At 57.7% G+C, this 229776-nt stretch carries 219 protein-coding genes, 5 tRNA genes and 1 other RNA gene (2 of these 225 only partly in view); 107 read left to right on the top strand and 118 right to left on the bottom strand.

From position 1 onward, the window contains the following. The 5 genes in view from ACR0L9_RS04075 to selD are tightly spaced (at most 7 nt apart) and all read left to right on the top strand, a layout consistent with a single transcriptional unit that may run on beyond the window. Positions 1-452: the end of a monovalent cation/H+ antiporter subunit D gene (locus ACR0L9_RS04075; protein WP_480894879.1), read on the top strand. It extends 1087 nt beyond the left edge of the window; 452 of the gene's 1539 nt are visible here — the last part of the coding sequence; its start codon lies off the left edge, out of view; the stop codon is at positions 450-452. After that, on the top strand, positions 452-949 hold the full coding sequence (locus ACR0L9_RS04070; RefSeq protein WP_170392908.1) for a Na+/H+ antiporter subunit E: 498 nt from the start codon (positions 452-454) through the stop codon (positions 947-949). Before ACR0L9_RS04075 ends, ACR0L9_RS04070 begins: the two co-directional genes overlap by 1 nt. Then, positions 946-1215 carry a K+/H+ antiporter subunit F gene (locus tag ACR0L9_RS04065; RefSeq protein ID WP_170563653.1) on the top strand — a complete coding sequence of 90 codons (270 nt, stop codon included), beginning with the start codon at positions 946-948 and terminating at the stop codon, positions 1213-1215. The genes ACR0L9_RS04070 and ACR0L9_RS04065 overlap by 4 nt, the downstream gene beginning before the upstream one ends. A 7-nt stretch (positions 1216-1222) precedes the next feature. Beyond that, the gene (locus ACR0L9_RS04060) at positions 1223-1609 is read left to right on the top strand and encodes a Na+/H+ antiporter subunit G (protein WP_170401276.1); all 387 of its coding nucleotides are present in this window, start codon (positions 1223-1225) and stop codon (positions 1607-1609) included. Positions 1610-1614: 5 nt separating this feature from the next. Next, positions 1615-3774, top strand: coding sequence for a selenide, water dikinase SelD (selD, locus tag ACR0L9_RS04055; RefSeq protein ID WP_480894876.1), 2160 nt, complete (start codon positions 1615-1617; stop codon positions 3772-3774). Here the strand turns inward: selD and mnmH are convergent. Continuing rightward, a complete protein-coding gene (mnmH, locus tag ACR0L9_RS04050; protein ID WP_480894874.1) occupies positions 3765-4817 on the bottom strand; it encodes a tRNA 2-selenouridine(34) synthase MnmH in 1053 nt (350 codons plus the stop codon). The genes selD and mnmH overlap by 10 nt on opposite strands. 151 nt (positions 4818-4968) lie before the next feature. Here mnmH and ACR0L9_RS04045 point away from each other — a divergent pair, with 151 nt between their 5' ends. Further along, positions 4969-6621, top strand: coding sequence for a tetratricopeptide repeat-containing sulfotransferase family protein (locus tag ACR0L9_RS04045; protein ID WP_170818723.1), 1653 nt, complete (start codon positions 4969-4971; stop codon positions 6619-6621). A 53-nt stretch (positions 6622-6674) separates the two neighbouring features. Here the strand turns inward: ACR0L9_RS04045 and ACR0L9_RS04040 are convergent, their stop codons facing one another. Further along, positions 6675-8252 carry a bifunctional metallophosphatase/5'-nucleotidase gene (locus tag ACR0L9_RS04040; protein ID WP_170625323.1) on the bottom strand — a complete coding sequence of 526 codons (1578 nt, stop codon included), beginning with the start codon at positions 8250-8252 and terminating at the stop codon, positions 6675-6677. Positions 8253-8360: 108 nt separating this feature from the next. On the opposite strand from ACR0L9_RS04040, the gene ACR0L9_RS04035 reads away from it, so the two are divergent. The 4 genes from ACR0L9_RS04035 to arsC are packed head-to-tail and all read left to right on the top strand — an operon-like array spanning position 8361 to position 10520. Continuing rightward, the gene (locus ACR0L9_RS04035; protein ID WP_480586557.1) at positions 8361-8699 is read left to right on the top strand and encodes a DUF952 domain-containing protein; all 339 of its coding nucleotides are present in this window, start codon (positions 8361-8363) and stop codon (positions 8697-8699) included. Then, positions 8696-9127: a DUF1330 domain-containing protein gene (locus ACR0L9_RS04030; RefSeq protein ID WP_480894872.1), complete on the top strand. Its 432-nt coding sequence runs from the start codon at positions 8696-8698 to the stop codon at positions 9125-9127. The genes ACR0L9_RS04035 and ACR0L9_RS04030 overlap by 4 nt, the downstream gene beginning before the upstream one ends. Continuing rightward, complete coding sequence (locus ACR0L9_RS04025; protein WP_480894870.1) at positions 9124-10182, top strand: quinone-dependent dihydroorotate dehydrogenase; 1059 nt, start codon at positions 9124-9126, stop codon at positions 10180-10182. Before ACR0L9_RS04030 ends, ACR0L9_RS04025 begins: the two co-directional genes overlap by 4 nt. Then, positions 10179-10520: an arsenate reductase (glutaredoxin) gene (gene arsC / locus ACR0L9_RS04020; RefSeq protein WP_480894868.1), complete on the top strand. Its 342-nt coding sequence runs from the start codon at positions 10179-10181 to the stop codon at positions 10518-10520. Before ACR0L9_RS04025 ends, arsC begins: the two co-directional genes overlap by 4 nt. Here arsC and ACR0L9_RS04015 read toward each other — a convergent pair. The 3 genes from ACR0L9_RS04015 to ACR0L9_RS04005 are packed head-to-tail and all read right to left on the bottom strand — an operon-like array spanning position 10517 to position 12775. After that, entirely contained in the window at positions 10517-11833 is a 1317-nt protein-coding gene (locus ACR0L9_RS04015; RefSeq protein WP_480752474.1) for an MATE family efflux transporter, read from the bottom strand. The two genes, arsC and ACR0L9_RS04015, sit on opposite strands and share 4 nt — an antisense overlap. A gap of 2 nt (positions 11834-11835) precedes the next feature. Next, entirely contained in the window at positions 11836-12354 is a 519-nt protein-coding gene (locus tag ACR0L9_RS04010) for a PaaI family thioesterase (protein WP_170391910.1), read from the bottom strand. A 1-nt stretch (position 12355) separates the two neighbouring features. Next, positions 12356-12775: a PaaI family thioesterase gene (locus ACR0L9_RS04005; RefSeq protein ID WP_170609364.1), complete on the bottom strand. Its 420-nt coding sequence runs from the start codon at positions 12773-12775 to the stop codon at positions 12356-12358. Positions 12776-12892: 117 nt separating this feature from the next. On the opposite strand from ACR0L9_RS04005, the gene ACR0L9_RS04000 reads away from it, so the two are divergent. The 8 genes from ACR0L9_RS04000 (at position 12893) to ACR0L9_RS03965 (ending at position 20497) form a co-directional block, all read left to right on the top strand. Beyond that, complete coding sequence (locus ACR0L9_RS04000; RefSeq protein WP_170391912.1) at positions 12893-13261, top strand: MerR family transcriptional regulator; 369 nt, start codon at positions 12893-12895, stop codon at positions 13259-13261. A gap of 172 nt (positions 13262-13433) precedes the next feature. Next, positions 13434-13835, top strand: coding sequence for a MerR family transcriptional regulator (locus ACR0L9_RS03995; RefSeq protein ID WP_039536426.1), 402 nt, complete (start codon positions 13434-13436; stop codon positions 13833-13835). Between the two features lie 38 nt (positions 13836-13873). Further along, complete coding sequence (locus tag ACR0L9_RS03990; protein WP_480894865.1) at positions 13874-15655, top strand: acyl-CoA dehydrogenase C-terminal domain-containing protein; 1782 nt, start codon at positions 13874-13876, stop codon at positions 15653-15655. Positions 15656-15708: 53 nt separating this feature from the next. Further along, on the top strand, positions 15709-15921 hold the full coding sequence (locus tag ACR0L9_RS03985; protein ID WP_170391916.1) for a hypothetical protein: 213 nt from the start codon (positions 15709-15711) through the stop codon (positions 15919-15921). A gap of 31 nt (positions 15922-15952) precedes the next feature. Beyond that, positions 15953-16591: a glutathione S-transferase gene (locus ACR0L9_RS03980; RefSeq protein WP_170420898.1), complete on the top strand. Its 639-nt coding sequence runs from the start codon at positions 15953-15955 to the stop codon at positions 16589-16591. Positions 16592-16603: 12 nt separating this feature from the next. Beyond that, complete coding sequence (locus ACR0L9_RS03975) at positions 16604-17815, top strand: acetyl-CoA C-acetyltransferase (protein ID WP_170420896.1); 1212 nt, start codon at positions 16604-16606, stop codon at positions 17813-17815. Further along, complete coding sequence (locus tag ACR0L9_RS03970) at positions 17815-18303, top strand: cupin domain-containing protein (RefSeq protein WP_170420894.1); 489 nt, start codon at positions 17815-17817, stop codon at positions 18301-18303. Before ACR0L9_RS03975 ends, ACR0L9_RS03970 begins: the two co-directional genes overlap by 1 nt. Beyond that, positions 18296-20497: a 3-hydroxyacyl-CoA dehydrogenase NAD-binding domain-containing protein gene (locus tag ACR0L9_RS03965; protein ID WP_480894864.1), complete on the top strand. Its 2202-nt coding sequence runs from the start codon at positions 18296-18298 to the stop codon at positions 20495-20497. The genes ACR0L9_RS03970 and ACR0L9_RS03965 overlap by 8 nt, the downstream gene beginning before the upstream one ends. A gap of 53 nt (positions 20498-20550) precedes the next feature. Here the strand turns inward: ACR0L9_RS03965 and ACR0L9_RS03960 are convergent, their stop codons facing one another. Both ACR0L9_RS03960 and ACR0L9_RS03955 read right to left on the bottom strand, forming a co-directional pair. Beyond that, complete coding sequence (locus tag ACR0L9_RS03960) at positions 20551-21327, bottom strand: Hint domain-containing protein (RefSeq protein ID WP_480894862.1); 777 nt, start codon at positions 21325-21327, stop codon at positions 20551-20553. Positions 21328-21536: 209 nt separating this feature from the next. Then, positions 21537-22475: a DMT family transporter gene (locus ACR0L9_RS03955; protein WP_480562360.1), complete on the bottom strand. Its 939-nt coding sequence runs from the start codon at positions 22473-22475 to the stop codon at positions 21537-21539. A gap of 147 nt (positions 22476-22622) precedes the next feature. Between ACR0L9_RS03955 and ACR0L9_RS03950 the strand changes: the two genes are divergently transcribed. After that, positions 22623-23636: a hypothetical protein gene (locus tag ACR0L9_RS03950; RefSeq protein WP_170692747.1), complete on the top strand. Its 1014-nt coding sequence runs from the start codon at positions 22623-22625 to the stop codon at positions 23634-23636. Between the two features lie 3 nt (positions 23637-23639). On the opposite strand, the gene upp is transcribed toward ACR0L9_RS03950, so the two are convergent. From upp to ACR0L9_RS03915, 7 genes are all read right to left on the bottom strand, one after another. After that, on the bottom strand, positions 23640-24272 hold the full coding sequence (upp, locus tag ACR0L9_RS03945) for a uracil phosphoribosyltransferase (RefSeq protein ID WP_170391930.1): 633 nt from the start codon (positions 24270-24272) through the stop codon (positions 23640-23642). Then, the gene (locus tag ACR0L9_RS03940) at positions 24269-25255 is read right to left on the bottom strand and encodes an adenosine deaminase (protein ID WP_170732891.1); all 987 of its coding nucleotides are present in this window, start codon (positions 25253-25255) and stop codon (positions 24269-24271) included. The genes upp and ACR0L9_RS03940 overlap by 4 nt, the downstream gene beginning before the upstream one ends. After that, complete coding sequence (locus ACR0L9_RS03935) at positions 25252-26463, bottom strand: phosphopentomutase (protein WP_480894860.1); 1212 nt, start codon at positions 26461-26463, stop codon at positions 25252-25254. Before ACR0L9_RS03935 ends, ACR0L9_RS03940 begins: the two co-directional genes overlap by 4 nt. Beyond that, a complete protein-coding gene (locus ACR0L9_RS03930) occupies positions 26460-27767 on the bottom strand; it encodes a thymidine phosphorylase (RefSeq protein ID WP_480894929.1) in 1308 nt (435 codons plus the stop codon). Before ACR0L9_RS03930 ends, ACR0L9_RS03935 begins: the two co-directional genes overlap by 4 nt. A gap of 4 nt (positions 27768-27771) precedes the next feature. Then, on the bottom strand, positions 27772-28164 hold the full coding sequence (locus ACR0L9_RS03925) for a cytidine deaminase (protein ID WP_170391936.1): 393 nt from the start codon (positions 28162-28164) through the stop codon (positions 27772-27774). Positions 28165-28268: 104 nt separating this feature from the next. Then, positions 28269-29372 (bottom strand): cupin domain-containing protein, encoded by a 1104-nt coding sequence (locus ACR0L9_RS03920; protein WP_480894858.1) that lies wholly within the window; start codon positions 29370-29372, stop codon positions 28269-28271. Further along, on the bottom strand, positions 29335-30039 hold the full coding sequence (locus ACR0L9_RS03915; protein ID WP_480894856.1) for a hypothetical protein: 705 nt from the start codon (positions 30037-30039) through the stop codon (positions 29335-29337). The genes ACR0L9_RS03920 and ACR0L9_RS03915 overlap by 38 nt, the downstream gene beginning before the upstream one ends. Positions 30040-30235: 196 nt before the next feature. Here ACR0L9_RS03915 and ACR0L9_RS03910 point away from each other — a divergent pair, with 196 nt between their 5' ends. From ACR0L9_RS03910 to ACR0L9_RS03900, 3 genes are all read left to right on the top strand, one after another. Further along, positions 30236-32509, top strand: coding sequence for an NADP-dependent malic enzyme (locus tag ACR0L9_RS03910; RefSeq protein ID WP_170401318.1), 2274 nt, complete (start codon positions 30236-30238; stop codon positions 32507-32509). Positions 32510-32796: 287 nt separating this feature from the next. Beyond that, positions 32797-34686 carry a propionate-CoA ligase PrpE gene (prpE, locus tag ACR0L9_RS03905; RefSeq protein ID WP_170594802.1) on the top strand — a complete coding sequence of 630 codons (1890 nt, stop codon included), beginning with the start codon at positions 32797-32799 and terminating at the stop codon, positions 34684-34686. Positions 34687-34866: 180 nt separating this feature from the next. Then, positions 34867-36306 (top strand): amidase family protein, encoded by a 1440-nt coding sequence (locus ACR0L9_RS03900; RefSeq protein WP_480894854.1) that lies wholly within the window; start codon positions 34867-34869, stop codon positions 36304-36306. 271 nt (positions 36307-36577) lie between these two features. Here the strand turns inward: ACR0L9_RS03900 and ACR0L9_RS03895 are convergent, their stop codons facing one another. Then, positions 36578-37339: an NAD kinase gene (locus tag ACR0L9_RS03895; RefSeq protein ID WP_170391948.1), complete on the bottom strand. Its 762-nt coding sequence runs from the start codon at positions 37337-37339 to the stop codon at positions 36578-36580. A gap of 168 nt (positions 37340-37507) precedes the next feature. Here ACR0L9_RS03895 and glyA point away from each other — a divergent pair, with 168 nt between their 5' ends. Continuing rightward, complete coding sequence (glyA, locus tag ACR0L9_RS03890; protein ID WP_170391950.1) at positions 37508-38803, top strand: serine hydroxymethyltransferase; 1296 nt, start codon at positions 37508-37510, stop codon at positions 38801-38803. A gap of 68 nt (positions 38804-38871) precedes the next feature. Here glyA and ACR0L9_RS03885 read toward each other — a convergent pair whose 3' ends face one another. After that, a complete protein-coding gene (locus tag ACR0L9_RS03885) occupies positions 38872-39246 on the bottom strand; it encodes a hypothetical protein (RefSeq protein WP_480894852.1) in 375 nt (124 codons plus the stop codon). Positions 39247-39335: 89 nt separating this feature from the next. On the opposite strand from ACR0L9_RS03885, the gene ACR0L9_RS03880 reads away from it, so the two are divergent. Beyond that, the gene (locus ACR0L9_RS03880) at positions 39336-40094 is read left to right on the top strand and encodes an alpha/beta fold hydrolase (protein WP_170732899.1); all 759 of its coding nucleotides are present in this window, start codon (positions 39336-39338) and stop codon (positions 40092-40094) included. On the opposite strand, the gene ACR0L9_RS03875 is transcribed toward ACR0L9_RS03880, so the two are convergent. From ACR0L9_RS03875 to ACR0L9_RS03850, 6 genes are all read right to left on the bottom strand, one after another. Then, positions 40095-40280, bottom strand: a complete 186-nt coding sequence (locus ACR0L9_RS03875) for a hypothetical protein (RefSeq protein WP_170391965.1) — start codon at positions 40278-40280, stop codon at positions 40095-40097. A gap of 83 nt (positions 40281-40363) precedes the next feature. Then, positions 40364-40756: a rhodanese-like domain-containing protein gene (locus ACR0L9_RS03870; RefSeq protein ID WP_170391967.1), complete on the bottom strand. Its 393-nt coding sequence runs from the start codon at positions 40754-40756 to the stop codon at positions 40364-40366. A gap of 72 nt (positions 40757-40828) precedes the next feature. Next, complete coding sequence (locus tag ACR0L9_RS03865) at positions 40829-42169, bottom strand: HlyD family type I secretion periplasmic adaptor subunit (protein WP_170391969.1); 1341 nt, start codon at positions 42167-42169, stop codon at positions 40829-40831. Between the two features lie 3 nt (positions 42170-42172). Next, positions 42173-44479, bottom strand: coding sequence for a type I secretion system permease/ATPase (locus ACR0L9_RS03860; RefSeq protein ID WP_480894850.1), 2307 nt, complete (start codon positions 44477-44479; stop codon positions 42173-42175). A gap of 36 nt (positions 44480-44515) precedes the next feature. Further along, positions 44516-46462 carry a type I secretion protein gene (locus tag ACR0L9_RS03855; RefSeq protein WP_480894848.1) on the bottom strand — a complete coding sequence of 649 codons (1947 nt, stop codon included), beginning with the start codon at positions 46460-46462 and terminating at the stop codon, positions 44516-44518. A gap of 128 nt (positions 46463-46590) precedes the next feature. Further along, a complete protein-coding gene (locus tag ACR0L9_RS03850; protein ID WP_480894846.1) occupies positions 46591-49029 on the bottom strand; it encodes a hypothetical protein in 2439 nt (812 codons plus the stop codon). 613 nt (positions 49030-49642) lie between these two features. Between ACR0L9_RS03850 and ACR0L9_RS03845 the strand changes: the two genes are divergently transcribed. Together ACR0L9_RS03845 and ACR0L9_RS03840 are read left to right on the top strand one after the other, a co-directional pair. Continuing rightward, a complete protein-coding gene (locus tag ACR0L9_RS03845; RefSeq protein ID WP_480567185.1) occupies positions 49643-50404 on the top strand; it encodes a helix-turn-helix transcriptional regulator in 762 nt (253 codons plus the stop codon). Next, entirely contained in the window at positions 50397-50894 is a 498-nt protein-coding gene (locus ACR0L9_RS03840) for a hypothetical protein (protein ID WP_170391988.1), read from the top strand. The genes ACR0L9_RS03845 and ACR0L9_RS03840 overlap by 8 nt, the downstream gene beginning before the upstream one ends. A gap of 8 nt (positions 50895-50902) precedes the next feature. Here the strand turns inward: ACR0L9_RS03840 and ACR0L9_RS03835 are convergent. Beyond that, a tRNA-Leu gene (locus tag ACR0L9_RS03835) sits at positions 50903-50988 on the bottom strand. Between the two features lie 203 nt (positions 50989-51191). On the opposite strand from ACR0L9_RS03835, the gene ACR0L9_RS03830 reads away from it, so the two are divergent. From ACR0L9_RS03830 to ACR0L9_RS03795, 8 genes are all read left to right on the top strand, one after another. Next, a complete protein-coding gene (locus tag ACR0L9_RS03830; protein WP_480894844.1) occupies positions 51192-52235 on the top strand; it encodes a pyridoxal-phosphate dependent enzyme in 1044 nt (347 codons plus the stop codon). Beyond that, on the top strand, positions 52232-53377 hold the full coding sequence (locus ACR0L9_RS03825) for a M24 family metallopeptidase (RefSeq protein ID WP_480894842.1): 1146 nt from the start codon (positions 52232-52234) through the stop codon (positions 53375-53377). The genes ACR0L9_RS03830 and ACR0L9_RS03825 overlap by 4 nt, the downstream gene beginning before the upstream one ends. Next, entirely contained in the window at positions 53374-54087 is a 714-nt protein-coding gene (locus tag ACR0L9_RS03820; protein WP_170401345.1) for an aspartate racemase/maleate isomerase family protein, read from the top strand. Before ACR0L9_RS03825 ends, ACR0L9_RS03820 begins: the two co-directional genes overlap by 4 nt. Positions 54088-54219: 132 nt before the next feature. Then, positions 54220-55320, top strand: coding sequence for an ABC transporter ATP-binding protein (locus ACR0L9_RS03815; protein WP_480894840.1), 1101 nt, complete (start codon positions 54220-54222; stop codon positions 55318-55320). Positions 55321-55421: 101 nt separating this feature from the next. After that, a complete protein-coding gene (locus ACR0L9_RS03810) occupies positions 55422-56513 on the top strand; it encodes an extracellular solute-binding protein (protein ID WP_170391999.1) in 1092 nt (363 codons plus the stop codon). Between the two features lie 69 nt (positions 56514-56582). Beyond that, on the top strand, positions 56583-57857 hold the full coding sequence (locus ACR0L9_RS03805; protein ID WP_170392001.1) for an ABC transporter permease: 1275 nt from the start codon (positions 56583-56585) through the stop codon (positions 57855-57857). 5 nt (positions 57858-57862) lie between these two features. Then, entirely contained in the window at positions 57863-59074 is a 1212-nt protein-coding gene (locus ACR0L9_RS03800; protein WP_480894838.1) for an ABC transporter permease, read from the top strand. Between the two features lie 160 nt (positions 59075-59234). Beyond that, complete coding sequence (locus ACR0L9_RS03795) at positions 59235-60455, top strand: aminopeptidase P family protein (RefSeq protein WP_480894837.1); 1221 nt, start codon at positions 59235-59237, stop codon at positions 60453-60455. Between the two features lie 30 nt (positions 60456-60485). Here the strand turns inward: ACR0L9_RS03795 and speB are convergent, their stop codons facing one another. Continuing rightward, complete coding sequence (gene speB, locus ACR0L9_RS03790; RefSeq protein WP_480894835.1) at positions 60486-61457, bottom strand: agmatinase; 972 nt, start codon at positions 61455-61457, stop codon at positions 60486-60488. A gap of 190 nt (positions 61458-61647) precedes the next feature. On the opposite strand from speB, the gene ACR0L9_RS03785 reads away from it, so the two are divergent. After that, the gene (locus ACR0L9_RS03785) at positions 61648-63018 is read left to right on the top strand and encodes a DUF3179 domain-containing protein (RefSeq protein WP_480586617.1); all 1371 of its coding nucleotides are present in this window, start codon (positions 61648-61650) and stop codon (positions 63016-63018) included. On the opposite strand, the gene ACR0L9_RS03780 is transcribed toward ACR0L9_RS03785, so the two are convergent. From ACR0L9_RS03780 to ACR0L9_RS03700, 17 genes are all read right to left on the bottom strand, one after another. Next, positions 63019-64704, bottom strand: a complete 1686-nt coding sequence (locus tag ACR0L9_RS03780; RefSeq protein ID WP_170420848.1) for a chloride channel protein — start codon at positions 64702-64704, stop codon at positions 63019-63021. It lies immediately after the preceding gene. A 92-nt stretch (positions 64705-64796) separates the two neighbouring features. Then, positions 64797-66446 (bottom strand): DNA repair protein RecN, encoded by a 1650-nt coding sequence (gene recN, locus ACR0L9_RS03775; protein WP_480894833.1) that lies wholly within the window; start codon positions 66444-66446, stop codon positions 64797-64799. A 36-nt stretch (positions 66447-66482) separates the two neighbouring features. After that, positions 66483-67346, bottom strand: coding sequence for an outer membrane protein assembly factor BamD (locus tag ACR0L9_RS03770; protein WP_170392015.1), 864 nt, complete (start codon positions 67344-67346; stop codon positions 66483-66485). Positions 67347-67472: 126 nt separating this feature from the next. Beyond that, on the bottom strand, positions 67473-68393 hold the full coding sequence (gene lpxC, locus ACR0L9_RS03765) for a UDP-3-O-acyl-N-acetylglucosamine deacetylase (RefSeq protein WP_170420844.1): 921 nt from the start codon (positions 68391-68393) through the stop codon (positions 67473-67475). A gap of 214 nt (positions 68394-68607) precedes the next feature. Beyond that, complete coding sequence (gene ftsZ / locus ACR0L9_RS03760) at positions 68608-70209, bottom strand: cell division protein FtsZ (protein ID WP_480894831.1); 1602 nt, start codon at positions 70207-70209, stop codon at positions 68608-68610. Positions 70210-70558: 349 nt separating this feature from the next. Continuing rightward, positions 70559-70978 (bottom strand): hypothetical protein, encoded by a 420-nt coding sequence (locus ACR0L9_RS03755; protein ID WP_170392021.1) that lies wholly within the window; start codon positions 70976-70978, stop codon positions 70559-70561. Continuing rightward, the gene (ftsA, locus tag ACR0L9_RS03750; protein WP_170392023.1) at positions 70965-72299 is read right to left on the bottom strand and encodes a cell division protein FtsA; all 1335 of its coding nucleotides are present in this window, start codon (positions 72297-72299) and stop codon (positions 70965-70967) included. Before ftsA ends, ACR0L9_RS03755 begins: the two co-directional genes overlap by 14 nt. 8 nt (positions 72300-72307) lie before the next feature. Beyond that, positions 72308-73312, bottom strand: a complete 1005-nt coding sequence (locus ACR0L9_RS03745; protein ID WP_480894829.1) for a cell division protein FtsQ/DivIB — start codon at positions 73310-73312, stop codon at positions 72308-72310. Continuing rightward, positions 73300-74217 (bottom strand): D-alanine--D-alanine ligase, encoded by a 918-nt coding sequence (locus ACR0L9_RS03740; protein WP_480894827.1) that lies wholly within the window; start codon positions 74215-74217, stop codon positions 73300-73302. The genes ACR0L9_RS03745 and ACR0L9_RS03740 overlap by 13 nt, the downstream gene beginning before the upstream one ends. A 108-nt stretch (positions 74218-74325) precedes the next feature. Next, on the bottom strand, positions 74326-75252 hold the full coding sequence (murB, locus tag ACR0L9_RS03735) for a UDP-N-acetylmuramate dehydrogenase (protein WP_170801885.1): 927 nt from the start codon (positions 75250-75252) through the stop codon (positions 74326-74328). Further along, positions 75249-75542, bottom strand: a complete 294-nt coding sequence (locus tag ACR0L9_RS03730; protein WP_170392030.1) for a hypothetical protein — start codon at positions 75540-75542, stop codon at positions 75249-75251. The genes murB and ACR0L9_RS03730 overlap by 4 nt, the downstream gene beginning before the upstream one ends. A 23-nt stretch (positions 75543-75565) precedes the next feature. Further along, positions 75566-75832, bottom strand: coding sequence for a DUF2484 family protein (locus tag ACR0L9_RS03725; RefSeq protein ID WP_170392032.1), 267 nt, complete (start codon positions 75830-75832; stop codon positions 75566-75568). Then, on the bottom strand, positions 75829-76077 hold the full coding sequence (locus ACR0L9_RS03720) for a DUF2484 family protein (RefSeq protein ID WP_170609391.1): 249 nt from the start codon (positions 76075-76077) through the stop codon (positions 75829-75831). Before ACR0L9_RS03720 ends, ACR0L9_RS03725 begins: the two co-directional genes overlap by 4 nt. 4 nt (positions 76078-76081) lie before the next feature. Further along, the gene (murC, locus tag ACR0L9_RS03715; protein ID WP_480894825.1) at positions 76082-77488 is read right to left on the bottom strand and encodes a UDP-N-acetylmuramate--L-alanine ligase; all 1407 of its coding nucleotides are present in this window, start codon (positions 77486-77488) and stop codon (positions 76082-76084) included. Beyond that, entirely contained in the window at positions 77485-78582 is a 1098-nt protein-coding gene (locus ACR0L9_RS03710) for a UDP-N-acetylglucosamine--N-acetylmuramyl-(pentapeptide) pyrophosphoryl-undecaprenol N-acetylglucosamine transferase (protein WP_170392038.1), read from the bottom strand. The genes murC and ACR0L9_RS03710 overlap by 4 nt, the downstream gene beginning before the upstream one ends. Continuing rightward, positions 78582-79745 carry a putative lipid II flippase FtsW gene (gene ftsW / locus ACR0L9_RS03705; protein WP_170392040.1) on the bottom strand — a complete coding sequence of 388 codons (1164 nt, stop codon included), beginning with the start codon at positions 79743-79745 and terminating at the stop codon, positions 78582-78584. The genes ACR0L9_RS03710 and ftsW overlap by 1 nt, the downstream gene beginning before the upstream one ends. 252 nt (positions 79746-79997) lie before the next feature. Then, a complete protein-coding gene (locus tag ACR0L9_RS03700) occupies positions 79998-80291 on the bottom strand; it encodes a cupin domain-containing protein (RefSeq protein WP_480894823.1) in 294 nt (97 codons plus the stop codon). Positions 80292-80527: 236 nt separating this feature from the next. Between ACR0L9_RS03700 and ACR0L9_RS03695 the strand changes: the two genes are divergently transcribed. Continuing rightward, complete coding sequence (locus ACR0L9_RS03695; protein WP_170801888.1) at positions 80528-81706, top strand: BaiN/RdsA family NAD(P)/FAD-dependent oxidoreductase; 1179 nt, start codon at positions 80528-80530, stop codon at positions 81704-81706. Here ACR0L9_RS03695 and ACR0L9_RS03690 read toward each other — a convergent pair. From ACR0L9_RS03690 to mraZ, 10 genes are all read right to left on the bottom strand, one after another. Further along, positions 81703-82077 (bottom strand): glycine zipper family protein, encoded by a 375-nt coding sequence (locus ACR0L9_RS03690; RefSeq protein WP_255611713.1) that lies wholly within the window; start codon positions 82075-82077, stop codon positions 81703-81705. The genes ACR0L9_RS03695 and ACR0L9_RS03690 overlap by 4 nt on opposite strands. Before the next feature lie 112 nt (positions 82078-82189). Next, positions 82190-83584 carry a UDP-N-acetylmuramoyl-L-alanine--D-glutamate ligase gene (murD, locus tag ACR0L9_RS03685; protein WP_480894927.1) on the bottom strand — a complete coding sequence of 465 codons (1395 nt, stop codon included), beginning with the start codon at positions 83582-83584 and terminating at the stop codon, positions 82190-82192. A gap of 13 nt (positions 83585-83597) precedes the next feature. Further along, the gene (locus tag ACR0L9_RS03680; protein WP_170420824.1) at positions 83598-84128 is read right to left on the bottom strand and encodes an AAA family ATPase; all 531 of its coding nucleotides are present in this window, start codon (positions 84126-84128) and stop codon (positions 83598-83600) included. After that, complete coding sequence (gene mraY / locus ACR0L9_RS03675) at positions 84125-85207, bottom strand: phospho-N-acetylmuramoyl-pentapeptide-transferase (RefSeq protein WP_170392049.1); 1083 nt, start codon at positions 85205-85207, stop codon at positions 84125-84127. The genes ACR0L9_RS03680 and mraY overlap by 4 nt, the downstream gene beginning before the upstream one ends. Continuing rightward, entirely contained in the window at positions 85207-86625 is a 1419-nt protein-coding gene (locus ACR0L9_RS03670) for a UDP-N-acetylmuramoyl-tripeptide--D-alanyl-D-alanine ligase (RefSeq protein ID WP_480894820.1), read from the bottom strand. The genes mraY and ACR0L9_RS03670 overlap by 1 nt, the downstream gene beginning before the upstream one ends. Next, the gene (locus ACR0L9_RS03665; RefSeq protein WP_480894818.1) at positions 86622-88103 is read right to left on the bottom strand and encodes a UDP-N-acetylmuramoyl-L-alanyl-D-glutamate--2,6-diaminopimelate ligase; all 1482 of its coding nucleotides are present in this window, start codon (positions 88101-88103) and stop codon (positions 86622-86624) included. The genes ACR0L9_RS03670 and ACR0L9_RS03665 overlap by 4 nt, the downstream gene beginning before the upstream one ends. A 22-nt stretch (positions 88104-88125) precedes the next feature. Further along, a complete protein-coding gene (locus ACR0L9_RS03660) occupies positions 88126-89913 on the bottom strand; it encodes a peptidoglycan D,D-transpeptidase FtsI family protein (protein WP_170392055.1) in 1788 nt (595 codons plus the stop codon). Beyond that, positions 89910-90278, bottom strand: coding sequence for a cell division protein FtsL (gene ftsL / locus ACR0L9_RS03655; RefSeq protein ID WP_170392057.1), 369 nt, complete (start codon positions 90276-90278; stop codon positions 89910-89912). Before ftsL ends, ACR0L9_RS03660 begins: the two co-directional genes overlap by 4 nt. Next, on the bottom strand, positions 90275-91267 hold the full coding sequence (gene rsmH, locus ACR0L9_RS03650) for a 16S rRNA (cytosine(1402)-N(4))-methyltransferase RsmH (RefSeq protein WP_480894925.1): 993 nt from the start codon (positions 91265-91267) through the stop codon (positions 90275-90277). The genes ftsL and rsmH overlap by 4 nt, the downstream gene beginning before the upstream one ends. A 4-nt stretch (positions 91268-91271) precedes the next feature. Next, complete coding sequence (mraZ, locus tag ACR0L9_RS03645) at positions 91272-91739, bottom strand: division/cell wall cluster transcriptional repressor MraZ (protein ID WP_480894816.1); 468 nt, start codon at positions 91737-91739, stop codon at positions 91272-91274. 936 nt (positions 91740-92675) lie between these two features. On the opposite strand from mraZ, the gene ACR0L9_RS03640 reads away from it, so the two are divergent. Together ACR0L9_RS03640 and ACR0L9_RS03635 are read left to right on the top strand one after the other, a co-directional pair. Beyond that, positions 92676-92900: a DUF1127 domain-containing protein gene (locus tag ACR0L9_RS03640; RefSeq protein WP_170392061.1), complete on the top strand. Its 225-nt coding sequence runs from the start codon at positions 92676-92678 to the stop codon at positions 92898-92900. 374 nt (positions 92901-93274) lie between these two features. Further along, complete coding sequence (locus ACR0L9_RS03635; RefSeq protein ID WP_170512277.1) at positions 93275-93565, top strand: DUF1330 domain-containing protein; 291 nt, start codon at positions 93275-93277, stop codon at positions 93563-93565. A 3-nt stretch (positions 93566-93568) separates the two neighbouring features. Here the strand turns inward: ACR0L9_RS03635 and ACR0L9_RS03630 are convergent, their stop codons facing one another. After that, positions 93569-96067 (bottom strand): ATP-dependent helicase, encoded by a 2499-nt coding sequence (locus ACR0L9_RS03630; RefSeq protein WP_480894814.1) that lies wholly within the window; start codon positions 96065-96067, stop codon positions 93569-93571. A 293-nt stretch (positions 96068-96360) separates the two neighbouring features. Here ACR0L9_RS03630 and ACR0L9_RS03625 point away from each other — a divergent pair, with 293 nt between their 5' ends. Both ACR0L9_RS03625 and ACR0L9_RS03620 read left to right on the top strand, forming a co-directional pair. Then, on the top strand, positions 96361-99798 hold the full coding sequence (locus ACR0L9_RS03625) for a pyruvate carboxylase (RefSeq protein ID WP_480894812.1): 3438 nt from the start codon (positions 96361-96363) through the stop codon (positions 99796-99798). 71 nt (positions 99799-99869) lie between these two features. Continuing rightward, positions 99870-100253 carry an MAPEG family protein gene (locus tag ACR0L9_RS03620; protein ID WP_480894810.1) on the top strand — a complete coding sequence of 128 codons (384 nt, stop codon included), beginning with the start codon at positions 99870-99872 and terminating at the stop codon, positions 100251-100253. Between the two features lie 9 nt (positions 100254-100262). On the opposite strand, the gene ACR0L9_RS03615 is transcribed toward ACR0L9_RS03620, so the two are convergent. Beyond that, a complete protein-coding gene (locus tag ACR0L9_RS03615; protein ID WP_170609401.1) occupies positions 100263-100415 on the bottom strand; it encodes a hypothetical protein in 153 nt (50 codons plus the stop codon). A gap of 148 nt (positions 100416-100563) precedes the next feature. Between ACR0L9_RS03615 and ACR0L9_RS03610 the strand changes: the two genes are divergently transcribed. From ACR0L9_RS03610 to ACR0L9_RS03600, 3 genes are all read left to right on the top strand, one after another. Continuing rightward, a tRNA-Gly gene (locus ACR0L9_RS03610) sits at positions 100564-100638 on the top strand. A 33-nt stretch (positions 100639-100671) separates the two neighbouring features. Continuing rightward, positions 100672-100746, top strand: a tRNA-Gly gene (locus tag ACR0L9_RS03605). Positions 100747-100831: 85 nt separating this feature from the next. Continuing rightward, the gene (locus ACR0L9_RS03600) at positions 100832-101698 is read left to right on the top strand and encodes a GNAT family N-acetyltransferase (RefSeq protein WP_170512318.1); all 867 of its coding nucleotides are present in this window, start codon (positions 100832-100834) and stop codon (positions 101696-101698) included. On the opposite strand, the gene ACR0L9_RS03595 is transcribed toward ACR0L9_RS03600, so the two are convergent. Further along, positions 101695-101934, bottom strand: a complete 240-nt coding sequence (locus ACR0L9_RS03595; RefSeq protein WP_170325761.1) for an Lrp/AsnC family transcriptional regulator — start codon at positions 101932-101934, stop codon at positions 101695-101697. The genes ACR0L9_RS03600 and ACR0L9_RS03595 overlap by 4 nt on opposite strands. Before the next feature lie 153 nt (positions 101935-102087). Between ACR0L9_RS03595 and hisB the strand changes: the two genes are divergently transcribed. After that, positions 102088-102675, top strand: coding sequence for an imidazoleglycerol-phosphate dehydratase HisB (hisB, locus tag ACR0L9_RS03590; protein WP_480894808.1), 588 nt, complete (start codon positions 102088-102090; stop codon positions 102673-102675). Continuing rightward, positions 102676-103314 carry an imidazole glycerol phosphate synthase subunit HisH gene (hisH, locus tag ACR0L9_RS03585; protein WP_480894806.1) on the top strand — a complete coding sequence of 213 codons (639 nt, stop codon included), beginning with the start codon at positions 102676-102678 and terminating at the stop codon, positions 103312-103314. It begins immediately after the preceding gene. A 3-nt stretch (positions 103315-103317) separates the two neighbouring features. Here the strand turns inward: hisH and ACR0L9_RS03580 are convergent, their stop codons facing one another. Then, positions 103318-103719, bottom strand: coding sequence for a DUF2147 domain-containing protein (locus ACR0L9_RS03580; protein ID WP_170392077.1), 402 nt, complete (start codon positions 103717-103719; stop codon positions 103318-103320). A 134-nt stretch (positions 103720-103853) separates the two neighbouring features. On the opposite strand from ACR0L9_RS03580, the gene hisA reads away from it, so the two are divergent. Then, positions 103854-104573, top strand: a complete 720-nt coding sequence (gene hisA / locus ACR0L9_RS03575; protein WP_170420802.1) for a 1-(5-phosphoribosyl)-5-[(5-phosphoribosylamino)methylideneamino]imidazole-4-carboxamide isomerase — start codon at positions 103854-103856, stop codon at positions 104571-104573. 1 nt (position 104574) lies between these two features. Here hisA and ACR0L9_RS03570 read toward each other — a convergent pair whose 3' ends face one another. Then, the gene (locus ACR0L9_RS03570; RefSeq protein ID WP_480439179.1) at positions 104575-105021 is read right to left on the bottom strand and encodes a DUF302 domain-containing protein; all 447 of its coding nucleotides are present in this window, start codon (positions 105019-105021) and stop codon (positions 104575-104577) included. A 120-nt stretch (positions 105022-105141) separates the two neighbouring features. Here ACR0L9_RS03570 and hisF point away from each other — a divergent pair, with 120 nt between their 5' ends. The 3 genes from hisF (at position 105142) to ACR0L9_RS03555 (ending at position 106835) form a co-directional block, all read left to right on the top strand. Next, positions 105142-105903: an imidazole glycerol phosphate synthase subunit HisF gene (hisF, locus tag ACR0L9_RS03565; RefSeq protein WP_170818761.1), complete on the top strand. Its 762-nt coding sequence runs from the start codon at positions 105142-105144 to the stop codon at positions 105901-105903. After that, complete coding sequence (locus ACR0L9_RS03560) at positions 105900-106217, top strand: phosphoribosyl-ATP diphosphatase (RefSeq protein WP_170392083.1); 318 nt, start codon at positions 105900-105902, stop codon at positions 106215-106217. The genes hisF and ACR0L9_RS03560 overlap by 4 nt, the downstream gene beginning before the upstream one ends. A 69-nt stretch (positions 106218-106286) precedes the next feature. Continuing rightward, positions 106287-106835 (top strand): hypothetical protein, encoded by a 549-nt coding sequence (locus ACR0L9_RS03555; RefSeq protein ID WP_170401442.1) that lies wholly within the window; start codon positions 106287-106289, stop codon positions 106833-106835. A 53-nt stretch (positions 106836-106888) separates the two neighbouring features. On the opposite strand, the gene ACR0L9_RS03550 is transcribed toward ACR0L9_RS03555, so the two are convergent. The 5 genes from ACR0L9_RS03550 to rlmB form a co-directional block, all read right to left on the bottom strand. Then, a complete protein-coding gene (locus tag ACR0L9_RS03550; protein ID WP_480894803.1) occupies positions 106889-107305 on the bottom strand; it encodes a VOC family protein in 417 nt (138 codons plus the stop codon). A 120-nt stretch (positions 107306-107425) separates the two neighbouring features. Beyond that, positions 107426-107896: a CoA-binding protein gene (locus ACR0L9_RS03545; protein ID WP_170563822.1), complete on the bottom strand. Its 471-nt coding sequence runs from the start codon at positions 107894-107896 to the stop codon at positions 107426-107428. Positions 107897-108187: 291 nt separating this feature from the next. After that, entirely contained in the window at positions 108188-108559 is a 372-nt protein-coding gene (locus ACR0L9_RS03540) for a YHS domain-containing (seleno)protein (RefSeq protein WP_170735482.1), read from the bottom strand. 175 nt (positions 108560-108734) lie between these two features. Further along, positions 108735-109010 (bottom strand): hypothetical protein, encoded by a 276-nt coding sequence (locus ACR0L9_RS03535; RefSeq protein WP_255612144.1) that lies wholly within the window; start codon positions 109008-109010, stop codon positions 108735-108737. A gap of 12 nt (positions 109011-109022) precedes the next feature. Beyond that, complete coding sequence (gene rlmB, locus ACR0L9_RS03530) at positions 109023-109796, bottom strand: 23S rRNA (guanosine(2251)-2'-O)-methyltransferase RlmB (RefSeq protein WP_170392093.1); 774 nt, start codon at positions 109794-109796, stop codon at positions 109023-109025. A 116-nt stretch (positions 109797-109912) separates the two neighbouring features. Between rlmB and ACR0L9_RS03525 the strand changes: the two genes are divergently transcribed. After that, positions 109913-109996: transfer RNA gene (locus tag ACR0L9_RS03525), tRNA-Tyr, on the top strand. An 86-nt stretch (positions 109997-110082) separates the two neighbouring features. Here the strand turns inward: ACR0L9_RS03525 and ACR0L9_RS03520 are convergent. The 6 genes from ACR0L9_RS03520 to ACR0L9_RS03495 form a co-directional block, all read right to left on the bottom strand. Further along, entirely contained in the window at positions 110083-111555 is a 1473-nt protein-coding gene (locus ACR0L9_RS03520) for an ArnT family glycosyltransferase (protein WP_480894800.1), read from the bottom strand. Positions 111556-111713: 158 nt separating this feature from the next. Continuing rightward, positions 111714-112250 (bottom strand): DUF2478 domain-containing protein, encoded by a 537-nt coding sequence (locus ACR0L9_RS03515; protein WP_170625269.1) that lies wholly within the window; start codon positions 112248-112250, stop codon positions 111714-111716. A gap of 72 nt (positions 112251-112322) precedes the next feature. Further along, a complete protein-coding gene (locus ACR0L9_RS03510; RefSeq protein ID WP_480894797.1) occupies positions 112323-112988 on the bottom strand; it encodes an NnrU family protein in 666 nt (221 codons plus the stop codon). Between the two features lie 105 nt (positions 112989-113093). Further along, the gene (locus ACR0L9_RS03505) at positions 113094-115157 is read right to left on the bottom strand and encodes an ABC transporter permease (protein ID WP_480894795.1); all 2064 of its coding nucleotides are present in this window, start codon (positions 115155-115157) and stop codon (positions 113094-113096) included. After that, entirely contained in the window at positions 115154-116203 is a 1050-nt protein-coding gene (locus ACR0L9_RS03500; protein ID WP_170392104.1) for a betaine/proline/choline family ABC transporter ATP-binding protein, read from the bottom strand. The genes ACR0L9_RS03505 and ACR0L9_RS03500 overlap by 4 nt, the downstream gene beginning before the upstream one ends. A 10-nt stretch (positions 116204-116213) precedes the next feature. Continuing rightward, positions 116214-117164: an ABC transporter substrate-binding protein gene (locus tag ACR0L9_RS03495; RefSeq protein ID WP_170392106.1), complete on the bottom strand. Its 951-nt coding sequence runs from the start codon at positions 117162-117164 to the stop codon at positions 116214-116216. 334 nt (positions 117165-117498) lie between these two features. On the opposite strand from ACR0L9_RS03495, the gene ACR0L9_RS03490 reads away from it, so the two are divergent. Both ACR0L9_RS03490 and ACR0L9_RS03485 read left to right on the top strand, forming a co-directional pair. Beyond that, positions 117499-118161, top strand: a complete 663-nt coding sequence (locus ACR0L9_RS03490) for a DNA-3-methyladenine glycosylase I (protein ID WP_170635993.1) — start codon at positions 117499-117501, stop codon at positions 118159-118161. A 42-nt stretch (positions 118162-118203) separates the two neighbouring features. Further along, the gene (locus tag ACR0L9_RS03485; RefSeq protein ID WP_170635994.1) at positions 118204-118890 is read left to right on the top strand and encodes a hypothetical protein; all 687 of its coding nucleotides are present in this window, start codon (positions 118204-118206) and stop codon (positions 118888-118890) included. A 5-nt stretch (positions 118891-118895) separates the two neighbouring features. Here ACR0L9_RS03485 and ACR0L9_RS03480 read toward each other — a convergent pair whose 3' ends face one another. After that, positions 118896-119303 (bottom strand): c-type cytochrome, encoded by a 408-nt coding sequence (locus ACR0L9_RS03480; RefSeq protein WP_480894792.1) that lies wholly within the window; start codon positions 119301-119303, stop codon positions 118896-118898. A 97-nt stretch (positions 119304-119400) separates the two neighbouring features. Here ACR0L9_RS03480 and ACR0L9_RS03475 point away from each other — a divergent pair, with 97 nt between their 5' ends. Continuing rightward, positions 119401-119838 (top strand): DMT family transporter, encoded by a 438-nt coding sequence (locus ACR0L9_RS03475; protein ID WP_170661955.1) that lies wholly within the window; start codon positions 119401-119403, stop codon positions 119836-119838. Here ACR0L9_RS03475 and ACR0L9_RS03470 read toward each other — a convergent pair. Together ACR0L9_RS03470 and ACR0L9_RS03465 are read right to left on the bottom strand one after the other, a co-directional pair. After that, positions 119822-120508 (bottom strand): ABC transporter ATP-binding protein, encoded by a 687-nt coding sequence (locus tag ACR0L9_RS03470; protein WP_480586696.1) that lies wholly within the window; start codon positions 120506-120508, stop codon positions 119822-119824. The genes ACR0L9_RS03475 and ACR0L9_RS03470 overlap by 17 nt on opposite strands. Next, positions 120501-121787, bottom strand: coding sequence for a lipoprotein-releasing ABC transporter permease subunit (locus tag ACR0L9_RS03465; RefSeq protein WP_170512314.1), 1287 nt, complete (start codon positions 121785-121787; stop codon positions 120501-120503). Before ACR0L9_RS03465 ends, ACR0L9_RS03470 begins: the two co-directional genes overlap by 8 nt. A 392-nt stretch (positions 121788-122179) precedes the next feature. On the opposite strand from ACR0L9_RS03465, the gene ACR0L9_RS03460 reads away from it, so the two are divergent. Continuing rightward, the gene (locus ACR0L9_RS03460; protein ID WP_170401488.1) at positions 122180-122536 is read left to right on the top strand and encodes a hypothetical protein; all 357 of its coding nucleotides are present in this window, start codon (positions 122180-122182) and stop codon (positions 122534-122536) included. 30 nt (positions 122537-122566) lie between these two features. Here ACR0L9_RS03460 and proS read toward each other — a convergent pair whose 3' ends face one another. Next, a complete protein-coding gene (gene proS, locus ACR0L9_RS03455) occupies positions 122567-123907 on the bottom strand; it encodes a proline--tRNA ligase (protein ID WP_170818770.1) in 1341 nt (446 codons plus the stop codon). Between the two features lie 132 nt (positions 123908-124039). Between proS and ACR0L9_RS03450 the strand changes: the two genes are divergently transcribed. The 5 genes from ACR0L9_RS03450 (at position 124040) to ACR0L9_RS03430 (ending at position 129860) form a co-directional block, all read left to right on the top strand. Then, positions 124040-125437, top strand: a complete 1398-nt coding sequence (locus tag ACR0L9_RS03450; RefSeq protein WP_480894788.1) for an FAD-dependent oxidoreductase — start codon at positions 124040-124042, stop codon at positions 125435-125437. Then, positions 125437-126411: an isopenicillin N synthase family dioxygenase gene (locus ACR0L9_RS03445; RefSeq protein ID WP_480894787.1), complete on the top strand. Its 975-nt coding sequence runs from the start codon at positions 125437-125439 to the stop codon at positions 126409-126411. The genes ACR0L9_RS03450 and ACR0L9_RS03445 overlap by 1 nt, the downstream gene beginning before the upstream one ends. 90 nt (positions 126412-126501) lie before the next feature. Then, a complete protein-coding gene (locus ACR0L9_RS03440; RefSeq protein WP_170392915.1) occupies positions 126502-127575 on the top strand; it encodes an AI-2E family transporter in 1074 nt (357 codons plus the stop codon). Next, positions 127576-128265: an HdaA/DnaA family protein gene (locus ACR0L9_RS03435; RefSeq protein ID WP_170392125.1), complete on the top strand. Its 690-nt coding sequence runs from the start codon at positions 127576-127578 to the stop codon at positions 128263-128265. Positions 128266-128315: 50 nt separating this feature from the next. After that, positions 128316-129860 carry a Ppx/GppA family phosphatase gene (locus tag ACR0L9_RS03430; RefSeq protein ID WP_170732939.1) on the top strand — a complete coding sequence of 515 codons (1545 nt, stop codon included), beginning with the start codon at positions 128316-128318 and terminating at the stop codon, positions 129858-129860. Here the strand turns inward: ACR0L9_RS03430 and ACR0L9_RS03425 are convergent, their stop codons facing one another. From ACR0L9_RS03425 to ACR0L9_RS03395, 7 genes are all read right to left on the bottom strand, one after another. After that, entirely contained in the window at positions 129861-130232 is a 372-nt protein-coding gene (locus tag ACR0L9_RS03425) for a hypothetical protein (protein ID WP_480894785.1), read from the bottom strand. A gap of 37 nt (positions 130233-130269) precedes the next feature. Then, positions 130270-131262 carry an endonuclease/exonuclease/phosphatase family protein gene (locus tag ACR0L9_RS03420; protein ID WP_480894782.1) on the bottom strand — a complete coding sequence of 331 codons (993 nt, stop codon included), beginning with the start codon at positions 131260-131262 and terminating at the stop codon, positions 130270-130272. Positions 131263-131265: 3 nt separating this feature from the next. Then, a complete protein-coding gene (locus ACR0L9_RS03415) occupies positions 131266-131946 on the bottom strand; it encodes a molecular chaperone DjiA (protein WP_170392133.1) in 681 nt (226 codons plus the stop codon). A 9-nt stretch (positions 131947-131955) separates the two neighbouring features. Beyond that, the gene (locus tag ACR0L9_RS03410) at positions 131956-132480 is read right to left on the bottom strand and encodes an N-acetyltransferase family protein (protein ID WP_480894780.1); all 525 of its coding nucleotides are present in this window, start codon (positions 132478-132480) and stop codon (positions 131956-131958) included. Further along, positions 132477-133079, bottom strand: a complete 603-nt coding sequence (locus ACR0L9_RS03405) for a VOC family protein (RefSeq protein ID WP_170401518.1) — start codon at positions 133077-133079, stop codon at positions 132477-132479. The genes ACR0L9_RS03410 and ACR0L9_RS03405 overlap by 4 nt, the downstream gene beginning before the upstream one ends. Before the next feature lie 109 nt (positions 133080-133188). Next, positions 133189-135315 carry a methylmalonyl-CoA mutase gene (gene scpA / locus ACR0L9_RS03400; protein ID WP_480894778.1) on the bottom strand — a complete coding sequence of 709 codons (2127 nt, stop codon included), beginning with the start codon at positions 135313-135315 and terminating at the stop codon, positions 133189-133191. Next, positions 135312-136127 carry a hypothetical protein gene (locus ACR0L9_RS03395; RefSeq protein ID WP_170818773.1) on the bottom strand — a complete coding sequence of 272 codons (816 nt, stop codon included), beginning with the start codon at positions 136125-136127 and terminating at the stop codon, positions 135312-135314. The genes scpA and ACR0L9_RS03395 overlap by 4 nt, the downstream gene beginning before the upstream one ends. A 170-nt stretch (positions 136128-136297) precedes the next feature. Between ACR0L9_RS03395 and ACR0L9_RS03390 the strand changes: the two genes are divergently transcribed. Continuing rightward, positions 136298-136744: a DUF4174 domain-containing protein gene (locus ACR0L9_RS03390; protein WP_480894776.1), complete on the top strand. Its 447-nt coding sequence runs from the start codon at positions 136298-136300 to the stop codon at positions 136742-136744. A gap of 76 nt (positions 136745-136820) precedes the next feature. Here ACR0L9_RS03390 and ACR0L9_RS03385 read toward each other — a convergent pair whose 3' ends face one another. Continuing rightward, entirely contained in the window at positions 136821-138866 is a 2046-nt protein-coding gene (locus tag ACR0L9_RS03385) for an acetyl-CoA carboxylase biotin carboxylase subunit (RefSeq protein WP_170661937.1), read from the bottom strand. 117 nt (positions 138867-138983) lie between these two features. Next, positions 138984-139187: a hypothetical protein gene (locus tag ACR0L9_RS03380; protein WP_170392147.1), complete on the bottom strand. Its 204-nt coding sequence runs from the start codon at positions 139185-139187 to the stop codon at positions 138984-138986. A 650-nt stretch (positions 139188-139837) separates the two neighbouring features. On the opposite strand from ACR0L9_RS03380, the gene ACR0L9_RS03375 reads away from it, so the two are divergent. Beyond that, positions 139838-140989, top strand: a complete 1152-nt coding sequence (locus ACR0L9_RS03375) for a DcaP family trimeric outer membrane transporter (RefSeq protein WP_170563885.1) — start codon at positions 139838-139840, stop codon at positions 140987-140989. Between the two features lie 86 nt (positions 140990-141075). On the opposite strand, the gene ACR0L9_RS03370 is transcribed toward ACR0L9_RS03375, so the two are convergent. The 3 genes from ACR0L9_RS03370 to ACR0L9_RS03360 all read right to left on the bottom strand — a co-directional run bounded on the left by ACR0L9_RS03370 (position 141076) and on the right by ACR0L9_RS03360 (position 143606). Next, a complete protein-coding gene (locus ACR0L9_RS03370) occupies positions 141076-141429 on the bottom strand; it encodes a hypothetical protein (RefSeq protein WP_170392151.1) in 354 nt (117 codons plus the stop codon). A 136-nt stretch (positions 141430-141565) separates the two neighbouring features. Continuing rightward, on the bottom strand, positions 141566-142045 hold the full coding sequence (locus tag ACR0L9_RS03365; RefSeq protein ID WP_480454171.1) for a DUF6497 family protein: 480 nt from the start codon (positions 142043-142045) through the stop codon (positions 141566-141568). A gap of 28 nt (positions 142046-142073) precedes the next feature. Then, a complete protein-coding gene (locus tag ACR0L9_RS03360) occupies positions 142074-143606 on the bottom strand; it encodes an acyl-CoA carboxylase subunit beta (protein WP_480894773.1) in 1533 nt (510 codons plus the stop codon). A gap of 181 nt (positions 143607-143787) precedes the next feature. On the opposite strand from ACR0L9_RS03360, the gene ACR0L9_RS03355 reads away from it, so the two are divergent. Together ACR0L9_RS03355 and ACR0L9_RS03350 are read left to right on the top strand one after the other, a co-directional pair. Next, positions 143788-144993, top strand: a complete 1206-nt coding sequence (locus ACR0L9_RS03355) for a multidrug effflux MFS transporter (protein WP_480894771.1) — start codon at positions 143788-143790, stop codon at positions 144991-144993. Positions 144994-145057: 64 nt separating this feature from the next. Continuing rightward, positions 145058-146458 (top strand): helix-turn-helix transcriptional regulator, encoded by a 1401-nt coding sequence (locus tag ACR0L9_RS03350; RefSeq protein WP_170563893.1) that lies wholly within the window; start codon positions 145058-145060, stop codon positions 146456-146458. Between the two features lie 56 nt (positions 146459-146514). On the opposite strand, the gene ACR0L9_RS03345 is transcribed toward ACR0L9_RS03350, so the two are convergent. From ACR0L9_RS03345 to ACR0L9_RS03320, 6 genes are all read right to left on the bottom strand, one after another. After that, a complete protein-coding gene (locus ACR0L9_RS03345) occupies positions 146515-146754 on the bottom strand; it encodes an HP1242/YdcH family protein (protein WP_170392158.1) in 240 nt (79 codons plus the stop codon). Positions 146755-146887: 133 nt separating this feature from the next. Next, positions 146888-148546: a choline dehydrogenase gene (gene betA / locus ACR0L9_RS03340; RefSeq protein ID WP_480894769.1), complete on the bottom strand. Its 1659-nt coding sequence runs from the start codon at positions 148544-148546 to the stop codon at positions 146888-146890. 88 nt (positions 148547-148634) lie between these two features. Then, a complete protein-coding gene (gene betC, locus ACR0L9_RS03335; protein ID WP_480894767.1) occupies positions 148635-150143 on the bottom strand; it encodes a choline-sulfatase in 1509 nt (502 codons plus the stop codon). Next, on the bottom strand, positions 150140-150712 hold the full coding sequence (gene betI, locus ACR0L9_RS03330; protein WP_170392164.1) for a choline-binding transcriptional repressor BetI: 573 nt from the start codon (positions 150710-150712) through the stop codon (positions 150140-150142). The genes betC and betI overlap by 4 nt, the downstream gene beginning before the upstream one ends. Positions 150713-150769: 57 nt before the next feature. Then, on the bottom strand, positions 150770-151702 hold the full coding sequence (locus ACR0L9_RS03325; RefSeq protein WP_170392166.1) for a DMT family transporter: 933 nt from the start codon (positions 151700-151702) through the stop codon (positions 150770-150772). 40 nt (positions 151703-151742) lie between these two features. Beyond that, complete coding sequence (locus tag ACR0L9_RS03320) at positions 151743-152342, bottom strand: LysE/ArgO family amino acid transporter (RefSeq protein ID WP_170512381.1); 600 nt, start codon at positions 152340-152342, stop codon at positions 151743-151745. An 84-nt stretch (positions 152343-152426) separates the two neighbouring features. On the opposite strand from ACR0L9_RS03320, the gene ACR0L9_RS03315 reads away from it, so the two are divergent. Then, the gene (locus tag ACR0L9_RS03315; protein WP_170392170.1) at positions 152427-153320 is read left to right on the top strand and encodes a LysR family transcriptional regulator ArgP; all 894 of its coding nucleotides are present in this window, start codon (positions 152427-152429) and stop codon (positions 153318-153320) included. Here the strand turns inward: ACR0L9_RS03315 and ACR0L9_RS03310 are convergent. Both ACR0L9_RS03310 and ACR0L9_RS03305 read right to left on the bottom strand, forming a co-directional pair. Then, entirely contained in the window at positions 153317-154591 is a 1275-nt protein-coding gene (locus ACR0L9_RS03310) for an MFS transporter (protein WP_170392172.1), read from the bottom strand. The genes ACR0L9_RS03315 and ACR0L9_RS03310 overlap by 4 nt on opposite strands. Before the next feature lie 172 nt (positions 154592-154763). Beyond that, on the bottom strand, positions 154764-155504 hold the full coding sequence (locus tag ACR0L9_RS03305; RefSeq protein ID WP_170392173.1) for a YebC/PmpR family DNA-binding transcriptional regulator: 741 nt from the start codon (positions 155502-155504) through the stop codon (positions 154764-154766). Between the two features lie 110 nt (positions 155505-155614). Here ACR0L9_RS03305 and ACR0L9_RS03300 point away from each other — a divergent pair, with 110 nt between their 5' ends. The 4 genes from ACR0L9_RS03300 (at position 155615) to ACR0L9_RS03285 (ending at position 160741) form a co-directional block, all read left to right on the top strand. After that, positions 155615-157387, top strand: coding sequence for an SLC13 family permease (locus ACR0L9_RS03300; protein WP_170401548.1), 1773 nt, complete (start codon positions 155615-155617; stop codon positions 157385-157387). A gap of 16 nt (positions 157388-157403) precedes the next feature. Beyond that, entirely contained in the window at positions 157404-158138 is a 735-nt protein-coding gene (locus ACR0L9_RS03295) for a glutamine amidotransferase (protein ID WP_480894764.1), read from the top strand. Between the two features lie 72 nt (positions 158139-158210). Then, positions 158211-159068, top strand: coding sequence for a bile acid:sodium symporter family protein (locus ACR0L9_RS03290; protein WP_480894762.1), 858 nt, complete (start codon positions 158211-158213; stop codon positions 159066-159068). Between the two features lie 11 nt (positions 159069-159079). Then, positions 159080-160741: an FAD-binding dehydrogenase gene (locus ACR0L9_RS03285; protein ID WP_480894760.1), complete on the top strand. Its 1662-nt coding sequence runs from the start codon at positions 159080-159082 to the stop codon at positions 160739-160741. On the opposite strand, the gene ACR0L9_RS03280 is transcribed toward ACR0L9_RS03285, so the two are convergent. The 5 genes from ACR0L9_RS03280 to mgtE form a co-directional block, all read right to left on the bottom strand. After that, a complete protein-coding gene (locus tag ACR0L9_RS03280; protein ID WP_480894758.1) occupies positions 160742-161488 on the bottom strand; it encodes a YbaY family lipoprotein in 747 nt (248 codons plus the stop codon). A gap of 96 nt (positions 161489-161584) precedes the next feature. Next, complete coding sequence (locus tag ACR0L9_RS03275) at positions 161585-163363, bottom strand: SLC13 family permease (protein ID WP_170392185.1); 1779 nt, start codon at positions 163361-163363, stop codon at positions 161585-161587. A 91-nt stretch (positions 163364-163454) separates the two neighbouring features. Continuing rightward, entirely contained in the window at positions 163455-164267 is an 813-nt protein-coding gene (locus ACR0L9_RS03270) for a TIGR00282 family metallophosphoesterase (RefSeq protein ID WP_170594671.1), read from the bottom strand. A 112-nt stretch (positions 164268-164379) separates the two neighbouring features. Further along, positions 164380-164946: a 5-formyltetrahydrofolate cyclo-ligase gene (locus ACR0L9_RS03265; RefSeq protein ID WP_480562395.1), complete on the bottom strand. Its 567-nt coding sequence runs from the start codon at positions 164944-164946 to the stop codon at positions 164380-164382. Further along, positions 164943-166337 carry a magnesium transporter gene (gene mgtE, locus ACR0L9_RS03260; protein ID WP_480894755.1) on the bottom strand — a complete coding sequence of 465 codons (1395 nt, stop codon included), beginning with the start codon at positions 166335-166337 and terminating at the stop codon, positions 164943-164945. The genes ACR0L9_RS03265 and mgtE overlap by 4 nt, the downstream gene beginning before the upstream one ends. Before the next feature lie 138 nt (positions 166338-166475). Between mgtE and guaD the strand changes: the two genes are divergently transcribed. Then, entirely contained in the window at positions 166476-167768 is a 1293-nt protein-coding gene (guaD, locus tag ACR0L9_RS03255; protein ID WP_480894753.1) for a guanine deaminase, read from the top strand. A 62-nt stretch (positions 167769-167830) separates the two neighbouring features. On the opposite strand, the gene ACR0L9_RS03250 is transcribed toward guaD, so the two are convergent. The 3 genes from ACR0L9_RS03250 to ACR0L9_RS03240 form a co-directional block, all read right to left on the bottom strand. Continuing rightward, positions 167831-169165 carry an 8-oxoguanine deaminase gene (locus tag ACR0L9_RS03250; RefSeq protein ID WP_480894751.1) on the bottom strand — a complete coding sequence of 445 codons (1335 nt, stop codon included), beginning with the start codon at positions 169163-169165 and terminating at the stop codon, positions 167831-167833. Positions 169166-169279: 114 nt separating this feature from the next. After that, positions 169280-170071 carry a histidinol-phosphatase gene (gene hisN, locus ACR0L9_RS03245; RefSeq protein WP_480894749.1) on the bottom strand — a complete coding sequence of 264 codons (792 nt, stop codon included), beginning with the start codon at positions 170069-170071 and terminating at the stop codon, positions 169280-169282. Positions 170072-170115: 44 nt separating this feature from the next. Then, positions 170116-170487: a helix-turn-helix domain-containing protein gene (locus ACR0L9_RS03240; RefSeq protein WP_170343628.1), complete on the bottom strand. Its 372-nt coding sequence runs from the start codon at positions 170485-170487 to the stop codon at positions 170116-170118. A gap of 337 nt (positions 170488-170824) precedes the next feature. Between ACR0L9_RS03240 and ACR0L9_RS03235 the strand changes: the two genes are divergently transcribed. Beyond that, a complete protein-coding gene (locus tag ACR0L9_RS03235) occupies positions 170825-171793 on the top strand; it encodes an NADPH:quinone oxidoreductase family protein (protein WP_480586734.1) in 969 nt (322 codons plus the stop codon). Here the strand turns inward: ACR0L9_RS03235 and ACR0L9_RS03230 are convergent. Continuing rightward, the gene (locus ACR0L9_RS03230) at positions 171777-172655 is read right to left on the bottom strand and encodes a LysR family transcriptional regulator (RefSeq protein ID WP_170392200.1); all 879 of its coding nucleotides are present in this window, start codon (positions 172653-172655) and stop codon (positions 171777-171779) included. The two genes, ACR0L9_RS03235 and ACR0L9_RS03230, sit on opposite strands and share 17 nt — an antisense overlap. 127 nt (positions 172656-172782) lie before the next feature. On the opposite strand from ACR0L9_RS03230, the gene ACR0L9_RS03225 reads away from it, so the two are divergent. The 8 genes from ACR0L9_RS03225 to ACR0L9_RS03190 all read left to right on the top strand — a co-directional run bounded on the left by ACR0L9_RS03225 (position 172783) and on the right by ACR0L9_RS03190 (position 181692). Then, complete coding sequence (locus tag ACR0L9_RS03225; RefSeq protein WP_480894746.1) at positions 172783-173001, top strand: DUF1127 domain-containing protein; 219 nt, start codon at positions 172783-172785, stop codon at positions 172999-173001. Positions 173002-173196: 195 nt separating this feature from the next. After that, the gene (locus tag ACR0L9_RS03220; protein WP_010441904.1) at positions 173197-173934 is read left to right on the top strand and encodes a Bax inhibitor-1/YccA family protein; all 738 of its coding nucleotides are present in this window, start codon (positions 173197-173199) and stop codon (positions 173932-173934) included. A 439-nt stretch (positions 173935-174373) separates the two neighbouring features. Then, positions 174374-175534 (top strand): LacI family DNA-binding transcriptional regulator, encoded by a 1161-nt coding sequence (locus ACR0L9_RS03215; protein WP_480544541.1) that lies wholly within the window; start codon positions 174374-174376, stop codon positions 175532-175534. Then, positions 175531-176886 (top strand): ABC transporter substrate-binding protein, encoded by a 1356-nt coding sequence (locus ACR0L9_RS03210; RefSeq protein WP_480894744.1) that lies wholly within the window; start codon positions 175531-175533, stop codon positions 176884-176886. Before ACR0L9_RS03215 ends, ACR0L9_RS03210 begins: the two co-directional genes overlap by 4 nt. A 57-nt stretch (positions 176887-176943) precedes the next feature. Further along, a complete protein-coding gene (locus ACR0L9_RS03205) occupies positions 176944-178176 on the top strand; it encodes a carbohydrate ABC transporter permease (protein WP_480894742.1) in 1233 nt (410 codons plus the stop codon). After that, positions 178176-179384, top strand: coding sequence for a carbohydrate ABC transporter permease (locus ACR0L9_RS03200; RefSeq protein ID WP_170732961.1), 1209 nt, complete (start codon positions 178176-178178; stop codon positions 179382-179384). The genes ACR0L9_RS03205 and ACR0L9_RS03200 overlap by 1 nt, the downstream gene beginning before the upstream one ends. Before the next feature lie 5 nt (positions 179385-179389). Then, positions 179390-180637, top strand: coding sequence for an MGH1-like glycoside hydrolase domain-containing protein (locus ACR0L9_RS03195; RefSeq protein ID WP_480454165.1), 1248 nt, complete (start codon positions 179390-179392; stop codon positions 180635-180637). Beyond that, positions 180637-181692, top strand: coding sequence for a sn-glycerol-3-phosphate ABC transporter ATP-binding protein UgpC (locus ACR0L9_RS03190; protein WP_170401600.1), 1056 nt, complete (start codon positions 180637-180639; stop codon positions 181690-181692). The genes ACR0L9_RS03195 and ACR0L9_RS03190 overlap by 1 nt, the downstream gene beginning before the upstream one ends. A gap of 294 nt (positions 181693-181986) precedes the next feature. On the opposite strand, the gene ACR0L9_RS03185 is transcribed toward ACR0L9_RS03190, so the two are convergent. Further along, entirely contained in the window at positions 181987-182493 is a 507-nt protein-coding gene (locus tag ACR0L9_RS03185; RefSeq protein ID WP_170392214.1) for a membrane lipoprotein lipid attachment site-containing protein, read from the bottom strand. A 207-nt stretch (positions 182494-182700) separates the two neighbouring features. Next, positions 182701-182868 carry a 50S ribosomal protein L33 gene (gene rpmG, locus ACR0L9_RS03180; protein ID WP_010441901.1) on the bottom strand — a complete coding sequence of 56 codons (168 nt, stop codon included), beginning with the start codon at positions 182866-182868 and terminating at the stop codon, positions 182701-182703. A 380-nt stretch (positions 182869-183248) separates the two neighbouring features. Here rpmG and ACR0L9_RS03175 point away from each other — a divergent pair, with 380 nt between their 5' ends. Then, a complete protein-coding gene (locus ACR0L9_RS03175) occupies positions 183249-183581 on the top strand; it encodes a GYD domain-containing protein (RefSeq protein ID WP_170392216.1) in 333 nt (110 codons plus the stop codon). Positions 183582-183587: 6 nt separating this feature from the next. Here ACR0L9_RS03175 and rnpB read toward each other — a convergent pair. The 5 genes from rnpB to gatC form a co-directional block, all read right to left on the bottom strand. Beyond that, an RNA gene (gene rnpB / locus ACR0L9_RS03170) (RNase P RNA component class A) lies at positions 183588-183981 on the bottom strand. A 124-nt stretch (positions 183982-184105) separates the two neighbouring features. Then, a complete protein-coding gene (locus tag ACR0L9_RS03165; protein WP_255611736.1) occupies positions 184106-184777 on the bottom strand; it encodes an N-acetylmuramoyl-L-alanine amidase in 672 nt (223 codons plus the stop codon). Further along, on the bottom strand, positions 184761-185465 hold the full coding sequence (locus ACR0L9_RS03160; RefSeq protein ID WP_170512388.1) for an excalibur calcium-binding domain-containing protein: 705 nt from the start codon (positions 185463-185465) through the stop codon (positions 184761-184763). Before ACR0L9_RS03160 ends, ACR0L9_RS03165 begins: the two co-directional genes overlap by 17 nt. 41 nt (positions 185466-185506) lie before the next feature. Continuing rightward, positions 185507-186994 (bottom strand): Asp-tRNA(Asn)/Glu-tRNA(Gln) amidotransferase subunit GatA, encoded by a 1488-nt coding sequence (gene gatA, locus ACR0L9_RS03155; protein ID WP_170609441.1) that lies wholly within the window; start codon positions 186992-186994, stop codon positions 185507-185509. A 3-nt stretch (positions 186995-186997) separates the two neighbouring features. Continuing rightward, positions 186998-187285, bottom strand: a complete 288-nt coding sequence (gene gatC / locus ACR0L9_RS03150) for an Asp-tRNA(Asn)/Glu-tRNA(Gln) amidotransferase subunit GatC (protein WP_170392224.1) — start codon at positions 187283-187285, stop codon at positions 186998-187000. A 224-nt stretch (positions 187286-187509) separates the two neighbouring features. Between gatC and ACR0L9_RS03145 the strand changes: the two genes are divergently transcribed. After that, complete coding sequence (locus ACR0L9_RS03145) at positions 187510-187668, top strand: hypothetical protein (RefSeq protein WP_170401611.1); 159 nt, start codon at positions 187510-187512, stop codon at positions 187666-187668. Between the two features lie 154 nt (positions 187669-187822). Next, a complete protein-coding gene (locus ACR0L9_RS03140) occupies positions 187823-188386 on the top strand; it encodes a DUF4202 domain-containing protein (protein WP_170392228.1) in 564 nt (187 codons plus the stop codon). A gap of 30 nt (positions 188387-188416) precedes the next feature. Here the strand turns inward: ACR0L9_RS03140 and ACR0L9_RS03135 are convergent, their stop codons facing one another. Beyond that, a complete protein-coding gene (locus ACR0L9_RS03135; RefSeq protein WP_170609443.1) occupies positions 188417-189100 on the bottom strand; it encodes a ceramidase domain-containing protein in 684 nt (227 codons plus the stop codon). 57 nt (positions 189101-189157) lie between these two features. Here ACR0L9_RS03135 and ACR0L9_RS03130 point away from each other — a divergent pair, with 57 nt between their 5' ends. Together ACR0L9_RS03130 and ACR0L9_RS03125 are read left to right on the top strand one after the other, a co-directional pair. After that, entirely contained in the window at positions 189158-189850 is a 693-nt protein-coding gene (locus ACR0L9_RS03130) for a metal-dependent hydrolase (RefSeq protein WP_170392232.1), read from the top strand. Further along, positions 189850-191016, top strand: a complete 1167-nt coding sequence (locus ACR0L9_RS03125; RefSeq protein ID WP_170420698.1) for a M24 family metallopeptidase — start codon at positions 189850-189852, stop codon at positions 191014-191016. The genes ACR0L9_RS03130 and ACR0L9_RS03125 overlap by 1 nt, the downstream gene beginning before the upstream one ends. On the opposite strand, the gene ACR0L9_RS03120 is transcribed toward ACR0L9_RS03125, so the two are convergent. Then, the gene (locus ACR0L9_RS03120) at positions 191013-191465 is read right to left on the bottom strand and encodes a nucleoside deaminase (protein WP_170392237.1); all 453 of its coding nucleotides are present in this window, start codon (positions 191463-191465) and stop codon (positions 191013-191015) included. The two genes, ACR0L9_RS03125 and ACR0L9_RS03120, sit on opposite strands and share 4 nt — an antisense overlap. Positions 191466-191526: 61 nt before the next feature. On the opposite strand from ACR0L9_RS03120, the gene ACR0L9_RS03115 reads away from it, so the two are divergent. From ACR0L9_RS03115 to ACR0L9_RS03050, 14 genes are all read left to right on the top strand, one after another. Next, positions 191527-192342, top strand: a complete 816-nt coding sequence (locus tag ACR0L9_RS03115; protein ID WP_480444218.1) for a pseudouridine synthase — start codon at positions 191527-191529, stop codon at positions 192340-192342. A gap of 175 nt (positions 192343-192517) precedes the next feature. Beyond that, complete coding sequence (locus ACR0L9_RS03110) at positions 192518-193432, top strand: 5-bromo-4-chloroindolyl phosphate hydrolysis family protein (protein WP_480894737.1); 915 nt, start codon at positions 192518-192520, stop codon at positions 193430-193432. A 29-nt stretch (positions 193433-193461) separates the two neighbouring features. After that, positions 193462-194652: a toxic anion resistance protein gene (locus ACR0L9_RS03105; protein ID WP_170392243.1), complete on the top strand. Its 1191-nt coding sequence runs from the start codon at positions 193462-193464 to the stop codon at positions 194650-194652. Next, complete coding sequence (locus tag ACR0L9_RS03100; RefSeq protein ID WP_170512426.1) at positions 194652-195623, top strand: DUF2927 domain-containing protein; 972 nt, start codon at positions 194652-194654, stop codon at positions 195621-195623. Before ACR0L9_RS03105 ends, ACR0L9_RS03100 begins: the two co-directional genes overlap by 1 nt. A 22-nt stretch (positions 195624-195645) precedes the next feature. Continuing rightward, positions 195646-196794, top strand: a complete 1149-nt coding sequence (locus ACR0L9_RS03095; protein ID WP_480894735.1) for an SPFH domain-containing protein — start codon at positions 195646-195648, stop codon at positions 196792-196794. A gap of 35 nt (positions 196795-196829) precedes the next feature. Beyond that, a complete protein-coding gene (locus tag ACR0L9_RS03090; RefSeq protein ID WP_480894733.1) occupies positions 196830-197921 on the top strand; it encodes a TFIIB-type zinc finger domain-containing protein in 1092 nt (363 codons plus the stop codon). Between the two features lie 63 nt (positions 197922-197984). Beyond that, positions 197985-198653, top strand: a complete 669-nt coding sequence (locus tag ACR0L9_RS03085; RefSeq protein ID WP_480894731.1) for a nitroreductase — start codon at positions 197985-197987, stop codon at positions 198651-198653. Between the two features lie 22 nt (positions 198654-198675). Next, entirely contained in the window at positions 198676-199113 is a 438-nt protein-coding gene (gene dtd, locus ACR0L9_RS03080; RefSeq protein ID WP_480894729.1) for a D-aminoacyl-tRNA deacylase, read from the top strand. Then, the gene (locus ACR0L9_RS03075) at positions 199113-200216 is read left to right on the top strand and encodes a glycerate kinase type-2 family protein (RefSeq protein WP_480894728.1); all 1104 of its coding nucleotides are present in this window, start codon (positions 199113-199115) and stop codon (positions 200214-200216) included. Before dtd ends, ACR0L9_RS03075 begins: the two co-directional genes overlap by 1 nt. Before the next feature lie 334 nt (positions 200217-200550). Then, positions 200551-202137: an ABC transporter substrate-binding protein gene (locus tag ACR0L9_RS03070; RefSeq protein WP_170392257.1), complete on the top strand. Its 1587-nt coding sequence runs from the start codon at positions 200551-200553 to the stop codon at positions 202135-202137. 15 nt (positions 202138-202152) lie between these two features. Further along, the gene (locus ACR0L9_RS03065; RefSeq protein WP_170392259.1) at positions 202153-203109 is read left to right on the top strand and encodes an ABC transporter permease; all 957 of its coding nucleotides are present in this window, start codon (positions 202153-202155) and stop codon (positions 203107-203109) included. Beyond that, positions 203109-203924, top strand: a complete 816-nt coding sequence (locus ACR0L9_RS03060) for an ABC transporter permease (RefSeq protein WP_170402849.1) — start codon at positions 203109-203111, stop codon at positions 203922-203924. The genes ACR0L9_RS03065 and ACR0L9_RS03060 overlap by 1 nt, the downstream gene beginning before the upstream one ends. Continuing rightward, the gene (locus ACR0L9_RS03055) at positions 203921-205558 is read left to right on the top strand and encodes an ABC transporter ATP-binding protein (RefSeq protein ID WP_170801947.1); all 1638 of its coding nucleotides are present in this window, start codon (positions 203921-203923) and stop codon (positions 205556-205558) included. Before ACR0L9_RS03060 ends, ACR0L9_RS03055 begins: the two co-directional genes overlap by 4 nt. A gap of 162 nt (positions 205559-205720) precedes the next feature. Beyond that, positions 205721-206557 carry an alkaline phosphatase family protein gene (locus tag ACR0L9_RS03050; RefSeq protein WP_170401655.1) on the top strand — a complete coding sequence of 279 codons (837 nt, stop codon included), beginning with the start codon at positions 205721-205723 and terminating at the stop codon, positions 206555-206557. Between the two features lie 6 nt (positions 206558-206563). Here the strand turns inward: ACR0L9_RS03050 and ACR0L9_RS03045 are convergent, their stop codons facing one another. The 4 genes from ACR0L9_RS03045 to ACR0L9_RS03030 form a co-directional block, all read right to left on the bottom strand. Next, complete coding sequence (locus tag ACR0L9_RS03045; protein ID WP_480894725.1) at positions 206564-207487, bottom strand: alpha/beta hydrolase; 924 nt, start codon at positions 207485-207487, stop codon at positions 206564-206566. A gap of 12 nt (positions 207488-207499) precedes the next feature. Beyond that, complete coding sequence (locus ACR0L9_RS03040; RefSeq protein ID WP_480894723.1) at positions 207500-209389, bottom strand: acyl-CoA synthetase; 1890 nt, start codon at positions 209387-209389, stop codon at positions 207500-207502. A gap of 160 nt (positions 209390-209549) precedes the next feature. Continuing rightward, positions 209550-211370 (bottom strand): ABC transporter transmembrane domain-containing protein, encoded by a 1821-nt coding sequence (locus tag ACR0L9_RS03035; RefSeq protein WP_480894721.1) that lies wholly within the window; start codon positions 211368-211370, stop codon positions 209550-209552. Between the two features lie 143 nt (positions 211371-211513). Next, positions 211514-211587: transfer RNA gene (locus ACR0L9_RS03030), tRNA-Gly, on the bottom strand. Positions 211588-211881: 294 nt separating this feature from the next. Between ACR0L9_RS03030 and ACR0L9_RS03025 the strand changes: the two genes are divergently transcribed. After that, positions 211882-213525, top strand: a complete 1644-nt coding sequence (locus tag ACR0L9_RS03025) for a hypothetical protein (protein WP_480894719.1) — start codon at positions 211882-211884, stop codon at positions 213523-213525. A gap of 177 nt (positions 213526-213702) precedes the next feature. Beyond that, a complete protein-coding gene (locus tag ACR0L9_RS03020) occupies positions 213703-215592 on the top strand; it encodes a PhoX family protein (RefSeq protein WP_480894717.1) in 1890 nt (629 codons plus the stop codon). 61 nt (positions 215593-215653) lie between these two features. Here the strand turns inward: ACR0L9_RS03020 and ACR0L9_RS03015 are convergent, their stop codons facing one another. Then, on the bottom strand, positions 215654-216214 hold the full coding sequence (locus tag ACR0L9_RS03015; RefSeq protein WP_170609458.1) for a tetratricopeptide repeat protein: 561 nt from the start codon (positions 216212-216214) through the stop codon (positions 215654-215656). 40 nt (positions 216215-216254) lie between these two features. Next, positions 216255-216731, bottom strand: a complete 477-nt coding sequence (locus ACR0L9_RS03010; RefSeq protein ID WP_170401672.1) for a winged helix-turn-helix transcriptional regulator — start codon at positions 216729-216731, stop codon at positions 216255-216257. Between the two features lie 103 nt (positions 216732-216834). Here ACR0L9_RS03010 and putA point away from each other — a divergent pair, with 103 nt between their 5' ends. After that, entirely contained in the window at positions 216835-220233 is a 3399-nt protein-coding gene (gene putA / locus ACR0L9_RS03005; RefSeq protein WP_480894715.1) for a bifunctional proline dehydrogenase/L-glutamate gamma-semialdehyde dehydrogenase PutA, read from the top strand. A gap of 42 nt (positions 220234-220275) precedes the next feature. Continuing rightward, complete coding sequence (locus ACR0L9_RS03000; protein WP_480567292.1) at positions 220276-221019, top strand: rhomboid family intramembrane serine protease; 744 nt, start codon at positions 220276-220278, stop codon at positions 221017-221019. Positions 221020-221026: 7 nt separating this feature from the next. Here the strand turns inward: ACR0L9_RS03000 and ACR0L9_RS02995 are convergent, their stop codons facing one another. Next, entirely contained in the window at positions 221027-221848 is an 822-nt protein-coding gene (locus ACR0L9_RS02995) for an IclR family transcriptional regulator (RefSeq protein ID WP_480894713.1), read from the bottom strand. A gap of 202 nt (positions 221849-222050) precedes the next feature. Here ACR0L9_RS02995 and bhcA point away from each other — a divergent pair, with 202 nt between their 5' ends. The 4 genes from bhcA (at position 222051) to bhcD (ending at position 226437) form a co-directional block, all read left to right on the top strand. Continuing rightward, on the top strand, positions 222051-223241 hold the full coding sequence (gene bhcA, locus ACR0L9_RS02990) for an L-aspartate--glyoxylate aminotransferase BhcA (RefSeq protein WP_170625222.1): 1191 nt from the start codon (positions 222051-222053) through the stop codon (positions 223239-223241). A gap of 11 nt (positions 223242-223252) precedes the next feature. Further along, a complete protein-coding gene (gene bhcB / locus ACR0L9_RS02985) occupies positions 223253-224224 on the top strand; it encodes a beta-hydroxyaspartate dehydratase BhcB (RefSeq protein ID WP_480894710.1) in 972 nt (323 codons plus the stop codon). An 11-nt stretch (positions 224225-224235) separates the two neighbouring features. Then, entirely contained in the window at positions 224236-225399 is a 1164-nt protein-coding gene (gene bhcC / locus ACR0L9_RS02980) for a 3-hydroxy-D-aspartate aldolase BhcC (RefSeq protein ID WP_480894708.1), read from the top strand. Positions 225400-225471: 72 nt separating this feature from the next. Beyond that, entirely contained in the window at positions 225472-226437 is a 966-nt protein-coding gene (bhcD, locus tag ACR0L9_RS02975; RefSeq protein ID WP_480894706.1) for an iminosuccinate reductase BhcD, read from the top strand. Between the two features lie 59 nt (positions 226438-226496). Here the strand turns inward: bhcD and ACR0L9_RS02970 are convergent, their stop codons facing one another. After that, positions 226497-227282: an inositol monophosphatase family protein gene (locus tag ACR0L9_RS02970; protein WP_170392295.1), complete on the bottom strand. Its 786-nt coding sequence runs from the start codon at positions 227280-227282 to the stop codon at positions 226497-226499. A 95-nt stretch (positions 227283-227377) separates the two neighbouring features. Next, positions 227378-228283, bottom strand: a complete 906-nt coding sequence (locus ACR0L9_RS02965; protein WP_170564044.1) for a LysR family transcriptional regulator — start codon at positions 228281-228283, stop codon at positions 227378-227380. A 94-nt stretch (positions 228284-228377) separates the two neighbouring features. Here ACR0L9_RS02965 and metF point away from each other — a divergent pair, with 94 nt between their 5' ends. Further along, entirely contained in the window at positions 228378-229244 is an 867-nt protein-coding gene (metF, locus tag ACR0L9_RS02960) for a methylenetetrahydrofolate reductase [NAD(P)H] (protein ID WP_480894704.1), read from the top strand. A gap of 203 nt (positions 229245-229447) precedes the next feature. After that, positions 229448-229776 carry the start of a J domain-containing protein gene (locus ACR0L9_RS02955; protein WP_480894702.1) on the top strand. The gene runs 334 nt beyond the window's last position, so only the first 329 of its 663 coding nucleotides appear in the window; the start codon lies at positions 229448-229450; its stop codon lies off the right edge, out of view.

The raw sequence follows: 229776 nt of genomic DNA, 5'->3' as shown, positions 1-229776 counted from the left end.
CGACGCCGATGCCGCAATCCGGTCTGATCTCAGCCCTGTTCTTTGTCGGCGCCATCGCGATGGCTGGCATGCCGCCACTATCGGGCTTTGTGGGCAAGCTGCTGGTACTGGACGCCTCACGTGGCGCGCCCGATGCAAATGCGGTCTGGGCCGTGATCTTGATCGGGTCGTTCGTCACAATCGTGGGTCTGGCCCGCGCGGGAACGCTGATCTTCTGGAAAAGTCACGACGCCCAACATAATGTGACGCCTGAGCCAACCGAAGAAGCCGGCCTACCAACCGCGCCCGAGCCCTATCCGGGCCTCGCCTTTACTTCGGTGTTCGGGGCGGTTCTGGGACTTGTGCTGCTGACGCTATTTGCAGGTCCGGCGCTGCAATATGCCAGCAACACGGCCGTGCAACTGTTCGCGCCGGATGACTACATTTCGGCTGTGCTGGGAGGGGAAGAATGATGAAGCTTCTGCACCGTATATTTCCGCATCCCCATCTGACCGCGCTACTTACACTGGTGTGGGTGTTTCTGGCAAACACCGGGTCTTTGAACTCGGTGGTCTTTGGCCTGCTATTGGGAATCATCATTCCGTTTATCACTCAGCCCTATTGGCCGGATCGCCCGAAACTGCGCAATTGGCCGATGGTGGCGGAATACATGTTGGTAGTCTTATGGGATATCGTGATGGCCAATATCGCGGTGGCCCGGATCATCCTGTTCAAGCGCGATGCAGACCGCCAGCCAAGCTTTGTCAGCGTCCCGCTGGAACTGCGCACGCCCGAGGCCATCACAGTTCTGGCCGGAACCATCACCATGACCCCTGGCACCGTCAGTTGCGATTTGTCCGCACAAGGGCACTACCTGCTGGTTCATTGTCTGGATGCACCGAACCCCGAAGAGGTGCGCGACCAGATCAAACAACGCTATGAGCGCCGCCTGAAGGAGATTTTCGAATGATCACCTATGCGATCTACTTTGCTTTTGCCTGCTTCGGCGCTGCGATCATGATGTGCTTGTGGCGTATCATTACAGCCGACGGTGTCAGTACCCGTGTTCTGGCCCTAGATACAATGGTGATCAACACCATCGCTCTGCTTATCCTTTACGGCTTGAGTATCGAGACCGAAATCTTCTTTGAATCCGCCATGATCATCGCCATGCTCGGCTTTGTCTCAACCGTGGCTTATGCGCGCTTTATGCTGCGTGGCAATATCATCGAATGAGCGTGGCATGACCTTTATCTTCGAACTGCTCATCGCATTCTTCCTGATCGTATCGGGCATTTTCGGCTTTGTCGGATCATTCGGCATGATCAAGCTGAAAGACCCCATGTCCCGCCTGCACGCACCCACCAAGGCAACTACGCTGGGCGTGGGCGGCGTCCTGCTGGCCTCGATCGCGCATTCGGTTTTGCTTGAGGGCAAACTGTCGATGCACGAGTTGTTGATCACGCTCTTTCTGTTCCTGACGGCCCCGATCACGGCCCTTTTCATTGCCAAATGGCACATTCATCGCCATGAAAAGCCCAGCGATCTGCCAGACGCAGGCGAGGATGAGCTTTGGGCCACCCACGCGGTCGAACAGGTCGAGGACGTCCCGGACCACAGTACGAACTGAGACCCATGCACACACCTCTGCTGCCCCTAACCCGCGATCTGGTTCTGATAGGCGGAGGACACACGCACGCGCTGCTGCTGCGCAAATGGGGCATGAAACCGCTGTCCGGCGCGCGGGTTACGTTGATAAACCCCGGTCCCACCGCACCCTATTCGGGCATGTTGCCAGGATTTGTCGCTGGTCACTATCAGCGGTGGGAGCTTGATATTGATTTGGTGCGTCTGGCCCGCTTTGCGGGTGCGCGGGTGATACTGGGCGCAGTTGAAGGTATTGACCCGGACACACGCCAAATCCATGTGCCCGGACGCCCGCCGGTGGCGTTTGACGTGGCCTCGGTCAATGTCGGGATCACCTCGGATATGCCAGCATTGCCGGGATTCGCCGAGCATGCCGTTCCGGCCAAGCCGCTCGGCCTCTTCGCCGCGCAATGGCAAAGCTATCTTTCAGGGACGGGCCGCGCCTCGGTCGCGGTGATCGGTGGTGGCGTTGCGGGAGTAGAGCTAGTCATGGCGATGGCCCATGCACTGCGTTCCAAAGGACGTGAAGCGCAGGTTACGTTGATCGACAGTGCAACAGCCCTTACAGCGACTGTCCCGAAGGCATCCGCCACCATCCGGCAGGCGATGGCGCACCTGGGGATCGAAGTTCTGGAAAACACATCAATCCAGAAGATTTCTGCGGGCGAAATCGAGCTAACGGACGGTCGCCAGATACCAGCCGATTTCATCACCGGTGCTGCAGGCGCGCGGCCCTATGAGTGGATATCCAATACCGGCCTCGCGCTGCATGACGGTTTCATCAAAGTGAACGCGTCCCTGCAATCCAGCGATCCGGCGATTTTCGCCGCGGGAGATTGCGCCCATCTGTCCGAGAACCCGCGCCCCAAGGCAGGGGTCTACGCAGTGCGCGAGGCACCAATATTGTATGACAATTTGCGCGCCGCGCTAGGGTCTGGGAAAATGCGGCGCTATATGCCGCAGAAGGATTACCTGAAACTCATCTCTCTGGGTGGAAAATCCGCACTGGCCGAGCGATTGGGGACATCATTCAGCGGGCCGCTCATGTGGCAATGGAAAAACCATATCGATCAGAAGTTCATGAACCGGTTCCGTGAACTTCACCAAATGCCCACCACCGCATTGCCCCGTCATCACGCAGCAGGGCTGCAAGAGGCGTTGGGAGAAAAACCAATGTGCGGCGGGTGTGGTGCAAAGGTGGGTCGAGGCGCTTTGCGGGCCGCATTGCAGGAGTTGCCGCAGCTCGACAGGCCCGACATTACACCCCTGCCCGGTGAGGATGCGGCGGTGCTGCTAACCGGTGGCACGCGACAGGTTATGACATCGGATCACTTACGCAGCTTCACCAACGATCCCGCCTTGATGACGCGTATCGCCGCTGTCCACGCGCTTGGTGATATCTGGGCAATGGGCGCTCGTCCGCAGGCTGCCACAGCAACGATCATCCTGCCGCGCATGTCAGCTGAGTTGCCGCAGCGCACAATGGCTGAGATCATGCATATTGCCAGCGACGTCATGCACCAAGCCGGGGCTGAGATCGTCGGCGGCCATAGCTCAATGGGTGACGAAATGACCATCGGGTTCACTCTGACCGGGCTCTGTGATGCTGAACCGATCACGCTGGGTGGCGCAAAACCTAATGACGCTTTGATCCTGACAAAGCCGTTGGGCAGCGGTGTTTTGATGGCGGCCGAAATGGCGGGCAAGGCGGAAGGCGCCTGGGTCGCGGCAGCTTTCGCGCAAATGATACAGCCGCAGGGTGAGGCGTCCCGCATCCTGAAAAATGCCCATGCGATGACGGATGTCACCGGTTTTGGTCTGGCGGGTCACCTGCAAGGGGTATGCGAAGCATCTGGCTGCGGGGCAACCCTGTCTTTGGACGCGATTCCAGCTCTGGAAGGTGCGGCAGAGCTCAGTGATCAGGGCATTCGATCTACAATCTACACCGACAACCGTGCCATCGCCCTAGGCCTTCCGACCGGCGGCAAGGCGGATTTATTATTCGATCCTCAGACTGCGGGAGGTCTCTTGGCGGCCGTCGATGCCAACGAAGCCGAGCAAGTATGCTCGGAACTACGTGCCGCCGGTTACCCTGCCGCCCTGATTGGTCACATCGACGCGACAACGGGCCTGCGTGTTCACAGCTGATCCAGAACATTCTTGATCCGAGCCGCCGTGGCCGACAGCCCGGCATCATCAAGTGACGGTGCCTCAATCTGCGCGATCACTTCGGCACGCTGCGCCTTACGCGATTTGGCATAGGCCGGGTCGTAATGCTGTTCCATCAATGCCTGTGTCAGTCCACGCTTGTCGCCGGCATTGATCAATTCCAGCCAACCATCCACAACCTCATGACCGCGATGAATGCGCAGTGGAGACAATCGATCACGTAGCCGTTCGCTATCCGATAGGATGTCATCGTAGGCAGACACCAGATACGCGGTGCGCGCAGCAATCGGTGCTGTGATCTGGATGCGAGGTGCAGAACACAAGGCCGACCACAGGCTGGGCGGGAGGATCAGGTTTCCGATCTTGGATGATTCTGCTTCAACAACCACCGGACGCGCTGCATCCAGCTCGCCCAAGGAAGCGGCGAGCGCGGATTCGAAGGCTTTCTGACTGGGTTGCCCGCCCGGCATTTCGCCCAGCAATGAACCTCGGTGATTGGCCAGCCCTTCAAGGTCCAGGACTTGCGCGCCTTGCGCCTTTAGATGACCCAATAAGTCCGTCTTAGCCGTCCCGGTATAGCCATCCAGCGCGACCAATCGATATGACAACACTTCATCATAGAGGAACTGCTTTACCAGTCGGCGATAGCTGCGATAGCCGCCTTCAACCACCTCGGCGCGCCAGCCGATTTGTTGCAACATCCAGGTAAATGATCCTGATCGCTGCCCGCCACGCCAGCAATAGACCAGCGGTTTCCAGTCGCCCTCATGATGGCTCAGGTGATCCTCGATATGGCCTGCCGCGTTGCGAAACACCAGCGCAGCACCCAGCTTGCGGGCCAGAAACGGGCTTTGCTGGACGTAGATAGTACCGACCCGTGCCCGTTCTTCATTGTTCAGAACCGGCAGATTGATAGCGCCCGGCATATGGTCTTCGGCGAACTCAGCCGGGCTACGCACGTCGATAATCGTATCAAACGTGTGGTTGTAGAATTGCTGCAGGCTGGAGACTTTCAAAACCATATCAACGGTCTATCCCGCATGGTGCCGGAAGAAAACCCAAGCCGCCGTTGAAGGTACCAGACCATAATACTGAACAGCCATTGCAAACCATCTTCGCTTGGGTAATGAACTATCGATACTGGTTTCTTTATGGCATGGGACGTGCGCACAAATGGCACAGCAGACCGCAAATTCCCTCAAGAGCAAAGCATTGGCCGATCTGGAGACCGGGAAGTTGCCGCAGGCCTTGAAAAAAGCGCAGCTTGGCATCAAGAAACACCCCAAGGATGCCGATTACCAAGCAATCGCAGGCTTTGTCCTGACCGAGATGAAGCGGTACAAGCAATCCATTCCACACTTTGCTGAAGCATCGCGAATGAAACCGGACGATGCTCAATTTGTCGAAAACCTCGCCAACGCGTTGATGCAGACAGGTCAAATTCCGCGTGCGCTGTCTTATGCCGAGCAGAAGCTTGAACGCTTCCCGAATAACAAAGAACTGGTCCGCGTCATTGATGAAATTCAACTCAAGGGACAGAATTGGCGCCTGATCATCGACCATACGACGAACAAACTGGAAAAAGACCCTGACAATGCAGATTTGCTTTGGTTGCGGGCCCGCGCCTACGGAGAGGTCGGGTTCTCCGATCACAGCTCTCAGGACATTGCCCGCGCTTATGGGATCGCACCTGAAAATGAAAAAATCGCATTGTCGAAAGCCGTAGACTTGTATCAAACGGGCGACAAAGAGGGCTCAAAAACCATTTTGCGCGCTGTACTTGAGAGAAACAAGTTTTGCGCGGCGGCACTCTACCAAATGTCTCTAATGGTGGACAATGACCATGCCGAGAGCCTTGCGCGTGCTGTCGACACCGCAATTTCAGAAAGTGATCACGCCAACTCGGTGCTTGAATTCGCAAAGGCGCACTTGATCTCCAAACGTGATGGGCTGTTTTCGGCGCTCCCCCACTTTGCGCGGGCCAATGCCATTCAACACAACGTGAATCCCTATGACAGTACGCAAGAAGAGAAACGGTTCAAAGAAATCAGCGCGTTTTTTCCCCTGAATGTACCCCCTGCGACTGCAGGCGTAAGCGATGGGCCCAAGCCGATATTCGTGGTCGGACAGCCACGATCAGGCACAACACTGATGGAAATGATGCTTAGTTCGGCACCGGATATCGCCGGCTGTGGAGAGCTGACGATTGCAGGTGAATTATCCCAGAAGGTCAGAGAGAGCGGCAAACCATTTGACGCAGACGCAGCTGCTGAATGTGCAGCAGAGTTTCGCAGGCTGATGCCACCCTTACCCGAAAGCTCGACCGCATTCGTTGACAAGATGCCACACAACTATCAAAGGCTCGGCTTCATAATGTCAGCGTTCCCGAATGCCCGCGTGATCAACATGTTGCGCGATCCAAGGGATGTGGGGCTATCAAAATGGATCAGGCGTTTTCACTCACCGGGTATGCGCTATGCATCCAATCTTGAATCGATTGCCCACTCAGCCAACCTGTACCGGTGCTATCTTTCTCATTGGGAAAAGCTGTTCGGTGATCGTATTCTGACGGTTCGATATGAGGACCTGGTAGTCGACCCCAAAACCTGTATCCAGCAAGTCGCCGCCTTCTGCGGTATCGACTGGGATGAGCGGATGATGACCCCTGAGAAAAATACCATGAAAGTCCGCACCGCCAGCACCGATCAGGTGCGCAAGAAAATCTCAACCGGGTCAATTGGTGGCTGGCAAGAGGTTGCGGATCAAATTCAGCCGATGTTGGATGGGCTGGATCAGGCGTTGTGGCCCGAATACAGGTTCGATTGACCAAAAAAAAGGCCGCCCCGAGAGACGGCCTTTTTTTTGCTTCTCCGGTCACATCACTTCTGTTTGATGCGCCCGTCCAGATAAGGCTGATACGGGGCGTTCTCGGCTAGATACTCCGCCGTAACATCCGCCAGATCAGGCCCGAAATCATAGGCGTTCTTGTCATCACCCGAGAACACAGAATAACCATCGCCGCCATTGCGGACATAGTTGTTTGTCACCACCAGATATGTCGCTGCGGGATCAATAGCTTCGAAACCGCCATCCTTGGCGACCATGACCTCAACAATCCGGCCCTCATTCGGGGCAACCGATGGATCCCAGGTAAATGTCATTCCTGCCACCTGAGGGAAGCGGCCTTTGACCTCTTCAACTTGGCTCACCCCGTTTTCAAGAGCATCAATCACGCCCTGACCGCTGATCTCGAAGGTCGAGAGCGTGTTCTGGAACGGCAGAACTGTCAGCACCTCACCCATGGTCACCTCACCCGGATCGATCGAGGCGCGCAGCCCACCCGAGTTCGCAATCGCAATCTGGGCACCCTGATCGGCAACCCGCGCCAGCATGGCATCCGCAACAAGATTGCCCATCTCACACTCCTGCACGCGACAAACGGACCGGTCGCCTTCAATCGAAGCTGACGCTTCCGCGACAACCTTGTTGCGAATTTCATCCAGCGGAACGGCCAGCTCGGCGATGCGGTCTAGCGCGGCCTGATCCTCTGTCACCGCATTGTCCATGATCAGCGGCTCACCCTCTGCGGATACAACATTTCCGTCATCATCGAATGTCACATTCAATTCACCCAGAAACTTGCCATAGGCATAGGCCTGAACGATCTGCACCCCGTTTACGACGGTAGGGTACGGTCCGGCTGCCTTGTCGGATGTGTTCGAAAGATATGTGTTCGAATGCCCACCCACGATCACGTCAACGCCCGTGGTCTCCTGCGCCACGCGCTGATCGACGCCATAGCCTGAGTGGCTGAGAACGATGATCTTGTTCACACCTTCGCCGGTCAGCTTGTCGACCTCAGCCTGAACGGCAGGAACTGGATCAGAGAAGGTGATGTTTGGACCGGGTGACGCGATATCGTGCGTGTCTTCCGGCGTCAGTCCGATCAGACCGATCTTTTCGCCACCCACTTCGATCACAGCCGATTTCTTGATCTTGTCGGTCAGCAGTTCCTCATCCGCATAATCGGCGTTGGACATCAGCACCGGGAAATCGACCGAGTCGATGAAGCCGCGCAGCACCTCAGGGCCATCGTCGAATTCATGGTTGCCCACAGTCATGGCGTCATAGCCCAGCTTGTTCATGAACTCAGCCGCAACCTTACCCTTGTAGTAGGTATAGAACAGCGAGCCCTGGAACTGGTCGCCCCCATCAACGAGGATCGAGTTATCGGCCCGTCCGCGGGCCTCTTCGACTGCCGTCACAAGGCGCGCCGATCCACCAAAGCACTTGCCTTCGGCATTGTCTTCGTCGCCACAGGCGCTGTCGTACTTGTTGATCGGTTCAAAGCGCGAGTGGAAATCGTTTGTATGCAGAATCGTAAGCTTGTATTCGGCAGCCGCCATACCGGCGCTGAGTGCCAATACCGCAGCCGAAGCCAGAAAACGGGTGAACATCGTGAAACTCCCTATGATTGTTTTGCGCGATGGTGCGCGTTGCGTGGCGAAGAGTCAAAGGGGGAAATCCGGCTTGATTCTACCCGTCGTGCGGGGCATCAGGACTTCATGCTGATTTACAAGATCTTCCGCGCCGATGAATGGGCAAACCTGCAAGCACAAGGGGCTTCGGATGGTGCACCGATTGATGTTTCGGATGGATATGTTCATTTCTCAACCGCAGAACAGGCCGCTGAAACCGCTGCCAAGCATTTTGCCGGGGTCGAGGGCCTAACCCTCTTGGCCTGTGATAGCCAAGCAATGGGCGATGATCTGAAATGGGAGGTTTCCCGTGGTGGCGCATTGTTCCCCCATCTCTACCGCCAGATTAAAATGTCGGATGTGGTCTGGTCACGCGATCTGCCCTTTGACGGTCGGGCGCACCAGTTCCCGCAGGAGATGGAATGACACGCTTCATCGATCCCGAACGCGAACAGTTCGAGGCGTTTAAGGCCCTCGATCGAGACCATCCTATCGAGATGCTCAATCTGGTGAAGTTTCGCGAAACAGCTCAGTATCCGTCCGATCACACACTGGCCGGCGCACATCTGACCGGCGCACAGGCCTATGGCAAATACGGGTCTGAAACCGCGCCTATCGTCGCCCGCATAGGAGCGTCGATCCTTTGGCGCGGCGCATTTCAGACTATGCTGATCGGCCCACAAAATGAGGCTTGGGATGCTGTGTTCATCGCCCGCTACCCCACCGCCCACGCATTTCTTGAGATGGTGACCGACCCTGCCTATCGCGCCGCGGTGATACACCGGCAGGCCGCCGTTGAAACCTCGCGCCTGATACGTTGCGCACCGACAGAGGGTGGAGATTCCTTCGGATGAAACTGACCGAAAAACTTGGGCTCGCTGCGCTGCACCGTCTTGACCCGGAAACCGCGCATGGGCTTTCGATCAAGGCCCTGACCTCGGGGCTTGCACCGACGCCTGGGCCGGTCACATCGGACCGGCTGAAGACCCGATTCGCGGGTCTGGATTTGCCCAACCCCGTCGGACTGGCCGCAGGGTTTGACAAAAATGGTGAAGCACTGTTGCCGCTTTCGCGTGCCGGGTTCGGGTTTATCGAAGTCGGGGCGGTGACACCCCGTCCGCAGCCCGGCAATCCTAAACCGCGCTTGTTCCGCCTGACCGAAGATCGCGCCGCCATCAACCGCTTTGGCTTCAACAACGAGGGAATGGAGGTCATGGCCGCGCGTCTGGCGCAGCGTCCAAAGGACGCGGTGATCGGTTTGAACCTTGGTGCCAACAAAGACAGTGATGATCGGCCCGGAGACTTCGCAAAAGTGCTTGCCCATTGCGCTGCGCATTTGGACTTTGCCACCGTCAACGTGTCCTCGCCCAATACCGAAAAGCTGCGAGATTTGCAGGGCAAAGCGGCGCTAACTGCGTTGCTGAGCGGTGTGATCGAAACCCGAAACGCCCTGCCCCGCCCGATCCCGATCTTCCTGAAGATCGCCCCGGATCTAACTGAGCACGAATTGCAGGATATCGCCGCTGTCGCCCGTGAAACCGGCGTGGACGCGGTGATCGCCACCAACACCACACTGTCGCGCGATGGCCTGCGCAGTGCGCACAAGGATCAGGCCGGAGGCCTGTCCGGCGCGCCGTTATTCGAGAAATCGACGCGGGTGCTGGCGCAGCTCAGCCAGTTGACGGGCGCAGATATCCCGTTGATCGGAGTCGGCGGCATCAGCACGGCAGAACAGGCCTATGCCAAGATCTGCGCCGGAGCGTCCGCAGTGCAGTTCTACACGGCGATGGTCTATGGCGGGATTTCCCTGGCCGCTGACATCACACAGGGGTTGGACACGCTGCTGGAGCGCGACGGCTTCGATTCGGTCGCGCAAGCGGTGGGCAGTAGACGAGAGGACTGGCTATGATCGAATATTGGCACAATCCGCGCTGTTCCAAATCCCGCGCGGGGTTGGCGTTGCTGCAGGAAAACGGCGCAGATCCTGAGGTGCGCAAATACCTCGAAGACGCGCCCTCGGCCGATGAAATCCGGACGGTTCTGGCCAAGCTGAATATCCCGGCGATCAGCATGATGCGCACCGGAGAGAAAACATTCAAAGAGCTTGGTCTGGCCAAGACCTCGCCCGATGAGGAGCTTGTTCTGGCCATGGCCGACCACCCGATCCTGATCGAGCGTCCGCTGGCCATCGCGGGCGACAAAGCCGCTATCGGACGCCCGCCCGAGAACCTGCTGGACTTGCTTTAGGCGATCTGTGCCTCAAGTCGCGGATAGCGCCAACCAAGCGTAAGACCACGCGCGATGTTCAAGACCATCAGCGCGGCCCAGAGACCATGATTACCCATCGTCGGCACCAGCACGAACAACGCCACCACATACAACGCGACCGACTGGATCATCGCGTTGCGCATATCGCGGGTCCAGGTGGCGCCGATATAGATACCGTCGAACATCCAGCTTGCCACTCCGATGATCGGTGCCAGAGCGGCCCAGATCAGATATTCGCGTGCCGTCGCCCGAACCTCGGGCGATGTTGACATCAGATCGATCAGCGCGGGCCCTGCCAGATAAAACACCAGCCCAAGCCCGATGGCCCCGCCAACGCCCCACTGCGAAGCCATGACCGACGCGCGCCGGACCTTGCGGCGGTCGCGAGCACCGACGGCTCCTCCGACAAGAGCTTCAGCCGAGAAAGCAAATCCGTCCAAAGCGAACGCGGTGATTTCGAGAAACTGCAATAACACCTGATTGGCCGCCAAATTCACGTCGCCCAGATCGGAACCGACAAACAAAAACGTGGTGAATGCTCCGGTCAACAGAACCGAGCGCACCATGATATCGCCATTCACCTGCATCATCCGGCGCAGCCGTGCGGCATCAAAAATACGCGGCCAATCCCGCCATTGCTTGCCGCCAAACGCATCACCACAAAGCCACAAACCCAGGGCAAGACCCGTCCACTCGGCAATCAGTGTCGCGATGGCAACGCCCTCGACACCCCAGCCCAGGCCAAGCACAAACCATAGATCCAGCGCTATATTCAGCCCATTCATCCATATCTGCAGGATGAATACACCTCGCGTGCGTTCGACTGCGATCAGCCAGCCAGTCACCGCATAAAGGGCAATCGTGGCCGGAGCGCCCCAGATGCGAATCTCCAGATAGGCGCGCGTCAGAGACTCGACTTCGGCGCTGGCGGGCGACAGTGCAAAAGCTCCAAGGAATACCCAAACCTGCGCGGCAATGAAAACCAATCCTGCTGTTCCGCCCAGCAGCAAGCCTCGCATGAGCAACGCTCCGGTTTCTGCAGTGTCACCTGCACCGCGCGCCTGTGCCGCCAGCCCGGTAGTGCCCATCCGCAGAAAGCCGAATATCCAGTAGATCGCAGACAGAATGACCGCACCCATACCCACAGCCCCGATAGGGGCGGCCTGCCCCATCTGACCGACAACGCCGGTATCCACTGCCCCGAGGATCGGTACGGTCGCGTTCGACAGCACGATCGGCAACGCGATTTTCAAAACGCGCCGATGGGTAATGGGCGCTGAGGCGTCCTCCATCCTTAGTCTTTCGATGTCGGAGATTGCGGCATCAGGAAGTGCCCCGTACCTTGCGCAAAGAGTTTGGCGTGATTGTCTTGCCAGGCTTCGACCCGGACAGAGGCATAACGTCGACCCGAGCGATTGATGAAAGCGCGCGCATAGGCGTCTCGCGGCAGGCCAGACCGCAGGTAGTCGACCGTGAAGTCGATGGTTTTGGGAAAGCGGATATTCACGTCAGTCAGGATGTCCTCCGCACCGATCTCACCGCTTTCAATCCTGGGAAACATATGTTCCCAACTCAGCGTGATTACGGCAGTGACTTCCAGAAACGCTGCTGTCACCCCACCGTGGATGGCGGGTAGAAAAGGATTACCGATCAACTTCTCATCGAAATTCAGAACGCCTGTCAGTTCGTCCCCCCGCCGGTCGAATGTTATATTAAGGAACCGAATATACGGCACACCTTCGACCAGCGCGGTCAATGCGGCATCACGGCGTTGCTTGACCACCTGCATGGGTTCGGGGCGAGGTCTTGCCATCTCAGCGACCCTCCACGGTGAAGGCACCTGATGCGGTGGCAACGGGACGTTCGCTGTCATCATCCGTCGCGGTTGCCCTGACAAACGCCACGTTGCGCGTGATGTGATAGCAGGTCGCGCGGGTTCGTATGCTCTGCCCCGGTGTTGCGGCCCGCATGTAGTCAATACGAAGATCGATAGTGGCGGTTCCTCCGGGGGCCGATGGGTGGCTCATCACCGCAGCACCACAGCAAGTATCAAGCATGGCAGAAACCGCGCCACCATGGATCACGCCAGTTCTGGGGTCGCCGATTAGTTGCTCATTGTAGGGCATCAAGATTTCAGCCTCGCCCTCTCCGATATAGGTCAGATCAAGCCCCAGAGCCTTGGCGTGTGGAATCGCCTCGATGAATTGACGCGCTAAAACTGTCTTATCGACCATAGGGTTGGGTCCTGTCCTTGTACCTGCCCCTTTATGGGCCTGCGTTTACACCAAGGGCAAGCCCACCTGTTGCGCTTGCCGCAACGACGCCCTAGGTTGCTGCCAAGGAGACCCGGAATGTCCGACACCCGTTTGTCATTCAAAGAAATGTGCGCCGAGTTCGACGTGACCCCACGCACCCTGCGCTACTATGAGTACATCGAATTGCTGCAGCCTGACCGTGAAGGCAGGTCGCGATTTTATGGGCCTCGTGAATGCGCCCGGATGAAACTGATCATGCGTGGTCGAAAGTTCGGATTTCCTTTGGAAGAGATTCGCCAGTGGCTGCTGATCTACGAAGATCAGGGCAATCAGGCGCAGATGGCGACCTTTATCGAGATGGCCGATCGTCAAATGGAAGAGCTGCGCCAGCAGCGCGCGCAGTTGGATGAAGCAATGGATGCGCTTCAGCAATTGCGCGATCAGACCGTCGGCCTGCTGAAATAGCTCCTTCCCCTACGGCAAGAAAATTGCCGAAACCCCTGCTTACGCGACTGGATGTTACGTCAACTATTTTGTGACGCAGCGTCCGCATTACGTAAACGTCACTTGTGTGTTGTAAAACGCTCATCGACTGCGCAACTCAGATTGCATGACGCCAGTGATGAGAGTTTGAACCATGACCGAAGATCTGCTGACCATCCGTGAAATGTGCGAGACATATGATGTCACGCCCCGCACATTGCGGTTCTACGAGGCCAAAGAGCTTTTGTTTCCGATCCGCGAGGGCCAAAAGCGATTGTTCACCAAACGGGATCGTGCACGCCTGAAACTGATCCTGCGCGGCAAGCGCTTTGGCTTCAGCCTCGAAGAGATCCGCCAGCTTCTGGACCTGTACCACGTGGGTGACCAGCAGCTGACCCAGATGTCCCGCACTTATGAAATCGCGTGCGAGCGCCTTGCTGACATGGAATCGCGCCGCGAAGAGCTGACGCAGGCCATTGACGAACTGAAAGAGCAGTTGCGCTGGGGCGAAAAGGTTATCGCCTCGATGAAACAGGAAAAGAAGGCCGCCGAATAAGCCCGGCCTTTCGGACATATGAATTAAGGGAGCTTCACATGCCCGTCTATAACGCGCCAACCAAAGATACGCAGTTCATCCTGCACGATGTTCTGAAAGTCTCGCAGTCGGATATCCCCGGCTATGATGAACTGGAGGCCGAGTTTACCGGCGCGGTTCTGGAAGAAGCGGGCAAAGTTGCCACCAATGTGTTGCACCCGCTGAACGTGGTTGGGGACATCGAAGGGTGCCGGTTGGAAAACGGGATTGTGTACACCCCAACAGGTTTCAAAGATGCCTTCGAGCAGATGAAAGAAGGCGGCTGGACTGGCCTCGACATGCCGGAAGAGTATGGCGGCCAGAACATGCCTTATGTGATGGGTACTGCGGTAGGCGAAATGTTCTCGGGCGCGAACCAGGCGTTTGTGATGTATCAGGGCCTGACCCACGGCGCAGCCTCGGCAATCCTCGCGCATGGTTCGGATGAGCAAAAGAACACGTACCTGCCCAACATGGTCAGCTGCGAATGGACCGGCACCATGAACCTGACCGAACCGCATTGCGGTACCGATCTGGGCCTGATGCGCACCAAGGCGGAACCTCAGGGCGACGGTAGCTACAAGATTTCCGGTCAGAAAATCTTTATCTCGGCGGGCGATCACGACATGGCCGACAACATCATTCACCTGGTGCTGGCCAAAATTCCAGGCGGACCCGAGGGCATCAAAGGTGTGTCGCTGTTTATTGTCCCGAAGTTTATCGTGAACGAAGACGGTATTCCTGGCGAGCGTAATGGTGTTTCGGTCGGCAAGATCGAGGAAAAGATGGGCATCCACGGCAATTCGACCTGCGTCATGAACTATGACGAGGCCACCGGCTGGCTGCTGGGCGACGAACACAAAGGCATGCGCGCCATGTTCACGATGATGAACGAAGCGCGTCTGGGTGTGGGCATGCAAGGCCTGTCCCAGGCCGAGGCAGCGTATCAAAACGCCGTCGAATACGCCAAAGACCGCCTGCAGGGCCGCGACGTAACAGGTGTGAAGAACCCGGATGGCCCGGCCGATCCGCTGATCGTGCACCCTGACATCCGTCGCAACCTGATGGATCAGAAAAGCTTCACCGAGGGCGCACGTGCGTTCATCCTGTGGGGCGCAACCATGATCGACAAGGCGCACCGCTCGGGTGACAAGGATGCGGACGGGCTGATCTCGCTGCTGACACCAGTTATCAAGGGCTTCCTGACGGATGAAGGCTACGACATGACCGTTCAGGCGCAGCAGGTCTATGGCGGCCATGGCTACATCGAAGAATGGGGCATGTCGCAATACACCCGCGACGCCCGCATCGCGATGATCTACGAAGGCGCAAACGGCGTTCAGGCGTTGGATCTTGTTGGCCGGAAGCTGGCGCAGGATGGCGGCAAGCATGTCATGGCGTTCTTTGAGATGGTTAAAACCTTCTGCAAGGAAAATGCCGGCAAGGATGAAGCTTATGACAAAGCGTTCATCGAACCGCTGAAGGCCGCGTCCAAGGACCTGCAGGCCGCTGGCATGTATTTCATGCAGGAAGGCATGAAGAACCCTAACAACGCGCTGTCCGGTTCGTATGACTTCATGCACATGTTTGGTCATGTTTGCCTGGGCCTGATGTGGGCTCAGATGGCGAAAGCCGCTCGCGAAGCGCTGGATGGTGGCGCCTCGGACAAAGAGTTCTACGAGACCAAGATCAATACCGGTCGCTTCTACATGGCCCGTCGCCTGCCCGCGACAGCCATGCATTTGGCGCGCATCCAAACCGGAGCGGACACGGTAATGGCGCTGGACGCAGCGAACTTCTGATCTCAGTGTGGGCTCGGGCGTCGTAGCCCGAACCCACCCTTGGAGGAGACAAGATGCCAAAACGCTTTCGCCTGACCCGCCGCTTTCCCGTCGCCATGACCGAGGATGGCTATCGCAAACTCCGCGGATTCGCGCGAGAGGCGGGATTGGATGAAGGTGAGGCTTTGTCGTTCCTGTTCGAGAATTTCAATAGCGTGATTGATCACGAGAACCTGACGCACAGATTGCGCATCTTCAACTCCGAGCTGGACGCAAGAAAGCGCTGAACGCGCAATACGCCTTGGGAGGGGCGCCCAAATGACCATCAAACTGCATTGCTTCGGTGAAAGCGGAAACAGCTACAAAGCCGCTCTGGCGCTTGAGATGTCGGGTCTGGAGTGGGAGGCGGTCTTTGTCGACTTTTTCAACGGCGCAACGCGCACCCCTGAATTCCGGGCCGAAGTGAACGAAATGGGCGAAGCACCCGTACTGGTCGATGGCGATTTTCGAACCAGTCAGTCTGGCGCAATTCAGGCCTATGTCACCGAGAAGTCCGGCAAATTCGGCGGCAAGGATCGGGATGAGAACTATGAGATTTTCAGATGGGTTCTGTGGGACAATCACAAGCTTAGCTCAATGGCTGGGCTGACCCGTTTCCTGATTAACTTCCTGCCCGAAAAGCACCGCAACCCGGATGTGATCGCGTTCAATCAGGGTCGCCTCAAGGCTGCTTATCAGACACTGAACGCCCATCTTGAAGGCCGCGACTGGATCGTTGGTGACGGCGTGACCAATGCTGATATCAGCTGCTGCGGCTACCTCTATTATCCCGAACCATTTGGCTTTGATCGCGCCGACTGGCCCAACATCGATGCCTGGCTGACGCGCCTTAGCGAACAGCCCGGTTGGAAACACCCCTACGACCTGATGCCCGGCAACCCGTCGGATCGAGCTTAAGGAGAAGACCCCATGACCGAAGCCTATATCTATGACGCCCTGCGCACTCCGCGCGGCAAGGGCCGCAAGGATGGCAGCCTGCACGAGGTAACCTCGGTGCGCCTGTCCGCCCTGACCCTGAACGCAATGAAAGAGCGCAATAATCTGGAAGGCCACGCCGTTGAGGACGTGATCTGGGGCAACGTCACGCAGGTGATGGAGCAAGGTGGCTGTCTGGCGCGCTCGGCAGTTCTGGCTTCGGATCTAGATGAATCGATCCCCGGTCTGGCGATCAACCGTTTCTGCGCCTCGGGCATGGAAGCTGTGAACTTGGCGGCAAACCAGGTCAAAGGTGGCGCGGGTGAAGCCTATATCGCAGGTGGTGTCGAGATGATGGGCCGGGTGGCCATGGGCAGCGACGGTGCGGCGATTGCCGTTGACCCGTCTTTGGCGATGGAAACCTATTTTGTGCCGCAGGGTATCTCGGCAGATATTATCGCGACCGAATATGGTTTCAGCCGCGATGACGCGGATGCGCTGGCCGTTGAATCTCAGAAACGCGCTGCAGCGGCGTGGGAGGACAACCGGTTCGAGAAATCGGTCATCACAATCAAAGATCAAAACGGCCTGACCATTCTGGACCGCGACGAATATATGCGCCCCGGAACAGATATGCAGAGCCTCGGCGCGCTGAACCCGTCCTTTGCCATGATGGGTGAACAAATGCCGGGCTTCGACAAGGTTGCGATGATCAAATACCCGCATCTTGAGCGGATCAACCACATCCACCACGCGGGCAACAGCTCGGGCATCGTCGACGGTGCGGCCGCTGTGCTGATCGGTAATAAGGAGTTCGGCGAGAAATACGGCCTGAAGCCGCGCGCGCGCATCAAGGCAACTGCCAAGATCGGCACTGATCCGACCATAATGCTGACCGGTCCGGTTCCGGTGACTGAGAAAATTCTGGCCGACAACGGAATGAAAATCGGTGATCTGGACCTTTTCGAAGTGAACGAAGCCTTCGCCTCGGTCGTGCTGCGCTTCCAGCAGGCGTTCGACGTCGATCCGGCGCTGGTTAACGTCAACGGCGGCTCGATCGCGATGGGTCACCCGCTGGGTGCAACCGGCGCGATGATTATCGGTACGCTGCTGGACGAGCTGGAGCGTCAGGACAAGGAAACCGGTCTGGCCACACTCTGCATCGCATCCGGTATGGGCGCGGCAACAATTATCGAGCGCGTCTGATGCCCAAACTGGATCTTTCTCAGATACCGTTCAAAGGCGGTTCATCTTATCCCGGCAAGTTAGCCGAGGCCACCGCGGGTCGTTTTGTCCAGCGCGTCGGAGATGCAGGCGGGCTGACCCAATACGGGGTCAACATCGTACGTTTGGAGCCCTCGGGGCTATCCTCGCTGCGCCATTACCACATGGAGCAGGACGAGTTTGCCATCATGCTCAGCGGCAAATGCATGCTGATCGATGATGATGGCGAGCATGAGATGCTGCCCGGTGACTGCGCCGCTTGGCCTGCAGGTGAGGCCAATGGCCATCACCTTGTGAACAAAACCGACACGCCCGCAACCTTTCTGGTGGTGGGCACCCGGACCCCGACCGAGACCGGCTATTACAGCGATATAGACATGATGGTGAAAGATGATGAGAACGGATTCTCTTTCACTCGCAAGGATGGCAGCCCGCTGACGGCTGACCAGATTGGAGATGACAATGACTGATTTCACCCTCAGCAAAGACGCCGATGGCGTCGCCTTCATCACCTGGGACGTTCCCGGCAAATCCATGAACGTCCTGTCGCGCGAGGCCTTCACTCTGGTCGGTGATCTGATCGATCAGGCGCTGGCGGATGATGAGATCAAGGGCATCGTTATCACCAGTGGCAAAGAAGGGTCGTTTGCAGGCGGCATGGACTTGAGCACGCTCGCCACGATCCGACAGGAGGCCGGCGACGAACCCGCGCAGGCACTGTTCGATTTCGTCATGAGTGGCCACAACATCCTGCGTCGGCTGGAACTGGCAGGCATGGACCCCAAGTCCAAAAAAGGCGGCAAGCCGGTCGCCTGTGCCATCAACGGTACCTGTGCCGGGATTGGTACCGAGATCGCACTGGCCTGTCATCACCGCGTGATGACCTCGAACGCCAAGGCCAAGATCGGCCTGCCCGAGATTCTTCTGGGGATCTTCCCCGGCGGCGGCGGCACCATGCGTTACAGCCGTATGGTCGGCGCGATGGCTGCAGCTCCGGTGCTGCTTGAAGGCAAGATGATGGACCCGAAGAAGGCCAAAGGCGCGCAATTGATCGACGCGGTGGCGGATGATCCGGTTGCGGCAGCCAAGGAATGGGTACTGAACGCCAAGGAAGCCGATCTGGTAAAGCCGTGGGATGCCAAGGGCTACAAGATGCCCGGCGGCGCTCCCTACCACCCCGCCGGTTTCATGACCTTCGTGGGCGCAAGCGCCATGGTGAACGGCAAGACCCAAGGTGCCTTCCCGGCGGCCAAGGCTCTGCTGAGTTCGATCTATGAAGGCGCATTGGTTGACTTTGACACCGCCTTGAAGATTGAGGCGCGCTGGTTCACCAACGTGCTCATGAACCCGTCTTCGTCAGCGATGATCCGGTCGCTGTTTCTGAACAAGGAGGCGCTGGAGAAAGGCGCAGTGCGACCCAAGGATGTACCCGATCAGCGGGTCAAGAAGATCGGCGTTCTGGGTGCCGGCATGATGGGGGCTGGTATCGCGCTAGTCTCGGCACAGGCCGGGATGGAGGTCGTTCTGATCGACCGCGATCAGGCGGCTGCCGACAAGGGCAAAGCCTATAGCGAAAGCTACATGGATAAAGGGATCAAGCGCGGCAAAGCGACGGCTGAGAAGAAAGAAGCCCTGTTGGCCCGTATCACCGCCACGCCCGATCTGGAGCACCTGAAAGGCTGCGACCTGATCATCGAAGCCGTGTTCGAAGACCCCGGCGTCAAGGCTGAAATGACCAAGAAAGTCGAGGCGATCATCCCCGAGGATTGCATCTTTGCGTCGAACACCTCGACCCTACCGATCACAGATCTGGCCAGGGCCAGCATACGGCCCGAGCAATTCATTGGCATCCACTTCTTCTCACCGGTCGAGAAGATGTTCCTGGTCGAAATCATCAAAGGCAAGGAAACCGGTGATCGTGCTGTCGCCAAGGCGCTGGACTATGTGCGCCAAATCCGCAAGACACCGATCGTGGTCAATGACGCGCGCTTCTTCTACGCCAACCGCTGCATTATTCCGTACATCAACGAAGGTCTGCGGATGATCACCGAAGGCGTCAGCCCTGTTCTGATCGACAATGCGGCGCGTCAGTTGGGCTTCCCCGTAGGACCCATTCAGCTGAACGACGAAACCTCGATTGACCTGGGGGCCAAGATCGCCCGCGCTACTAAGGCAGCTATGGGCAACGCTTACCCGGAAAATCCGGGCGATGATCTGATCTTTTGGATGGAAGAACAAGGTCGTCTGGGTCGCAAGGCCAATGCAGGATTCTTCGACTATGACGACAAGGGCAAACGCGTCGAGTATTGGAAGGGCCTGCAGGACAAATACCCACATGCCGCAAACCAGCCCGACCTGATCGAAGTGCAGGAACGTCTGATGTTCGCGCAGGTTCTGGAAGCCGTCCGTGCGCTGGAAGAAGGTGTTCTGGAAGATATCCGCGAGGGCGACGTGGGTGCGATACTTGGCTGGGGCTTTGCGCCGTGGTCCGGTGGCCCGCTCAGCTGGTTGGACATCATTGGTACGCCCTACGCCGCCGAACGCTGCGATCAACTTACCGAAGCCTATGGTGAGCGCTTTACCTGCCCGCCGCTGCTGCGCGAGATGGCGGAAAAAGGTCAGAGCTTCTATGGCCGCTTCAACCCCGAAGCACAGGCCGCCTGAACAAAGACAGCAGGCGCATGAGCCCATGCGCCTGCTTCATACTCAAACACCTACTATTGCAGCTGCCATTCAGGCCGCAGGAACAGCGCAGGCATATTGGGCCGCCCCGGTCGCCCGGGTCGACGTACGCCCAATGCCGGTCGGATCGGGAAAATTGGCTCTTGCGGAATGGGTGCAGGTAACGCAGCCAACGGGTTGGTTAAAGCCGAAAGGTTCCCTTTGCCGGTCACGGCCTCGATCAGAAGATCGGCGTGTTCAGCATCCGCGACTTCATAGGCCTCAGGGTTTCGACTTGACCCGGTATTCATGCGACCGGACGGGCAATAAGCCTGAAATCCGCCCTCGATAAAAACCAGCTCATCCTCGTCAAAGAATAATGACGTGACATCGAATGACTGCGCAGGCGTGCTGGACTCAATACGCCCCACCCCGCTGAGCGTTCGAGCTGGAATGATCGAAATCCCCTCGATTCCAACGCCAAGCTTGCCTTGATCCAATGCCATACCCTGTTCCGGCATCAGCCAGACTGGGCGCCCATTATAAGCTGCTCGGGATGGCACAAGGATCGGCAGATGCTCGGGCCGACGCTCGTCTCCAGCCACAACAATGCGGTCGACGCAAACGCGCCTCAGTTCTTTGAACCCATGGTCCCGTGTCCGCACCAGATCGCCTGCAACCAGTCTTTCAACCCGTTTCCAGCCCCCTGTTGTGGACACTTTGGTTCCGTGCAGCAATCCCCCACGACGCGCTGATGCGGCCTGTCCCACAAAGGCCTGTCGGCCTTTCACTTCACGTTTCGAATACCCCGAAACACTCACTAACTCTAACACGTGCCGTCCCCCTGTTGGCACCTTCACACAACTCAGAAGGTCTTAGAGTTGTGCCTCAATTGGACTTAGTTTTGCCACATTTGAGGCCAAATTAGGTCAGTTTCGCCGCAATTTACTGGTTTTGAATAAACAAATCAGTATTCCGAGCGAGCTTTGATATGCATTTCGAAACGATGCTAAGAGGGATACAAGCCGATTCTATTCCGTTCTTACTGCGCCGCATGCTGTAGCGAGGATAACCGCCGCTCCCGCCACCCAAGCAGCACTCCGGCAGAGGCGATCATGCCAATGCCGATGATTTGCATCTGCCCGACGGACTGCCCAAACGCCACCCAGGCAAAGAGCGGGCCAAATATCATGACCGAGTATTCAAAGACTGCGACATATGATGGCTCACCCAGTTGATAGGCTTTGATCAGCATAAAAACGGCAATTGTTGAGCCCACGGCCTGAACCACAACCCAAGGCAACGCGTCTTGCATCGGCCAAACCCAACCGCGCATCGCGAAGCCATCCGGCCCGACTGGCACGTCAACCGGAAACAGGGCAAGCCAGATCAGTCCGATCGCCCCCGCAAGCCCCAGTGTGACAACCATCGCCGCCAGCAGCGCAACAGTGCTTTCATCGGAACAGTGGGTGCGCGTTACAACAGCGCTGAGTGCGTAAAAGAAGCCACCAGCGACTGGCAGCAGCGTCTTTACATCAAACGATGTCGGGTCCGGTTGCAATACGCACAGAATTCCCGAAAACCCCAATAAAACAGCCACGATCCGCCAGGGACCTATGCGCTGTTTCAACAAAAGGGCCGAAATCAACAGCACGAATATCGGCGATGTGAATAACCCGGCAAGCGCCTGAGCGATGGGCATCAATGCCAGCGCGCTGAAATAGAAGAGCATCGCCAGCGTGATCAACACGCTGCGCACCGCGACGACACCAATCCGCCGGGGCCTCAAGGTGCCCAAACCCAATATCGACAACACCGCGATCAGCGGCAGCATCAGTAAGGCGCGACTTAGGTGAAACTGCCAAAGCCCCACGCTCTCGGCCACGCGGATCACGAAATTGTCGATCACGCCGATAATGGACATGGCCGCAACCATCAGCAACGACGCCATGATTGAATGGGTTTGTTGTTGTGACTGCATCCGCGCCTCTGCCCTTAATCAGCCCGTTCTGGCCGAAACTTACCCGGCACACTCAGCACATTTCACAAACACTGCGCAACAGGTTTGCGCCGCTGGTTTTCGCCATGCTAAGCTTGGCGCAAAATAATATTCGAGCAGCATTACCCGATGACCGCACTCAAACAGTACCAGCGGATCGAAGCCACCGGTCTGTGGCGTCCCTCGCCCGATGAGCAACGGCGCGAAGTAGTCGTATCGATTGGTGAAGCCACTCTGACGATTTCTGACTTCAATGACAGCGCGCTGACCCATTGGTCGCTGGCGGCGCTAGAGCGACAAAACCCCGGAACCTATCCCGCGATATTCAATCCCGACGGCGATCCCGGCGAAACACTGGAGCTTGCAGAATCTGAAACCACAATGATCGAAGCAATTGACCGGCTGCAGCGCGCCATCGACCGTGCCAGACCACATCCCGGACGGCTGCGTTGGCTCAGCGTTGCAGGGGTTGTGCTGGCGGTTTTGGCGGTGCTTTTGTTCTGGCTACCCAGTGCATTGCAGCGCCATGTTGTTTCGGTAGTGCCAGAGGTCAAGCAACAAGAAATCGGCGATGCAATCCTGCAGCGGATCGAAAGGGTATCAGGCAAGGCTTGCTCTTCGCCTGATGCGCAAGCGTCGCTGGATCAGCTGGCGCGCCGCACCGGTGTCCGCCAAGTCGTGATCCTACCAGCAGGTCTGCCTGACAGCCTGAGCCTGCCGGGTGGAACCGTACTGCTAAACCGGGCACTGGTCGAAGATCACGAAGACCCAGCCGTTGCCGCCGGATACATCATAGCCGCGCGCGCGCGGGCAACTCAGCAGGAACCGCTGGACGATCTGTTGGACCGTACCGGCCCGAGTGCCGCATTTCGGTTGCTGACTACCGGCGAATTGACGCCCGAGATCGTGGACACCTACACCGAGCAGGTTCTATCCGGTCCACAGCCGCAGCTAAGCGATGACGTGCTGCTCGCGGTTTTTGCACAGACCGCCCTGCCCTCGACCCCATACGCTTATGCGCTTGATATCACAGGCGAGTCCGTTCTTGGATTGATAGAAGCCGATCCGATGGCGGGTCGTACTTTGGAACAGGTACTGCCCGACCGCGATTGGGTCCGGCTACAGAATATCTGCGGGCAATAGCACCTATTTGGTCCCGAACATCCGATCCCCGGCGTCACCTAGTCCAGGCATAATGTAACCCTTTGAGTTCAGCTCACGATCCAGCGCGGCCGTGACGATTTTGACATCTGGGTGCGCCTCTTTCATGCGCGCGACGCCCTCGGGGGCAGCCAGCAGGCATAGAAAGCGGATATCTTTCGCCCCCTGCTCTTTCAGCAAATCAATGGCCGCAGCCGAGCTGTTGCCGGTTGCCAGCATCGGATCAACAGCAATGACCAAACGGTCCGTTAAACCCTCGGGAGCTTTGAAATAGTATTGGACCGGCTTCAGCGTCTCTTCATCCCGATAAAGCCCCACGAACCCCACTCGGGCAGAGGGGATCAGCTCCAGCACGCCGTCCAACATCCCGTTTCCAGCCCGCAGGATCGATACCAGCGCCAATTTTTTGCCCGCCAGAATGGGTGCGTCCATTTCTTCCATCGGGGTTTCGATATGGCGGGTGGTCAGCGGCATCTCGCGGGTGACCTCATAAGCCAGCAAAAGCGTGATCTCGCGCAGCAACTGCCGGAACACAGCGGTTGAGGTGCCTTTGTCCCGCATGAGCGTCAATTTGTGCTGCACCAATGGGTGGTCGACGACGGTCAGGTGATCGCTCATGATGTCTCCAGTCTTTTCTTGACCCGCGCGCGCGTCTCTTCATCGCAAAAGGCCGCGTTCAGGGCTGTTTCATTCAGGGCAGCAAAATCTTCGGCTTGCCAGCCGAACGCTGCATTCAGCATCTCATATTCGCGCCGCATCGTGGTATGAAAAAACGGCGGATCGTCAGTGGATACCGTGACGTTGACGCCTGCATCACGCAATTTCGCGATGGGATGGGCGGCAAAATCAGGAAACAGTCCCAGGACCACGTTTGAACCAGGGCAGACCTCAAGCGTAGTGCCCCGATCAACTAACTCGTACACAAGATCCGGGTCTTCGATGGCGCGGACGCCATGGCCTACGCGCTCGACCCCCAGATCACGGACGGCATCCCGAACACTCTCTGGACCGCCAAATTCACCGGCATGGGTCGTCAATCGCAACCCAGCCTCGCGCGCGCAGTCAAAGGCCCATTTGAAATCGCCCTGCGTTCCGACGGATTCGTTGCCGCCCATTCCAAATCCGGTAATCCAGTCACCTGCGGTTTCAGCCGCACAATGAGCGCTGGCCTTGGCTTGCTCGGGTCCAAAATGGCGCACGCAAGTGATGACACCACGCAGGGTGATCCCGAATTTGCGCTCGGCCTCGTCTGCGGCGTCCTGAATCGCAGTCAGGTAATCCTTCCATGCATGCAAATCGCCACCGCCGCAGAAATCCGGGCTAAGGAATGTTTCGGAATACACCACACCATTCGCGGCGCTCTCTTCCAGAATGGCCAGCGTCAGGCGGCGGAAATCTTCGGGCGTTTTCAGCACCTCGCACGCAGCCTCATAAACGCTAAGGAAATGGGCAAAGTCGCGGAAATCATAAGAGCCGTCGGGTTTGAATATCCCGCTCAGGTCCACTCGTTTCTCATGGGCCAGTTGGCGTATGAAGCTAGGCGGAGCGGCGCCTTCATGGTGCAAATGTAATTCGATCTTAGGCAGGTCAGCGACTGTCATATAAAAGTCCTTCCCGGCCCTTGCACCGGTATGTTCAGGTGGTGCGCGATACTGGCGGCGATATCGGCAAAGTTCACGGGACCGATCTCGCCCATGCCCTGCCCTGCGATCAGCACGGGCACTTGTTCACGGGTGTGGTCAGTGCCGCTCCAACTGGGGTCGTTGCCGTGGTCTGCGGTCAATAGCATCAGATCACCGGGGCGCAGTTTTTGTAGGATCGCGCCAATTTCACGATCGAACCATTCCAGCGCACGGGCATAGCCGCTGATATCGCGCCGATGGCCATACAGACTGTCGAACTCGACAAAGTTTGCAAATGTCAGACTGCCCTCTTCCGCCTCATCAACGAGGTCCGAAAGGTGGTGCATCAACTCTGCGTCCGAACCCTTTCGCAGCGTGTCGATCCCCTGCATTGAAAATATATCGCCAATCTTGCCCACCGCATGCACACGGCGACCGGCATCCTGTGCCCAATTCGTAAGAACGGGTTCAGGTGGAACGATGGCAAAATCCTTGCGGTTGGTTGTACGGGTGAACCCCTTTTCGGGCGTTCCGACAAACGGCCGGGCGATAACGCGGCCCACTTTCATCTCGTGCAATCGCGGCGCAAGGGTGCGGCACATATCCAGCAGGCGGTCGAGCCCAAAGCTGTCTTCATGGGCGGCAATCTGGAATACGCTATCGGCAGACGTGTAGCAGATCGGCCAGCCGGTACGTATATGCTCGGCCCCCAGTTCTGAGATGATCGTCGTCCCCGAAGCATGGCAGTCGCCTAATATTCCGTCGGTCCCCGCTGCCTCGGCGGCAGCCTTGCTTAGCGTTTCGGGAAACGCTGGCTGACGATCCGGGAAATAACGCCAGTCCCATGGCACAGGTAAACCCGCCAGTTCCCAATGCCCTGAGGGCGTATCCTTTCCCGGAGAATATTCACGTGCGCAACCCCACAAGCCCGTCGGCGCGGCCTCAAGGCCCGGCGTCGGTGCGCCCGAGGCCAGACGGGTCGCCGCCCCAAGCCCCATGGCATCCAGGTTGGGCAGTAGCAACGGTCCTCTCCGCCCTTCTTCCGCACGCCCCTCGGCACAAGCTTGTGCTATGTGGGCCAATGTATTCGCGCCTGTATCGGGTTTGGTGCCGTTGTAAAACTGATCGGCATCCGGCGCGCCGCCGATACCCACCGAGTCCATCACCACAAGGAAAGCGCGGCTCATGCGCAGATCCTTTCATGGATTTGCGGCGGTTGCGCGACCAGTTCGTCACTCAGCGAAATAGCATCCAGTACCACCGCCGCAGCCCTTTGCGCCGCATCTTCCCGCCCCGCATGAACAACCGCCAACGGAGCGCCTTTGGTCACCTTATCTCCGACCCTCAGAATGCCCGACAAGCCAACCGCCGGATCAATCTCATCGCTCTCGATCTGGCGCCCACCGCCTAGGGCCACGACTGCGAGGCCCAGCGCCTCGCCATCAATAGACGAGACAAATCCGCCATGCGGAGCATGAACTTCCCGGATCACATTGGCCTCCGGCAAAAACCGATCCCATGTGTCAACGAAATGCACCGGTCCACCCACGGCAGCCATCATGCGTCCGAACCGTTCGGCTGCACGACCATCGCGGATCACTTGGGCTATACTGGCGTTTCCTTCCTCTGCCGTAGCGCACATACCGGCATCCGCCATGAGAACGCCCCCCAACTCGGCCGAGATTTCCGCCAAAGGCGATCCCTGCCCGCTGGTTAGCGCCTTCATCACCTCAGCCACCTCCAGCGCGTTGCCCAGCGCGGACGCAAGGGGCTGACTCATGTCGGTGATCACGGCGGAAGTCCGGCAACCAGCGGCATTAGCCGTTTCGGTCAAGGCCTGTGCCAAATTGCGTGCCTCATCCAGCGTCTTCATGAACGCGCCGCTGCCCACCTTAACGTCCAGAACCAACGCATCCGGGCTAGCCGCCAGCTTCTTGGACAGGATTGATGCCGTAATCAGGTCAAGGCTCTCCACCGTCGCCGTCACATCGCGCACCGCATACAGCCGCTTGTCCGCAGGGGCGATCTGGCCCGTTGCCCCCACGATGGCTGCCCCGGTGTCTTTCAGCACTTGCGTCAGTCGCGCCTGCCCGATCTGAGTGGTCACTCCCGGTATGGCCTCGAGCTTGTCCAGAGTGCCCCCGGTATGGCCCAGACCACGCCCCGAGATCATCGGCACATACGCCCCGCATTCCGCCAAAGCCGGGGCAAGCAGCAGGCTGACGCAATCGCCGACCCCACCGGTCGAATGCTTATCGACCACCGGCCCGTCCAAATCCCACGTCAGCACCTCGCCGCTGTCGCGCATGGCAACAGTCAGATCAGCCCGCCCATTGGCCCCCAGACCGCCCATACAGACAGCCATCGCAAACGCCCCGGCCTGCGCGTCACTGACGCCACCATCGGCCAGGCCTTGCGCGAACCACATTAGTTCGTCACGAGTTGGCACCTCCTGACGGCGAAGTTTGGCGATGATCGAGCGCGCATCCATGAAGTCAGACATCCTCCATATGCGACGCGTCGAACGCACCGGGCAATAGATCGGCAATCGTGGTTTTGGTTTCCAGACCATCAACCGTCGCCATCGTAACGACCACATCCCCGTTTCCGAATTCGGCCAGTTTCTGACGGCATCCACCACATGGGGGCACCGGCTGCGGGCTGCTGGCGACCACGTAGACCTCGGTCAGTTCTTTTTCACCAGCGGCGACCATTGCCGCGATTGCCCCGGCCTCGGCGCACGTACCTTCGGGGTAAGCAATATTTTCGACATTGCAGCCAAAATAGATCACACCTGAACTGGACCGGATCGCCGCCCCGACCTTGAAATTCGAATAAGGCGCGTGGGCATTTTCCCGAACGGCCAAAGCTGCATCTTTCAAAGACATGGCGAATCCCAATTTTTGATCATCTGGTCAGAATATCATACCCTACTGGAAAGCGACGTGGGAATTGAAGCCCCCTTGACGCCATTATCCACTTCTTCTTGGCCCTAACCCAACGTCGTGTTGAAGGTCCCCGGCAAAGTCACCTCAAGCAGTTCCACATCCTGCGAGGGGTCTGACAGCCGTGTTCGCATTCCCGGCGGGATGACGAAGGCATCGCCTTGTTCCAACCGATAGGGCTCGCGCCCTTCACCCTCAAGAGTCACCTCGCCGGTCATCACGAAGGTAAAGTGTATGTCGGTGTCGTGGCTGGCCCATTGAGGGTTACCCTCGCCCCGGCGCACGACCTGAACGCCCGCCACGCCTTTGGTATTCTCGGCAATCGTCGTGTCACGGCAGATGTAACCGGGCAAGCGGAATGGCACCCAGTCGGCATCATTGGCTTGATTGTAAACGAACCGCTGCCCATCCCATTCCCGATCCGGACGGAAATGCGGGGTGGGCAGTTCCATCTCATGATCAATCTCCGTGACATGCTCGGCTGGGACACCAATCTCGATCACCTGAACGTTGTCTGACGCTTCCAGCACGCGGTGGCGGATTTCAGGCGGCTGAATAAAGCAATCGCCTGCCGTCAGGCGCATCTTGTCGCCCTGATCTTCGTAGACCACATCGACCCAGCCGTGGATGCAGAAGATCAGCTGAAATCCGACTTTGTGGAAATGCACCATATCGGGCACAGGACCACCATCTGGGATACGTATATGGCTGGCGATAATCGATCCGCCAAGCCGGTCCGGCACGAGATCGCGATAATGCATCCCTGCCCGTCCAATGATCCACGGCGCCTGATCCTTGAGCCTACGGACTACAAAAGAGTGGACCGTATCCGGCATGACCAGCGGCGGGTTCAACTCGTCAATCTCAATCCGGGTGCCGTTTGGGGCTACAAGACTTCGTTGACCTTCTGCAAAACCATCTGGATCGGATGTCAGAATGCGCAACGTTCCCGCCGCTTCAGCTGCATCTTTCTCGATCCGCAAGCGCAGACCGTGACCAGAGAACACGGCAACCCGAGGGTCATCTGCCGGATAGATCATATCCATCCGCATCCCCAGTACCTTGGTATAAAACGGGATATCGTTGCGCAGTTCCTGCGTCGGCAGTCGGATTTCAGCGCGCGTGAGGGATTCGCCGGTATTGCTGGTCATTCTGTTTCTCTTCGGATTTTGGTTTTGGCCATCCGATCAGAACAGCAGCCAAAATGCCAATCGAAAAGTACATCTCCAGCGTTTCTTCCATCACGAACAAACGTGTAACCATCGCAACCGAAAGGTATTCGTCGAACAATCCGCTGATTTCCTCAAGAAGCTGAGCCAGCACCGCAACACTTCCGGCCAGGAAAAAAATCATCAGAAAAGGCGCGCGGATTTTAAGTGCCTTAATTCCGTTCGGTATCCCATGCCAGAGCAAACCACCAATGACGATCGCAGCCAAAACGATCCTTACTGCAGTCACATCAAGCAATAAATCAACCCAGTTTAGCACCACGAAAGGCGCGCTGCCTTCTGTGTACGCCTCCGGCTCCAATTCGCGCTCGGCCAACAGCAGGCAGACCACCGCGATGTAAAGCCGCGAGACGCCTCGGAAGCGTACCAACGCGACCAAACCGGCAGCCAGTAACGCAGAGGCCGATATCGTCTCAATCAACCCGCCTTCTTGGATGAAGGTTGCTGCCGGTTGGTGCCAAATCACAACTACGCAAAGAAATGAAACCGCCGAAACAAGCACAACAAAGAAGACATTCCGATTGGCACCAATCCTGATTGAAGGGTTGGCAAATTGCGCACTAGCACAAGCTTTGTCTTCATGACGCATGATAAGTTCCGCCGCTTCTGGTGTCCGTCGGGTTCCCCGGAATTGGCTGTACATAAAAACGATGCAGCAACTCTCAACCAACGTTTCGTTAACGTATCCGTGAGGCCGGTCTTTGACTGCGGTCCGAGGCGACATAGCCAAGCGCTGAGAAATAGTTTAACCATCAAACGAATATTGGAACGGAGTTGTATTACCGATGTCTGACACACCGAACCTGAGACAGGCCGCGCTTGACTATCATGCGCATCCAAAGCCCGGAAAGCTTGAGATCAAGGCAACCAAACCAATGGCAAATGGTCGGGACCTTGCGCGGGCATATTCGCCAGGCGTCGCCGAAGCCAGTCTTGAGATAAAGGACAACGCCGCCAACGCTGAGAAATACACGGCCCGCGGCAATCTTGTTGCAGTTGTGTCAAACGGCACCGCAGTTCTGGGCCTTGGGAATATAGGCGCATTGGCCTCGAAACCGGTGATGGAAGGCAAGGCCGTCCTGTTCAAAAAGTTCGCAGGCATCGATTGCTTTGATATCGAGGTGGATCAGCCTGACCCAGAAAAGCTGGCAGATATCGTCTGTGCTCTGGAGCCCACATTTGGCGCGATCAACCTTGAAGATATCAAGGCACCGGATTGTTTTATTGTCGAAAAACTGTGCCGGGAACGGATGAACATCCCGGTGTTTCATGACGATCAGCACGGCACGGCAATCGTTGTTGGTGCCGCAGCGAAGAACGCCCTGTATGTGGCAGGAAAGAGCTTCGAGGATATCAAAGTAGTTTCGACCGGCGGCGGTGCTGCCGGGATCGCCTGCCTCAGCATGTTGGTGAAGCTCGGCGTCAAACGCGAGAATATCTGGCTGTGCGACATTCACGGGTTGGTCTATGAAGGTCGCGCCGAGGATATGAACCCGCACAAGGATCAGTTCGCGCAGAAAACCGATCTGCGCACTCTGGATGATGTGATCGGAGGTGCCGATCTGTTTCTGGGGCTGAGCGGACCAAATGTGCTCAAGCCTGAGATGGTCGAGAAGATGGCCAAGACCCCGATCATCTTTGCGCTGGCCAACCCAACTCCGGAAATCCTGCCACAGGCGGCGCGCGAAGTTGCCCCTGACGCGATCATTGCGACCGGTCGCAGCGACTTTCCGAACCAAGTGAACAACGTGTTGTGCTTCCCGTTTATCTTCCGAGGTGCCCTGGATGTGGGCGCGACTGAAATCAACGACGAGATGCAGATCGCCTGCGTCGACGGCATCGCCGACATGGCGCGCGCGACAACCAGCGCCGAAGCCGCGGCGGCCTATAAGGGTGAGCAGCTGACTTTTGGTCCAGATTACCTGATCCCAAAACCCTTTGACCCGCGCCTAGTGGGGGTCGTTTCGTCATCGGTTGCACAGGCTGCTATGAAGAGCGGGGTCGCAAAACGACCCATTGATGACCTCGAAGCCTATAAAGAACGCCTGAACCAGACCGTGTTCAAATCTGCACTGTTGATGCGGCCAGTGTTCGAAGCCGCTGCCGTCGCATCGCGTAGAATTGTCTTCGCAGAAGGCGAAGACGAACGTGTTTTAAGGGCTGCGCAAGCGATATTGGAAGAAACCACAGAAACCCCGATCCTGATCGGGCGACCGGACGTGATCAGCGCACGGTGCGAGAGGCTGGGCCTGACAGTACGACCGGGGCAGGATTTTCAAATCGTGAACCCTCAGGACGATCCCCGTTACTACGATTATTGGAATTCGTACCATCAAATAATGCAGCGTCGGGGGGTCACTCCGGATCTGGCCAAAGCCATCATGCGGACCAACAATACCGCCATTGCAGCAATCATGGTGCATCGCGGTGAGGCGGACAGCATGATCTGTGGCACTTTTGGTGAGTATCGCTGGCATCTTAACTATGTCGAACAGGTTCTGGATGATGGCGATTTGCGCCCGCATGGCGCGCTTTCGCTGATGATCCTGGAAGATGGCCCTCTGTTCATTGCAGACACGCATGTAAGACAATTGCCGACACCAGAAGAACTTGCCGAATCCACCATTGGAGCTGCTCGTCACGTGCGGCGGTTCGGGTTGGAACCCAAGATCGCATTTTGTTCGCAATCGCAATTCGGCAATCAGGCCGAGGGATCAGGCAAGCGGCTGCGGGCTGCGCTTGAGATTCTCGATTCCGAGCCACGCGACTTCAGCTATGAAGGCGAGATGAACCTTGATCTGGCTTTGGATCCTGAATTGCGTGCACGTATCTTCCCGAACTCGCGTTTGGAAGGCTCTGCAAATGTCCTGATCTTCGCCCATGCGGATGCGGCAAGCGGTGTGCGCAATATCCTTAAGATGAAAGCGGACGGGCTTGAGGTAGGTCCAATCCTCATGGGAATGGGAAACAAGGCGCATATCGTAACGCCCTCGATTACGGCCAGGGGACTGCTGAACATGGCGGCCATCGCAGGTACGCCAGTCGCGCACTACGGATAAGCCCAGCGCCTATATCATTACGTATACATGACCGGGCACCAGATTAGGTGCCCGGTTTGATTCTGTTAGCGCTAGAACATTTGCAGCAATAAATTTGCAGATTTGCAAATCTTTGCGTGTGACACTCAGAAATCTGCTCAGATCAGAGGATTTGCAAAAATTTGCAAGCCAAACTGCAAGTTTCTGCAAAGATTTTGCGATAAACTGACGCGCCGTTATGCGCATCGCTTGCTCGAAACACCCACGATGCCTAACACATAGCTCAAGGAATTTGGGAGGAGGCCATCATGGCATATCAGGACGTCTACGAGAGCTGGAAGAACGACCCCGAAGCATTCTGGATGGATGCAGCCAAGGGGATCGATTGGGTTCAAGCGCCCAGCAAAGCTCTGTTTGACGACAATGCGCCTCTTTACGAATGGTTCAGCGATGCCAAGGTAAATACCTGCTGGAACGCCGTTGATCGCCACGTGGAAAATGGTCGTGGTGAGCAAACCGCGATCATCTATGACAGCCCCATTACTCATACCAAACGCGAAATCTCATACGTCGAGTTACGCAATCGGGTTGCTAATCTGGCTGGCGCGCTCCGTGCAAAAGGTATTGAGAAAGGTGACCGCGTCATCATCTACATGCCTATGATCCCCGAAGCGCTGGAGGCAATGCTGGCTTGCGCCCGGCTAGGAGCAGTGCATTCAGTGGTATTCGGCGGCTTTGCCAGCAACGAACTGGCCGTACGTATCGACGATGCGAAACCCAAGGCGATCATCGCCGCCTCGTGCGGGATGGAGCCGGGACGCGTTGTGCACTACAAACCTCTGCTGGATGGCGCGATCGATCTGGCCACCCACAAACCCGAGTTTTGCGTAATATTCCAGCGCGAGCAGGAAGTCGCACAACTAATCGAGGGGCGCGACGTCAACTGGCACGGTTTCCAATACGGTACGGAGCCCGCAGAATGTGTACCAGTCAGCGGCAATGATCCAGCCTATATCCTCTATACATCCGGCACCACTGGTGCGCCCAAAGGCGTCGTGCGCCCGACTGCCGGCCATCTGGTCGCGCTGAACTGGACGATGAAAAACATCTACAATGTCGATCCGGGAGATGTGTTCTGGGCGGCTTCGGATGTCGGCTGGGTCGTTGGCCATTCCTATATCTGTTATGCCCCGCTGATCCACGGCAACACGACGATTGTTTTTGAGGGCAAGCCCGTCGGAACACCTGACGCCGGAACTTTCTGGCGCGTGATATCCGAACACAAGGTCAAAAGCTTCTTCACCGCCCCAACCGCCATTCGTGCCGTAAAACGCGAAGACCCAAGCGCAGAATTGATGGCGAATTACGATCTATCCTGCCTTAAGGCTCTGTATCTTGCAGGAGAGAGGGCTGATCCAGATACGATCATCTGGGCGCAGGATGCGCTGAAAGTTCCGGTCATCGATCATTGGTGGCAAACCGAAACTGGCTGGACCATCGCTGGCAACCCGCTCGGAATCGAAGAGCTTCCGGTCAAGCTGGGATCACCTGCCAAGCCTATGCCGGGCTATGACGTTCAGATTCTGGACGAGGGCGGCCATCCTATGAAACCGGGCGAGTTGGGCGCGATCGCAGTCAAGCTCCCGCTTCCGCCAGGCACATTGCCAAACCTGTGGAATGCCGAGGCGCGCTTCAGAAAATCCTACCTTGAGCATTTTCCCGGCTACTACGAAACCGGTGATGCGGGCATGATCGACGAAGATGGGTATCTCTATATCATGGCCCGTACCGATGACGTGATAAACGTCGCCGGGCACCGACTTTCGACGGGAGGGATGGAAGAGGTGTTGGCCGCTCACCCCGATGTGGCAGAATGCGCTGTGATTGGGGTATCTGATCAACTGAAAGGCCAGATGCCTGTCGGTTTCCTGTGTCTGAATGCCGGTTCCGATCGGAATCACGCGGAGGTGGTAACCGATGTGGTCCAGATGGTTCGTGACAAAATCGGCCCAGTCGCTGCGTTCAAGAAAGCAGTGGTGGTGGATCGTCTGCCCAAGACACGCTCGGGCAAGATCCTGCGTGGTACGATGGTGTCGATCGCGGATGGCAAGGCGTATAAAATGCCTGCCACAATCGATGACCCAGCAATTCTGGACGAGATCACGGTGGCCCTGCAAACTATCGGCTACGCGCAGTAATTTCACGGTACGATCAAGCGGAGCGCCTTACGGCGCAATCGATTTGCGCTGTCGCGCGTGCGCGAGGCTCTGCCTCGCGCTCCGAGATATTTTTGGCCAGATGAAGGTTGGATCCGTTTTGCGATTGCGGGGCTTGTCATTGGGTCCTCCTCACCTCAGTTTGAGGTGAGGAGGACGAGCATGACACAGGGCGATATCTGGCGTTTTGATGCAACAGAATTGGCTGCGCTGACCCAATCTGGCGAGTTGAGCGCAGAAGAGGTGATCAGTGATGCATTGGAGCGGATGTATCAGGTAAATCCCTCGCTGAATGCTGTCGTGGACGATCTGGGCACAGAAGCGTTAGAGCGTGCATCTGCGCTTGATCAGGCGCGCCGCAATGGTGCCTCGGTTGGGCCGCTGCACGGGGTCCCCGTGACCATAAAAGTGAATGTCGACCAGAAGAACCATGCCACTACAAATGGTGTGGTTGCCTTGAAGGATGTCATTGCCCCTGATGACGCCCCGGTGGTTTCAAACTTGCACAATGCGGGGGCCATTGTCATCGGGCGGACCAACACGCCCGAATTCTCGTTCCGCGCTGACACGGATAATCCACTTCATGGGCGCACGCACAATCCTTGGGGCCGCCATATCTCGCCCGGTGGGTCGTCCGGGGGCGCGGGGGCTGCGGTCATGGCGGGCATCGGTGCCCTGGCTCATGGCAACGATATCGGAGGCAGTCTGCGCTTTCCGGCAGCGGCTAATGGCGCAGTTACGGTGAAACCGGGGCTGGGCCGCGTACCCGCCTGGAACCCCAGCCAGAAGGCAGAACGTGGGATGCTGGCACAATCGATGTCGGTACAGGGCTTGATCACAAGAAGCGCAAAGGACTTGCACCTTTCGATGCCCACCCTGATCGCCCCGGACGCCCGCGACCCCTTCCATGTGCCAATGCCTTGGCGCGGCGCGGGGCCGGACGTCCCAATCAAAGTTGCGTTCACCAAAAATACGTTCGAATACGCTTTGCACCCCGAAGTGGACAAAGCGCTAAGTACCGCTCGGGAGGCGCTGGTAGATGCCGGATATATAGTTGAAGACATTGATCCGCCGGATGTGTTCGTATGCGGGCGCATCGGCTATCGCGCGCTGATGGGTGAAGTGCTGACGTTGATGAAAAACGATATCGAGGCAGCCGGGTCTCAAACCATCCGTGATATTTTCGAGGTTTATTTTCAGGAGTTTCCTCCGATCGTAGGCGACGAACTGATTCAGGCGTTGGCACAACGCAGCCATTATGCGCGCCAATGGTCGCTATTCATGCAGAAATATCCTTTGGTCCTGTCTCCATTCCTGCCGCAGCCGTTCTTTAAACCTGATCGCGATACCGAAGGTGCGGAAGGCGTTCATGAGGTGTTAGGATGCGCGGTCTATTCTTATGCGATGAATTTCCTCGGGCTGCCCGCCGCCAGCGTTCCCGCACGCTTGGCCGAATTGCCGAATGGGCCGCAACCGATCAATGTTCAGATTGCTGCTCGACGCTGGCGTGAGGACATGGCGGTGGATGCAGCGGTCGCGATCGAAGCGCGTGTGGGGCAGATGGCTCCGATTCTGTGGGATCGAATGAGCGCGCAAACCTGAGACATCGTCACTCAGGCCTCACAAATGAAATAGACCCCGGGATTTTGTCCCGGGGTCCGCATACTAAAATATGCCCGGATTAAGATGACGAGCGTAGCACCACCCACCCTCGCCAGCGCGAAAACTGCGCAACCATTCGAAAACACCTTTAGATGGCCACTCACTTCCACCTCGGCGTGTTCTCCGGGCAACTTGAAGTTAACAAACCCTTATCGCGTTGCATGTGAACTGGTTCACACAAGCGGTGGAAAAATGATCAACACGCTGAGATTTAAGTAAATTGTTCGGAGATCAATCGTTCTTCCAGGCCGTGGCCAGGGTCAAATAGAATACGATGCTGGATCGCAATCTCAGACCTGATCTCGACCCAATCGATATCCGGAAACGATATGGAATCGGCCGCAACGATAACCGGGCGTTTGTCAGCCTCGATCACATCGAATCTGACTTTCGCAACTTTCGGCAGCAAGGCGCCACGCCACCGCCGGGGGCGAAACGCGGCGATTGGCGTCAATGCCAGAACGTCCGCGCCAATGGGTACAATGGGTCCGTGAGCGGAATAGTTATATGCGGTTGAACCCGCCGGCGTGGCAAGCAATGCACCATCACACACGAGTTCGGCCATACGTACCCGCCCATCCACGCTGATCCGCAGCCGCGCTGCCTGCGGCCCCGCGCGAAGCAGCGAAATCTCGTTGATTGCAAGTGCTTGGTGCTTTTGGCCCGCCTGGTCCATTGCAGTCATCGCCAGTGGATTGATGACTTCTTCCTCTGCCTCTGCTAGCCGGGCCATCAGATCAACTTCGGCATATTCGTTCATCAGAAACCCGATGGTACCGCGATTCATTCCGTAAACCGGCTTGTCCAAGTGCTGGACGCCCTGCAACGTCTGAAGCATGAAGCCATCACCACCCAGCGCCACCACAACATCTGCGTCTCTCGGCGCTGCATTTCCGTAGCGCGCGACAAGCGCATCCCGGGCGGTCTGCGCAACCTTGGCATCGCTGGCCAGAAAGGCGATTCTCTTTGTCATGTTTTATAGTTTCCAGTGCTGCACATTTGGTTCCGAAACAAACATACCTTTCCGCAATAGGCCAGAGTTGACGCCATAGAGGGCCATTTCGTCGCTTTACAACCTTTCTGACACACGTCGTTTCCGATAGGAAATCCGCCAGATACACCCCAGCCATGCGGAGCGCACATGAACGCCAATCTTCGTGACAACGGATTTTTCACCCAGTCCCTCGCGGATCGTGACCCCGAGCTGTTCGGCTCGATCACATCTGAATTGGGCCGCCAGCGCGACGAGATCGAACTGATCGCCTCGGAGAACATCGTCTCTGCCGCCGTGATGGAGGCGCAGGGCTCGGTCATGACCAACAAATATGCCGAAGGTTATCCGGGCCGCCGGTACTATGGCGGTTGTCAGTTCGTCGACATTGCCGAGAACCTGGCTATCGACCGTGCCAAGCAGTTGTTTGGGTGTGAGTTTGCCAACGTCCAACCGAATTCGGGATCGCAGGCGAACCAAGGTGTATTTCAGGCGCTGATCAAGCCCGGTGACACCATTCTGGGAATGTCGCTGGATGCAGGTGGTCACCTGACCCATGGTGCGGCACCGAACCAGTCAGGCAAGTGGTTCAACGCGGTACATTATGGCGTGCGCAAGCAGGACAACCTGATCGACTATGATCAGATCGAAGCGCTGGCAAAGGAACATAACCCCAAGCTGATCATCGCCGGAGGCTCGGCCATCCCGCGCGTCATCGATTTTGCCCGCATGCGTGAAATCGCCGATATGGTCGGCGCCTATCTGCATGTGGATATGGCCCATATCGCCGGTCTGGTTGCCGCAGGCGCGCACCCTTCGCCCTTCCCGCATGCGCATGTGGCCACCACCACCACGCATAAAACCCTGCGCGGCCCGCGCGGCGGCATGATCCTGACCAATGATGAAGCGATTGCCAAAAAGGTAAACTCGGCCATCTTCCCGGGCATTCAGGGTGGCCCGCTGATGCATGTGATTGCTGGCAAGGCCGTTGCCTTTGGCGAGGCACTGCGTCCTGAGTTCAAGGACTATATCAAGCAGGTCGTTGTGAATGCGCAGGCCCTTTCAGATCAGCTGATCAAGGGTGGCCTGGACACGGTGACCCACGGCACCGATACCCATGTGGTTCTTGTCGACCTGCGCCCCAAAGGCGTTAAAGGCAACGCAACCGAGAAAGCTTTGGGGCGGGCACATATCACCTGCAACAAGAACGGTGTGCCGTTCGACCCCGAAAAGCCGACGATCACCAGCGGTATCCGTCTGGGCTCGCCCGCCGGAACCACCCGCGGTTTTGGTGAGGCCGAGTTCCGCCAGATCGCAGACTGGATCATCGAAGTGGTCGACGGTCTGGCCGCAAATGGCGAAGACGGAAACGGTGCGGTCGAAGCCAAAGTCAAAGCCGAAGTCGCCGAACTTTGCGCGCGCTACCCGCTTTATCCGAATCTCTAATCCGATACGGACTTAAAACAGAAAACGGCGCCCTGATCGGCGCCGTTTTTCTTTGAGGCCAGCAGCGTTCAGATATACCCGCGCCATCGTAGTACGAATACAGCCAACGCCGCCAACACGATCAGGCCCAACGCAAGCGAGCCAAGAAAGCTCAGGAACCATCCCCAACGTCGATCTGCCAGATTGATCGCGTTCAGGTGGCCTTGCACCTCGTCCGACGCTTTTTCGAGCCGGGGCATATCCAAAACCATCCGCAGTTTGGGATGCTCGGCCATCTGCTCGGCCTCTGCCAGAACCAAGGCCTGTTTATAGACCTTGCGCGGCAAACGCCGCTTCGCGCGACGGGCCGAGGCAATCAGGGTCTTGTCTTTCACGCCAAGCTTTTTACGCAGCAACCGAATGGTCTCTGCGATCCGGGTCTGGATATCGATTTCCTGCGTCATTGGCGCCTCCTGACGGGACAATGTAGCCGCGCGTCACACCGGCGACAATGGGGCTGGTTGTTCCGCGCGGTGACGCGTATCACAGAAGCATGCTGAATACGATCATCCATGGCGACCCGACCGATCATCCGCCCCTGCTGATAGCGCATGGCCTCTATGGTTCGGCGCGCAACTGGGGAGTCATTGCGCGGCGACTGTCGGACGAAAGACAGGTGATTGCCGTCGATATGCGCAATCACGCCTACAGCTTTTGGGATGCTCAGCATGGCTACCCAGATTTGGCGCATGATCTGGCAAAGGTCATCGACAGCGTTGGCGGCATCGCCGATATCGTCGGGCATTCCATGGGTGGAAAAGCTTCGATGGTGCTGGCGCTGGAATATGGCGATCTGGTGCGCAAGCTGGTCGTCGCAGACATCGCACCAGTGGCATACAGCCACAGCCAGATTCAATTCATCGAGGCAATGCGGGCGGTCGATATGTCCCGCGTTCAGCGTCGTTCAGATGCCGAAGCACAGCTGGCCGATCTGGGCGTCGAAAAGGCGCTGCAGAGCTTTTTTACGCAGTCTTTGGATGTTGAGGGGGGCCGCTGGCGGCTGAACCTGGATGTACTGGCCAGCGAAATGCCAAAGATCATGGGCTTCCCCGAGATTTCGACCCATTGGGACGGCCCTGCTCTGTTCCTGTCCGGCGCAGCATCAGATTATGTGCTGCCCGAACACCGAGAGCAGATTCGCACCCTGTTTCCTGCAGCTCGCTTCGCCAAAATTCCCGGTGCGGGGCACTGGCTGCACGCCGAGAAACCCCGCGAATTCGAAGCTGCAGTCAGGACCTTCTTGAACGCTTAATCAAGCGCCTTGATACAGGCGTTTTGCCACCAGCCACGACACCGGCGCGGCAACAACCGCCCCTGCTGCTGCGGCGGAAACGATGGCCATCCAGGTCACCATTCCAACCGCTAGGACCGCAATCACGGCAGAACCCGCGATGGCTGTGGCGATCAAAGAATAAAGCGTGGCTGCTAGGCGTATCATGGCCAGTATCCTGTGTTTAAGCTTCTGGCCTTTACATTACAGCAACGGAATATGTGTGACTTTGATTTGGGTCAGATATGTAGCTACATCCCGCGATCCATGGGCCCGGTCGCCTCACCACCGCCATTCACCCAATCCGCAAAGCCACCCAGATTGTAGACGTGTAAATATCCCATTTCCTTAAGCAGTTTTCCAGCCAGCGCTGCCCTTCCGCCAGACGCACAATGCAGGATGATCACCCGATCCCTGCGCAGTTCTGCATCATGGGAAGGCAACTCGGGGTCGGCCCGAAACTCCAGCATACCGCGCGGGATATGATGCGCACCGACCGCGCGCCCTGTCCTTTCCAGTTCAGGCGCATCGCGAATATCCAATAACAAGGCACCCTGCCCGATCAGTTCTTTGGCCCGGCTGGCGTCGATACGCTCAACCACCGCGTTTGCAGCTTGCATCATGTCTTTGACCGTCAATGGCATTTGCGCCCCTCCAGGAAATGAATCCGTGAAAGGCTAACATGCAGAAAATTGAAGGTGTAGACATTCAGACCCTTAATGTTCGCGGAAAGCACGCGACATACTGTCAACCACCGGCTTGGCGATATAGGCCGCAAAGGTGCGTTCCTCGGTCTGGATCATGATCTCGGCGGGCATTCCGGGTGTCGGCACGAAGCCCCGCACGCGCCCCATCTCTTCCGTGGTCAGAGAAATGCGCGCCAGATAGACCTCTTGCGGCATACCGGCAGAATCCTCGACAAGCGAGTCAGCCGAGACGTAATAGACCTCGCCCTCAAGCACTGGGGTTGTCCGTTGATTGAGCGCGACTAGGCGCACCGTCGCGATCTGCCCGGTGACCACGCTGTCGATCTCGGTACGCGGGATCTGCGCCTCGATGATTAGCGGTGCATCGGCGGGCAGAATCTCAGCAATCTGTTCGCCAGTTTCGATCACCCCGCCCGGCGTGTGGTGATGAAGTCGCACCACTGTGCCGGTCACCGGGGCACGCACAACCGCACGGGCCAGAACGCTACGGGCCTGGCGGGCTTTTTCACGCACACTTTCAAGGTCGGCTTCAATCACGCCCAACTCGTCCAGCGCGGCCTCACGGTAGGCTGAGCGGGTGCGCAGAATCTGCTCTTCATACTTCAGCAGCATCTGGTTTACCTCGGCCGTTTCAGCGCGCAGACGCGCCAGTTGACCTTCGGCTTCGGCCTGCACCCGGCGGATCGTATTCAGATCACCTTTGCGCACTAATCCTTTTTCAAACAACGAATATTTGGTCTCGTATTCTTCCTCGAGAATCTCTGATCGCCTTTCCATGCTGACCAATTGTGCTTCAAATCCTGACGCACGAATTTTCAACGCCTCCATGTTGCGCTGCAGCAAAGCAATATCGTTCAGCAGTGTCTTGCGCGATACATCAAAGCTGAGTTTCTGATTGTCGAGGATCGTCATGACCTCGACGTCGTCCGATGCTTCGATCAATCCGGGCGAAAACACGAGGGTTTCCTGTTCGCTATGCTCAGCCAGCAACCGTTCGGTCATGGCCTGAAGGCGAAGTTTGCGAATGAACAATTCGCGTTCACTCGCCTCGGCCGAGGTCTGATCCAAAGTCATCATGATCTGTCCGGCTTGAACAGATTCACCTTCCGAGACCAGAATGTTCTCGATGATACCGCCTTCCAAATGCTGCACGATCTTGTTGCGGCCGGTCGCGACAAAGCTGCCTTGCGCGATGACTGCAGCGGCCAGAGGTGCACGGAAGGACCAGACGCCAAAGCCGCCAAAACAGACAATAAGCATGATAAAGCCAATCACGATGAATTTGGTGATCGAGCGCGGAACTTCAGAGTACCAAAGACCGCCTTCATCGGTGCGTGCCACGTCGTTCATCGCTTAATCCCCCTTGCCCTGTATTTCGGGCGGTTGCTGGCGCGGCCCGTTGAGCTGTTCCAGCACCTGTTCGCGCTGCCCGAACAGCGCCACGCGCCCATCGGTCAGCAGCATGATCTTGTCGACAACATTCAACAGAGTCGGCTTTTGCGTAATCACTACAACGGTGATCTTGCTTTCCTTTGCTTGCTGAATTGCGCGCGCAAGCGCCTTGTCACCTGCCACGTCGAGGTTCGAATTCGGCTCATCCAGAACAACCAAACGCGGGTTGCCGAAGAAGGCACGCGCCAAAGCAATACGCTGCTTCTGGCCACCTGAGAGAGGTGAGCCGTCGGCGGCCACAACAGTCTCATACCCCTGCGGCAGCGTTGCGATCATGTTGTGCACGTCGGCCAAAACGGCAGCATCGTGGATCTGCTCATCCGTGGCATCGGCACGCATCCGGCCAATATTGTCTTTGATGCTGCCGGGGAATAGCTGTACGTCTTGCGGCAGATAGCCAATATTTTCGCCAAACTGGCGGGGATCCCAGTTGCGGATATCCATCAGGTCCAGCCGCACACTGCCCGAGGTCGGCAGGATCGAACCCACCAGCGTTTTACCAAGTGTCGTTTTGCCTGCGCCTGAATTCCCGATGATCGCCAGAGTTTCACCTGGGTTCAGCGCAAAGGTAATCCCGTTCAGAACCACCCGCTTGGTGCCGCCTGGGACATATAGCAGGCGTTCGACATCCAACCGCCCCTCAGGCCGTGGTAGGCGCAGTTTTTCATATTGCAGGGCCGAGTTCGACAGCAGAGCCTTGATCCGCCCAAAAGCGCCGCGCGTAAGCAGGAAGGTATTCCAACCCTCGATTGATCCTTCGATCGGCGCGAAAGCCCGCCCCGCGATGATCGAGGCGGCGATGACCATACCGCCTGTAATTTCGCCCTGCAGCGCAAGAAATGCGCCCCAGCCCAGAATGCCGATCTGCGTCAAAAGACGGACGGCACGTGAAATGGCCGCGAAGATCACGTTACGATCCTGCGCCTTGACCTGCCATGTCAGCGATTGTGCGGTGTCACGCCCCCAGATGCGCACTGCCTCGGGGATCATCGCTAAAGCGTTGATGATCTGACTGTTGCGCGACATTGAATCCAGATGCTGGTTCGCCAGGGATTGCGCCTGGTTGGCCTTTGCAAAGGGCTTGGCGGTCATTTTCTGGTTGATCAGCGCGATGATCATCAGAATCACGGCCGTCGTCACCACAATCATCCCAAGTTGCGGATGCACCAGAAAGATCATCAGGATGAACAGCGGTGCAAATGGTACATCCAGAAATGAGATCAGAGTGCCCGAGACCAGAAAGCCCCGCACCTGTTGCAGATCCCCAAGTGTCTGATATTCGCGTCCGTTGCCGTGCAGCGAGGCATGGGCCGCAGCGCTAAGAACCGGGGCCCCAAGACGGGCGGCGACCTCGACCGCTGTACGCATCAGCATGAACCGACGAACGGCATCAAATGCGGCTTGAAAAATGACTGCTCCGGCAACGATTGCCGTCAGCATGATCAACGTATCCAGCGAGCGACTAGTCAGAACCCGGTCACTGATCTGAAACAGGTAGATCGGGATCGCTAGGATCAGGACGTTGGTCGCACAGGTCAGTACCAGCACGAAAGCCAGATTGCGCCAAATCGCGCGCAGTGAGGTACGCAGCGTCTTCTGGAAATCTTCAGGCGGCGTGCGTTTGTGGAATGTTTGGGGTGGCCCCTTGCCATCGCCACCACCCGTCCCCGGGCGCAGCAAGGGTTGGTTGGCCTTGGCCTCGATCGTGGTGCCCATGCGGTCTTTACCATCCGACGGCGCAGAGGGGGTCATGCGTGCAGTCGATTGGTCGGCGGTTTCACAATCGGGGGCTTCGGTATCGGCCACCCCAGTGTCGCCACCCGCAGGATCCTTATCTTGCGCGGGCCGCGACGACGCGCGCCGAAGGGGAGAACCAGCGCGCGGTTGTGATGTTTGATCCAACTGCTCTGCCTGGGTCTGCCCCGGATCATCCGGTTGTGTCGTCGCCTGAGGCGCTTCTAATTGCCGCGATCGTTTCGCGGGCCCGGCAACCGGGGTGTCACTTGCTTCCGGGGTCTCTGGTTTGCTTTCGGGTTCCGCCAGTTGCATATCACTTGTCAAACGCAGGCGGGACGCTGTTTTTGCAAGTTTACTTTCATTTGGTTTTGCTACCCGATTTCGGGGTTCCAGGGTCAATGGGCCTCCGCCTCCGTGCCGGTCCAATGGACTTGCAAAACGGGTGCGGCGCGACGAAAAAACGATCGACATAAACTAACCTTCCGGTCACTCGTAAATCAGGAAATATTAGGCCAGCATGGTCTGCAGGCCATCGGAGGAATTCGCCATTTCGCTTGGCGTGAGATCGTTACCGTTAGGCCCAATGCCATTGTCGTGACCTGGCATACCCGCCTCTTCCATGATGGCGGCGATTGCCTCGTTGGTCATCTCGGCGATGTCCTCATTCGTGGGCATGTCAAGCAGGCTTGCCTGATGCAGTAGCAGGTCAGAAAATGCCCCATCCTGAGCCATAACGACCGAATCCACGCCGGCCTTGGTTACATTGGCGGCGTTCAGCATCGCATTGCTGCCTGCCAGAACCTCGGTCTCGTCCGCGTGGGGACCATTCAGATATACGTCATCCTGATCGGCAAGCATCGTCGATTGCTCGGCCACGTTGACCTGAACCAGCGATCCATCGATCTTGAGGACCCGCATCTGCTCCATGCCAGCAAACATCGGATCGTTCATTAGCGCCTCTTCCAGCGCTGCCATGTCGTCCTCGCCCATGGTCATGGCGTCGGCCATGGAGTCGTGCATCGCCTGATACGTATCTTCGCCTTCTTTCTTGAGAGAAACCTCGTTCATAACCAGGTTCTCGTCCGATCCATCGATGGGCCCGGGCAATCCGCCCATCACCACATCGTCATCCAATAATACGTGCGTCTGGACAAACGCATCGACCGATATCATGTCGCCTTCGATCATGATCAGGTCATAATAACTGCCAAGTTGAAGAATATTGGTGACATCAATCAACTCGTTGTCACCCAACGCATACAGCGTGGTCGTCGCGCTAATCTCGGCATCAATATGATCGATATCCGTTGCGTCGATGTCCTGCTTGACAAAATTTGCAACGATCAGGTCGGTCGTAATCCAATCAACATGCACAAATGCCGGGGCATCGTCTTCACTTGAGCCTTTCTTAAGCCAAGGGGCTGAGTTGCCTTCGACCTCGATCGTCGACGAGTGCACCACATTGGTGCCCGAGCCGCCATTCGTGCCCTTGTCTGTGTCAGATACAACGGCGACCTGGCTCACCATGGCCAGTTCGATTGCTTTTCCACCGACCGCAATATAAGGCGCATCGACCCAGGCCACAGTTGCGTTCACCTCGTTGATCGCAAGGTTGCCGCCTGCGATCACCGTGTGACCTTCGGCAAATTCGTCTTCCTCGTCCTGAGCCCATTCGGCGGGCATCATATCGGGCGTTTCGTCTTCTTCTTCCTCGTCCAGTCTATGATGCGCAGGCAGAAGATCTTCCCATTCCGGGGCTTCGTCCACATACTCACCATTGACGATCACGCCCATCGCGTCTTCGCCGTGGAACTGATAAACAACCGCGCCTTCAACTTCGACATTGATCGGGGCCAACATCGCTTCGGCCAAAGACTCAACGTATTCAACCGACAAGTAGTCCGAGATCGAGAACGAGGGCACGGCAAACGCGTGCATCGATGCTGCTACCTGCGCAGCCGCCTCGGCCAACGCGATCAGCTGATCGACATCGCGGAAATCTCCCTCGCCGACAACGTCATTGTCGCGCAGGAAAATCGTCTGGAACGTGTAGGTCACAGCAGACCCGATAAGCTCTGTCACAATCTCCAGCTGCTGCTCGATCACAAACGTTGCACCTAGGCCGGTTGTCGCTTCGGGTAACGGCGGACCGTCTGAGAGTGGTGGTTCAAGTACAACGACCGTTTCAAATTCAGGGCCGTCGGTTGGGGGTGGAAGTTCAGGAGTGGCGGGGGGGGTGTCAAACCGATAGGAAAGCGGACCATATTTGCCTGGGTCCAATTCAAGATCTGCCTTGATCCGGATCTTTGCGGGTTCTTCCAGTTCGTCAAGTTCCGCCTTGCGCCGCATGGCGGTGAACTCTTCGTACTGATCCCTCAACCGGGCTTTTTCAATCGTAAGATCAAAAGATCCAATAAAGTGTGCAATCTTTTCGGTAACACTATCGAATGACATTTCGATGATCCCTTACCCCCTTGCCGACTAAAATTTCCGGTTCGGGATTTGCTGGGCCGAGGCCACATTACGCGGCCCCGGCGATTTCATTGAACGGGGGCCGATAATGCGGCCCCCGCGAATTGGTCTTAGACCTCGGTGTCGTCGCTCGAATAAGTCGAGGTCATCGAACCGCCAACCATGGTCGTATCGACCGAGTTACCAAGCACGTTGGCACCCTGTACGATCGATTGGTTGAACGCGTTCGTATCGACGACTGCTGCTGCGGATGCATAAGACTCGCCGTTGACGATACCATCGCCACCATTATCCGAACCCCAGGTACCGCCATTACCGCCAGCACCACCGGCACCCGAATATGCACCGGATGCTTCACCACCGGTGTTCATTGCACCTGTGGTTGCACCACCAGTAGACGAGCCCATGACGTCGCCGCTGGTACCGCCAGTCGATGCCGCTGCACCACCGGCACCGCCGTCACCTGACATCGCAGTACCTGTTGCATCACCTGAAGCCATCGAGTCCGCATCATTATCGGACGAAGCATCTCCACCGTATCCGGCAATCGCTTCGGCAAGGCTTTCGGCATAACCATCGTTGGCTGAATCGGCCCATGCTTCAGAGTCACCGCCGTTTCCGGCTTCGTTGGTTGCGTCAGCTGAACCAGCACCGCTTCCGGCCGAGCTTGCCTCGGGGTTGGCCGTACCGCCAGCGCCACCAGTACCTTCAGCCGATGCCATTCCATCGCCGCTGGCGTCTGCTGATCCATTACTTGTGTTGGTACCACCATTACCACCAGAACCGTCAACGTCTTGATCATTGTCGGCAGAGCCATCGATATCACCAGGTGACTGCGTGATTACAGGGCCGGCAGCATCTTGGTCACCAACACCTTGCGCATCGGCATCCGTGTCAACGTAGCCGCCGCCTGCACCACCGGTTCCTGTACCGCCAGCACCCGGTCCGCCAGTACCTGTGCCACCAGTACCAGTACCTCCAGTACCCGTACCACCAGTACCTGTACCGCCAGTACCCGTACCGCCGGTACCTGCACCACCAGTACCACCGTCTCCGCCGGTACCGTTCGAGTTACCAGCTGCTGCAGCTTCTTCGTCTCCGTCAGGATCTTCCTCTTCCACAAGGAGTACCGGGAATGGGAAGGCTTCTTCTACCGAGCCGGAATCTCCGCCGGTGCCGTCGCCACCGTTGGCATTGCCACCGGAGCCTTCGCCACCAGTGCCTTCACCGCCTGAGCCTTCACCGCCTGAGCCTTCGCCCCCGGAGCCTTCGCCACCGGAGCCTTCGCCGCCGGAGCCTTCGCCGCCGGAACCGCTACCGCCATCGGCATCATTCCAGCCCATCGCGCCAGCGCCAGCCAGACCCAAACCAATATTGCCTCCAGAGGAAGACTCGTTGGCTTCGTTGGTTCCGTCGCTAGAGTTGTCTGCCGAACCATCGTTATCGGCATCACCAGCGCCACCATCGGCACCGTCGTTGGAAGCATCGGTGCCTGCCAGACCAAGGCCAGCAGCTAATGCCCCAGATGTATTGTCACCACCGTCTGCATCGCCATCGGCGTTCGCTCCGGACAAACCAAGACCAAGACCAAGGCCAATCGATCCGGCATTACCACCGTTACCACCAGTTGAGTCACTATCGGAACTCGCTTCACCGTGGTTGTCGGCATTAGACTCGCTGTCTGCTGCGCCGCCTTCGCCGCCGGTGCTGTCACCGTCTGCGCTGGCACTCGAATGACCAAGACCCAGGCTGGCGTTATAGGCATCGCCCGAGGATGCGCCATTTCCACCTGTCGCAGCGCTATCAGCATTTCCTGAATGACCACCAAAGGCCAGCGAATGGCTGCCGTTGGTGTCGCCATAGGCTTCACCACCATAGCTCATGCCGCCATCGCCAGAGGAGCCACCGTCGTTGTTTACGTCGATACCGTCTTCGGCATAGGCTTCACCGCCGTTGGCGTCGCCATTTTGCTGGAAGTCACCATAGTTTCCGACTTCAGCATTCGAAAGGGTGTCATTGTCCTCCAGGCTTGCAAACTGCTGGTTGATTGATGAGAAGTCGTTTCCGGGCCCATCCAGCGCGATATCGATATTTACGTCATCGCCGGGGTCGTAATTTACATCATCGCCAGCGGTAATAATGTCACCGACATCACCATCAATGTCCCGAACATCCACATCAACCTTGTCATCATCGCGCGGGATCCACTCACCACCACCGAAGTCGATATTTACTTCGTTGTGGTTCGAGTTGTCGTTGTCGTTGTTGTCTTCGCCGCCATTGGTGTTTTGCTGTTGTTGATTTTGGTTCTGGTTCTGATCCTGGTCATTGTCGTTGCGTGAACGCTGAGACTGATCTTGGTCCTGTGAATCTGAATTGTTCGCAGAATTTTCGACATCTTGCTCTTGCTGCTGTTGCTGAGCGTTGATGTCCGCTTCGATATACGCTTCGTCTACTGCGATATCGGTATCAAAATCAGCGTCCAGATTGTCGATTTGAACTTCGTCTACTGTCGTCACTGTGGTCGTCTGATTAGGTTGACGTCTCATAATAAATTCCACTTTTACTGAAGCACCGGACCGCCATTCATCTACAAAGCGGTAACAGGCGCAGTTGAAACAGATTTCGCGCACAGGGTGTCAAACTGGACACTCGCGCGGCAGTGAAGGTCTTCTGTTTGGTTTGCCCCCCTTTCTCGGCTAAGCCGATTCCGTGACCACGGGGATTTCGCTGAAATACGCGGACCGCAGGCACGTCAGGTTCAAGTTCACTTCACAAATTGAAGCTTGAGCATGGTCGCAGCGATAGCAGGGTGTGCATAGCTGGTCGAAAGCATTGGTTTCCGTAACAAACTGTTTCCGATGTATTTTTTTAGAAATCTGACCTAATTCACGCCAAAAATTGCATGGAAACAATCATGCACAAACAAATAGGATTATTAACGCTTTTATTTCATCAAGTTACGCTAAAAGCAGATGTGCAAAACCTGATCAAAGGTTCTAGTACGCGGTATTGCAGAACCCGCCTTTGGTTGCTGAAACACGTACTTTCAGCTATGATAAGGTACTATTTGAGTTCAAAGTTTATGTTTCGCGCCACCCAGTTCTGTGCCCGATTTAAAGTTTCAGAGGGCGGCGTTTGTATTAGTGGGGGGGAAGATCAATGAATATTTCATTGCAAGAAGACGCCCGTGATCAGATTGAATATCCCGAAGAGCTGTCGATCATTTTTATCGGCAAGGAATTGTTCTACTCGAACCAAACCCTGAGAAGTGTTCAAAGCGAATTCGGCGTTCGTGCGTCAAGATATGAAAGCCTTGACGACCTGCTCTCCGAGAGTGGGAACCCTATTCCCTCCGAGCGCATCATTGTCGTGGATCAGATGATGCTCGAAGATCTGTTGGCGCGGCCCGCTGATTACTCCCGGCTCGCCGAGACAGGATGTCTGGCCTTCGCCTATCGCAAGAAAAGTCCGGCCCGGGTTCTGTTCGAACGCTGGGATCGTACCCGTTTCGGCAGTGTCGGGTATTTGCCAATGAACGTGGCGCCGGATGTTTGGCGCGCAATACTGCGCCTTCTGATGCACGAAGAGCTGCACCTGCCCTGCTTTCTGGCCGACAGCATGACCGCAACACAAAGTGCGCCAGGCACACCTATCGAAAAACAGCCTGCAACCAGAACCCGGTCGCCTGACAAACTGTTGCGATACTCAAAGCTGACGCGCCGCGAAAAGCAAGTCCTGAGGCTGGTATCGCAAGGCAAGAGCAACAAGACCATTGCGTCGAATCTGGGCATCACCGAACACACCGTCAAACTGCATATGCACAATGTCTCGGGCAAGATCGATGTGAGCAACCGGACTGAAGCTGCGCATTTCTACTTTGAGGTCGCGCCAAACGAAGCGCGCAACGCGCCCGTTGGATGAGGCATTCGAAACCCGGTTCGACCGGCTCATTCTGTTGGTGGGTCGGCTCAACTATATGTGGACGAACACGGAAAGCCTGCTGATCCACCTGATCGCAGGTCTGACCGGGGCCAATAAAGATGTTGCGGTCATCATATTCCTGACGCTTAACACCACACGTGCCCGTATCGATCTGGTCGAACGTCTCGCCAAGATGGAGGGTCGCCCCCCTGAAATCCGCGATCCGATTCTCGAACACACCCAGCGGTTGTCGCGCCTGTCCTCTATTCGAAACAAGTACAATCACTGCATCTATTCTTTCGATCAGGAAAGCGGAAATCCAAAGACCATCCTGATGCGCATTGCTGATCGCAAGACCGACATCAAACTTGGTCGTGAAGACACAGTTGACGACAAAGCAATGAAAGAAATCGAGGATGTTGTCACTCAGCTCTCGAATGCCAACAGGGATATCTGGAAATTGATCACCCAGCTGGGTTTCCCTGTCTGAGATGGTACTGGTGCGGGCGGTGGGACTCGAACCCACACGGCACTAAGGCCTTCGGATTTTAAGTCCGATATGTCTACCATTCCATCACGCCCGCACATCATCGTCGAAGTTTTGTCTCGCCGCGCCGATGTCGTGTGCAGACACTTACAACCAACCAAAACGATTGAAAAGATACTCATTCATCAGAACCAGGGATGCATGCAGAACACGAACACAATCCTGCTGAATCAAGGCCAAGCTTGACAGCCTTCGGCCAATTCGTTCACGTCGGCGCAACACAAGATCAGGGAGCGAGCGATGAAACTAGTCAGTAACCCGTTTCGAGGTGGTTCTAAGCTTTCGGATCAGGCCCCTTATCCCTCCGTAGAGACAGATGGGTTGGGCCGGCATCGATTCTTCTGCCCTGACTTTGTCGAAACGCCCCTTGTGAATGCATCGGCGCTGGCACCCGTCGCGAATCTCTGGGTTAAAGATGAGCGAAGCCGTATGGGCCTGGGATCGTTCAAAGCGCTGGGTGCGGCTTATGTGATCGCCTGCGAAGCGAATGACATCTCGGTCACGCCAGATGGTAACACGCTCAAAGGGCGCACCTATGTTACAGCAAGCGCGGGCAATCACGGGATGAGCATGGCCGCGGGCGCGCGCACTTTCGGAGCTGATGCGGTTGTCTACATCGCAGAAACAGTTCCAGAAAGCTTTGCAGATCGCCTGCGCGCTCAAAACGCACAAGTGGTCCGGGCGGGTGCGGATTACGCCGCCAGCATGGAAGCAGCCAGTCAGGCGGCGCAGGACAATGGCTGGACTTTGCTCTCGGACAGTTCCTGGGAGGGGTATACTGAACTACCGTACTTGCTGATGGAAGGGTATCTGCAAATGGCGGTCGAAGCCGCCGAGCAATGTACTGAGGCACCAACGCACGTTCTTCTGCAAGCCGGTGTTGGCGGCATGGCCGGAGCCGTCGCTGCCTATGCGCGGGTCGTTTGGGGAGATGCTCCGCAGATCATCGTTATCGAGCCAACCTCTGCCCCGGCGCTGCAGGCCAGTATCGAAGCGGGGCATTGTGTGTTTGCTGACGGGCCCGACAGCATCATGGGGCGACTGGATTGCAAAGAGCCCTCGCTGATCGCCTTGAACGGCTTGGCCCGAGATGCCGATCTGTTTGTGACAATCGAGGATGACACTGTCGAAGCACAGCTTCCGGCTATGGCGAAGGCCGGGTTGGAAACCAGCGCTTCGGGCGGTGCTGGCATTGCGGCCGTTCTGAACGACGCGATCCGTAGTGAACTGGGTATTGGACCGAATTCCAAAGTGCTCTGCATCTTGAGCGAGCAACCTGCATGAGAGGTTTCGCACCAGAGGAATTCGCGACCCGCGTTGCGCGCGCCCAGCATCGGATGCAAGAAACCGGTCTATCGGCCCTGTTGCTTACGACTGAGCCCCAGCTTCGCTATTTCACAGGTTATCTGACCCGTTTCTGGGAAAGCCCAACGCGGCCTTGGTTTCTGATCGTTCCGATTTCTGGCAAGCCGGTTGCAGTAATCCCATCCATCGGTGCTGCATTGATGGCGCAGACATGGATCGACGACATTCGAACCTGGAGTGCACCCGACCTTGAAGATGATGGGGTATCCCTGCTGGCCGATACACTGAGAGAGTTGACGCCTGAAAACGCCTCAATCGGCTGCCCCGACGGGCATGAGACCCATGTAAGGATGCCACTGGCCGATCTAAGGCATCTCGAATCCGCAATTGGAGCGCGCCAAATTACGGGTGACCATGGCATCCTACGGGCGCTGCGCATGGTGAAATCTGACGCCGAGATCGCAAAGATTCGAACTGCCTGTCAGATTGGTTCCCACGCCTTTGCACGAGTGCCCGAGATTGCCTCAGCAGGGACACCGTTGGATCAGATATTTCGAAACTTTCAGAGACTCTGCCTTGAAGAAGGTGCAGACTGGGTGCCCTATCTGGCCGGAGGGGCCGAGCAAGGCGGGTACTCGGATGTAATCTCACCCGCGACACAGACCCCGCTTCGCATAGGCGATGTGCTGATGCTCGACACCGGCCTCGTTCACGATGGCTATTTTTGCGACTATGATCGCAATTGGTCCGTCGGCCCAGCGACCAAGGCGGTACGCGATGCACATGCCAGATTGGTCGAGGCTTCGAATGCAGCGTTTGACCAAGCCCGTCCCGGCGTGATGGCTTCTCAGCTTTTTCATACGATGAACACCATACTTACCGATGGCAGCGCGGGAACCGATGCAGGGCGTCTGGGCCACGGGTTAGGAATGTCGTTGACCGAATGGCCTTCGCTTATTCCGGATGATCATACTGAACTGCAACCAGGAATGGTTTTGACGCTTGAACCGGGTATTGCGGTCGATGGCAAAATTCTCGTGCACGAAGAAAACATCCTGATAACCGAAGGCGCGCCCGAATTCCTCAGCCCCCGGATAGGACCGGAGATTGCCGAGATATGAGCACGTTGCCGTACACACTGGATCCTGACGATCCCTCGGCCGTACCAATGGGGCTGATCGTTTTACAGACTGACGAGACAATCGAACCTGAGTTTCGTAGCCTTTTTATCGATGACAAAAGCCCTCTTTATGTCAGCCGCATTCCCAGCGGGGCCGAGGTTAACACCGACACGCTGGCGCAGATGGAGACCGACTTGCCTGCAGCGGCTGATTTGCTGCCAAAGGCGCGGCCCTATCGAGTTGTTGGCTATGGATGTACGTCAGCCAGTTCGGTTATCGGCTCGGATCGGGTTGAGCAGATGGTCATGCAGACCTGTAATACATCGACCGTCACCAACCCGTTGCGGGCAGCCTCTGCCTGCGCGAGACATTTGGGCGTCTCAAAATTTGCACTGCTGTCGCCCTACATTGAAGAAGTAAACACTCCGTTGCGACGCGCGTTTGCAGAACAAGGCATCTCGATGGATGTGTTTGGCACTTTCGGCGAATCCGAAGAAGCCAAAGTTGTGCGGATCTCAACCGATTCCGTGGTCGATGCCGCCGTGCGGCTGGGAAGAGATTCAACAGTCGACGCCGTGTTCTTAAGTTGTACGAACCTTCGGACACTGACGGCTATCCCGAGGATCGAAGCGCAGATCGGCAAGCCTGTCCTGTCAAGCAACCAGAGTTTGGCCTGGCATATGAAACAACTGAACGTGTCGCAAAATTAGGCAAATGCGGCGTTTACGCGACTCCAATTGCTTTACGGGCTTGCGACCATTTGTTAGCCTCGTCATCAATGCACGAGAAGATCAATGAGGCCCGGACCAACCGGGTAATCATTTGACGCAACAGGGGGTCTTGTGACCGACACAAATAGCGACGCCGCGTTTGTTGAATTTCAACGCGTTCAAAAGTCTTATGATGGCGAGAACCTCGTCGTCAAAGATCTCAACCTGGCAATGCCAAAGGGCGAATTCCTGACCATGCTCGGGCCGTCCGGATCAGGTAAGACAACCTGCCTGATGATGCTTGCCGGATTCGAAACCGCCACACATGGCGAGATTCTTCTGGATGGAAAACCCATCAACAATATCCCTCCGCACAAACGTGGCATCGGGATGGTGTTCCAGAATTATGCTCTGTTCCCGCATATGACTGTGGCCGAGAATCTTTCATTCCCGCTGGAAGTCCGCAAGCTGGGCAAGTCCGAGCGCGAGGAGAAAGTCAGACGCGCGTTGGACATGGTGCAGATGGGTGCCTTCGGCAATCGTCGCCCCGCGCAGTTGTCGGGTGGTCAGCAGCAACGGATCGCACTGGCACGTGCGCTGGTTTTCGAGCCCGAACTGGTGTTGATGGACGAACCGCTGGGTGCGTTGGACAAACAACTACGCGAGCATATGCAGTTCGAAATCACCCGTCTGGCGCATGAACTGGGCATTACCACCGTCTACGTGACCCACGACCAGACCGAGGCATTGACCATGTCCGACCGTGTTGCGGTGTTTGACGATGGCCGCATTCAGCAATTGGCCCCGCCGGATCAACTTTATGAAGAGCCCGAAAACAGCTTCGTCGCGCAATTTATCGGTGAAAACAATACGCTAGAAGGCGTTGTTAAATCGATAGACGGTGACACTTGCCTTGTACAGCTGGATGACGGTTCGGAAATTGATGCAGTTCCGATCAACGTGCACAATCCGGGTGAGCGCACCAAGGTCTCGATCCGGCCCGAGCGTGTGGAATTCAACAAGGACCGTCTGCATGCCGATGCGCATACGCTGAAAGCCACGGTCAAGGAATTCATCTATATGGGCGACGTGTTCCGCTTCCGCATGTCGGTGGCGGGCAATGACGAATTCATTGTCAAAACACGGAATGCCCCCGACGCCATTCGCCTGCAACCGGGGCAAGAAATCGAAATCGGATGGTTGGCACAGGATTGTCGTGCGCTCGACGCATAGACCAAGCCGCGCGATACAAACGTGGTTTACCGAGGGACCAGCTGGCGAAAACCCGTGCGTCAGCTGACCAAACAACAAACGGGAAGTACTGGGAGTAACACATGAAAACTACCAAAACACTGCTGACAGCAGCTGCTATTGCGACAGCGGCTGGCGGCGTTTCCGCCGAAGAGATGACCATCGTCTCGTGGGGCGGCGCCTATTCCAAATCACAGCTCAAGGCTTATCACGAGCCCTATTCGGAGAAGACCGGCGTCACCATCCTGAACGATGACAGCTCGAACGAGGCCGTCGCCAAACTCCGCGCGATGAACGAAGCGGGCAACATCACATGGGACGTGGTTGATGTGGTTGCGGCGGACGCGATCCGCCTCTGCGACGAAGGTCTGGCACTTGAGATCGATTTCGACACTCAACTGGCCCCTGCCCCCGATGGCACGCCTGCCTCCGAAGATTTCGGTGACCTTCTGGTCAGCGACTGCTTTATCCCGCAGATCGTCTATTCAACCACTTTCGGTTATCGCACAGATCTGGTCGGTGATACTCCGCCAACCGACATCTGCGCAGTATTCGATCTTGAAGCCTATCCCGGCAAGCGCTCGCTGGAAAAGCGCCCGATCAACAACATGGAATGGGCGTTGCTGTGTGACGGCGTTGCAAAAGACGACGTCTACGACGTTCTGGCCACTGCTGAAGGTCAGGACCAGGCCTTGGCCAAATTGGACACTATCAAGGACAGTGTCGTCTGGTGGTCTGCCGGTGCCGACACGCCACAATTGCTGGCTGATGGTGAAGTTGTCATGGGTTCGACCTATAACGGTCGCCTGTTCAGCGTGATCGAAGAACAAAAGCAGCCGGTAGCGATGCTGTGGGATGCTCAGGTATTCGATCTTGATGGCTGGATCATTCCGGCTGGCCTGAGCGAAGAGCGTCAACAGCGCGCGCTGGACTACATCATGTTCGCAACTGACACGCAGCGTCTGGCAGATCAGGCCAAGTACATCTCGTACGGCCCGGCTCGTGCCTCCTCTGCACCGCTGGTGGGTCAGCACGCCGATCTGGGCATCGACATGGCACCACACATGCCGACCGATCCGGAAAACGCCAAGAACACGTTCCTGTACAACTACGAGTTCTGGGCGGATTACCGTGACGATATCGACGCCAAATTCCAGGCTTGGCTGGCGCAATAAGCGTTTGATTTCCTGAGATTGTCGGGGGCGGCTATCGCCCCCGACCCCAAAAATACCCAAGGGGTACCGATGACTGACGCCACCCAAAATACTGGTCCCATGCTGGCCGCGGACGGCACGCCACTCAAGCAATCGCTGGCCCGGTCTCTGCGACGGCAAAAGCTGCGGGCCCTGATGCTGGTCGCCCCACTGCTGCTGTTCGTTATGTTCTCGTTCATCGTGCCTATTGCGGCGATGCTGTTCCGATCCGTGGAAAACAGCATCGTACAAGAGACACTGCCCCTGACGGTCGAAGCATTGCAAAGCTGGGATGAAACCAGCGGCGAGTTGCCCGACGAGGCCGTTTATGACGCCTTTGTCCGCGATATGGTCGTGGCCGTCGATAACAAGACACACACCCGGCTGGGTTCGCGTCTGAACTACGAAGAGACAGGTATGTCTTCGATGTTCCGCCGCTCGGGTCGGAAAATGGGTAAGCTGGACCCCGAAACCGATGGGCCGTTCAAAGACCAGGTCATCGAGATTCACGACGGCTGGGGTGAACCGCAGACATGGGCGGTTATCAAGACGCATTCGCCCGCTGTCACCAATGGCTATTTCCTGAACGCTGTGGACATGCGCCGCACGCCCGAGGGCGCGCAGGCGCAGCCCGAGGACAAGCAGATCCTGATCAAGCTGTTCGGGCGCACTTTGTTCATGTCGCTGGTGATCACCGCGTCCTGTATCCTGCTGGCCTATCCGGTCAGTTATTTGCTGGCGACGCTTCCGATGCGGGTGTCGAACCTGCTGATGATCCTCGTGTTGTTGCCCTTTTGGACGTCATTGTTGGTGCGAACCTCGGCGTGGAAGGTGATGTTGCAGCAACAGGGCGTGATCAATGAAACGTTGGTCTGGCTGGGACTGGTGGCCGACGACGCCAGGCTGGTGATCATCAATAACCAGATCGGCACGATCATAGCTATGACGCATATCCTGCTGCCGTTCATGATCCTGCCCATGTATTCGGTGATGCAAACCATACCGCCCTCGTACACCCGCGCCGCAAAATCCATGGGCGCGACCAACTGGACGACATTCTGGCGCATCTACTTCCCGCAATCCATTCCTGGCATTGGCGCGGGCTCAATCCTCGTGTTCATTCTGGCGATCGGCTACTACATCACGCCTGAAATCGTTGGCGGCACCAAAGGTGTCTTTATTTCGAACCGGATTGCCTATCACATCTCGTCCTCACTGAACTGGGGGCTGGCCGCGGCATTGGGAACGATCCTTCTGGGCGTCGTACTGCTGCTCTACTGGTGCTACGACAAGATTGTCGGCATTGATAACGTGAAGCTGGGATAATCGACATGGCCGCACTTACTCCGATATCCCGCAAACCTTTGTCCATGGTTTTGCCAAGCGTTGCGCTGGCAGGCGCCTTCGCCGGTATCTTTGTCGGCGCGGGCAATGGCTCGGTCTTCCTCGGCATCATTGGCGGGGCAGCCTTGATCGCCGCTGTGGCCTGGGTCTACATCACGGTACTCAAGAACGAAAAGCTGGCACGATGGATCAATATCCTTGGCTTTGGCATCGTCGGTTTTCTGTTCTCTGGCCCAATGGGCGGCGTTCTGGGCCTGTTGGGTGGATGGTTCTTCGTCTGGTTTATCTTTTGGCTGTACGAAGGTCGATATCGCCAAAAACTGTTGCCCTATCTGACCGCGAAGCAAGTGTTCTATCACTACTTGTTCCGGGTGATCTGCGGCGCGATCTTCGTGTTCCTGATCACCCCGATCCTCGTGGTTTTGCCGCTCTCGTTCAACGCGCAGGACTTTTTTACCTTCACGCCTGAAATGCTGCGTCTGGACCCGGAAGGGTACTCGCTAAAGCACTACCGCGATTTCTTCACCAACAATGAATGGCAGCGCAGCTTCAAGAACTCGCTCATCATTGCGCCGATTGCGACGATCATCTCGGTCTCGCTGGGCACGCTGGCGGCCATTGGCCTCAGCCAGAGCCACGTTCCAGGCCGCCGCGCCATCATGGGCATCCTAATCTCGCCAATGATCGTGCCGCTGATCATTTCAGCCACAGGCATGTTCTTCTTCTACAGCGATATCGGCCGCTTCATGGAGGGAACACTGGGCATGAACAAGAACTTTGTGGGCTATGTGAAAGTGATCCTCGCTCACGCCGTTCTGGGTATTCCATTCGTCATCATCACCGTGACCGCAACGCTAGTGGGCTTTGACCGCTCGCTGACGCGGGCGGCTGCGAATATGGGCGCGGGTCCGGTGCGGACATTCTTCAAGATCCAGATGCCCTTGATCCTGCCGGGTGTGATCTCAGGCGGCTTGTTTGCCTTCATCACCTCGTTCGACGAGGTTGTCGTGGTGCTGTTTGTCGGATCGGCTAGCCAAAAAACGCTGCCATGGCAGATGTTCACCGGCCTGCGCGAACAGATCAGCCCGACCATTCTGGCGGTGGCCACGATCCTCGTGGTGATCTCGATTGCGCTGCTGACCACGGTCGAGCTGCTGCGCCGCCGGTCCGAGCGCCTGCGAGGCCTTTCCCCCGCTTGACGCAGGCCTAGGTCTGATCTAACGATTCACCTGTTCATCCCAGCCGCGATGGCGTCGCGGACGCACTGGGATGATCGGCTCTCGGACCCCGAGACCGCCTGTCCTGAACGCCGGGACAAGTGGCCGGGTTTGCCGCCCGGCAATGATGAGAGACCAAGTCATGACAGACACAACAAAACGCCCCGAATTCTTCACCTGCCACAATGGCGACAAGGCGCCCCTGCCGTTCAGCAAGGGCGAATACGACCGCCGCCTTGGCGCCCTGCGCGCAATCATGGCCAAGCATGACATCCCCGCCGTCCTGCTGACCTCGATGCAGAACATCGCCTATTATTCCGGCTTTCTGTACTGCTCTTTCGGCCGCCCCTACGGCTGCGTGGTAACACAGGACGCTTGCACCACTGTCTCGGCAAACATCGACGCGGGCCAACCGTGGCGGCGCTCGGTTGAAGACAACGTCATCTACACCGACTGGAAGCGCGACAATTACTGGCGCGCAGTGGCCAGCCTGATCGGCGGGGCCAAACGGATCGGGGTCGAAGGCGACCACATGACATTGGCGGCGCGCAACACGGCGCTGGACATGCTGGGCGGACCGGAACTGATCAATATCGCACCTGACACGATGTTTGCCCGCATGGTGAAATCCGCAGAAGAGATCGAGCTGATCAAAGGCGGCGCGCGCACCGCTGACGTGGGTGGGGCCGCCATTCACGCAGCTATCCGTGAAGGCGCCACCGAGATCGAGATCGCCATGGCTGGACGCGACGCGATGGAAGAGGAAATCGCCCGCGCCTACCCGGATGCCGAATACCGCGACACATGGGTCTGGTTCCAGTCGGCGCTTAACACCGACGGCGCACATAACCCGGTGACTAAACGCGCGCTGCAAAAGGGCGATATCCTGTCGCTGAACACCTTCCCGATGATCTCGGGCTATTACACCGCGCTGGAACGCACCCTGTTCCTGGGCGAGCCCGACGCAGACAGCCTGCGCCTGTGGAAGGCCAACGTTGCCGCGCATGAGCTGGGCCTGAGCCTGATCAAACCCGGCGCGACCTGTTCGGGCATCACGGCTGAGATCAACCGCTTCTTCGCGGATGAGGGCCTGCTGCAATACCGTTCGTTCGGGTATGGCCATTCCTTTGGTATCCTCAGCCACTATTACGGGCGCGAGGCGGGTCTGGAGCTGCGCGAAGATATCGACACGGTGCTGGAACCCGGCATGGTCGTCTCGATCGAGCCGATGCTGTGGATTCCCGAAGGCCAACCCGGCGCGGGCGGCTATCGTGAACACGACATCCTTGTGGTTGGCGAAGACGGGGCCGAGAACATCACCGGCTTCCCCTATGGTCCCGGCCACAACATCATCGATGCATGAAAAAACGGGTGGGGCGACAAGCCCCACTTTCTACCGCTGGGCGCGTTCGTGAAAGATGAAGCCCAGAAAGTTCAGCAACAGCTGCGCCGCCAGAATTTGGGTACTTTCCGTCGGGTCGTAAGCAGGCGCGACTTCGACCAGATCGATGCCCACAACATCCCCGCGTTTGGCCAGACCCTGTAGAATTTCCAGTACATCGTAGTAGAGAAACCCGCCATGGCTGGGCGTACCTGTGCCCGCGGCGATTGAAGGGCAAAAAGCGTCGATATCTATCGTTACGTAATACCGTGCCCCCTGCGGGATACGCGCCAGCACTGCCTCGGCCCCCAGTTTGCGCACCTGCCTCACAGACAGGATGTCCGACCCGCGCGCACGGGCGTCGTCATAGCCTTCCTTCGCGGTGGATGAGACATTGCGGATGCCCAGCTGCGTCATGCCCGAGACATAGTCTTTCTCAATCGCCCGCCGCATCGGGTTGCCATGTCCGGCGGTCACTCCGTGGCGTTCATCGACAAAATCTAGATGTGCGTCGATCTGCACCACATGGATCGGGCCGTTCTGCGCGCAATCCTCGGCAAAGGCGTTGATGCAGGGGATGTTGATCGAATGATCGCCCCCGATGGTCACCGGCAGCGCGCCTGATTTCAGGATCTTGCCCACGCCCAGTTCGATATTCGCATGGCTTTCCTCGGTTTTGGTATGGATAATATCCGCATCCCCCAGATCAACGATCCGCACCGAGCCATCCAGATAGGTCACATCATCTTCGTGATCATAAGCCCCGGCGTGGCCGAAACTGAACAGGGTCGAGGCTTCGCGCACGGCCCGAGGTCCAAACCGCGCCCCCGGTCGCCATTGGGTCCCGAAATCGAAGGGCGCGCCGAGAACGGCGATATCCGCCTCTATCTCATCCCAATTCTCAACATATGGAGATTTGGCGAAGGTTGAGATGCCGACAAAAGGCAGGTTTAGTCGCCCCGCCTTATAACCATGGTCTTGCATGGGTATTTCCTCTTTCATTGCCACTGTCACGTTCGATGACATCAATCGCAGCAGCATCTTGTGCTCAGGATGGACCAATGTCGAGATGCCCGGCGTGCAGCTTCAGAATTTCGAGCCACTCACGCGAGTGTTGCGTGTATGTGATCTGCTTTGCAGGCAAGATCGAATATGAACCCGATCGGAGGATGCCATGTCGATTCCACGTCGCAGCTTTGTCGGCCTGTTGGGGGCAAGCGCTGTAGCACCTCGCGCTCTTTGGGCGCAGGATGACCCTGTTTACGATGCCGTACGTTCAACTTTGTATGGTAGTCGGACCGATTTCGAAGCCGGGATGGCGTTCCTGACCGAGCGCAGCAACCCGGACGTTGTGCCCGCGCTTTTGACGGCGATGCGCTATGGCAGACGGCGAGAGCGAGACATTGCCAAAGTCATGGAAGCGTTGAGTGGCGCGCGCCACGGCACGGACTGGTTCGAATGGATGCTATGGCAAGAACGGAACGCTCAGATTGTACCTCATCCATCTTTGATACCGTTCAAACGCGAAGTTCTTTTGGGCATCGATCAGAACTTCGATGTGTTCCTGAAACCCGAATATTTGCAACGCGACAACATGAAGATTCGGCTGGAAGAGATCAGTTGGGGTGGTGTGCTCAAGGACGGTATCCCTTCGCTGGACAATCCCAAGCTGATCCCTGCGGCGCGGGCGGACTACATGAAAGACGACGATTTGGTCTTTGGCGTCTCGATCAACGGCGATGTACGCGCTTATCCGCTGCGCATCATGGGCTGGCACGAGATGTTCAACGAGGTGATCGGAGGCGTTCCGGTAGCACTGGCCTATTGTACGCTGTGCGGATCGGGGATTTTGTTTGAAACGCAGGTCGAGGGGCGGCGGAAGCCGTTTGTATTTGGCTCGTCCGGGTTCCTGTATCGGTCGAACAAATTGATGTTCGACCGTGAGACGCATTCGTTATGGAACCAGTACACAGGTAAGCCCGTGGTCGGACCGCTGGTCAACAGTGGGATCGAGCTGAAGCAGCGTCCTGTGGTGATCACCCGCTGGGACAGCTGGAAGGCGTCGCATCCGGATACGCAGGTGCTGTCGCTCAGCACCGGTCATCGGCGCAACTATGGCTCGGGCGTTGTGTATCGCGATTACTTTGCCTCACCCGATCTGATGTTCCCGGCCTTGGTCGATCAAAGTCGGCATCGCCAGAAGGACTACGTGTTCGCCGTGCGCCAGTTCGGCGCGGCGCGGGCGTGGCCGTTGGACGCGTTCAAGGGCAAGCCGGTGATCAACGATGCGATTGGCGGGCGGGCACTGATGCTGATGGGCGACCCGGACAAGCGCAGCGTGCGCGCCTACGAGCGTGGATCGCGCCAGTTCCGCGCGACCACCGATGGCGGGCTGCTGGACGAAACGGGCAACAAGTGGCGCGTCACCGAAGAGGCACTGATTGGCCCGGATGGCGCAGAGTTGCCGCGCGTCGCGGGACATATCTCGTATTGGTTTGCCTGGGACAATTATCTGGGCGACGCAGCCAGCGTTTACGGACGCTGATCAAGAATGTTCCTCGGCCGCTGTGGCGGCCAGCGCGCGGTTGTAAGCTTTCAGCGCGTCGATGTGATAGAGCGCGCCAACGGGGTTTTCGCAGCCGTCCTTGTCGATGATCACCACCGGGATGCAAGGGATGTCATCGCGGTCGAAATATGGCATCGCGGCCTCAAGCGTGGCGCTGGCCTTGACGCATAGGCCTTGTTCGATCAATGCCTGCGCGTCTTCCTTGGAGATCGAACGCGCGTCCCCCAGCGGGCGCATCACCGCGCCTGCGCGCAGCATTGCCAGCAAGTAGGCCTGCGGCCCGGCGGCAAGGTGCACATTGCGTCGTTCCAGCTGGGTCAGGAAGAAGGACCGGTCCACAAGGCGCGAGGCCAGCGCAGTGGACATCGAGACCGAAACCATCACGGCGAGGCCGATCTGCCAGTCTCCGGTCAATTCAAACACGATGAGCGTGGTCGAGATCGGCGCGCCCAGCACCGCCGCCGCCACCGCGCCCATCCCGGCAAAGGCATAGAGCGTATGGGTGCCTGACACATCTGGCAGCAATCCGGTGGCGATCAGGCCGAAGGCCAACCCGGTCAGCGCTCCGATCATCAATGAAGGGGAAAACACACCACCACCCATGCGACCGCCCATGGTAATCGCCACTGCGACGGTCTTGATGACCGCGAACAGGATCGCGGTCGTCAGCACGAGGTCCCCGGTCAAGGCACGGATCGTGGTTTCGTATCCCACGCCGATGATGTGCGGAAACCAGACCGCCAACAGGCCGAGCATCGCGCCCGAAACACCGGGGCGCAGCCAGCGCGGCAGAGACAAGCGGTTTTGGATATGCGTGCCGATATCCTCGGCGAAGAAGATCGATCGCATCAGCAGTAGCGAAACCAGCCCGCAAATCAGGCCTAGGATCAGAAAGGCGGGCAGCTCGACATAGAATTGCAACGACCCGGGCGTTTCCAGCGTGAATTCGGTCACGTCACCATAAGCCAGCCGGTTGATCACGGTCCCCGCGACCGAGGCGATGACAATGGGCGCAAAGGCATGAACGGCGAAGTGGCGCAACACAACCTCAAGCGCAAACAAGGCCCCGGCGATAGGGGCGTTGAAACTGGCCGAAACAGCAGCGGCCACAGCACAACCCAATAGGTCGCGCCCGGTGATGCCGTCGGCGTGGATACGGTCGCTGACCCAAGTCGAGATGACCCCGGCCATATGCACAACAGGTCCTTCCCGCCCCGTGGATCCGCCTGAGCTGAGCGTGATCAGCGAAGCGAAAAAAGATGCGATACCAGCCTTCTTTTCGACCCGTCCATCGGTGATGGCCGCACCCTCGATCACATCAGCTACCGAACGCACACGGCCATCATCGGTGTACCTGTTCAGGATGATCCCGACGACCAACCCGCCGACCACAGGTGTAAGGAAAATCCAGAGCCAATGCAGCTTCTCAGCATGGCTGTGCAGGAACAGGATATCTTCGGTGTTGTAGAGATAAGCCTGCAACGACGAGATCGCCATCCGGAATCCCAGCGCCATGAAGCCTGCAGCGATCCCGATGACCAGAGCAATAAACCAGAACTGAATCTGGCTGGGGCCACGATGAAGCATTACCCGCCATGCATCCCGCAGCGCCGAGAGGGCTTGATTGAGCTGATTGCGCAGCACGGTGCGGGTCGATTGGGTCATTGGCCCTCGTTGGGGTGGTCGCCTGACCCTTAGTAAGCCACGCGCGCGCCTTAGAAAAGTCGGTTCACGACAAGATGCTCACAGAATGCGCGTCATGCATCCAACAGGGCACGGGCAGCGGCACGTGCCTCATCCGTAATGGTGTCGCCTGCGACCATCCGGGCGATTTCGTCGACGCGGTCGGGGTCGGCCAGCGGGATCACGGTGGACAGGGTCTGATCGCCGGTGACCTGTTTCTGCACCCGCCAGTGATGCGCCGCCCGTGCGGCCACTTGCGGCGAGTGGGTGACGACCAGCACCTGCCCGCCCTGCGCGAGTGCGGCCAGACGGCGGCCCACCGCGTCCGCCGTGGCACCGCCGACACCGCGGTCGATCTCGTCAAAGATCATCGTGCGGGCACTGTCTTCGCCCGTTAGGCAGACCTTAAGCGCCAGCAGAAAGCGGCTGAGTTCGCCGCCCGAGGCGATTTTGTTGAGCGGCCCTGACGGCGCCCCCGGGTTGGTGGCGACGGTGAAGGCCACCGCGTCGATGCCTTCGGGGCCTGCGTCGGTCGCGGTGATCTCGGTCCGGAACACAGCGCGTTCCATTTTCAGGGGCGCGAGTTCAGCCATTACTGCGGTGTCCAACGCACTGGCGGCCTTACGGCGCGTTTCGCCAAGCGCGGTGGCCGCGTTGTCATACGCAGCCTGTGCCGCGTCCACAGCAGCGCGTTTGTTGCTGAGGTCGGCGTCACCCGCATCCAGCCGGTTCAGGCGGTCGCGCAAGGTATCGGCGAAGGTGCCCAGATCATCGGGGGCCACATTGTGTTTCCGTGCCAGCGCGCGAATGGCAAAGAGGCGTTCCTCGGCCTGTTCCAGTTCCGCTGGGTTAAAATCGAGCGCTTGCAGACAGGCGTTGACCCCATCCTGCGCCTCGCCCAGTTCGATCAGGGCGCGACCCAGCGCTGCAATGGGGCCTTCCAACTGGCCACCCGCATTGTCCGACACGCCTTCCAGCCAGCGCACGGCATCGGCCATCGCGCCCTCGGCCCCGTCGCCGTCCAGCAAGGCAAAGGCACGGGCCACGTCATCGCGAATCCGCTCGGCCCCTTGCATCATGCGGCGGCGGGCGTCGAGATCTGCATCCTCGCCCGGCTGCGGGTCAAGCTGATCCAACTCGGCAACGGAATGACGCAGGAACTCTTCTTCGGCACGCATAGCCTCCAGCGCTGCCTCAGTCTGCGCCAGAGCTTTGCCGGCGATGGACATCTGGCCCCATGCGGCACGCACGGCGGCCAACTGATCCCCTGCCCCGGCATAGGCATCCAGCATTGCGCGATGCCCGCGTGGGTTCAGCAGGCCTCGGTCATCATGTTGGCCGTGCAGTTCGATCAGAGTATCCGACAGCGCCCGTAACACTTCGCCCGAACAACGGCGGTCATTGACCCATGCAGTCTTACGTCCCTCGGCCGTGTTGACGCGGCGCAGGATCAGCTCCTCGCCACCGGGCAGACCCGCCTCGGCCAGAACCGAATGGGCAGGGTGATCGTCAGGCAGTTCAAACTCGGCCACAACTTCGCCCTGTGCGGCCCCCTGACGAACCAGCTCGGCGCGCCCGCGCCAGCCCAGTACAAAGCCCAGCGAATCCAGCAAGATCGACTTGCCCGCGCCGGTTTCACCGGTCAAAGCATTCAAGCCCGGCTGAAACGTCAGCTCCAGCCGGTCGATGATCAGCATGTCGCGGATATCAAGGGCGCGCAGCATCGGGTCTTTAGCGTCCCAAGCCTTTAGCCATGGCCGTTACAACCACTCACCCTTGACGGTCTGGCGATAGATCGTGCTGAGCCAATTGTTACCTCGGCTCTTTAGATCGAGACCACGCGACGTCAGCAACGTGTACCCCGCGTCGTACCATTCCGAGGACTGATAGTTGTAACCCAGAATCGCACCCGCGGTCTGCGCCTCGTCCACCAGTCCCAGCGCCAGATACGCCTCGATCAGGCGATAGAGCGCCTCGGCGGTATGAGATGTGGTCTGAAAATCTTCGACCACCACGCGGAATCGGTTGATCGCCGCAGTGAAGTGATCCTGACGCAGATAATAGCGCCCGATCTCCATCTCTTTGCCAGCCAGGTGGTCAAAGGCAAGGTCGAATTTCAGTACGGCAGATGTGGCATACTCACTGTCTGGGTAGACTTCGATCACCGTGCGCAGCGCCTGCAGTGCCTGAAAGGTCAGCCCCTGATCACGACCCACTTCGTCGATCTGATCATAGTAGCTGAGCGCCAGAAGATACTGGGCATAGGCGGCGTCTTCGTCAGTGGGATAGAAATCGATATATCGCTGCGCGGCGGCGCGGCTTTCTTCATAGTTCTGGTCCGAATGGAATGAGAACGCCTGCATGATCAGCGCACGTTTCGCCCAATCGGAATAAGGATAAAGCCGCTCTACTTCAGAGAAATACCAAGCCGCGTCGTCCGAGCGATTCTGCGACAGCTCGTATTCACCGCGGGTGTAAATCTGTTCAGGTGTGAAACCTTCGAGGTTTTGGCTGCGGTCCGCCCCACGGTTACCAAACAGACCTCCGGCATTGCCACATGCCGTCAAAGTTGCTGCCAGAAGAAGCGCACCTGCGATTCTGACTGCCGCTTTGCTGCCAACCATTCCGCCCATCCTTGTCGTCTACTTAGCGGGAATTACCCCTGATCGGGCCTCGGTCTAGCACATAAAATTCCAGTGCAAAACGCCTTATCCACCCTCATGGCGCAAATGTCGTCAGAGTTGATCAGATCACGCAACCTGCGGGATTTCGCTTCGCACAAGGCCCTGGCCGGGCAGACGCGCGGCTTGTTCAGGGGTACAAAGGATCGGACGCACAGCGCCCGGTGTTTCGAACAGTTTGCGCAGCAATGTGTTGGTCATCGAATGCCCCGACTTCTCGCCGACAAAGCGCCCCAGAATCGGACCGCCTGCCAGATAGAGATCACCCAGAGCGTCCAGCATTTTGTGGCGCACCGCTTCATCCGTGTGACGGAAGCCACCCGGGGTCAGGACTTCGTCGCCCTGTACGACTACGGCATTGTCCAACGTGCCGCCCAAAGCCAATCCGTTTTCACGCATCGCTTCAACATCTGTGCGGCGGCAAAACGTGCGACTGTCGCAGAGTTCACGCGCAAACGAACCATTGCGCATGTCCAAAACTTTTGTCTGGCTTCCAATGGCGTCATCTTCGAAATCAATGTGGAACTCGATCTCCAGACCTTCCGCAGGCGCGATAGATGCCTTTGCGCCCTCGCGTTCAACAGAGACGGGTTTAAGCACCTCATAAGCCAATACCGGACTAGCCTGACGACGAACGCCTTTGGCCATGATGCCCCGAACAAAGGCCACGGACGAACCATCCATGATCGGGACTTCGGGACCGTCGATTTCAATCAGCGCATTATGGACACCACATCCGGCAAGTGCCGCCATGATGTGTTCCACAGTCGATACCGACACATTCGCATCGTTAACCAATCGTGTGCAAAGAGGCGTCCGCTCAACAACGTCATAGATAGCGGGGATCAACGCATTGCCCAGCTCGATATCAGTCCGTTTGAACCAGATTCCATGACCTGCCGCTGCAGGCTTCAGAACCATCGTCGCAGGCTTGCCGCTATGCAGCCCAGTGCCCACAAACGTGACTGAAGATTTGAGCGTATGTTGCAATGTGAGCCTCGGTGAGTTGTGTCCAGCCTATCAGGGGCTGTGTTGCACCCTCAACTAAGGAAGGGGGCATTAAGGCTCAACTCACCTTTTGCAACCGAATGAAACATGAATGTGACACATCGGCAAATCCCTGCTTACACCAGCTCAACACCTTGTGTTTCCACAAAAAAGGGCCGCGCGACGGCGGCCCTTCGAGATGATTTTGTTACCGCGATCAGTTGGCCTGACGCCGTAGGAAGGCGGGAATTTCGATGCGCTCCTGATCAGGATCGGCTTCATCCTGAACAGGTGCCGTTGCGTCAACCGACCGCATCGCAGGCTGTTGGCGTACCGGTTGAGCGGGCGTATCGGCCGCATGGCCGGTCATCCGGTCAATCAATCGGTTGAAGCCAAAACGCGGGCGATCCTCGGTCGCTTGCTGCGGCTGAGGGGCCGGTTCGCGAGGTGCCTCAGGCGTCGGACGCAGCCGGTTCGAAGGTACTTTCTGAACTGCGGCCTGCAACCGCTGCATCGCTTCCGGAGACGGTGTGCCGGGGGTCTGGGCACGCGGTGCGTCGTAGGTGTCGACTGTCTCTTTGACTTCGGGTTGCGGTTCGAACTGCGCCACCTGAGGCTGATAGGCGGGCGGAGGCAGCCCGTCATCGTCCTGCTCGGCAGCGGGTTGTTCGTCTTGCCAGCCTTCATTGAACTCGACATCTTCGATGGACTCGAAGAGCGTGGGCGCAATGTTGTCCTCAGCCGGGGCCTCATCTGCAGCGATTTGTTCAGGCGTGGAGTCTTCTGCCGAAACCGTGCGTGTCAGCGGAGCCGACATCGAACGGCGGGCGACCGGTACATCTTCGCTTTTCTCGCTGGCATCGATACCGGTGGCAACGACTGAAACGCGCATTCCGCCTTCCATCTCGGTGTCGAGGGTCGAACCGACAATGATATTGGCCTCCGGGTCCACTTCCTCGCGGATGCGGTTGGCGGCCTCGTCCAGTTCGAACAGGGTCAGGTCGTGCGCACCGGTGATGTTGATTAGCACACCCTTGGCACCCTTGAGGCTGATTTCGTCCAACAGCGGGTTGGCAATGGCCTTCTCGGCTGCCTGAATGGCGCGATCTTCACCGGTCGCTTCGCCTGTGCCCATCATCGCCTTGCCCATCTCGTCCATCACGGCACGAACGTCGGCGAAGTCGAGGTTGATCAGACCCGGACGCACCATCAGGTCGGTTACGCCTTTGACACCCTGATACAGGACATCGTCGGCCATCGAGAACGCCTCGGTAAACGTGGTCTTTTCGTTGGCCAGACGGAACAGGTTCTGGTTCGGAATGATGATCAGCGTGTCAACGACTTTCTGCAGCGCATCAACGCCGTCTTCGGCCTGACGCATACGCTTGGCGCCTTCGAACTGGAAGGGTTTGGTGACAACGCCAACGGTCAGGACACCCAGCTCCCGCGCTGCCTGCGCGATGATCGGCGCCGCGCCGGTGCCTGTGCCGCCACCCATGCCGGCGGTAATAAAGCACATATGTGCGCCCGCTAGGTGATCGACGATCTGTTCGATGCTTTCTTCAGCTGCTGCAGCACCCACGGTTGGACGCGCACCTGCACCTAACCCTTCGGTGACTTTGACGCCCAGCTGCACCCGCGCCGACGAACGGCTTTGCTGCAGCGCCTGTGCGTCTGTGTTGGCGACGACAAATTCTACGCCGTCCAACTGTTTTTCAATCATGTTGTCGACAGCATTGCCCCCAGCGCCGCCAACGCCAAATACGGTAATCCGAGGCTTGAGTTCGTCGTGCCCGGGCATCGAAAGATTTAATGTCATGCTCTGTCCGCCTGTTTTTTATGTTGCCGCAAAATGCGGTTTTTCTGACCTATCCACAGTCGATTTTACTGTGTCATTTCGGAAACGTCACCAGAAAAATCGCACGAATCCACAAAATATGGAGGAAATAAGGCAGCAAACAGCGGCATTTCGCTGTTACCGCGACATGTTGCGGCGAAAGACTCATGCGCTACTACACACGGAAAGACCCCGCCCACCTTGAGGGGGGGTGTAAAACTTTTAGTCACTCGTTTGGTCGCGGAAAACTGCTCAATGTCCTGCCGCTGGGCCTCTGCCGGGCCTTGAGCCTTATTTTGCGGCAATTTGGCAGTTGCCGCAACTGATTTCTTTAGCCTACCGGGGCACTTGGGCAATTCAGGCCATCTTCAGAGATGCTACGGACCTCTTGCATTTCGCTGCCGACGAAGCGCGCCAGCCGCACCATCAACCGGTCATTGTACAGGTAGGGCCACCAGCAGACTGGCAGGCCATCGGGCGCATCATCGTACAGAAAACAGATCTGGCCATTTGGCGTGGTGATCTGGCCATAGACACAGCCCCGCCCCTCCATCCGCCAGACCGAGAGAGTCGGGCTGAGAAATTCCTCAGTTCCGACCAACATACCGCTTCGGATTTCATGGAAGGTGATCGTTTTGCCAACGACGGCGCTCAGAAACGCCTCTGGCGTAATCAGGGTTTGAGCCGGGGCCGCAGCGGGTCCAAGGGCCGCGCCAACGGCTGCACCACGCAGGGCATTACCAATTGTCACGGAACCAGCGCACGGCGCGCTTGAACGGGCGCGCGGCATAGGTGTCGACCGGGATCTCAAAATCCCACCATTCGTCCTGAGGATGCGCCGCAAACAGGCTAAGCCCCACTGCCGAAGAAAAACCGGGCCCGGTCGCGGATTGCGGCAGGCCATGAACACGCAGCGGGCGGCCCAAACGAACACGCTGACCCAGAATCCGGCTGGCAAGCCCGTCTAGCCCCATGATCTGGCTGCCACCACCAGTCAGAACGATCTGCTGGCTTGGCAGGTGGTCGAAACCGGCAGCGTCCAGACGAGTACGCACCTCTTCGAGAATCTCCTCGACGCGGGGGCGCATGATGCCGATCAACTCGGCACGGCTGACGGTACGGCGGTCATGCTCCCAATCGCCAGTATCGCCACCGATGTCGATCAGGTCGCGATCATCGGCTCCGGTCGCGTGAACGCCACCGTTAAAGGTCTTGATCCGTTCGGCCACCGCTGCGGGCACGCCGAGGCCCATCGAAATGTCGCTGGTCACGTGATCCCCGCCCATGCGCACGCAATCGGCATAGATCATGTGTTTCTTCATGAAGATCGAGATGCTGGTGGTGCCGCCGCCCAAATCGATACAGGCCGCGCCCAACTCCTGTTCGTCCTCGACCAATGCGGAAATGCCCGAGACATAGGCTGAGTTCGCAATCCCTGCCAGCTCCAGATCGCAGCGCTTGATGCAGCGGACGATGTTCTGGATCGCCACCGCATCGACGGTTAGCATGTGCATATCCACTGCAAGGCTCTGCCCCAACTGTCCACGCGGATCGATTAGTCCCGAGCGGTTGTCGAGCGCGAAATTCACCGGTTGCGCATGCAGTACCTCGCGCCCTTCGCCGTAATCGGGCACGTCGCAGGCGTTCAGGACACGACCGACCTCGGCTTCGGTAACCAATTGGCCTTCCAGATCAACCTGCGCATCCAGCCCGTAGGAACGCGGGTTCGCCCCTGAGAAGGATGCAATCACGTGATCGACGCGGATATCGGCCATCTTCTGCGCCGCCTGCAGCGCGGTGCGGATGGCGCGCTCGGTCTCCTGCATCGCTGTGACTTCGCCGAACTGCACCCCGCGCGAGCGGGTAGTCGCAGCGCCGATGACGCGGAACCCGGTCTGACCGGCCATGGAGCCGATCGAGTTATCCTCGGACAACCGCCCCGTCCCGTCGAAGCGCAATACAAGGCAAGCGATTTTGGAGCTGCCGACATCCAGGATAGCAACTACACCGCGTTGCATTGCCTGCCGGCGCATCTGCCGCATAGCCCTTTGGGACTGATAAAGATCGGTCATCATGGTCGTTACTGCCCGCTACTCACATCTACTTTTGTGTTCCACCAGTCTTCGCTGGCCGTTTTGTTCATTCGGATGGTCGGTCGCTGCCCCAGTCGCATGTCGACCACGGCCACGTCACGTTCTAGAAGGTCCTGCACCTCGTTCACCGCCAACACGCGTTCCAGCGCGCGCGCCGGACGTTCGGTCGGCAACATGATGCGCTGGTTGCGATCCAGCACCAGATCCCAGCGCCGTTCGCCAACGCGCACCAAACCGCGCACGCGTTCGCCCAAGCTGCGGGCTGTGGTCAGGATTTGCAGCGCCTCGGGGACATGTTTGTTCGCGCCCTTCCCTGCGATCAGTGGCAGGGCTGCGTGATCGGCGCGTGCTGAAACACGGTCAACATGGGCTCCGGTTTCATCCAATAGCTCGATCCCGTCTCGGGTGCGCCAGACGATGACCGGCTGGCGTTCGACCACATCAACCTGAAGAATCCCGCCAGGGCGAATGCGTACGGTTGCCGATTTCACCGGGTCAAGCCCGGTGATGGTGTCGCGGATCAACTCCACATCCAGATCCCACGAGCTGAGCGGGAAATCGAGCGGCACGATCTCGCGGATATCCTCAGACAGTGCGGTTCCTGCCCCGTCGATGGCCATCAAGTTGACCATGAATTCGGGGCGCTCCTGGATCGAGGTCTTGATGTCGGCGATATAGGTGCTGACCGCCTCACGACGTTCTTCGGCGGCAAAGAAGCCACCCACCAAACCAACGACGGTCAGAACCGGCAGGCCAATTTTTAGCCCGCGCCGGATGCCGGGGGTGAGCATCCAGCGCTGAAAGCGGTAGCTGAGGCGCGAGGGCGCGGGGTCCGCGTTGCGCGCGCGGCCAAAAAGACGCGCCCCACGCAGAAACAGCTTGGGTTCGGTTTTTGGCTCGGGCCTTGGCGCGGCGGTGAAATCGGCATCCGGCCCCGCCAGCGGTTTGGTCCGGTGGATCACCGGCGCGCGGGTGGCGGTCAGCGGTCGCATGAGGCGTCCTCCACCATCCAGGCGCAGAGCTGGCCGAAACTGATGCCAAGGTGTTCAGCCTGTTCGGGCACCAGAGAGGTCGGCGTCATGCCGGGCTGGGTGTTGGTTTCCAGCAGGAACAGCCCGTCGGCGCCCTTGCTGTCATCCCAGCGGTAATCGGTGCGGGACACGCCGCGACACCCCAGCGCGTTATGCGCCTTAACCGCGTAATCCATGCAGCGGTCAAAGATATCCTGCGGGATCTCGGCGGGCAGCACATGCCACGAGCCGCCGGGCTTGTACTTGGCATCATAATCGTACCAACCGCCATCGGTCATGATCTCGGTCACCGTCAGGGCGCGATCGCCCATCACGGTCACGGTCAGTTCACGGCCCGCGACGTATTTCTCGACCATCACCTGATCAGGCATCGCCTCGTCCAGTTGCGGCGGGCCGTTGGCATTTTCATGCACGATATAGATGCCGACGCTGGAACCTTCGTTGTTGGGCTTGGCCACATAGGGCGGCTCCATCACATGGACCTCGACCACCTCGACCTTGGGAACGATCAGGCTGGGTACGATAGGTAATCCTTCGGCGGCGTAGACCTCTTTGCTGCGCTGTTTGTCCATCGCAAGGGCCGAAGCCAGCACGCCGGAATGCGTGTAAGGAATGCGCATCCATTCCAGTAGCCCCTGCACACAGCCATCCTCGCCCCAGCGTCCATGCAGGGCGTTGAACACCACATCGGGCTTGATATCGGTAAGGCGAGCAGCAAGGTCCGGACCTGCGTCCAGTTCGACCACTTCAAAGCCTTCACCCACAAGAGCGGCTGCGCATTCGCGCCCAGAGCTGAGAGACACCTCGCGTTCCGCCGAGGGGCCACCCATCAATACCGCCACTTTGAGGTTTGTCCTGCTCGACATACCCAATGTGCGCCTCAATGTCCCCGGACCTTATGTGGTGGTCCGTACTGCGTTTATGCCTTTGATCCGTCGTCCTAATTTGCCTGTTATGGTCTGACGGTCGGGGCTTTATTCTTCCAGCGGATCACCGACCCGCATGATTTCCCACTCTAGCGTGATGCCGCTTGTTTCGTAAACCTTTTTTCGCACCTCTTCGCCCAGACCTTCGAGGTCTGCGGCGGTGGCGTCGCCTGTATTGATCATGAAATTCGAGTGTTTGGGACTCATCTGCGCGCCACCTTTTGTGGCCCCGCGCATACCCGCGTCATCGATCACTTTCCACGCCTTGAGGTCATGCACATCGTCCGCGCGCCCAGTCGACGAGAACCCGGCTGGATTACGGAAGGTCGACCCGGCGCTGCGGTCCTTGGTGGGTTGAGTTTCGTCGCGCTTTTTTAGCTGCGCCTCCATGCGAGCGTGCAGCTCAGCTGGATCGCCCGAGGGGCCTTGAAACGTCGCCGAGATCAGCACCGCGCCTTCGGGCAGGTCGGACTGGCGATAGCGGAAGCTGAGGTCTTGCGGGGTCAGGTCCACGATCTCTCCGGCGCGGGTGACGACGGTAGCCTTTTGCAGCACATCCGCCGTATAGCTGCCGTAACAGCCCGCGTTCATGCGCACGGCCCCGCCGATCGAGCCTGGTATCGTGCGCAGGAAAGTCAGGTCCACACCTCCATCCGCTGCTTTACGCGCCACATGCGCATCCAGCGCGGCGGCACCCGCGCTGACGGTATTGCCCTCGACCGAGATGCCATTGAACCCGCGCCCCAATCGGATCACCACCGCCCGCAGACCACCATCACGGACGATCAGATTGGATCCGACACCCATAGGAAAGATGGGAACATCCGTAGGCAGATCACGCAGAAACGACTGAAGGTCTTGGGTATCGGCGGGTTGAAACAGATAATCCGCAGGTCCGCCGACGCGCAGCCAGGTGAGTTCGGAAAGAGAACGCGCAGCGGACAAGCGGCCACGGACGTCGGGCAGTTCGCTCATGCGCCTTCACGCGATGCAAGGCTGCGCCCGCCTACACCACCCATGATCACCGCAAACAGGAAGGGCAGGACCGCACCGGTCAGCCAGACGAAGGGGCCGAACGCCTGTTCCTCTTCCCCGGTGCCGACACTGGCCAGCATTATGATCAGTACCAGACCAAGGGCCGAGGTCAGCCCGATCAGCCACAGCAGTGCCTTGAGGCCGATCCAGCGCGCGGCGACAAAACCCGCAAGCGTCCCGAGGATCAGGGTAATCAGCGGCAAATAGGCGAAAGTGGCGATGTCGACCATGGGGGCCTCCTGAAAATGGCCAGTTACTTGTTCGCCGCCTTCATGCCCTGCATTTTCGCCTTTGTCCAACGGGTGAGGTAAATCACCGGCCAACGCAGAACTGACATACCTGCAGCCAGAACCAGCAGCCCGATCCATGGACCATTTTCATAGGTGACATAGCCTAGGATAGGGACGCCAACGGCGATCAGAAAATAGGCGCGCCGCCAATGGTTGTCCTTGCTGGGCAACATCGCCAACACGTTGGCGACAACACCCCACAGACCGGCAAGCGCAATCGACCAGTTCATTCCGACACCTCTTTACCCGTCCACTTGCGCCAGTAGTAGCGGATCGGGTTGCGGTACATCGAAACAAAACCGCCAGCAGCCAGGATTCCGACGAACCAGCCATAGTCTAAACTCAGCCACAGAATCAGAGCAGGCGCGCCGGCAAACAGTACAACACCCGGTGGGAATTGCAGGTGCATCGGCAGCATCGCCACAATGGTGGAAGCGAAGACCCAGACGCAGGCGAGTATGAGCGATAGCGCCACGAGGTTAGCTCGCTTTGGCGATTAACCGGTCAGGCAAACCGTTGGCCCAGGTACTGATCGTACCTGCGCCGAGGCAGACAACCATATCGCCCGGGCGGGCCTGTTCACGGACAAGGCGGGCCAGGTCTTCTTCGTTCAAGATCGCGCGCGCGTGGCGGTGGCCGTGGCGGATCAGGCCCTGCACAAGATCGTCACGGCTGGCACCTTCGATCGGATCTTCGCCTGCGGCAAAGACCTCGGCAATAGCGACCACGTCGGCGTCGTTGAAGCAGGTGCAGAAATCGTCAAACAGGTCGGACAGGCGGGAGTACCGGTGCGGCTGGTGGACTGCGATGACGCGGCCCTCGGTGGCCTGACGCGCGGCCTTGAGGACGGCCGCGATCTCAACCGGATGATGGCCGTAATCATCGATGATAGTGACGCCATCGATTTCTCCAACCTTGGTGAAACGGCGGTTGACGCCGCCGAAATTGGCCAGCGCATCGCGGATCTCGGACTTTTTCATGCCCAAATGACGGGCCACGGCCACGGCAGACAACGCGTTCGAGACGTTGTGATCGCCGGGCATTGGAAGGGTGCAACCTTCGATCACCTTGTCTTCATGGCGTAGGTGGATGTCGAAATGGGCGACGCCACCCTTATAGGTCAGGTTTTCGGCCCGCACATCGGCCTGTGCGTTGAAACCATAGGTGCGCACGCGGCGGTCGGAGATGCGGCCAACAAGCGCCTGCACCTCGGCATGATCTGTGCAGCAGACGGCCAAGCCATAAAACGGCAGGTTCGAGACGAACTCGTAAAACCCGTCGCGCAGTTGGTCGAAATCGCCCCAGTGCTCCATATGCTCGGGGTCGATATTGGTGACGATGGCGATGGTTGCAGGCAGGCGATTGAATGAGCCGTCGCTCTCATCCGCTTCAACCACCATCCATTCGCCCTGCCCCATGCGGGCGTTGCTGCCATAGGCGTGGATGATGCCGCCATTGATGACAGTGGGGTCGAAATCGCCCGCGACCATTAGTTCCGCCATCATAGTGGTTGTTGTGGTCTTACCGTGAGTTCCGGCGATGGCAATGTTCGAGCGCAGGCGCATGAGTTCCGCCAGCATGTCGGCGCGACGGACGACGGGCAGGCCCTGCGCGCGTGCCTCGTCCAGTTCCGGGTTCCCCGGTTTGATCGCAGTTGAGACCACGACCACGGCGGCGTTCTGCAAGTTCTCGGAACGCTGGCCTTCGAAAATCTCAGCACCCAGCCCAGCCAGCCGGTCAGTAATCTTCGAGGTTTTCAGGTCCGAACCTTGTACACGGTAGCCAAGATTCAAAAGCACCTCTGCGATACCCGACATCCCGATCCCACCGATGCCCACGAAGTGGATCGGTCCAACGTCCTGCGGCAGTTTGGTTGCTGGATTCATGAGGTCTCCTTCTGCGCCAGTTGCTCGACAAGGGCGACCAGACGCTCGGTGGCGTCCGGTGCCCCGACCGATAGCGCGGCATGGGCCATTTGCTGTGCGGCTTCGGGGTTGGTGAGAACCGTGGTCATTTGCTGTGTCAGCGCGGGAACGTCAAGGGCGTTTTCGGGGATCATGATCGCACCGCCTGCCTGAACCAATCCACGCGCATTGGCTGTTTGATGATCTCCGGCAGCCGTGGCAAGCGGGATCAAAATCGACGGGCGGCCAATCACGGAAATGTCGGCGATACTGGAGGCACCTGACCGGCTGACAACCAGCTGCGCGTCGGACATACGGCGAGGTACGTCGTCAAAGAAAGGCTGTACATCGGCGCGTATGCCGTGATCGGCGTAAAAGGCCTTGACCCGTTCACCATCCTCATCGCGGGCCTGATGCGAGACGCGGATATACCCGCGCAGATATTCAGGCAGCGCAGCGATGGCCCCCGGCACCACGTCACTGAGGATACGTGCGCCCTGTGAGCCGCCCATCACCAGGACGGACATCGGGTACTCCCCAGGCGGGATATAGGGGGCAGCAGCGCGTTCAAGAACGGAGGCGCGAACCGGGTTACCAGTGTGTATGCCCTTGGACCCTTCAGGCAGATCGGTGGGCCAGACACCACAGGCCACTTGAGCCACACGGGTGGCAAACAGTTGGTTTACCCGGCCCAGAACGCCATTTTGTTCATGGATCATACGCGGCAGCTTCAGCAGGATGGCCGCGCCCAGCGCCGGTATCGACGGATAGCCGCCAAAGCCCACCACCACATCCGGCTTGTCACGCATCATCTGCGCAGCCATGCCAGTGACTCCAGCAGCAATCTTGGGTCCAACCAACATCTTGGCCGCTAATCCGCCTCGGGCGAAGGTGGCCGAGGATGCCTCGACAATCTCGACGTCTGCGGGGAACGCGCCGGTATAGCGCGCTCCGCGCGGGTCGGTGGACAGGCGCACACGCCAGCCTTTCTGTAGCATCGCCTCGGCCAACGCCTGCGCGGGGAACATGTGGCCCCCGGTGCCACCTGCTGCGATTAGTAGATAAGGTTTGCCCATCAGCCTCGTCCGCGCAGAATGTCGCCCAGCTCGCCCTGCGGGCGGGTTCGGGTGAAGGCCAGCAACATGCCAACCGCGATGCCACCTGCAATCAGGGACGATCCGCCATAACTGACAAACGGCAGCGTCATGCCCTTGGCGGGCAGAAGACGCACGGCGACGCCCATGTTGATCATAGCCTGCACGCCAAACATGCAGGCCAGACCAGTGCCAGCCAGACGGATGAACATGTCGCGTTCGCGCATCAACCGCAGCAGCGAGCGCACAACGATCAGGGAATAGAGCGCGATGATAATCAGCACGAGGATCAACCCGTATTCCTCAGCCGCGACCGCGATGATGAAATCCGTATGCGCATCAGGCAGAGACCACTTGACCTGCCCCTCACCCACGCCGACGCCAAACAGACCGCCTTCGCGGATGGCATTGGTGGCATACCCAAGCTGGGTGGTGGGATCGAGTTCCTGATTAAGAAAACCATCGATACGACGGGCAAAGTGCTCGGAATTGGAATAGGCGAACATTCCGCCCAGAACCACGGCTCCGGCCATTCCGACCAGCAATAGCATCGGGGCTCCGGCGACAAAATACATCACACCCCAACCAAAAAGGATCAGGCAGGCCTGCCCGAAATCGGGCTGCATCACCAGCATTGCCACGATGGACATACACAGTGCAAAGGACCACAACCGCCCCGGCGGGCCGTTGATTTCCTGTGATGCGGCCAGCAGCCATGCGGCCACCACGACAAAACCGGGCTTGAGGAACTCGGATGGCTGCAACGAGGCAAAACCCAGCGAATACCAGCGCACCGCGCCTTTGCCAAAGTCTGTACCGAAGACCGGCAAGAAGGCCAGCGCCACGAACGAGGCCAGAAAGCCCAGAATCGCCAGCCGCCGCACCAGTGTCGGCGACATCATTGAGGTCAGCAGCATCGCGACCAGCGCCAGCCCGCCAAAGATCGCCTGACGTTCTACATAGTGGAAAGGATCGAACCCGTTACGCCCCGCCAGTGGCGGCGACGAGGCCAGCCCAAGCAAAAGCCCGATGACAAACAGGATCAGAACGCAGGACATCGTCCAGCGATCAATCGTTCGCCACCACTTCGGAAGAATCGGTTCTCCGCGCTGGTCCTGGACCGCGCCATACACCATCTCAGTCATGAGATACCGCCACTATCTGCCTCGTTAACGTCCCGTTTTCGGGATCTGGTTGAGAGTCTACAGGGATTTTTACATTTGGGCTAGCAGAATGACAGGCAGAACTGGAATTCCGGAACGATGAGCCGCCGTTGACAAACGCGCATGCATTCAAGCAGCGCATGCTGCCTGTTCTGATCGACGGCCCGTTGAGGCTCGGTTTGAGTTTATCCAAATATCAACCGCGCCCAACGTCATTGTTCAAAAAGTAAATCGTCAGTCTTTGATGGGGTATCTGTCAGGCTCTTCAAACACATCGATCACTCGGGAACCCGCCTTGATGCGCCCGCCATGCTCCACTCCGGCTGGGATAGAATAGCTGTCGCCGGGCAGATAAACTTTCGTCTCTCCGCCAATGGTGAGTTCAATTTCTCCTTCCACCACCGTACCCCATTGGGCACCATGTGAATGTAGTGGGAGTTCCATTTCTTTAAGAAAAGTAAAAAAGGCGACCAAACCAGCATCAGATCGAATGACTGCCGTCTGCACGACGTCTTCGGGAAATGGCACGTCTAGTCTTGGAAAGTCTGTAATGAAGTTTGGAAAGCGCATATTTTTATCCCTTCAAATGGATCTAACCGGCAAGCATTAGCACAGAGCCTAGCATGTCAGAATGCACTACGAGTAAAAATCCACATACCATATGGCACAAACCCATGTGCTGCTGAGAAATTCCGTGGGCCAAACCCACACCGTTTTTGGTCTGCGCTCTTGCCATCGCTCACAATCCACGCCATGCGCAGCATATGGATTTCGAGACGATCATCCTCGGTGCTGGCGCGGCCGGCATGATGTGCGCAGCCCATTGCGGTGGCCAGGCGCTGGTGATCGACCATGCAAAAGCTCCCGGAGAAAAGATCCGCATCTCGGGTGGTGGACGATGCAATTTCACCAATATGTATGCGGGACCGGGCAATTTCCTGTCTCAGAATCCGCATTTCAGCAAATCAGCGCTGGCGCGATATACACAGTGGGACTTCATCGAGCTGGTCGATCGCCATGGCATTGCATGGCATGAAAAAACGCTTGGGCAATTGTTCTGCGACGGGTCTTCGAAACAGATCGTCCAGATGCTGCTGAATGAAATGGTCAAGGCCGAGGCCGAGCTCTGGGTGCAGACGTCGCTGCGCAACTTGCGCAAAACCGAAAGCGGTTTCGCTTTGGATGTCGAACGCGATGGCAAGCACATCCCTCTGACCTGTCGCAATCTGGTTCTGGCCACGGGTGGCAAATCGATCCCCAAAATGGGCGCAACGGGGTTGGCCTATGACATCGCGCAGCAATTCGGGCTGCAGATAACCGAGACACGGGCGGCGCTGGTGCCGTTCACCTTCTCGGACGGTCGGTTCAAGGATCTGTCCGGCGTCTCCCTGCCCGCTCGACTATCAAACGAGCGCAGCAGTTTCGACGAGGCTTTGTTGTTCACCCATCGCGGGTTGAGCGGTCCTTCGGTACTGCAATTGTCTTCGTACTGGCGCGAGGGTGAGGCAATATGGGTCAACCTGATCCCCGATTTGCCTTTATACGATCTGCTTCGCGATCAGCGGCAGGCTGTTGGGCGCAAGGCGCTGACCACCGAATTGGCACGCCACCTGCCCACGCGTCTGGTGGAATACCTCGCACACCATATCCCGATGAAGGGCAATCTTGCGGATCAGTCCGACACGGCGCTGTCGGAACTGATCGCCGCATTGTCCAACTGGCGGCTTACGCCGTCGGGCACCGAGGGCTATCGCACCGCCGAGGTCACTCTGGGCGGAATCGACACTGACGGGCTGTCGTCCAAAACCATGGAGGCCAGGGATGTCCCCGGCCTCTATGTCATTGGTGAAGCGGTGGATGTCACCGGCTGGCTTGGCGGTTACAACTTCCAATGGGCGTGGTCCTCGGGCCACGCCGCCGGAAGTGCCATCGCAAGCCGTTAGCCTACGACGTTGTAACCCCGTCCGCGCATACAGTTGCGCACGATGACTTCCTTGTTCTGGTTCTTGTTGATCACGTCAGCGCCTGCACCAACCAACGCACCGGCAACGGCGGCGCGACCCAGGTTGTCGCTGCTGTCCTGAACGATGCCGGTGACGGCTGCAGCACCTGCAGCGCCGATTGCGGCATTACCTGCGGTCGATCCGTCAACGCTGGCCTGCGAGGCTGCAAGTTGCTGGCACTGATACAGGTCCGAGTTGTAGTTAGGGCCTACCGGGCCATCGATCACGGGCTGATAGTTGGCCCCGGTATTGGTGCAAGCCGCAGCAGCCAGCAGCGCTGGTACGACCAGAAGAAGTTTACGGTTTGGCATATTCATGACCTCGTGTTGAATTTCCTGAAGGCAAAAACCAATGCAGGCAGTGCGTCAAGCAGATAGGCCCACAGCTTCGCCGAACCGGCGATCTATTGCAAACGCATTGCTTTCAGAGGTGTTTTTTAACCTGAACCACGAAGTCATCGCCACGTTGCTCGAAGTTGTCATACTGGTCGAAACTGGCCGCAGCAGGTGCCAATAGAACGGTTTCACCGGGCTGCGCATCGGCCATGGCCTGCATAACCGCCGCTTCCATAGTGGTGCAGACTTGCGCATCGGCCTGCAACTGCATTGCAAAGCTCGCCGCCTCACGCCCGATGACGTAGGCCTTGATTACGTGGTCCCCTGCCCCGTTCAGCGCCTCAAGCCCGCCTTCTTTCTCAAGCCCGCCACAGATCCAACGTATCTTCTTGAACGCGCTCAAGGCTTTGAGGGCGCTATCTACGTTGGTGGCTTTCGAGTCATTCACATAGGTCACACCGTCCGCCTCGGCGATGATCTGACTGCGGTGCGGCAGACCCGGGAAGCTGTGCAGCGCGTCTTCGATCACGCGCGGAGCAAGGCCCAGCGATCGGCAGGCGGCATAGGCGGCGCAGGCGTTCTGGTGATTATGCGCACCGGGCAGGCCCTTGATCTCACGCAGGTCGATCGATCCGGCCTGTCGGCCCTTGCGGTATTCCGACAGGAAACCCTTGCGGGCAAAGACCTGCCAACCCGACCCGGTCAGCTTGCGCGCCACCGAGACGCGGATCACCCGGTCATCCGACGGCCCCTCGGCCAGTTGCCCGGCCAGAAACGCGCCCTCGGCTTCATCGATGCCGATCACGGCGCGATCCGGGCCGCCTTCGGCGAACAGGCGACGCTTGGCGGCAAAGTAACCACCCATTCCACCATGTCGATCCAAGTGATCAGGTGAAAGATTGGTGAAAACCGCCACATCCGGCGTCAGTGCGCGGGCCAGTTCGGTCTGGTAGCTCGATAGCTCCAGTACCACGACCGATCCATCGCTACCTGGGTCGATGTCCAGCACGCCGCGCCCAATGTTGCCCGCCAGTTGCGAGTCGCGCCCGGACTCGGTCAGGATATGGTGGATCAACGCAGCGGTGGTTGATTTGCCATTCGATCCCGTCACCGCGATGACGCGCGGTGGGATGTCGTAGTTGTTCCATTCAGGGCCTGCGAAAGAGCGAAAGAACAGACCTATATCATTGTCGACCGGAACTCCGGCTTCCAACGCAGCGGCCACAACCGGGTTCGGCGCGGGGTAGAGATGAGGGATGCCGGGCGAGACAATTAGTGCGGCAATATCGTCAAACGCCGCGTGGCGGCGCAGATCGACACACGAGAATCCCTCGACCTCTGCCGCTTCACGCGCGGCGGGGTTGTCATCCCAGCAGATCGGCTCAGCCCTGCCAGCGCGCAGCGCTCGTGCGGTGGTCAGACCCGACCGACCTAGCCCCAGAACCGCTACTTTCTGCCCTGAAAACCCTTTGACCGGGATCATTGCCATACACCTTCTATCCGAGCCGCTCTTCCAGCCAGTCCGCCCGCCAAGAGACCGGCCCTTTTGGAACGTTTTCTATTACGAACCCATAGTCTGGTAACCGGTCGCACAAAGCATCGTATTCCGCAATAGCTGCGGCCAAGTTGTGCCGCCGGTCATCATCCTGTTCGAATATCTCAGGCCAAGGAGGAAAGAGAAACACGCATGGGTCGTAGCCCAAGTGTAGTATCTGTTCACGCACTTTGGTCTCCAACGGTGTACCGGTTCGATCAAACCAAATCAGCGCGTCCAATGCCGAACGATCAAATAGCACAAGATCATCTTTGGCATTGCTGAAGTCAGATATCGCAAGTTCAATGATCCTGCGGCAGAATACCTCGGAGTTGACCCAAGGCAGAGCGCGACCACCACCTTGTCTTTCCTCGGCAATGACACGACGACCCGGCTCGGAAACTGTTGAATATCCGCGTCGGGCCATCTCCTCCAGCAGTGTTGATTTGCCACCACCGGAGCATCCAGAAAGCACGATGCAACGCGGGCTCATCTGACTTTCAGCGTCGCCAGCCCGATCATCGCTAAGATCAGTGAAATGATCCAGAACCGGATCACGATGGTGGGTTCAGCCCAACCCTTTTTCTCATAATGGTGATGGATCGGCGCCATCAGGAACACGCGCTTTCCGGTCCGTTTGAAATATAGAACCTGGATGATCACACTTAAAGCTTCAACCACGAACAGCCCGCCCACGACTGCCAATACCAACTCGTGTTTGGTAGCCACGGCAATCGCGCCCAGCGCACCACCCAGAGCCAGTGATCCGGTATCACCCATGAAAACCGCCGCCGGAGGGGCGTTGTACCACAAGAATCCCAGCCCCGCACCGAACAGCGCTGAAGTGAAGATGAAGATTTCACCGGTGCCAGGCACATAGTGAACATCAAGATACTCGGTGAAGTCGACCCGCCCAACCGCATAGGCAATCACACCAAGGGTCGAGGCCGCGATCATCGCGGGCATGATCGCCAGCCCGTCCAGACCATCTGTCAGGTTCACCGCGTTGGCCGCACCCACAATGACGATCACCGCAAAGGGGATATAGAAAAGGCCAAGATTGATCAGCGTATCCTTGAACACCGGCAGAGCCAGTTGGTTTTGCAAATCGCTGGGATGGTGCAGCGTCGCCCAGAGTGACGCCAGCACGGCGATGATGATCCCCAGCGCCAACCGCATTTTACCGGAAACGCCCTTTGTGTTCTGCTTTGAGACCTTGGCATAATCGTCCGCAAAGCCGATGGCCGCATAGGCCAGCGTCACGAACAGTACCATCCAGACATATGGATTGTCCCAGCGCGCCCAGATCAGGGTCGAGGTGACCAGCGCACCCACGATCAGCAGCCCGCCCATGGTAGGGGTTCCAGCCTTGGACAGATGCGCCTCGGGGCCGTCATCGCGGATCGGTTGACCTTTGCCTTGCCGTTTGCGCAATACGTTGATCAAGGGTTTTCCGAACAAAAACCCAAAGATCAGCGCAGTCAGAAAGGCGCCCCCTGCCCGGAAGGTGATATAGCGGAAGAGGTTCCAGAAATCCCCTCCGTCCGACAGGGCGGTTAACCAATAGAGCATTACAAAACCTTTCTCACAATACGGCGGCTCTCTGGCGCGCTGCCATGCCCCATTTGCCGCAGACCGTCAACGATCTGCGCCAGAGCCATGCTGAGGGAGCCCTTGGCCATCACTACATCGCCGCTACGGATCAATTCCGGCAGATGGGCGGCCATCTCATCGCTGGTTTCCGTCCACAACCCGCGCTTGCCCTCGGGCAGAGCCTGATGCAGCGCTTGCATCAACGGGCCGATGCAATGAACCTGATCGACATGCGCCATCGCAGGCACCTCGGCCATGGCGGCGTGCATCGCCTGCTCTTGCGCACCAAGCTCTTTCATGTCGCCCAGAAACGCGATCTTGCGTTTGCCCGCCGACGCAGACAGCACGTCGAGAGCGGCCTCCATCGAGGTTGGATTGGCGTTGTAGCTGTCATCGAGCAGTTCAATCTGCCCGCCATCTGGCAGCGCGATCACCTCGCGCACACCGCGCCCTTTGACCGGAGACCAGCCGCGCAGACCGGCAATCGCCTGATCCAGATCGACCCCCAGCGCGACACAGGCCGCCAGAGCGCCCAGCGCATTCATAGCAAAGTGAGTTCCCGCGGATTGGACATCGAATGTGATGTCTGCGCCGCCGACAATACCGTGTCCCCGCACCGAGTCAGGGCCTTGGAGCACGTTGGTCAGGGCATAGTCCCGCGCCTTGTGGCCAAATTCGACGATCCTTGCACCATGCGCAGCGGCGCAGTCGCGCAAGATGCCCGCGTGTTCGATATCGGCGTTGACGATAGCGGTGCCGCCCTCGGCCAGCCCGTCGAAGATCGCAGCCTTTTCAAAAGCAATACCCGCAACCGAGTCGAAGGCTTCGAGGTGGACGGCGGCTACTGTGGTCACCAGCCCCACATGCGGTTGCGCCTGACGCGCCAGCGGAGCGATTTCGCCCGGATGATTCATGCCGATCTCGATCACCGCGAACTCGGTGTCGCGCGGCATTCGCGCCAGCGTCAAAGGCACGCCCCAATGGTTATTGTAGCTGGCGACGCTGGCATGAGTTTTGCCTTGCGTCTCCAGAATGCTGGCCAGCATTTCCTTGGTCGAGGTTTTACCCACGCTGCCAGTCACCCCCACCACGCGCGCACCTGTCCGGGCGCGAGCCGCCTGCCCCAACGCCTCTAGACCCGTCTGCACATCGTCGACGATCAACAGCGGTGCATCTTCGGGCACGCCTTCGGGAATATGCGACACAAGCGCTGCGCCTGCGCCTTTTACAAGCGCTTGGGCGACGAAATCATGGCCGTCGCGGGCAGCCTTCAACGCAACGAACAGGTCACCCGGCTGCAGGGTGCGCGTGTCGATGGAGACGCCGTTCACCTGCCAATCGGTGGTGGCGCGCCCGTTGGTGGCCTCTGCGGCCTCGGCTGCGGTCCAGAGCGTCATGCGACCCTCCCGTCCAGCGCGGCAACGCTGATACTGGCCTGTTCCACATCGTCAAAGGGCAGGACCTGATCTCCGACGATCTGGCCGGTTTCGTGTCCCTTGCCCGCAATCAGCAGAGCGTCGCCCGGTTGCAGCGCGTCGATGCCGCGCAGGATGGCCTCGGCCCGGTCGCCGACTTCCGTGGCTTCGGGTGCGCCCAACATGACAGCACCGCGGATGGTGGCCGGGTCTTCGCTGCGTGGGTTGTCATCGGTAACAAAGACCAGATCGGCGTTTTCAGCAGCGGCCCGCCCCATCAATGGGCGTTTAGTGGCGTCTCGGTCACCGCCTGCACCAACAATGGCGATCAGACGTCCCATGACATGCGGGCGCATCGCCTTCAGTGCAGTGGCCACGGCATCCGGCGTATGCGCGTAATCGACAAACACCGCCGCGCCGTTGTCGCGGGTGGCAGCCAGCTGCATCCGTCCGCGCACGGTGATCAGGTGCGGCAAGGTTTCGAACACGCGGTCGGGGTCCTCGCCCGCCGCGATGACCAATCCGCAAGCCAGCAAAACGTTCTCGGCCTGAAAGCCGCCGATCAGATTCAGGCGGGTTTGATAGGCCTTGCCTTTCCATGAAAAGCGCAAATCCTGCCCGGTCGCGTCAAAGCGTTGATTCAGAAGACAAAGATCAGAACCCTCAGGGCCTACGGTGATGATATTCTGGCCGCGTGCCTCGGCGATCTTGCGCATCTCGGCACCCTTGGGATCACCAAGGTTGACCACAGCGACCCCGTCTTCGGGCAGCACACGATCAAACAGACCCGCCTTGGCTGCGAAATAAGCCTCGAACGTGTCGTGATAGTCCAGATGATCCTGCGTGAAATTCGAGAACCCGGCAGCGGTCAGATGCACCCCGTCCAAGCGACGCTGTTCAAGCCCGTGCGAGGAGGCCTCCATCGCCGCATGGGTCACGCCATTTTCGGCAGCTTCGGCGAGACAGCGGTGCAGAGTGACCGGCTCGGGTGTTGTATGGGCCAGCGGCGCAGTCCATGCGCCCTCGACCCCGGTGGTGCCCAGGTTGACGGCGGCAAGTCCAAGCTCGGTCCAGATCTGGCGGACGAAACTGGCGACCGAGGTTTTTCCATTGGTGCCGGTGACCGCCACGATAGTCTGCGGTTGCGCGCCAAACCAAAGGGCGGCGGCCCCTGCCAGTGCCTGACGGGGGTCTTCCGTGACGATCAGCGCAGCATCGGATGCGGCCAGTTCGTCGGTGGCGATCTCGGCCCCTTTCGCGTCCGTCAGGATCGCGGCGGCCCCCATGCGCAAGGCGTATTGGATGAACTCACCGCCATGGACGCGGGTGCCGGGAAGAGCTGCGAACAGGAAGCCGTCTTTGACCTCGCGGCTGTCGACAGCCAGACCGGTGATTTCGGGATTGGCCCCTCCCCGTGCGGTCAGGGCCAGTTCGCTGAGTTTCTTTGACCGATTGCCCATGACCCACCTTTCGCTGGACAGCCTAATTTGAGGTCAGCGTTATAGCAGCGCGCGCCTCAGGCTCAAGCCGGGGTCTGAGACCCAATAGCGGCGCCACCCGTCCAATCAGTTCGGCAGCAACGGGAACGGCAGTCCAACCCGCCGTGCGGCGCTTTTCGCCATAGGCTACGATGGACGGTTCATCCAGCGTGACGATTAGCACATATTTCGGATCATAAGCCGGGAAGATGGTGGCGAAGGTGGCAATCACCTTGTCCTCATAGTACCCGCCACGCGGCTTGGGTTTATCGGCAGTACCGGTTTTTCCCGCCACGTCGTACCCTTTGACATCACCAAAGCTGGCGGTGCCATCCGTGACCACTTTGCGTAGCATATTTTGCGCCTGCTTGGCGGTGTTTTCGGACATCACGCGAGGGCCGTATTGCGGGCCATTGCGGCGCAGGATCGTGGGGCTGACATAGTACCCGCCATTGGCAATCGCTGCGTAACCAGCGGCCAGATGCATGGGGCTGGTCGAAAGGCCGTGGCCATAAGAAATCGTCACGGTGCTCAACTCGCCCCATTTCTTGGGCTTGAGCGGTTGCCCGCCCTTGGCCTCGACAATCTCGAATGGGGTTGGGTCGAACATGCCTAGCGCGTTCAGAAAATCCTGTTGCCGGTCGGCCCCGATTTGCAAGGCCAGCCGCCCGGTGCCTCGGTTCGAGCTGTACTTGATTACATCCGAGACACTGATCTCACCATAATTCTTGCCGTTAAACTCGCCGATCGGGAAGCGCCCGATTTTCATTGGGCCGGAAGTGTCAATGATGGTGTTGGAGTTCACCAGACCTAGCTGCACCGCCTGCGCGGCGGTGAAGATTTTGAACACCGAACCCAGCTCATAGACACCCTGTACGTAGCGATTGAACAGCGGGCTGTCCGAGGGATCGAAGCCTGAGGTCGGCGGGCGAGGACGGTCATTGGGGTCAAAAGACGGCAACGACGCGGCCGAGACGACCTCGCCCGTATGGGCGTTCATCAGAACCGCAGAGGCTCCTTTGGCGTTCATGATCTTCATGCCGCCATAAAGCACTTGTTCTACCGCCGCTTGAACGGTCAGATCCAGCGACAGTTGCAGCGGCTTGTTGCCGTTGGCCGGGTCGCGCAGATAGCCGTCGAACTGTTTTTCGACGCCAGCTACGCCGATCACCTCAGCTGCGCTGACACCTTCGCGGCCAAAGCCCGAGCCGCCCAGAATATGCGCCGCGAGTCTGCCATTGGGATATAGCCGCATTTCGCGCGGGCCGAACAGGATGCCGGGATCTCCGATGTCATGCACCGCCTGCTTCTGCTCGGGCGAGATGCGCTTCTTGATCCACAGGAATTTTCGCTTACCGGTGAAGTCTTTGACCAAACGCTCTTTTTCCAGATCAGGGAAAATAGCGACCAGTTGCTCGGCTGCGGCGATCGGGTCAATCATCAACGGAGGCTGCGCATAGACAGAATAGGTGTCCAGATTGGTCGCCAGAATACGGCCTTCGCGATCCACGATATTGGCGCGTTGCATGGCGATGGAGGCCCCCGGCGCACTTGCCAATGGTTCTTGCGCCTCGGATGTCGCCAGAACGCCCATACGAAAGCCTACGACCGAAAAGGCGCAAAAGAAGAAAAGACCCAACACCAACAGGCGGCCCTCGGCGCGCGCGCGGGCGCGGTCTTTCATGTCTTCGTGGCGTTTGCGGATGTTCTCTCTCTCAATCGCCTTGGGGTTTTCACCCTTTGCACGGGCGTCGAGGATACGGGCCAGAGGGCGAAGTGGTGTACGGGTCATGGAACCTGCACCTCGATCAGTGCCTGAATGTCAGTGACGTCCTGTATTTCAAGCGGGTCGACGATGGGCAGATCCGGGTCCTCGCCATAGGAAATCTGATCGGCGCGACCAAACTGCTCAGCCCGCAGAGGCAGCAAGCTGAGACGTTCGAAATTCAAGTCCGCCAGCTCACGCAAACGATCAGGCCGGTTTAGATAGGCCCATTCGGCATTCAGCACGGCGAGTCGCGCCTGCGCCATACCGATCTGGCCTTGCAGCGACTGCGTTTCCTTCAGCACCTGCTGCGTGCGGTAGTTCTCTTGATAAGCCCAAAGCGCCAACCCGAACACGGACAGTGCAGTCAACACATACAGAATACTCTTCATCTTGCCCTTCCCCCCAATTGCGGCATGCCGATGGCCCGGGCCTCAATTTTCCCTGCCGGGGCATCCGTTCTTATCGCGACACGCAATTTTGCAGAGCGTGCACGTGGGTTTTCTTCAAGTTCCTGCTCATCCGGCCCAACGGCCTTGCGGGTCTTGAGTGTGAATTGCGGCTTCTCCTGCTCCATCTCAGGCGCATAACGGTTGGCGCGTCCGGTTTTGCCCGCGCGCGATTGGAAGAACCGCTTCACCATCCGGTCCTCTATGGAATGGAAAGTCACAACGGCCAGTTGACCGCCCGGCTTCAATGCGCGCTCGGCGGCCATAAGCCCCTGAAACAGTTCTTCGTATTCTGCGTTCACCGCGATCCGTAGCCCCTGAAAACTGCGCGTCGCCGGGTGCGATTGGCCCGGTTTGGGGCGCGGCAGGCAGGATTCGATAATCTCGACCAGCCGCAGAGTTGCTGTGATCGGTTCTTCGGCCCGCGCCTTGACGATGGCCTTTGCTATTCGACGACTGGCGCGTTCCTCACCGAAATGGAACAGGATGTCGGCCAATTGCGTCTCGGTTGCCGTATTCACCAGATCAGCTGCGCTTTCACCGTCCTGGCTCATCCGCATGTCCAACGGACCGTCTTTCATGAAGGAAAAACCGCGTTCAGCCTGATCCAACTGCATGGATGAGACACCAAGATCCAGCACCACGCCGTCCAGATCCTGCGCATATTCATCCATGCGAGAGAACACGCCCTGCTGCATCACCAACCGATCACCGTATTCCCCAGCCCAGTTAGCGGCCATTTCAAATGCCAGTGGGTCGCGATCGACGCCAATGACTTTCTCGGCCCCGGCCTCCAGCAACGCACGAGTATAGCCGCCTGCGCCGAATGTGCCGTCCAGCCAGGCACCGGATACCGGCGCCACGGCGGCCAACAACGGGCGCAGAAGAACGGGGATATGAGGTTTGTCCGATGAGGTCTGAGCGCCGGCCATGCCGTCACCCATCCCCGATGCCATCGAGATACTGCATCGGATCGAAATCATCCGGCAGATCGTCAAGCCATTCCTCGGTCGTGGCCAGTTCTTCGGCCTCGTATGTCTCGGGCTTCCAGATCTGGAAGGTATCACCGGCAGCGATAAAGAACGCCTCGTTTTCAAGGTCGATCTTGCTGCGCAGCTTTGCGGGCAGCACCAAACGACCCGTTTCGTCCACATTGGTCGGGAAGGACTGACCATGGAACATCCGCTGTAGCATCCGACGCTGCATCGAGCCACGTGGCAGCGCATCGATCTTGGCATCCACCTCGTCGATCGCTTCCATGGTGTAACATTCAAGGTATTTGCGGCGGTGGTCGCCATAGACAATCACGAGTTCAGGATTGTCACCGGGTTGCCAGCTGGGGTCCGAGGCCTCAAGCACACGACGAAACGAGGCCGGGATCGAGACCCTGCCCTTCGTATCCACCTTATGCTGGCTTTCGCCTCTAAACCTGCGCGCCAAGACGACTGTCCCTTTCGCTTGCGCCCCACCTCAAAATTCACGTTCCCCCCGGAAGTAAAACGGCGGGTTGATCTGCTGCCACTGATCAACCCGCCGCATTGACCCGCTTTGCGGGATGTCCAGCTGCGCGCGCCACCTGGGGGGATGTCTGCTCGCCCGCGCGCCGGATCTGTTAAGTGATGAAAGCGAGATGCCTGTATGAAACCTGTTTTTGTATTTTTGGTTCGGGGTCGTTTGGTGCCCCTCAACTGTCCTCGCCCTCATCGGGTACACAAGGGATGCCATGGGAATTCATGGAAATCAATAGGAAATTTACATATGGAGGCCTGATGCAGGCTTCAGATCAAGACTAATACAATCGAAACTTGGATCAGATATGCCACAAATTGTGCCCACGATGCTCAATAACACTAAATATGCAAGAATTGACGCCTAAATTATTCCTCCCATGAATTCCCAATAACTTTCAGAATTATGGATTATTTGGCGCAGACACTCATGAATGACAGCCGAAGAGGACGAATCGCGGTCCCTTTACAGGGCCTTTCCCATAGTCGCCCCATGCTTTCCCATAGCACCATCACCCCAGGCGCCGGACCTGCGGTGAGAAGATTTGCCCCTCTTGAGTTGACACAACATGCCCAAACAAACGCCAATTCCGCTCAATAGATGAGCGGTCACCATCACAGGGTCTGGACACACGAAACGTCAACCACACGCGAAAACCAGTATTTTAAAGGCAATTATTGGGGCGTACCGGATTATCCTGCCAATCCATGCATTTGCTGCATAGCAGCATTGACGACGCGAACTATTGTGCAATCGCAGCATTTGCCTATCTTCAGTCTCAAGCAAACGCCGGACGATGCCGGCAACAGTAAGAATGAACGGATCATGAAGATGGCAGTCGCAAGCACACAAACAGCTCTGAAAGGCACACCGGCAAATGGAATCTCAACGCTGGTTGAGACCGTGAAAACCCGGGTTGCTCGTTATCGCCTGTACCGTCAGACAGTCAACGAATTGTCGGGACTGTCAGATCGGGAATTGGCTGATCTGGGCTTGCACCGCTCGATGATCCGCCGGCTGGCCCAACAGGCCACCGAAGAGCAGATCGCGCGGTAAGCGCAACAAGAACACCGAGTTCAGGTCCGTCCTCCTCCCTTTCGGACCTGTATTTCAGCGGCAGCGTCTCTCCTCCTCCCTGACGTTGCCGCACCTAATACCGGCCCTGACCGCCGGAACCTGATACATCGGGGCTCTCCTCCTCCCTGCCTCGATGTTGAAAGCGCGCGGCGACGTCTTCCTCCTCCCTGACGTCGCCGCGTCTTCCTCATACCGGGATCAAACCCGGGTTCGGATACATCGGGGCTTCCTCCTCCCTGCCCTGATGTAGAAAAGAACGGCGGTTCCCCTCCTCCTCCCTGGGGACCGCCGTTTTTCGTTTTTTGCGCACAAGATGTAGGCTGGGGTCGTGAACGCTTTGTCAGGAGTCTCCCATGGCCGCTTATTTCATCGCCCAGATTTCCATTCATGACCCGGTTGGGTACCAGAAATACCTCGAAGGATTCATGCCGATCTTTGACCGACATGGCGGAAGGCTTCTGACCGTATCCTCAAAACCTGTTGAAGTGATCGAAGGCAGTTGGGAAGAAGATGGGATCGTCCTGATGGAGTTTCCGGATATGGCTGCCGCAAACGCGTGGAAGGACGATCCGGACTATGTCGAATTGGCCAAGATCAGGCAAAAAACGGCGACGGCGAATCTTGTGCTGGTCGAAGGGTTGTAAGCTTCAGAACGGCACGTCATCCTTGTTGGTCAGAAAGCGCGAGACCACTTTCTTCACCCCTGCCTTGTCGAAATCGACCTCGACTTTATCACCTTCGATGCCGATCACTGCGCCATAGCCGAATTTCTGGTGAAACACACGCTCGCCCAGCGTAAAGCTGGCCACGGCGGTCGCATCAATCACAGTATTCCGGCTTTCTTTTGGCTGTGACATGCCATATTGCCCCTGCCGCGCCTGCATCCGCTTCCAGCCCGGAGAGTTATAGACATTCGCCTCGGCTGCGCGGGTTTCGATCCCGGCTGCCTGCTGACCACCCCCATAGAGCCCCGGAGGTGTCAGCACTTCCACATGATCTTCGGGCAACTCATCAATGAACCGGGACGGCATCGAATTCTGCCATTGTCCGAACACCCGTCGGTTGGCTGCAAAGGAAATCGTACAGACTTCTTCTGCACGGGTAATACCGACATAGGCCAGCCTTCGTTCTTCTTCGAGGCCTTTGAGACCGGATTCGTCCATCGAACGCTGAGAGGGGAACAATCCATCCTCCCACCCCGGAAGGAAAACCGCGGGAAACTCCAGCCCCTTGGCCGCGTGCAGCGTCATGATCGAGACTTTGGCCCCGTCGCTGTCCTGCTCGTTATCCATCACCAGACTGACATGCTCCAGAAACCCTTGCAGGTTTTCGAAATTGTCCAGCTGATTGACCAGTTCTTTTAGGTTTTCCAGCCGCCCCGGCGCCTCGGGCGTCTTTTCGTTCTGCCAATGCGCGGTATAGCCGGATTCGTCCAAGACGATCTGCGCCAGCTCGATATGCGAATGCTCGGGCGCGCCGTATCGGATCGGTGAAACACCGTCATCAATCACCGTATCATCGTCCACCTCGATCCGAGGCCCGCGCGTCATTGCATTCCACCGCGCCAACCCGTCGATCAGTTCGCGCAGCGCCTTGCCACCCTTGCCCTTGATCAGGCCGTTATCGACCGCAATCCGCGCGCCTTCGACCAGAGACACTCCGTTCTCGCGCGCCACCACCTGAATCGTCTGCTGCGCCTTGTCGCCGAGGCCGCGTTTGGGTGTGTTCACGATCCGCTCGAAGGCCAGATCATCCTCGGGGCTGACCACCAGCCGGAAATAGGCCATGGCATCACGGATCTCCATCCGCTCGTAGAATCGCGGCCCTCCGATCACTTTGTAGGGCAGACCAATGGTCAAAAACCGATCCTCAAACGCCCGCATCTGGTGCGAAGCGCGTACGAGGATCGCGATCTCATCAAGGTTCATCGGCCGCACACCGCGCGTGCCACCTTGCATCGCGTCGATCTCTTCCCCGATCCAACGCGCTTCTTCCTCGCCATCCCAATGGCCGATCAGACGGACCTTTTCACCCTCTTCGCGGTCGGTCCAAAGTTCTTTGCCCAAGCGGCTTTCATTGCCACGAATGACGTTGGACGCAGCGGCCAGAATATGCGGGGTCGAGCGGTAGTTCTGTTCCAGCCGGACCACGAAGGCGCCAGGGAAGTCCTTTTCGAACCGCAGAATGTTGCCCACCTCGGCCCCGCGCCAGCCATAGATCGACTGATCGTCATCGCCGACGCAACAGATGTTCTTGTGGCCCCCTGCAAGCAGACGAAGCCAGAGATATTGGGCGACGTTGGTATCCTGATACTCGTCCACAAGGATGTAACGGAACCAACGCTGGTATTGCTCCAGCACGTCCGGGTGGGTTTGGAAAATCGTGACCATGTGCAGCAACAGGTCGCCGAAATCCACCGCATTCAGCTCGCGTAGGCGAGTCTGGTATCTGTGGTAGAGCTCTGAGCCGGAAATGACATGGCGAGCTATCGCTCCACTTTCAGGATTTCGATGCTTGAACTCGTATGTCTTATCCGCTGATGCTACCTGCTCCTCGGTAAACAAGCGTTCGCACCATAGTTCAACGTCCGCAGATGCTGGAACCTTGTCTGGAGTCCATGCTTGGTTTTTCCAACCGTCCACGACCCCAGCAAACCATCGCGGCGGATGACGTTTCTCATCAACACTAGCCAACTCCATAGCCTGTTTCAGCAGGCGTTTCTGATCATCGGTATCCAGAATGGTGAAGTTAGACTTCAACCCCACCAGTTCCGCATGGCGCCGCAGCAGCTTGGCACTGATTGAGTGAAAGGTTCCCATCCACTTTACCGGATCTTTCAATAGATAGGGATCATCACGCAATCGATCCTGCATCTCGCGAGCCGCCTTGTTGGTGAAAGTAACTGCAAGAATTTGATCAGCACTGGCTTTTCGCTTCGCCACAAGATGAGTCAAGCGCGACATCAGCGCTCTAGTTTTACCGGTTCCGGCACCAGCCAGCATCAGCACTGGTCCGTCCAATTGCTCTACCGCCTCTAGTTGGCTAGGGTTGAGAACCTTCAAGTAGTCCCCAAACGACGGCATAGCCATAGCCCGCGCCGACAGCGATGCGCCTTCGAAGGCGTCCATTTCGTCAAAACTGCTCATGCCGGTAAACTACGCCGGATGGGCGCGGAGGGAAAGGGTTTGTTCACGGCTTGTTCGCTCAAATCAAATAGAATCATCCCTCCAAAGGGCGCAGCGAGGATATTCGGAGAAACGGGCATTATTTGCTCTTTCCCACGGGGGATTGATGCCGCAATGCAGCATGTGCAATAAGTTTGCGCAAAAGGGCGGCGTTTGCGAGCGCTAACATGCCGGTTCTACCCAGAACTACATATGTACGTGGCCGTATTGTCCGCCTATGCACAAGGCCACAGCCATTAAGACCGGGACCTGAAATGACAGACTTCAAGAAAATCCTGATTGCCAATCGCGGCGAGATTGCCATCCGTGTGATGCGGGCAGCCAACGAGATGGGCAAGCGCACCGTCGCGGTCTTCGCCGAGGAGGACAAGTTGGGCCTGCACCGGTTCAAGGCGGATGAGGCCTATCGCATTGGCGCAGATCTGGGACCGGTTGCGGCGTATCTGTCGATTGACGAGATCATCCGGGTGGCCAAAGAAAGCGGCGCAGATGCGATCCACCCTGGTTACGGTTTGCTGTCCGAAAACCCGGATTTCGTGGATGCCTGCGTTCAAAACGGCATCACCTTCATCGGCCCCAAGGCCGAGACCATGCGCGCGCTTGGCGACAAGGCTAGCGCCCGGAAAGTGGCGATTGCCGCCGACGTTCCGGTTATCCCGGCGACCGAGGTGTTGGGCGACGACATGGCAGCCATCAAGGCCGAGGCAGCCGAGATCGGCTATCCGCTGATGCTGAAAGCGTCTTGGGGCGGTGGCGGACGCGGGATGCGCCCGATCCTGTCCGAGGATGAGCTGGAAGAGAAAGTGCTGGAAGGCCGCCGCGAAGCCGAGGCCGCCTTTGGCAACGGTGAGGGCTATCTGGAAAAGATGATCACCCGTGCCCGCCATGTTGAGGTACAGATTCTCGGCGATAAGCACGGTGAGATCTACCACCTCTATGAGCGCGATTGTTCGGTCCAGCGCCGCAACCAGAAGGTCGTGGAACGCGCGCCTGCCCCGTACCTGACCGAAGAACAGCGCGCCGAAATCTGCGAGCTGGGCCGCCGTATCTGCGCCCATGTGAACTATGAATGCGCGGGCACCGTCGAGTTCCTGATGGATATGAACACCGGCAAGTTCTACTTCATCGAAGTGAACCCGCGCGTGCAGGTGGAACACACTGTCACCGAGGAAGTCACCGGCATCGACATCGTGCAGGCTCAGATCCTGATCGCCGAGGGCAAGACCCTGACCGAGGCCACCGGCAAGGCCACGCAGTCCGACATTCGCCTGAACGGCCACGCGCTGCAGACCCGCGTGACCACCGAGGACCCACTAAACAACTTCATCCCCGACTATGGCCGCATCACCGCCTATCGCTCGGCCACCGGCATGGGCATCCGTCTGGATGGCGGCACCGCTTATGCAGGCGGTGTGATCACGCGGTATTACGATTCGCTGCTGACCAAGGTGACCGCTTGGGCCCCAACGCCAGAAAAGGCGATTGCGCGGATGGACCGTGCGCTGCGGGAATTCCGTGTGCGCGGTGTTTCCACCAACATCGCATTTGTCGAAAACCTGCTAAAGCACCCGACTTTCCTGTCGAATGAATACACCACCAAGTTCATCGATGAGACACCGGACCTGTTCCAGTTCAAGAAGCGCCGCGACCGGGGCACCAAGGTTCTGAACTATATCGCCGACATCACTGTGAACGGGCATCCCGAAACCAAGGACCGCCCGATGCCGCGCCCCGACCTGAAAGAGGCCAGGCCCCCCGCGCCCAAGGCCGAACCGCAGATGGGCACCCGCAACCTGCTGGAGCAAAAAGGCCCGCAGGCGGTTGCTGACTGGATGAAGGCGCAGCGTCAACTGCTGATCACCGACACCACCATGCGCGACGGGCACCAGTCGCTGCTGGCAACCCGGATGCGCTCGATCGATATGATCAAAGTAGCACCCAGCTATGCTGCGAACTTGCCGCAGCTATTCAGCGTCGAATGCTGGGGCGGTGCAACCTTCGATGTCGCCTATCGCTTCCTGCAGGAATGCCCTTGGCAGCGCCTGCGTGATCTGCGTGAGGCGATGCCGAACCTGATGACCCAGATGCTGCTGCGCGGGGCGAACGGGGTTGGCTATACCAACTATCCCGATAACGTGGTGCAGGAGTTTGTGCGTCAGGCGGCCAAGGGTGTCGACGTGTTCCGAGTGTTCGATTCGCTGAACTGGGTCGAGAACATGCGCGTCGCCATGGATGCGGTGATCGAGAACAACAAGATCTGTGAAGGCACCGTTTGCTATACCGGCGATATTCTGGACCCGGACCGCGCTAAGTATGACCTCAAATACTATGTCGGCATGGCCAAGGAACTGCGTGACGCGGGCGCACATGTGCTGGGCCTGAAGGATATGGCGGGGCTTCTGAAACCGGCCTCCGCCAAGATCCTGATCCGGGCGCTGAAGGAAGAGGTCGGGCTGCCGATCCATTTCCACACGCACGACACCGCAGGCATCGCCAGTGCTACCATTCTGGCCGCCTCCGAGGCCGGTGTGGACGCGGTGGATTGCGCGATGGACAGTTTCAGCGGCAACACCTCTCAGGCAACGCTCGGCACCGTGGTCGAGGCGTTGCGCCATACCGAGCGAGACACCGGGCTGGACATCAAGGCCATCCGTGAGATCAGCGACTATTTCGAGGCGGTGCGTGGCCAATACGCGGCCTTCGAGTCCAGCCTGCAGGCACCGGCCTCCGAGGTATATCTGCACGAAATGCCTGGTGGTCAGTTTACCAACCTCAAGGCACAGGCGCGTTCGCTTGGACTGGAAGAGCGCTGGCACGAGGTTGCTCAGATGTATGCGGACGTGAACCAGATGTTCGGCGATATCGTCAAGGTGACGCCGTCGTCCAAGGTGGTCGGTGACATGGCACTGATGATGGTCAGCCAGAACATGACCCGTGCGCAGGTCGAAGACCCTAACACTGATGTCGCCTTCCCCGACTCGGTGGTGGACATGATGCGCGGCAATCTGGGTCAGCCTCCGGGCGGGTTCCCCGATACAATCATCCAGAAGGTCCTGAAGGACGAGGCCCCCAACACCGAACGCCCCGGCAAGCATGTCGAAGCGGTCGATCTCGAGGCCACCCGCGCCGATTTGTCCAAACAGCTTGAGGGCAAAGAGATCGATGACGAGGACCTGAACGGATATCTGATGTATCCCAAGGTGTTCCTCGACTATATGGGCCGTCACCGCACCTATGGCCCGGTCCGTACCCTCCCCACGCGCACCTTCTTTTACGGCATGGAGCCGGGCGAGGAGATCACCGCCGAGATCGACCCAGGCAAGACGCTGGAGATTCGCTGTCAGGCCATCGGCGAGACGGACGAGAATGGCGAGGTTCGCGTGTTCTTCGAACTCAACGGTCAGCCCCGCGTGATCCGCGTGCCGAACCGTTTGGTGAAAGCATCAACCGCTCGGCGGCCAAAGGCCGAAGTTGGTAACCCCAACCATATCGGCGCGCCAATGCCGGGTGTCGTTGCAACTGTTGCCGCTGTCACAGGTCAAGAAGTCAAAGAAGGCGATCTGCTGCTGACCATCGAAGCGATGAAGATGGAAACAGGTATCCACGCCGAGCGCGACGCGGTGGTCAAGGCCGTTCACGTCCAGCCTGGAGGTCAAATCGACGCCAAGGATCTGCTGGTCGAACTGGAATAACCGGTTTAGCCTTCTAAGCTAATAAGGGCCGTTCGGGGAACCGGGCGGCCCTTTCAACATCAGGAGGCCGCATGCTGACCATCACCCCGATCTACGCCGCGTTGATCGCATTTCTGTACGTCGCACTCAGCGTGAATGTCATTCGGCAACGCCGGGCGGGCAAAATATCGGTCGGGGATCATGGCGACAAAGCCATGATCAAGGCAATGCGAACGCATGCGAACTGCGCAGAATACGCTCCCTTTGCTTTGCTGCTTATCGCCATGGTCGAACTGCAAGATGCTGGCGGCTGGCTTGTGAACCTGCTGGGGATGTTACTTTTGGCGGGCAGGCTTCTGCACGCTTATGGTTTTGGCAAGACCCCACAGATCATCATCCTGCGCCAGATCGGAATGGGTCTGACCTTCACTGCAATTCTGATTGCCGCGATCGCGAATCTCGCATTGGCTGTTTGAGCGCGCGATTTAGCCCGTCAAAACCTGCGTTTCGATCAAAGGAGCATGCGGGAGGCTAGGCTGCGCCTCTGCCAGTGTTTCATCGCTCTGACTGTAGATCACGGTGGTAAGAACAATCAGCGCCGCCAATGCCGCCATTTTAATGTCTGCAATATCTTTCATTTCCTCTGCCCAATCCCTTATTTCGTTCATTGCTATATCTCTTGAACACCGCAGCCCCGAATTTCCGTCGAAAGATTTTTGCCGTTTTTTGTGTTTTTCCGCTTGCAGCCTCGTGTGGGAATTTATACATCCCTCCTCACTCAACGGCGCGGGCGTAGCTCAGGGGTAGAGCATAACCTTGCCAAGGTTAGGGTCGGGCGTTCGAATCGCCTCGCCCGCTCCATTGAGAGGTCTACGGACCATATAAGTATCTGATGCGGGCGTAGCTCAGGGGTAGAGCATAACCTTGCCAAGGTTAGGGTCGGGCGTTCGAATCGCCTCGCCCGCTCCAGATACCAAACTCTCCGAACATGCTGGTTCTTTCGCGATTGCTACGGCATCTTTGCTGCACATGAAATTACGACGGAGATGCGGATATGCCCGATTACGTCATTCGCGCCTTAACAGCAGACGAACTTCAAACCGCTGTAGATTGGGCGGGACAGGAAGGCTGGAACCCCGGGCTGCACGACGCGGTCTGTTTTCGCAGTTCGGACCCCGAAGGATTCAAGGGCGGTTTCCTGGACGGCCAGATGATCGCGTCCGCATCCGCCGTGAACTACGATGATGCCTACGCATTTCTTGGCTTCTACATCGTGCGTCCCGAGTTTCGCGGCTCGGGATACGGATTGCAGGTCGCCGAAGCGGTCAAGGCACATTGCCAGGATCGTAACATGGGCATGGATGGTGTGGTCGAACAGCAGGACAACTATCGGAAATTCGGTTTTGAACTGGCGTATGACAATTATCGATTCGCGGGCACCGTCGGCGGCATCCTGGATGCCCTGGGTCGCGTGGAGGACACTCGGGTTCGTCCAATCAACGCACTAACCGATGATCTAAAGTCGTATGACCGAGGCCTGTTCCCCGCCGCGCGCGACACGTTCTTGCGCGGCTGGTTGGAGGCACCCAGCCACGTTTCGCGGGTGTTTGAGGAAAATGGGCGGATCAAAGGCTATGCAACGTTGCGGCGCTGCCTGAGCGGGTACAAGGTCGGGCCTCTGTTTGCCAACAATCCACAAATCGCGCAGGCGCTTTTGGTTTCCCTTCTGACGACGCTACCCGCCGATCAGGCAAAGGCCGAGGTATTCATCGACAAGCCTAATCCAAACGCACAAGCCATGGAATTGGCCAAACAGTTGGGGCTGACCAAGGTATTTGAAACGGGGCGCATGTATTCCAGTCACGCGCCAGACATCGACCTTGACCGGATATATGGCATCACGACGTTTGAACTGGGCTAGAACGCCTTGAACGTCATCGTGGTCAGCGAGCGTTCGATATTGGGAATCACCAGCAGGTTTTCGTTGATGAAATGGCCCACATCCTCGGTTTCGGGGATGTAGAGCTTCAGCAGCAGGTCGTATTCGCCGCTTGTGGAATACAATTCGGAATGGATTTCACGCAGCGCGATCTCTTCGGCGACTTTGTAAGTGGTGCCGGGTTTACAACGGATCTGGATGAAAACGCAGGTGGACATGGGCCGGGCCTTGTTGGTTCGTGTTGCCCGCAGGCTGGCACGGGCCGCGCCCAGGTGCAATCCCCTGCAACAGTTTGCAGCGAAGGCTTAAAGCGGTCTGGATAGGCCGTTCATCCGCGTCTATAAGCGCCCTGTAGCAAAAGGAATTCGCCCATGCGCAGCGCTAAGATCAGTCGTCAGACCGCCGAGACCGAGATCTCGGTCGAGGTCAATCTGGACGGCACCGGCCAGTATGACAACCAGACCGGTGCCGGGTTCTTTGATCACATGCTGGACCAGTTGGCGCGGCATTCGCTGATCGACATGACGATCCGGGCCAAGGGCGATTATCACATCGACGACCACCACACGGTCGAGGATACTGGCATCGCGCTGGGTCAGGCGCTGACGCAGGCGCTAGGGGACAAGAAGGGTATTCGTCGCTATGGCGAGTGCCATCTGCCCATGGATGACGCACAGGTGCGTTGTGCGCTGGATCTCTCGAGCCGTCCGTTCTTGATCTGGAACGTGGATCTACCGACGCAAAAGATTGGCACATTCGACACCGAGCTGGTGCGCGAGTTCTTTCAGGCGCTCAGCACCCATGGCGGGATCACCCTGCATATCGATCAGTTGCATGGTTTCAACAGCCACCACATTGCCGAGGCCGCCTTCAAGGCCGTTGCCCGTGCTTTGCGCGATGCGGTCGAAACCGATCCGCGCAAGGCAGATGCGATTCCCTCGACTAAGGGCGCGCTGTAGATGCTGACAGCCATCATTGACTACGAGAGCGGTAACCTGCACTCGGCGGAGAAGGCGTTTCAACGGATGGCCCGCGAACTGGATGCGGGCGAGGTCGTCGTGACATCGGATGCAGATGTTGTCGCGCGGGCTGATCGATTGGTTCTGCCCGGTGATGGCGCTTTCCCGGCATGCGCCGCCGAGTTGCGCGGCCACAAAGGCATCTATGACGCTATGGTAGAAGCCGTTGAGCAGAAAGGCCGCCCGTTTTTGGGCATCTGCGTCGGAATGCAGCTGATGGCGACCAAGGGCCATGAATACTCCGCGACCGATGGTCTGGGCTGGGTCGCAGGTGATGTTGTGAAGATCGAGCCCTCGGACAGCGCGCTCAAGGTGCCACATATGGGCTGGAACGATCTGATTCTGGAAAGCGACCATCCGGTCTTTGACGGGATAAAATCAGGCGATCACGCCTATTTTGTGCACTCCTACCACTTCCGGGTGATGGATCCGGCGCAACGGTTGGCCTATGTGGACTACGGGCAAGAGGTCACGGCCGTGATTGGCCGCGACACGATGGTTGGGATGCAGTTCCACCCTGAGAAAAGCCAGGACGTCGGCCTGCGTATGATCGGCAATTTCCTGACCTGGAAGCCCTGAGGTTTACTGCACCCGCGTCCAGACCTGCCCCCGGCAGACCAGACCACCCACGGCACACCCCTTGACGGTCAGCTTGTTCTGGCTGTCCAGTGTCATTTTCGAACTATAGGTTTTGTCGCGATCCGGGGCCCAGATTTTGCCGTCGTCATAGCTGCCGTCACCCTCGGGGATCATGTCCCAGATGATTTGCTTGCCAAGGTTTTCGTACTCCAGCTGTTGGTTGCCTTGGGCATCAAATGCGCTGTCGATAGTTCCGCAGATGGCGCTGCCACATTCCGAAATCGACACATGCAAATAGCCGCCCGTATCGCCCGGAGCGGTCTTCCACAGCCCGTCTACCGGATCGGCAGCAAAGGCGGTGGTGGCCATCGCAGCGAAGACCGCTGCAAGAGAATATGTCTTCATGGTTATCTCCCTGTCTTTCCGGTCAGTCTGACCTGCCGTTCGGCACCGGGCAAGAATGACTTAGCGTCGCGTTGCGCCCCTGCCCTGCCTGTGCGATATCCCGCGCGTGTAACAGTGATATAGGGCCGCCCGACATGATCCTCTACCCCGCCATCGATCTGAAAGACGGCAACGCCGTGCGCCTGCTGCGTGGTGAAATGGATAAGGCGACGGTCTTTAACGAAGACCCTGCTGCGCAGGCCCGCGCCTTTGTCGAGGCTGGTTGCGAGTGGCTGCATCTGGTTGATCTGAACGGTGCTTTTGCCGGGGAGCCTGTTAATGCGGCACCCGTTGAGGCAATTCTGAAAGCCTGTAACGTGCCCGCGCAGCTTGGCGGCGGCATCCGCGATATGGCCACGATCGAAACCTGGATCGAGAAAGGTCTGGCGCGGGTGATTCTGGGCACCGTTGCAGTCGAAAATCCTGATCTGGTGCGCGAAGCTGCCAAAGCCTTCCCGGGCAAGGTAGCCGTCGGTATAGATGCGCGAAACGGCATGGTTGCCACCAAGGGCTGGGCCGAAGAGACCGACGTACAGGTCACCGATCTGGCGCACAGTTTCGAGGACGCTGGCGTGGCAGCGATCATCTATACAGACATCAACCGCGACGGTGCGATGCAGGGTCCGAATATCGAAGCCACGGCGGCGCTCGCGCAGGCGGTTTCGATTCCGGTAATTGCCTCGGGCGGCGTCAGCTCACTGGACGACCTGATCGCCCTGCGTGATTGTGGCGTCGAGTTGAACGGCGCGATCTCTGGCCGCGCGCTATATGATGGCGCGATTGACCTAAAAGAGGCCATTCGCGCCCTGAACTGAGTTATTGAGCAGCTGCGGCGGTCAGTTTCGCCAAAGCGCCGCGCATCTTTTCGATGACGGGGGATTTCTCTACTTCGTCGAGCTCGTCCATCGTCTCTTTCGGATCTTCATAAGCCAGCCAGACCTGTCCGTTTGCGTCTTCGTAGGCCTGCACCTTCAGCGGCAAGAACAGCCCCGCGCGCGGGTCGATCTGCATGGCGGGAGTGCCCAGAGCCGGGTTACCGAAAATCAGCACCTGATTGGCCGGGATTGGCGTTCCGACCTTTTCCGCCCCCGCCGCGTGATCCACGCGGGCAAACACGGTGGCGCCCGCATTACCCACGGCGGCTTCCAGCGCGTCCAGCGCCTCGGCCACGGATTTGTTGGTTTCCACTTTGATGATGTCGTCAGCCATGGCGGACAGGGCGCCTCCGAATGTGAGAATTGAAGCCAAAAGAAGTTGTCGCATCTGGGTAATCCTTTTCATAAATTTCACCCCTAATTTCCATGGCTTCGCGACAGATCACAATCACAAGTCTGGCATCGGCGGGGCTTTGCCGGTACAGGTGCCCCGAGCAAAGGAAAGCCCATGCTGAAAACCCGCATCATTCCCTGTTTGGATGTCGCCGATGGCCGTGTGGTCAAAGGTGTGAATTTCGTTGGCCTGCGCGATGCTGGTGACCCCGTGGAATCGGCCAAGGCATACGACGCCGCCGGAGCGGATGAGATCTGCTTTCTGGACATCCATGCGACGCATGAGAACCGCGGCACGATGTTCGATGTGGTCCAACGCACGGCAGAGCAGTGCTTTGTGCCTCTGACTGTAGGTGGTGGCGTGCGCACCAAAGATGACGTGCGGGCGCTGTTGCTGGCGGGGGCTGATAAGGTCAGCTTTAACTCGGCCGCCGTCGCGAATCCGGACGTCATCGCCGAAGCAGCGGACCAGTTCGGCAGCCAGTGCATTGTCTGTGCCATTGACGCCAAGACAGTCAGCCCCGGCAAGTGGGAGATTTTCACCCATGGCGGACGCAAACCAACAGGCATCGACGCCGTTGAATTTGCCAAAAACGTCGTCGCCAAGGGCGCGGGGGAAATCCTGCTGACCTCGATGGATCGCGATGGCACCAAGGCCGGGTTCAACCTGCCCCTGACCCGAGCGATCAGTGACGCGGTGGAAGTGCCGGTGATCGCCAGCGGGGGCGTGGGCAATCTGGACCATCTTGTCGAAGGTGTGACCAAAGGTGGGGCCAGCGCGGTGCTTGCCGCCTCGATCTTCCATTTCGGCGAATACAGCATCCACGAGGCCAAAGAGCATATGGCCGCCGCTGGCATTCCGATGAGGCTGACATGAGTATTTTGCACGATCTGGCGGCTACGATTGAGGCCCGTAAAGGGGCAGATCCAGACAGCAGCTGGACCGCCAAGCTGTTGGCCAAAGGTCCCGAGAAATGTGCCGAGAAATTCGGCGAAGAAGCCATTGAAGCAATCATCGAAGCCGCCAAAGGGGACAGGGGAAAACTGACCTCCGAGGCGGCTGATGTGCTTTATCACCTGCTAGTGATGCTGGCCGCGCGCGATGTTGCGCTGGATGATGTGCTGGGCGAACTGGCCCGTCGACAGGGCACCAGCGGCATCACGGAAAAGGCATCCCGACCAAAAGACTAAGCGGGTTTCGTGCGATGACCCGGCCCGCTATACTGCGGCTTCGGGTGCATTGAGGCAAAGGACGCGCAGATGATCAGAGCTTTGGTGTTCGCGGCAGCGCTTGCCACCCTCGCCGCCTGTGCCACCCCTCCCCCGTCTTCCGGAGATGAGGTCCAGCGGCTGGCGGCTGAAATCCAAAGCCTCGGCCCCGATATCGACCCGGAAGAGGCCACCCGCGCCGCCCGCATCGCCTATGCCTATACTGCGCAACTGGCGCAGGAATACGAGATCACCGACCCTCCGCTTATCCACAACGCCAAGGTCAACAAGGGTCTGCGTCCGCGTGGTCTGTGCTGGCACTGGGCTGAAGATATTGAGCGGCGACTGGATCAGGAGCAGTTCCGCACTCTGGAAATGCACCGCGCCATCGCCAACGCGGATAACCCGTTCCGCATCGACCACAGCACTGCCATTATCAGCCGCAAGGGAGAGAGCATGTACGAAGGCGTTGTCTTGGATCCCTGGCGCTATGGCGGAGTGCTATTCTGGTCGCCCCTGGTTGAGGACACCCGTTACGAGTGGGTTCCACGCGAAGTGGTTCTGGAAAAGCGGCGACAGGAACAAGCATCCAGCCCGTGAGACTGAGCTTCTGCGGGCAGTGATCGAAGCGCCACAGCGACCCGACGAAAGCGTTACCCGTCGCGCCCAGGCTCGTTTGGATTGCTGGAAAACAGCGCGATTTTGTTGCCCTGAGGATCGCGCAGATAGCCGACATAGAAATTCGGACCATACGAGGCGCGAAAGCCCGGCTGGCCTTCGTCAGACCCGCCTGCGCCAAGCGCAGCGGCGTGAAGGTCGCGAACCTGCTGTTGGGTGCGCGCCTCAAACGCCACCATGGACCCGTTGCCAGCCGAAGCCGCGCCTCCATCAAAGGGTGATTTTACATAGAACTCGGGCTGAACCGGGGATTGCCCCGGCGGCACTGGCAGCGCATAGCTCAAGTCTCCGTGATACCGCTCCAACGCATAACCAAGGGCGGGCAGGAACGCCGAATAAAACCGCTCAGCGCGCGTGATATCGTCAACACCAACGGTCACATAAGCAATCATTCCGCATGGTCCTGTCTTATTGGTTTGCTGAATGGGTATAGGTCAATTGGACCTCGCCCTCAACAAATGCACCATTTCTGTTCAATTCAGGCCGGGGCGTAGACACAAACGTCAGGGCTGTCACAGCTTGGACGAAATCACTCCAGTCGCAAACCCACCCATACGCAGTTCGCCAAACAGGCGCTGATATTCGATCTTGGGGCAGCGGTTCATGACTACGTCGATATCGCGGGCCTGCGCTTTGGCAGCGGCCTCGGCATGTTCAACTCCGATCTGCATCCAGATGGTGCGCAAGTCGGGAAACGCATCCAGCGCCTCGTCGACAATGGGTGGCACGGCCTCGGAGCGGCGAAAGATGTCAACCATATCGACGGGCTCGGGAATGTCGGACAGCGAAGCCTGCACCGTCTGGCCAAACAGCATCTTGCCTGCATGGCCCGGATTGACCGGTATCACCCGATATCCCTTGAGCGACAGATAACGCGCGACGTAGTAGCTGGGCCGCACCGGGTTCATAGAAACCCCAACCACCGCAACCACTTTGGTGCGCCTAAGGATTTGGGTCAGAGCATCGTCAGAGTAGTCTTTCATGAGCATACCATAAGCAAGCGCATGCAAAGAAAAAAGCGCCCAGGAAACTCCTGAGCGCCAGTTGTTGGAACGAGGGACAGTGAAATGACCCGCGGCAGTTCCATTCCGCGGTCACTGTGACATTTAAGCATGAGTTTTCTAAAAAAAAGAGGTTGCGCGCATTTTTGTGATGACACATCACAAAAGGCGGAATGCCGCCGAATGGGACCGTGCGCATTTCCTTCGGCGATCATGGTCAGAACGGCTCGTTACATAAGCCGCGCGCCGATCTTAAGCCAAGAGCAATAGGTTTTATTGGTAAAGAACCGCAGGCCAATGCCCCTCGGCCTCGCGGATGTAATTGGTGACATCGCGTTCCCAGATACGTTCGATCGCTTCCGAGTGGGTCAGATATAACCGCCCATCCACAATCTGCCATGCCTTGGGATCGGTACTGCTTAGCAGACCTTTCGCCATCGCATAGGCGCAGTAACCACCAAACTGCGGGGCATAGGCGCGCGGATTGCGTTCAAATCGATCGCGATTTTCCTCTGACGCAAACCGCCAAATCGCACCCTTCCACATCAGCGCTATGTCGGGCTGACCCAACTCTGGTGCTCCAGCCTTGAAATAAGAAACCGCATCGTAGCCTGAGACCGCCATCCCATCGTCCACGTAAAACATCGGCATTTCCTGCGCACCGACGACAGAGGCAAACGGGGTACAAGAGAGACTGATCAAGAAGGAACGTCGAGACAACATAGGTGATTCACTGGATTGCGATTAGAGGGCTTCAAGATGCATATTTCAAACCGTATCTGAAACCCCCATGACGCCGATGTGAACGGGCGTGCGGTTGTTAATCGAAAACGTCTTCGATCACGTCCCAGGCTTCGTCCAACACCTTTGAGAACAGACCCCGCTTTTTCTTCTTTTTGTATTTTTTGTGCTTCTGTGCCGGCTGGTAACTTTTGATCGGCCGATCTGCCAGTTTGGCTTTTGGCACCATCTTGAGATTATGCAGGGGTGCGCCGCAGCTTGCGCAACTCAGCTCGTGCTGTTGCTTTCCCCGAAGAACCAATGCGGCACGGGTACCGCAATAGCAGCAGGTGGCAATTTTATGTGGCGTGGATATGGGGGCCTCCTGTCATCTGGGTTTGGATGCATATAGTGCGATAGCCGCGGCATTTGAGACGTTCAGAGAACCAAATCCCCCCGCCGCGTCAATTTTTACCAATTGATCGACGGTTTCTTTGGTTTTCTGCCGCAACCCGGGCCCCTCGGCCCCCAGCACCAGCGCCACCGGGCGATCACGCTTGTCGCCCAGCGTGGCTTCTATCGTCTGCTCGGCCTCACCATCCAGACCCAGGACTAAATACCCCATGTTCTGCAGCTCGATGATCGTATCGGCCAAATTGCGCACGCGTAGATAGGGTTGTCGTTCCAACGCGCCGCTGGCAGTTTTTGCCAAAGCGCCGGTCTCGGGCGCTGAATGGTGGCGGGTGCCAATGACGGCGCTGGCGCCCAGCACTTCTGCCGAGCGTAGAATCGCCCCGACGTTATGTGGGTCTGTCACCCGGTCCAGCAGAAGCACACGTGGGTTTTCCTGCCCGATACAATTTTCGGCAAGCCCACCCCATTCCAGCGGCTTGACCTCAAGTGCCGCGCCCTGATGAACCGATCCCGGATCAATCGGTGCGGTGAATTTACGCGGATCAACCATCTCGGGTACAATCTCCGCAAATTCAATAGCTTCCAGCAGTTTGTCGCGGGCATTGCGCGTCACAATCAGGCGCAGCTTCTGCCGTTTCGGGTTCATCAGCGCGTCGCGTACGGCGTGTAAACCGAACAGCCAGACGGTTTCTGCCGCAGCCGCTTTGCGCGCCTGTTCCTTCTCAACGACCCACTTTGGTTTCTTCATAATACGGGCCTCCGGGCCGGGAATTCGGTTTCCTGCGTCAAAGCGGTATTTTCCTGTTGACGCCCTTTAGACGCGCTAGTAATCACGCCTCCACGTCAGGTGCAACGCCTGACAGTGGGCGACAGGCCGCAAGGTGTGGCAGGGGACTGTAACTCCCTCGCGGAGACGCACGCCTGGTTCGATTCCAGGGTCGCCCACCACTTACTCACCGAAAAAATTGAGCCATTCGTTCAGGCCGATATCTGGGTGATAGCAACGTTCGATGTCAACTTCCATGGTCCCCGCGCTATTGCGACACAGGTCCAAATGACAGCGTCATCTCTTCGTTGTTGTCAAAGCGGTATGGCGCAACCAAGGTTTTCACCTGTGCTGGGTCGACGTCCTTCGGGGCATTTCGAGCCGATTCCCAAACCCGAAGAGCAGCATTTGGCGCGCGCGGGTCCCGATCGCTGTAAACAGGATGATCGGGCGCAAAATAGGCCATGTTTCCGGAAATCCAATTGTCAGCAACAATTGCATTTTCGGGCGCTGTTTGCGCGATTATCTCAGAGGTCAAAGTAGCGAAAGGGGCCGCGCGTTTGGCATCCCCTGCCAGATTGTGATGCAGCATCGCCAGTCCAATAAACACCGCCAGAACGGCGCTGACCTGGGCAAATCGCCTTACGCCTTTACGACCTGCACTCGGTAACAACCACAAACACAGCACGGGGCCGGCATAAATCAATATCGGTTGCAGCCAGCGATCCTTTACGTTGGTGCTTCCGCTCACAAGCACTACAGCCGCCATAAGTAACAACGCCCAGACCAGAGTACGCGTCATCAATCGCCTCAGATCATCACCTTTGGCGGCCACCCCTTGCCTGAGATAGATCGACCAAAGGACGCCCAGTACGATCAGCAAGAGCGATACAAACCCAGCCGACGCCAAGGCCAGTTCAACCAAGCCTTGCAGCGCGATCAATGTGGTTGGGCCATCGCTGCTCATGTCCAACTTGCGCGCGCTTGCAAATGCGTGTTCGGGATTGTTCAGAACCCATAGCACCGGTGGTGTGACAAGCAATGCGGCGACACCCAACGAAAGCAGCAGTCGAGGCGACCAGAGAGGCTTGCGCGTCTCAGATGCACTGAAAGCCGCCAGCAACATGGCCAGCAGCGCGATCGCATAGTTGTATTTTGACAAACTTCCCATTGCCACGACTACGCCCAGCAAGACGAATCCCCAAGTCGTCGGTTTGCGAATTAGCCCCCAAATCACCGCGAAGGTCAGAACCGAGCAGAGATTGGCCAGAACGGTATGCGTCAGCGCGCGTTGCGCCTCCCAACTAAACTGATAGAGCATCAGAAGTGACAGGACCGACAGCCCTGCCCACAGTGGCGCATGACGGGTTCGTATGGTCAGGTACAGCGTGACAACCGTCGCCAGCAGCATCCCGTTCTTCAGCAGTGACAGCCCTAATATGCCGGGACCGGTGATCTGAAAGATGCCCCATTGCAGCCAGGCATAAAGTGGCAGTTGCGGGCCGTAGCCCCATTCCAGGCGGCGCGCATCAAGAAGTATCTCAGCCTCATCCAGACCAAGCGCGCCGCCGGTTGCAACTCGCAATACGACATGAAGCAGAAAGTAAGCCGTGACTATGCTTAACCAGAAGCGATCTGTCGACATCAACCCATCGAGACGGGATTGCTTCGCTGCCGGGTCATCGACCCCGCAAGCGGCTTCCAGAGATCGCTCATCTGAGACGCACTGATCTTCGATCATGGATAAGCCCATTTCGTCGGCACTCGCCCAGGATACCTGGCCGCCGGATTGCAACTTTGACCGAAGCTAGACCCGATGTGTGGGCTCAAGTCCACCATTTTTGCGGCAGTTGGGCGCGTGAAACAATGCGCGCAGCTCAGCAGATAGATGCCTGGGCTTCAGCCGCCAGATGCCGCGGCGGGTTGAACGTCAGTTTGGGATATTTTGTCAAACCACTCAGTCAGGCTGCTGACATCGGGGCCAAGCGCCTCGGCTATGCCGCCGGCGAATTCCTGAAACTTTTCAATGTTCAATTTATTGACGCCTACCAAGACGGGAATCTCACGCTCTAGTGCGTCGGCGATAATTGGGCGAAAACCCCGCCCGTCCGCCTCGTGCTTTCCGAACTTGTTGATGATCAGCAATTGAGGGCCATCCTCAAGCGACCGCGTCACGAGGCCGACGGCCCGTTCCAATTCAGCCGGATCCAGACGGCAACCCCGAGCGTTCTTGCCAAGAGATTGTGAGATGCGAATGGTTTCCCCGGTCGGCAAGACTTTCAGATCCATATCGCATTTATATCCGTCGGCACATTCGGTGTTGGTCTGCACAACCCCGGCAATCGGTGTTCCGACCAGCACAAGACCATCCGCAAATTCGCTAAGCAGGCGGTCAGTCGCACCGCGATCGGTTGTCGTTACATAGGCCAGATGCATTTTTTGGACCTCAGATTTCAGTCGATGACGTTTCAGATAGCACGCGCCGGCTTGTCCGACCACCTTCATCCATCAAGGCAGTGGAGAAAGCCCGATCACCGATGCATGCAGGTGGAGGAGAACCGCGTAAGAAGCCAAAGCAGTCAACCAGACCCAAAGGCTGGGCCAAGGGCGGGGCGCGCTGAGTGACAGGCGCGCGGTATTGCGGGAAAGGCGTACCCATTCCGTCCCCAAATTGCACGCGGTGCGGTGATCAATGAGCGCCATGCCCATCACCGCAAAGCCAGCAAACAAGCCGAACAAGATGACATGAGACAGGCTTCCATTGGCCAACAGATGTGCCAAAGCCCATAGCATCAACGCCACAAGTATCGGATGACGCGTCGTGCGCAGGATTCCAGGGTTTTCGGGATCGAACGGACGGTGCCCCAGCCCTCCGAATGAGAACGGGTTCCGGATCGACAGGCCCGCAATGGCCAACCAGCAGACTATAGGCATGACCAGCAAAGGCACCCAGCGAAAGATTGGAAGCGGCGGGATCACTTCGACATAGGGTGCATTTGCGGCGGCGATGATCAACCAGGCCAAAACTGCTAGCGAAATCATTGAATAGCTGGCGAAATATGCGCGCTTTCCCATCGTACCGATCAGCCAGCCGCGCACTGCTGGGCGTGCTGGAATCATGTGGCTAAGAAGGAATGTGGCAAGTGCTGCGAGGAAGAGGCCCCAACCAGTCATCGTAATCTCCGAACGTGTTGCGCCCGGTTTAGGCCGTGACAGCGCGCTGGTCTTTGTCCGAAATCAAGTGAGGGCAAAGGGGCGGTTACCCGCCCCTGCCCTGTCTTACAGGCCCAGCGCCTTGCGGCGTTCCTCGGCAAAACCCTGCACCATACGATCAGCGATCAGTGCTAAAATCGCCATGGCGGCACCGGCCGAGATGCCAAGCCCCACATCCGCCTGCCCCAGCGCCAGATAAATCGACTGGCCCAGACCGGTTGTCCCGATCAGTGCCGCTATCACCAGCATGGCAAAGGCATAGAGGATGGTCTGGTTCAGCCCCAACAAGATGGTCGGCGCGGCATAGGGTGCGCGGACGTCGCGCATGATCTGCCACTCGGTCGCGCCGCTGGAGATTGCGGCTTCCATCATTTCCTCGGGTGTGTTGACCAGCCCGTGTCGCGTGTAGCGGATCATCGGGACGATGGCGTAGGCGCAGATCGCCAGGAAGGCCGAGAACTCACCGATCTGAAACACCATCAGAACCGGGATCAGGAACACAAACAGTGGGATAGTCTGCAGCATATCACAGATCGGGCGAACCACTTTCCAGACCGGCCCCCAAACTGCGCTGGCAAGACCGATCATCCCTCCGACCACTGCGCAGGAAAACACTGCGGCACCGCTGAGGTAGAGCGACAGGAGTGCCCGCTCCCACAGGCCTGAAACGAGGATGGTACACAGCAGCCCAACCGACAGCGCCGCAAGACGCCAGCCACCCGCGACCCAACCCAGCGCAGCCGCGCCCGTCAGGACAAACGGCCAAGGCAGGTTTGATATGCCGGTTTCCAGCATTCCGATCAGGATAAGAACGATCAGTCCACCGGTCAGATGCCCGCGCCATGTCATCAGCAGAGCGATAGCCGCACCAGCGGCGAACAGACCCCAGCTCATGCTCGGGGTCCACTGGAACCCCCAGGTGAACGGTAGTACAGCCTGGTCCAGACCGATCCGCAAGGGCAACAACACATAGAACAGAGAGTTGTTCTTGAGTGCGTCCAGCCAAGGCCCGTTAGCCTGCGTAAATGCGGTCAGGCCGGTGTCAATCGCCTCGGCCATCGGGTCCAGAACTGTAAGGTCAGACGGGTTCGGCAACCGGGACCAGAAGGCAGCGGTAAATAGCACTGCAAAGCCCAGCATCGCCCAGACAACGCGGCTGTCATATCGCTTGCGCTCGGTCGCCAAAGTGCCGCTCATCCTGTCGATGATCACTGCGAAGACAACGATGACCAGACCGGCCATGAGGGATTCACCGAACTGCGCCTTGCGCATGGTCAAAAGGACTTCCCAGCCGATGTCGTTGAAGCCGCCGATGACCGCAGCGATGATCACCATCGACAGGGCGGCCATCAGGCATTGGTTCACACCAACCATGATCTGAGTCGTGGCAGCAGGAATTTCGACCTGAAAGAGCTGCTGCCAGCGCGTCCCGCCGGACATGATCGCAGCTTCTTTGATTTCGGGCTCTACCCGTTCCAGCCCCAGCATAACGTTGCGAGCCATAGGTGGCGCGGCGTAGATGGCCGAAGCGATCAGGCCGACCACCGGACCGAAGCCAAACAGAAGCAGCAGCGGCGTCAGATAGGCAAAGGTCGGCACCGTTTGCATGATGTCCAGTACTGCCTGAACAAAGGCCTTCACACGTGGCACTTCATTGGCAAGAATACCGATAGCCCCGCCCATAATCAGCGCCACGGGGACAGACACGGCGACAAGGGCCAGCGTATTCATGCTCTCGGCCCAATAGCCTGAAGCCAGAACGAAGCTGAGGCCAAAGAACCCCAGCGCAGCCATCGGCAAACCGCCCAGATACCAACCCAGCGCAGTGACGACCCCAATCAAGATCGGCCAGGGCGTGCTGCCGAGCACGTAGTTTGCAGCATTCATCGGATACGTCATCAGGTCCGAAAACAACCGCATCGCCGGTTTAATGCCATTCAGAAACCAGTCGAGAAACGCCCCAACCCATTGCGTTGCAGGCAGTTCCCATTCTTTGGGCCATGTGATCAGCCATGGGGCAACGCCTTCCAGCGCAAGGCAAACCGCACCAACGACAAGGGTAATCAGCGCGGCCTGCGCCCCAGCCGTCAGGCGGGCCTGCCGCGCGGGGATATCCGTCACAGCGGTCATGCTTCATCCACCTGCAAAGCTGCGGCGAGATCGGACGGATGAACCGTACCGACAATATTGCCGTCTGCATCACGGACAGGAACGGGTTCATACAGCTCCATGCAATGCGCGAGCGCCGCGTCGAGCGTCATGGATGTGGTCAGGCCCGGATCATCCGGCCCACGCTCAGCATCATCACGCATGACCGAAGCAACCTTAGCATGCTGGCCTTTGGCGACGTCCTTAGAAAATTCGCGCACGTAGTCGTCTACCGGACGCAGCACGATATCCGTCGGCGTGCCGATCTGAACGATTTTGCCATCGCGCATAATTGCGATGCGGTCGGCCAGTTTCAGCGCCTCTTGAATGTCGTGAGTGATAAAGACGATGGATTTCTTCAACGTCGCCTGGATGCGTAGGAATTCATCCTGCAGCTGGCGGCGGATCAAAGGATCAAGGGCCGAGAACGGCTCGTCCAGAAACCAGATATCGGGATTCACCGCAAGGCTGCGCGCGATCCCTACGCGTTGGCGTTGACCACCCGAAAGCTGCCGGGGAAAGCTATCTTCGCGGCCTTCCAAGCCGACCAGCGAGATTACTTCCTGCGCACGCGCCAAACGTTCCTTTTTACCGACGCCTTGCACACGCAGCGGATAAGCCACGTTTTCGGCCACGGTCATATGAGGGAACAGGCCAAAATGCTGGAAAACCATGCCCAGCTTCTTGCGCCTTAGTTCAGTCAGGGTCTTCTTCGATGCACCGATGACATTCTCGCCATCCACACGGATCTCGCCGCCCGTACCGGGCAGAAGTTGCGAAATGCAACGAATCAGCGTCGATTTGCCCGAGCCGGACAGGCCCATGATGACAAAAAGCTCGCCTTCTTTGACCTCGAAATTGGCATCCTGAACAGCGGGGATAAACCCCTGTTCGCGCAAATCGGCGGCGGCTTTGTCAGCGTCACTCCCTGACCGAGACAGCGCGTCGGTCAGAGCTTTGTCGGCACCTTGGCCAAACACCTGCCAGAGATTCTGGCAGGCGATGGCTGGCGTATTCGCTTCAGTCACTTAAGCGGACTCACTGCGTTGCCGCGTCAACGACGGGGCGCCATTTGTCTTCATTCTCGGCCATCCATGCCGCGACGACTTCTTCGACCGCGCCACCATCTACGTCGATCGCCCCCATCATTGGCTGCTGGTCTTCGACCGAAAGCTGATAGTTAGTAAGGATTTCATAGGCAGCGGGCCACTTGTCTGCCATGCCGCTCCAACCGGCCTTGAAGATACGTGACGGCGAGAAATCGCAATCATTCACTGCGTTGGGGTTCGGCCCCCAAGACGGATCGTTAAAGCACGCCTCTTCGCCTGCAGGCAGTTCGACAAACTGTACGTCATATGCCGACATCGCCCAATGTGGCTGCCAGAAGGTGATCAGCAACGGCGACTTGCGCTCGGTCGAGGCGCGCAATTCGGCGATCAAAGCGCCCTCGGAACCCGCGGGGACCGCTTTGAACGGCAATTCAAGACCGGTCATACGATCCGCGCCGGGCGTACCCCAATCCGCTGGGTAATCGACCAGACGGCCACCGGGCAGAGTTTCAGCCGTAGCAAAAACTTGCGCACACTCTTTCAGCGCTTCCCACGCAGGCAGGCCCGGGCACAGCTCCGCTACATGTGCCGGGTAGGCAATGCCTTCCTTGGCATCAAGCCCTAGATCGCCGATTTCAACAACGGTGCCTTCATCAATCTTCTTGGCATATTCGTCGGACACGTTGGACGACCAAATTTCCAATGTCGCGTCAATGTCCCCATCGGCCAACGCCTGGAACTGATTCATCATCCCGGCGGTCACGTATTCTACGTTATAACCGGCGGCCTTCAGCATCTCACCTGCCACATGGGTGGTCACATGTTGACCGGTCCATTCGTTGATCGCCAGCTTGATCGGTTCATCGACCGCGCCCATATCTGCGGCATGGGCCGCCCCGGCCACTGCGATAGCCAAAAAGCTTACGCTTAGCTTTTTCATAACAACAACTCCCTGTTTTTTACGTTTGCCCCATGGCGATATCGAGCCCGCCCAGGATCATTTGTGGTCACAGCACATTTCGCAACATGCACAAGTTTAGCCGAAAAAGGAAAGGGAACAGTTGTTCCGGGTCCGACGCTCTTCATCAAGCGTGAAAACACGACCCATCCCTGCTGCTCCACTCGGCAATACACACACTTAACACCGTCAGTTCGGAACCGTCAAAGATATTGATTGACTAGTCAATATAAAACACGCGCTTCATCTCAAGATCTGATTTGCCTTGTCAAATCTTCTTAATAAGGCAGCATCTGGATAAGGGAGGGTCTGGGAGATGCGTCACTTTGAAAAGATCTACCAGATATCGGCTGATCGCCACGGCGGCCCCGCCGAACTGGAAAGCAAGCTAAGCAAGCCTAAACCGATCGCCGAATTGGTGGCGATGTCAGATGATCGCTGGTTATCGCTTATTACGAAAACCGTGTTCCAGGCAGGGTTTAACTGGAAAGTGATCGAATCGAAGTGGGACGGATTCGAAACGGCATTTGACGGCTTCGACATTGGACGCTGCGCATTCATGGATGACGAGAAATTCGACGCACTGCTGCAGGACACCCGCATTGTCCGCAACGGAACTAAGATTGCCACAGTGCGCGACAATGCCGCGTTTCTGCTGGAACTCCGCGCGGAAGGTGGCGTCGGGCAAATTCTGGGCGGGTGGCCATCACAGGATTATGTCGGCTTGCTACAGATGCTCGCCAAGCGCGGATCGCGGCTTGGCGGTGCTTCGGCGCAGTATGCTATGCGATTTGCCGGTCGGGACAGCTTTATTCTGTCCCAAGATGTAACAGCTCGTCTGATCGCTGAGGGCGTTATCGACAAACCTGCAACCTCCAAAAAAGCAATGGCCGCGGTGCAGGCCGCGTTCAATACATGGATGGGACAATCCGGGCGATCGCTGACGGAAATCAGCCGGGTTCTGGCGATGAGCCTTTGAAAACGACTTGCAGCGCCAAGCTGCCGCATTAGGCTTAATGCCATGATCCGCCCCCTGTTGATTTCATTGCTGTTTCTATTTGTAGCCTGTGGTCGACCTCTAACCGATCACGAGCGCGCATTTGTCAGTAAAATCCACGGAGACACATTGAATCTGGATCGTGTGCGATTGGTAGAGGGTGCCCCCGTCGCAGCGGTTACATTTACCCGCAAAGCCCGCCCTCGGGTTGCCTGCCGTGAACGAATCTTACCACCTGTCAAAGAGGAAACCGTGACCGGCAAACCCGCGGGCGTTGCGCTGTTCAATCATGTATACTTCACGAAGGACTGGTATTTGGACGACTACATGAGCCAGTACCCCGATCAGGTGAACCTGATCGGGGCAATGTTGCTTGCGCATGAATTAACCCATGTCTGGCAGTGGCAAAATCGCAAGACAACTGGTTATCACCCGTTCCGCGCTGCGGCAGAGCATGGCCGGAAGGACGATCCTTACCTGTTCGACCTTGATACTTCGCCCGATTTTCTGGCCTATGGCTACGAACAGCAGGGCGCCATCGTCGAGGAATATGTTTGCTGCCGGGCGCTCGACCCCGACGCACCTCGAACCAAGCGTCTGCACGATATGCTAAGCGCCCAATTCGAAGTCTCGAAATTGCCCGGTAACAGGCGCGAAAGCTCCGTCCTGATACCCTGGGCGGGCGCAGAGATTAATGGTATCTGTCGCTGAGCTTGTTAGTTTACTTGCAGGGTCTTCAGGTAAGCCACTAGATCCACGATTGGCTTGCTGGTCAGGATTGGCTGCCCTTCCGGCGTTTTGATCGCGGTGTCGTTACCTTCGAAATAGGGGCCATAAACCGGCATCGGGCTGCCATGGCTGACCAACGGTTCGCGCCCGTCAATCCGCGCCACGACGCGCGCTGTCGGAAATACACCATTTGCATCGGCCAGCGTTCTCAGGTTTGTTGGCTGGATCACCAGCACCCCGGCCATTGGCCCATGCCCCGTTGCATCCAACCCATGACAGGTAGCGCAATAGTGCTGATACAGCTCGGCCCCGGTCTCCACGTCCTGAGCTGAAGAGGCCTGTGGCATCATGGTAAGTACAGTCAGCGCGCCCGCGCCAAGTATTGATCGGATCATCACTTTTCTCCCTCCTGCTTGGCAAATCGAGACTTGCCGGGAGTTCTCGCTGGCGCAATGATCCAGATCAACGAAATAGGCGCAGGGACAAAAGGCAATGACACAATACGCAGCCATCATGCTGGCCGCCGGGATCGGCGTTCCCATCCTCGCCGCTCTGAATGCAGCCTTGGGCAGGTTGATCGGCTCACCCAATGCGGCCGCCGTCGTCCTGTTCGCGATCGCCTTTGTCGCTTCAGCGCTGGCGCTGTTGGTACTCGGTGGATCCGATGCCTTTGCCAAACTCACCCAAGCCCCCAAACATCTGCTGCTGGGTGGCGTATTAATCGCCTTCTATGTGCTATCAATCACCCATGTGGCCCCACATTTTGGCGTGGGCAATGCGGTGTTTTTCGTCTTACTCGGCCAGTTGATCAGCACAGCCGCAATTGACCATTTTGGCTTGTTCGGCGCGCAGGTTACGCCGCTGACATTAATGCGGGCCGGAGGCATTACGGTGATGGCAATCGGGGTTGCAATCACTCAGCTGGCCTGAGCACGCCGCCCTCCAGCCGCAACATCCGGTCCATCCGCGCCGCCAGATCAAGGTTATGCGTCGCGATCAGCGCCGAAAGCCCTTCATCCCGGACCAGCGCCATAAGGGCCGCAAACACCTGATCCGAGGTTTCGGGGTCCAGATTGCCGGTCGGTTCATCCGCCAGCAGCACACGTGGCTGATTTGCGAGCGCCCGGCAGAAGGCCACGCGCTGTTGCTCTCCGCCCGACAAGGCTGCTGGCCGGTGATCTGCGCGCGGAGCGACGCCAACGCGATCAAGCAACTGCATCGCACGGGCTTGCGCTGCTTTCTCGGAAGCACCGTTTGCCAGTTGCGGCAACACGATGTTCTCCAGCGCCGTAAACTCAGGCAACAGATGGTGGAACTGATAGACGAAGCCAACATCGCGCCGACGGATCGCTGTGCGCATGCGATCCCCTTTGCCCGTCGCGCCCTGCCCTGCGACTTCGACTTCGCCTGTATCTGGGGTATCCAGCAGGCCTGCGATATGCAGTAGGGTCGACTTGCCCGCCCCGGATGGTGCAACCAGTGCCACAGCCTCACCCGCGCGCAGCTCCAGATCGGCACCGCGCAGAACCTGCACCTCTCCCGGGGTGCCTTGCAGATAGGTCTTGGTCAGACCGCTGAGCCTTAAAGTCACATCACTCATAGCGCAGCGCCTCAACCGGGTTCAGCCGCGCTGCGCGACGAGCCGGGAAATAGGTGACAAGGAAAGACAGGCCAAGTGACAGCCCTATCGCTTTCATGACGTCAGACAGGTGCAATTCGGCGGGCAATGCGTAGATGCCGCGAATGGACGGGTCCCAGACGCCGCCACCCATGACGTAGTTCACGAAGGAAAAAATCGGATCGATATAGATAGCGAAGAGGCAGCCCAGTACGACGCCCATCGCTGTTCCGATGATTCCCGTAAAGGCCCCGCAAATGAAGAACACCCGCAGCACTGATCCTTCGCTGAGCCCGATGGTGCGTAAGATACCGATGTCGCGCCCTTTGTTCTTCACCAGCATGATCAACCCCGAGACGATGTTCATTGCTGCAATCAGCACGAGGATCGACAGGATGATGAACATCACATTGTCTTCGACCTCCAGCGCTCGCAGGAATCCTCCTGAGGCATCCTGCCAAGTCCATATCTGGCTGCGCTCACCTGCGGCCTCAAGGATCGGAATCAGGATCGGGGTCAGCTCTTCGGGGCGCTCGACCATCACTTCGATCTCGTCCGCCACGCCTTCACGGTTGAAGAAGCTTTGCGCCTCGGCAAACGGCATGTAGACGCGCGTGCGGTCGATGTCATAGCGCCCGGCAGAAAAGACATAGACCACCTCATAAGCGTTCACGCGGGGAGATGTGCCAAATGCGGTTTTGACACCGTTGGGCGAGGTCAGCTTGACCCGATCCCCCACCGTCGCCCCGATGGCCCGCGCCACGCCCGAGCCGATGGCGATGCCGTCCGGGAACCGGGACAGGTCACCATAGGCCTCTTCGCTTTCTGCAATACCGGGCAACTCAGCCAGATCGTCGGGACGAATGCCAAAGACCTGCACGCCTGAACTGCGGTCCGCATTGGTGATCAGCACCTGTCCTTTGACAAGCGGTGCTGCCCGTTCGACCCCCGGCACCTGCGCGATCCGCTCGGCCATTCCATCGAAATCCGTGATGGTACGGTCTAGCCGCCCCTGCGCATCGATTTCTCCGGCGGAATACACCGTGACATGTGCGTTGGCCCCAAGAATTGTGCCCACGAATTCTGACCGGAATCCGGACCGAACAGCCAGCGTCGCGATCAGAGCGAACACAGCGAGCGTAATCCCGATCAGCGAGATCCAGGTCATCACGCTAACGCCCCCTTCGGCCCTACGGGCACGGAGGTATCGCCAGGCGATTTTCCATTCGAAAGGGGCAAAGGGCGGGGGAGATTTGGCCATTCCTGCCTCGGGTTCAGATTTTTCGCGACCCTTTCGACATTTCGCCGGATGGTCAAGCCAGTTATCGTGCGGACACCGGTTCGGCGTTACTGCGCCCGATAAAGGGGCGAAAAGAACAGTTTGAAACGAATCATTTGCCCCAAGCGCCAACTCATCAGCGGCAGCGCGAGAAATCACTGGCCGCAAATTATACCAATGGTTGTGAACCCCTTCACAGACAAGGGCTTATTGTTTCAGTTATGAAGTCAATGTGAGATATCAGCACCCGACTGAGTCACAATCGCAACATTCAGGTGCGAAATATTGTTTCACAAATTGATTAGTGTGAGAAACTTTGTCACCCTACTTGTGTGGGGGACACATTTTAAGAGTTTAAGGGCGGAGGCACGCTCATGGGTATTCAAGAACATATGGAAGGCACGGGCCCGATTACTGCCCGTTCAGCAGCAACAGAACTGGATTGCGAAAGCGCCGCATTGTTGCGGGCAGCGATCAGGCCAGTTTTCACAAGCGCAGCAAGCTGGGCCGGTTTGGCCGACATACTGCGGGACAAAGGCTATCGCCTTGCTTTCCGGCAGGGGCGGCTTTGCATCACGGATCGCGCCACTGACGAACGCGTCTGTGGATTGCGGTTTCTGGGCTTCGAACTGGCGGAACTTGTACGCCGCTTTGGTCGCCCGATCGTGGTCGCACGCGGCAGCGAAGCGGACGGCGATTTCCTGACCGCACGTCCGACCTCAGCTTCCTGAGCTAAACCGCCGAAGGTTGCACCGCCTTGTTCAGGCGATGCCCTCATAGATTTCTGCGATCTTGGTGACGGCCGCTTCGGGGCTGAGTTCCTCACTTTCGCCGGTACGGCGGCTGGTGAGTTCGACCACACCGTTCTTCAGACCACGCGGGCCCACTGTGATGCGCCACGGCAGACCGATCAGGTCCATGGTGGCAAACTTGCCCCCTGCCCGTTCATTCCGATCATCATAAAGCGGCTCAAGCCCCAGCGCAGTCAACGCGCTGTAGAGTTTATCGCACGCCGCGTCCGCCTCTTCATCACCTTGTTTCAAGTTCACAATGCCGCAATGGAATGGAGTCACGCCTTCGGGCCAAATGATGCCCTTATCGTCATGGCTGGCTTCGATGATCGCACCGATCAGGCGGCTAACGCCGATGCCGTGGCTGCCCATATGCACCGGAACCGGCTTGCCATCCGGGCCTTGCACAGTCGCTCCAAGAGCTTCGGAATACTGGGTGCCAAAATAAAAGATCTGCCCCACTTCGATACCACGCGCCACGCGGCGGCGGTTTTCGGGGATTTGGTCAAACAGGGCTTCGTCGTGGGTTTCGTCCGTGCGGGCGTATTTAGAGGTGAACTCTTCGAGGATCGCCTGACACTGTTCGCGGCTATCATAGTCGATCTCACGATCGCCGAAGGTCAGATCGGTGACCGCGCTGTCATAAAAGACCTCGGACTCGCCGGTATCGGCCAGTACGAGGAACTCATGCGTGTAGTCACCGCCGATAGGTCCAGAATCAGCGCGCATCGGGATGGCCTGCAGACCCATCCGCTCATAAGTACGCAGATAACTGACCAAGTGGCGGTTATAGGCGTGCAGCGCGTCTTCTTTGGTCAGATCGAAATTGTATCCGTCCTTCATGTAGAACTCGCGCCCCCGCATCACGCCGAAACGTGGGCGGATTTCATCGCGGAACTTCCACTGAATCTGATAGAGCGTCAGCGGCAGGTCTTTGTAGCTGCTCACGTGGCCGCGGAAGATGTCGGTCACCAGTTCCTCGGCGGTTGGCGTGTACAGCATATCGCGACCGTGGCGGTCCTGCATGCGAAGCATTTCCTGGCCATAATCGTCATAACGACCGGATTCGCGCCACAGGTCGGCTGATTGCAGAATCGGCATCTGGATCGCGATGTGCCCAGCCCGCGCCTGCTCTTCATGCACAATGTTCTCCAGCTTGCGCAGAACTTTGAAGCCCAATGGCAACCAGGAATAAATCCCGGCGGCGGCCTGTTTGATCATCCCGGCACGCAGCATCAGCCGGTGGCTGACGATCTGAGCCTCCGAGGGGTTTTCCTTGAGAACGGGCAGAAAGTAACGGCTGAGGCGCATAACGTAACCTTACGGGTGAGAATTTCGCTGCAAGGTGATTATTCCAAAGCCTAGCCGGGGGCAATCGCACATCGGTGTTTTGCGACCCATGCGCAGTCGGTTTTTTGATTGACCGCAACGCCGGGGTTTTCAATGTTGGCGCAAACGTTCAACCGCGAGGCAGCAATGCAAACAATCACCGAACCCGCCCGCCAGATCCCCGTTGTTCACCAGACCGACGTATTGGTTGTCGGCTCGGGTCCCGCTGGATTGTCAGCAGCGCTGGCTGCCGCACGCGCTGGGGCCGAAGTTTCCTTGATGGACAGATTCGGTTGCATGGGTGGGAATATTACGGCAGTCGGTGTCGAAGGCTTTGCTTGGTATCGCCACGAACAAACTGTCGAGGCCGGTGGCATCGGCATGGAGTTCGAAACCCGCGCCAAAGAGATGGGTGCAGCGGTGCCTGAAAGCCAATCGCTCAGCTACGAACTCGACAGCGAGGGCTTCAAACTGGTGGCCGACAAGCTGGTTGAAGAGGCTGGCGTCCATCCGATGTTGCACCGGCAATTCGTCGCCCCGATCATGGAGGGGGATCGCATCACTGGGGTGATTACCGAATCCAAAGCGGGGCGTGAGGCGATCTTGGCCAAGGTTGTCATCGACGCCACAGGGGATGCAGATGTAGCGCATCGCGCGGGCGCCCCGACCCACAAGACGCCACGCGAGGACATGATGGCGGCCTCAGTGATGTTCCATCTGGCCGGTGTCGACAAACAGGCCTTTATTGAAGGTGTCAAAGCCGACCCGCAGACCTACAAAGACTGGGGTGGCGGTGGCGAATGGAATATCGAAACCTCGGGCAAAGAGGACGACATGTTCTCGCCCTTCGTCAAGAAACCCTTCCAGCAGGCGATTGATGAGGGCCTGATACCGGCTTATTTGAACACGATCGCGGGGACCTGGGGGGCGATGCACGATACCGGAGAACTGACCTATATGAACCTGATTCATATGGACCAGATCGATGGAACCGACCCCGAAAGCCTGACCTTTGGTGAAATCGAAGGCCGCCGACAGGCGATGCTGGCCATTGATGCCCTCCGCCGTTTCATGCCGGGGTGCGAAAACGCACGTCTACGCAATTTCGGAATGACCATCGGCATTCGGGATACGCGCAAGATCGATGCCGTCTACAACATGACCGAAACCGATGCCCGACATCAGGGCCGGTTCGAGGATTCCATCGGTATCTACCCTGAATTCATCGATGGCTACGGCATTCTGATCTTGCCGACCACGGGGCGATATATGCAGATTCCGTATCGCTCGATGCTTCCCAAAGGGATCAAGGGCCTGTTGGTTGCGGGCCGGTCCCATGGCGCGGATCGGGTCGCTCACGCCGCGACGCGCAACATGTCCTGCTGCGCAGTGATGGGTCAGGGCGCAGGGATCGCGGCGGCCTTATCGCTGAAAAGCAATCAGGAGCTCGACAGTATGAACCTTGCTCCTGTGCATAAGGAACTGGAACGGCAAGGCGTGAGAATTAACTGATGGAGCGTATTCCAACCATAGATATCAGCCCGCTGACTGATCCTTCTGGTCCGCTGTATCAGGCAACGGTCGCGCAGATCATGGATGCCTGCACCAGCATCGGGTTTCTATCGATCACAGGAACAGGCATCGCGCCTGAGCACATCGAGCAGGTGCGCGAGTGTGTCAGTGCGATCTTTGATATCGACGAGGCCCGAAAATGGGATCAGGCCATCACCCGCGAAAACTATCGTGGGTACATTCCGATGGGGTTCTTCACGCCCAATGACGGCTCGGGCGCGGCGGATAAGTACGAAGGGTACAAGCTGCATTTCGAAGCAGCCGAAGATGCGCCGATCCGGGTTGAATGCGCACTTTACGGCCCGAATATCTGGCCCCGAGAAGTGCCCCAGGCCCGCGCGGTAATACTGGATTACTGGCTACAGCTTGATGGCGTGACAGATCTTTTGCTGGGTGCATTGGAAGTGGGGTTAAAAATCCCGCCCAACACACTACGCGACGCCTTCCGCGACCCGATGACCAACATGACCCTGCTACACTATCCGCCACAATCCCCGGATGAGCTTGGCTATGGAATTCATCCGCATAAGGACACCGACGCGCTGACATTAATCGCTCCCGATCCGGTCGGAGGACTTGAGGTGCAGACCCGCACCGGCGGCTGGATCACACCGGACTGCCCGCCCGGCGGCTTCGTGGTCAATATCGGCGACATGCTGGAACTGTGGTCGGGCGGGCGGTTGAAATCGACCCCGCATCGCGTGGTTAATCGATCCGGGCGTGAACGCTATTCCTTCCCTTATTTCGCCGTTCCGCGCCACGATGTGGTGGTTGCGCCACTGCTGCCTGCCCTGCCCGGCTTTGATCGCCCGAAGGTACATTGCGGACACTGGTCGGCGGAAATCTGGCGCACCAACTGGCCTGATGAAATGGCCACAGGTGAGACACCGGAACTGGGTACTCTGACAGACTAGGGTATAAAAACCGCGCGCCATGAACCGCTTGCATCGCCGGGCGTCATGGGCCAAGAACACGGCAATGCTGTGCAAACGAGGGATTGCGCCATGGCCTTGCCGGTGAAGGATCAGCTTAGATACTGGGGCATTGCCGCCGCTGTTTTCGTGCTGCTTTTGTACCTGTTGGGCGATGTCTTGCTGCCCTTTGTGATCGGTGGTGCGATTGCATATTTCCTTGATCCCGTTGCGGACCGCCTGGAAACACTCGGCCTTTCGCGCATGGCTGCGACCGGGATCATTACCGTTGTCGGCGTGTTTGGTTTTGTTTTGATGATTCTTATGGTTGTGCCCGCGTTGATCACACAGCTACTGGATCTGATTGATGTTTTGCCAAGCCTTTTTAAAGAACTGCGCGCCTTTATTGAGAAACAATTCCCGGCTTTGCTCGATCGCGAATCAAATACCCACCAGATGCTGGTGTCATTTGGCGAGACGCTGAAATCAAAAACCGGCGATGTGCTGCAAACCGTTCTGGCCTCATTGGGTTCAGCAATAAATGTCGTCGTCCTGCTGGTTATCGTACCGGTTGTCGCGGTTTATCTGCTGATGGATTGGGATCGCATGATCACCCGGATCGGAGAGCTCTTGCCGCGTGATCACGCCCCCACGATCAAACGACTTGCTGGTGAAATCGACGCCGTTCTTGCCTCATTCGTGCGTGGAATGGGTACCGTCTGCCTGATCCTCGGCACCTACTATGCTGTCGCATTGATGCTGGTCGGTCTGCAATTCGGCCTGATCGTCGGCTTCATTGCAGGACTGGTAACCTTCATCCCCTATTTGGGCGCCCTGATCGGAGGCACCCTGGCCATAGGCCTGGCCCTGTTTCAGTTCTGGGGGGATTGGGCACATATCGGTTTGGTCGCCGGTATTTTTGCTATCGGACAGGTGACCGAGGGCAACTTCCTGACGCCCAAACTCGTCGGTAGTTCGGTGGGCCTGCACCCGGTCTGGCTGCTGCTGGCCTTGTCGGTCTTCGGCGCGCTGTTCGGCTTTGTTGGAATGCTGATCGCAGTACCTGTAGCGGCTGCCTTGGGCGTGCTGGCACGGTTTGCGACCGAGCAGTATCTGCACAGCCGCCTATATACCGGGCTTGAAGGGCTCAATCAGGAAGACGAATAAATGGCCATGCAGCTCAGCTTTGATCTGCCGTCCAAGACTGCCTTGGGCCGCGAAGACTTTTTCGTCTCGCCTGCTAATGCACTAGCTGTTGCGATGATCTCTGCCACCTCATGGCCTGGCAACAAACTGGTGCTGAGCGGCCCTGCAGGATCGGGCAAGACCCATCTGGCGCATGTCTGGGCCGGCGAGACCGGCGGTCGAATCGTACAAGCCGCCGCGCTTCGATATGACGACGTGCCGGACCTGGCGCGCGGCCCGGTGGCGGTCGAAGATGTGCCAGTAATCGCGGCGGACGTCGAGCAGCAGAAAACTCTGTTCCATTTGCACAATCTGGTTCTGGCCGAGGGCCACGCCTTGCTGATGACCGGGCGCACGACGCCGAAACTGTGGCATCTGCCGCTGGCCGATCTGCAAAGCCGGGCCGAAGGTGCGCATCATGTGTCGCTTGAAGGGCCGGACGATGCGTTGCTGGGCGCAGTGCTGGCGAAGCTATTCACCGACCGGCAGCTCAATCCGGGGCCTGATGTCATAGCCTATCTGGTCAAGCACATGAATCGCAGCTTTGAAACCGCCGCCCGCGTCGTCGAACAGCTGGACGAAATTGCGCTGACCGAAAAACGCGACATCACCCGTGCGCTGGCGGTGCGTCTATTGAACACAGAAGCCGAACAATCGGATGCCTGCAATTGACCGGACAAGGGTGATCTCGCATCCTGTCGCGCAAAAGACCTGGGGACACCATGACCAAGATTGCCGAGACTGATTTCCCGGATCACGGGCTGTTCGGAAGGCCGCTGTTCGAAGATCCGGGCGCCCGTGCACTTTCCCGGGTCGGGGTTGTCGATATCGGATCGAACTCGGTCCGGATGGTGATTTTTGACGGTGCGGCGCGCTCACCGGCCTATTTCTACAATGAAAAGGTGATGTGCGAACTGGGCGCCGGCCTGTCAGAGACCGGCCGACTGAACCCTGAAGGTCGCAAACGGGCGCTGGCTGCCTTGCACAGGTTTCAGCATCTTGCCAGAGACCTCGGCCTGCCCGCCCTGCACGCGGTCGCCACCGCTGCGGTGCGCGAGGCCAGCGATGGACCGGATTTCTGCGCGCAGGCAAAAGCCGAAACCGGCCTGATCATCAACGTTGTCGATGGCGAGGAAGAAGCACGGCTCTCAGCTCAGGGCGTGCTGCTGGGTTGGCCCGGAGCTTATGGGCTGATCTGCGACATCGGTGGCTCGTCCGTCGAACTCGCTGAGATCGGAGGCGGCAAGGTCGGACGTCGCATGACTTCGCCCCTGGGGCCGCTCAAGCTGCGCGATATCAAAGGCGGTCGCCGGGCGCGTAAGGAGCATATCAAGAAGACGCTGGAAGAGATGCGCGACCGGATGGGCCCTCAACGTGATCGGCTGTTTCTGGTCGGCGGCAGTTGGCGCGCCTTCGCACGTCTGGACATGTTGCGCCGAGGCTATCCGCTGAACGTGCTGCACGAATACCGCATGACACAAAGTCAGGTACGCGAGACCATCAAGTTCATCGAACAGAATGATCCTGATGAATTGCGCGCATTGGCCGGTGTGTCGGGATCGCGTATGGCATTGATCCCCTATGCAATGGATGTGCTTTCACGCCTGATCCGCACGTTCAAACCAAAGGACATCGCGATTTCAAGCTACGGCATCCGCGAAGGATTGCTGTATGAACAGATGCCGCAACGCCTGCGCGACCGGGATCCTTTGATCGAAGCCTGCCGGTTTGCCGAAGCGAAAGACGCGCGCTTGCCCGGTTTCGGCAAACACCTGTTCGATTTTGTCATGCCCTTGTTCCGTTCGGCGCCGGAACCGATGCTGCGCCTGATCAAGGCAGCTTGTCTGCTGCACGACGTCAGTTGGCGTGCGCATCCAGATTACCGGGCCGAGGCTTGTTTCGAATATGTCACCCGCGCCAACATGAGCGGGATCAAACATTCCGAGCGGATCTTTATCGGGCTCGCTTTGCAACACCGATATCGCAACAAACGTGAAGGGAGCCGCTTTACCGAGCTTTACGAACTGCTCGAAGAACGCGGCCAAGAACAGGCCGAAATCCTAGGCAAAGCACTACGGTTCGGAGCGATGCTTTGGATGCAGCACGACGCAGCCATGGGCAAGATGCGTTACTATCCCAAAAAACAAAAGCTCGAACTGCGTCTGCCCAAATCGGCAGGCGCATTGTTCAACGAAGTCGCCGAGGCCCGTTTTAACTCGTTGGCCGGCGCGCTGAAATCAGAACCCAAAGTGATCATTCGCGGATAATCAGATATCGGTATAACCGTTAGAAGTCTCTTCTTCTGGCACAACTTCTTCGGGCTGATCTTTGGGCTTCTTGCGGATGATAATGTCGCCGTTTGGTAACATCTCGGGCGCTTCATACGCGCTCCAATCCTGCACCTGAGCAGCCAAATCAGCCAGCGCCGGACCCATTTCCCGCATGAAAGACTGCAAAGCCGGACCAAATTGGTCCGCAAATCCACGCAGGTCTTCGAGCGTGGGCTCCATCTCTTGCCGCAAGCCTTCCAGAAACAACTCGGCACCCCGCTCCATCAGCGACTTACCCGAATCGTCCTGTGCTTGGGCAGGCAGGGCCAAGGCGGTACAAATAGCGCTGATCAGCATGAGACGTAGCATAGCTTGAATATAAGCGAGCGTGCCGAGTGTTGAAAGGTCAGAGGTCGATATCCAACGTCACCGGGAAGTGGTCGGATGCGGTTAGCAAGGCATCCCTCAGCTCGGGGTTGCCCCAGCAGGCGGCATCGCGAAACGGATGCCAGATGCGCCAGTTCGGGTGGTGGGCGCGCAAATCCTCGCTAATCATGATGTAGTCCAACAACGCCTCAAGATACCGTCCTTCATTCGGCCGCGCAAATCGTGCAGTTGCCGGGACGGAACCGGGGCGCAGTTCCAATGCCCGTGCCGCATGAGGATCATAGAGCCCCGCCTGCAACAATATCTCGACCGACGATCGACCGAAGAGGTGTTCGAACTCGTCCAGCCCGGGTCCGTCATTGAGATCGCCCAGCAAAATCACCGGCTCTTGCTCCGTCAAATGATGTCGGACCCGTCGACCCAGCCATACCGCCTGCGCCAACTGCTTACGGCGATTGGCAATCGAAATTCGTATCATCTCATCCCGCGATGCAGCGCCATGGGGTGCTTTGGACTTCAGATGCGCCCCGATCAGTCGAAACTCCTGCCCTGAGGTTGTTTGGATCGCCAATTCCATCGGAGGCTTTGAAAACCGAACAAGATCCTCGGTCGCATCCACATCCAGGTCGATCCGGAACTCGGCATCGAAACGCGGCGCGTTCTCAGCCTCCCTTGCGTCGTGTTTGGCTGTAAGAATTTCGGGATCATAAAGCAGGGCCAATTCCTGATGTGTATCATTGGGAAATCCCATGATTGCATGGCTTGTACGCAGACCGAACGCCTCGGAAAATCGCTGCAAGGCACGGACCGTATTCTGAGACTTGCCTGTGTTGGGGGCTTCGACGATCAGCATCGCATCGGCATCAATCGCCGACAGCACCTTTGCGATCGCCTCAACTTGCCGGGCCTTGGTCACATCGTGACGCCCTGACCAGCTGTCATCGACAATCAGGCTGTCATTGCGATCAAACAGGTTGGCGAACCATTCGATATTGTAGGTCGCCAACCGCACGGATCAGACCCGGGCGCCGTTGATTTCATCCCAGGCGCGGTTGATATCGATCATCTTTTTCTCGGCCAGCCGCACCGCCTCTTCCGGAACGCCGCGTGCCAGCATCGCATCGGGATGAGTTTCTCTCACCAGTTGCCGCCAAACCTTGCGAATTTCGGTCAGAGGAGCGTCGCGGGGAACGCCCAGAACCGTATAGGGGTCTTTCGGCGCATCCGGTACGAAACGCGCGCGCAGGGCCATGAACTGAGCGTCGGTCTGGCCGAAAATGCGGCTGACTTCTTCCAAAAACTCGTTTTCGTTCGGATGGTAGAACCCGTCCGCCATGGCAATGTGAAACAGCCCTTCCATCAAATCGCACAGGGTGGTGCTATCTTCGGCGAACATGCGGGCAATCCGGCGGGCATAGTCCTGATATCCAGCAACGTCTGTCCGTGCCATGTCAAAGACCTTGGCCGCCCCGTCTTCATCTTCGGGCGCGATCTGGAACACTTCACGAAAAGCCGTCACCTCATCCCGCGTCACCTGACCGTCGGCCTTGGCCATCTTGGCGCCAAGCGCCACGACGGCAATCGCAAAGGCCACCGAACGTTCTGGCGGCGTGCGCAGTTTCTCAAACACCGCAGTCAGGCTTTCGCCCTGGGCAAGCGCGTTCAGCGCGTCGGCTATTCTGGACCAGATCGACATGGGCGCACCCTAGCGTGCCTTGTCACGACTGTCAGGTGCGACAGATGACTGCGGGCCGAGTATTTTCTGCATCAGGACAAGATCCAGCCGCTGCCCCCATTTGAATCCCACTTCAGGCATGCGTCCCACCTTCTTGAAGCCAATTGCCTTATGGAAGGCGATGGCTGCGGGGTTGGCCGATGAAATGCCCGCCACCAAGACATGCACGTTATCCTCCCGCGCGATGGCTTCAAGAGCCTCCATCAACGAACGGCCAACATTCTGGCCTCTGGCTTCGGGTGCCAACTGTATCGAATGTTCGCGGCACTGCGCATATCCCGGTCCCGAGCGGAAAGTGCCATAGGTCGCAAACCCCTCGACGGCACCACTGCGCTCGGCGACCAAGAAGGCGGGGCTTCTGGTTTCGATCTCTGCCACCACGCTTTCAACGCTGCGTTCATCGGTGGTGAAAGTGACCAGCGTATCACGGATAATCACGTTTGCTATCGCCGCAATCGCGGATGCATCGTGGGCTCTGGCCTGCCGGATTTTCATTCCAGCACGCGCAACCCGTGCGGTGTTTCGATTTCAGCGCGCAATGCAGCCGGGCCGCTATCAAACGCGACATACTCCAACGCCCCCAAACCCTTGGCTAAGTCGATTGCATCCGGATGGCACACTATGAGGCGGCGTAACCGGCAGCCACTGTCCTGAAGCATTTGCGCCGGATGCAGATCACCCTTCCACTCGATAAGCGCCGGAAAGAGGTTGTCAAATGGCAGACGTCCATTTGGGGGGACTGCCATACGCCAGCGCAGCGCGCCTCGGTTCAGATCGATAGGTTGTCCGACGCCGTCGGGGAAAACGGTCAGTGACGCTTCGATATCCGGAACCCGGCAAATCCAGTTGGTCAGGCGGGGTGATCCGGTGAACCGGTCCAGATCGAACCAGCGCGTCCTTTGCGGTTTGGAGGCTTCGGGGTCGATCGCAATCGCCTCCAGATAGAGCCCATCCCGCAAGCCCAGAAGTCGATTATACGTTCCGAATTTTTCGTGCTTGCCGCCGTCCTGAAGCCGTACGCCCAGCGCCTGTTCGATATGGTCAGAAGCTTCTTCAAGCGTTTCGCCCGCAACAGCCAGATGATCCAGTAACATGAAGACGCCTCCTGATGACAAACGACCAGACCATTTGGGTCTGGTCGCATGTTTTCCGCAAAGGGGCGAAATCACAAGATTTTTCGTACGAAAAATCTTGGCGCCGGCGTTAGGTTTTGGCTTCGCCGATCAAACGCAAGATGTCTTGCGCCGCTTCAGGGATGTTCGTTCCCGGACCAAAGATAGCCTTCACACCGTGATCGTAAAGGAACTGGTAATCCTGTTGCGGAATGACCCCACCGCAGATGACTATGATGTCCTCAGCCCCCGCCTTTTTCAGTTCCTCAACCAACTGAGGCGCCAATGTCTTATGCCCCGCAGCCTGCGAAGAGATCCCGATCACATGCACATCATTGTCCACCGCGTCCTGTGCGGCTTCTGCAGGCGTCTGGAACAGAGGGCCGACATCCACATCAAACCCGATATCGGCAAAGGCAGTGGCAATCACCTTGGCCCCTCGATCGTGGCCGTCCTGCCCCATCTTGACCACCAGCAGACGCGGGCGACGCCCCTCGGCCTCGGCGAATTCTTCTATGGAATTCTGAATCGCGGCAAAACCTTCGTCACCCTCGTAGGCCGCACCGTAAACACCGGCCAGGGTCTTCACTTCGGCACGGTGGCGACCGAACTCTTTCTCCATTGCCATGCTGATCTCTCCTACGGATGCGCGGGCTCGGGCGGCCTCGACGGCGGCGGCCAGCAGGTTGCCTCCCTCGCGGGCGGTTGTTGTCAGGGCGTCCAGCGTCTGTTGGCAAGCCGCCTCGTCGCGCGTTGCACGGATACGCTCCAGCCGCGCGACCTGAGCTTCGCGCACGGCCACGTTATCGACGTCCAGAATATCGATCGGGTCTTCTTGCTCTTTGCGATACTTGTTGACACCAACGATGACCTCTTCGCCCCGGTCGATCATAGCCTGACGGCGCGCAGCGCTTTCTTCGATCCGCAGCTTGGGCATGCCACTGGCAACGGCCTTGGTCATACCGCCCATTTCCTCGACCTCTTCCATAAGAGCCCAGGCTTTTTCGACCAACTCGTTGGTCAGGCTTTCGACGTAGTAAGAGCCCGCCAGCGGATCGACCACATCGGTCACGCCGGTTTCCTCTTGCAACACCAGCTGCGTGTTTCGCGCGATACGTGCTGAGAAATCGGTTGGAAGCGCGATCGCCTCGTCCAGTGCGTTGGTATGCAGTGACTGTGTGCCGCCCAGAACCGCGCTCATGGCCTCATAGGCGGTGCGGACCACGTTGTTATAGGGGTCCTGTTCCTGCAGCGACACGCCCGAGGTCTGGCAATGAGTTCGTAGCATTTTCGACCGTTCGGATTTCGCCCCGAACTCGGTCATTACCCGATGCCAAAGGGTGCGCGCGGCGCGCAGTTTCGCGATCTCCATGAAGAAATTCATGCCGATGGCAAAGAAGAACGACAGACGACCCGCGAACTTATCCACGTCCATGCCTGATTCCGTCGCGGCGCGCACATATTCGCGCCCGTCGGCCAGCGTATAAGCCAGTTCCTGCACCAGGTTCGCCCCGGCCTCTTGCATGTGATAGCCCGAGATCGAGATCGAGTTGAACTTGGGCATCTCATTCGAAGTGTAATCGATGATGTCCGAGATGATCTTCATCGAAGGCTCGGGCGGGTAGATATAGGTGTTACGCACCATAAACTCTTTCAGAATGTCGTTCTGAATGGTGCCCGAGAGCACGGCCTTGTCATGCCCCTGCTCTTCACCTGCAACGATGAAGCTGGCCAGAACCGGGATCACTGCCCCGTTCATCGTCATTGAGACTGAAACCTTGTCCAGCGGGATACCGTCGAACAGGATTTTCATATCCTCAACGCTGTCGATGGCCACACCGGCCTTGCCGACATCGCCCACCACACGGGGATGGTCACTGTCATACCCCCGGTGAGTCGCCAGATCGAAGGCGACCGAGACACCTTGCTGGCCGGCCGCCAGATTGCGGCGGTAAAACGCATTCGATTCTTCAGCCGTCGAGAAGCCTGCATATTGACGGATCGTCCAAGGGCGCCCCGCATACATCGTCGCTTTTACGCCGCGCGTAAACGGACCGAAGCCCGGAAGCGAGCCCATATGCGGCAGATCAGCCGTGTCTTCCTGAGTATAAAGCGGTTTGACGTCGATGCCTTCCAGCGTCTCTTTGGTCAGATCGCCCAAAGGTCGGCCGCGCAGCTCCTTTTCAGCCAGCACCTGCCAGTCGTTGGTGTCGGTCATGTCGATTTCCTCTGTTCAATTCTGGTTTCGGCGGGGGCGACCCCGCGTGCATTGCTATCTGTCCGGCAGATCAGTTCAGCCCTCCCATCGGCGCCCGAGGCAAGCCATTCCAGATCATCGGCATAATCAGCCCAAAGCTGCATCGCCTGTTCAGCGGTCAGACCATGGGGCGTGGGTTTGGGCGCAGCATTCAACGCAAGGCCATCGCTGAATTCGGGCGCGGTGCGACCCGTCAGCGCCTGAAGCTGCGCCTGTTGATGACCCGCAAATTCCTCAAACGGCAAAACGAGCAATGGGACGCCCGGGAAGGCGTGGCTAATATCGGTGATGACGTCTCGCCAGCTCCGCTTGCTTTGCGCGATGCGGGTCCACTTTGTGGGCTCTATTGGGGCGCTGCCACGTTTGAACTTATAGGCGGCCACGGAAGACCAATACATATCCAACGCGCGGATATTCAAAGCAATTTTGGTGACTCTTCCATCAAATGCCCTTGCCAAAAGCTGCCCACGTTCCTGCATACCTGGATAGAGCGAGGCAAAGGCAATATTGCGCTCCATTGAGCCCACGAAATTCTCTTGGCTGACCAATAGCTGCGTCGCGCCGTCTTTCTGACATACGTCCAGCTCGCGGCGTAATCCATCACAGACCTCAGGCGTCAATTTGTTCAAGCTGTTGAGGCCATTGGAGCGTGTTCGCTCCGGCCCCCAATACGCCAGACCTTGATCTGCAAGGACCTGCACGTTCCGGCTCAGATAGTTCTGGAAACTGGTGCTTGCACATCGATGTGCACCGCAATGCAGGATCACTTCCATCGGCCTACTCTCCCCACGCGAAGGCCGCGGGAACGGCGCATTTTGTAGGCAAATTGATAAATACGCATGGGTGGGTGCGGCGTCCACGAAGCAATTTTTTGGTGATCACACGCATTTCGTCAGTCGCATTCGCCCCAGCAGAGGCTATATTCATCACAACAGGAGGCCTCATGACACGCACGCTTGCCTTTGTTTTCTCGGCACTATTCCCGTTGGCCGCCTTGGCCGCCGACGCGACTGCCCCTGCGGATGACAGCTTTGTTCGTCCAGTAGCTGACAGCGATCTAAGAGATTTTCTCTGGACGCATCGCCCGATCGTCGTTTTTGCCGATACCCCGGCAGACCCAAGATTCCAGCAACAGATTGACATGTTACTCGAAGGCGAGGACGCAATGCGGGATCGCGACGTGGTTGTCTTGACCGATACTGATCCGGCGGCGCGATCATCGATCCGATCAAAACTGCGACCGCGTGGTTTCCAGATGGTGTTTGTCGACAAGGATGGTGTCGTCAAACTGCGCAAACCCAGCCCATGGAGCGTGCGTGAGATTGGCCGATCCATTGACAAGACGCCTTTGCGCGAACGCGAAATCCGCGAACGACGTGAGGGCGGTTGAGCACCTGCGACATGCCTCAAGATCCCGGCGGAAGCCGCTGGGAACCTTGAAAGATATGTCGCAGGTGCGCGCATCATCACTCGAACTCGATGATCACATCGTCAACGGCCAGACTGTCGCCGGGGCCCGCGTTGATCTTGGAGACAACGCCCTTTTTCTCGGCGCGCAGGATGTTCTCCATCTTCATCGCCTCAACGGTACAAAGTGCCTGACCTTCCTGCACCTCCTGACCTACTTCCACATCAATCTTCACGATCAAGCCCGGCATTGGGCAGAGCAGCATTTTCGATGTATCAGGCGGCAGCTTCTCGGGCATCAGGCGGGCCAGTTCGGCCTGACGCGGGGTGCGCACATGTACCTTGAGGTCAGCCCCTCGGTTTCGAATACGGAACCCGCCCGATACCTTTCCAACCTTCAAGACCAACGGGCTGCCATCCACGTCCAACACCGCAAGTTGGTCACCCGGCGTCCAGTCAGAGGACACACGCAGAGCTGACCCGTCTTTGAATTTGACAGTCGCGCCCTGTTTGTCAGCCTTAACCTTGACGCTGAAATCCTGCCCTTGCAGAGCGACATTCCAACGTTTGCCGACCTTCCGTTCATGGTTGTCCATTCGGCCCGATACGCGGGTGCGACGGATTTCGGCAACCCGGTGCATGGCAGCGCACGAGGCTGCGATACGGCGCAAATCCTCTTCGGGAAGGTCGACGCCTTCGAACCCGTCCGGATACTCCTCGGCGATGAAAGCGGTCGTCATGTCACCACTTACAAATTTCGGGTGATCCATGACCGCTGACAGGAATGGCAAGTTGTGACCGATGCCTTCGACTTCGAAACTGTCCAGCGCCACGCGCATCGCCTCAATCGCCTGTTCGCGGGTCGGTGCCCAGGTACACAGCTTGGCGATCATCGGGTCGTAATACATGCTGATCTCGCCGCCCTCATAGACGCCGGTATCGTTACGCACAGCGCTATCCCCTTTAGGCGCATCACCTTGCCATTTGTCATTCACAAGGAGCGGGCCGGCTGCGACCTCCTGCGGCGGGCGATAACGGGTAAGGCGGCCAATCGAGGGCAAGAAGCCACGATACGGGTCCTCTGCATAAAGACGGTTCTCAATCGCCCAGCCTGTCAGGGTGACGTCATCCTGCGTGATCGACAGCTTTTCACCAGCGGCCACACGGATCATCTGTTCGACAAGATCGACACCAGTGATCAGTTCGGTCACCGGGTGTTCCACCTGCAGGCGGGTGTTCATTTCGAGGAAGTAGAAGTTCTTTTCGCCATCCACGATGAACTCGACCGTACCGGCGCTGGCATAGTTCACAGCCTTGGCCAACGCGACCGCCTGTTCGCCCATCGCCTTGCGGGTTTCAGGGTCAAGGAACGGCGATGGCGCCTCTTCCACAACTTTCTGGTTGCGGCGCTGGATCGAACACTCACGCTCGCCCAGATAGATGCCGTTGCCGTGGCTGTCGCACAGAACCTGAATTTCGATATGGCGCGGCTGAGTCACGAATTTCTCAATGAAAATCCGGTCGTCGCCGAAGGAGTTCGCGGCCTCGTTCTTGGATGACTGGAAACCTTCCCGCGCCTCTTCGTCATTCCACGCAATCCGCATGCCCTTGCCACCGCCGCCAGCGCTGGCCTTGATCATCACCGGATAGCCAATGTCGTTCGAAATCTTCACCGCCTCATCGGCGTCTTCGATCAGGCCCATGTAACCGGGCACCGTCGAAACCCCGGCCTCCTGCGCGATCTTCTTCGAGGTGATCTTGTCCCCCATGCTTTCGATCGCACCAACCGGGGGGCCGACAAAGGCGACGCCTTCGGCATCCAGCGCCTCGGCAAATTTGGAGTTCTCGGACAGAAAGCCATAACCGGGGTGGACCGCCTGCGCGCCGCTTTTACGGATGGCATCCATCACCTTGTCGATGACGATGTATGACTGGTTGGCGGGCGGCGGGCCGATATGCACGGCCTCATCCGCCATTGAAACATGCAGGGCGTTCTTGTCAGCATCTGAATAGATGGCAACCGTGCCAATGCCCATCTTTCGGGCGGTCTTGATGACCCGGCAGGCAATCTCGCCCCGGTTTGCGATCAGGATCTTGTTGAACATGGAACGTCCTTTGGCTTGATGTTCTGGAAACGCAAAACGCCGCCGCGGGGCGTTGACCCCACGACGGCGTGATGCGCAATGACGGACGGGACTTTTCCAGCCCCGTTAAATTCAGCTTTAGTTACAGTTGTTCTGGGTCTTGCAGTAAAGCACGTTGCCCGCAGCCCCGACTGCCGCCCCAAGCAGCGGATCTGCACTGAGGACCGCCGCCCCCAGAGCCCCCGCACCGCCGCCAAGGATCGCCTGTTCGCCGGTCGAGCCACCGCAGGCCGCCAAACCCGCGCAGGTTGCCAATGCAAGAGAAATTCGTTTGATTCGCATGGTTTCTGCCCTTCTAGATTTTTTGCAGTCTTTGAGAGCAGATGCCGATTTCGCGCCTTGTTATGCAATAACACGGACCACAAACTTGCGAATTGCGCAGGTTTTTGCCGCTTTTTGTCCAAACCTGACAAAAAGAAAACCGCGGACAGAACTCTGTGGGGAACACAAGCCTGCCCGCGGAAGGAAGGGGTACGGAATAGTAGGTGCTTGTGCGACGCAGGCAAAGTAGAGCCGCACGGCCCAATCACTGTGCACAGCACAATTCTGGCCGCCAACCAGTTATTGTTTCCATCTGAGATTCCGGCTGAAACCTGCCCATCCAGCGCGGCACCACGCAGATTTGCGCCGACGTCGTAATCGCCCGGACAGCGACGACTACGTCTGAAATCCGTCACGTTCCTGTTACAAATCGAAGACTTGTAGCGAGGCAGTGCGCGAGGCACCTCACGCAACATCACTACAAACTCACGCAAAAATCCTTCCGGTGACAGTAACTTAGATTCCGGTTTCACCGCAGCGTGAAACGTCACATGTCTACCGACACTTTTGCTTGAAAAATTGAGAGCATCTTCTCTCAACTTGGTGATTTCCCAAGAATTCAGTTGCGTGGAACGGTGCCCCTGCACACTCGCACACAAGGAACTATCCATATGATAACAAAGGGTAAAACTGCTAGCCTGCTTGCTGCCAGCGCGCTTTCCGTGACCGGTATGCAAGCCTTGGCGCAAGATGCACAAACTCAGGCTGAACTGGATGCACTGCGCGCCCGGGTCGAAGCGCTGGAATCCTCCAATCCCGGGTCTGGCACTGGGGATCTGCAGATCGGCAACACCACTCTGGACGTCTACGGTTATGTCAAAGCCGACTTCTTCTATGACTTCGAATACGATCAGGGCGACACCGCATTCGTAAACGTGATTGGTGAACCCTCGGCCGAGACAGATGGTACGTTTGGCGCCACAGTCCGTCAGTCTCGTATCGGGCTGCGCACCAGCACGCCTTCGGGAATCGGTGACATTCAGGGCCAGATCGAAGTCGATGCCTTCGGCTCGGACGGAACCGCCGAATTCCGAATTCGTCATGCCAATATCCGAATTGGGGAACAATGGCTGATCGGACAATACTGGACCAATTTCCAACCTCTGGACACCTACCCGACCTCGGTGGAATTTAACGGGCCGGTCGGGATCGCTTTCGCGCGCGTACCGCAGGTGCGCTACACCAACAATATCGGATCGAATACCACCTTCGCCGTTTCCGTTGAAGAAAACGTCGGCGGCTCGGATTCGGATGATCCCGTGCTGACTGGTTCGGTCGAATACAACGATGGCAAATACATCGCTCGTGCCTCGGCGCTCTACGGCAAGGCGCAATCCGGCGACGTCGAGGTCGATCAGACCGGTTTCTCTTTGTCGGGCTCGATCCGACCGTGGGAAGGTGGGTTGTTCCAGGTCAACTATGTCAACGGCGAGGCACTTGGCCCCTACCTGATCGGCTTGGGCGACGCAGTCGTCGGGGGTCAGGCCAACGATGTTGATGGCTACACCATCGAATTCCGTCAGGACCTGAGTTCCAAATGGAACGTCGGCATCGCCTATGGCAAGGAAGACTACGACCTGCCTACATCGACCGGTACTTTGTCGTTCACCGAGCTTGAGACGATCCACGTCAATGCCTTTTACAAGGCGACAGACAACCTGACGCTCAGCGCCGAATACATCTATGGCGAGCGGAACGACACAATTTCCGGCGACACATTCGACGGCAATCGTGTCCAGTTGGCCGCGCAACTCAACTTCTGATGAAAACAGCCTACCCTGCCCGTTAGCGGGCAGGGTTCCACTGTCACTGATCATCTGAGTGTTATGTGCGGCAGCCCCGGTCACAATCAGCGCACTCCGTCGAACACGTCAGGGAAAGATTGGCGCGCGGCGTCCAGATTGATCACCAGCAGAGCATCATAGCTTGCAGGATCAAACGGGTCTTCGGCGGCGACAACCTCGCGCCCGAACAGCCAACTTAGACGGCCCGCGTCCAGATTGCCCCGCTCAAAGGGCTGATCACCAAAATGCGCCCACAACGCCTCGATAAACGCGACATCTGCGCGCTTGTCGGCGGGTTTGCGATCGCGAAAGCGTTCTCGCTGGGTCAGCGGCGTAACGCCCTTGGGATTGGCCCGCCGAATGGTGAACTGGAAGTCTGTTCCGGGCAAACGTCCGGGGAAACCGCGATGTTTCAGCATTGCGAAACCTCAACGGACAAGTTCCAGATATGGCAGGCCATCGGACATGCCTGCGGGATTGAAGTGATCATGCGAACCTCCAGAGCTGTATCACTGTATCGGGACACTCTGAGACCGTGACATTTTTGGTTCATGGTCAGAGCCCCTCCCAGATACACCGGGATTGATCCAGCCGGTAGGCTTCGAAGAACTGCGTTGCGTCAGGTTCGGAGGTGCCGAACGCCACCGGTCTGTCCGAAAACGAAATCACGATCCGGGCAGGCTGCAATTCGTGCTGGGCCACATAAGGCACCGCCAGTGTTTCACACAAATGCTCCATGTCGACTACGGCGACATCATATGTGATACGACCTGCAGTCGATCCGATCTTGGGTGCAATGAACCGAAACCGCACCCAAAGCTCACCCGGATTGGTGTCCAGAAGCACATCGCTAAGCTCGACCGGTTGACCCGATGGCACGGGCAGCAGGTTTGAGGCCAGCGCCGAACCTACTCCGACCAGCAACGTAAAAACCCCGGCGCATCCCCGGATCCGCCAGCGGCGGTTTCCTTCCTCCGGGGGAGCGTGCAGAGCTGTTGCAACCTGCGCGGTCTTATGTCCGGTCAATCGGGGCATTTACGGCTCGGGCCTCCTCGGCGGGCATTTACAGCGGGATATTGTCGTGCTTTTTCCAAGGGTTCTTCAGTTGCTTGCCGCGCAGGCTCGCAAATGCACGTGATACACGGCGGCGGGTCGATTGTGGCATGATCACCTCGTCGATAAAGCCGCGCTCGGCCGCGACGAAGGGATTTGCGAACCGGTCCTCATAGTCCTGAGTGTGTTTCGCAATCTTATCGGAATCGCCGAGATCGGCGCGGTGGATGATTTCGGTCGCGCCCTTTGCACCCATCACCGCGATCTCAGCCGTGGGCCACGCATAGTTGAAATCGCCGCGCAGGTGTTTGGAGGCCATAACATCATACGCGCCACCGTAGGCCTTACGCGTAATTACGGTGACCTTTGGCACGGTCGCTTCGCCATAAGCAAATAGCAGTTTAGCGCCGTGCTTGATCACGCCGCCATACTCCTGCGAAGTGCCCGGCAGAAAGCCCGGAACATCAACAAGCGTCAGGATCGGGATTTCAAAGCAATCACAGAACCGCACGAACCGGGCCGCTTTTCGGGAACTATCGATGTCCAAACATCCTGCCAATACCATGGGTTGGTTGGCCACGACGCCCACGGTCTGCCCTTCAAGCCGGATAAAACCGGTGATGATGTTCTTAGCGTAGTCTTCCTGAATCTCGTAAAAATCACCCTCATCCGCCACTTTGGTGATCAGTTCCTTCATGTCGTACGGCGTGTTCGGATTGTCCGGGATCAGCGTATCCAGCGATGTCTCGACCCGGTCAGGGCTGTCAAAAAACGGGCGAACTGGCGGTTTCTCGCGATTGTTGAGCGGAAGGAAGTCGACAAGACGGCGCACCTCGGCCAGCGCCTCCACATCGTTTTCAAACGCGCCATCAGCGACCGACGACTTTTTGGTGTGGGTTGAAGCCCCGCCCAGTTCCTCCGCCGTCACGACCTCATTGGTGACGGTCTTCACAACGTCTGGGCCGGTCACGAACATGTACGAGGTGTCTTTGACCATGAAGATGAAGTCGGTCATCGCAGGACTGTAAACCGCACCACCTGCACACGGCCCCATAATCACGCTGATCTGCGGAACGACGCCCGAGGCCATGATATTACGCTGGAACACCTCGGCATATCCGGCCAATGAAGCGACGCCTTCCTGAATCCGCGCCCCGCCCGAGTCGTTGATCCCGATCACCGGCGCTCCGTTTTGAACTGCCATATCCATGATCTTGCAAATCTTCTGCGCATGGGTTTCTGACAGCGAGCCGCCGAATACGGTGAAGTCCTGGCTGAAGACGTAGACCACTCGACCATTGATCGTACCCCAGCCTGTGACCACCCCATCACCAGCAGGCTTTTGTTTCTCCATTCCGAAATCAGTGCAGCGATGGCTGACAAACATGTCAAACTCTTCAAAGCTGCCTTCGTCTACCAGCAACTCGATCCGTTCGCGTGCCGTCAGCTTTCCGCGGGCGTGTTGTGAGTCGATGCGTTTTTGCCCACCACCCAATCGCGCGTTGTTGCGACGGCCTTCGAGCTCGGAAAGGATGTCTTTCATGTCGGTAGTCTCCCAAGAGAATTTGCGCGACCATAACGAGTTGGGATCGGCGGCCAAAGAAGTTTTCGGCAAATTTGCAAATATTTGGCAACACTATTTGAGATAACTGCAAATTTGTTAATTAACACAACAAGCCAAACTGCCGATGGCATTTCGCGCGATCAGGGTCTAAAGGTAAACCATGCAGTTCAGTTCACCCTCTGTCAGCCGCACGCCCCCCACGCTTACAACACTCGTTTTGTTGTCAGGATTGTCGGCGCTGAGCATGAATCTGTATCTGCCCAGCCTTCCCTTTATGGCGACGTATTTTCAGACTGATTACAAGGTGATGCAGCTTTCGATCGCGCTTTATCTTCTGGTCAACGCGGCACTGCAAATCTTAATAGGACCCATCGCCGATAAGGCCGGACGTCGGCCTGTACTGCTGTGGGGACTCGCCCTTTTTCTGCTGGCAACGCTGGGGTGTATATACGCCCCAAATGTCGAAACCTTTCTGGCCTTCAGAATGTTTCAGGCCGTCATTGTCGTTGGTATTGTCTTAAGCCGTGCGGCTGTGCGAGACATGTACGAACAGGACCAGGCTGCTTCGATGCTCGGATATGTCACCATGGGGATGGCAGTCGTCCCGATGATCGGCCCTGCTGTCGGCGGGCTTCTCGAAGAAACTTTTGGCTGGAAAGCCAATTTCTGGCTACCCTTTGCCCTTGCGGCGCTAGCGCTGGCGCTGACCTACCAAGATTTTGGCGAAACCGCCGCCGCAAGCGGCAAAACACTGATGCAGCAATTTCGCGAATACCCTGAACTGCTGAAATCGCCCCGCTTCTGGGGCTATTCCCTGTCCTCGGCGTTCTCTTCAGGTGCGTTCTTTGCCTATCTCGGGGGCGCACCCTTTATCGGGACCGAAGTGTTCGGCATGACAGCCGCCGAGGTCGGCATCTACTTTGGTGCGCCTGCGATTGGCTATTTCTTCGGTAACTTCATCAGCGGTCGATTCTCGGTTCGCTTCGGCGTCAACCGCATGGTGCGCTGGGGATGCTGGCTGAATGCAATTGGCGTGGCCCTATCAGCTTTGTTGTTCCTAGTGGATTTGGGAACGGCGCTCAGCTTCTTCGGCCTGATGACCTTCGTCGGGTTGGGCAACGGCATGGCGATCCCAAATGCAACCGCCGGATCGCTTTCGGTCCGCCCGCATCTTGCGGCTACTGCCTCTGGTTTGAGCGGTGCGATCATGTTGGGCGGCGGCGCGGCACTCAGCGCATTGGCAGGCGCATTGCTGACGCATGAGACGGGCGCGATGCCTCTGCTTTGGCTGATGCTGGCAACCGCCGCACTGGCAATCTGCGCGATCAGCGTTGTTATCTGGCGCGAACGGCAATTGGGTCTGTAGACGGCTTGCGCGACAGGGTTTGCAAAGTTAGCCTGCAGATTCAGTAAAGCTGCAAAGAACCGCCATGGCCACTCAGAAACTATACGCTGGCGCCAAGCTGCGCGAAATGCGCACACGCCTGACCCTCACGCAGAAGGACTTCGCCGCAAAACTGGGCGTTTCACTGCCCTATTTGAACCAGATGGAGAATAACAACCGGCCGATCTCGACGACCGTTGTTCTGGCACTGGCGCAAGAGTTTGGTATGGATGTGACCGAACTCAGCACAGGGGATAGCGAACGATTGGTTTCGGACATGCGCGAAGCACTGGCCGATCCGGTGTTTGCCGAAACAGTACCCCCTCTGGCTGATCTCAGGCTCACCGCTTCAAATGCGCCCGCGCTTGCACGCGCGTTCATCGAGTTACACCGCGCCTATCGCCAGACCCATGAACGCCTCGCCTCGCTCGACGAGGCATTGGGCCGCGAGGATGCCCGTATTCAGGCCAGCCCATGGGAAGAGGTGCGCGATTTCTTTCACTACTGCGACAATTATATTGACGCCGTTGACCGCGCCGCTGAACGCTTCGCCAGCCGTGCCGATGAAACCAGCGATATTCGGCAGGTCGCCCTGAACAGCCTGACAGAACGCGGTATTCACGTCACTTTCGCCGACACCGAAACCTTACGCAGCTACAATGCTGGTGACAAAACCCTGCGCCTTTCCTCGCGCGCCGCACCACAAACGCAGGTCTTCCAACTGCTGCTGCAGGTGGCGTTGATCAGTCAGGATAAGCTGCTTGAAGCAACGCTAGATTTCGCCCGTTTCCAAAGCGATGAGGCCCGCGCCATCGCCAAAATTGGCCTCGCCAACTATTTTGCCGGGGCTTCGCTGATGCCTTACGGCGCTTTCCTGTCCGCAGCGCAAGACTATCGGCATGATTTGGAGCTGCTCAGCAACCGGTTCGGGGCATCGATTGAACAGGTGGCGCACCGCCTGTCCACGCTACAGCGCCCCGGCGCAAAGGGGATTCCGTTCTTTTTTGTCCGTGTCGATCAGGCCGGAACGATCACCAAACGCCATTCAGCTACGCGCTTGCAATTTGCCCGTTTCGGCGGTGCCTGCCCACTCTGGAATGTCCACCGGGCATTCGAGACCCCGGGTCATTTCCTGCAACAGCTAGCCGAGACACCGGATGGCGTCCGCTATATCTCATTGGCTCGTGATGTTTCAAAATCCGGAGGCTCGTTCGGTGCTCCTGTCCGCCGCTATGCCATCGCCTTGGGATGTGAGGTTCGTCATGCCGAAGCATTGGTCTACGCCGATAATCTCGACATAAACAACGCGAGCGCTTACGAGCCCATCGGCATATCCTGCCGCATCTGCGAGCGCCAGACCTGCCACCAAAGATCGGTCCCACCGTTAGAGCGCCGCCTGACCATCGACGCCCATAGCCGCGGCACCCTGCCTTATGAGGTCACCTGATCTTCATCTGGCCATATATATCCTGCGAGTCCGGGGGCAGAGCCCCCGCCTAATCCTTAGCTTTTTGACAATATCGCCCAGATCTCGTCTTTGAGCGCCGCGCGTTTCTTGCGCAAATCAACCTCGGCCAATTCCTCCATCGGCTCAACATTGGTTTCAGCCCGATGCACGGTGCGGTTGACCTCATGATACTCATCCGCAAGTCGGGCAAAATGCGCATCCGTTTGCTTGAGCTGGCTCATCACTTCGAGCTTGTCGGGGAACTCTTCAGCCAGTTCATGCGGGGTATGAGACATCCAGTTGGCTCCTTGTTTCAGCGTTACATCCCAAGGCTAAACATGACTGTCGCACTCCGCTTTGACGCCGATCAAATTCTGAGCGCAATCAACCAGCTTTCAGGATAAATGCACGCCGTGGGTTTTGGATGTGTCAGCGCTGTGCCGTTGCCCATCTCGGACTTATCCAGGGTTGGTCGTTCGCTTTGGGCAAAGGGTCTTTCTGCAGCAAATAGTCCGACATCTTTTCACCCACCATGATCGACGGTGCGTTCAGATTGCCATTGGTGATTTGCGGGAAAATCGAGCTATCGGCGACGCGCAATCCATCCACCCCAATCACACGCCCCTGCGGGTCGACAACGGCATCCTTGTCATCCGCACGGCCCATACGGCAAGTCCCGCAAGGGTGATAAGCGCTTTCGGCATGCTCGGCGATAAAGGCATCTAGCTCATCGTCCGACTGAACTTCCGCCCCCGGTTGGATCTCTTTACCGGCAAAGGGTTTGAACGCCTGCTGTCCAAAGATCTCTCGGGTCAAGCGAATGCAGGTTCTGAAGTCTTCCCAATCCGCATCATGGCTCATGTAGTTGAACCGGATCACCGGCGCGTCTTCGGCTTTGGCAGATCGCAGAGTCACAGCGCCGCGCGAGGGCGACCGCATTGGCCCCACATGCGCCTGGAATCCGTGCCCTTCGGCTGCCGCCTGCCCGTCATAGCGAACCGCCATCGGCAGAAAATGATATTGTATGTCAGGATATTCCACACCCGGTTTCGAACGCACAAAGGCGGCGCTTTCAAACTGGTTCGATGCGCCAAGGCCTGTTTTGGTAAACAGCCATTGCGCTCCGATCATTCCTTTGCTGATCAGGTTCCAATGCTTGTAAAGCGTGATCGGCTGGATCGAGGCCTGTTGGATATAAAGTTCTAGGTGATCCTGCAGATTGGCGCCGACGCCAGGGCGGTCGGCGACCACTTTGATACCGTGCTCAGCCAGGTGCGCCGCGGGTCCAACCCCCGAAAGCATCAGCAACTTAGGCGAATTGATAGACGAAGCCGCCAATACAACCTCGCGCCGCGCTGTGATCACTTCCCGTTTGCCACCCCGGATCAATTCGACCCCGGATGCGCGCCCGGATTCAATAATCACGCGCGCCGCAAGACCCCGGATGATTTGGCAGTTTTGCCGCTTGAGCGCTGGCCTAAGGTACGCATTCGCCGCCGACCAGCGCCGTCCTTTCCAGACGGTCTGCTCCATCGGCCCAAAACCTTCTTGTTTCTCACCGTTGTAGTCGCCAGTGACCTCATATCCAGCCTGCTGACCTGCATCGACGAACGCCTTAAACAGCGGATTTTCACGAGGCCCTCGCGACACGTGCAGAGGTCCATCCGTGCCTCTCCAGGTGTGATCACCGCCATGACCACCATCATGCCAGGTTTCCATGCGTTTGTAGTACGGCAGCACATCTGCGTAAGACCATCCATCTGCGCCCATCTCGGCCCAGGTGTCAAAATCTCGCGCGTGACCGCGCACATAGACCATGCCATTGATCGAAGAAGACCCTCCGATCACCTTGCCCCGAGGGCAAGCAAGTTGACGATTGTTCAGATGTGGTTCGGGTTCGGATTTGTAGCCCCAGTCATATCGCGACATATTCATCGGATAGCTTAGGGCGGCAGGCATTTGGATGAAGGGTCCGGCGTCTGTGCCGCCATGCTCGATCACCAGAACCGAGGCTCCGGCCTCACTCAGACGGTAAGCCATCGCGCAACCAGCAGAACCGGCGCCAACAATGACAAAATCTGCTTCCATATTCGTGTCTCCGTTCACCTTCGGGGCAAGATTTTTCGACGAAAAATCTCTGCACTTCCGACGGGTGCAATTTCAAAAATGTAAAGGATTACTCGCCACGCGGATAACGCTGGCTATCCTCGACATCGTTCAGGTCCATATGATTGCGCATGTACCGTTCAGACGCTTTCTGAAGAGGCTGATAATCCCAAGGATAATAGCCACCCTGCCGCAGTGCCTCATAAACCACCCAGCGCCGGGCTTGGCTGGCCCTCACATCGGCGTCAAAGCGATCCAAATCCCATCGCGCCTCGGATTTAGCACGCAGTGTTTGCAAGGTGCCTGCATGTTCGGGCAGGCCAGCGAGATTTTCCATCTCATGCGGATCAGCCTCGAGATCGAACAGTTGATCGGGGTCCAATGTACAGCGATTGTATTTCCACTTGCCATAACGCAAAGAGACTAAAGGAGCGTATGAGGCCTCGGCGGCATATTCCATTGCAACCGGCGCGGTTCGGTCTGTGCCCTTTGCCAACGGAACAAGGTCCTCACCATCCGTCCAAGGTGAGATTTCAGCCATATCGACGCCCGCCAACGTACCAAGCGTCGGTGTCACGTCGATCGTCGAAACTGGTGTATCGATGCGACCAACTGGAAGATCGGGGGCCGAAATCATGAGCGGCACGCGGGAAGAGCCTTCGAAGAAAGTCATCTTGAACCACAACCCGCGCTCACCCAGCATGTCGCCGTGGTCGGACACGAACAGTATGATCGCCTCTTGACGCGTCGTTTCCAGAACCTCCAGTATCTCACCGATCTTGTCATCCAGATATGAGATATTGGCGAAATAGGCGCGACGGGATTTGCGAATATCCTCGGTCGTTATGTCGAAGCTGCGCCAGTCATTGGCATCGAAAATACGTTTGGAATGCGGGTCCTGATTGTCATATCCCAGATCCGCGATCTGTGGCTCAAGATGCTCACAGTCTTCATACAGATCCCAGTACTTGCGTCGCGCCACGTAAGGATCGTGTGGGTGCGTGAAGCTGACGGTCACACACCAGGGGCGATCATCCTTGCCGCGTGCAAGGTCATATAGCTTGGCCTTGGCGTTATAAGCGACCTCGTCATCATATTCCATCTGGTTGGAAATCTCGGCAATGCCTGCCCCAGTGACCGAGCCCATATTGTGATACCACCAGTCGATGCGCTCACCGGGTTTACGATAATCCGGCGTCCAACCGAAATCTGCCGGGTAGATATCAGTAGTCAGACGATCTTCGAACCCGTGCAACTGGTCTGGGCCGACAAAGTGCATCTTGCCAGACAAGCAGGTGTAATATCCTGCACGACGAAGGTGGTGGGCATAGGTCGGGATATCGCTGCTGAACTCGGCGGCGTTGTCATAGACGCCAGTACGCGATGGCAGTTGACCCGACATAAAGCTCGCACGTCCCGGAGCACAGAGCGGCGAGGCAGTGTATGCATTTGCGAAACGCGTTGATCTTGCCGCCAGCATCTTCAGGTTCGGCGCATGCAACCATTCTGCAGGACCGTCGGGGAAGAGGGTCCCGTTGAGCTGATCCACCATCAGGATCAGAATATTCGGCTTTGTCATTTTTCGGCCTCTAGGAAAACTCTCAGTACCCGCAGCGCATGGGTGACTGCCCGCTGCGGCTCTTGTGGGGAATTCAGTGCAGAGTGGATGTACAACCCATCGATCAGCGCGATCATACCTTCGGCAGCCTCGCTCGGGTCACTCATATGTGGACGCAACGCATGGATCAGGTTCGAGCGGATGCGCGCCTGATAGATTTGCCAGAGCCTCAGCGCATCATCGTTGGTTTGCGCCAAAACATAAAAAGTCATCCAAGCTGCGATAACATCCGGTGTGAAACATGATGGCGCGAAACAGGCACGAATGATGGCCTGTGCGCGCTCTTCCGGATCTGCCGTGCTGAGTTGTGCACGCGCTTCAGATCCAAAATCCGTCAGGATACGCCGCATCGCGGCTAGGAATATCTGTTCTTTGCCCCCAAAGTAATGATGCGCCAATGCACTGGACATACCTGCGCGTTTGGCGATCTGGCTAACGGTGACATCAAGGGATTTTTGCGCGCCAAGCTCGGCGATCGTCGCCTTGACGATCGCGTCCCGCCGGATCGGCTCCATTCCGAGTTTTGGCATCTTCGCCTCTTCGCCATACCTGAGTGCAAGGAAGGCTAAGCGGTTTTTATTGACTCGTCAATCAATAACGGTTCTTGGTTTCGCCGGTGGGGTCTCAGAACCTTGCGGCGGTGTGCCGCCACGGCTCAGCACGGCTTCACGCCAGGTGATGAAGCTGACGGCAGCCAGGATCAGAGTGCCTCCTGCAATTACCCAGATGTCGATGCGTTCATGGAAGGCCAAAGCGCCGAGCAAAGTGGCCCAGATCAGCTGCAGGAACGTCACCGGCTGGGTCACGGCCACCGGGGCAGCCTGCAATGCAAGCGTCATGAAATAGTGCCCCGCAGTCGCAAAGCTGGCGACGATGAAAAGTATACCAAGATCGCGCAGGCTGGGCGGCTCCCAAACCGCGACGGCGAAAGGGATAAGCGCGATGGTGACCCATATCGAAAGATGGGCAACAACGGCTGAGGGACGGATATCACGGACCATCACTTTGGCCAGCAGATAGGAACCACCAAGCGCTAGTGCAGCCCCCAGCATCGCTATGTGACCGGGCAAAATCTCGCGAAAGCCCGGGCGCAGGATGATCACTACTCCGATCACAGCAACACCAATCGCGGCGATACGACGAAAAGCTAGCTTTTCACCCAAGAACAGTGCCGCACCCACCGTGACGTAGATAGGTGTCATATAATTCATCGCGGTCACCTCGGCGAGGGGGATGCGCGTCATCGCAAAAAACCACAGCATGACGGCGATGGCGTGGACCATTCCGCGTAGTCCAAACAGCGTTAGATTGCGCGGGGTCAATGGAGTTCCGAGGATCGCCCGGATTGCGGGCAAAAGAAACACCAGACCCAGGACATAGCGCAAGAATGCCGCTTGAATGGGGTTCATGCTGGTTCCCAGCACCTTCACCAGCGCATTCATGCCCACAAAGGACAGCCCGGCCGCAAGCATCCAAAACATGCCAACAAGCGGGCGGTGCTGATCATTAGGTGAGGTCATACAAACGGTTGAACACCGAATTCTGATCCGGGACAACCCTTCACATGATAACAAGTTTCAACGCGATCATAAGCATCACGATTCCGATGATAAAATCAAGAATCTGCCATGCGCGCGGGCGTGCAAAAATCGGTGAAAGCACTCTGGCACCGTAGCCGAGCGAAAAGAAGAAAACGAAACTCGAAGTCATCGCCCCTATCGCAAACCCCATGCGATCTGAATATTGGGCCGATATCGACCCGATCAATACGACCGTATCCAGATATACATGGGGGTTGAGCCAAGTGAAGGCCAGCACGGTCAGCATGGCCGCACGCAGGCTGGTGCGCTGCCCTGTTGCGGTATCCATCACCGCCCCACCTTGCCAGGCAGACCAAAAACTACGTAGGGCGTACCAAATCAGAAACACTGCCCCACCATAGCGCATCACCGTTTCAAACCACGGCGCGGCCTGAGCCAGGGTGCCGAACCCTGCAACACCCGCCCCGATCAGTATCGCGTCAGACACTGCGCAGGTCAGGCACAGTGCAAAGACGTGCTCGCGCCGCAGGCCTTGGCGCAGAACAAAGGCATTCTGAGCGCCTATCGCCAATATAAGGCTAAAACTCAGGGCAAACCCGGCAATCATTGATGGGAACATGCAGCCTCCTGTCGATGCTCGTTGACTACATGGCCGGTGCGAATCTATCAAATTAATGATGATTACCCAGATTAAGCAACTCTAATGCTCCTCGACCCTCATCAGCTCTCAGCATTGGCGGCGATCTTGCGACACGGCAGCTTTGAGGCCGCAGCCGCAGAGCTATCCGTCACCCCGTCGGCTATTTCGCAGAGGATCAAGGCGTTGGAGGATCGTGTTGGTGCGGCCCTTATTCATCGCGGCACCCCATGCATCGGCACTCCGGCGGGTCTGCGGATCGCCCGTCATGCCGAAGATATCGGCCTGTTGGAGGCAAAGTTGGCGCGAGAGCTGACTTTGGATCAGCGTGAAGGTCCGGTACGGGTTCGCGTCGCGCTACCGGCTGACAGTCTGGCCACATGGTTTATCGACGCGATGGCGCGCGCCGAAGACATACTGTTCGACCTTGTAATTGACGATCAGGACCATTCGGCTGACTGGCTGCGGCGTGGCGACGTAAGTGCGGCGATAACGGTGGGTGGTCAAAACATTACCGGATGCGATGCCATTGCGTTGGGCACTTTGCGCTATTTGCCGACCGCGAGCCCCGGCTTCATGCAGCGGTGGTTTTCTGATGGGGTTTCCGCCAAATCCCTGGCACAGGCCCCCTGCTTGACCTTCAACCGCAAGGATAATCTGCAGAAATCCTGGATATATGCCCAGACAGGCAGCCGTCTTTCGCCACCGTCTCACTTTCTGCCGTCCACAAACGCCTTTGTTGACGCGGCAATCGCCGGTTTAGGATGGGGTATGAACCCCGAAAGCCTTGTAAGAAGAGCGATCGCAAATGGGCAGATCTGCGAAGTAATCCCCGATGCGCCGCTCGATATCGAACTGACCTGGCAGATCGGGCGCGTCCTTGCCCCTGCCCTTGCACCCTTGACCCAAGCGGTACGCCGCGCGGCAACGCAGCAACTGATCGCGCCGGCGGCACATTAGGCCTGCGACTCTGCAGCCTTTTGCGGTTTCGCGATGCGGTAACAGCTAAATGCCGCCCAGATGCTGGCCAGCACGATAAACACGATGGCAGCTGCAACCTCGTGCATATGTGCAACCGCGGCCAAAATTGCGGACAGTGCAACGGCAGCGAGTCTGCAGATGGATTTGATGGCTGCTGCGCCCTGAATACGTTGTTCCTTGGGCGCAACGTCTAAAAAATAAAGCTGGCGCGCACTGGAAATTCCAGTTGTCGCCACCGAGACGACAAACAGAGCAATGGCGTGCAAGTGAACTTCGTGATCGATACCGGCATAGTGGAACGCCAACAAAACGATCCCTGTCACTGCGACCAACAAGTTGCCCGCGACCATCACGGTACGGTGTGATTTCATGTTCACCAGTTGCCACAAGGGCGCCGAGACCAGATAGCCGGACGCGGATGAGATGATCATGGCCGTCAAACCCTTGGCCGAGTTGTGATGTGCCTCGGCAGCGATGAGCGCAAAAAACGGAACCGACAGCGATACGACAACCAAAGGAAGCCGCAGAGCCATATAGCGCCGGAACCATGGCTGTTCGAACATACTTACGATTCCGGAGATGATGTTCTGCAGCGATTGACGTCCTGCACCTTTAGGTTTTCCATTACCGGATTCATCGGGGGCGATCTCGGCCATGCCGAGAATGCATAATGCTGAAAACAAGAAAAACACGACCGAGGCCGCAATCACCGCGGAATGCCGCGAGAATGGCGGGTACTCTTTCGTGATCTCGTGTATCAGCAACACCAAGCCGATGGCACAAAGACCTCCCGCGCCCAATTGGAGATAACGGATAACCATCCGGGATTTCGATTTCAGATGATCGCCCAACAAGTCAGACAGCATCAGGGATTGGCTTTCTTCAATAAGCCCAATCATGAAAAAGGCGATCACAAAGGCAATGGCCGTCAATGAGACACTGCCGGTGGCCGCGATCAAAAGGGCCATCAGAAGGCAACCGCCAATCCCGATCTCGGTCAGGGCAATCCCGCGTTTCTTCCGCGCCTGCGCAGCAATGGAGCGGGCGAAAAACACGTCCGAGATCATGCTGCCAACCATGCGGATCGACACCAATGCGCCGGCAAGGAACATCGGTAACTCCAGCGAGACCGCAAGGAATGGCAATACGATAGACGGGCTGCCCAAAGTCCACGCCACCTGGGAAAGGATACTTTGGCTAGCCAGAACCGGGACATTTCGTCGGGCCGGATCAGTCGATTTACTCGCCATTTGCGATGCTCTGCATGATGTGCCTACGGTTGCCTTTCAGGTCCTTCAGCCTCAATGATCTGAGTTTAATCGCAAGAGGCTTCAGGACCAAGGCTTGTGTAAAACGCGCAGCTGCAACAGAAAAACCCGGCCGCTGGGCCGGGTTTGGTTCATCTGGCGTGTGTCCGATACATCAGAGCTGCGCCATAACCTCGTCGGTCGCTTCGAAGTTAGTGGTCACGCGCTGAACGTCGTCGTCGTCTTCCAATGCATCCACCAATTTCATCAGCTTTTGCATGTCTTCCAGACCCAACTCGGTCGTCGTTGTCGGCTTCCAGACCAGCTTGGTGGATTCGGATTCGCCCAGCGCCTCTTCCAGCGCGTTTGACACATCGTTCAGATCCGTATCTGCGCACCAGATGATGTGACCGTCATCCGAGCTTTCGACATCCTCTGCCCCGGCCTCGATCGCGGCTTCGAAAATCGTATCCGCATCGCCTGCGTCTGCCTGATACACAACTTCGCCCTTGCGGTCGAACATGAACCCGACCGAGCCGGTTTCACCCAAGTTTCCACCATTCTTCGAAAAGGTCGAACGAACAGTCGAGGCGGTACGGTTCCGATTATCGGTCATCGTTTCAACAATCACGGCCACACCGTTGGGACCATAGCCCTCATACCGGATTTCTTCGTATTCATCGCCCTCGCCTGCTACGGACTTCTTGATCGCACGGTCGATCACGTCCTTGGGCACCGAATTCGACTTGGCCTCTTTCACCGCCAGACGCAGGCGCGGGTTCTTGTCGGGATCGGGGTCGCCCATCTTGGCGGCGACCGTGATCTCTTTCGACAGCTTGGAAAACAGTTTGGACCGCGCGGCGTCCTGACGTCCCTTGCGGTGTTGGATATTGGCCCATTTGGAGTGGCCTGCCATGGTGCGTCCTCGTCATCGTGATTGCGTGTTTGGCGCTCATATAGACGTTTGCGGGGCAAAGGATCAAGAGAGCGGCTTGCCCTGTCTTCGCCCGTGACTATGGTGGCGGTATGACGACAGATCAGATCATTCTTTTTTCCCTTTTCATCGCCGTTTTCGGAATGCTGCTCTGGGGGCGTTTCCGCTATGACCTTGTAGCATTTACCGCCTTGATGATCGCGGTCACGCTGGGTGTGGTGCCCGTTGACAATGCCTTTGCCGGGTTCGGGCACCCGGCCACGATCATCGTGGCGTTGGTGCTGGTGGTTTCTGCCGGTCTGGTGCGCTCGGGTGCAGTGTTCATGATCACGCGCACGCTGGTCGATGCATCGCGCGGATTGGGCGCACATATCGCGCTAATGGGCGGCATCGGGGCGATCCTGTCGGCCTTCATGAACAACGTCGCGGCGCTGGCGCTACTGATGCCAGTCGATATCCAGACCGCGCGCAAAGCGGGGCGCCCGGTCGGCCTTAGCCTGATGCCGCTCAGCTTTGCGACGATCCTGGGAGGGATGGCCACGCTGATCGGTACGCCGCCAAATATCATCATCGCCTCGATCAGGGCCGAAACGCTGGGCGAACCGTTTCATATGTTCGATTTCGCACCGGTGGGCGGGTTGGCTGCAATTGCGGGGCTGGCGTTCGTCGCGCTGATCGGCTGGCGCCTCATCCCCAATCGCGGCGCGCAGGAAGAAACCTCGGAAGTTTTGGCCGAATACATCGCCGAACTGACGATCCCGCCTGAATCGCCCCATATCGGGAAACGGGTCAGTGAGCTCTATGAGGCCGCCGAGAAATCTGACGTCGCTATCATCGGCCTGATCCGGGACGGAAAGCGACGCTATGGTCGATCAACCCACGCAACCCTGCATGAAGGCGATGCGCTTGTTCTGGAAGCACGCCCCGAAGCGCTGGATGAGTTCCGCGCCGCGCTCAATCTGGATTTCTCGGACGCCCGTCGGCAGGAGGTTTTGACTGCCGAAGGCGAAGGGCTGGAAGTGGTTGAAGTCGTTGTCCCCGAAAGCGCGCGCATCACTGGGCGAACTGCACAGGCGTTAGGACTGGCCTGGCGACAGAGTACAGTCCTGATGGGCATTTCACGCCAAGGGCGCCGGATCACCAGTCAGGTTCGCAAAACCGAGGTCGAGCCCGGCGACATCTTATTGCTGCTGTGCCCGCGCGACCGAGCACCCGATGTCACTGAGTGGCTCGGCTGCCTGCCCTTGGCCGAGCGCGGCTTGAATGTAACCGCGAATGAGAAAGCCTGGCTTGCCATCGGCCTATTTGCGGCTGCCGTGTTGGCGGCCAGTATCGGGCTGATCTATCTGCCGATCGCACTGGGGTTCGTGGTCGTAGCCTATGTTCTGACTAAGATCATGCCGATTGCGGATATCTACAACCACATCGAATGGCCGGTGGTTGTATTGCTGGGGTCAATGATCCCACTGGGCAGCGCGCTTGAAACCTCGGGCGGAACCGAGTTGATCGCCAACGCCTTGATTCAGCTGACCAACGGCCTGCCCGCCTGGGCAATCCTGACCGTACTGATGGTCGTGACGATGACCCTGTCCGATGTGTTGAACAACACAGCCACCGCCATTGTCGCGGCCCCTGTTGGCATTCAGATGGCGCGCACGCTTGAGGTGTCGCCAGATCCGTTTCTGATGACGGTGGCCGTTGCGGCGTCTGCCGCGTTTCTGACGCCCATTGGGCACAAGAACAATACGCTGGTGCTTGGTCCCGGAGGATACCGTTTTGGTGATTACTGGCGCATGGGGCTGCCGCTGGAAATCCTGATCATCGCGGTCTCGATCCCCGCGATCCTTGTGTTCTGGCCGCTTTGATGGCTAAAGGCTGCCTATGAAACGCTTTCTGATCCTGCAACTGCGCCCGGAAACCGATGCATCGGATGCCGAATATGCCTCGATACTGGACAAAACCGGGCTGAGCCCTGCGCAAACTCATCGCATCCGGCTGGATTGCGAAGACCTGCCCGAAGGGTTGGATGTCGTCGATTACGCTGGTGTCATCGTGGGTGGGGGTCCCGGCTGCGTCAGCGACGATCCGACCACCAAATCCGCGCTGGATGCAAAGATCGAAGGCGCGATCATGAGACTGATGCCCCAGATCACTGCGAAAGATCACCCGTTCATGGGCTGCTGCTATGGCTTGGGTATTCTCGCCGTACATTTGGGCGGAGATGTCAGCAAACGGCAATTTGGCGAACCGGTCGGACCGTCCGACTGCCGTCTGACAGAGGATGGCGCCCAAGACCCCTTGACCGAAGGCCTAAAGCCGAAATTCGAAGCGTTTGTGGGACATAAGGAAGCCGTGCAGTTACTGCCGGATGGCTGCGTTCATCTGGTAGCGTCTGACCCCTGCCCGTTTCAGATGATCCGCTGGGGGCAGAATGTCTATGCCACCCAATTCCACCCCGAAGCGGACGCCAAAGATTTTGAGCAGCGGATTAACATCTACAAGGACCACGGCTATTTTCGGCCGGAGGATGCGCAAAGCTTGATCGATATGTGCCATGCCGCAGACGTTACGGAGCCGGGTGAAATCCTGCGCCGGTTTGCTCAACGCTACGGGTGACCCAACGGCGTTGTTGCCTGATCTACGACCCCTCGCATAGGCTGGCCCGAATGACTTTGGGAGGAGTTGTTCTTGGACCTGCTTATCAACGTTGGCCTGCCCATTTCGCTGGCCATTATCATGTTGTCACTGGGGATCGGGCTAGAAGCCGCCGATTTCCGCCGGGTTTTGGCGCGGGGGTACCCCTTCGCCATTGGCGCCATCAGTCAAGTTGTGCTGATACCATTGGCTGCCTTCGCGACGGTCACTCTGTTCGGACTGCCCGCTGAAATCGCCGTGGGTGTCATGCTTTTAAGCTTTTGCCCCGGTGGGGTCACCAGCAACATCCTAGCAAAGTTTGCCAAGGGTGATGTGGCGCTGTCGGTCAGCCTGACAGCGGTGATCAGCCTGCTGTCCATCGTGACCGTCCCCATTCTCGCCGCATGGTCCATAGATCATTTCATAGGCGAGGCCGCACCCAAAGTTTCGATCAGCGCATTAGCCACCGCGCTGTTCCTGATCACGACCCTTCCAGTCGCCATTGGCGTCGCCATACGTCACTTTGCAAGGGGGTTCGCCATTCGGGTCGACGGCCCGCTTTCGACGCTCGCATCGATACTGTTCGTGCTGATCGTCGCGGCGGCACTGGCCGGAAACTGGCAGTTCTTCATCCAAAACCTCAGCTCGATTGGGGCAGCTCTGATCGCGTTGAACGTTGCGCTGTTGCTGATCGGTCTGGGGCTGGCGCGCATCGCCAATCTGACATGGAGTGAGGCGAAAACGATCTCGGTCGAGACTGGCATTCAGAATTCGGCGATGGGAATTACGCTGGCAGCTTTGATCACCGGCACCACGTCCGGCTTCAGCCCACTTGCCGTTCCTGCCGCCGTTTATGGTATCACGATGTATGTGGTCGTAACCCCCTTCATCCTTTGGTTCCGCAGCCGCTGAAAGGACATCCGATGACCAATAACACCGCAGACGCGATCGTGATCGGAGGCGGCCTTGCGGGCCTCTCGGCGGCGGCCGAATTGGGCGACCGGGGCAAGCGGGTGATCGTGCTGGATCAGGAGCCCGAGCATTTTCTGGGTGGACAGGCGTTTTGGAGCCTCGGCGGCCTGTTCATGGTCGACACCCCCGAGCAACGTCGCATGGGCATCCGCGACAGCCACGATCTGGCGCTGCGCGACTGGATGGGCAGCGCGCAGTTTGACCGCGACGAAGACAACTGGCCCCGCAAATGGGCTGAAGCCTATGTAGAGTTCGCCGCAGGTGAAATGCGTCCCTGGCTGCATGACATGGGGCTGCGCTGGTTTCCCGTCGTGGGCTGGGCCGAACGCGGAGGGTCTTATGCGGACGGCCATGGCAACTCGGTCCCGCGCTTTCACATCACTTGGGGAACCGGCCCAGGTGTACTTGAGCATTTTATTCGCCGCGTCCGCGCGCATGTCGACGCCGGGTTGATCCAATTGAAGTTCCGTCACCAAGTCAGCCACATCATTATGCAAAATGGTTCTGCCAAAGGCGTGTCAGGGGAAGTCCTGGCCGATGACGGCATTCAAAGAGGTGGCAAGACCAACCGGGACGAAGTAGGCGAATTCGAAGTCTATGCCCCTTCGGTTATTGTCACCTCTGGTGGGATCGGTGGGAATTTTGAGATGGTGAGACAGAACTGGCCCCGCGACCGGCTGGGTGAACCGCCCAAAGATATGGTGGCAGGCGTTCCGTTTCATGTCGATGGCCGCATGATCCCGATCAGCGAGAAAGCTGGCGGACATGTCATCAACGGCGACAGAATGTGGCATTACACCGAAGGGGTGCGCAATTGGGATCCGATCTGGCCCGCGCACGGTATACGTATTCTACCCGGCCCAAGTTCGATGTGGTTCGATGCGCGCGGCAATCGCCTGCAACCCCCTTGCCTGCCGGGGTTCGATACGCTGGGAACGCTGAAAGAGATCCTGAAAACCGGATATGAATACAGCTGGTTCGTTCTGACCCAGAAGATCATCAAAAAGGAATTTGCACTATCGGGGTCCGAGCAGAACCCGGATTTCACTTCGGGCAGCTGGAAAGAGGTGATCCGTCAGCGCATCCTGTCTGGCACCAAGGCGACTGGCCCGGTCGAGGCGTTCAAGGAAAAGGGCGAGGATTTCGTCGTCGCCAACACGCTGACTGAATTGGTCAGCGGCATGAACCAATTAGGCGGAGGTCTGATAGACGAGACGCATTTGCGCACCCAGATCGAGGCACGGGATTCTCAGGTCGACAATCCGTTTTCCAAAGACGCCCAGATGATGGCCATCCTTGCCGCACGCAATTATCGGGGCGACAAGCTGATCCGGACGGCCAAACCGCACAAGTTCCTCGATCCATCAAACGGCCCGCTAATCGCGGTCAAGCTGCACGTACTGACCCGCAAGACATTGGGCGGGCTGCAGACCAATCTGGACAGTCAGATGATCGGCGCCAATGGACAAATCGTCCCCGGCTTGTTTGCAGCCGGAGAGGTCGCGGGCTTTGGCGGCGGCGGCTATCACGGGTACAACGCGCTAGAGGGCACGTTTCTGGGCGGTTGCATCTTCTCGGGTCACAACGCAGGAAGGTCCCGCGCAGTGGCCTGATTACTGGGTGCGCACGAATTTCAGTATAGGCTCACCTGCAGCATCGAGCAAAACCATGCTGTCGCCGGCAACGGCATAGCTCGTCACGTTTTGCAGGGCGGCAAAGAACTGATCCTCGACCTCGTCCAGTTCTGGCGGGCACGCCATTAAAGTCGCGGCCATATTGTCTGGAAACTCAAGGCTGTTGCCGGTGATCTCGGCTTGCCCGGAAAACCGGTTGCAACCGCCCGTGCCACCGAACGCACCACCTTGGGCGAAGGAAAGCTGGGGCGGCCGTTTTGTATTGAGCACGGTTCCACCGATACCGATGGCTGTCCACTCGGTCCCTTCCAGGGTCGCGGGGCTCTGAGCACCGGCCTGCACCAGCACAAGATCTGCCGAATTGCCTTCGCCGTTGGTCAGCACGGGATGGACCGTATCCGTCGTAAACAACAGCTCACCCCCGCGATAGATCGATCCGCGTACTGCATAGGTCATACCCTCGCGGATCAGCGCGTCATCAAAAGTCAGCTCAAATTCCGAGGGCACTCCGTTCAACGCATAGCGTTGCGCCGCCAGCGTGACCGCTGCCGCATCGGCCCGAGAGATATCCTGCAATTCGACAAATAGCGTCGCATCCGGTGGCAGGGCGATCCGTTCACGGTAGGTTGCCGTGCCAGTGACTGTTCCTGCCGAGCTTTGGCTGCCCAGCAAGGCCAATACGATTGCTCCGGCCACAATGGCCTGCCCGAGTTTCGGAAAAGGCATGATCCCATCCTTTCACATTCATCTTAGGCAAAAAGATTGTGACGATATCGACATTTACAAGGCCCGAAACACCAGGTCGGCGAATCCGTGCCAGTGTCAGAGCGGCCAGATGAACGGAATAAGAAGTGACGCCAGCAGACCCACAGTCAGGTTCAGCGGCACACCAACTTTCAGAAAATCGGTGAATCTGTACCCACCCGGGCCATACACCATCATGTTGGTCTGATAGCCAATCGGCGTCGCAAAGGATGCCGATGCCGCCACCATCACCGCGACCACCAGCGGGCGCGGATCAATTCCTACAGCCTGAGCCAGAGAGATCGCGATCGGAGTGACCACCACCGCCACGGCGTTGTTCGAAACCAATTCGGTTAGCACCGAGGTCAACAGATATACGGCCCATATGATCAAGAAAGGTGGCAACATGCCAAGCGCCGGTGCGACCGCTTCGACAATCAGTGTAACCGCGCCCGATTTATCGAGCGCAGCCCCAATTGCGAGCATGGAGAAGATCAGGGCCAGCAATCGGCCTTCGACAAATGAGAACGCCTCATCCGCGTCGATACATCGGGTCAGCAGAACCACGGCAACGGCGATGATCGACAACAGCAAAATCGGTGCCACGCCCAACCCCGCCAGGGCGACGATCCCGACCAGCGCACCGATGGCTATGGGCGCATGGCTGCGGCGAAACGCTCGTGCCGAAGGTTGCGTAACATCGACCATATCCATATCGGCGGCCAGCTTCTGGATATCCGCAGGCGAGCCCTCTAACAGCAGCGTATCCCCGACACGCACGGTCAAAGCATCCAACTGACGCCCGATATTCTGGTTCCTGCGATGAACCGCCAGGACGTAGACACCATATCGGCGACGTAACCGCATCGCACCAAGCGTTCGACCGACCATACGGCAGCCCGGCGTGATCAGAACCTCAACTGTCTTGGTCTCAACGGCTGAGACCTGATCCACGCGCTTGAGTTCCTTGTTGCTTTGAAGACTCAGCAATTCGGTCATCTCGGTGCGCAAAACTACCCTGTCGCCCACTTTCAGCGTCACCCCCTTGAGGTTCCGCCGCAGCGAGTCATCGCCTCGGATGACGTCGATCAGGCGCACACCGGGGCGCTTGAACAGCTGAACGCCGGTCACTTCGCGGTCGATCAGATTGCTGTCGGGTGGGATAACCGCCTCAGTAAAGAACTTCATCTTGGACCGGTCGCTGAGCATCTCAGCCATGCTGTCACGCTCGGGTAGCAGTCGTGGCGCAATGAAGCGCAGGTACACCATACCGTAGATCACCAGCGCGATGCCCAGCGGGGTAACCTCGAAGATTGAAAACGCCGTCATACCCTGTGCGCGGGCCACACCATCGACCAACAGGTTAGTCGAGGTGCCAATCAGCGTCAGCGTACCCCCAAGGATCGCCGCATAGCTGAGCGGGATCAACAATTTGGACGCCGAAACATTCAGCGTGCGGGCGATCTGGATAAAGACCGGGATCATTACAACGACAACCGGCGTGTTGGATACCACCGCCGAAGCAACGACGACAAACGCCATCAATAACCCGATGGCAAACCGAGGGTTCACCTGCGCCTGCTTCTGCGCGAGCGAGGTGAACGCGTCAAGCGCTCCGGTGCGCACCAAGGCACCCATGATGATGAACATCGCGCCGATGGTCCACGGCGCGGGATTCGAAAGGACTGCAAGCGCACTTTGATAGGGCAGGATACCGGTTGCCAGCATCAGGGCCGCCCCGCCGATGGCGACAACTTCGGTCGGATAGACCTCGCGCAGAAACATGATGAACATGCCCGCTACGATCATCAGCGCCAGAATTGCGCTGCCCATCTCTGTCAGTTGAAGGAATTGCATTCTTGGTATTCTGTCCGAACCCTGATCTGGCATACGCGCCTAATAGGTAGTTTCACGTATTGCGTGCGGCGGGGCAAGTCTGACGTGCTTTTCAGGGTGTAGACTGCTGCAACCGCCCGCCAACACGAATCATCTGCACGGATTTTGCGCTTCCATCGCGGTCATCGGTTTCGACAAAAACTCCGCTCAAGGTCGCCTCACCGGTCGCAGGCGTAAACCGCGCCTTGGGCATCCCGGTTATGAACCGGCGCATCGGTTCCTGCTTGTCCATTCCGATGACCGAGTCATAGTCGCCGCACATCCCGGCATCGGTCAGGTATCCTGTACCGCCCGGCAATACCTGCGCATCCGCGGTAGGCACATGCGTATGCGTCCCAACCACAAGGCTTGCGCGTTTGTCGCAATAATGGCCCATCGCCATTTTCTCGGACGTTGCCTCGCAATGCATGTCGACGATGATCGCCTGCGCCTGGCCGCCGCGTGGGTGCGATTTCAGGATCGGTTCAATGGCCGAAAAGGGATCGTCAAAGGGGCGTTTCATGAAGACCTGCCCTAACACCTGCACCACCAAAACCTTGCGACCGCCCGGCGCGGTGAACAGTCGATGCCCCCGCCCCGGTGCCCCTTTGGCATAATTCAACGGACGCACGATGCGAGGTTCTTTCTCAATAAACTGCAGCATGTCTTTCTGGTCGAAAGCATGATCGCCCAAGGTGATACAATCGGCCCCCGCGTCCAAAAGCAACTTGGCGTGATCCCCGCTCAGCCCCATTCCGTTCGAGGCGTTCTCGCCGTTGACAACGACAAAATCCAGCCGCCATTCGTCACGCAGACGTGGCAAATGCTGTTGGATGGCGGCGCGACCCGAGCGCCCCATGACGTCACCAAGAAACAAAATCCTCATGATTGCGGTCCTAGGGGCTGGAAGTGGCAATAACAAGGCAGAAGCAAACAATCACTCAGCCTGAAGGCTGCCAATGTAAAGGAAATCGCGATCGCGCATAGCGAGGGATAACTTAGAAAGTTAGCACCCGGCTTTCAGTAATCACCATATCGAGTGGTTGATCAGTCGGCTCCAGCGGCAGGTGTTCGGCTTCCTGCGCATCAAAAGCAAATCCTATGGCAAGCGTCGGGCGCTTGGCGCGCAACCCTTCAAGCGTGCGATCATAGAAGCCGCCGCCATACCCCAAGCGACCACCCTGCGCATCAAAGGCAACCAGTGGCACGATCAGGATTTCCGGGTCGAAATAGTCATCGATCTCGGGAACTTTCGCGCCGAAGGGTCCATCTTTCAGCATGCCCTCAGGCGTCCATCGAGAGAAGCGCAAGGCCTGCCCTGCGGCCTGAATGACAGGCACGCCCACTGGGCCATATGCAGAAGCCTCGGCCATTGCAGGCAGCGGGTCGATTTCGGTGCGGATCGGCATATAGCCAGACATGGGAACACCGCGATGACCCGCCAGAACCTCGGACAAGCGCCCGGCCGCGCCAGGGATGCGCATATCAAACGCTACCTTGCGTCGCACGAATGCCGCCTTGCGCGCTGTGGCCTTGATTTCGGTCAGATCGGTTGTCTCGTTCACAGTAGCACCACGCTGGCAAGCCCCAGAAAGATGAAGAACCCCATGACATCCGTTGTCGTGGTCACAAAGGTTCCTGACGCCAGCGCCGGGTCAACACCCAGACGGTCCAGCACGACCGGTACTACCGTACCAGCAAAGCCCGCGATGATCATGTTCACGACCAGCGCAGATCCGATCACGACACCCAGCAGCGGGGAGTCGAACCACATCATCCCGACGGTTCCCAACACGATAGCGAAACACAGCCCGTTGAGCATTCCCACCAGCAGTTCTCGCCGGATCACGCGCCCTACGTTCGAGCCGGTCAGGTCGCGTGTTGCCAACGCCCGCACTGCAACGGTAAGTGATTGGGTCCCGGCATTGCCCCCCATCGAGGCGACGATCGGCATCAGGATCGCGAGCGCCACCAGTTGATCAATCGCAGCCTCAAACTGAGAAATCACCAGCGATCCGCAAATCGCGGTAACCAGATTGACACCAAGCCAAGGCAAGCGGCGCCTACTGGTTGCCGCTACACTATCGGACAGAGAGCTTTCGTCCGAGACGCCCGCAAGACGCAGCATATCTTCTTCGTATTCTTCGTCCAGGACCACCATCGCATCGTCGATGGTGATGACACCGACCAAACGACCGTCGCCATCCGCGACGGGAGCCGAAATCAGGTGATACTGATTGAACGCATAGGCTACGTCCTCTTCATCCTGTTCGACGGGGATGGTGTGGAATTCATCTTCGGCAATGTCCTGCAGCGGCACCTCGCGCCGGGTTGCCATCAACTTGCCCAGCGTGACCTGAGCAACCGGTTTCAATCGCGGGTCAACAAGTATGACGTGATAGAACTGTTCCGGCAAATCGTCGGTGGCACGCATGAAATCGATGGCCTGCCCCACGGTCCAGTGATCGGGCGCCATGACCACCTCGCGCTGCATAAGGCGGCCAGCAGAGTTTTCTGGATAAGATAGGGCTTGCTCTGCCGCGACGCGTTCGGAGTCTTCAAGCGCGCCCAGGATGGTTTCTTGCTGCGGCTCTTCAAGGTCTTCCAGAAGGTCAACAACGTCATCACTTTCCATATCCCGAACGGCTTCGGCCAGAACGTCCGGTTTCAGGACATTGATTACTTCTTCCCGAACTGACTCGTCGAGCTCCGACAGGATATCGCCGTCGAACTCTTTGTCATACAACCGGATCAGGCGCGCACGGTCGTAAGGATTGATCTGTTCCAGAAGGTCAGCGATATCGGCCGCGTGCAGCGGCTCCATCAGCTCAATCAGCTTGGCACGATCTTCGACATCAACCGCATAAAGGATGGCCGCAACGGTTCGCGGGTCCAGCGCATAGGCGTCCTCATCGCGGGGCTGATCGGGTCTGGCTTCGTCGTTGCCTGTCGTCATGCGCTGCCCCTCTTTCTTGTCGATTGCCCCTAGATAGAAGAAGCAGCTACCGGAAAACAATGACAATGGTCCAATTTACCCGCATCTTTCGCGCCCCTATGCTGGTTGGCGGTCCAAAACAGGCGGAGAACAGAACAAATGGCGCAAAAGACGCTTCTGAAGGGACGTGTGCTTAGCTTCAACGGATCACCGTTCGAAGGTGAGCCCACCGATGCGACCAAAATTCACCAAGCCGTCCTGATCGAAGATGGCCGCATCGCGGCACTGGGCCAGGCGTCCGACCTGTCTGACGCGCATCCCGAAGCCAACATTAAGGATTATGGCGATCAGCTGATCATGGCGGGATTTGTGGATTCTCATGTCCACTATCCGCAGACGGCAATGATCGCGAGCTGGGGAAAGCGGCTGATCGATTGGCTGAACAGCTACACGTTCCCTGAAGAGATGAAGTTTGACGACCCCGCCTATGCCGCTGAAATTGCAAACAGATATCTAGACCTAACCGCAGCCCATGGCACCACGACCATGTGCAGCTTTTGTACCATTCATCCAGAGAGTGTTGATGCCTTCTTTACCGCCGCGCAGGCGCGTGGGCAGCGGGTTGTCGCGGGTAAAACCTGCATGGATCGCAATGCGCCTGAGGGGCTGCGGGATACTGCACAAACCGGGTACGACCAGTCCAAAGCTCTGCTTGAAAAGTGGCATGGGGTTGATCGCATATCTTACGCCATCACTCCACGATTTTCGCCGACATCGACGCCAGAACAGCTGGAGGCGATGGGCGCGCTTTGGGCCGAGCATCCCGACTGCCTGATGCAAACCCATCTGAGCGAACAGACCGATGAGATCGAATGGGTCCGATCCCTGTTCCCCGACGCGCGCGACTATCTGGACACCTATGAGCAGTTTGGGCTGCTGGGTGGAAATGGCCTTTACGGGCACGTGATCCATCTGGAAGAGCGGGAGCGCGATCGTCTGCGCGAGGTAGATGCAGCTCTGATCCACTGCCCCACATCAAACACGTTTATCGGCTCTGGCCTGTTTGACATGAATGGTCTGATCCACTCAGGGCACCGCGTGGGCTTGGCCACCGACACCGGAGGCGGCTCAAGTTTTTCAATGCTGCGCACAATGGCTGCGGCCTATGAGATTGGTCAATTGCGGGGCCAACCCTTGCACCCGTCGCAATTGCTTTGGCTTGGAACGGTGGGATCGGCTCGTACCCTGCGGATGGATAACCGTATTGGCAACATCGCCGTGGGCATGGAGGCCGATCTGGCGGTGCTGAACCTCGCATCGACGCCTGCTATCGCCCAGCGCGAAGCTCATGCTGATGATCTTTGGGAAGCGGTGTTCCCGACCATTATGATGGGTGATGACCGTGCCGTAACCGATACCTGGATCGCCGGACGAGCTGTTTCTGGTCGATAGGAATGGGCCTATGGCCCATGCCTCCGGCGGAGGTATTTTTAGCCAGATGAAGAGCGGATCCGCTATTCTGCCAGCGCGCGTGCCAGACGATTCTGGGTTTCGATGACCCTTGGCAGGTCGATCGTGGCGATCTGGCTGTCACGAACAATCTGGCGTCCCTCGACAAAGAGGTGTTTGACACGCGTTGGTCCGGCCAGAAGGAGCGCAGCGGGGTCCCAACTGCCTGCACTTTCAATTCCTTGCACGTCCCAAATGGCAATATCAGCTCGTTTACCGGGCATAAGCCGGCCGCAATCGGGCCGATTCAACACATCCGCCCCGCCTCGGGTGGCGATCTCAAGCGCCTCACGGGCCGACATGGCGTCAGCGCCGTTTGCGACTCGTTGCAGCAGCATGGACTGGCGCGCCTCGGCCATCAGATTGCCGCTGTCGTTGCTGGCTGATCCATCCACACCCAACCCGACTGGCACGCCTTGATCACGCATTTTTCGGACTGGCGCGATACCTGAACCAAGACGACAATTGGAACATGGACAGTGCGCAACGCCGGTTCGGCTACGTGCGAACAGGTCAATCTCGGCGCCATCCAGCTTGACACAATGAGCGTGCCAGACATCCGAACCGGTCCAGCCTAATTCTTCGGCGTATTGGCCGGGTCTACATCCGAACTGATCTTGAGAATAGGCTATATCCTCATCGTTCTCCGCCAGATGGGTGTGCAGCATCACACCTTTGTCGCGCGCCAACAGCGCGGCATCACGCATCAAGTCTCGGCTAACCGAGAACGGCGAACATGGCGCCAAACCAACGCGACACATCGAACCCTCAGATGGGTCGTGATAGGCATCTACTACGCGGATCATATCCTCCAGAATAGCCCGCTCGGATTCGACCAGAGCATCAGGAGGCAGTCCACCATCACTTTCGCCAATGCTCATAGCCCCACGCGTGGGATGAAAACGCAGCCCCAGCTCTGACGCTGCATGGATCGTGTGTTCAAGCCGCGCGCCATTGGGATATAGGTAAAGGTGGTCAGAGCTAAGCGAGCAGCCGGACAGTGCCATCTCGGCCAATCCGATCTGGGCAGATATAAACATCTCGTCAGGACCAAAGCGGGACCAGATGGGATAGAGCGTTCGCAACCAACCAAACAGCAAAGCGTCCTGCCCGCCGGGAACCGCGCGGGTGAGCGTTTGGTAGAGATGGTGATGGGTGTTCACCAGACCGGGGGTCACAACACACCCAGTGGCATCATGTATTTCGCCATCGCTCGTAAGGCGCTGGCCAATCTGGGCAATCTTACCATCCCGAACCAGCAGATCAGCGCCTGCAAGCTCTTGCCGATCATCATCCATCGTCAGGATCATATCGGCGTTACGGATCAGAAATTCTGTCATTTTCGCACTCCCGCATACTGCCCGTCTCATGCATGGAGTGATGGGCTGGTGGAAAACGGGCGTAAGAACCAGCCGTGATCAGTTTAAAGTCGCAAAGAAGGGTCGGCAACCCGTTTAGTATTGCTTCAGAATTTCTAGCGCTGCCGCATGAATCTCAGTATTGGCTGCAGCGAGCGCACGCCCACCATTATGAGCCGGATTGCCCTGCCAATCCGTCACAATACCACCCGCGGCCTCGATCACCGCGATTGGGGCCTGGATATCGTAGGAATTCAATCCGGCCTCGACCACTAGATCGGTTTGACCTGCAGCGAGCAACGCGTAGGCATAACAATCCATCCCATAGCGTGTCAGCTTCGTTTTCTGAGAAACCGCCTTGAAGGCGGCGGCCTCGACCGCGCTGCCAACCTCCGGGAAGGTGGTGAAGATGATCGCCTGGTCCAGAGATCGAGTGTCACGCGTCCCAAGTTCGGTGCGTCCCAAAGGGCCTTTGACAAAGGCGTGCTCTTTATCTCCGATAAAACGTTCGCCGATATAGGGCTGATCGATCACACCAAGCTTCGGTCCAGTCTCATCGCTCAGGGCGATTAAGACACCCCATGTGGGCGTACCACTTATGAAACCGCGCGTGCCATCAATTGGGTCCAGCACCCAAACTCGTCCGCTTGTTCCCTCGGAATGACCGAACTCTTCCCCCAGGATACCGTCCTCAGGCCGGTGATCAGCCAGCACCCTACGCATTGCTTTTTCTGCTTCGCGATCAGCGGCTGTCACCGGATCAAAACCGGCATTGAGTTTGTTGTCTGTCTTCAGGTTAGATTGGCGGAAAAACGGAAGAATGGCCGCCCGCGCAGCGTCGGCCATTTCTTCGGCAATCTCTAGATCGCTTCGTAGGGTGTTTTGCATTGCTTACCCGTGCGCCCAACACCCCGCGAAGTCAAGCGCTTGTATCAGGCGACGTCGCTCAGCACGCGTGCCAGTTCAAACAGGCGGCGACGCTGGTTTTCCGGGATCGCATAATACGAGCGAACAAGATCAAGCGCTTCTTTATCACCCATCAAATCCGCAGGAACCGATTTCTTGTCTGCATCCGACTTCTGAGCCTCTTCAAGACCCTCGAAGAAAAAGCTGACTGGAACATCCAAAGCTTCGGCAATGTCCCACAAACGCGATGCGCTTATCCGGTTGGCCCCTGTTTCGTATTTTTGGATTTGTTGAAACTTGATACCAACTTGCTGCGCCAACTGCTGCTGAGTCATGCCAATCAGCCAGCGGCGATGCCGGACGCGTTTGCCCACATGGACATCGACGTGATGGGTCATTGGTAGTCTCCTTTACACAAACACCTGTCCGGGAAACCGCGACAGCAGCCATCGCCGCTTAGTTAGCGGGTCGCTGCTTAAGAACTCCCTAATTCGGATCGTGCCCCCCGAACAGCACCATAGTACAATATTGCCGCAATCCGTTATTTTTTCAAGCTGGTTGAATCAGAGAATTCGAACAGTGGTTTGTGGTTGTACGGCCAACATAGAGATTGATAGTTTCTAAATGGGAAACAGTTGATCCACCCTATTCAGTTTAACGCTGTGAAGATTGCGAATGGAATTGACAAACGGTCAAGCCAAACGGCCTATGGCGACAAAAGAGCGGAGACCAATGATGCAGGCATTTCGTATCGAGACCAAAGGGGCACCCGCTCAGCTATGCGAAACACGCGAAGCACCGCTGCAAGAGAACCAAGTTCGTATCGCAATCCGCGCCTGCGGCCTGAACTTTGCAGACCTTCTGATGCAGAAAGGAACGTATCAAGACACCCCCGAAGCACCGTTTACGCTGGGCATGGAGATTGCAGGGATTGTCACCGAAATTGGAAACAATGCTACGCATTTGAAGTTGGGCGATCGTGTTGCAGTCTATTCAGGTCAAGGCGGCCTGGCCGAATCAGGCGTTTTTGATGCGGACCGGGCAATTCCCCTTCCAGATTCCATGAGTTTCGAAGACGCGGCCGCGATCCAAATTGCCTATGGCACCAGCCATATTGCTCTTGCGCACCGGGCGCGACTGCAATCGGGCGAGACCCTACTGGTCACCGGTGCTGCCGGTGGCGTGGGATTGACCGCAGTTGAAATCGGAAAACTGATGGGGGCGACAGTCATCGCCCAAGCCCGCGGGCATGACAAATTGGCCGTGGCACAAAAAGCTGGTGCAGACCATTTGCTTGACGCAAGCGAAGACCTGCGCGACCGCGTTCTCGCTCTGGGTGGTGCTGACGTGGTCTACGATGCGATTGGTGGAGATGTCTTCAAGGCCGCCTTCCGCGCGACCAACCCGGAAGGCCGCTTGTTACCGATCGGATTTGCGGGAGGTGAGGTGCCCCAGATCCCGGCCAACCATCTATTGGTCAAGAACCTGACCGTGATCGGCGTATATATCGGCGGCTATCTGAATTTCAGACCCGAGATCGTGCGCGACAGCTTCAGCACGTTGTTCCGCTGGCATTCTGAGGGCCGGATAAAGCCTCATATCAGCCACGTCCTGCCCTTGCAGGATGCAGCAAAAGGTTTGGAACTGCTGCGCGATCGCAAATCCACTGGCAAGGTGGTGATCCGCATCAACTCGCCACTTTAAGCGGCTGCGCCGTTGGATGATTGAAATTTTGGCGCAGTAGGTTCGCAAGCTCTGATACGTATTCCTCACGTACCCGCTCGGCACCATAGAGGTTGATGAACTGCACAGGCAAATCCGGCAGAACCCCGGCATGGTCAATCAGTTCCTGATGGCTGGGCTGGGTGCCTTCCAGCAAAACTCCCACAGCCAGATCAGCGCTGACGGTGGCTTCAACGGTGCGGTCGGAATCGCTGTCGATGCTCATATCCCATTCGATTCCCGCATCATCCAGCGCCGCTGTCGCGACTGGGCGAAAAATGCAATTCCGGCAAAACCCCAGCCGCAAAGGCTTTTGGCGCCAGGCAGATCCGTTCAACGCGCCAACCCAACGCAAAGGCATATGGTGCAGGGTTTCGGCACCTTCGCCCGCACCCGATTCCGTAGTCACAATCAGATCGAAGCTTCCGCGTGCGAACTCTTCTTTCAAGTGCCGCGTGTTGGACGTTACCAAGTTCACGCTGACCCGGGGAAAGCTGGCATTGAAACGCTTCAACACCCGCGGGATGAACGGATGAACGACGTCATGCGGTACGCCTAGCACGACCTCGCCCTCAAACGCCTGATCCGTCAGCCGCCCGATTACCTCATCATTCAACGCAATCATCCGCCGCGCATAAGCCAGCAACTGCTCTCCGGACGCCGTTAGCGCGATGGTTCGGCCGGATCGATCCAGTAATTCCAGGCCCAAAAGCTCTTCCAGCCGTTTTAGCTGCATAGAGACCGCAGATTGCGTGAGGTGAAGAAATCCAGCGGCACGCGTCACGCCACCATGATCAGCAACAGCTACGAAAGACCGCAATGTAGTGATGTCCAAATTTCGCATGTTCAAGATTCCTTATGAGACTCGTCATAAACATTCATTTCCAAAATATGTCAGACTGCTCCATATAGATCAAGGAAATTGATTGAATCGCTAAGTTTCATCAAACAATCAGGAAAGGGCAATGATCATGACCCATATAGCCATCTCAACCCCTCGTCGCATCAAGCGTAAGGCAATTGGCGACCGGATACTTGACCTGTTTAACCTCGCTCGTCAGCGTCGCGAACTCGCCCAGCTTGATGATGATGCACTGAATGACATCGGCGTTTCACGCAAAGACGCGCGTAACGAAGCAGAGCGCCCGTTCTGGGACGCGCCCGACAGCTGGCACAAACATCTGTATTAATTCGAAAATACCGGCGGCTTGAGGGATTTGGCGACCAAGCCGCCGGTTTTTTGGCGACAGTTGCAAAAATTGCCGACAGTTTTGCTGAGTTTCAGGCTTAAAACCCTTGAAACGAGGGCCACACTCTCCGATATTTACCGGGAAACCGGCTCGCATCCGTGGGCTGCGAACAGAATATTGAAGGGAGACCCCTATATGGCACAATTCGACACGATCCGGACGGCGTCCGGCGCGCGCGCTGCCGAGATAGACGAGGGCCTGCGCGCCCATATGAACAAAGTCTACGGCACGATGTCCGTAGGCATGCTGATCACATTTGCCGTGGCATGGGCCGTGGGCTCGAGCCCGCAGCTGCTGTCGATCTTCCGTGATCCGGTCACGCTGAGCCCCAATATCCTGGGCTGGATTGTGATGTTTGCACCTTTGGCGATGGTGTTTGGCTTTGGCGCTGCGATCAACCGGCTGTCTGCATCTGGCGCACAGCTGTTTTTCTATGCATTTGCAGCCGTCATGGGCCTGTCGCTGAGCTGGATTTTCGTAGCATTCACCGGCATCTCGATCGCGCAGGTATTCCTGGTGACTTCGATCGCGTTTGCAGGTCTTTCGCTGTACGGTTATGTGACCAAGAAAGACCTGTCCGGCATGGGTACTTTCCTGATGATGGGCGTTATCGGCCTGATCGTCGCGATGGTTATCAACATCTTCCTGCAGTCGCCTGCGATCATGTTCGCAGTGTCGATCCTGGGTGTGCTGATCTTTGCCGGCCTGACCGCCTATGACACGCAGAAGATCAAAACCACCTATCTGCAGATGGCTCATGCTGGCGATCAGGAATGGCTTGGCAAAGCGGCAATCATGGGTGCATTGAACCTGTACCTGGACTTCATCAACATGTTCATGTTCCTGCTGCAACTACTGGGCAACAGAGAATAAAACTGCTTCCAACAGAATACAGAAAGCCCCGCTTAGCACTCCGCTAAGCGGGGCTTTTTTTATGTTGCTCTTCAAAAGCCCATACCAAGCCTTGGTGAATTCGCATGATGTTCCGACTAGTTTATTTTGCCTCCACAAATTTTACACGCCCTCATAGCCGGATAGTCGCCCGTATTTACGCATAGTCCTCATGCTCAATTCACCGATTCCCATCAAAGCTCCGCGAACAATGATCAGCCTGCAGTTACTGTAGCAGTCGGCAGTCAACCATGTTGGCGCAACCCTAATTTTGCACCACTCTGAAAGCCGCGTTTGCAAGTTTGCATATGCGTTCATCAGCGCCTTTCGCCATTGGAACGTTCGTGTACTTGGTCGATCCAATCAAAGAATTTCATAATTTTGATTGCCGAAACCGGTTTCGGAGAAAACAAATAGAAGAATGATGACGAATCCAAGTCTCCAGCAACCGCAGTCTCGCCCCCGGAGTCATTCTGGCCCCGGCAGGGTAAAACTGGATCAATTGGCCGATCATCTTGGGCTTTCTAAGAGCACGGTGTCCCGCGCCCTGAATGGATATACCGACATCTCGGAATCCACGAGAAAGCGCGTTGAAACCACGGCGCGAAAGATGGGCTATCGCCCACTCAGCCATGCGCAGGCGATACGAACCGGGCGGGTGCGCGCCATCGCCATGGTCATCAACAGCGAAGAACCAGACCGGCATAATCCATTTCTTCAGGACTTTCTGGCCGGAGCATGCGAAGCGGCGAGCGCATCCGACTGGACGATGACGATTTCTACGGCGAAGTCCGAAAAAGATATGCTTGATGTATTGGGGCGGCTTGTCGAAGAGCGCAAAGCCGATGGATTCATTCTGCCCCGGACCGAGGTCGACGATGCGAGGGTGAAATACCTGCAAGAGTTGAAGGTTCCCTTCATCATGTATGGCCGCACGGGGTATGGGCAGGCGGACTGGCAGGATGAGACATCCTGGTTCGACATTTCGGGTGAATCTGCAACCCGTGATGCGGTTGGTCGGCTCGTCGATTTTGGCCATACGCGTATCGGATATGTCGGTAGCGATCCGAAATTCAACTACAGCCATCTGCGCCGTGACGGTTATCTCGAAGGTCTCAAGATCGCGGGCTTGCTTGCCGATCCCGAGTTGATCCGGGAAGGTGCTCGTACGCGCGAGGAGGGTGCGGTTGAGGCACGCGCGCTTTTGACGCTGAATCACCCACCTACTGCAATAGTATTTGCAACGGATCTGGCTGCGCTGGGGTGTTACTCGGTCTGTACAGAACTGGGCCTCGAGGTCGGGCAAGATGTATCAATTCTGGGATATGACGGCATCCCTGAATGCCAATATGTCAGCCCTGGTCTAACCACGTTCAGCGTCGATTCTAAGCGGGCAGGAGAACGCCTTGCGACGATGCTGATCAGTCAGACTCGCGGTGAAGCGCCCGCAGATCTGCGTGAGATTGGTGAGGCCGTTCTGATCGAACGCAGTTCCGACGGGCCACCAAGCGTTACAGCCGAGGAACTGGCCCGAAAAATTCAACTTTCAAAAGATCATAACCGGGGAGGAAACCGACTATGAAACTTGCACCTTTAGCATCGCGAATGATGCTTGGAACATCGCTTGCGCTAGTATTGGCGACGACGTCAGCTCAGGCGGATACGATCCGCTTCTGGACCACCGAAGAACAGCCCGAGCGGCTGGCCAAGCAACAGGAAATGGCTGACCAGTTCAAGGCTGAAACCGGCACCACGGTCGAGGTTATCCCGGTCACCGAAAGTGATCTGGGCACACGCGCCACAGCAGCATTTGCCGCCGGAGACCTGCCAGATGTGGTCTATCATCCGCTGCAATATGCCCTGCCATGGGCTGAAGCGGGCATTCTGGACACCGAAGCCGCCACCGAAGTGATCGAAGAACTGGGCGCCGACACCTTCGCCCCCGGCGCGCTTGGTATGGCGGCGTTCAATGACGAAACCGCGTCGGTACCGGTCGATGGGTGGACCCAAATGGTTCTCTACCGCAAAGACCTGTTTGATGAAGCGGGCCTTGAGGCCCCGAACTCATTCGCCAACGTCGTTGCTGCGCTGGAGCAGTTGCACAACCCGCCCGAGATGTACGGTTTCGTTGCTGCAACCAAAGTTGATGAAAACTTCATGAGTCAGGTTTTGGAGCATGTGTTCCTCGCCAATGGCGTGACCCCTGTTGGCGCGGACGGATTCCAGCCGCTGGATGAAGCCAAGACCATAGAGGTATTGGATTTCTACAAGGCGATCTCGAAAGCCTCGCCCCCGGGTGAGCTATTCTGGAAACAATCGCGCGAGCTGTATTTTGATGGCAAAGCAGCGATGATCATCTGGTCGCCCTTCATCCTTGACGAACTGGCCGGTCTGCGCGACAGCGCCCCGCCGACGATCAACGATGATCCGACCTCACGCGATCTGGCCTCGAAGACTGGTATCGTCACTAACTTCTCGGGCCCATCGAACCCAGATGGCGCGGCTTGGGGTGACGTTCGTTACTTTGGCATTACCAACGACGCCGACACCGACGCGGCGATGGAGTTCGTGAAATTCGCCATGGATGACGGCTATACTCAAACACTGGCCATCGCACCCGAGGGCAAGTTCCCGGTCCGTCGCGGTAATGCTGACAACCCGACCGCGTTCTCGGAAGCATGGGCAGAGCTGCCTGTTGGCGTGGACCGCAAAGCCCCGTTGGGCGAGCTGTATGATCAGGCGATGATCGATGAGATCGTCGGCGGTCTGGACGTGGCGCAGCGCTGGGGCGTTGCTGAAGGCCAGCTGGCTTTGGCGTCCAAAATGATCAACAGCCAGGCAATTAACCGTGTCGTGCGCCAATATATCGACGATGAAATCGATGCCGCCGCTGCAGTGGCCGCAATGAACGACGAGCTCGCGAAGGTTCAGTAACCTTGTGACACATGCAGCGGCGATTACGCCGCTGCACCCAACCCTTCGAGGTATCCCATGTCTTCGGCCACCCCACCGACCGGAACCGGGGCGCTAGCCAAACGCGAGGCGCGTCTGGCCTGGACGCTGCTGGCTCCGACAGTGATCAGTGTATCGCTTGTGGTGATCCTGCCCTTGCTGGCGATCTTTTGGATCAGCTTCAAGCCCTTCACCCTGTCTGACCTTCGTCCGCCTGCACCTGTGGTGCGTGAAAGCTTGCGCGGATCTGGCGAGGATCTGCGGATTGAATACCGCGTCCGCAACTCAAGTCAGGACATCGCCGTTGTCGGCGTCACCCTGACAGATGTTCTACCGGACGGCGTGACGGCGCGCGAAGTTGCAAGTCCCTGTGGTCTGGACGGGCAAGACCTGTTCTGCGATTTCGGCACACTGGAAGGCGGTCAACGCGAACGCATCCGTATTCCGGTCACCTTGGACGGAGATCCGGACGCTTTCGAAGAGCTGCTCGAAGGATCAGAGCCCGGCGTGACCGGGAGCGGACCCAGCGTCCTGACCAACCTTGAATTCAGTCTGGAAAACTACGCCCGTGTCTTTGATGGAGACGAGTTCTGGGGCGTGCTGTGGGTTACGTTGTTCTACACCGTGGTCGGCACCATTGGAGCTTTGGTGATGGGCCTGTTTGCAGCCTTGTTGCTGAACAAAAGCTTCAAAGGACAAGGGTTCATACGCGGCCTCTATCTGTTCCCCTATGTGGCGCCGGTCATCGCTGTGGCCTTCACATGGGTCACCTTGTTCGACCCGTTCTCGGGTTCTGCCAACGCATTGTTGGTGCAGATGGGACTAAGCAGTGAACCGATCAACTTCTTCGGGGAACGCCCTTTGGCGCTGATCATGGTCACAGTGTTCGAGATCTGGCGCTATTTCCCGCTGTCCTTCCTGTTCATTCTGGCGAGGATGCAATCCATCGACTCTAGCATGTATGAAGCAGCGGATATGGATGGAGCCTCACCATTCCAGAAGTTCTGGCTGCTGAGCATCCCGCAACTGCTGGGCATCCTGTCGGTACTGTTCCTGCTGCGTTTCATTTGGACGTTCAACAAGTTCGACGACATCTTCCTGCTGACCGGCGGCAATGCCGGCACCCGTACTCTGACTGTAAATGTCTATGAACAGGCCTTTGCGGTTTCGAACATCGGCGCAGGCGCAGCGGTGGCCGTTGTGATCCTGATGTGCCTGATTGCCTTCAGCTTCGTCTTCTTCCGCTTCATCAGCCGTGAGGAGGGTTTGTGATGCGCAAAGGGTATATAACCGCCCCGATTCTAGGCGCGCTCTGGCTGGTGGTGATCGCCACAACAGTCGCCATCACCATGTCATTCTCGACCGGGGCTGCGTTCCGGCCACAGGTCTTGCTCTGCTTGATATGGGGGGCTGTTGCCGGTCTGGTGTATGTCCGCTTCCCGGCGCAACGCGCACCGGCCCGACTGGGTGTTTCCGCCTTGTTAGGCCTGTCTTGCCAGACCGGAGTCGGGCCTGTCCTGATCGGCTCTGACACATCCCTGCAGGCAATACTGGTCACCGTGGTAGCGATGGCAGTCGTGATGCACCTATCCGTTGCCGCAATCCTGAAAGAGACACCGTTCGGCGAGCTCACCCGCCACGAGTACGAAGAGGCCGTGATCCGGTTCTGCACGGGCTTTGGCTATATCTTCTTCACGGCGATCGTGATCATCCCGTTCTATGTGATGGTGATGACCAGCCTGAAGTCGCAACAGGCCCTGTTGCAGAACCCGCTGGATTTCTCGGTAGATCTATCACAAGGCACCGCGCTGTTTCGCAGCTATACCGAACTGTTTCGCGATTTCAACTTCGGCACCTATCTTTGGACCTCGCTCTACGTCTCGGTCCTGACGGTCTTTATCACCCTGCTGTTCAGCGTCCCCGGAGCCTATGCGGTGGCGCGGTTCCGTTTCTCGGGGCAAAAGGCGTTCTCACGCTCGATCCTGCTGATCTACATGGTGCCGATGATCGTCCTGGCGCTGCCGATCTATATCGCGTTCTCGCTGACCGGCTTGCGCAACTCGATACTTGGCATCGTGATGATCTACCCGGTCACGACGATCCCTGTCGCGCTGTACATGCTGCAAGGTTATTTCCGTGGCTTGCCGACTGAGGTGGAAGAGGCCGGTCTCATGGATGGGCTTTCGCGGCTGGCAGTGATTTGGAAGATTACGCTGCCGCTTAGCCTGCCTGCGCTGGCGTCGGTCTCGCTCTACGTCTTCATGATCGCTTGGAACGAGTTCCTGCTGGCCTTCATGCTGCTGGACGACCCTTCGAAATTTACCCTGACCCGAGGCGTCACGATGCTGAACTCCTCGGAAATTCCCCGACAGCATCTGATGGCCGGTGCGGTGATCGCCACCGTTCCGATCATGGCGCTGTTCCTGGGACTTGAACGTTTCATGACTAAGGGCCTGACTGCGGGGTCCGTCAAAGGATGACTGAGATGAACCAACATACAAACCCCGACCGCGAGGCGCGCAACATTCTGGTTGCCAATGATCGCGGCGGCTACACCATCCCGACCGAAGGGCTTTACCCCTATCAATGGAATTGGGACAGCGCGATTGCGGCGCTTGGTTTTGCCGAGTTCGACATTGATCGAGCATGGGTGGAACTTGAAACACTGTTCTCGGGCCAGTGGGATGATGGAATGGTGCCGCATATCCTGTTCCACAAACAGGATGACGGATATTACCCCGGCCCGGATGTCTGGGGTGGCCACGGGCCGATCCCGTCCTCAGGCATCATTCAGCCCCCGGTGGCTGCAACTGTGGCGCGGAAGATCTGGGAAAAAGATGGCGATGCAGGCGCGGACCGCGTTCGCGCGCTCTTCCCATCTCTGCTGGCGTGGCATCGCTGGATCATGAAATGGCGACTCGACGAACACGGCGCGGTCTGCACCACGCATCCGTGGGAAGCTGGTCGCGACAATGCACCGGACTGGGACAAAGCAATGGAGGGCGTAGATCCCACAGGTGTCGGAGACTACCAGCGTCGTGACACAAGCCACGTCAACAGTGCAGACCGACCGACCAAATACGACTATGACCGCTATATCAAATTGGTTCAGATCGGCTGCCAGGCCGACTGGGATCAACAGAAGTTGCTGAGCCTGAATCCCTTCCGAGTCGCAGATCCGACGATGACATTTATCGCTCTGCGCGCCGCACGCGATCTGCAGGAGATCAGCGAAAGGCTTGGAATTGATGCGGATGGACTAAGTAGCGACATTCAAAGGCTCGAAGCGGGCGCGCGATCTTTGTGGAACGAAACGCTGAGCTCGTTCGACTCGCGTGATGCGCTGACTGGTGATTGGGCCGGAAGCATCTCTAACGCGTCGTATCTTTGCTGGTTTGGGGGGCTTGATTCACAGCACATGCTGGAGCGCCTGCAGGCGACGCTTGCAAAAGTACCCTTTCCAGTTCCCAGCTATGACCCCGCGATGCCCAACTTCGACCAACGCAGGTACTGGAGGGGTCCCACTTGGGGGTTCATGAATATGCTGATCGGGTTTGGATTGGCGGATATGGGGCACCTGGAAGAAGCCGAGGCACTGCGCCAGAAAACGTCGCAGCTGATCGCAACGAACGGCTTCGCTGAATACTACGATCCACTGACCGGCAGCCCTGCCGGAGGGAATTCATTCACCTGGACAGCCGCAGTTTGGCTGCATTGGGCAGGGAGGAACTAATGGGCAGCATCGAACTAAAATCCGTCGAAAAGTGGTTTGGCTCGGCCCAGGTCATCAAAGGCGTTGACCTAATGATTGATGAAGGTGAATTCATCGTCTTCGTCGGTCCATCGGGCTGTGGAAAATCCACCCTGCTTCGCATGATCGGTGGGCTTGAAGATATCTCGCGCGGATCGCTACTAATCAACGGCAATGATGTCACGGATCACCCACCCTCCAAGCGGGGTCTGACGATGGTGTTCCAGTCCTATGCGCTTTATCCCCACTTGACAGTCGCCGAAAATATGGGGTTCTCACTTAAGGTCGCGGGTGTTCCGAAGGCCGAGATAGCAGAGCAGGTCAATAAAGCCGCCGAGGTTCTCAAGCTGGGACCTTTTCTGGAACGTCGCCCCAAGGACCTGTCCGGTGGACAGCGGCAGCGCGTTGCAATTGGTCGTTCTATCGTGCGCGACCCGACGGCGTTTCTGTTCGATGAACCGCTCTCGAATCTTGATGCAGCGCTTCGTGTCGAAATGCGTTACGAAATCGCGAAACTTCATCAGAACCTAAAGCGCACAATGATCTACGTGACGCACGATCAGGTTGAAGCGATGACATTGGCCGACCGCATCGTCGTGCTTGAGTACGGCAAGATCGCGCAAGTCGGCACACCCCGCGAACTTTACGAACGCCCTGCCAACCTGTTTGTCGCACAGTTCATTGGCAGCCCCAAAATGAACATATTGCCGTGCACGACTCAGAATGATGGCTACACTCTGGAACATGGCAGAGGCGGCGGCTTTGCACGCTCGGGTGTAGCAAGCAAACTCGGCATTCGCCCCGAACACATCGATGTTGTATCATCGGGCGATGGGCAATGTGATGGCATCATCGAGGTGATTGAGTATCTGGGGGCAGATACCTTTCTGATTGTGGATTGCGGCGCCGAAGAGAAGGTTACCGTGCGCCTGAATGGGGACACCGCTCTAAAGCCTGGGGCAAAGATCGGCCTGCATTTCCCCACCGACAAACTTCATTTCTTTGACGAGAATGGGCAGGCATTGGTAGAGCAATGAACGTGGCTTCCTATCAGTTGAGGTTAAACAGTTCTGCTGATCGGGGCTGAGTTTCACCACTGATTATTCTTTGGCGGTGAGGCGAAATAGAGAACACGCATAGCGCTTGCTTGGATGCCTACGGATGGCGGGGGCCTCTGAACTCGCGTGATCATCGTCCGGTGTGTCATATGGATTGAATGACCGCTGCTGGGTTTGGGCCCTTGTTCAGCGCCTCGTAAGACTTGCAGAAACTCTGAAACTAGAAAGCCCCCGCCAATGGCGGGGGCTTTTACTTAGATTGTGTAAGCTAAATTAACGGCAGTTCAGTGGCACTGCAAAACCCGAACTGCGCTCGGACGAACCTTTGCGGTATACATCACCCGCGGGCAAGCATCCGGTAAAGCGTTCTGTTTGAGCGCCAAAGGCCGAGCCCACCGATGTATCAACTTTGGTGGAGTTGTTTTCCGTACGCAGGACGCCGAACAACTGACCGTTTACACTGACATTGCTCAGGTACAGATTGGTATCACTGCCAGTGAGCTGAACTGAATTCGCATCTGAGCGACCGCCATTATCGATTGCGACACCCGCGATCTTTTCAAGCTCGGCTTTGTCCGATGTAACCTGGACCGTTGGCAGCTTGGCCAGTTCCGCCGGGATGTTGGTTTCTGGCGGCAAAAAGGCTACGGCGCCTTTTACATCCGACACTGTGCGCGGTTCACCATCAATCCCGGTGAAACCAACACCTTCGCGGTTAAAGGGGTCTTCGCAGGCTGACAATGTCAGAACAGCAAGAGCGGGCAACAAGATTTTTTTCATGGCGGTCAACATTTTGGAAAGGGTTGCTGAAGCGTAGCGGCAGGGGATTAGAAAAAGCAAGCCGCTGAGATTCAGAACACCCAAACCTCTGATGCGCCCCTGCAACGCCCCCGCTTGGTTTAGGCCGACCAAGAGATACCCCAAAACAATACAAAAAAGGACCCTGCATGGCAGAGTCCTTCTTCAAAAAGTATGTCAGAGGGCAGATTACTTGATCTTGCCTTCTTTGTACTCGACATGCTTCCGAGCGACCGGATCGTATTTACGAATGGTCATTTTCTCGGTCATGGTGCGCGCGTTCTTCTTGGTCACGTAGAAGTGGCCCGTGCCCGCGGTCGAGTTCAGACGGATCTTGATTGTCGTCGGCTTCGCCATGGTTATCTCCTGCGTCCGAAAAGGCAGGGGCCTTTCGGTTGAATCCTTATGAGCGTGCGCTTTTAACCGCTCATGCGCCCAAGTCAACCGGATTCGCCGCGTTGGGGGAACAATTCCTGACATGGCTTCAAGAGCAGTCGATTTGGAACGCTCACGATTCTGTGATAGTGTCGCCGGAACCTCCGAAGCCCGTTTTGCGGACTTAGGTAATACCGGGCCGGATGTAAATTCCGGCAGACAACACCGCTCACAACTATAGCAACGCCCGGCTGTCTATTTGGCCGGGTCTTTTCCGGTTTGCGCGCAATCCTGCACGCGACACGGCCAGGGAGTCGGCCGCTTTTAGCGCTCCGAATAAACTGCAACCAAGGGAGAGAAATATGCCTGTTTTCATTACCTATGCTTCTTATTCGCAAGATGGGGTCAAAGGAATGTTGGCAAAACCGGAAGATCGCACCGGTCCCGTCAAGGCCTTGCTTGAGAAAGCAGGCGGTAGACTGATCTCATTTTATATAACCACCGGAGGCAATGATGTCGTCGTTATCAGCGAACTGCCTGAAGGCAGTGATGCTGTGGCAATTGGCATGGCCGTCGCGGGCACGGGTGCGGTTTCGAGGATCGAGACCGTTCGCGCATGGTCGGCGCAGGAATTTGTTGCCGTCGCCGAAAAAGCTGCAGCACTTGGCGGCACCTACACACCTCCGGGCGGGTAACAGGAGATGCGCGGAGGGCCTGTAAGCCGGATCCTGTTCCAGGGTTGCCCCCTTCGATGACCATTCCTCTAGGCCGTGCATTGCTGCGCGGCTCGAGCTGCCAACCCGGTCCCTCTCGGCCAAGGCGTGCCTAGCGGCGGTATCGGTTTGCACCGACCGGCCCGCGCGGGGACCCTATTCGGCATTGCTCCCGGTGGGGCTTGCCGTGCCGCCACTGTTGCCAGCGGCGCGGTGGGCTCTTACCCCACCGTTTCACCCTTGCCACACATGTGTGGCGGTCTGATTTCTGTGGCGCTTTCCGTCGGGTTTCCCCGCCCGGGAGTTACCCGGCACCGTTGCCTTGTGGAGTCCGGACTTTCCTCTCGGGCCTAACGACCCCAGCGGCCATCCGGCCCTCCGCGCGTGGGTTGGGTAGGCTCTGTGCGTGATGGCGTCAAGAGGGGTTGGGGTGGCGAAGGGGCCAGCCCCTTCTTGGCCTACGGCCAATTCATCCCCGAGACATTTTTGGCCAGATGAAGGGCGGATCAGGTCGATTTTGGGAGCGGACAGAGGGCTATGAGATCATCGAGGTGCAAGGGGCCTGAGGCCCACGGGCGATAGCGCAGGCGTGTGGAATTTAGGAGCGTCTTCTCGTCGCTTGTCGCTGTGTAGCCCCGGTTCTGCGCCAGCTCGCGGAAGTTGACGTTCGGTTCGAGGGCAGTACCACGCCGAGCGGCAAGGCGCTGGTGTTCCAGCCTTTGCCAGTCGAACCGAGGGCCGGGGTCGGACTTGCGGCCCGGTGCCATGTCGGAATGCCCGATCACACCCTCTGGCGCGATGGTCCAACGCTGCATGAGTTCGGGCAAAAGCTGTTCCAATACACGCATTTGGGGTTCGGCAAACGGGTGATCTCCGCCATTGTCCAGCTCGATCCCGATCGAGCGGGAGTTTATGTCGGCTTGCCCTTGCCACTCCCCTGCCCCGGCGTGCCAAGCGCGATCTTCCTCTCGGACAAGCTGCCAGAGCGCACCGTCACGACCGATCAGGTAGTGGGCGGAGACCTCGGGACCCGGATCGCAGAGACGTTCAAGCGCGGCAGCAGCGCTCTCCATTGCGGTGTAGTGCAGCACGATCAGCTTGGGTGACAGCCCATCCCGACGGGGGCCGAAATTGGGCGATGGGTGCCAGATGGGGGAGAGCTTAGTTGTTGACGGCACTGCGGAACGGGCTGGGGTCCCAGCCGCAGGCGTAACCGTCGCCATCCGGATCCAGCCCTTTGCGGTCACGCTGGGGGCCTCCATTCGACAGAAACTCAATCTGCGCCTGATCAGGAGAGGCGAACTGAGCGCAGTTGCGCTGTGCCTTGGCCTGCAGGTTAAATCCGGCTCGGCTGTACAACTGGGTACCGATGGGGTTCGAAGTGCTCAGGGCGTATTGCACGATATTGGGTTGCCCGTCAGAGCCGCGCTCGGGCACGGCAGTAGGGGCGACGACCTCGTAAGACTGCCGATTCTGTTCGATACGAGCGGCGTCGGCATCGATACTGCGACGGTTCGAGACAGCCTCAAAATCCTGCTCATCAGAGATACTTGGGTTGTTTGTTGCAGTCAGAGGCGCGACGCGCGTCTCTTGACCCGACGTATTCGCCAAGGCAATGGCCGTCTGGTTGGCGATGTCAGAGGCGTCGCCTGTTGGTACGGCACCAACAGCCCCCTGCGCCGAGAGCGGCTGTTCGGAAACCGCCTCGGGTGGCGCAAGCGGATTACCGGCCAGACCCTGCCCGGCCAGTTCGGCCTCGCGCTGCGCCTGATATTCCGGCGTATTGAAACCGGTACCCGAAACAGGGGTAACGGTATCACATGCCGCGATCAGCCCAAGGGCCGGGATCAGAAGCAATTTGCGCATTTGGCTGCTCCGGTTCTTTATTGCCGTGTCAGGTTTGAGGATTACCACCATTTTCCGGGCTTGGCCACAAACCCAGCCGCGCTCTCTAGCGCGTAGGCGGTGTTGAGCAGATCGCCTTCCTCCCACGGACGGCCGATCAGCTGCAGACCCAACGGAAGGCCCTGTTTGTCCAGACCAGCAGGCACCGAAATACCGGGCAGGCCAGCGAGATTCACTGTCACGGTGAACACATCGTTCAGGTACATCTGAACAGGATCAGCCTCGGTCATCTCGCCCAGACCGAACGAGGCCGACGGCGTTGCCGGGGTCAGGATCGCATCAACGCCTGCGGCAAAGACATCTTCGAAGTCCTTCTTGATCAGGGTGCGGACCTTGCGGGCGCGGTTGTAGTAGGCGTCATAGAAGCCTGCAGACAGCACGTAGGTGCCGATCATCACCCGGCGCTGGACCTCATGGCCGAAGCCTTCGGCGCGGGTCTTTTCGTACATCTCGGTGATGCCATCGCCCTGAGCCAGCTGTGCACGGCGGCCATAACGGACACCGTCATAGCGGGCGAGGTTCGACGACGCCTCGGCAGGAGCAATCACGTAATAGGCAGGCAGCGCATATTTGGTATGCGGCAGCGAGATATCGACGATCTCGGCGCCTGCGTCTTTCAGCATCGCAGCGCCATCAGTCCAGAGCTTTTCGATCTCGGCGGGCATGCCGTCCATGCGGTATTCCTTGGGGATACCAATTTTCTTACCTTTGATATCGCCGGTCAGCATTGCCTCAAAATTCGGCACGGCCAGCTCGGCGCTGGTGGAATCCTTGGGGTCATGACCGCACATGGTTTCCAGCATGATCGCTGCGTCACGGACGTTCTTGGTCATCGGACCGGCCTGATCCAGAGAAGAGGCGAAGGCCACAATGCCCCAGCGCGAGCAACGACCATAGGTTGGCTTGATGCCGGTGATACCGACAAAAGCAGCAGGCTGGCGGATCGAACCGCCGGTATCGGTACCGGTCGCGGCCAGACACAGGTCAGCCGAGACAGCCGAGGCTGAGCCACCGGACGAGCCGCCGGGTGTCAGCTGTGCATCGTCATTGCCGCGCCGCCACGGGCTGACCGCATTGCCGTAAACGGATGTTTCATTAGACGAACCCATCGCGAACTCGTCCATGTTCAGCTTGCCCAGCATCACAGCACCAGCATCCGCCAATTGTTGCGACACGGTGGATTCGTATTCGGGCTTGAACCCCTCGAGAATTTTCGAGGCCGCTTGCGAGGGCACGCCCTTAGTGCAAAACAGGTCCTTGATACCGATGGGCAGGCCGCACATCGAAGGCGCGTCGCCGCCTTTGATCCGCTCATCCGCCGCCTTGGCGCGCTCCAACGCGATCTCGGGCGTCTTGTGGACAAACGCGTTCAGCGCGTCTGCTTCGTCAATGGCCTTCAGGCAGGCCTCGGTCAGTTCGACCGAGGTCACTTCTTTGGTACGCAGCGCGTCGCGGGCCTCGGCCAGGCCCAATTTGTTCAGTTCGCTCATGACTTACTCCACAACTTTTGGAACAGCGAAGAACCCTTCGCGCGCATCGGGGGCGTTGGATAGGACCTTGTCCTGCTGGTTTCCATCGGTGACCACGTCCTGACGACGCTTCAGGCGCATCGGCTCGACCGAGACCATCGGCTCGACGCCTTCGACATCCACTTCGTTCAGTTGCTCGATAAACCCGAGGATATTGTTGAACTCGGACGCCAGCGCAGGCAGCGCATCATCCTCGACCTTGATCCGGGCCAGTTTGGCCACCTTGGCGGCGGTGCTTTGGTCAATCGACATCGGAAACCCTCATCTACGTTAGGGGGCGTTTACCTGCCTGCCGCAACACTCGCAAGAGCGACAGGCGGCAGACGCGGATTCAAACCCAATATCGCCAGCTGCCATGCATATTTGAATGGCTGATATGCAAATAAGTAAACCGATTAGTTCAGTTTTGCCATTGAAAAAATGAACCGAACAGTTCACCTCAATATCGTGACGCAACGAGAAATCGGAGACACCTCATGAAAACCCTTCTTCCCGCCTTCATATTGTCCGCTCTGGTTCTGACCTCGCCCGCCCTGGCTTTGGGTATCGATATGAACAATCTGACCCGAAACCTTAGCTTCCCCGCGCCTGTTTCGGAGCCCGTGACGAGGGACCACACCCAGGCAGGCAAATAACCCTGACCTGCGCGCCGGATCGGTATGCCCCCTCCCGATCCGGCGCTTTTTACAATTGACTGCTGCACCCATTCCAACAACTCGTTAGCATGGTCTTGGACCAAACGCCGAACCACCCGTCAGGTGCAGTTCAGGCGAGCTAACGGAGCAGAGAATGAGCACACGCAAGCAAACCGTTCTGGACGCAATTGACGCAGCAAATGCGCAAGACCCTAATATGGAGGACGGCCAGCCGGTCGAGCTGCTTTATGGCCAACGCATGAGCGCAGAGCTGGATCGGCTATTTCCCGATGCGTCGGATGCTTTACAGATCGCCGCACGTGGTCAGCATGTCGAACGCTGGAAGCTAAAGCGCACTGAATACCCCGAAGGACGTGCAGGGTATCTGGCCTGGAGGAAGGCGCAAGGCGTATATCACGCTGACGTTGTGCAAGGATTCATGGAACAGGCTGAATATGGTGCGGACGATATAGAAGCCGTCGGGCAAATGCTGCGCAAACAGGGGATCAAGCGCAATGCCGAAGTACAGGCGCTTGAGGACGTGATCTGTTTCGTTTTTCTGAAATGGTACTTTGAACCTTTTGCCGCCAAGCACTCCGCCGAAAAAATCCAGCGCATTGTTGAAAAAACGGCTTTCAAGATGTCAGCCGAAGGCCGCGCGCGCGTATTGGCTGAATTTGATCTGCCCGAGGCTTTGGCTGCTGCGTTCAGGGATTAACCAATCAGGATGATGCTTCGGTGGTTCTGATCAATGTCCTGATCCTGCAGCCACCGCAGCTCCGGCAGGTGGATTTCGGATCGCCCGCAGATAAACCTCAATCATCCAGCCCAACATAACTGCATTCAGAATGTGCCACATAAAATGCGTCCCCGTTGGCAGATACCCGCAAATTGGAGTGTCCAGTGATCGAAAGGTGATCGAGGTGATCAGGACAGTTGCTCCTATTGTCAGCCCACGCGCAGTGTCCGGGGCTTTCCGGCGCAACAGGACCGCATAAATCAGAATCAATAGAGGAACTGGGGCGTATGCCGCCGAGCCACCAAGGCCAGGCACCAACTGGAATAGCGGGATCGTCAGCGCCACGTATGGAAAGAATAGCGCGGTCAAACCCAGCGCGTATCTGTTGCTCAGCCGCCAGACATCGCGATTCACTGCGTAGATGTAAACGAGGATGTACAGCAGAATTGGCGTCACATCCAAGATCGCCGCCCAAACCTGCGCATATGTATGGAACAGATAGCTGCCAATTCCGATCATCGCCAATATGACAACCAAAGCCATCGCCAAAGGTGCGCCCTGCCCGCGCGCCCTTTGCCACATCACAAATGCAGCAATAAGAAAGGCCGCATTGGTAATCGCGTTTATCGGCTCGGCCCAATACGCGGGCGAGAGCCGCTCACAATATCCATCAACATACTGCGTCCAATCCATAGATTTTTACATAGCCGATGCTAGGCTAACTCCAAGCGGAAAATGGGAGGATTCTCTATGGATATCATTTGGCTGGGACATGGCAGCTTTCGCATCGAAACAGCAGGACAAGTTCTATTGATCGATCCCTGGCTGACGGGCAACCCGTCTTTGCCCGAAGATCAGCATGACGCAGCCGTTGCGGGCGCGACGCATATCCTGCTGACTCATACTCATTTCGATCATGTCGTCGATGTGCTGCCGCTGGCCAAACATCTAAACGTGCCCGTGGTCGGGCAATACGACCTGATGGGCTACTGGGCCGAGGCTGAAGGCATTGAAACGGTCGGATTCAACAAAGGTGGCACGGTTGACCTAAACGGTGTCAAATTAACGATGGTGCCTGCCTCGCACAGCTCGACCTTCTCGACACCTGATGGTCTGCGTACGGGTGGAACCGAAGTCGGCTATATGATCGCGTCCGAGGACCGTATGCTCTATTTCTCTGGCGATACCGACATTATGGCCGACATGGAGTGGATGGGTGATTATTATAAACCCGATATCGGCATCCTTTCGGCAGGTGGCCACTTTACCATGGACATGAAGGGCACTGCCTATGCTGCCAAGCGGTATTTCAATTTCAAGACAGTGATCCCGTGCCATTACAAGACCTTTCCGATCCTTGCACAATCGGCTCAGGAACTGGCTGACGGGTTGCCCGGTGTCGATGTAATCGAGCCCGAGGTCATGCAGGCGATTTCTCTCTGATGCCCGCGTCGGATTTCAGCGCGCAGGAATACGCTGACCGCATTCACAAGACCCGTTCTGCGATGGATCAACAGGGTATCGAGACCTTGTTGATCACGGACCCATCGAACATGGCGTGGCTCACCGGTTATGACGGTTGGAGCTTTTACGTACCGCAGATGGTCATCCTGCCCGCTAGCGGATCGCCCCTTTGGTGGGGCAGAACGCAGGACAAGGCGGGGGCTGCGCAGACCACCTGGCTGGACCCCGAGGACCTGCTGGACTGGCCCGAAGAGCATGTTCAACACCCGGAGCACCACCCGGTCGACGCCCTTGTCCTTGCGTTGCGGGATCGCGGCTGGACCGCTGGTATCGGCGTAGAGATGGATAACTATTACTACTCAGCCGCCAGCCACCGTATCCTCGAACGCGCCTTCGGTGCATTGATTGACGCCACAGGGCTTGTGAATTGGAAGCGCGCCGTAAAAAGCGATGCCGAGATCGCAATGATGCGCAAGGCGGGTCAGCTGACCGCACATATGCACGGAGTTCTGCGTGACGCATATCGCGAAGGATTGCCCAAAAACCAACTTGTCGCCGAAGTGCAGGCGGCAGGCATCGCCGGACTGCCCGGCCTAGCCGGAGATTACCCTGCTATCGTGCCGATTGCACCCTCCGGTCGTGAGGCTTCTGCCTCGCACATTACTTGGAACGACCGACCTCTGGCGCGGGATGAGGCGACCTATTTCGAAATCTCCGGCTGCTATCGACGCTATCACTGCCCCGCCAGTCGCAGCCTGTTTCTGGGTGATCCCCCGGATGATATCCGCCGGGCCGAAGCCGCCGTTCTAACCGCTATCGACGACACAATGACCGCCGCACGCCCTGGCATCACCTGCGAAGAGGTCGCGGCTTGTGTCTATGACAGTTTCGCCCGCGCGGGGTATGTCAAAGCCAACCGCACCGGCTATCCCATCGGGCTCAGCTATCCGCCCGACTGGGGCGAGCGCACCATGAGCCTGCGACCCGGTGACACGACGGAATTGCAAGAGAATATGACCTTTCACCTAATGCCCGGCCTCTGGACCCCAGACTGGGGACTGGCGATTACCGAAAGCTTTGTGGTGACGTCAGATGGGGGCAAGCCCCTGGCTGATATCCCACGTGAGATGGTCGTAAAAACTTAACCGCGCTGCGTCGCGAAGAAGCGTTTCAGCAGCGCGGCAGCCTCTTCGGCGGCAATGCCGTCATAGACTTCGGGTCGATGGTGGGCCTGTGGGTGCGAAAACACCCGCGCGCCATGCGCGACACCGCCAGATTTCGGATCGGAAGCGCCGTAGTAGATGCGCCGGATGCGTGCTGCGGCCAGCGCTGCGGCGCACATGGCACAAGGCTCAAGGGTTACGTAAAGGTCATGATCGGGTAAACGCTCGGACCCGGCCGCGGCACATGCGGCGCGCAGAGCCAGAATCTCAGCATGGGCAGTGGGGTCATTCAACTCGCGGGTGCGGTTCCCATCTGCGGCCACCACCTGCCCGTCGGGCGCGACGATCACCGCGCCGACCGGCACTTCACCTCGGTCTGCTGCCGCCTGTGCCTGTTCCAGCGCCTGTTTCATGTGGGATCTGAACTTCATGCCTCTGACTGCCTCAGAAACCCGTCTTTCGCAAGCCGCCGGGATGGGTTATGGCCGGAGGATGACCAATACCCCTCCTCCCGGCGACCGGATCGCCAAAGTGCTGGCCCGCGCCGGTGTCGCCTCGCGCCGCGAAGCTGAACGCATGATCGAAGCCGGACGTGTGACCGTGAATGGCAAGGCGATCAACAGCCCTGCGCTGAACGTAACCGCCAAGGACAGGATTACCGTCGATGGTAAACCAGTATCCGAGCCCGAGCCATCACGCCTGTGGCTCTATCACAAGCCACCGGGACTGGTGACGACGGCGCGTGACGAAAAAGGCCGCAAGACGATTTTTGACGACCTGCCCGAGGATATGCCCCGGGTCATGAGCGTCGGGCGACTCGATCTGAACTCGGAAGGATTGCTGCTGCTGACTAATGATGGCGGCATCAAGCGCAAGCTGGAACTGCCCTCAACTGGATGGCTACGCAAATACCGGGTGCGGGTAAATGGACGCCCCAAAGACGAGGATTTCGAACCGCTGCGCAAAGGCCTGGTAATCGATGGTGAGCGGTTTCAACCCATGACCGTGACACTGGACCGTCAACAGGGCGCGAACGCTTGGCTGACCATCGGCCTGCGCGAAGGCAAGAATCGCGAAATCCGCCGCGCTATCGAAGATATCGGTTATGTGGTGAACAGGCTTTTGCGGGTTTCTTACGGCCCATTCCAACTGGGCAACCTGAAACCCGGCGAGGTTGAAGAAATCCGCCGCCGTGTCATGCGCGACCAACTGGGGCTGGATGCTGAGGATAGCGGAATACCCCCGGCCAAACGCCCTGCTCGACCGCAGCGCAAAAGACCAGCAATCGGCAAGAAACCTCGCAAGTGACGCGGGTTATTCAACCTTCCCCCTAGCGCCAAGCCCTCGTATCGCCTAAATTTTCCCTGATGGTCACAGTTGGGGGGCGCTATGTCCGGGACCGGAGTACAAAAATTGGCCTATGCGGCCCTGTTGGTGCTGTTGTTCGGCGTCTGCACCGGTCTGTTGGGGGGCCTGTAGCGAAATGGCCAAACGGTACGGCGGCAAATTCAGCCCAGAAGGCGATGTTTCCTCGCAGGATCAGCCATCGCGTGGCCAATTCGATGGTGCCCGTGTCGAACCGGCAGGTGCACGCGCGAACATCCTGTTTGTCCCGGCGATACCACTGGTGTTTCTGTCTCTGAACGATGGCGCGATCGGAATGACCATCGGCCTGGTTGCGGCAGGGCTACTGACCGCTGCCGCGTTTCTGCTGCGCGAAGGTTTAAGGGCCGAATCCGCTTACAACGCCCGCCGCACCGCACGCAGACCTGCGTTTCCCCGCAAGATGTTTTCCAGCGTTCTGACCGGTTTGGGGGCGGCGCTAGCCTCATACCGGACCGAATTTCTGGACGCCGAAACAGCATCACAGGTAAGCCTGCTGGCCCCCATCCTGTTTGGCGCCGCTGCAACGGTTCTACATTCGGCTTCCTTCGGCCTCGACCCAATGAAGGACAAAGGAATGGAGGGTGTCGACACCTTCCAGCAGGACCGTGTCGCACGCGTGGTCGAGGACGCCGAAACCCATCTGACCCAAATGACAGATGCAATAAAACGCGCAGGTGACCGCCGGATCGAAGCGCGGGTCGAACGCTTTCAGGATACAGCCCGCGATCTGTTTCGCACGGTCGAGGAAGACCCGCGCGATCTGGCTGGTGCCCGAAAATACCTGACGGTTTATTTGCAGGGCGCGCGCGATGCGACGGTGAAGTTTTCGGACGTCTATGCACGGACGCGTGATGCGCAGGCGTTGGCGGACTATTCGGCTTTGCTGGACGATCTTGAACAGAATTTCGCGGCGCGGACGCGAAAGATGCTATTGGATGACCGCAGTGATCTGACGGTTGAAATTGATGTGCTGCGCGACAGGCTGCAGCGCGAAGGCGTCCGGTTGGACTGACCGGCTTTTATGTAAGCGAGGATTACCCCATGTCCGATGAGATCAAGAACAAGGCAGTCGAGGCTGAAACGCTGGTGCAGGAAGTCACCGCCGTCGCTCTCCCCGAGCCGCAGGCCGAGATTGTCCCGCTGGAAGAGGCCGACGAACCGGTTGGTGCCGAGATCCGCAAGCGGATGGGCGAGATCGACATGGGCGACACAAACTCGATCGTCTCATTCGGATCATCCGCACAGGCGGAATTGCAAGAGATCAGCCAGGCCATGCTGGCCGACGTGCGCAACAAGGATGTGGGCCCGGCGGGTGACAGCCTTCGCAATATCGTAACAACGATCCGGGGGTTTTCAGTCAGCGAACTGGATGTGCGTCGCGAACGTAGTTGGTGGGAAAAACTGCTGGGCCGCGCTGCACCCTTTGCCAAGTTCACAGCGCAGTATGAAGACGTTCAAAGCCAGATCGACCGGATCACTGATGATCTTCTGGGGCATGAGCATACACTGCTGAAAGATATCAAGTCTTTGGATCTGCTGTACGAAAAAACGCTGGAGTTCTACGACGAACTCGCACTGTACATCGCAGCGGGAGAGGAGAAGCTGACCGAACTGGACAGCCACGACATTCCTGAAAAAGAGGCCGAAGTTCAGGCCGCGCCCGAAGACCAACAGGTGATGAAAGCGCAGGAATTGCGCGACTTGCGTGCCGCGCGCGATGATCTGGAACGCCGGGTCCACGACCTGAAGCTTACCCGTCAGGTGACGATGCAATCGCTGCCCTCCATCCGTCTGGTGCAGGAAAATGACAAGTCGCTGGTGACCAAGATCAACTCGACCCTCGTCAACACAGTACCGCTCTGGGAAACCCAGCTGGCACAAGCTGTCACCATACAGCGCAGTGCCGAGGCCGCCGCTGCCGTACGTGATGCCAATGATCTGACCAATGAATTGCTGACCTCGAACGCCGCCAACTTGCGCGAATCCAATAAGATGATCCGCGAAGAGATGGAACGCGGTGTCTTTGACATCGAAGCCGTCAAACAAGCCAACGCAGATCTGATCGGCACCATTAATGAAAGCCTCGCCATTGCCGACGAAGGCAAAGCCAAGCGTGCCGCCGCAGAGGAAGAGCTTAAGAAGATGGAAGCCGAGCTGCGCGACACACTCGCATCGGCCAAGGCGCGACAGGACGGGATCGGCGACAATGCCGGAACGGCTGTTCCCGGATAATGGAAACAGCGGGCGTGCGGCCATTTCATCGCGCTAAGATTGCAGTATTGGGCTTGTCGCTGCTGGCATTTGCTGGCTGCGATGAGGCATTGACGACGACGATCGCTCCTGAACCTCAACCTGCCCAGCCGCAAGGCCTGAGCAATGCATATCAAGCGCCCTCACCAGCGAGCCTTGATCTCGCGCGATACTATGAAAGCGTACAAAACAACTTGCTGACGCGCGGGTTGCTGAGAACCGATGGCGGTGGCCCTGATACGCCCTATGATGCCGATGATCTGGCTCGGAACTTTGAGACCATAGCGTTTTATAATGAATATCCGGGGCAAGCCGTTGCCAGCGGCAGCAGTCGCACCAGCCGACAGCTTAGTCGCTGGTCGTCGCCGGTTCGCATAAAGCCCGAGTTTGGTCCATCGGTTGCACCTGAAGTCCGCCAGCAAGAGACCGCCCGAATTGACGCCTACGCCAACCGCTTGTCGCGGCTCACTGGACACCCGGTCTCAACCACCACCCGGAATGCAAATTTCCACGTCTTCGTGGCGGGTGAAGATGATACCGCTTATGTGCAAGCCCGGCTGCGACAACTGATCCCGGGCATAGGGCAGGCACAACTTGACCTCTTCGACAAACTGCCGCGCTCTTTCTATTGCTTTGTATTCGCTTCGGCGTCGAACAGCGCGCCACAGACATATACCCGGGCTGTTGCCCTGATCCGGGCGGAACATCCCGATCTGGTGCGCCTGAGTTGCGTCCACGAAGAGATCGCTCAGGGATTGGGGCTGCCGAATGACAGCCCGTCTGCCCGGCCATCAATCTTCAACGATGACGACGAGTTCGCCCTGCTCACAAGCCATGATGAAAAACTACTAACCATTCTATACGACCCACGCCTCAAGCCAGGCATGACAGCTGACGAAGCGCGGCCAGTGGTCCGTATCATTGCACGCGAATTGATGGGGCAGTCGCTCTGACCCCGAAGACAGGAGAAATCCAATGGGAATTTTTGATTTTCTGACCGGTGAATTCATAGATGTCATCCACTGGGTCGACGATACGCGCGACACCATGGTCTGGCGGTTCGAGCGTGAAGGACACGAGATCAAATACGGCGCCAAGCTGACCGTGCGCGAAGGTCAAGCGGCGGTCTTTGTGCATGAGGGGCAGTTGGCAGATGTTTTCACCCCAGGTCTCTACATGCTTGAGACAAACAACATGCCGATCATGACGACGCTGCAGCATTGGGATCACGGCTTTCAGTCTCCGTTCAAGTCTGAAATTTACTTCGTTAACACGACCCGGTTCAATGACCTGAAATGGGGCACCAAGAACCCGATCATGCTGCGCGATCCCGAGTTTGGACCAACACGCATCCGGGCCTTCGGCACCTATACAGTGCGGGTCAAGGACCCGGCGAAATTCCTAGTAGAGATCGTAGGCACCGATGGTGAATTCACCATGGACGAGATCAGCTTTCAGATCAGAAACATCATCGTGCAGGAATTCAGCCGCGTCATCGCAGGCTCGGGCATTCCAGTTCTCGATATGGCGGCGAACACTGCCGATCTGGGCAAACTGATTGCCGCCGAGGTGACACCGGTGCTGGACGGATATGGTTTGAGCATGCCCGAGTTCTACATCGAGAACATCTCGCTGCCACCAGCGGTCGAGGCCGCGCTGGACAAACGCACATCGATGGGGTTGGCGGGCGATCTGGGCAAGTTCACGCAGTATTCCGCAGCCGAAGCGATGACCGCAGCGGCCAACAATCCCGGTCAGGGTGGCGGCATGGGTGCCGGTCTTGGCATGGGAATGGGTATGGCGATGGCACAGCAGATGTCGAACATGGCAGCGGGTCAACCAAGCGGCCCTTGGGGCGGTTCCGCCCCCGCTGCCCCGCAAGCCTCAGCGCCTGCGGCACCGCCACCCCCGCCACCCGTCGAGCATGTATGGCACATCGCGGTGGATGGCCAGACCAGCGGGCCGTTCTCCAAGGCCAAGATGGGCCGTATGGCAACTGATGGTGAAATCACGCGTGATACCCACGTCTGGACCGCCGGTCAGGACGGTTGGAAGAAGGCAGGCGACGTGCAGGAACTGGCACAGCTGTTCACGATCCTGCCTCCGCCGCCTCCGGGCGCGTGATCTGACATTTGGTAACCTGATTTCGAGGTTCTGTCATGGCGAAAGACGAACACCGTTTCCCCTGCGACCAATGCGGGGCGGATTATCGGTTCAATCCCGGTGACGGAACGCTGACCTGCGATCATTGTGGCAACACCAGAACGATCGGTGCTGGCCCATGGGGTGGTGCGAGTCTGCGAGAGCTGGATTTCGACGCCGCCATCGCGGATCGCTTGCCTGACAGCGAGATTGAAGAAACCCGTGTTCTGACTTGTCCAAACTGCGCGGCTCAGGTTGAGTTTGATCCGAACACCCATGCTGCGGAGTGCCCGTTCTGTGCCACTCCGGTAGTGACCGATACAGGCGTTAGCCGCCATATCAAACCCCGCGGAGTGTTGCCCTTTGCACTGGAGGAACGCTCGGCCCACAAGGCAATGGGGGATTGGCTGGGCCGACTGTGGTTTGCACCCAACGGGTTGAAGGAATACGCTCGAAAGGGACGCAAGATGCAGGGCATTTATGTCCCGTATTGGACCTTCGACGCTGATACCAAGTCGAGCTATCGTGGGGAACGCGGTGTGGTGTATTACGAAACTCGCACTGTGATGCGCGATGGAAAGCGCGTGCAGCAACAGGTCCCCAAAGTGCGCTGGACGCCAAAATCCGGACGGGTTGCACGGCTCTTTGACGATGTTCTGGTGTTGGCATCAGAATCGCTGCCCAAATCCTATACCGATGCGCTGGAGCCATGGGACCTGCCTGCGCTTGAGCCATACCAGCCGGAATATCTGGCCGGTTTCCGCGCCGAGGCATACACGGTCGAACTGCGAGAAGGTTATCAAGAGGCCCGCGCGCATATGGCACGGGTGATCGAGCGTGACGTGCGGTTCGATATCGGAGGCGATCGTCAGCGCATTCACGCTGTCGACACCGAAGTGCGCGATGTTACATTCAAACACATCCTCCTGCCGGTTTGGATGGCGGCCTATAAATACCGTGGCGAAACCTATCGTTTTGTGGTCAATGGCCGGACCGGCCGCGTTCAGGGCGAGCGTCCCTGGTCCGCAATCAAGATTACGATCGCCGTGGTTCTGGGCCTTCTCGTTGCGGCCGGCGTCGGGTATCTGGTGGCAACTGGACAGCAATAAAGCTGATAAGCAGAGCACGCTCATGGAACCTACTCCTCGGCATGCCTGAAAGGAGATGTTGAATTGCACCTTGACGCTCTGAACGCGCTCTTGGCCGATCGTTTTTCTTGCCGTGCCTTTCGCACGGACCTGGTGCCGCGCGAACAGATTGAACAGATCGTCGCCAGTGCTGCGCGTGTTCCAAGCTGGTGCAACGCGCAACCCTGGCAGGTCGTCATCACCAGCGGGGCCGAGACAGACCAGTTTCGGGACGCGTTGCAACACGAAGCTTCGCACGTTGCGCCTGCTCCGGACCTACCCTTTCCAACCGGCTATTCCGGTGTTTATCAAGAGCGCCGTCGCGCCTGTGGCTGGGCCCTCTACAAAGCGGTTGGTATAGAAAAAGGTGATCGCAGGGCCTCGGCGCAACAGATGATGGAAAACTATGCTCTGTTCGGCGCCCCACATTGCGCCATACTGTCCAGCCCTACTGAACTGGGCCCTTACGGCGCGATGGATTGTGGTGGCTTCGTGACCGCATTTTCACTGACGGCGCAGGCCCTGGGTGTGGCTTGTATCCCGCAGGCAGCGGTAGCGGCCCATGGCGCATTTCTTCACCGTTATTTCGGGATATCAGAAGATCGCTTGATTCTGTGCGCGATTTCGTTCGGATATGCGGATATGGATCACCCGGCGAACGCGTTCAGAACGGAACGTGCCGCGCTGGATGAAGTGATCGATTGGCACGAATAGCAATAGAATACAGGACCTGCAGATGCGCGCCTTACTTCAAAGAATTTCCAGTGCCTCGGTCAAAGTCGATGGAACAGTGATCGGGCGATCGGGCCCCGGATTGATGATTCTGGTTTGTGCGATGCAGGGGGATGGAGAGACACAAGCTGATCAATTGGCTGAAAAGATCGCAAAGCTTCGTATCTTCAAGGACGACGCGGGAAAGATGAACCTGTCGATATTGGATATTGAGGGCTCGGCCCTAGTGGTCAGCCAGTTCACCTTGGCAGCTGACACATCGCGTGGAAACAGGCCTGGGTTTTCCGGGGCCGCCCCGGCGGCTGAGGGCGAACACCTCTACGAGGCGTTTGTACACAACCTTTCATCGCGGGGCATTCCGGTTGAGACAGGTGCGTTCGGAGCTGACATGGCGGTAGAGTTGGTCAATGACGGTCCAGTCACAATTTGGATGGAAAGCTGATGCAGAGTTCGCAACAGGCACAGGACATTTGGCGCGCAGGTGTGGCGGCAGTTGATGGATATCACGCAACACTGGAGGCCACTCGGGCGATCAAAGCCCCAGATCAGATATTGGCCGTTGGAAAAGCCGCAGGGGCCATGGCCCGTGCCGCCGTCGAACGGTTTGGCCCAGTGCCCACTCTGGTGGTTACCAAGGATGGCCATGGCCACGACCTGCCTAAGCATATTGTGGTGATAGAAGCTGCACACCCGGTTCCCGATGCCCGCAGTCTGAAGGGTGGGCAGGCATTGCGCGAAACGGTTGAGGCGATGAAACCCGACAGCAAACTGCTTCTGCTAGTTTCGGGAGGGGCTTCTTCGCTTGCCGAGGACCTCGTGGCCGGTACGACATTGGATGATCTTGAGGCCCTCAACCAAAGACTGCTGAGTGAAGGTCTCGACATCGGTGCAATGAACACGGAACGGCGCAAGCTGTCCCGGATCAAGGGTGGCGGATTGTTGTCGGCATTCTCAGGGAAAAGTGTGACCGTTCTGGCGATCTCGGACGTCCCGGGTGATGATCTGGGTGTTATTGGCTCCGGTATCGGATCGTCGCCTGAAGAACCGGAGTTTTCTGCCCACACCGCGATAATCGCATCAAACGCACACGCGCGCGACGCCGCAGCATTTGCGGCGGAGAACTCAGGCATCAAGGTCCTCGACAACGAAGAAGCGATGCACGATGACTATCTCTCGGTTGCAGCTAAATTAGGAGATCGGCTGCGGAATATGCCCAAGGGCGCCATGGTATTTGGCGGCGAACCAACCGTGGTCCTACCTGATGCGCCAGGGCGCGGTGGGCGTAATCAGGCCCTTGCTCTAGCACTCGCGCGCGAAATCGCAGGGCAATCTGATTTGACCGTCATCGTCGGAGGAACAGATGGCACCGACGGGCCAACAGATGCAGCAGGCGCCATCGTTACCGGTGACACTTGGTCTGATAAGGCGCAAGCGTATCTGGACAATGCAGATAGCGGCAGTTTCCTCGACAAGGCGGGGGCGCTGTTGGTCACGGGACCCACAGGAACAAACGTAATGGATCTGATTGTTGCAATAAAAAACTGATCCTAGACCCTGACTCCGCCCATCCGAAAAACCCACCAGATAGAATCACTTAAAGGCCGGAATGGCGTTTGATCTGTGGAACGAAAGTTCATGCAAAACTGACCAGGCAACTATCGGATAATTTGTTCAGGTCAGAGTAAGTAGTTAGGAATAAGGGGTTTTGGATTTCCAAAGGCTCATAACAAGATCATCTGGCGCGATCAAAGGCGGAACCTCCCCATTATTTCAAGAGATTTGCACTTGCCCGCTGCCCTGAATTGCACCTAAGTTGACTCATGCGTCAATAAAAAGCCCGCCAACGGGCTGAACATCCTATCAACTGGGAGAAATCTGGATGAACGAACAACTCACTCACATGTCAAAGCAGGTCACAGCTGGAAAGCTGACCCGCCGTGAATTCATGGGCAAAGCAGCGGCACTGGGTGTCTCGGCCGCAATGGCAAGCACTATGTTTGCCGATGCGGCACGTGCCGCTGGTCCGAAAAAGGGCGGCGATCTGAAATTCGGTTTGCAGGGTGGTGAATCAACCAACTCACTTGATCCGGCAACCTACGCAAGCTCAGTCCCGTTCCAGAACGGCAAGCAGTTCGGAGACCAACTGGTCGAAGTGGCGCCCGACGGAACCATCGAACCGCGCCTGGCTGAAAGCGTCGAAGGAAGTGCAGACGCGAAAGTATGGACGTTCAAGCTGCGTCAAGGGGTCGAGTTCCACAACGGCAAGACCATGACCAGCGAAGACGTGCTGAAAACTATGCAGCGCCACTCGAACGAAGATTCCAAATCAGGTGCCTTGGGCATCATGAAAGGCATCGAGTCGATGAAGGCCGATGGAGATAATTTCCAGGTCACACTGACCGAGCCGAACGCCGACCTGCCGTATCTAATGGCCGACTATCACCTCATCATTCAGCCCGATGGCGGCATGGATAATCCGGCGGCAGGTATCGGCACCGGCCCGTACAAACTAGAAGTGGACGAACCCGGCGTCCGTCACTTGTTCACCAAGAACGAAAACCACTGGAACAGCGATTTCGGCAATTTTGACAGCGTAGAAGTTGTTGTGATCAACGATGCGACGGCACGGACCGCTGCACTGCAGTCCGGACAGGTCCACGCCGTCAACCGCGTTGAACCCAAAGTTGCCGACCTGTTGGGCCGTGCGCCTAACCTGACGGTGCATTCAACCGCTGGTCGCGGTCACTATGTCTTCATCATGCATTGCGACACGGCTCCGTTTGATAACAATGAACTGCGCACCGCACTGAAGTACGCCATCAACCGCGCAGAATTGGTTGACAAAGTTCTGCGCGGCTATGGCTCGATCGGGAATGATATGCCGATCAATTCAGCCTATCCATTGTTTGATGAAACCATCGAACAGCGCGAGTTCAGCGTTGAAAAGGCAGCAGAGCACTATAAGAAATCTGGGCATGATGGATCTCCGATTATTTTGCGCGTTGCCGATGGTGCGTTCCCAGGTGCTGTAGATGCTGCTGCTCTGTTCCAGCAGACTGCTGCACAGGCCGGAATTCCGCTTGAAATCAAGCGTGAGCCCAATGATGGCTACTGGTCCGAGGTTTGGAACGTTCAACCCTTCTGTGCGTCTTATTGGGGCGGCCGCCCGGTTCAGGACCAGATGTACTCGACTGCATATCTGTCGACCGCAGACTGGAACGACACGAGGTTTAAGGTTCAGGCGTTTGACGACTTATTGTTTGCAGCAAAGGCGGAACTCGACCCTGAGAAACGCAAAGCCATCTATAGCCAGATGGGTCAAATGGTACGCAACGAAGGCGGCCTGATCTGCCCGATGTTCAACGACTTTGTCGAAGGCGTCAGCAACCAGCTGGATGGATGGGAATCTGACCCGACGCAAGAGATGATGAACGGCAACATATCCCGCAAAATGTGGTTCGTCTAAAACGGGCTACGGATAATGCATCCCATCATCAAATTGGTTTCCCAGCGCCTGGCGCTGGGACTCCTTTTGCTGCTCGGCGCTTCGGCCCTGATTTTCGGCCTAACCGAAGCCCTACCCGGAGACGCCGCGCAAGCCGTCCTGGGGCAGTCCGCAACTCCAGAGGCCTTGGCAAACCTACGCGAAGAAATGGGCCTGAACCGGCCTGCCCTTACACGCTATTTCGAGTGGTTGGGCGGCATACTTCAGGGTGACCTGGGTCAATCCCTGACCAACAAACTTGATATCTCCGAGAGTATTGGAAAACGCCTTGGGAACACTCTGTTCCTGGCTTGCGTGGCAGCAATAGTTTCCGTACCGCTTGCAATCTTTCTGGGGCTGCTTGCCGTGCGGTTCCGCAATCGCTGGCCCGACAAACTGATTTCAGCCATCACCCTGACGACGGTTTCGATCCCCGAGTTTCTGATCGGTTATGTGGTGATCTACTATATCTCAGTGAAATTGGGGTGGTTCTCGTCGCTTGCGATGATCAATGATTCTATGTCGTTTGGACAAAAGTTGAATGCAATCGCGCTACCTGCCTTTGTTCTGACGCTGGTCGTGCTGGCACAGATGATGCGCATGACGCGCGCGGCCATTCTGAACCTCATGCAATCGGCCTATATCGAAACCGCTGAATTGAAAGGCCTCAGCACATTTCAGGTTATTGCCCGCCATGCCTTTCCCAACGCGATTTCACCGATCGTGAACGTCGTCATGCTGAACCTGGCCTATCTGGTCGTGGGTGTTGTCGTGGTCGAGGTTGTGTTCGTCTATCCAGGTATGGGGCAATACCTTGTGGATGCCGTGACCAAACGTGATGTGCCGGTTGTTCTGGCCTGCGGCGTGGTGTTTGCGGCCGTTTATATCGGTCTGAACATGGTTGCAGATATCGTGTCGATCCTTGCCAACCCAAGACTGAGGCATCCGAAATGATAAAGAACATTCCTCTTTCGGCTCTGATTGGCCTTATCTTCACCTTCGCCTATTTCTTTGTGGCGATCGCCGCCCCGTTGATTGCACCCTATGGAATGGCAGAAGTCGTCGGCGACGTCTGGGAGCCGAGCAGCCCCGAACATCTGCTAGGCACTGACAATATCGGTCGCGATCTGCTGACCCGCATGATCTATGGCGGGCGCACGACAATCTTCATCGCGGCAGCGGCGACGCTGCTCAGCTTTCTGACCGGTACGTCGCTGGGCTTGCTGGCTGCTGTACTGGGCGGATGGGCTGATCAGGCGCTCAGCCGTACGGTGGATCTGATCATGTCAATCCCGACTCTGATCCTGGCACTGGTCATTCTGGCCATCGTTCCGGTGACCGTCCCGATCCTAATCCTTGTTATGGGCTTACTGGATGCCACCCGCCCGTATCGCCTATCGCGATCTGTAGCGGTGGACATCAACGTGATGGACTATGTTGAAGCCGCCAAGCTGCGCGGCGAAGGGCGCGCCTGGATCATCTTCCGGGAAATCCTGCCCAATGCGCTGTCGCCACTTGTGGCCGAATTCGGGCTACGGTTCATCTTCATGGTTCTGTTCATCTCGACCCTGTCGTTCCTGGGACTGGGCGTCCAGCCACCGCTGGCTGACTGGGGCGGTATCGTGAAGGAAAACAAGGATGGCATCGTCTATGGCATCGGCGCAGCGCTTTATCCCGCTGTGGCCATTGCGACGCTGGCCATCTCGGTCAACCTGGTGGCTGACTGGGTCCTGAATCGTACCACATCGTTGAAAGGAGGCCGGGGATGAGTGATATCCTTCTCAAGGTCCGCGACCTCAAAATCGGCGCGACCGTCTATCCGCCGGGTGAAAAGCCCCATGACATCGAGATCGTGCACGGGGTCAGCTTTGACCTCGCTCCAGGCAAGGTGCTGGGTCTGATCGGCGAATCCGGGGCCGGCAAATCTACCATCGGTCTGGCCTCGATGGCCTATGGCCGTGGCGGTGTGAAAATCACCGGGGGCGAGGTTTGGGTAAACGGGCGTGATATCCTCAAGACATCTCATGGGGATATCCGCAAACTGCGCGGTGGTGAGGTAACATATGTTTCCCAATCCGCCGCCGCATCGTTCAACCCCGCAAAGAAGATCATGGATCAAGTGGTCGAGGCCGCAGTTGAGCAGAAGAAGTTTTCGCGCAAAGAGGCTGAATCCCGCGCGCGTGAGCTTTTTGCCAAGCTGGGTCTGCCCGACCCTGACAATATCGGTGATCGTTACCCGCACCAGGTTTCGGGCGGACAGCTGCAGCGCTGCATGACGGCGCTGGCGCTTTGCCCTGAGCCTGATCTGGTGGTTTTTGACGAACCTACCACGGCACTGGACGTGACTACCCAAATCGATGTGCTGATGGCCATCAAAGACGCCATTCGCGACTCGGGCGTTGCCGCCTTGTATATCACTCATGATCTGGCAGTTGTGGCCCAGGTCAGTGATGACATCATGGTGCTGCGGATGGGCGATACGGTCGAATACGGAAATACCGACCAGATCATAAACCGCCCGCAAGAAGAGTACACACAGGCGCTGGTTTCGGTCCGCTCAATCGAGCACGAAGAGAAAAAACCAACTCCTGAACCCGTGCTGAGCGTCGATGGTATCACCGCGCGCTACAAAGGCTTGAATTTCGACGTGCTGCATAATGTCAACGTCGAGCTTCATCCGGGGCAGACACTGGCGGTTGTGGGCGAATCCGGGTCGGGCAAGTCCACGCTGGCGCGAGTCATCACCGGGCTTCTTCCGCCTCGCGATGGTGAGATCACATTTGCGGGCCGCAAGCTCAGCTCTGATCTGAAAGGCCGCACGCGTGAAGACCTGCGTGAGCTGCAAATGATCTACCAGATGGCCGACGTGGCAATGAACCCGCGTCAGACCGTCGGTACGATTATCGGCCGCCCACTCGAGTTCTACTTCAACATGCGCGGCGCCGAGAAACGCAAGCGGATCGTTGAGCTGCTGGATGAGATCGAACTGGGCGAGAAGTTCATCGATCGTTATCCGGCGGAACTGTCGGGTGGTCAAAAACAGCGTGTCTGTATCGCGCGATCGCTGGCGGCCAAGCCAAAGATGATCATCTGTGATGAGGTCACCTCGGCGCTCGACCCGCTGGTCGCGGACGGTATCCTCAAGCTGCTGCTGGATCTGCAAAAGATCGAGGATGTGGCATACCTGTTCATCACCCACGATCTGGCGACAGTCCGTGCGATCAGCGATAGTATCGCGGTGATGTACCAGGGTCGGGTGGTTCGCTACGGTCCCAAGAGCCAGGTGCTAAGCCCTCCGTTCGACGACTATACAGACTTGCTGCTTAGCTCGGTGCCTGAGATGCATCTTGGCTGGCTGGAAGAGGTTGTCGCCCACCGCAAAATGGAGAGCGCGGGGAACTGATCCGCGCCCTTCTCATAGAAACACCGAAGACCATTCAAATTCCCGACGCTGTGAACACAAGCAGACGTCGGGATTTTGCTATTTGGGGCGCAAATGCGCAGCCATAGCCGGACGAATCTCATAGGTTCGCCGGAACGAATACTCAGAAACAAGGGCCGGAACATGGACCGCAAACTGCTTTTGATCATCCTCGACGGCGTCCCCTGGCGCAACTTTCGTCGACTGTTTGGCAATCTTGAAGGGTGGGTCGACAGCGGTGCTGCCCGGGTTTGGAAACTCCGCTCTGTGCTGCCCTCGACCTCTGCCAGCTGCTACGCCTCCATCCACACTGGGGTCACACCGCAAGAGCATGGCTGTACAGGCAACGGCAACGTCTTCCGACTAAGCCACAAGGACGTGTTCAGTCAGGTGCGTGAGGCAGGCGGTGTAACCGGCGCGGTCACCCACAGCTATTGGTCTCAATTCTTCAATCGACACCCGTTCGACTACGTCCGCGATGTTGAATATGACGAGCCCGACAACCTGACAATCAACCATGGTCGCTTTCATTCAATGACGGGATATGGCAACGCCAACCAGATGACGCCAAGCGATGTCGATCTGTTTGCCTCGCTCACCAACCTGTGTCTGCGCTTCGGACTGGATTATGGCATCCTGCACACTTGCACACTGGACAGCATGGGGCATCGTTTCTTCCACGATTGCGCCGAGATGGACCATGCCTGTTTCGTCATGGACGAAATGCTGGCCCCATTCATTCCGCGTTGGCAGCAGTTGGGTTATGACGTCATCGTGACGGCTGATCATGGTCAGGACGAACGCGGCCATCACGGTGGTCGCAGCCCGTTGCAGCAGGAAACGGCGCTTTACTATTTTGGTGAGGCCAAAGGCCCTGAACCGGATACCGTGATCGACCAGCTTCAGCTAGCCCCAACCATACTTAAGCGTATGGGTGCGCCGGTGGCGGACACGATGAAAGCCAAGCCGTTCCTGACCTGACGCGGTTCAGTCGTAGGACCAAATCCCCTGCCCCAATGCCTCAATGGCCACGGAAATGCGTTCAAAGCTGTCCGCTGCGCGCCCGACAGATGTTCTGGCGCGTAGGTACCCATGGACCAAACCTGTCTCGTTGATGCATTGGGCTTGCCCACCTGCGGCTGTGATCCGGTCGCAATAAGCTTTCCCGTCATCGCGCAGCGGATCGCAATCGGCGGTCACCACAACCGTCGGCGGTAGCCCCGAGAAATCGACGTCATGCAACGGTGCAAAGGTAGGATCGTTCTGGGGCGTGGTCCCTTGATACCGAACAGTCTCATAAAACCGGATATCGTCCAATGTCAGCAGCGGGGCATTGGCATGTTCGATATACGACCCCTGCGACATATCTCCGCCTAAGCCGGGATATATGAGGACCTGCCCCAGCACATTTTCCAACCGCCCCCGACCATGGTGCGAAACGGCTGCTGCCAGATTGCCACCCGCGCTGTCACCGGCCAGCACGATCGGCTCGCCGTATTCCTGAACCACCCAGTTCGTGGCGGTCCAGCTATCCTGAAACTGCGCCGGGTGCACATGCTCAGGGCACAACCGATAGTCGACCGAAACGATCCGATAGCCCGTCTGGGCGCAGAGTTCCGCACAGACATCATCGTGGCTATCCAAGCCCCCGACGACGAACCCACCACCATGTATATAGACGACGGTCCTGGTGGGGTCACCGGCACTATAGATGCGAACAGGTACGCCATCGGCAGACCTGTCGCGCACCTCGATGCCAGGTGGGCGCGGCTGGCGGAAGTCCTGACACATCGCGTCATAGACCCGGCGTTGGTCAGCAATGGACATCTCTACTGTATCATCCGGATAGCTCTCGGCTGTGCGCCGGATGAAACCCCAGGTCTCCTCGTCGATCAGACGTTCATAGTCCATTGTTCCTCCGAATTATTCAGACCACTCCCATGGCCGGGTAAACGAACCCAGCACTTTTGAGACATCGTCTTCGGAAGACCCATTCGCGTCAAGCTGTGCGACAAGACCTCGCTTCTTGTCGTCGATTACCGAAACGACCCGCGCTTCAATGCCTGCGACGTCCAAAGCACCGTTGTAGATGCGAGTGATGGCCTGCTTGCGCAGTTCGGGTTTGAAAACCTTGCCAACGGCGGTTTTCGGCAATTCATCCAGAATGGTCATATGCTTGGGCTGTGCTGCACGTTCGTGGACGTGAACCTTGCAATAGTCCATCAGCTCCTGTTCAGTGACTGAGGCCCCCTCGACCAGTTCAACAAAGGCGCAAGGCACCTCACCCGAATGCGCATCGGGCTGACCGATAGCCCCAGCGAAGGCGACCGCGTCATGGCCCAGCAAGGCCTCTTCGATTTCTGCAGGGTCGATATTGTGTCCGCCCCGAATGATCAGATCCTTCGCGCGACCGGTGATCCACAGATAGCCGTCCTCATCAAACCGTCCCAGATCGCCCGTGCGCAGGTATTTATCGAAATGATAGAGGTTCGTATTCTTGTCGGTCTCAGTATAAGTATTTCCCGCGTATACGCCGGGGTTCGAGATGCAAATTTCACCGATCTGATCTACGCCGCACTCGGTTGGTCCATCCGGCCCGTCCTGCAGGATTTTGACGTCCGTATAGGGGAACGGGATGCCGATCGAGCCGATCTTCTTTTCCCCATCCACGGGGTTGCATGACACCAGACAAGTGGCCTCGGTCAGGCCGTAACCCTCGACGATAGTAACGCCAGTCGCTTCTTCAAACCGACGGAACAGTTCAACCGGCAACGGAGCTGATCCCGAAAATGCTGTTTTAACGCTGGATATATCCGCATCCACAGGTCGCTGCATTTTGGCTGAAATCGCTGTCGGCACTGTGATGATGAACGAAACCTTCCAGCGTTCGATCAGTTTCCAGAAATTGTCGAATACGCCATCACCGCGATACCCGGCAGGCGTCGGGAATACCACATGTGCACCAGACGACACCGCCGCCATCACGATGACATGCACCGCAAAGACATGGAACATCGGCAGAGGGCACATGATGACGTCGTTTTCGTCAAAGAGCAGCGTGTTGCCCAACCAGCCATTGTAGATAAGGCCCGAGTATTTGTGCTGCGCTACTTTCGGCATGCCCGTAGTGCCGCCCGTGTGGAAGTAGCACGCCACCCGATCTTCCTGGCTATCCTCAAAGTTCAGCGTTTTAGGTTGCTTGTTCAGCTCATCAAGGAAGTTCTTGTAATCCGCATGGGCCAGCTTTTCTTTATCACCCATCTTTGGGCGCAAGAACGGTACAAGCCAGGATTTGGGCGGCGTCAGATAGCGATTCAGGTCGATCTCAAGGATCGTGTTGACGCCCGGAGCGTGGCGTACTGCCTCTTCAACCTTTTGGGCTACATCGGTTTTGGGGAAGGATTTCAGCGTGACCACGACCTTCGCCTTGGTCTCACGCAGGATCGCCGCGATCTGCTCCGGCTCCAGCAATGGGTTGATCGGGTTCACGATCCCGGCCACCGCACCGCCCATCATGGTGACCAGCGTCTCGTTGCAATTGGGCAGCACATATGCCACCACGTCGTTTTCTCCGATGCCAAGGGAACGGAACAGATTGGCCGCTTGGTTGACTTTGCCCAGCAGTTCGGACCATGTCAGCGTCTCAGCCTTGTCACTCGGTCCAGACAACAACTGAAAGCTGATCGCTTTGTGGTTCGGGAACTTGCCCGCCGTCCGCGACAACAGCTGGTGGAAGGTGACGGGTACATCCCGATCCTCCCACGTCATCTCCTGCTCGATGCGCGCCTTGTCTTCCAATCCCACAAAGGCCATGTGGCTCCTCCCCTGATCTGTCTCCCGTGTCGCGCACAGGCTTGTTTGTCACCTCCAAGATGGAAGCAAAACACACCATGCGCAAGCAAGGGCTTAGCGATCAGGTGCGGGAATATGTAGAATGACGCTACGGCGAAACGAGATGTGCCGGAGCGTCACTTCATTCTGCAGCCACCCCGTCGGTGAACTGCAAGCGTGCGAGGCGGGCATACAAACCGTCCTGCGCCACCAGATCGTTATGGGTACCCTGCGCCACAATGCGCCCGGCTTCCAGCACGACAATCCGGTCTGCCTTCTTAACGGTCGCCAGACGATGCGCCACGATCAGAGTGGTGCGCCCTGCCCTCATGTTATCGACCGCACCCTGCACCGCACGTTCGCTTTCTGCGTCCAAAGCCGAGGTCGCCTCGTCCAGCAGCAGCACCGGTGCGTCGCGCAGGATGGCACGTGCGATGGCGATACGTTGCTTCTGACCACCCGACAGCATTACGCCCCGTTCGCCCACAAAGCTGTCATACCCTTCGGGCAAAGCCGAGATGAACTCATGCGCGGCGGCGGCTCGGGCGGCGGACTCGACTTCGGCATCTGAGGCGTCCAGACGGCCAAAGCGGATATTCTCGCGCGCCGAAGCGGCAAAGATCACGGGGTCTTGCGGGACCAGCGCGATGTGCTGACGGAAGTCGTCACGGTTCAACTCGCGCAGGTCGAGCCCATCAAGGCTGACCTGTCCCGCATCGGGATCATAGAACCGCTGAATCATCTGGATGACTGTTGTCTTGCCCGCACCAGACGGGCCAACAAAGGCCACTGTCTCCCCGGGTTTTATCTGCAGTGACAAATGATCCAGCGCGACAACGTCCGGGCGCGCGGGATAGTGGAATGTCACATCGTCGAAACGTATCTCTCCGCGTACGGGCACAGGCAATGCCTTGGCCTGCGACGGATTATTGACGGTATCCTCAGCGTTCAGCAGCTCGACCAGCCGCTCCGTCGCACCTGCAGCGCGCTGCAACTCGCTCCAGATTTCGGACAACGCCGCGACTGAACCCGCCATGATGATCGAATAGATCACAAACTGGATCAACACGCCCTCGGTCATAACCCCGTTACGCACATCATTCGCACCCATCCACAGCACGCCAACGATGCCCGAGAAGACGAGAAAGATCACAATGACGGTCAGAATCGCACGGGTCTGGATCCGACGCAGAGAAACTTCGTACGAAGTTTCTGTCATCTCTCCGAACTGCGTCCTGCTGGCGTCCTCATGAGTAAAAGCCTGCACGGTTTGCACCGCACCCAACGCCTCGCCGGCATTTCCAGAGGACGCCGCAATCCAGTCCTGATTTTCCCGGCTGATCACCCGTAACCTGCGGCCCAGTACCAATATTGGCACAACCACCAGCGGGATAAGCAACAATACCATTCCGGTCAGCTTGGCCGACGTCAGCAGCATCAGCACCAGTCCACCGACGAACATCAGAAGGTTGCGGAGCGCGATGGACACAGACGACCCCAGCACCGATTGGATCAGCGTTGTGTCGGTGGTGATCCGGCTCAGAACTTCGCCGGTCATGATGCGCTCGTAAAACTCGGGGCTCATCCCGATCACGCGGTCAAAAACCGCCTTTCGGATATCGGCCACCACACGTTCACCCAACCGAGTCACCAACGCATAGCGAATACCCGTACCCACTGCGAGAATCCCGGCAATACCGAGGGCGGCCAGAAAATACCATTCCAGCAAATCACCATCTTCGATGCGGAAATTGTCGACCACACGCCGCACAGCCAAGGGCAATGTCAGCGTCATGCTGGCCGTTAGGACCAACGCCAGTGTCGCACCGATCATCAGCAGTCGATAGGGCTTCATGAACGGCCACAAAGACCGCAGCACGCCGATTTTCTTAGACCGCGCACGCTCTCCCTGTGCACGCGGAGCCGAATTGTTCGCTGGACTGGCGGCGCTGGTTCTTGCCATGTCTGGCCCTTGTATTTTGATCGATCGCCCTGATCAGGCATCATTCCCAGCTTCTTGGCGTCAGAGGCGTTTGGGGTCAAGCTGAAGACAAAGTTTTGCAGCCCGATAAGGGCTAAATGACGCAACCTGTGTGGGGGATCAGCTGGAGCGGGCGGCGGGAATCGAACCCGCGTCATTAGCTTGGAAGGCTAAGGTCTTACCACTACACAACGCCCGCTCAGCGAGGTCACCACCTATTTCATACAAAATTTGTCGTCAAGAGGATGTTTCAATCAAATGCACCTCGCGGTGAGAATTGATACGTCCATTTTGCCGGCACCGACACTTGCGAACAACCGCGACAGCTGGCTGCTTTCCGATGAGTAATCTTGTCCGACAAGGAGGGCTGGATAGCTCGAAGAGCCTTTTCCGCGCTCCGCGATGCCTTTCACGAAATTGTGCTATAATTCGATGATCCGCTGTTCGGCGCTGATTGCCGGTGTTCGGCGGAGAGTAAGCGGGGGATTGAAGGATGACCGATTTTGACCTCGGCACGTATCGCCGTGCTGTTACCACTTCATCAAGCAAAGCTCAGAAGCTGTTCGATCAAGGGCTCAACTGGTTGTTCGGGTATAATCATGAGGCCGCTGCCGCCTGTTTCGAAGAGGCAATATCTCATGATCCGAATTGCAGCATGGCCCATTGGGGCGTCGCCTATGCGATTGGTCCAAATTACAACAAACCATGGGAGTTCTTTGAGCCCGATGAAAAGGTTGCCACCCTTGACCGGGCGCGTCAGGCAGTCGAAACGGCGATGGCTCTGCGCACATCTTCAACCCCGATTGAGGCGGCCTTGATCGAAGCGATCTCACACCATTTCCCGTCGGACCCCGAAATAGAGGACTATGCACCGTGGAATGACGCCTTCGCCGATTCGATGCGCGCGGTTTATTCCGATCATCCGGAAGATCTGGACGTCTCGTCCGTGTTTGCCGAAGCCTTGATGAACCGAACGCCCTGGCAGCTTTGGGACCTTAAGAATGGCGTACCTGACGAGGGCGCATCCACCACCGAGGCGCAAACCGTGCTGGAAAGGGCCTTTGAATCTTTGCCTAGTGCATGGGAACATCCCGGCCTGCTGCATATGTATATCCACTTGATGGAGATGTCGCCCACTCCGGAAAAGGCGCTGCGACACGGGGATCGGCTGGTCGATCTAGTGCCCGACAGCGGGCATCTAGTTCACATGGCGACGCATATCGACGTGTTGTGCGGCGACTATCAGAATGTGGTCTGGCGCAATCACCGAGCCGCAGCGGTCGACAAGAAATACGAAGCCATGGCCGGGGGTGAGAACTTCTATACCGTCTATCGCGTTCACAACGTCCATTTTGAAGCATATGGGGCCATGTTCCTAGGGCAACCCGAATTGGCCCTGGCTGCGTCTGAGGAATTGATGCGATTATTGCCGGACAATGTGATCCGTTACTTCCCGGATTTGTTCGAATCCTTCTATGGCAAGAAAGTCCATGTCATGGTCCGCTTTGGCATGTGGCAGGAAATTCTGGATGAACCCATGCCCGGCGACGCGGAGTTATACAGCTATACCACCGCCGCAATTCATCAGGCGCGCGCTGTGGCTCTGGCCAATTTGGGTCGTATGGACGATGCAGCGCATGCACGCAAAGTGGCCGTTCAGGCCAGGAAAGCCGTCCCAGAAAGTCGACTGGTATTCAACAACACCGCCGAGGATGTTTTGATGATCGGCGAGGCGATGATGGATGGAGAGATCGCGTTCAAATCCGGTGACCGCGAAGGCGGGCTTGATCATCTGCGCCGCTCGGTCGAGTTGGATGACAATCTGGTTTATGACGAGCCTTGGGGATGGATGCAGCCAACAAGGCACGCTTTGGGTGCCTTGTTGATGGAAGACGGTCAATTCGATGAGGCCGAGGCCGTCTATCGGGCCGATCTGGGTCTGGACGACACGCTCGCCCGTGCTTGCCAGCATCCCGGCAATATCTGGAGCCTTCATGGCCTGCATGAATGCCTGATCCGTCGCGGTGAAACGACCGAGGCCCGTCATATCAAGCTGCAACTGGACAAAGCTGCTGCACGGGCCACGGTGCCTATCCATGCCTCATGTTATTGCCGCAGCAAGGCAAAGGCGGCTTAGGCTTCTGGTTGTTAGGCGATAGATTCGCCTAAACATTGATCAGCGCCGCAGGTAGATCGGCGTCAATCTGCACGCGGCGCAGATCAAAAGAAGCTTTGCTCAGACTGTCAATTTCCTGTCATGTGATCGCTCTAAACCCACGGTGCGATTCTTAGTTCAGACAGCCAGGAGCTATCCATGACAGACGTCGACCTTACCACCCTTTCCGCCGACGATTGGGATGAGTTGCACTTCCCCCGCCCGGATGAACACGACTTCGACCGCGTGGTTGAAAGCGCTATCTCGCGACGGGGTTTCCTGTCAGGAGTTGTGGCTTTTGGATCGGGCGCTGCGGCGATGGGCGCTGGTTTGTTGGGCTCAACTTCAGCACAGGCGGTCGATGCACAACGCTTTGCCTTCACGCCGATTCCTGCCCAGACCGATGGGACAGTCCACGTGCCGGAAGGTTATGAGTGGAAGATGCTGATGCGCTGGGGCGATCCGCTGTTTTCCGAGGCCGTTGGCTATGACTTGACCGATGGCGGTTCGGTCGAAAACTCGGACAAGGTTTTTGGCGAGAATACGGATGGGATGGAGACATTCTCGTTCCGGGGTCACGAGCTGATTGCGATCAACCACGAGTACCCGAACCGCAAGATCAACCTGCCTGCCGCGCAAGAAGGTGTTCCGACCAGTGCCGATGACGTTTTGAAATTGCAGAACATCCAGGGCGTGACAGTAATGGAGATCAAGGAAGGCCCTACGGGCTGGGCGGTCGTTAAGGACAGCCCCTTCAACCGCCGGATCCACCATAACACTCCGATGAAGATCGTCGGCCCTGCCGCTGGTCATGACCTACTGAAGACCGAGGCCGATCCGACAGGAACCGCGTCGCTGGGCACCATGAACAACTGCGGTTCCGGCAAGACACCATGGGGCACCTACCTGACCTGTGAAGAAAATTTCAACGGCTACTTTGGTTCCTCTGACGAAAACGCCAGCTATGACCAGAAGGTCGCAGACGGCATGAAACGCTATGGCATCAAGGCCGAAAGCTGGAATGGCTACGAGCTGTTTGATCCCCGCTTCGACACCTCGAAAAACCCCAATGAGCCGCACCGCGCAGGCTGGATCGTTGAAATCGACCCGACCAAACCCGACAGCACTCCGGTCAAGCACACCGGCCTTGGTCGCTTCAAGCATGAAAATGCTGAGGTCGCGCTGGCTGCGGACGGTCGTGTCGTGGTCTATATGGGCGACGATGAACGTGGCGAGTATCTTTACAGGTTCGTCTCGAACGCGGCCTATGCGCCCGGTGTCGACACTCAGGGCTTGTTGAATGACGGCACGCTATATGTCGCCAAGTTCAATGACGACATGAGCGGCGAATGGCTGCCGCTGACGCCGGAAACAACCGGCATGGACGCGGCCGAAATTCTGATCTTTACCCGTATGGCCGCATCGGCTGTGGGCGGCACCACAATGGACCGCCCGGAATGGGTGGCCTCAAGCCCTGTTGCGGTCGAGGCATATTGCTGCCTGACCAACAACAAGAACCGTGGAGTTAAGCCAAATGCTGGGGGTGATGACACTGCAGTCAACGGCCCTAACCCGCGCGAGGCCAACAAATACGGCCAGATCGTGCGCTGGCGTCCAGCGGATGAAGATCACGCGGCCACTGGCTTTGATTGGGATCTCTATGTCATGGCCGGAAACCCAACTGTTCATTCGGATAACCGTCGCGGATCGGCAAATGTGAACGAAGGCAACCTGTTCAACTCACCCGACGGCATGGCCATCGATTCGACCGGTCTGGTCTGGATTCAGACAGACGGGAATGATGACAACGAGGAAGAATTCGCAGGAAACGGCAATAACCAGATGCTAGTTGGCGATCCCGTGACCGGGGAGATTGTGCGCTTCATGACCGGCCCGAATGGCTGTGAAGTCACCGGTCTGGCCTGGTCGACCGACCTGCGCACCATGTTTGTTGGCATCCAGCATCCGGGCAGCAATTGGCCCGATGGCGGTACGCCGCGTTCGTCGGTGATTGCGATCAAACGCACCGACAACGGGCTGGTCGGCTAATCAAGCCCTTGCATCAAAAGCACCCCTGAACTTCGGTTCCGGGGCGCTTTTTCGTCTCAATTCAAATATCCTCACCCGGTGGATCAAGCAGCCCGCCCGGCGCAAGCAAGGCACGTTCTGAAAGCCACGGGTTCAGTTCGAGTGCATGGTTCAGCGCCGTTCGCGCTTCGTCCAGCCGCTTGAGACCCAACAGCGATAATGCCCGCCCGCTAAGCGCCGCTACATGGTTCGGGGACAGCTCAATGGCCCGATCCAGATCGATCAGGGCCGCACCGTAATCCTGCTGCAAATAGTTGACGAATGCCCGCTGATTGTACCCCTCGGCATAATCCGGGCAATAAGCGACCAGAGCGTCAAACTCGGCCAGCGCACCGGTCAAATCCCAAGACTCACGCAGAGACATCCCGCGATCCAACAGGGTTTGAGATCGGGCGTCCGGCGCATCGGTCCAGAGTTGCCACATCCGTCCCGAAATGCCCCGCGCCTCGCGCTCAGACGACGCGGTTTGGGCTTGCGCAATCAGGGCGTCGACGCCAGAAATATGATCCGGCGCAATCGGGCAATCTGCAGAAGCCTGAGCGGCAGAACCAGCGAGTATGGCAACGATAAGTACGTTTTTCATCCTCTCTAACCTGATCCATCAGGCGTTTAGGTCAACTGCTTTATAGCGGAGCCAGCAACCCGGTTTCTTTCACCGCCTCCATCGCAACGAAGGTGGAGGTGTTGGCAACATGCGGCAGGGATGAGATTTTCTCGGCTAGCACCGTGCGGTATTCCGTCATCGATCGGGTCCGGATTTTAAGCAGATAGTCAAAGTTGGACGCGATCATATGAGCCTGTTCAATCTCAGCAACTCTGCGCACCGCTGCATTGAACTCGGCCAGTGCTTTTTCACGAGTATCTGTGAGACGCACCTCGACAAAGGCCACATGGTCAAGGCCCAGACGGATCGGGTCCAACATGGCGCGATAGCCTGTGATGATCCCGTCAGCCTCAAGCCGCTTGAGCCGCGCCTGTGTCGGCGATTTTGACAAGCCGATCCTGCGCGCAAGGTCCGTCACTGAGATGCGGCCATCTTCAGCTAATGCCGTAAGGATCGCACGGTCAAAGCGATCAAGGCTGGACAAGTCGTTTTGCATAATCAGGCTCCTATATTTCAGTCAATTCGACCAGAATTCGAGGAAATTCGGTCCATTCTCCTGACTGTAGGCAGTTATATTAGGCAAAAGCCCCGGAGTACACATGTCACACAGCCTACGCACCAAAATCGACACTCAGACTTATACCGACCAGTCCACTGTACTGGACGCGCTGATCTCTCAGGCCAAGCTGTCAGAGGCCGACCGAACGGCCATTTGTGAGGCTGCAGCACAGCTGGTGCGCGACATCCGCTCAAGCACGTCGCCTGGCATGATGGAAGTGTTTCTGGCTGAATACGGCCTGTCCACAGATGAAGGCGTTGCGCTTATGTGTTTGGCCGAGGCGCTGTTGCGTGTACCAGATGCGGATACCATTGACGCACTGATCGAAGACAAGATCGCCCCGTCAGACTGGGGAAAACACCTGGGACAATCATCCTCGTCACTGGTGAACGCGTCGACGTGGGCGTTGATGCTAACAGGCCGGGTCCTGGACGAAGACAAATCCTCGCCCGTCGGCGCGCTGCGCGGGGCCATCAAGCGGCTGGGTGAACCAGTGATCCGCACCGCCGTTGGTCGTGCGATGAAAGAAATGGGGCGTCAGTTCGTTTTGGGCGAAACCATTCAATCCGCCATGAAGCGCGCCAAAGGAATGGAAGATAAGGGCTATACCTACTCGTACGACATGCTGGGCGAGGCGGCACGGACCGAGGCCGATGCTGCCCGCTATCACCTGTCTTACTCGCGCGCGATCGCCGCTATTGCCGAGGCCTGCACCCATAAAGACATTCGCGAAAATCCGGGCATCTCGGTCAAGCTGTCGGCCCTGCACCCCCGTTATGAGCTGGCACAGGAACAACGGGTGATGGACGAACTGGTGCCCCGGCTGCGCGCGCTGGCTTTGCTGGCCAAGGCGGCGGGCATGGGGCTGAACGTTGACGCGGAAGAGGCCGATCGCTTGTCGCTCTCGCTGCAGGTGATCGAAGAAGTTATGGCAGAGCCTGCACTGGCCGGTTGGGACGGGTTCGGCATCGTCGTGCAAGCCTACGGCCCACGCGCCGGGTTGGTGCTGGATACGCTCTATGAGATGGCCCAGCGGCACGACCGCAAGCTGATGGTGCGGCTGGTAAAGGGCGCTTATTGGGATACCGAGATCAAGCGCGCGCAAGTCGAGGGCGTCGATGGTTTTCCGGTCTTCACCGATAAGGCAGCGACGGATGTGTCCTATATCGCCAACGCCCGCAAGCTGCTGGGGATGACCGACCGTATCTATCCGCAATTTGCCACGCATAACGCCCATACGGTCAGCGCCATCCTACATATGGCGGACGGCCAGCCATTCGAATTCCAGCGCCTGCACGGGATGGGTGAGACCCTGCATCAGATCGTGCGCGACAAGCGGACCTCGCGCTGCCGTATCTATGCTCCGGTCGGTGCGCATCGGGATCTGTTGGCCTATCTGGTGCGTCGCCTTCTGGAAAACGGGGCAAATTCCTCGTTCGTCAATCAGATCGTTGATGAGGAAGTCGCCCCAGAAACCGTTGCCGCAGATCCGTTCGTAGCCGTTCAAACGCCTGGCAAACCGCTGCCAACCGGGCCTGAGTTGTTCGCACCGGAACGTCCAAACTCGAAAGGTTTTGATCTGCACCATACGCCGACGCTGGACCAGATTGACATCGCACGCGACGCCTTCCGCGCCCATCATTGGTACGCCCGCCCCTTATTGTCGGATGATGCACAGCCTTTGGCAGACACTCCCGTGATCAATCCTGCGCAACCGCAGGATCGCCCCGGTTCGGTTGCTGCGGCCAGCCCCGAAGACGTGGAACTGGCGTTGGCCAGCGCTTGCCCATGGCAGGCCTCAGCCGAGAAGCGCGCTGACATTCTAAATAAAGCAGCCGATCTCTACGAAGCGCATTTTGGAGAGCTGTTTGCCCTGCTCGCCCGCGAAGCCGGAAAATCCGTGCCCGATGCAGTTGCCGAGCTGCGCGAAGCGGTTGATTTCCTGCGCTACTACGCCGCCAATATTCCTGCCGCCAAACCCGCCGGAATATTTACCTGCATCAGCCCGTGGAACTTCCCATTGGCGATCTTCACCGGGCAGATATCGGCTGCGTTGGCCACCGGCAACGCTGTGCTGGCAGCCCCTGCCCCGCAAACGCCATTGATCGCCCATCGTGCCATTCAACTGATGCATGAAGCAGGCGTTCCGCGCGATGCGCTGCAACTTCTTCCGGGCGGGCCGAAGGTGGGTGCGGCGCTAACGTCGGACGAACGCGTCTCTGGTGTGGCCTTTACCGGTTCTACCGCGACCGCGCTGAAAATCCGATCAGCAATGGCGCAGCACATGCGGCCAGGTACGTCATTGATCGCCGAGACCGGCGGTCTGAACGCCATGATCGTAGACAGCACCGCTTTGCCGGAACAAGCGGTCCAATCGATTATCGAAAGCGCGTTCCAATCGGCAGGCCAGCGGTGCTCGGCCCTGCGTTGTCTTTATCTGCAAGAGGACATTGCCGAGGACGTTCTGACCATGTTGCAAGGGGCGATGGACGCATTGCATGTGGGCGATCCTTGGCTGATATCAACTGATTGCGGCCCGGTCATTGACGCGCAAGCCCGGCAAATCATCGCGGACCACGTGGCCCAGGCCCGCTCAGAAGGACGGGTACTGAAGGAGATGACAACGCCTCCTGAGGGTACATTTATCGCACCGACTCTGATTGAGATACCCGGCATCTCGGCGCTAGAGCGCGAGGTGTTCGGTCCGGTTCTGCACGTCGCCCGGTTCAAGGCGCAAGATATCGACAAGGTCATTGCGGATATCAATGCCACGGGGTACGGCCTGACTTTCGGCCTGCACACGCGAATCGACGACCGGGTGCAGCATGTGACCGAGGCGATCCATGCCGGTAATATCTACGTCAACCGCAACCAGATCGGCGCAATCGTCGGCTCGCAACCCTTCGGTGGCGAAGGTCTGTCCGGCACCGGCCCCAAGGCGGGCGGTCCGAACTATATGGCACGGTTCTGCGCGCCTGATCGGCAGAATGCTTTGCGACGCTGGGACAGTTCGGCTGAACCAGGTGCGCCCGAAGGGCAACCTGCAACGCCCAGCACCCAATCGCTGCCTGGCCCCACCGGTGAATCGAACCGCCTGACCGAATATTCCCGCTCCCCGCTTTTGTGCATGGGTCCGGGGGACGAGGCCGCCAAGGCTCAGGCGGATGCGGTCAAAGCGTTGGGCGGCACAGCGATACGTATGACGGGCATGCTGGATTTGCACCGGCTTGAAAACCTAGCCGGTTTCTCGGGTGTTCTGTGGTGGGGCGACGACGACACTGCCCGCCAGATCGAGCAGCATTTGGCCCGGCGCGATGGCCCGATCATCCCGCTGATCCCCGGGCAGCCCGACCGTGCGCGGGTGCTGGGGGAACGCCATGTCTGTGTCGACACCACCGCCGCCGGAGGCAACGCCGCCCTTCTGGGAGGTGCGGCATAACCGGACCTTGACGCTGGGCGGCGAAAAGCCCAGCGTCGCGCCATGTTTCCGATCCGAGACCATAACCCTTCGGGGCGTACTCCGTTTGTTGTTTATGCCCTTATGGCTGCGAACATCCTGATCTTCCTCAGCTATGTGGGTGTCATGGAGGATGCGCGGCTGATCAATCAGCTTTATGTTGACTACGCAGTCATTCCTGCCCGGATAACTGACGGCTATGGATTCGAGACACTCGTGACGTCAATGTTCCTGCATGGGGGCTGGATGCATCTGGCGGGAAACATGCTGTTCCTGTGGATATTCGGCGACAACCTCGAAGACGAAATGGGGCATGTGCTGTTTCTCGTGTTCTATCTGCTGGCAGGAATCGGAGCAGGGTTGATTCACGTCTTTTCGGCACCGGATTCGGTGGTGCCAACAATTGGCGCGTCCGGAGCGATAGCCGGTGTCATGGGCGGCTATCTTCTGCTTTTCCCAAAAGCGCGCGTAGATATCCTGTTGATTCTGATCGTCTATATCCGGATCTTTACCATCCCGGCCTTTATCATGCTGGGTGTCTGGCTGGGCCTGCAATTCCTTGGCAGCCTCTCCAGCAATCCCGATGAAGGTGGCGTTGCCTATTGGGCGCATACCGGAGGGTTCTTTGTTGGTTTGATCCTGTGCATCCCCCTATGGCTCAGGCGCGGAGGGACTGGATTCTGGAACCGCACCCACGGCCATCCACCGCATCCGGAACACAAGTACAAACTCTCGCAATCGCGCATCCCCAAAGTGCCGCGCAAATAATCAAGCGTCAGCTCTTGGGTAGCCTACCGCCGCTCAGTTGGGTGATCTCTTGCGCCGCGCGCATGACCAGATCGCCCAATTCGGGCGCGCGTTCGCGGCTGAACCTTACGGTCGGTCCGGATACCGAGATACCGGCGCAAGGCTCAGCCCTGTCATTGAAGATGGCCGCACCAATGCAAGACATACCTTCATACCGTTCTTCGTGATCGTAAGACCAACCTCGGGTACGAGTTTCAGCCAGATCTGCATACAAGCCCGAAGCGGGCAACTTCGTATTTTCAGTGAAAGCAACCGGATCAACCCGGCCCAGAACTTTGCCTAAACTCTCTTCGCTCAACGCAGCGAGAATAGCCTTTCCTGTACCGGACGCATACATGGGCGTCCGCGCACCGGGTGGAAAGAAGGCCCGGATGGGGTTCTGAGTTTCGACCTGCCCGACAAAGACCACCTCTGCTCCATCGGGTACGGCCAGATTTGCGGTCTCACCGCTGTCTTGCATCAGACGCCGCAGGATCGGCCTGCCGATTTCCAGAACGCTGTTGCGCCGCAGAAAAGACGCACCGGTCCGATAGGCTTCGATTCCGACCAGCCATTCCTGCCGTTCCTCATCAAAGGATACGAACCCATGTTTTTGCAGTGTCACCAGAATGCGATGCGTGGTGGCTGTCGGAACATCAACCTCGCGGGCAAGATCGCTCAGCGCGACGCGCTCTAGCCGGGCAACAGTGGTCAGTACGCCCAGCGCCCGATCCAATGATTGCATGGTCCCGGCCGAACTTTCTTTAAACAGCGATTTGGGTCTGCCGCGCGGCCGCTTTTGCGTTTCCATTTCTCACCTGGCCTTCGGATTCCCCCCGAAAACTCGAACCAATTTTTTTGGCCCGGAATTCTCAGAGATCATTTTGATAAACTGAATTCCTATCCGTTTCAGCACCTTATCAATTTAACGGATAAAATGAAAATATTTTTCAAGAAAATTGCAACACGCAACCGTTCAAGCGACACTTGGGCCCAAAGCAGAGGATTGAGTTATGTCGCATCAAAACCCGGTCTTTATCCCAGGCCCAACCAATATTCCTGATCGTTTACGCCTTGCCATGCAAGTTCAGACGCAAGACCACCGCGCCCCGGACTTCGTTGAAACCTTCGCCCCGGTACTGGAAGACACAAAACAGGTTTTCGGCACCGCCGAAGGCCAGATAATCACTTTTCCAGCCAGCGGAACGGGCGGTTGGGAGGCAGCGATTACAAATACGCTCAGCCCCGGTGACAAGGTTCTTGTCGCCCGCTACGGCGTCTTCAGCCATCGCTGGATCGATCTGTGCGAAAGACACGGGTTGGACGTTGAGATTGTTGAATGCCCATGGGGAACAGGCGCGCCTGCAGACAGGTTCGAGGCGATCCTGTCCGCGGATAAAGCGCATGAAATCAAGGCCGTACTGGTGACGCATAACGAAACCGCGACAGGTGTGCGTTCCGATATCAGCGCTGTGCGCGGTGCAATGGATGCGGCGCATCACCCGGCCATGATGTATGTGGATTGCGTGAGCTCTTTGGCCTCAATGCCGTTCGAGTTTGACCGGTGGGGCGTGGATATTGCGGTCTCAGGGTCGCAGAAGGGGTTCATGCTGGCTACCGGCATGGCGATCCTGTGCGTCAGCTCCAAGGCTCTGGCTGCAATGGATACCGCCCAACTGCCCCGCACCTTCTTTGATTTCCGTGATATGATGTCGGCAAATGCGTCTGGCGGCTTTCCCTATACTCCGCCTTTGCAGCTGATCTACGGCATGCGCGAAAGCCTGAAGATGCTGTTCGAGGAAGGGTTGGACAATGTCTATGCCCGCCACACCCGTCTGGCCGAAGGTGTGCGCCGCGCGACTGCGGCCTGGGGCCTGAAGTTGGTCGCACAATCTCCTGACCTCTACTCGGATACCGTCAGCGCCATTTTTGTGCCCGAAGGTTTCGACAGCAACGAACTGACTGACCATGCCTTCAACACCTATGGGGTATCCTTCGGCATTGGTCTGGGTGAGTTGAATGGCAAAGCGTTCCGTATTGGCCACTTGGGCAGCCTGACCGATGTTATGGTCCTGTCGGGGCTGGCCACGGTCGAGATGGCCATGGCCGATCTGAACTACCCGGTGAAGCTTGGCAGCGGGGTTGCTGCGGCGCAGGAATTCTATCGCGCCAGCTCAACCAGCCACGCAAAAGCCGCAGCTTAGGGAGAACAGTCATGTTGGATCAAATCCCCGTCGCCGACCTGACGTATGACGACGTACAGGCTGCGCATGAAAGGATCAGGCCGCACATCCGGCGCACACCGGTAATGACCTCGGACTATCTGAATGAATTGACCGGTGCACAGCTGTTCTTCAAATGCGAGAACTTTCAGGAAGCAGGTGCATTCAAAGTGCGCGGTGCCAGTAATGCGGTCTTCGGCCTAAGCGATGAAATGGCGACCAAGGGTGTTTGCACCCACTCGAGCGGGAACCACGCCCTGTCGCTGTCATATGCGGCTGGTCGTCGGTGCATTCCATGCAATGTGGTGATGCCGCGCACCGCGCCGCAGGCCAAAAAGGACGCGGTACGGCGCTTTGGCGGTACGATCACTGAATGCGAGCCGTCCACGTCGTCCCGCGAAGCGACCTTTGCCGAGGTGCAGGCCCGAACAGGCGGAGAGTTCGTGCACCCGTACAACGATCCGCGTGTTATCACCGGTCAGGCCACCTGCTCGGCTGAGCTACTGGAACAGACCGATGGCCTGGATGCGGTGATCGCGCCAATCGGTGGTGGCGGGATGGTCTCGGGCACCTGTCTGACGGTCTCGAACCTGGCACCGGAAACCGCGATCTATGCGGCTGAGCCTGAGCAGGCGGACGATGCGTACCGTTCCTTCAAAGCGGGTTATATCATCGCGGACGATGCCCCCAAAACGGTGGCAGACGGGCTGTTGGTCCCGCTTAAGGAAAACACATGGCACTTTGTGTCAAACCATGTGACCGAAATCTTCACCGCGTCCGAGCAAGAGATCATCGACGCAATGAAACTCACCTGGAAATACTTGCGCGTGGCGATGGAGCCGTCTTCGGCGGTTCCGCTGGCCACCATTCTCAAGAACCCCGACACGTTCCGGGGCAAGCGCGTCGGCGTCATCATCACCGGCGGCAACGTGGATCTGGATAAGCTGCCCTGGCTGAAAGGGTAAGGAGAAACAGGATGAACAAACCGATGAACAGTGATCAATTCGAAGTTGGCTATGACATCCCTGCCGCGATTGGCATGGATGAATCCGAAATCCAGACGCCTTGCCTGATCCTTGATCTGGACGCGCTGGAGCGCAACATCAAGAAGATGGGCGACTATGCCAAGGCGCACGGGATGCGGCATCGGGTGCATGGCAAGATGCACAAATCCGTGGACGTCGCGAAATTGCAAGAACAACTGGGCGGCGCAGTCGGCGTCTGCTGCCAAAAGGTTTCCGAGGCCGAGGTGTTTGCGCGCGGAGGCATCAAGGACATTCTGGTCTCGAACCAGGTGCGGGACCCAGCCAAGATTGACCGTCTGGCGCGCCTGCCAAAGCTTGGTGCACGAACGATTGTCTGCGTTGATGATGTTGACAATGTCGCTGACCTGTCTGCTGCTGCCGCTAAGCATGACACCGAATTGGAGGTCTTTGTTGAGATCGACTGCGGCGCGGGCCGTTGTGGTGTCACCACGACCCCCGCTGTGATCGAAATCGCCAAGGCAGTTGAGGCCGCCCCAAACCTGAAATTTCCCGGCATTCAGGCTTATCAAGGCGCGATGCAGCATCTGGATACGTATGAGGCACGCAAAGAAAAACTGGATACCGCAATCGCCATGGTCAAGGATGCCGTCGACGGATTGAAGGCTGAAGGGATCGACTGCGAGCTGGTTTCGGGCGGCGGTACGGGGTCTTATTATTTTGAGAGCAACTCGGGCGTTTATAACGAGTTGCAGTGCGGCTCTTATGCCTTCATGGATGCTGATTACGGTCGGATTCTGGACAAGGACGGTCAGCGTATTGATCAGGGCGAATGGGAAAACGCGCTGTTCATTCTGACCAGCGTGATGAGCCACGCCAAAACCGACAAGGCAATCTGCGATGCGGGCCTAAAGGCGCAATCCGTCGATAGTGGCCTGCCCTTCATCTTTGGGCGGGACGATGTGGAATACCTGAAGTGTTCGGACGAACACGGCGTGATTGGCGACCCGGATGGAGTGCTGAAGGTCAACGACAAGCTGCGGCTGGTGCCCGGCCACTGTGACCCGACCTGCAACGTTCATGACTGGTACGTCGGTGTGCGCGGCGGCAAGGTTGAAGCCCTTTGGCCGGTCTCTGCCCGTGGCAAGGCCTATTGAATTACAGATGAATGCAAGGGCGGACGTTTAGCACCGCCCTTACTAATGCCATCAAAAAGAAAGACAAACGCGATGATCATCGTTCCTGAAAAGGAAATCGGCGCTCTGTTAGGCCGACAGGAAAGCTATACTGCGGTTGAGCAAGTGTTTGCCGCGATGGCGGCTGGGGATGCCTACAACTTCCCGGTCGTGCGCGAGGCCATAGGTCATGCGGATGCGCTCTATGGATTCAAGGGCGGGTTTGATCGCGCGGGCATGAACCTTGGCCTGAAAGCAGGCGGGTATTGGCCAAACAATCTGGAAACGCACGGGCTGATCAATCACCAATCCACCGTGTTTTTGTTTGATTCAGATACGGGTCGCGTTCGGGCCATCGTTGGGGGCAACCTGCTGACCGCGCTGCGCACGGCTGCAGCCTCGTCGGTTTCGATCAACCATTTGGCACGCAAGGATGCCAAGGTGATCGGAATGGTTGGCGCCGGGCATCAGGCGACATTCCAATTGCGCGCGGCATTGGAACAGCGGAACTTTGAGAAAGTCATAGGCTGGAACTTGCATCCAGAAATGCTGCCAAATCTCGAAAAGGTCGCGGCTGAAGCGGGGCTGCCTTTTGAGGCTGTGGATCTGCCCGGCATGGTGCAGGCGGACGTGATTGTCACCATCACCTCCTCCTTCGCGCCAACACTGATGTCCGAGCACGTCTCCGACGGCACACACATCGCATGTATGGGCACTGATACCGTCGGCAAACAAGAGGTTGCCACAGACCTGATCGCCCGCGCAAGCGTCTTTACCGACGAGGTCGCGCAGGCCGTGACATTGGGTGAAAGCCAGCATGCCGTGGCTGCCGGAATGAAAGCCGAAGGCGATATCCGGCAGATCGGAGAGGTCATCAACGGCACCCATTCCGGGCGTGTGTCCGAGGCTGAGGTGACCGTGTTCGACGGTACTGGCGTGGGGCTGCAAGATCTTGCGGTGGCCAGCGCGGCAGTTGATCTGGCGGTCCAGCAAGGGATCGCGATCGAGGTCGACTTCTAAACCAAAACGCGCGCCCGGACCGGACGCGCGTACCATGATCAAATGACCGGGGTTGAATATCAGCCCCGAATTACCTTTGCGAAATTGTCAAAGATCGGTTCATTGGCGCAGATCACTTCGCCATCCTCAAGCACGCTGCCTTCGGGGTTCAGCGCCTGAACAAAGCCGCCCGCCTCTTTCACGATGATGATGCCTGCGGCCAGATCCCAGGCGTTCAGGCGACGCTCCCAAAAGCCTTCGTAACGACCGGCGGCCACATAGGCCATGTCCAGCGCGGCAGCACCCCAGCGACGAACACCAGCACAGGCAGGCATCAGACGGGCCAGGTCCTGCAAGGTCGCAGGCAGGTCCGAACGGCCACCGAATGGCAGACCTGTCGCGAAGATTGACTCGATCATGCGATGGCGGCCCGACACACGGATGCGCATGTCGTTCATCCACGCACCTTCGCCTTTTTCGGCAAAGAACATCTCATCCTTGGCAGGGTCATAGATCACACCCGAAACGATCTTGCCCTTATGTTCCAACGCGATTGAAACGGCCCAGTGCGGCAGCCCGTGCAGGAAGTTGGTGGTCCCATCCAGCGGGTCGACGATCCAGCGACGAGTCGGGTCTTCGCCGTCAATCGCGCCGCCCTCTTCGGCCAGCCAACCATAGGTCGGACGGGCACCCAGCAATTCCTCTTTCAGGATGGCTTCGGCCGCGATATCGGCCTTCGACACAAAGTCGCCCGCACCTTTCATCGACACCTGCAGGTTCTCGACTTCACGAAAATCCTTGACCAGAGAACGCCCCGCCTTACGCGCGGCCTTGATCATGATGTTGAGATTTGCACTGCCAACCATTTTCCAAAGGCTCCTGTCCGGTCAAGCCGCGCGTATACTGGGGCAACGCGCCCTTGCCAAGAGGAATGATGCGCATGGCTGATCTGCGTCCGGTGTTATTGAGTCTGAAGCTTACGCGCCTCGGTCCGCGCCAGTTTCACCAACTCTTGCACAAAGGGTTTTTCAAGGTCTTCGCTGCGGACCGCAGCATATAACCTGCGGGTAATCCCATCTTTGGTAAGCGGGCGCGTGACGTAGTCCGAGCTATACTTTACCTCGCGCACCACCCAGTCCGGAAGAACGGATATGCCCCTATTCGAAGCCACCAACAACAAGATAACAGCGGTCAGTTCAACTTGTCGGATGGTGGCAGGCTCGACCCGGGCCGGGATCAGCAACTGACTGAAAACATCCAACCGGGTTCGTTCGACCGGGTAGGTAATCAGTGTCTGACCTCGGAAATCTTCAGCTTCGATATAGGGCTTTTCAGCCAATGGATGCGAAGACGCCGCGACAAATACGGCCTGGTAGTCAAAGAGTTCGACAAATTCGACACCCGGCAGATCTTCGGGGTCAGAGGACACCACCAGATCAACCTCTTCCTTCTGCAAGGCGGGCAACGCGTCGAATGCAAGGCCCGGGCGGATATCCACATCAACGTCTGACCAGGATTTACGGAAAGCTTCAAGCACCGGAAACAGCCACTCGAAACAAGCGTGACATTCGATCGCAATGTGCATCCGACCGGTGCGACCGTCGCGCAGCGATGAAAACTCATCCTGCATCGCCTCGACCTGAGGCAGAATTTGTTCAGCGAGCCGCAGCAGCCGCAAACCAGCTGCCGACAACTTCATCGGCTTGGATCGACGTAAAAACAGCTCGACCCCGGCCTGATCTTCCAACCCCTTGATTTGGTGACTTAGTGCGGATTGCGTGATGTTTAGCTGATCAGCTGCACGCGCAAGCCCACCGCATTCGTGGATGGCTTTGATCGTCCGTAAGTGGCGAAATTCGATATGCATTACTCACGCAACTCATGTTGTTGTTGAACAATATGAGTTTGTCTCACAATGCATCTGATGGCACAAGGGCATAAATGACAGCTACGAGGCCAACATGACCAAGCCTGAGATTTCATTCGAGTTCTTCCCGCCGCAGACTCTGGAGGCCTCGTTTCGCCTTTGGGATACGGTTCAGACCTTGGCGCCGCTGAACCCACGGTTTGTATCGGTGACCTATGGTGCTGGTGGTACAACACGTGAGCTGACGCGTGATGCAGTTGCAACCTTGCACAGATCCTCGGGGCTGCCTGTTGCTGCGCATCTGACCTGTGTCGATGCCTCGCGTCAGGAGACGCTTGAGATCGCAGACACATTCGCGCGCGCAGGCGTTCAGGATATCGTTGCCCTGCGTGGCGACCCCCCTAAAGGTCTAGACCGGTTCGCCCCCCACCCTGATGGTTTCACCAACTCGGTAGAACTGATTTCTGCACTGGCCGAGACCGAGATGTTCAGCATCCGTGTCGGCGCCTATCCGGACAAACATCCCGAAGCAAGCAATGCCCGCGCTGATGTGGATTGGTTAAAGGCCAAGCTGGATGCGGGCGCGGACGAGGCGTTGACCCAATTCTTCTTCGAGGCTGAAACCTTCTTCCGGTTTCGCGATGCCTGCGAAAAAGCGGGGATCGACAAGCCTATCGTACCGGGCATTCTTCCCATCGAGAACTGGAAGGGTGCGCGTAACTTTGCAAAACGCTGTGGCGCCCACATTCCCGACTGGATCGAGAACGCATTTGACAAAGCAATCCGGGACGATCGCGAAGATCTTCTTGCGACGGCGCTATGCACCGAACTCTGCTCGGACCTGATAGAAGGCGGTGTGGACAAACTGCATTTCTATACGCTCAACCGACCTGAGCTTACTCGGGATGTCTGCTTTGCCCTGGGCATTACACCCCAGACCGAATTGCAGAACGTCGCCTGATCCCACTGTTTTTGCGCTTGCCCTGTATCGCCGGGCATGGCAGTCGTCTGCCATGCTCATTTGCGACAACCGCTGCGCAGGCGACAATCTCAATATGCACCCGTCAACTGTTGCCCTACCTCAGTCTAATTCCTGAAAAAATTTGACAAAAATGTGATCAATGGCAATCTGACCCCGTTGTAGTTTTAATGAGTGTTTTGAGTATGAAGCCAGTGAGCAAGGTACAGGCTCGGGCCGAAGCGTTGCAGGTTCTTGGTCTGCCCCCAAATGCAAACGCAAACGAGATTCGTGAAGCCTGGCGCAAAATCGCGTTCCACGATCATCCTGATCATACCAACGGTGATTATTCCGGTTTTTCGGATGCTAAATCAGCCTATGATTTTTTGCGTAAAGAAGGGATGACACGCAAAAACGGTGTAGATTCTTCTACACCGCGTCGTCCTCGTCTGAAGAAACGCGTAATCGAACTGGCCGCAGATGAAATCAAAGCTTGTCACGATCTGTTAAAACCCGAACGCGCGCTGAAGGATTT

This window comes from Ruegeria sp. I3 (assembly GCF_056532525.1).
Note: the sequence above shows the minus strand (reverse complement) of the source record. Positions and strands in the feature narration are given on the sequence as shown.

Coding starts and splice junctions, on each gene's coding strand:
- ACR0L9_RS04070 (WP_170392908.1), top strand. CDS start 452: ATGAAGCTTCTGCACCGTATATTTCCGCATCCCCATCTGACCGCGCTA.
- ACR0L9_RS04065 (WP_170563653.1), top strand. CDS start 946: ATGATCACCTATGCGATCTACTTTGCTTTTGCCTGCTTCGGCGCTGCG.
- ACR0L9_RS04060 (WP_170401276.1), top strand. CDS start 1,223: ATGACCTTTATCTTCGAACTGCTCATCGCATTCTTCCTGATCGTATCG.
- selD (WP_480894876.1), top strand. CDS start 1,615: ATGCACACACCTCTGCTGCCCCTAACCCGCGATCTGGTTCTGATAGGC.
- mnmH (WP_480894874.1), bottom strand. CDS start 4,817: ATGGTTTTGAAAGTCTCCAGCCTGCAGCAATTCTACAACCACACGTTT.
- ACR0L9_RS04045 (WP_170818723.1), top strand. CDS start 4,969: ATGGCACAGCAGACCGCAAATTCCCTCAAGAGCAAAGCATTGGCCGAT.
- ACR0L9_RS04040 (WP_170625323.1), bottom strand. CDS start 8,252: ATGTTCACCCGTTTTCTGGCTTCGGCTGCGGTATTGGCACTCAGCGCC.
- ACR0L9_RS04035 (WP_480586557.1), top strand. CDS start 8,361: ATGCTGATTTACAAGATCTTCCGCGCCGATGAATGGGCAAACCTGCAA.
- ACR0L9_RS04030 (WP_480894872.1), top strand. CDS start 8,696: ATGACACGCTTCATCGATCCCGAACGCGAACAGTTCGAGGCGTTTAAG.
- ACR0L9_RS04025 (WP_480894870.1), top strand. CDS start 9,124: ATGAAACTGACCGAAAAACTTGGGCTCGCTGCGCTGCACCGTCTTGAC.
- arsC (WP_480894868.1), top strand. CDS start 10,179: ATGATCGAATATTGGCACAATCCGCGCTGTTCCAAATCCCGCGCGGGG.
- ACR0L9_RS04015 (WP_480752474.1), bottom strand. CDS start 11,833: ATGGAGGACGCCTCAGCGCCCATTACCCATCGGCGCGTTTTGAAAATC.
- ACR0L9_RS04010 (WP_170391910.1), bottom strand. CDS start 12,354: ATGGCAAGACCTCGCCCCGAACCCATGCAGGTGGTCAAGCAACGCCGT.
- ACR0L9_RS04005 (WP_170609364.1), bottom strand. CDS start 12,775: ATGGTCGATAAGACAGTTTTAGCGCGTCAATTCATCGAGGCGATTCCA.
- ACR0L9_RS04000 (WP_170391912.1), top strand. CDS start 12,893: ATGTCCGACACCCGTTTGTCATTCAAAGAAATGTGCGCCGAGTTCGAC.
- ACR0L9_RS03995 (WP_039536426.1), top strand. CDS start 13,434: ATGACCGAAGATCTGCTGACCATCCGTGAAATGTGCGAGACATATGAT.
- ACR0L9_RS03990 (WP_480894865.1), top strand. CDS start 13,874: ATGCCCGTCTATAACGCGCCAACCAAAGATACGCAGTTCATCCTGCAC.
- ACR0L9_RS03985 (WP_170391916.1), top strand. CDS start 15,709: ATGCCAAAACGCTTTCGCCTGACCCGCCGCTTTCCCGTCGCCATGACC.
- ACR0L9_RS03980 (WP_170420898.1), top strand. CDS start 15,953: ATGACCATCAAACTGCATTGCTTCGGTGAAAGCGGAAACAGCTACAAA.
- ACR0L9_RS03975 (WP_170420896.1), top strand. CDS start 16,604: ATGACCGAAGCCTATATCTATGACGCCCTGCGCACTCCGCGCGGCAAG.
- ACR0L9_RS03970 (WP_170420894.1), top strand. CDS start 17,815: ATGCCCAAACTGGATCTTTCTCAGATACCGTTCAAAGGCGGTTCATCT.
- ACR0L9_RS03965 (WP_480894864.1), top strand. CDS start 18,296: ATGACTGATTTCACCCTCAGCAAAGACGCCGATGGCGTCGCCTTCATC.
- ACR0L9_RS03955 (WP_480562360.1), bottom strand. CDS start 22,475: ATGCAGTCACAACAACAAACCCATTCAATCATGGCGTCGTTGCTGATG.
- ACR0L9_RS03950 (WP_170692747.1), top strand. CDS start 22,623: ATGACCGCACTCAAACAGTACCAGCGGATCGAAGCCACCGGTCTGTGG.
- upp (WP_170391930.1), bottom strand. CDS start 24,272: ATGAGCGATCACCTGACCGTCGTCGACCACCCATTGGTGCAGCACAAA.
- ACR0L9_RS03940 (WP_170732891.1), bottom strand. CDS start 25,255: ATGACAGTCGCTGACCTGCCTAAGATCGAATTACATTTGCACCATGAA.
- ACR0L9_RS03935 (WP_480894860.1), bottom strand. CDS start 26,463: ATGAGCCGCGCTTTCCTTGTGGTGATGGACTCGGTGGGTATCGGCGGC.
- ACR0L9_RS03930 (WP_480894929.1), bottom strand. CDS start 27,767: ATGGATGCGCGCTCGATCATCGCCAAACTTCGCCGTCAGGAGGTGCCA.
- ACR0L9_RS03925 (WP_170391936.1), bottom strand. CDS start 28,164: ATGTCTTTGAAAGATGCAGCTTTGGCCGTTCGGGAAAATGCCCACGCG.
- ACR0L9_RS03920 (WP_480894858.1), bottom strand. CDS start 29,372: ATGACCAGCAATACCGGCGAATCCCTCACGCGCGCTGAAATCCGACTG.
- ACR0L9_RS03915 (WP_480894856.1), bottom strand. CDS start 30,039: ATGCGTCATGAAGACAAAGCTTGTGCTAGTGCGCAATTTGCCAACCCT.
- ACR0L9_RS03910 (WP_170401318.1), top strand. CDS start 30,236: ATGTCTGACACACCGAACCTGAGACAGGCCGCGCTTGACTATCATGCG.
- prpE (WP_170594802.1), top strand. CDS start 32,797: ATGGCATATCAGGACGTCTACGAGAGCTGGAAGAACGACCCCGAAGCA.
- ACR0L9_RS03900 (WP_480894854.1), top strand. CDS start 34,867: ATGACACAGGGCGATATCTGGCGTTTTGATGCAACAGAATTGGCTGCG.
- ACR0L9_RS03895 (WP_170391948.1), bottom strand. CDS start 37,339: ATGACAAAGAGAATCGCCTTTCTGGCCAGCGATGCCAAGGTTGCGCAG.
- glyA (WP_170391950.1), top strand. CDS start 37,508: ATGAACGCCAATCTTCGTGACAACGGATTTTTCACCCAGTCCCTCGCG.
- ACR0L9_RS03885 (WP_480894852.1), bottom strand. CDS start 39,246: ATGACGCAGGAAATCGATATCCAGACCCGGATCGCAGAGACCATTCGG.
- ACR0L9_RS03880 (WP_170732899.1), top strand. CDS start 39,336: ATGCTGAATACGATCATCCATGGCGACCCGACCGATCATCCGCCCCTG.
- ACR0L9_RS03875 (WP_170391965.1), bottom strand. CDS start 40,280: ATGATACGCCTAGCAGCCACGCTTTATTCTTTGATCGCCACAGCCATC.
- ACR0L9_RS03870 (WP_170391967.1), bottom strand. CDS start 40,756: ATGCCATTGACGGTCAAAGACATGATGCAAGCTGCAAACGCGGTGGTT.
- ACR0L9_RS03865 (WP_170391969.1), bottom strand. CDS start 42,169: ATGAACGACGTGGCACGCACCGATGAAGGCGGTCTTTGGTACTCTGAA.
- ACR0L9_RS03860 (WP_480894850.1), bottom strand. CDS start 44,479: ATGTCGATCGTTTTTTCGTCGCGCCGCACCCGTTTTGCAAGTCCATTG.
- ACR0L9_RS03855 (WP_480894848.1), bottom strand. CDS start 46,462: ATGTCATTCGATAGTGTTACCGAAAAGATTGCACACTTTATTGGATCT.
- ACR0L9_RS03850 (WP_480894846.1), bottom strand. CDS start 49,029: ATGAGACGTCAACCTAATCAGACGACCACAGTGACGACAGTAGACGAA.
- ACR0L9_RS03845 (WP_480567185.1), top strand. CDS start 49,643: ATGAATATTTCATTGCAAGAAGACGCCCGTGATCAGATTGAATATCCC.
- ACR0L9_RS03830 (WP_480894844.1), top strand. CDS start 51,192: ATGAAACTAGTCAGTAACCCGTTTCGAGGTGGTTCTAAGCTTTCGGAT.
- ACR0L9_RS03825 (WP_480894842.1), top strand. CDS start 52,232: ATGAGAGGTTTCGCACCAGAGGAATTCGCGACCCGCGTTGCGCGCGCC.
- ACR0L9_RS03820 (WP_170401345.1), top strand. CDS start 53,374: ATGAGCACGTTGCCGTACACACTGGATCCTGACGATCCCTCGGCCGTA.
- ACR0L9_RS03810 (WP_170391999.1), top strand. CDS start 55,422: ATGAAAACTACCAAAACACTGCTGACAGCAGCTGCTATTGCGACAGCG.
- ACR0L9_RS03805 (WP_170392001.1), top strand. CDS start 56,583: ATGACTGACGCCACCCAAAATACTGGTCCCATGCTGGCCGCGGACGGC.
- ACR0L9_RS03800 (WP_480894838.1), top strand. CDS start 57,863: ATGGCCGCACTTACTCCGATATCCCGCAAACCTTTGTCCATGGTTTTG.
- ACR0L9_RS03795 (WP_480894837.1), top strand. CDS start 59,235: ATGACAGACACAACAAAACGCCCCGAATTCTTCACCTGCCACAATGGC.
- speB (WP_480894835.1), bottom strand. CDS start 61,457: ATGCAAGACCATGGTTATAAGGCGGGGCGACTAAACCTGCCTTTTGTC.
- ACR0L9_RS03785 (WP_480586617.1), top strand. CDS start 61,648: ATGTCGATTCCACGTCGCAGCTTTGTCGGCCTGTTGGGGGCAAGCGCT.
- ACR0L9_RS03780 (WP_170420848.1), bottom strand. CDS start 64,704: ATGACCCAATCGACCCGCACCGTGCTGCGCAATCAGCTCAATCAAGCC.
- recN (WP_480894833.1), bottom strand. CDS start 66,446: ATGCTGCGCGCCCTTGATATCCGCGACATGCTGATCATCGACCGGCTG.
- ACR0L9_RS03770 (WP_170392015.1), bottom strand. CDS start 67,346: ATGGTTGGCAGCAAAGCGGCAGTCAGAATCGCAGGTGCGCTTCTTCTG.
- ftsZ (WP_480894831.1), bottom strand. CDS start 70,209: ATGACATTAAATCTTTCGATGCCCGGGCACGACGAACTCAAGCCTCGG.
- ftsA (WP_170392023.1), bottom strand. CDS start 72,299: ATGACCGATCTTTATCAGTCCCAAAGGGCTATGCGGCAGATGCGCCGG.
- ACR0L9_RS03745 (WP_480894829.1), bottom strand. CDS start 73,312: ATGCGACCGCTGACCGCCACCCGCGCGCCGGTGATCCACCGGACCAAA.
- ACR0L9_RS03740 (WP_480894827.1), bottom strand. CDS start 74,217: ATGTCGAGCAGGACAAACCTCAAAGTGGCGGTATTGATGGGTGGCCCC.
- murB (WP_170801885.1), bottom strand. CDS start 75,252: ATGAGCGAACTGCCCGACGTCCGTGGCCGCTTGTCCGCTGCGCGTTCT.
- ACR0L9_RS03730 (WP_170392030.1), bottom strand. CDS start 75,542: ATGGTCGACATCGCCACTTTCGCCTATTTGCCGCTGATTACCCTGATC.
- ACR0L9_RS03725 (WP_170392032.1), bottom strand. CDS start 75,832: ATGAACTGGTCGATTGCGCTTGCCGGTCTGTGGGGTGTTGTCGCCAAC.
- murC (WP_480894825.1), bottom strand. CDS start 77,488: ATGAATCCAGCAACCAAACTGCCGCAGGACGTTGGACCGATCCACTTC.
- ACR0L9_RS03710 (WP_170392038.1), bottom strand. CDS start 78,582: ATGGGCAAACCTTATCTACTAATCGCAGCAGGTGGCACCGGGGGCCAC.
- ftsW (WP_170392040.1), bottom strand. CDS start 79,745: ATGACTGAGATGGTGTATGGCGCGGTCCAGGACCAGCGCGGAGAACCG.
- ACR0L9_RS03695 (WP_170801888.1), top strand. CDS start 80,528: ATGGATTTCGAGACGATCATCCTCGGTGCTGGCGCGGCCGGCATGATG.
- ACR0L9_RS03690 (WP_255611713.1), bottom strand. CDS start 82,077: ATGCCAAACCGTAAACTTCTTCTGGTCGTACCAGCGCTGCTGGCTGCT.
- murD (WP_480894927.1), bottom strand. CDS start 83,584: ATGATCCCGGTCAAAGGGTTTTCAGGGCAGAAAGTAGCGGTTCTGGGG.
- ACR0L9_RS03680 (WP_170420824.1), bottom strand. CDS start 84,128: ATGAGCCCGCGTTGCATCGTGCTTTCTGGATGCTCCGGTGGTGGCAAA.
- mraY (WP_170392049.1), bottom strand. CDS start 85,207: ATGCTCTATTGGTTAACCGCCCTGTCGGACGGAGGGGATTTCTGGAAC.
- ACR0L9_RS03670 (WP_480894820.1), bottom strand. CDS start 86,625: ATGACGCTCTGGACCGCAGCCGAGGCCGCAGAGGCCACCAACGGGCGC.
- ACR0L9_RS03665 (WP_480894818.1), bottom strand. CDS start 88,103: ATGGGCAATCGGTCAAAGAAACTCAGCGAACTGGCCCTGACCGCACGG.
- ACR0L9_RS03660 (WP_170392055.1), bottom strand. CDS start 89,913: ATGACCCGTACACCACTTCGCCCTCTGGCCCGTATCCTCGACGCCCGT.
- ftsL (WP_170392057.1), bottom strand. CDS start 90,278: ATGAAGAGTATTCTGTATGTGTTGACTGCACTGTCCGTGTTCGGGTTG.
- rsmH (WP_480894925.1), bottom strand. CDS start 91,267: ATGGCCGGCGCTCAGACCTCATCGGACAAACCTCATATCCCCGTTCTT.
- ACR0L9_RS03640 (WP_170392061.1), top strand. CDS start 92,676: ATGGCAGTCGCAAGCACACAAACAGCTCTGAAAGGCACACCGGCAAAT.
- ACR0L9_RS03635 (WP_170512277.1), top strand. CDS start 93,275: ATGGCCGCTTATTTCATCGCCCAGATTTCCATTCATGACCCGGTTGGG.
- ACR0L9_RS03630 (WP_480894814.1), bottom strand. CDS start 96,067: ATGAGCAGTTTTGACGAAATGGACGCCTTCGAAGGCGCATCGCTGTCG.
- ACR0L9_RS03625 (WP_480894812.1), top strand. CDS start 96,361: ATGACAGACTTCAAGAAAATCCTGATTGCCAATCGCGGCGAGATTGCC.
- ACR0L9_RS03620 (WP_480894810.1), top strand. CDS start 99,870: ATGCTGACCATCACCCCGATCTACGCCGCGTTGATCGCATTTCTGTAC.
- ACR0L9_RS03615 (WP_170609401.1), bottom strand. CDS start 100,415: ATGAAAGATATTGCAGACATTAAAATGGCGGCATTGGCGGCGCTGATT.
- ACR0L9_RS03600 (WP_170512318.1), top strand. CDS start 100,832: ATGCCCGATTACGTCATTCGCGCCTTAACAGCAGACGAACTTCAAACC.
- ACR0L9_RS03595 (WP_170325761.1), bottom strand. CDS start 101,934: ATGTCCACCTGCGTTTTCATCCAGATCCGTTGTAAACCCGGCACCACT.
- hisB (WP_480894808.1), top strand. CDS start 102,088: ATGCGCAGCGCTAAGATCAGTCGTCAGACCGCCGAGACCGAGATCTCG.
- hisH (WP_480894806.1), top strand. CDS start 102,676: ATGCTGACAGCCATCATTGACTACGAGAGCGGTAACCTGCACTCGGCG.
- ACR0L9_RS03580 (WP_170392077.1), bottom strand. CDS start 103,719: ATGAAGACATATTCTCTTGCAGCGGTCTTCGCTGCGATGGCCACCACC.
- hisA (WP_170420802.1), top strand. CDS start 103,854: ATGATCCTCTACCCCGCCATCGATCTGAAAGACGGCAACGCCGTGCGC.
- ACR0L9_RS03570 (WP_480439179.1), bottom strand. CDS start 105,021: ATGCGACAACTTCTTTTGGCTTCAATTCTCACATTCGGAGGCGCCCTG.
- hisF (WP_170818761.1), top strand. CDS start 105,142: ATGCTGAAAACCCGCATCATTCCCTGTTTGGATGTCGCCGATGGCCGT.
- ACR0L9_RS03560 (WP_170392083.1), top strand. CDS start 105,900: ATGAGTATTTTGCACGATCTGGCGGCTACGATTGAGGCCCGTAAAGGG.
- ACR0L9_RS03555 (WP_170401442.1), top strand. CDS start 106,287: ATGATCAGAGCTTTGGTGTTCGCGGCAGCGCTTGCCACCCTCGCCGCC.
- ACR0L9_RS03550 (WP_480894803.1), bottom strand. CDS start 107,305: ATGATTGCTTATGTGACCGTTGGTGTTGACGATATCACGCGCGCTGAG.
- ACR0L9_RS03545 (WP_170563822.1), bottom strand. CDS start 107,896: ATGAAAGACTACTCTGACGATGCTCTGACCCAAATCCTTAGGCGCACC.
- ACR0L9_RS03540 (WP_170735482.1), bottom strand. CDS start 108,559: ATGTTTTACGTGGACGATGGGATGGCGGTCTCAGGCTACGATGCGGTT.
- rlmB (WP_170392093.1), bottom strand. CDS start 109,796: ATGAAGAAACCAAAGTGGGTCGTTGAGAAGGAACAGGCGCGCAAAGCG.
- ACR0L9_RS03520 (WP_480894800.1), bottom strand. CDS start 111,555: ATGATCGAAGATCAGTGCGTCTCAGATGAGCGATCTCTGGAAGCCGCT.
- ACR0L9_RS03515 (WP_170625269.1), bottom strand. CDS start 112,250: ATGCATCTGGCCTATGTAACGACAACCGATCGCGGTGCGACTGACCGC.
- ACR0L9_RS03510 (WP_480894797.1), bottom strand. CDS start 112,988: ATGACTGGTTGGGGCCTCTTCCTCGCAGCACTTGCCACATTCCTTCTT.
- ACR0L9_RS03505 (WP_480894795.1), bottom strand. CDS start 115,157: ATGACCGCTGTGACGGATATCCCCGCGCGGCAGGCCCGCCTGACGGCT.
- ACR0L9_RS03495 (WP_170392106.1), bottom strand. CDS start 117,164: ATGAAAAAGCTAAGCGTAAGCTTTTTGGCTATCGCAGTGGCCGGGGCG.
- ACR0L9_RS03490 (WP_170635993.1), top strand. CDS start 117,499: ATGCGTCACTTTGAAAAGATCTACCAGATATCGGCTGATCGCCACGGC.
- ACR0L9_RS03485 (WP_170635994.1), top strand. CDS start 118,204: ATGATCCGCCCCCTGTTGATTTCATTGCTGTTTCTATTTGTAGCCTGT.
- ACR0L9_RS03480 (WP_480894792.1), bottom strand. CDS start 119,303: ATGATCCGATCAATACTTGGCGCGGGCGCGCTGACTGTACTTACCATG.
- ACR0L9_RS03475 (WP_170661955.1), top strand. CDS start 119,401: ATGACACAATACGCAGCCATCATGCTGGCCGCCGGGATCGGCGTTCCC.
- ACR0L9_RS03470 (WP_480586696.1), bottom strand. CDS start 120,508: ATGAGTGATGTGACTTTAAGGCTCAGCGGTCTGACCAAGACCTATCTG.
- ACR0L9_RS03465 (WP_170512314.1), bottom strand. CDS start 121,787: ATGGCCAAATCTCCCCCGCCCTTTGCCCCTTTCGAATGGAAAATCGCC.
- ACR0L9_RS03460 (WP_170401488.1), top strand. CDS start 122,180: ATGGGTATTCAAGAACATATGGAAGGCACGGGCCCGATTACTGCCCGT.
- proS (WP_170818770.1), bottom strand. CDS start 123,907: ATGCGCCTCAGCCGTTACTTTCTGCCCGTTCTCAAGGAAAACCCCTCG.
- ACR0L9_RS03450 (WP_480894788.1), top strand. CDS start 124,040: ATGTTGGCGCAAACGTTCAACCGCGAGGCAGCAATGCAAACAATCACC.
- ACR0L9_RS03445 (WP_480894787.1), top strand. CDS start 125,437: ATGGAGCGTATTCCAACCATAGATATCAGCCCGCTGACTGATCCTTCT.
- ACR0L9_RS03440 (WP_170392915.1), top strand. CDS start 126,502: ATGGCCTTGCCGGTGAAGGATCAGCTTAGATACTGGGGCATTGCCGCC.
- ACR0L9_RS03435 (WP_170392125.1), top strand. CDS start 127,576: ATGGCCATGCAGCTCAGCTTTGATCTGCCGTCCAAGACTGCCTTGGGC.
- ACR0L9_RS03430 (WP_170732939.1), top strand. CDS start 128,316: ATGACCAAGATTGCCGAGACTGATTTCCCGGATCACGGGCTGTTCGGA.
- ACR0L9_RS03425 (WP_480894785.1), bottom strand. CDS start 130,232: ATGCTACGTCTCATGCTGATCAGCGCTATTTGTACCGCCTTGGCCCTG.
- ACR0L9_RS03415 (WP_170392133.1), bottom strand. CDS start 131,946: ATGTCGATCTGGTCCAGAATAGCCGACGCGCTGAACGCGCTTGCCCAG.
- ACR0L9_RS03410 (WP_480894780.1), bottom strand. CDS start 132,480: ATGAAAATCCGGCAGGCCAGAGCCCACGATGCATCCGCGATTGCGGCG.
- ACR0L9_RS03405 (WP_170401518.1), bottom strand. CDS start 133,079: ATGTTACTGGATCATCTGGCTGTTGCGGGCGAAACGCTTGAAGAAGCT.
- scpA (WP_480894778.1), bottom strand. CDS start 135,315: ATGACCGACACCAACGACTGGCAGGTGCTGGCTGAAAAGGAGCTGCGC.
- ACR0L9_RS03395 (WP_170818773.1), bottom strand. CDS start 136,127: ATGGAAGTGATCCTGCATTGCGGTGCACATCGATGTGCAAGCACCAGT.
- ACR0L9_RS03390 (WP_480894776.1), top strand. CDS start 136,298: ATGACACGCACGCTTGCCTTTGTTTTCTCGGCACTATTCCCGTTGGCC.
- ACR0L9_RS03385 (WP_170661937.1), bottom strand. CDS start 138,866: ATGTTCAACAAGATCCTGATCGCAAACCGGGGCGAGATTGCCTGCCGG.
- ACR0L9_RS03380 (WP_170392147.1), bottom strand. CDS start 139,187: ATGCGAATCAAACGAATTTCTCTTGCATTGGCAACCTGCGCGGGTTTG.
- ACR0L9_RS03375 (WP_170563885.1), top strand. CDS start 139,838: ATGATAACAAAGGGTAAAACTGCTAGCCTGCTTGCTGCCAGCGCGCTT.
- ACR0L9_RS03370 (WP_170392151.1), bottom strand. CDS start 141,429: ATGCTGAAACATCGCGGTTTCCCCGGACGTTTGCCCGGAACAGACTTC.
- ACR0L9_RS03365 (WP_480454171.1), bottom strand. CDS start 142,045: ATGCCCCGATTGACCGGACATAAGACCGCGCAGGTTGCAACAGCTCTG.
- ACR0L9_RS03360 (WP_480894773.1), bottom strand. CDS start 143,606: ATGAAAGACATCCTTTCCGAGCTCGAAGGCCGTCGCAACAACGCGCGA.
- ACR0L9_RS03355 (WP_480894771.1), top strand. CDS start 143,788: ATGCAGTTCAGTTCACCCTCTGTCAGCCGCACGCCCCCCACGCTTACA.
- ACR0L9_RS03350 (WP_170563893.1), top strand. CDS start 145,058: ATGGCCACTCAGAAACTATACGCTGGCGCCAAGCTGCGCGAAATGCGC.
- ACR0L9_RS03345 (WP_170392158.1), bottom strand. CDS start 146,754: ATGTCTCATACCCCGCATGAACTGGCTGAAGAGTTCCCCGACAAGCTC.
- betA (WP_480894769.1), bottom strand. CDS start 148,546: ATGGAAGCAGATTTTGTCATTGTTGGCGCCGGTTCTGCTGGTTGCGCG.
- betC (WP_480894767.1), bottom strand. CDS start 150,143: ATGACAAAGCCGAATATTCTGATCCTGATGGTGGATCAGCTCAACGGG.
- betI (WP_170392164.1), bottom strand. CDS start 150,712: ATGCCAAAACTCGGAATGGAGCCGATCCGGCGGGACGCGATCGTCAAG.
- ACR0L9_RS03325 (WP_170392166.1), bottom strand. CDS start 151,702: ATGACCTCACCTAATGATCAGCACCGCCCGCTTGTTGGCATGTTTTGG.
- ACR0L9_RS03320 (WP_170512381.1), bottom strand. CDS start 152,342: ATGTTCCCATCAATGATTGCCGGGTTTGCCCTGAGTTTTAGCCTTATA.
- ACR0L9_RS03315 (WP_170392170.1), top strand. CDS start 152,427: ATGCTCCTCGACCCTCATCAGCTCTCAGCATTGGCGGCGATCTTGCGA.
- ACR0L9_RS03310 (WP_170392172.1), bottom strand. CDS start 154,591: ATGGCGAGTAAATCGACTGATCCGGCCCGACGAAATGTCCCGGTTCTG.
- ACR0L9_RS03305 (WP_170392173.1), bottom strand. CDS start 155,504: ATGGCAGGCCACTCCAAATGGGCCAATATCCAACACCGCAAGGGACGT.
- ACR0L9_RS03300 (WP_170401548.1), top strand. CDS start 155,615: ATGACGACAGATCAGATCATTCTTTTTTCCCTTTTCATCGCCGTTTTC.
- ACR0L9_RS03295 (WP_480894764.1), top strand. CDS start 157,404: ATGAAACGCTTTCTGATCCTGCAACTGCGCCCGGAAACCGATGCATCG.
- ACR0L9_RS03285 (WP_480894760.1), top strand. CDS start 159,080: ATGACCAATAACACCGCAGACGCGATCGTGATCGGAGGCGGCCTTGCG.
- ACR0L9_RS03280 (WP_480894758.1), bottom strand. CDS start 161,488: ATGCCTTTTCCGAAACTCGGGCAGGCCATTGTGGCCGGAGCAATCGTA.
- ACR0L9_RS03275 (WP_170392185.1), bottom strand. CDS start 163,363: ATGCAATTCCTTCAACTGACAGAGATGGGCAGCGCAATTCTGGCGCTG.
- ACR0L9_RS03270 (WP_170594671.1), bottom strand. CDS start 164,267: ATGAGGATTTTGTTTCTTGGTGACGTCATGGGGCGCTCGGGTCGCGCC.
- mgtE (WP_480894755.1), bottom strand. CDS start 166,337: ATGACGACAGGCAACGACGAAGCCAGACCCGATCAGCCCCGCGATGAG.
- guaD (WP_480894753.1), top strand. CDS start 166,476: ATGGCGCAAAAGACGCTTCTGAAGGGACGTGTGCTTAGCTTCAACGGA.
- ACR0L9_RS03250 (WP_480894751.1), bottom strand. CDS start 169,165: ATGACAGAATTTCTGATCCGTAACGCCGATATGATCCTGACGATGGAT.
- hisN (WP_480894749.1), bottom strand. CDS start 170,071: ATGCAAAACACCCTACGAAGCGATCTAGAGATTGCCGAAGAAATGGCC.
- ACR0L9_RS03240 (WP_170343628.1), bottom strand. CDS start 170,487: ATGACCCATCACGTCGATGTCCATGTGGGCAAACGCGTCCGGCATCGC.
- ACR0L9_RS03235 (WP_480586734.1), top strand. CDS start 170,825: ATGCAGGCATTTCGTATCGAGACCAAAGGGGCACCCGCTCAGCTATGC.
- ACR0L9_RS03230 (WP_170392200.1), bottom strand. CDS start 172,655: ATGCGAAATTTGGACATCACTACATTGCGGTCTTTCGTAGCTGTTGCT.
- ACR0L9_RS03225 (WP_480894746.1), top strand. CDS start 172,783: ATGACCCATATAGCCATCTCAACCCCTCGTCGCATCAAGCGTAAGGCA.
- ACR0L9_RS03220 (WP_010441904.1), top strand. CDS start 173,197: ATGGCACAATTCGACACGATCCGGACGGCGTCCGGCGCGCGCGCTGCC.
- ACR0L9_RS03215 (WP_480544541.1), top strand. CDS start 174,374: ATGATGACGAATCCAAGTCTCCAGCAACCGCAGTCTCGCCCCCGGAGT.
- ACR0L9_RS03210 (WP_480894744.1), top strand. CDS start 175,531: ATGAAACTTGCACCTTTAGCATCGCGAATGATGCTTGGAACATCGCTT.
- ACR0L9_RS03205 (WP_480894742.1), top strand. CDS start 176,944: ATGTCTTCGGCCACCCCACCGACCGGAACCGGGGCGCTAGCCAAACGC.
- ACR0L9_RS03200 (WP_170732961.1), top strand. CDS start 178,176: ATGCGCAAAGGGTATATAACCGCCCCGATTCTAGGCGCGCTCTGGCTG.
- ACR0L9_RS03195 (WP_480454165.1), top strand. CDS start 179,390: ATGAACCAACATACAAACCCCGACCGCGAGGCGCGCAACATTCTGGTT.
- ACR0L9_RS03190 (WP_170401600.1), top strand. CDS start 180,637: ATGGGCAGCATCGAACTAAAATCCGTCGAAAAGTGGTTTGGCTCGGCC.
- ACR0L9_RS03185 (WP_170392214.1), bottom strand. CDS start 182,493: ATGAAAAAAATCTTGTTGCCCGCTCTTGCTGTTCTGACATTGTCAGCC.
- rpmG (WP_010441901.1), bottom strand. CDS start 182,868: ATGGCGAAGCCGACGACAATCAAGATCCGTCTGAACTCGACCGCGGGC.
- ACR0L9_RS03175 (WP_170392216.1), top strand. CDS start 183,249: ATGCCTGTTTTCATTACCTATGCTTCTTATTCGCAAGATGGGGTCAAA.
- ACR0L9_RS03160 (WP_170512388.1), bottom strand. CDS start 185,465: ATGCGCAAATTGCTTCTGATCCCGGCCCTTGGGCTGATCGCGGCATGT.
- gatA (WP_170609441.1), bottom strand. CDS start 186,994: ATGAGCGAACTGAACAAATTGGGCCTGGCCGAGGCCCGCGACGCGCTG.
- gatC (WP_170392224.1), bottom strand. CDS start 187,285: ATGTCGATTGACCAAAGCACCGCCGCCAAGGTGGCCAAACTGGCCCGG.
- ACR0L9_RS03145 (WP_170401611.1), top strand. CDS start 187,510: ATGAAAACCCTTCTTCCCGCCTTCATATTGTCCGCTCTGGTTCTGACC.
- ACR0L9_RS03140 (WP_170392228.1), top strand. CDS start 187,823: ATGAGCACACGCAAGCAAACCGTTCTGGACGCAATTGACGCAGCAAAT.
- ACR0L9_RS03135 (WP_170609443.1), bottom strand. CDS start 189,100: ATGGATTGGACGCAGTATGTTGATGGATATTGTGAGCGGCTCTCGCCC.
- ACR0L9_RS03130 (WP_170392232.1), top strand. CDS start 189,158: ATGGATATCATTTGGCTGGGACATGGCAGCTTTCGCATCGAAACAGCA.
- ACR0L9_RS03125 (WP_170420698.1), top strand. CDS start 189,850: ATGCCCGCGTCGGATTTCAGCGCGCAGGAATACGCTGACCGCATTCAC.
- ACR0L9_RS03120 (WP_170392237.1), bottom strand. CDS start 191,465: ATGAAGTTCAGATCCCACATGAAACAGGCGCTGGAACAGGCACAGGCG.
- ACR0L9_RS03115 (WP_480444218.1), top strand. CDS start 191,527: ATGACCAATACCCCTCCTCCCGGCGACCGGATCGCCAAAGTGCTGGCC.
- ACR0L9_RS03110 (WP_480894737.1), top strand. CDS start 192,518: ATGGCCAAACGGTACGGCGGCAAATTCAGCCCAGAAGGCGATGTTTCC.
- ACR0L9_RS03105 (WP_170392243.1), top strand. CDS start 193,462: ATGTCCGATGAGATCAAGAACAAGGCAGTCGAGGCTGAAACGCTGGTG.
- ACR0L9_RS03100 (WP_170512426.1), top strand. CDS start 194,652: ATGGAAACAGCGGGCGTGCGGCCATTTCATCGCGCTAAGATTGCAGTA.
- ACR0L9_RS03095 (WP_480894735.1), top strand. CDS start 195,646: ATGGGAATTTTTGATTTTCTGACCGGTGAATTCATAGATGTCATCCAC.
- ACR0L9_RS03090 (WP_480894733.1), top strand. CDS start 196,830: ATGGCGAAAGACGAACACCGTTTCCCCTGCGACCAATGCGGGGCGGAT.
- dtd (WP_480894729.1), top strand. CDS start 198,676: ATGCGCGCCTTACTTCAAAGAATTTCCAGTGCCTCGGTCAAAGTCGAT.
- ACR0L9_RS03075 (WP_480894728.1), top strand. CDS start 199,113: ATGCAGAGTTCGCAACAGGCACAGGACATTTGGCGCGCAGGTGTGGCG.
- ACR0L9_RS03070 (WP_170392257.1), top strand. CDS start 200,551: ATGAACGAACAACTCACTCACATGTCAAAGCAGGTCACAGCTGGAAAG.
- ACR0L9_RS03065 (WP_170392259.1), top strand. CDS start 202,153: ATGCATCCCATCATCAAATTGGTTTCCCAGCGCCTGGCGCTGGGACTC.
- ACR0L9_RS03055 (WP_170801947.1), top strand. CDS start 203,921: ATGAGTGATATCCTTCTCAAGGTCCGCGACCTCAAAATCGGCGCGACC.
- ACR0L9_RS03050 (WP_170401655.1), top strand. CDS start 205,721: ATGGACCGCAAACTGCTTTTGATCATCCTCGACGGCGTCCCCTGGCGC.
- ACR0L9_RS03045 (WP_480894725.1), bottom strand. CDS start 207,487: ATGGACTATGAACGTCTGATCGACGAGGAGACCTGGGGTTTCATCCGG.
- ACR0L9_RS03040 (WP_480894723.1), bottom strand. CDS start 209,389: ATGGCCTTTGTGGGATTGGAAGACAAGGCGCGCATCGAGCAGGAGATG.
- ACR0L9_RS03035 (WP_480894721.1), bottom strand. CDS start 211,370: ATGGCAAGAACCAGCGCCGCCAGTCCAGCGAACAATTCGGCTCCGCGT.
- ACR0L9_RS03025 (WP_480894719.1), top strand. CDS start 211,882: ATGACCGATTTTGACCTCGGCACGTATCGCCGTGCTGTTACCACTTCA.
- ACR0L9_RS03020 (WP_480894717.1), top strand. CDS start 213,703: ATGACAGACGTCGACCTTACCACCCTTTCCGCCGACGATTGGGATGAG.
- ACR0L9_RS03015 (WP_170609458.1), bottom strand. CDS start 216,214: ATGAAAAACGTACTTATCGTTGCCATACTCGCTGGTTCTGCCGCTCAG.
- ACR0L9_RS03010 (WP_170401672.1), bottom strand. CDS start 216,731: ATGCAAAACGACTTGTCCAGCCTTGATCGCTTTGACCGTGCGATCCTT.
- putA (WP_480894715.1), top strand. CDS start 216,835: ATGTCACACAGCCTACGCACCAAAATCGACACTCAGACTTATACCGAC.
- ACR0L9_RS03000 (WP_480567292.1), top strand. CDS start 220,276: ATGTTTCCGATCCGAGACCATAACCCTTCGGGGCGTACTCCGTTTGTT.
- ACR0L9_RS02995 (WP_480894713.1), bottom strand. CDS start 221,848: ATGGAAACGCAAAAGCGGCCGCGCGGCAGACCCAAATCGCTGTTTAAA.
- bhcA (WP_170625222.1), top strand. CDS start 222,051: ATGTCGCATCAAAACCCGGTCTTTATCCCAGGCCCAACCAATATTCCT.
- bhcB (WP_480894710.1), top strand. CDS start 223,253: ATGTTGGATCAAATCCCCGTCGCCGACCTGACGTATGACGACGTACAG.
- bhcC (WP_480894708.1), top strand. CDS start 224,236: ATGAACAAACCGATGAACAGTGATCAATTCGAAGTTGGCTATGACATC.
- bhcD (WP_480894706.1), top strand. CDS start 225,472: ATGATCATCGTTCCTGAAAAGGAAATCGGCGCTCTGTTAGGCCGACAG.
- ACR0L9_RS02970 (WP_170392295.1), bottom strand. CDS start 227,282: ATGGTTGGCAGTGCAAATCTCAACATCATGATCAAGGCCGCGCGTAAG.
- ACR0L9_RS02965 (WP_170564044.1), bottom strand. CDS start 228,283: ATGCATATCGAATTTCGCCACTTACGGACGATCAAAGCCATCCACGAA.
- metF (WP_480894704.1), top strand. CDS start 228,378: ATGACCAAGCCTGAGATTTCATTCGAGTTCTTCCCGCCGCAGACTCTG.